This window comes from Paenibacillus sp. FSL R5-0473 (assembly GCF_038004565.1).
GTDB classification, from domain to species: domain Bacteria; phylum Bacillota; class Bacilli; order Paenibacillales; family Paenibacillaceae; genus Paenibacillus; species Paenibacillus amylolyticus.
The window spans coordinates 2,133,845-2,364,530 of record NZ_JBBORL010000001.1; the positions used below are offsets into that span (position 1 = coordinate 2,133,845).

General features: G+C 43.3%; 192 protein-coding genes, 2 pseudogenes and 1 riboswitch (2 of these 195 cut by a window edge). Of the genes and pseudogenes, 62 read left to right on the forward strand and 132 right to left on the reverse strand.

The annotated features are described in order from the left end of the window. Window positions 1–269: the final stretch of a ubiquinone-dependent pyruvate dehydrogenase gene (gene poxB, locus MKY28_RS09375; RefSeq protein ID WP_340935792.1), read on the forward strand. 1,459 nt of this gene lie to the left of the window's left edge; only the last 269 of its 1,728 coding nucleotides appear in the window; its start codon lies beyond the left edge, outside the window; it ends in the stop codon at window positions 267–269. A 323-nt stretch (window positions 270–592) separates the two neighbouring features. After that, window positions 593–1,348, forward strand: a complete 756-nt coding sequence (locus MKY28_RS09380; protein WP_076250445.1) for an SDR family NAD(P)-dependent oxidoreductase — start codon at window positions 593–595, stop codon at window positions 1,346–1,348. Between the two features lie 108 nt (window positions 1,349–1,456). On the opposite strand, the gene MKY28_RS09385 is transcribed toward MKY28_RS09380, so the two are convergent. The 4 genes from MKY28_RS09385 to MKY28_RS09400 form a co-directional block, all read right to left on the reverse strand. Further along, window positions 1,457–2,641: an MFS transporter gene (locus MKY28_RS09385; protein WP_340935794.1), complete on the reverse strand. Its 1,185-nt coding sequence runs from the start codon at window positions 2,639–2,641 to the stop codon at window positions 1,457–1,459. A 229-nt stretch (window positions 2,642–2,870) separates the two neighbouring features. Next, a complete protein-coding gene (locus tag MKY28_RS09390; RefSeq protein WP_340030492.1) occupies window positions 2,871–3,155 on the reverse strand; it encodes an ArsR/SmtB family transcription factor in 285 nt (94 codons plus the stop codon). Window positions 3,156–3,326: 171 nt separating this feature from the next. Next, window positions 3,327–3,662: a ribosomal protein L7/L12 gene (locus MKY28_RS09395; protein ID WP_340935796.1), complete on the reverse strand. Its 336-nt coding sequence runs from the start codon at window positions 3,660–3,662 to the stop codon at window positions 3,327–3,329. 46 nt (window positions 3,663–3,708) lie between these two features. Next, a complete protein-coding gene (locus MKY28_RS09400; protein WP_340935797.1) occupies window positions 3,709–4,908 on the reverse strand; it encodes a cytochrome P450 family protein in 1,200 nt (399 codons plus the stop codon). Window positions 4,909–5,097: 189 nt separating this feature from the next. Here MKY28_RS09400 and MKY28_RS09405 point away from each other — a divergent pair, with 189 nt between their 5' ends. The 15 genes from MKY28_RS09405 (at window position 5,098) to MKY28_RS09475 (ending at window position 28,150) form a co-directional block, all read left to right on the forward strand. Continuing rightward, window positions 5,098–6,075: an aldo/keto reductase gene (locus MKY28_RS09405; RefSeq protein WP_340935798.1), complete on the forward strand. Its 978-nt coding sequence runs from the start codon at window positions 5,098–5,100 to the stop codon at window positions 6,073–6,075. Between the two features lie 422 nt (window positions 6,076–6,497). Further along, complete coding sequence (locus MKY28_RS09410) at window positions 6,498–7,598, forward strand: ATP-binding protein (protein ID WP_340935799.1); 1,101 nt, start codon at window positions 6,498–6,500, stop codon at window positions 7,596–7,598. Then, on the forward strand, window positions 7,586–10,054 hold the full coding sequence (locus MKY28_RS09415) for a DUF5682 family protein (RefSeq protein ID WP_340935800.1): 2,469 nt from the start codon (window positions 7,586–7,588) through the stop codon (window positions 10,052–10,054). Before MKY28_RS09410 ends, MKY28_RS09415 begins: the two co-directional genes overlap by 13 nt. Continuing rightward, complete coding sequence (locus MKY28_RS09420; protein WP_340935801.1) at window positions 10,039–11,262, forward strand: VWA domain-containing protein; 1,224 nt, start codon at window positions 10,039–10,041, stop codon at window positions 11,260–11,262. Before MKY28_RS09415 ends, MKY28_RS09420 begins: the two co-directional genes overlap by 16 nt. 19 nt (window positions 11,263–11,281) lie before the next feature. Next, on the forward strand, window positions 11,282–14,839 hold the full coding sequence (locus MKY28_RS09425) for a DUF4132 domain-containing protein (protein ID WP_340935802.1): 3,558 nt from the start codon (window positions 11,282–11,284) through the stop codon (window positions 14,837–14,839). A gap of 4 nt (window positions 14,840–14,843) precedes the next feature. After that, the gene (locus MKY28_RS09430; RefSeq protein ID WP_340935803.1) at window positions 14,844–16,676 is read left to right on the forward strand and encodes a hypothetical protein; all 1,833 of its coding nucleotides are present in this window, start codon (window positions 14,844–14,846) and stop codon (window positions 16,674–16,676) included. Further along, window positions 16,663–16,941, forward strand: a complete 279-nt coding sequence (locus MKY28_RS09435; RefSeq protein ID WP_339186978.1) for a hypothetical protein — start codon at window positions 16,663–16,665, stop codon at window positions 16,939–16,941. Before MKY28_RS09430 ends, MKY28_RS09435 begins: the two co-directional genes overlap by 14 nt. 222 nt (window positions 16,942–17,163) lie before the next feature. Further along, window positions 17,164–17,706, forward strand: a complete 543-nt coding sequence (locus MKY28_RS09440) for a sigma-70 family RNA polymerase sigma factor (protein ID WP_340935805.1) — start codon at window positions 17,164–17,166, stop codon at window positions 17,704–17,706. Between the two features lie 13 nt (window positions 17,707–17,719). Beyond that, a complete protein-coding gene (locus tag MKY28_RS09445) occupies window positions 17,720–19,126 on the forward strand; it encodes a hypothetical protein (RefSeq protein ID WP_340935806.1) in 1,407 nt (468 codons plus the stop codon). A gap of 173 nt (window positions 19,127–19,299) precedes the next feature. After that, entirely contained in the window at window positions 19,300–21,807 is a 2,508-nt protein-coding gene (locus MKY28_RS09450) for a WG repeat-containing protein (RefSeq protein WP_340935808.1), read from the forward strand. A 437-nt stretch (window positions 21,808–22,244) separates the two neighbouring features. Then, on the forward strand, window positions 22,245–24,044 hold the full coding sequence (locus tag MKY28_RS09455; RefSeq protein ID WP_340935809.1) for an ABC transporter ATP-binding protein: 1,800 nt from the start codon (window positions 22,245–22,247) through the stop codon (window positions 24,042–24,044). Beyond that, window positions 24,041–25,789, forward strand: coding sequence for an ABC transporter ATP-binding protein (locus MKY28_RS09460; RefSeq protein WP_340935812.1), 1,749 nt, complete (start codon window positions 24,041–24,043; stop codon window positions 25,787–25,789). Before MKY28_RS09455 ends, MKY28_RS09460 begins: the two co-directional genes overlap by 4 nt. An 83-nt stretch (window positions 25,790–25,872) precedes the next feature. Continuing rightward, window positions 25,873–26,835: an ABC transporter substrate-binding protein gene (locus MKY28_RS09465; RefSeq protein WP_340935813.1), complete on the forward strand. Its 963-nt coding sequence runs from the start codon at window positions 25,873–25,875 to the stop codon at window positions 26,833–26,835. Between the two features lie 403 nt (window positions 26,836–27,238). Then, window positions 27,239–27,448 (forward strand): hypothetical protein, encoded by a 210-nt coding sequence (locus MKY28_RS09470; protein WP_143780989.1) that lies wholly within the window; start codon window positions 27,239–27,241, stop codon window positions 27,446–27,448. Window positions 27,449–27,751: 303 nt separating this feature from the next. Next, window positions 27,752–28,150, forward strand: coding sequence for an RDD family protein (locus tag MKY28_RS09475; RefSeq protein ID WP_081746009.1), 399 nt, complete (start codon window positions 27,752–27,754; stop codon window positions 28,148–28,150). Between the two features lie 129 nt (window positions 28,151–28,279). On the opposite strand, the gene MKY28_RS09480 is transcribed toward MKY28_RS09475, so the two are convergent. Both MKY28_RS09480 and MKY28_RS09485 read right to left on the reverse strand, forming a co-directional pair. Beyond that, window positions 28,280–28,555 carry a hypothetical protein gene (locus MKY28_RS09480; protein WP_340935815.1) on the reverse strand — a complete coding sequence of 92 codons (276 nt, stop codon included), beginning with the start codon at window positions 28,553–28,555 and terminating at the stop codon, window positions 28,280–28,282. A 303-nt stretch (window positions 28,556–28,858) separates the two neighbouring features. Beyond that, window positions 28,859–29,020 carry a hypothetical protein gene (locus MKY28_RS09485; RefSeq protein ID WP_340935817.1) on the reverse strand — a complete coding sequence of 54 codons (162 nt, stop codon included), beginning with the start codon at window positions 29,018–29,020 and terminating at the stop codon, window positions 28,859–28,861. A 517-nt stretch (window positions 29,021–29,537) separates the two neighbouring features. Here MKY28_RS09485 and MKY28_RS09490 point away from each other — a divergent pair. After that, window positions 29,538–29,699: a hypothetical protein gene (locus tag MKY28_RS09490; RefSeq protein WP_340935818.1), complete on the forward strand. Its 162-nt coding sequence runs from the start codon at window positions 29,538–29,540 to the stop codon at window positions 29,697–29,699. Window positions 29,700–29,792: 93 nt separating this feature from the next. Here the strand turns inward: MKY28_RS09490 and MKY28_RS09495 are convergent, their stop codons facing one another. The 5 genes from MKY28_RS09495 to MKY28_RS09515 all read right to left on the reverse strand — a co-directional run bounded on the left by MKY28_RS09495 (window position 29,793) and on the right by MKY28_RS09515 (window position 36,057). Continuing rightward, window positions 29,793–30,773 (reverse strand): patatin-like phospholipase family protein, encoded by a 981-nt coding sequence (locus MKY28_RS09495; RefSeq protein WP_340935819.1) that lies wholly within the window; start codon window positions 30,771–30,773, stop codon window positions 29,793–29,795. A 239-nt stretch (window positions 30,774–31,012) separates the two neighbouring features. Beyond that, on the reverse strand, window positions 31,013–31,288 hold the full coding sequence (locus MKY28_RS09500; protein WP_340935820.1) for a hypothetical protein: 276 nt from the start codon (window positions 31,286–31,288) through the stop codon (window positions 31,013–31,015). A 49-nt stretch (window positions 31,289–31,337) separates the two neighbouring features. Then, on the reverse strand, window positions 31,338–31,805 hold the full coding sequence (locus MKY28_RS09505; protein WP_340935821.1) for a helix-turn-helix transcriptional regulator: 468 nt from the start codon (window positions 31,803–31,805) through the stop codon (window positions 31,338–31,340). A gap of 848 nt (window positions 31,806–32,653) precedes the next feature. Further along, complete coding sequence (locus MKY28_RS09510) at window positions 32,654–34,102, reverse strand: 6-phospho-beta-glucosidase (protein ID WP_036613869.1); 1,449 nt, start codon at window positions 34,100–34,102, stop codon at window positions 32,654–32,656. Between the two features lie 14 nt (window positions 34,103–34,116). After that, the gene (locus MKY28_RS09515) at window positions 34,117–36,057 is read right to left on the reverse strand and encodes a beta-glucoside-specific PTS transporter subunit IIABC (RefSeq protein WP_340935822.1); all 1,941 of its coding nucleotides are present in this window, start codon (window positions 36,055–36,057) and stop codon (window positions 34,117–34,119) included. Window positions 36,058–36,725: 668 nt separating this feature from the next. Here MKY28_RS09515 and MKY28_RS09520 point away from each other — a divergent pair. Further along, window positions 36,726–37,634 (forward strand): EamA family transporter, encoded by a 909-nt coding sequence (locus tag MKY28_RS09520; protein ID WP_340935823.1) that lies wholly within the window; start codon window positions 36,726–36,728, stop codon window positions 37,632–37,634. A gap of 1,544 nt (window positions 37,635–39,178) precedes the next feature. On the opposite strand, the gene ilvD is transcribed toward MKY28_RS09520, so the two are convergent. From ilvD to MKY28_RS09570, 10 genes are all read right to left on the reverse strand, one after another. Beyond that, window positions 39,179–40,870: a dihydroxy-acid dehydratase gene (gene ilvD, locus MKY28_RS09525; RefSeq protein WP_076317719.1), complete on the reverse strand. Its 1,692-nt coding sequence runs from the start codon at window positions 40,868–40,870 to the stop codon at window positions 39,179–39,181. A 15-nt stretch (window positions 40,871–40,885) separates the two neighbouring features. Then, window positions 40,886–41,551, reverse strand: a complete 666-nt coding sequence (locus MKY28_RS09530; protein WP_340935824.1) for a GntR family transcriptional regulator — start codon at window positions 41,549–41,551, stop codon at window positions 40,886–40,888. A gap of 542 nt (window positions 41,552–42,093) precedes the next feature. Next, window positions 42,094–44,070, reverse strand: coding sequence for a sigma-70 family RNA polymerase sigma factor (locus tag MKY28_RS09535; protein WP_340935825.1), 1,977 nt, complete (start codon window positions 44,068–44,070; stop codon window positions 42,094–42,096). 574 nt (window positions 44,071–44,644) lie between these two features. Then, entirely contained in the window at window positions 44,645–45,961 is a 1,317-nt protein-coding gene (locus MKY28_RS09540; RefSeq protein ID WP_076317723.1) for a sensor histidine kinase, read from the reverse strand. Next, window positions 45,948–46,643, reverse strand: coding sequence for a response regulator transcription factor (locus tag MKY28_RS09545; protein ID WP_036673666.1), 696 nt, complete (start codon window positions 46,641–46,643; stop codon window positions 45,948–45,950). Before MKY28_RS09545 ends, MKY28_RS09540 begins: the two co-directional genes overlap by 14 nt. 26 nt (window positions 46,644–46,669) lie before the next feature. Further along, complete coding sequence (locus tag MKY28_RS09550; protein WP_083669620.1) at window positions 46,670–47,794, reverse strand: dimethylarginine dimethylaminohydrolase family protein; 1,125 nt, start codon at window positions 47,792–47,794, stop codon at window positions 46,670–46,672. Between the two features lie 158 nt (window positions 47,795–47,952). Further along, window positions 47,953–48,270, reverse strand: coding sequence for a site-specific integrase (locus MKY28_RS09555; RefSeq protein ID WP_253508879.1), 318 nt, complete (start codon window positions 48,268–48,270; stop codon window positions 47,953–47,955). Window positions 48,271–48,299: 29 nt separating this feature from the next. Beyond that, window positions 48,300–48,524: a hypothetical protein gene (locus tag MKY28_RS09560; protein WP_340935826.1), complete on the reverse strand. Its 225-nt coding sequence runs from the start codon at window positions 48,522–48,524 to the stop codon at window positions 48,300–48,302. A 277-nt stretch (window positions 48,525–48,801) separates the two neighbouring features. Continuing rightward, window positions 48,802–49,821 carry a DUF4367 domain-containing protein gene (locus tag MKY28_RS09565; protein WP_253508877.1) on the reverse strand — a complete coding sequence of 340 codons (1,020 nt, stop codon included), beginning with the start codon at window positions 49,819–49,821 and terminating at the stop codon, window positions 48,802–48,804. Then, window positions 49,782–50,366: an RNA polymerase sigma factor gene (locus MKY28_RS09570; RefSeq protein ID WP_076317726.1), complete on the reverse strand. Its 585-nt coding sequence runs from the start codon at window positions 50,364–50,366 to the stop codon at window positions 49,782–49,784. The genes MKY28_RS09565 and MKY28_RS09570 overlap by 40 nt, the downstream gene beginning before the upstream one ends. Before the next feature lie 478 nt (window positions 50,367–50,844). Between MKY28_RS09570 and MKY28_RS09575 the strand changes: the two genes are divergently transcribed. Next, window positions 50,845–51,156: a TetR/AcrR family transcriptional regulator gene (locus MKY28_RS09575; protein WP_253508875.1), complete on the forward strand. Its 312-nt coding sequence runs from the start codon at window positions 50,845–50,847 to the stop codon at window positions 51,154–51,156. Between the two features lie 573 nt (window positions 51,157–51,729). Here MKY28_RS09575 and MKY28_RS09580 read toward each other — a convergent pair. After that, on the reverse strand, window positions 51,730–52,341 hold the full coding sequence (locus tag MKY28_RS09580; protein WP_036673660.1) for a DUF1349 domain-containing protein: 612 nt from the start codon (window positions 52,339–52,341) through the stop codon (window positions 51,730–51,732). A gap of 481 nt (window positions 52,342–52,822) precedes the next feature. On the opposite strand from MKY28_RS09580, the gene MKY28_RS09585 reads away from it, so the two are divergent. Continuing rightward, window positions 52,823–53,263 carry a GNAT family N-acetyltransferase gene (locus MKY28_RS09585; RefSeq protein WP_076317727.1) on the forward strand — a complete coding sequence of 147 codons (441 nt, stop codon included), beginning with the start codon at window positions 52,823–52,825 and terminating at the stop codon, window positions 53,261–53,263. 969 nt (window positions 53,264–54,232) lie between these two features. Here MKY28_RS09585 and MKY28_RS09590 read toward each other — a convergent pair. Then, window positions 54,233–56,143: a beta-glucoside-specific PTS transporter subunit IIABC gene (locus MKY28_RS09590; RefSeq protein ID WP_253508873.1), complete on the reverse strand. Its 1,911-nt coding sequence runs from the start codon at window positions 56,141–56,143 to the stop codon at window positions 54,233–54,235. An 80-nt stretch (window positions 56,144–56,223) separates the two neighbouring features. After that, complete coding sequence (locus MKY28_RS09595; RefSeq protein ID WP_340935827.1) at window positions 56,224–58,917, reverse strand: glycosyl hydrolase; 2,694 nt, start codon at window positions 58,915–58,917, stop codon at window positions 56,224–56,226. Between the two features lie 306 nt (window positions 58,918–59,223). Between MKY28_RS09595 and MKY28_RS09600 the strand changes: the two genes are divergently transcribed. Next, on the forward strand, window positions 59,224–60,225 hold the full coding sequence (locus MKY28_RS09600; RefSeq protein WP_253508869.1) for a helix-turn-helix domain-containing protein: 1,002 nt from the start codon (window positions 59,224–59,226) through the stop codon (window positions 60,223–60,225). A 608-nt stretch (window positions 60,226–60,833) separates the two neighbouring features. On the opposite strand, the gene MKY28_RS09605 is transcribed toward MKY28_RS09600, so the two are convergent. The 4 genes from MKY28_RS09605 to MKY28_RS09620 all read right to left on the reverse strand — a co-directional run bounded on the left by MKY28_RS09605 (window position 60,834) and on the right by MKY28_RS09620 (window position 65,014). Continuing rightward, entirely contained in the window at window positions 60,834–61,817 is a 984-nt protein-coding gene (locus MKY28_RS09605) for a glycoside hydrolase family 43 protein (RefSeq protein WP_340935828.1), read from the reverse strand. Window positions 61,818–61,845: 28 nt separating this feature from the next. Further along, entirely contained in the window at window positions 61,846–62,664 is an 819-nt protein-coding gene (locus MKY28_RS09610; protein WP_445670920.1) for a carbohydrate ABC transporter permease, read from the reverse strand. A 31-nt stretch (window positions 62,665–62,695) separates the two neighbouring features. Further along, window positions 62,696–63,592 carry a carbohydrate ABC transporter permease gene (locus MKY28_RS09615; RefSeq protein WP_340935830.1) on the reverse strand — a complete coding sequence of 299 codons (897 nt, stop codon included), beginning with the start codon at window positions 63,590–63,592 and terminating at the stop codon, window positions 62,696–62,698. A gap of 84 nt (window positions 63,593–63,676) precedes the next feature. Then, window positions 63,677–65,014 (reverse strand): ABC transporter substrate-binding protein, encoded by a 1,338-nt coding sequence (locus tag MKY28_RS09620; RefSeq protein ID WP_017688248.1) that lies wholly within the window; start codon window positions 65,012–65,014, stop codon window positions 63,677–63,679. Between the two features lie 261 nt (window positions 65,015–65,275). On the opposite strand from MKY28_RS09620, the gene MKY28_RS09625 reads away from it, so the two are divergent. Further along, entirely contained in the window at window positions 65,276–66,340 is a 1,065-nt protein-coding gene (locus MKY28_RS09625) for a GntR family transcriptional regulator (RefSeq protein WP_017688249.1), read from the forward strand. A gap of 186 nt (window positions 66,341–66,526) precedes the next feature. Here MKY28_RS09625 and MKY28_RS09630 read toward each other — a convergent pair whose 3' ends face one another. From MKY28_RS09630 to MKY28_RS09645, 4 genes are all read right to left on the reverse strand, one after another. Continuing rightward, complete coding sequence (locus tag MKY28_RS09630) at window positions 66,527–67,363, reverse strand: class I SAM-dependent methyltransferase (protein WP_047843251.1); 837 nt, start codon at window positions 67,361–67,363, stop codon at window positions 66,527–66,529. Between the two features lie 589 nt (window positions 67,364–67,952). Beyond that, entirely contained in the window at window positions 67,953–68,090 is a 138-nt protein-coding gene (locus MKY28_RS09635; protein WP_340935831.1) for a paeninodin family lasso peptide, read from the reverse strand. 597 nt (window positions 68,091–68,687) lie between these two features. After that, a complete protein-coding gene (locus MKY28_RS09640; protein WP_340935832.1) occupies window positions 68,688–69,683 on the reverse strand; it encodes a glycoside hydrolase family 43 protein in 996 nt (331 codons plus the stop codon). 424 nt (window positions 69,684–70,107) lie between these two features. Further along, window positions 70,108–70,797: an SDR family NAD(P)-dependent oxidoreductase gene (locus MKY28_RS09645; protein WP_340935833.1), complete on the reverse strand. Its 690-nt coding sequence runs from the start codon at window positions 70,795–70,797 to the stop codon at window positions 70,108–70,110. A 157-nt stretch (window positions 70,798–70,954) separates the two neighbouring features. Between MKY28_RS09645 and MKY28_RS09650 the strand changes: the two genes are divergently transcribed. Further along, on the forward strand, window positions 70,955–71,539 hold the full coding sequence (locus MKY28_RS09650) for a TetR/AcrR family transcriptional regulator (RefSeq protein ID WP_051447337.1): 585 nt from the start codon (window positions 70,955–70,957) through the stop codon (window positions 71,537–71,539). Between the two features lie 648 nt (window positions 71,540–72,187). Here MKY28_RS09650 and MKY28_RS09655 read toward each other — a convergent pair. Together MKY28_RS09655 and MKY28_RS09660 are read right to left on the reverse strand one after the other, a co-directional pair. Beyond that, a complete protein-coding gene (locus MKY28_RS09655; protein ID WP_076250511.1) occupies window positions 72,188–73,147 on the reverse strand; it encodes an L-threonine 3-dehydrogenase in 960 nt (319 codons plus the stop codon). 37 nt (window positions 73,148–73,184) lie between these two features. Continuing rightward, complete coding sequence (locus MKY28_RS09660; RefSeq protein WP_036673649.1) at window positions 73,185–74,375, reverse strand: glycine C-acetyltransferase; 1,191 nt, start codon at window positions 74,373–74,375, stop codon at window positions 73,185–73,187. Window positions 74,376–74,675: 300 nt separating this feature from the next. On the opposite strand from MKY28_RS09660, the gene MKY28_RS09665 reads away from it, so the two are divergent. Next, window positions 74,676–74,876, forward strand: coding sequence for a hypothetical protein (locus MKY28_RS09665; RefSeq protein WP_036673648.1), 201 nt, complete (start codon window positions 74,676–74,678; stop codon window positions 74,874–74,876). Between the two features lie 661 nt (window positions 74,877–75,537). Here the strand turns inward: MKY28_RS09665 and MKY28_RS09670 are convergent. The 9 genes from MKY28_RS09670 to MKY28_RS09710 form a co-directional block, all read right to left on the reverse strand. Continuing rightward, window positions 75,538–76,308: an AAA family ATPase gene (locus tag MKY28_RS09670; RefSeq protein WP_445670889.1), complete on the reverse strand. Its 771-nt coding sequence runs from the start codon at window positions 76,306–76,308 to the stop codon at window positions 75,538–75,540. A gap of 175 nt (window positions 76,309–76,483) precedes the next feature. Continuing rightward, the gene (locus tag MKY28_RS09675; RefSeq protein WP_340935834.1) at window positions 76,484–76,924 is read right to left on the reverse strand and encodes a hypothetical protein; all 441 of its coding nucleotides are present in this window, start codon (window positions 76,922–76,924) and stop codon (window positions 76,484–76,486) included. After that, window positions 76,925–77,131 (reverse strand): helix-turn-helix transcriptional regulator, encoded by a 207-nt coding sequence (locus MKY28_RS09680; protein ID WP_036613900.1) that lies wholly within the window; start codon window positions 77,129–77,131, stop codon window positions 76,925–76,927. It abuts the gene before it with no gap. Between the two features lie 323 nt (window positions 77,132–77,454). After that, complete coding sequence (locus tag MKY28_RS09685) at window positions 77,455–77,892, reverse strand: Imm26 family immunity protein (protein WP_340935835.1); 438 nt, start codon at window positions 77,890–77,892, stop codon at window positions 77,455–77,457. 32 nt (window positions 77,893–77,924) lie between these two features. Then, window positions 77,925–78,299 (reverse strand): DUF2750 domain-containing protein, encoded by a 375-nt coding sequence (locus MKY28_RS09690; RefSeq protein ID WP_047843240.1) that lies wholly within the window; start codon window positions 78,297–78,299, stop codon window positions 77,925–77,927. Between the two features lie 199 nt (window positions 78,300–78,498). Then, on the reverse strand, window positions 78,499–80,547 hold the full coding sequence (locus tag MKY28_RS09695) for a glycoside hydrolase family 16 protein (RefSeq protein ID WP_340935836.1): 2,049 nt from the start codon (window positions 80,545–80,547) through the stop codon (window positions 78,499–78,501). A 153-nt stretch (window positions 80,548–80,700) separates the two neighbouring features. Then, the gene (locus tag MKY28_RS09700) at window positions 80,701–82,242 is read right to left on the reverse strand and encodes a response regulator (RefSeq protein ID WP_340935837.1); all 1,542 of its coding nucleotides are present in this window, start codon (window positions 82,240–82,242) and stop codon (window positions 80,701–80,703) included. A gap of 3 nt (window positions 82,243–82,245) precedes the next feature. Next, window positions 82,246–84,084: a sensor histidine kinase gene (locus MKY28_RS09705; protein ID WP_340935838.1), complete on the reverse strand. Its 1,839-nt coding sequence runs from the start codon at window positions 84,082–84,084 to the stop codon at window positions 82,246–82,248. An 86-nt stretch (window positions 84,085–84,170) separates the two neighbouring features. Then, entirely contained in the window at window positions 84,171–85,823 is a 1,653-nt protein-coding gene (locus MKY28_RS09710; RefSeq protein ID WP_340935839.1) for an extracellular solute-binding protein, read from the reverse strand. A gap of 198 nt (window positions 85,824–86,021) precedes the next feature. Here MKY28_RS09710 and MKY28_RS09715 point away from each other — a divergent pair, with 198 nt between their 5' ends. Continuing rightward, window positions 86,022–86,279, forward strand: a complete 258-nt coding sequence (locus tag MKY28_RS09715; RefSeq protein ID WP_036613911.1) for a GlsB/YeaQ/YmgE family stress response membrane protein — start codon at window positions 86,022–86,024, stop codon at window positions 86,277–86,279. A gap of 159 nt (window positions 86,280–86,438) precedes the next feature. Here the strand turns inward: MKY28_RS09715 and MKY28_RS09720 are convergent, their stop codons facing one another. From MKY28_RS09720 to MKY28_RS09730, 3 genes are all read right to left on the reverse strand, one after another. Further along, window positions 86,439–87,230, reverse strand: coding sequence for an SDR family oxidoreductase (locus MKY28_RS09720; protein WP_076327441.1), 792 nt, complete (start codon window positions 87,228–87,230; stop codon window positions 86,439–86,441). Window positions 87,231–87,651: 421 nt separating this feature from the next. Continuing rightward, window positions 87,652–88,098 carry a GNAT family N-acetyltransferase gene (locus MKY28_RS09725; protein ID WP_340935840.1) on the reverse strand — a complete coding sequence of 149 codons (447 nt, stop codon included), beginning with the start codon at window positions 88,096–88,098 and terminating at the stop codon, window positions 87,652–87,654. A 162-nt stretch (window positions 88,099–88,260) separates the two neighbouring features. After that, entirely contained in the window at window positions 88,261–88,689 is a 429-nt protein-coding gene (locus MKY28_RS09730; RefSeq protein WP_340935841.1) for a MarR family winged helix-turn-helix transcriptional regulator, read from the reverse strand. A 166-nt stretch (window positions 88,690–88,855) separates the two neighbouring features. Here MKY28_RS09730 and MKY28_RS09735 point away from each other — a divergent pair, with 166 nt between their 5' ends. Further along, window positions 88,856–90,166: an amidohydrolase family protein gene (locus tag MKY28_RS09735; protein WP_340935842.1), complete on the forward strand. Its 1,311-nt coding sequence runs from the start codon at window positions 88,856–88,858 to the stop codon at window positions 90,164–90,166. A gap of 82 nt (window positions 90,167–90,248) precedes the next feature. Here MKY28_RS09735 and MKY28_RS09740 read toward each other — a convergent pair whose 3' ends face one another. Next, entirely contained in the window at window positions 90,249–90,668 is a 420-nt protein-coding gene (locus MKY28_RS09740; protein ID WP_076327445.1) for an ester cyclase, read from the reverse strand. 369 nt (window positions 90,669–91,037) lie between these two features. Between MKY28_RS09740 and MKY28_RS09745 the strand changes: the two genes are divergently transcribed. Beyond that, window positions 91,038–91,394 (forward strand): winged helix-turn-helix transcriptional regulator, encoded by a 357-nt coding sequence (locus MKY28_RS09745; RefSeq protein WP_017688258.1) that lies wholly within the window; start codon window positions 91,038–91,040, stop codon window positions 91,392–91,394. A gap of 196 nt (window positions 91,395–91,590) precedes the next feature. Here MKY28_RS09745 and MKY28_RS09750 read toward each other — a convergent pair whose 3' ends face one another. From MKY28_RS09750 to MKY28_RS09790, 9 genes are all read right to left on the reverse strand, one after another. After that, the gene (locus tag MKY28_RS09750; RefSeq protein ID WP_076327447.1) at window positions 91,591–92,424 is read right to left on the reverse strand and encodes an SPL family radical SAM protein; all 834 of its coding nucleotides are present in this window, start codon (window positions 92,422–92,424) and stop codon (window positions 91,591–91,593) included. A gap of 157 nt (window positions 92,425–92,581) precedes the next feature. After that, window positions 92,582–93,142 carry a Ger(x)C family spore germination C-terminal domain-containing protein gene (locus tag MKY28_RS09755; RefSeq protein WP_083677340.1) on the reverse strand — a complete coding sequence of 187 codons (561 nt, stop codon included), beginning with the start codon at window positions 93,140–93,142 and terminating at the stop codon, window positions 92,582–92,584. 90 nt (window positions 93,143–93,232) lie between these two features. Continuing rightward, window positions 93,233–93,601 carry a hypothetical protein gene (locus tag MKY28_RS09760; RefSeq protein WP_076327449.1) on the reverse strand — a complete coding sequence of 123 codons (369 nt, stop codon included), beginning with the start codon at window positions 93,599–93,601 and terminating at the stop codon, window positions 93,233–93,235. A 1-nt stretch (window position 93,602) separates the two neighbouring features. After that, window positions 93,603–93,950 carry a YolD-like family protein gene (locus MKY28_RS09765; RefSeq protein ID WP_036673624.1) on the reverse strand — a complete coding sequence of 116 codons (348 nt, stop codon included), beginning with the start codon at window positions 93,948–93,950 and terminating at the stop codon, window positions 93,603–93,605. Further along, complete coding sequence (locus MKY28_RS09770) at window positions 93,947–95,164, reverse strand: DNA polymerase IV (RefSeq protein ID WP_340937887.1); 1,218 nt, start codon at window positions 95,162–95,164, stop codon at window positions 93,947–93,949. The genes MKY28_RS09765 and MKY28_RS09770 overlap by 4 nt, the downstream gene beginning before the upstream one ends. A 466-nt stretch (window positions 95,165–95,630) precedes the next feature. Next, entirely contained in the window at window positions 95,631–96,518 is an 888-nt protein-coding gene (locus MKY28_RS09775) for an RCC1 domain-containing protein (RefSeq protein WP_340935843.1), read from the reverse strand. A 192-nt stretch (window positions 96,519–96,710) separates the two neighbouring features. Next, window positions 96,711–98,642, reverse strand: a complete 1,932-nt coding sequence (locus tag MKY28_RS09780) for a fructose-1,6-bisphosphatase (RefSeq protein ID WP_076317751.1) — start codon at window positions 98,640–98,642, stop codon at window positions 96,711–96,713. 200 nt (window positions 98,643–98,842) lie between these two features. Further along, on the reverse strand, window positions 98,843–99,562 hold the full coding sequence (locus tag MKY28_RS09785) for a class I SAM-dependent methyltransferase (RefSeq protein ID WP_340935844.1): 720 nt from the start codon (window positions 99,560–99,562) through the stop codon (window positions 98,843–98,845). A 66-nt stretch (window positions 99,563–99,628) separates the two neighbouring features. Continuing rightward, complete coding sequence (locus tag MKY28_RS09790) at window positions 99,629–100,537, reverse strand: LysR family transcriptional regulator (RefSeq protein ID WP_340935845.1); 909 nt, start codon at window positions 100,535–100,537, stop codon at window positions 99,629–99,631. A 145-nt stretch (window positions 100,538–100,682) separates the two neighbouring features. On the opposite strand from MKY28_RS09790, the gene MKY28_RS09795 reads away from it, so the two are divergent. Further along, complete coding sequence (locus tag MKY28_RS09795; RefSeq protein ID WP_340935846.1) at window positions 100,683–101,702, forward strand: alpha/beta fold hydrolase; 1,020 nt, start codon at window positions 100,683–100,685, stop codon at window positions 101,700–101,702. Here the strand turns inward: MKY28_RS09795 and MKY28_RS09800 are convergent. From MKY28_RS09800 to MKY28_RS09830, 7 genes are all read right to left on the reverse strand, one after another. After that, the gene (locus MKY28_RS09800; protein WP_340935847.1) at window positions 101,682–101,918 is read right to left on the reverse strand and encodes a hypothetical protein; all 237 of its coding nucleotides are present in this window, start codon (window positions 101,916–101,918) and stop codon (window positions 101,682–101,684) included. The two genes, MKY28_RS09795 and MKY28_RS09800, sit on opposite strands and share 21 nt — an antisense overlap. Before the next feature lie 72 nt (window positions 101,919–101,990). Then, a complete protein-coding gene (locus MKY28_RS09805) occupies window positions 101,991–103,031 on the reverse strand; it encodes an NADH:flavin oxidoreductase (RefSeq protein ID WP_340935848.1) in 1,041 nt (346 codons plus the stop codon). 205 nt (window positions 103,032–103,236) lie between these two features. Continuing rightward, window positions 103,237–103,812 (reverse strand): TetR/AcrR family transcriptional regulator, encoded by a 576-nt coding sequence (locus MKY28_RS09810; protein ID WP_036613929.1) that lies wholly within the window; start codon window positions 103,810–103,812, stop codon window positions 103,237–103,239. Between the two features lie 240 nt (window positions 103,813–104,052). Continuing rightward, the gene (locus tag MKY28_RS09815; protein WP_340935849.1) at window positions 104,053–104,658 is read right to left on the reverse strand and encodes a GNAT family N-acetyltransferase; all 606 of its coding nucleotides are present in this window, start codon (window positions 104,656–104,658) and stop codon (window positions 104,053–104,055) included. A gap of 303 nt (window positions 104,659–104,961) precedes the next feature. Next, the gene (locus MKY28_RS09820; RefSeq protein WP_076317753.1) at window positions 104,962–105,207 is read right to left on the reverse strand and encodes a hypothetical protein; all 246 of its coding nucleotides are present in this window, start codon (window positions 105,205–105,207) and stop codon (window positions 104,962–104,964) included. Between the two features lie 600 nt (window positions 105,208–105,807). After that, window positions 105,808–106,971 carry an MFS transporter gene (locus MKY28_RS09825; RefSeq protein ID WP_255319873.1) on the reverse strand — a complete coding sequence of 388 codons (1,164 nt, stop codon included), beginning with the start codon at window positions 106,969–106,971 and terminating at the stop codon, window positions 105,808–105,810. Between the two features lie 450 nt (window positions 106,972–107,421). Next, window positions 107,422–109,284 (reverse strand): beta-glucoside-specific PTS transporter subunit IIABC, encoded by a 1,863-nt coding sequence (locus MKY28_RS09830; RefSeq protein ID WP_340935850.1) that lies wholly within the window; start codon window positions 109,282–109,284, stop codon window positions 107,422–107,424. A 415-nt stretch (window positions 109,285–109,699) separates the two neighbouring features. Between MKY28_RS09830 and MKY28_RS09835 the strand changes: the two genes are divergently transcribed. Further along, window positions 109,700–110,452 (forward strand): MurR/RpiR family transcriptional regulator, encoded by a 753-nt coding sequence (locus MKY28_RS09835; RefSeq protein ID WP_076250570.1) that lies wholly within the window; start codon window positions 109,700–109,702, stop codon window positions 110,450–110,452. 92 nt (window positions 110,453–110,544) lie between these two features. Here the strand turns inward: MKY28_RS09835 and MKY28_RS09840 are convergent, their stop codons facing one another. The 3 genes from MKY28_RS09840 to MKY28_RS09850 all read right to left on the reverse strand — a co-directional run bounded on the left by MKY28_RS09840 (window position 110,545) and on the right by MKY28_RS09850 (window position 115,205). After that, a complete protein-coding gene (locus MKY28_RS09840; RefSeq protein ID WP_340935851.1) occupies window positions 110,545–111,717 on the reverse strand; it encodes an MFS transporter in 1,173 nt (390 codons plus the stop codon). Window positions 111,718–111,850: 133 nt separating this feature from the next. After that, window positions 111,851–113,275, reverse strand: a complete 1,425-nt coding sequence (locus MKY28_RS09845) for a glycoside hydrolase family 1 protein (RefSeq protein ID WP_036673607.1) — start codon at window positions 113,273–113,275, stop codon at window positions 111,851–111,853. Between the two features lie 424 nt (window positions 113,276–113,699). Further along, the gene (locus tag MKY28_RS09850; protein WP_340937890.1) at window positions 113,700–115,205 is read right to left on the reverse strand and encodes an FAD-dependent oxidoreductase; all 1,506 of its coding nucleotides are present in this window, start codon (window positions 115,203–115,205) and stop codon (window positions 113,700–113,702) included. Window positions 115,206–115,370: 165 nt separating this feature from the next. Here MKY28_RS09850 and MKY28_RS09855 point away from each other — a divergent pair, with 165 nt between their 5' ends. Continuing rightward, window positions 115,371–115,940: a TetR/AcrR family transcriptional regulator gene (locus MKY28_RS09855; RefSeq protein WP_076327468.1), complete on the forward strand. Its 570-nt coding sequence runs from the start codon at window positions 115,371–115,373 to the stop codon at window positions 115,938–115,940. A gap of 302 nt (window positions 115,941–116,242) precedes the next feature. Here the strand turns inward: MKY28_RS09855 and MKY28_RS09860 are convergent, their stop codons facing one another. Then, the gene (locus MKY28_RS09860) at window positions 116,243–116,608 is read right to left on the reverse strand and encodes a nuclear transport factor 2 family protein (protein WP_256721204.1); all 366 of its coding nucleotides are present in this window, start codon (window positions 116,606–116,608) and stop codon (window positions 116,243–116,245) included. A gap of 350 nt (window positions 116,609–116,958) precedes the next feature. Here MKY28_RS09860 and MKY28_RS09865 point away from each other — a divergent pair, with 350 nt between their 5' ends. The 3 genes from MKY28_RS09865 to MKY28_RS09875 are packed head-to-tail and all read left to right on the forward strand — an operon-like array spanning window position 116,959 to window position 119,888. After that, window positions 116,959–117,921: a phosphatidylinositol-specific phospholipase C/glycerophosphodiester phosphodiesterase family protein gene (locus MKY28_RS09865; RefSeq protein WP_340935852.1), complete on the forward strand. Its 963-nt coding sequence runs from the start codon at window positions 116,959–116,961 to the stop codon at window positions 117,919–117,921. Further along, window positions 117,908–118,606, forward strand: a complete 699-nt coding sequence (locus MKY28_RS09870) for a response regulator transcription factor (RefSeq protein ID WP_036613934.1) — start codon at window positions 117,908–117,910, stop codon at window positions 118,604–118,606. The genes MKY28_RS09865 and MKY28_RS09870 overlap by 14 nt, the downstream gene beginning before the upstream one ends. Continuing rightward, the gene (locus tag MKY28_RS09875; RefSeq protein ID WP_340935853.1) at window positions 118,581–119,888 is read left to right on the forward strand and encodes a sensor histidine kinase; all 1,308 of its coding nucleotides are present in this window, start codon (window positions 118,581–118,583) and stop codon (window positions 119,886–119,888) included. The genes MKY28_RS09870 and MKY28_RS09875 overlap by 26 nt, the downstream gene beginning before the upstream one ends. A gap of 122 nt (window positions 119,889–120,010) precedes the next feature. Here MKY28_RS09875 and MKY28_RS09880 read toward each other — a convergent pair whose 3' ends face one another. From MKY28_RS09880 to MKY28_RS09890, 3 genes are all read right to left on the reverse strand, one after another. Next, complete coding sequence (locus MKY28_RS09880) at window positions 120,011–120,706, reverse strand: hypothetical protein (protein WP_340935854.1); 696 nt, start codon at window positions 120,704–120,706, stop codon at window positions 120,011–120,013. Window positions 120,707–120,810: 104 nt separating this feature from the next. Then, complete coding sequence (locus MKY28_RS09885) at window positions 120,811–122,205, reverse strand: sensor histidine kinase (protein WP_340935855.1); 1,395 nt, start codon at window positions 122,203–122,205, stop codon at window positions 120,811–120,813. Window positions 122,206–122,246: 41 nt separating this feature from the next. Beyond that, window positions 122,247–122,954 carry a response regulator transcription factor gene (locus MKY28_RS09890; RefSeq protein ID WP_340029315.1) on the reverse strand — a complete coding sequence of 236 codons (708 nt, stop codon included), beginning with the start codon at window positions 122,952–122,954 and terminating at the stop codon, window positions 122,247–122,249. Window positions 122,955–123,111: 157 nt separating this feature from the next. Here MKY28_RS09890 and MKY28_RS09895 point away from each other — a divergent pair. Then, window positions 123,112–123,222: pseudogene (locus MKY28_RS09895) on the forward strand (GlsB/YeaQ/YmgE family stress response membrane protein); the annotation flags it as partial. A gap of 124 nt (window positions 123,223–123,346) precedes the next feature. On the opposite strand, the gene MKY28_RS09900 reads toward MKY28_RS09895, so the two are convergent. Further along, window positions 123,347–124,282, reverse strand: a complete 936-nt coding sequence (locus tag MKY28_RS09900; protein WP_340029316.1) for an NADP-dependent oxidoreductase — start codon at window positions 124,280–124,282, stop codon at window positions 123,347–123,349. Between the two features lie 142 nt (window positions 124,283–124,424). Between MKY28_RS09900 and MKY28_RS09905 the strand changes: the two are divergent. Beyond that, window positions 124,425–124,565, forward strand: a pseudogene (locus tag MKY28_RS09905) (nitroreductase family protein); the annotation flags it as partial. A gap of 336 nt (window positions 124,566–124,901) precedes the next feature. Beyond that, window positions 124,902–126,458 (forward strand): glycine betaine uptake BCCT transporter, encoded by a 1,557-nt coding sequence (locus MKY28_RS09910; protein WP_076253202.1) that lies wholly within the window; start codon window positions 124,902–124,904, stop codon window positions 126,456–126,458. Window positions 126,459–126,648: 190 nt separating this feature from the next. Here the strand turns inward: MKY28_RS09910 and MKY28_RS31710 are convergent, their stop codons facing one another. From MKY28_RS31710 to tnpA, 3 genes are all read right to left on the reverse strand, one after another. Continuing rightward, a complete protein-coding gene (locus MKY28_RS31710) occupies window positions 126,649–126,783 on the reverse strand; it encodes a universal stress protein (RefSeq protein ID WP_445670890.1) in 135 nt (44 codons plus the stop codon). Window positions 126,784–126,854: 71 nt separating this feature from the next. Further along, on the reverse strand, window positions 126,855–128,744 hold the full coding sequence (locus MKY28_RS09915; protein WP_340935856.1) for a nuclease-related domain-containing DEAD/DEAH box helicase: 1,890 nt from the start codon (window positions 128,742–128,744) through the stop codon (window positions 126,855–126,857). An 812-nt stretch (window positions 128,745–129,556) separates the two neighbouring features. Then, window positions 129,557–130,030, reverse strand: coding sequence for an IS200/IS605 family transposase (tnpA, locus tag MKY28_RS09920; protein WP_100529447.1), 474 nt, complete (start codon window positions 130,028–130,030; stop codon window positions 129,557–129,559). Window positions 130,031–130,758: 728 nt separating this feature from the next. On the opposite strand from tnpA, the gene MKY28_RS09925 reads away from it, so the two are divergent. Continuing rightward, window positions 130,759–131,703 (forward strand): NAD(P)-dependent oxidoreductase, encoded by a 945-nt coding sequence (locus MKY28_RS09925; RefSeq protein ID WP_340935857.1) that lies wholly within the window; start codon window positions 130,759–130,761, stop codon window positions 131,701–131,703. A gap of 168 nt (window positions 131,704–131,871) precedes the next feature. Here MKY28_RS09925 and MKY28_RS09930 read toward each other — a convergent pair whose 3' ends face one another. The 12 genes from MKY28_RS09930 to MKY28_RS09985 form a co-directional block, all read right to left on the reverse strand. Then, entirely contained in the window at window positions 131,872–134,784 is a 2,913-nt protein-coding gene (locus MKY28_RS09930; RefSeq protein ID WP_340935858.1) for a hypothetical protein, read from the reverse strand. Window positions 134,785–134,878: 94 nt separating this feature from the next. Continuing rightward, complete coding sequence (locus tag MKY28_RS09935; protein ID WP_340935859.1) at window positions 134,879–136,210, reverse strand: ABC transporter substrate-binding protein; 1,332 nt, start codon at window positions 136,208–136,210, stop codon at window positions 134,879–134,881. Window positions 136,211–136,250: 40 nt separating this feature from the next. After that, complete coding sequence (locus MKY28_RS09940; protein ID WP_340935860.1) at window positions 136,251–137,408, reverse strand: efflux RND transporter periplasmic adaptor subunit; 1,158 nt, start codon at window positions 137,406–137,408, stop codon at window positions 136,251–136,253. Between the two features lie 36 nt (window positions 137,409–137,444). Further along, on the reverse strand, window positions 137,445–138,323 hold the full coding sequence (locus tag MKY28_RS09945) for a carbohydrate ABC transporter permease (RefSeq protein WP_340935861.1): 879 nt from the start codon (window positions 138,321–138,323) through the stop codon (window positions 137,445–137,447). 17 nt (window positions 138,324–138,340) lie between these two features. Next, on the reverse strand, window positions 138,341–139,207 hold the full coding sequence (locus MKY28_RS09950; RefSeq protein WP_338706117.1) for a carbohydrate ABC transporter permease: 867 nt from the start codon (window positions 139,205–139,207) through the stop codon (window positions 138,341–138,343). A 369-nt stretch (window positions 139,208–139,576) separates the two neighbouring features. Further along, window positions 139,577–139,732: a hypothetical protein gene (locus MKY28_RS09955; protein ID WP_340935862.1), complete on the reverse strand. Its 156-nt coding sequence runs from the start codon at window positions 139,730–139,732 to the stop codon at window positions 139,577–139,579. Window positions 139,733–139,819: 87 nt separating this feature from the next. Continuing rightward, complete coding sequence (locus MKY28_RS09960; RefSeq protein ID WP_340935863.1) at window positions 139,820–140,305, reverse strand: nitroreductase family protein; 486 nt, start codon at window positions 140,303–140,305, stop codon at window positions 139,820–139,822. Between the two features lie 16 nt (window positions 140,306–140,321). After that, window positions 140,322–140,897, reverse strand: coding sequence for a nitroreductase family protein (locus MKY28_RS09965; protein WP_340935864.1), 576 nt, complete (start codon window positions 140,895–140,897; stop codon window positions 140,322–140,324). A gap of 20 nt (window positions 140,898–140,917) precedes the next feature. Continuing rightward, complete coding sequence (locus tag MKY28_RS09970; protein ID WP_017688279.1) at window positions 140,918–141,400, reverse strand: MarR family transcriptional regulator; 483 nt, start codon at window positions 141,398–141,400, stop codon at window positions 140,918–140,920. 329 nt (window positions 141,401–141,729) lie between these two features. Then, window positions 141,730–142,254 carry a DUF3841 domain-containing protein gene (locus MKY28_RS09975; protein ID WP_036615368.1) on the reverse strand — a complete coding sequence of 175 codons (525 nt, stop codon included), beginning with the start codon at window positions 142,252–142,254 and terminating at the stop codon, window positions 141,730–141,732. Between the two features lie 21 nt (window positions 142,255–142,275). Beyond that, complete coding sequence (locus tag MKY28_RS09980) at window positions 142,276–142,443, reverse strand: hypothetical protein (RefSeq protein WP_155985137.1); 168 nt, start codon at window positions 142,441–142,443, stop codon at window positions 142,276–142,278. A gap of 899 nt (window positions 142,444–143,342) precedes the next feature. After that, window positions 143,343–143,492 (reverse strand): hypothetical protein, encoded by a 150-nt coding sequence (locus tag MKY28_RS09985; RefSeq protein ID WP_179086457.1) that lies wholly within the window; start codon window positions 143,490–143,492, stop codon window positions 143,343–143,345. A gap of 368 nt (window positions 143,493–143,860) precedes the next feature. On the opposite strand from MKY28_RS09985, the gene MKY28_RS09990 reads away from it, so the two are divergent. After that, a complete protein-coding gene (locus MKY28_RS09990) occupies window positions 143,861–144,241 on the forward strand; it encodes a hypothetical protein (protein WP_076327486.1) in 381 nt (126 codons plus the stop codon). Between the two features lie 147 nt (window positions 144,242–144,388). Here the strand turns inward: MKY28_RS09990 and MKY28_RS09995 are convergent, their stop codons facing one another. The 7 genes from MKY28_RS09995 to MKY28_RS10025 all read right to left on the reverse strand — a co-directional run bounded on the left by MKY28_RS09995 (window position 144,389) and on the right by MKY28_RS10025 (window position 152,270). Further along, window positions 144,389–144,595: an IclR family transcriptional regulator domain-containing protein gene (locus MKY28_RS09995; protein ID WP_339193474.1), complete on the reverse strand. Its 207-nt coding sequence runs from the start codon at window positions 144,593–144,595 to the stop codon at window positions 144,389–144,391. 477 nt (window positions 144,596–145,072) lie between these two features. Next, the gene (locus tag MKY28_RS10000) at window positions 145,073–146,035 is read right to left on the reverse strand and encodes an amidohydrolase family protein (RefSeq protein WP_036615371.1); all 963 of its coding nucleotides are present in this window, start codon (window positions 146,033–146,035) and stop codon (window positions 145,073–145,075) included. Window positions 146,036–146,051: 16 nt separating this feature from the next. Then, on the reverse strand, window positions 146,052–147,479 hold the full coding sequence (locus MKY28_RS10005) for an ABC transporter substrate-binding protein (protein ID WP_340935865.1): 1,428 nt from the start codon (window positions 147,477–147,479) through the stop codon (window positions 146,052–146,054). A 122-nt stretch (window positions 147,480–147,601) separates the two neighbouring features. Further along, window positions 147,602–148,483 (reverse strand): carbohydrate ABC transporter permease, encoded by an 882-nt coding sequence (locus tag MKY28_RS10010; protein WP_339193470.1) that lies wholly within the window; start codon window positions 148,481–148,483, stop codon window positions 147,602–147,604. Between the two features lie 17 nt (window positions 148,484–148,500). Continuing rightward, window positions 148,501–149,433 (reverse strand): ABC transporter permease, encoded by a 933-nt coding sequence (locus MKY28_RS10015; protein ID WP_339193469.1) that lies wholly within the window; start codon window positions 149,431–149,433, stop codon window positions 148,501–148,503. 333 nt (window positions 149,434–149,766) lie between these two features. Beyond that, window positions 149,767–150,987: an amidohydrolase family protein gene (locus MKY28_RS10020; protein WP_036615378.1), complete on the reverse strand. Its 1,221-nt coding sequence runs from the start codon at window positions 150,985–150,987 to the stop codon at window positions 149,767–149,769. A gap of 23 nt (window positions 150,988–151,010) precedes the next feature. After that, complete coding sequence (locus MKY28_RS10025; protein WP_051447392.1) at window positions 151,011–152,270, reverse strand: amidohydrolase family protein; 1,260 nt, start codon at window positions 152,268–152,270, stop codon at window positions 151,011–151,013. Between the two features lie 112 nt (window positions 152,271–152,382). Here MKY28_RS10025 and MKY28_RS10030 point away from each other — a divergent pair, with 112 nt between their 5' ends. Next, window positions 152,383–154,134 (forward strand): PucR family transcriptional regulator, encoded by a 1,752-nt coding sequence (locus MKY28_RS10030; protein WP_340935866.1) that lies wholly within the window; start codon window positions 152,383–152,385, stop codon window positions 154,132–154,134. A 106-nt stretch (window positions 154,135–154,240) separates the two neighbouring features. Here MKY28_RS10030 and MKY28_RS10035 read toward each other — a convergent pair whose 3' ends face one another. The 4 genes from MKY28_RS10035 to MKY28_RS10050 form a co-directional block, all read right to left on the reverse strand. Continuing rightward, window positions 154,241–158,044, reverse strand: a complete 3,804-nt coding sequence (locus MKY28_RS10035; RefSeq protein ID WP_051449768.1) for a GH32 C-terminal domain-containing protein — start codon at window positions 158,042–158,044, stop codon at window positions 154,241–154,243. A 66-nt stretch (window positions 158,045–158,110) separates the two neighbouring features. Then, window positions 158,111–159,703 (reverse strand): glycoside hydrolase family 32 protein, encoded by a 1,593-nt coding sequence (locus MKY28_RS10040; protein ID WP_076317774.1) that lies wholly within the window; start codon window positions 159,701–159,703, stop codon window positions 158,111–158,113. Window positions 159,704–160,098: 395 nt separating this feature from the next. Further along, entirely contained in the window at window positions 160,099–160,245 is a 147-nt protein-coding gene (locus MKY28_RS10045) for a hypothetical protein (RefSeq protein WP_200868520.1), read from the reverse strand. A 226-nt stretch (window positions 160,246–160,471) separates the two neighbouring features. Beyond that, window positions 160,472–161,353 (reverse strand): LysR family transcriptional regulator, encoded by an 882-nt coding sequence (locus MKY28_RS10050; protein ID WP_036615383.1) that lies wholly within the window; start codon window positions 161,351–161,353, stop codon window positions 160,472–160,474. Window positions 161,354–161,529: 176 nt separating this feature from the next. Between MKY28_RS10050 and MKY28_RS10055 the strand changes: the two genes are divergently transcribed. Continuing rightward, window positions 161,530–162,324, forward strand: coding sequence for an SDR family oxidoreductase (locus MKY28_RS10055; protein ID WP_036615385.1), 795 nt, complete (start codon window positions 161,530–161,532; stop codon window positions 162,322–162,324). 28 nt (window positions 162,325–162,352) lie between these two features. Beyond that, complete coding sequence (locus MKY28_RS10060) at window positions 162,353–162,694, forward strand: nuclear transport factor 2 family protein (RefSeq protein ID WP_036615388.1); 342 nt, start codon at window positions 162,353–162,355, stop codon at window positions 162,692–162,694. A gap of 118 nt (window positions 162,695–162,812) precedes the next feature. Here MKY28_RS10060 and MKY28_RS10065 read toward each other — a convergent pair whose 3' ends face one another. The 5 genes from MKY28_RS10065 to MKY28_RS10085 all read right to left on the reverse strand — a co-directional run bounded on the left by MKY28_RS10065 (window position 162,813) and on the right by MKY28_RS10085 (window position 168,450). Continuing rightward, the gene (locus MKY28_RS10065) at window positions 162,813–163,907 is read right to left on the reverse strand and encodes a Ger(x)C family spore germination protein (protein WP_036615391.1); all 1,095 of its coding nucleotides are present in this window, start codon (window positions 163,905–163,907) and stop codon (window positions 162,813–162,815) included. A 2-nt stretch (window positions 163,908–163,909) separates the two neighbouring features. Further along, window positions 163,910–165,025, reverse strand: coding sequence for a GerAB/ArcD/ProY family transporter (locus tag MKY28_RS10070; RefSeq protein WP_036615394.1), 1,116 nt, complete (start codon window positions 165,023–165,025; stop codon window positions 163,910–163,912). After that, the gene (locus MKY28_RS10075) at window positions 165,022–166,482 is read right to left on the reverse strand and encodes a spore germination protein (protein ID WP_036615397.1); all 1,461 of its coding nucleotides are present in this window, start codon (window positions 166,480–166,482) and stop codon (window positions 165,022–165,024) included. The genes MKY28_RS10070 and MKY28_RS10075 overlap by 4 nt, the downstream gene beginning before the upstream one ends. Window positions 166,483–166,826: 344 nt before the next feature. After that, complete coding sequence (locus MKY28_RS10080; protein ID WP_174806471.1) at window positions 166,827–167,912, reverse strand: L-dopachrome tautomerase-related protein; 1,086 nt, start codon at window positions 167,910–167,912, stop codon at window positions 166,827–166,829. Between the two features lie 253 nt (window positions 167,913–168,165). Beyond that, window positions 168,166–168,450 (reverse strand): hypothetical protein, encoded by a 285-nt coding sequence (locus MKY28_RS10085; RefSeq protein WP_036615403.1) that lies wholly within the window; start codon window positions 168,448–168,450, stop codon window positions 168,166–168,168. Between the two features lie 188 nt (window positions 168,451–168,638). Between MKY28_RS10085 and MKY28_RS10090 the strand changes: the two genes are divergently transcribed. From MKY28_RS10090 to MKY28_RS10110, 5 genes are read left to right on the forward strand one after another with little or no spacing between them, the layout of a single operon-like run. After that, the gene (locus MKY28_RS10090; RefSeq protein ID WP_036615405.1) at window positions 168,639–168,881 is read left to right on the forward strand and encodes a hypothetical protein; all 243 of its coding nucleotides are present in this window, start codon (window positions 168,639–168,641) and stop codon (window positions 168,879–168,881) included. 11 nt (window positions 168,882–168,892) lie between these two features. Beyond that, complete coding sequence (locus MKY28_RS10095; protein WP_036615408.1) at window positions 168,893–169,279, forward strand: spore coat protein; 387 nt, start codon at window positions 168,893–168,895, stop codon at window positions 169,277–169,279. Further along, on the forward strand, window positions 169,276–170,412 hold the full coding sequence (locus MKY28_RS10100) for a zinc-dependent alcohol dehydrogenase (protein WP_036615410.1): 1,137 nt from the start codon (window positions 169,276–169,278) through the stop codon (window positions 170,410–170,412). Before MKY28_RS10095 ends, MKY28_RS10100 begins: the two co-directional genes overlap by 4 nt. Before the next feature lie 31 nt (window positions 170,413–170,443). Next, complete coding sequence (locus tag MKY28_RS10105) at window positions 170,444–170,644, forward strand: hypothetical protein (RefSeq protein WP_036615413.1); 201 nt, start codon at window positions 170,444–170,446, stop codon at window positions 170,642–170,644. An 11-nt stretch (window positions 170,645–170,655) separates the two neighbouring features. Then, window positions 170,656–170,952 carry a spore coat protein gene (locus MKY28_RS10110; RefSeq protein WP_036615415.1) on the forward strand — a complete coding sequence of 99 codons (297 nt, stop codon included), beginning with the start codon at window positions 170,656–170,658 and terminating at the stop codon, window positions 170,950–170,952. Between the two features lie 210 nt (window positions 170,953–171,162). Here the strand turns inward: MKY28_RS10110 and tenA are convergent, their stop codons facing one another. The 5 genes from tenA to MKY28_RS10135 all read right to left on the reverse strand — a co-directional run bounded on the left by tenA (window position 171,163) and on the right by MKY28_RS10135 (window position 179,554). Beyond that, window positions 171,163–171,825 carry a thiaminase II gene (gene tenA / locus MKY28_RS10115; RefSeq protein ID WP_083669638.1) on the reverse strand — a complete coding sequence of 221 codons (663 nt, stop codon included), beginning with the start codon at window positions 171,823–171,825 and terminating at the stop codon, window positions 171,163–171,165. 113 nt (window positions 171,826–171,938) lie between these two features. Next, window positions 171,939–172,036: riboswitch (TPP riboswitch) on the reverse strand. A gap of 206 nt (window positions 172,037–172,242) precedes the next feature. Further along, window positions 172,243–174,915, reverse strand: coding sequence for an endo-1,4-beta-xylanase (locus tag MKY28_RS10120; RefSeq protein WP_340935867.1), 2,673 nt, complete (start codon window positions 174,913–174,915; stop codon window positions 172,243–172,245). Window positions 174,916–175,211: 296 nt separating this feature from the next. Then, window positions 175,212–176,063: a PRD domain-containing protein gene (locus MKY28_RS10125; RefSeq protein WP_036616055.1), complete on the reverse strand. Its 852-nt coding sequence runs from the start codon at window positions 176,061–176,063 to the stop codon at window positions 175,212–175,214. A gap of 17 nt (window positions 176,064–176,080) precedes the next feature. Then, window positions 176,081–177,523 (reverse strand): glycoside hydrolase family 1 protein, encoded by a 1,443-nt coding sequence (locus MKY28_RS10130; RefSeq protein ID WP_340935868.1) that lies wholly within the window; start codon window positions 177,521–177,523, stop codon window positions 176,081–176,083. Between the two features lie 72 nt (window positions 177,524–177,595). Further along, on the reverse strand, window positions 177,596–179,554 hold the full coding sequence (locus MKY28_RS10135; protein ID WP_036615420.1) for a beta-glucoside-specific PTS transporter subunit IIABC: 1,959 nt from the start codon (window positions 179,552–179,554) through the stop codon (window positions 177,596–177,598). A gap of 335 nt (window positions 179,555–179,889) precedes the next feature. On the opposite strand from MKY28_RS10135, the gene MKY28_RS10140 reads away from it, so the two are divergent. Next, window positions 179,890–180,282 carry a hypothetical protein gene (locus MKY28_RS10140; protein WP_036671465.1) on the forward strand — a complete coding sequence of 131 codons (393 nt, stop codon included), beginning with the start codon at window positions 179,890–179,892 and terminating at the stop codon, window positions 180,280–180,282. A gap of 70 nt (window positions 180,283–180,352) precedes the next feature. Here MKY28_RS10140 and MKY28_RS10145 read toward each other — a convergent pair whose 3' ends face one another. Then, complete coding sequence (locus MKY28_RS10145) at window positions 180,353–182,092, reverse strand: ABC-F family ATP-binding cassette domain-containing protein (protein ID WP_076327507.1); 1,740 nt, start codon at window positions 182,090–182,092, stop codon at window positions 180,353–180,355. A 304-nt stretch (window positions 182,093–182,396) separates the two neighbouring features. Between MKY28_RS10145 and MKY28_RS10150 the strand changes: the two genes are divergently transcribed. Next, the gene (locus tag MKY28_RS10150; protein WP_036671462.1) at window positions 182,397–182,801 is read left to right on the forward strand and encodes a VOC family protein; all 405 of its coding nucleotides are present in this window, start codon (window positions 182,397–182,399) and stop codon (window positions 182,799–182,801) included. An 18-nt stretch (window positions 182,802–182,819) separates the two neighbouring features. Here the strand turns inward: MKY28_RS10150 and MKY28_RS10155 are convergent, their stop codons facing one another. Beyond that, window positions 182,820–183,680, reverse strand: coding sequence for a LysR family transcriptional regulator (locus tag MKY28_RS10155; RefSeq protein ID WP_036671546.1), 861 nt, complete (start codon window positions 183,678–183,680; stop codon window positions 182,820–182,822). A gap of 154 nt (window positions 183,681–183,834) precedes the next feature. On the opposite strand from MKY28_RS10155, the gene MKY28_RS10160 reads away from it, so the two are divergent. The 4 genes from MKY28_RS10160 to MKY28_RS10175 all read left to right on the forward strand — a co-directional run bounded on the left by MKY28_RS10160 (window position 183,835) and on the right by MKY28_RS10175 (window position 187,467). Continuing rightward, window positions 183,835–184,674 carry an alpha/beta fold hydrolase gene (locus MKY28_RS10160; protein ID WP_036671461.1) on the forward strand — a complete coding sequence of 280 codons (840 nt, stop codon included), beginning with the start codon at window positions 183,835–183,837 and terminating at the stop codon, window positions 184,672–184,674. Window positions 184,675–184,916: 242 nt separating this feature from the next. Further along, window positions 184,917–186,671 carry a methyl-accepting chemotaxis protein gene (locus MKY28_RS10165; protein WP_036615431.1) on the forward strand — a complete coding sequence of 585 codons (1,755 nt, stop codon included), beginning with the start codon at window positions 184,917–184,919 and terminating at the stop codon, window positions 186,669–186,671. A gap of 270 nt (window positions 186,672–186,941) precedes the next feature. Then, window positions 186,942–187,193: a (4Fe-4S)-binding protein gene (locus MKY28_RS10170; protein WP_036616061.1), complete on the forward strand. Its 252-nt coding sequence runs from the start codon at window positions 186,942–186,944 to the stop codon at window positions 187,191–187,193. Next, a complete protein-coding gene (locus MKY28_RS10175; protein ID WP_036615433.1) occupies window positions 187,186–187,467 on the forward strand; it encodes a GNAT family N-acetyltransferase in 282 nt (93 codons plus the stop codon). Before MKY28_RS10170 ends, MKY28_RS10175 begins: the two co-directional genes overlap by 8 nt. A 101-nt stretch (window positions 187,468–187,568) precedes the next feature. On the opposite strand, the gene MKY28_RS10180 is transcribed toward MKY28_RS10175, so the two are convergent. The 8 genes from MKY28_RS10180 to MKY28_RS10215 all read right to left on the reverse strand — a co-directional run bounded on the left by MKY28_RS10180 (window position 187,569) and on the right by MKY28_RS10215 (window position 204,596). Further along, window positions 187,569–189,236, reverse strand: coding sequence for a glycoside hydrolase family 13 protein (locus MKY28_RS10180; protein ID WP_340935869.1), 1,668 nt, complete (start codon window positions 189,234–189,236; stop codon window positions 187,569–187,571). Between the two features lie 52 nt (window positions 189,237–189,288). Then, the gene (locus MKY28_RS10185; protein ID WP_340935870.1) at window positions 189,289–190,917 is read right to left on the reverse strand and encodes a glycoside hydrolase family 13 protein; all 1,629 of its coding nucleotides are present in this window, start codon (window positions 190,915–190,917) and stop codon (window positions 189,289–189,291) included. Window positions 190,918–190,939: 22 nt separating this feature from the next. Further along, on the reverse strand, window positions 190,940–191,833 hold the full coding sequence (locus MKY28_RS10190; RefSeq protein WP_076210560.1) for a carbohydrate ABC transporter permease: 894 nt from the start codon (window positions 191,831–191,833) through the stop codon (window positions 190,940–190,942). 13 nt (window positions 191,834–191,846) lie between these two features. Then, window positions 191,847–192,761, reverse strand: a complete 915-nt coding sequence (locus MKY28_RS10195; RefSeq protein WP_036615441.1) for an ABC transporter permease — start codon at window positions 192,759–192,761, stop codon at window positions 191,847–191,849. Window positions 192,762–192,822: 61 nt separating this feature from the next. Continuing rightward, window positions 192,823–194,559, reverse strand: coding sequence for a sugar ABC transporter substrate-binding protein (locus MKY28_RS10200; protein ID WP_036615444.1), 1,737 nt, complete (start codon window positions 194,557–194,559; stop codon window positions 192,823–192,825). 253 nt (window positions 194,560–194,812) lie between these two features. Continuing rightward, window positions 194,813–196,219: a response regulator transcription factor gene (locus MKY28_RS10205; RefSeq protein ID WP_340935871.1), complete on the reverse strand. Its 1,407-nt coding sequence runs from the start codon at window positions 196,217–196,219 to the stop codon at window positions 194,813–194,815. Next, window positions 196,216–197,928 (reverse strand): sensor histidine kinase, encoded by a 1,713-nt coding sequence (locus MKY28_RS10210; RefSeq protein ID WP_036615449.1) that lies wholly within the window; start codon window positions 197,926–197,928, stop codon window positions 196,216–196,218. The genes MKY28_RS10205 and MKY28_RS10210 overlap by 4 nt, the downstream gene beginning before the upstream one ends. Before the next feature lie 284 nt (window positions 197,929–198,212). Continuing rightward, on the reverse strand, window positions 198,213–204,596 hold the full coding sequence (locus tag MKY28_RS10215) for a rhamnogalacturonan lyase family protein (RefSeq protein WP_340935872.1): 6,384 nt from the start codon (window positions 204,594–204,596) through the stop codon (window positions 198,213–198,215). A 208-nt stretch (window positions 204,597–204,804) separates the two neighbouring features. Here MKY28_RS10215 and MKY28_RS10220 point away from each other — a divergent pair, with 208 nt between their 5' ends. Then, window positions 204,805–205,677 carry an AraC family transcriptional regulator gene (locus tag MKY28_RS10220; protein WP_340935873.1) on the forward strand — a complete coding sequence of 291 codons (873 nt, stop codon included), beginning with the start codon at window positions 204,805–204,807 and terminating at the stop codon, window positions 205,675–205,677. Between the two features lie 127 nt (window positions 205,678–205,804). Here MKY28_RS10220 and MKY28_RS10225 read toward each other — a convergent pair whose 3' ends face one another. Further along, on the reverse strand, window positions 205,805–206,542 hold the full coding sequence (locus MKY28_RS10225; protein ID WP_076317783.1) for an SDR family NAD(P)-dependent oxidoreductase: 738 nt from the start codon (window positions 206,540–206,542) through the stop codon (window positions 205,805–205,807). Between the two features lie 176 nt (window positions 206,543–206,718). On the opposite strand from MKY28_RS10225, the gene MKY28_RS10230 reads away from it, so the two are divergent. Then, window positions 206,719–207,333, forward strand: a complete 615-nt coding sequence (locus MKY28_RS10230; protein ID WP_338706095.1) for a TetR/AcrR family transcriptional regulator — start codon at window positions 206,719–206,721, stop codon at window positions 207,331–207,333. A 25-nt stretch (window positions 207,334–207,358) separates the two neighbouring features. Here MKY28_RS10230 and MKY28_RS10235 read toward each other — a convergent pair whose 3' ends face one another. After that, a complete protein-coding gene (locus MKY28_RS10235; protein ID WP_340935874.1) occupies window positions 207,359–209,428 on the reverse strand; it encodes a helix-turn-helix domain-containing protein in 2,070 nt (689 codons plus the stop codon). A gap of 146 nt (window positions 209,429–209,574) precedes the next feature. Here MKY28_RS10235 and MKY28_RS10240 point away from each other — a divergent pair, with 146 nt between their 5' ends. The 4 genes from MKY28_RS10240 (at window position 209,575) to sdaAA (ending at window position 213,951) form a co-directional block, all read left to right on the forward strand. Further along, entirely contained in the window at window positions 209,575–210,819 is a 1,245-nt protein-coding gene (locus tag MKY28_RS10240) for an MFS transporter (RefSeq protein ID WP_340935876.1), read from the forward strand. A 94-nt stretch (window positions 210,820–210,913) separates the two neighbouring features. Next, entirely contained in the window at window positions 210,914–212,356 is a 1,443-nt protein-coding gene (locus tag MKY28_RS10245; protein ID WP_340935877.1) for a M20 family metallopeptidase, read from the forward strand. A 4-nt stretch (window positions 212,357–212,360) separates the two neighbouring features. Continuing rightward, window positions 212,361–213,029 (forward strand): L-serine ammonia-lyase, iron-sulfur-dependent subunit beta, encoded by a 669-nt coding sequence (gene sdaAB, locus MKY28_RS10250; protein WP_340935878.1) that lies wholly within the window; start codon window positions 212,361–212,363, stop codon window positions 213,027–213,029. A 46-nt stretch (window positions 213,030–213,075) separates the two neighbouring features. Then, window positions 213,076–213,951: an L-serine ammonia-lyase, iron-sulfur-dependent, subunit alpha gene (sdaAA, locus tag MKY28_RS10255; protein WP_340029358.1), complete on the forward strand. Its 876-nt coding sequence runs from the start codon at window positions 213,076–213,078 to the stop codon at window positions 213,949–213,951. 114 nt (window positions 213,952–214,065) lie between these two features. Here the strand turns inward: sdaAA and MKY28_RS10260 are convergent, their stop codons facing one another. Both MKY28_RS10260 and MKY28_RS10265 read right to left on the reverse strand, forming a co-directional pair. After that, entirely contained in the window at window positions 214,066–214,797 is a 732-nt protein-coding gene (locus tag MKY28_RS10260; RefSeq protein WP_340935879.1) for a hypothetical protein, read from the reverse strand. A gap of 41 nt (window positions 214,798–214,838) precedes the next feature. Then, on the reverse strand, window positions 214,839–215,138 hold the full coding sequence (locus tag MKY28_RS10265; RefSeq protein WP_036671426.1) for an immunity 53 family protein: 300 nt from the start codon (window positions 215,136–215,138) through the stop codon (window positions 214,839–214,841). A gap of 176 nt (window positions 215,139–215,314) precedes the next feature. Between MKY28_RS10265 and MKY28_RS10270 the strand changes: the two genes are divergently transcribed. Beyond that, window positions 215,315–215,674, forward strand: a complete 360-nt coding sequence (locus MKY28_RS10270) for a DUF3221 domain-containing protein (RefSeq protein WP_036671424.1) — start codon at window positions 215,315–215,317, stop codon at window positions 215,672–215,674. Between the two features lie 220 nt (window positions 215,675–215,894). Here the strand turns inward: MKY28_RS10270 and MKY28_RS10275 are convergent, their stop codons facing one another. The 7 genes from MKY28_RS10275 to MKY28_RS10305 all read right to left on the reverse strand — a co-directional run bounded on the left by MKY28_RS10275 (window position 215,895) and on the right by MKY28_RS10305 (window position 225,457). Next, window positions 215,895–217,166, reverse strand: coding sequence for an alpha/beta hydrolase (locus tag MKY28_RS10275; RefSeq protein WP_051449766.1), 1,272 nt, complete (start codon window positions 217,164–217,166; stop codon window positions 215,895–215,897). 115 nt (window positions 217,167–217,281) lie between these two features. Beyond that, a complete protein-coding gene (locus tag MKY28_RS10280) occupies window positions 217,282–217,929 on the reverse strand; it encodes a response regulator (RefSeq protein WP_036615473.1) in 648 nt (215 codons plus the stop codon). Beyond that, complete coding sequence (locus MKY28_RS10285) at window positions 217,926–219,149, reverse strand: sensor histidine kinase (protein WP_036671421.1); 1,224 nt, start codon at window positions 219,147–219,149, stop codon at window positions 217,926–217,928. Before MKY28_RS10285 ends, MKY28_RS10280 begins: the two co-directional genes overlap by 4 nt. Before the next feature lie 272 nt (window positions 219,150–219,421). Beyond that, the gene (locus MKY28_RS10290; protein WP_340030403.1) at window positions 219,422–221,038 is read right to left on the reverse strand and encodes a glycoside hydrolase family 43 protein; all 1,617 of its coding nucleotides are present in this window, start codon (window positions 221,036–221,038) and stop codon (window positions 219,422–219,424) included. A 62-nt stretch (window positions 221,039–221,100) separates the two neighbouring features. Next, window positions 221,101–223,077, reverse strand: a complete 1,977-nt coding sequence (locus MKY28_RS10295) for a YjhG/YagF family D-xylonate dehydratase (protein ID WP_340935880.1) — start codon at window positions 223,075–223,077, stop codon at window positions 221,101–221,103. Window positions 223,078–223,093: 16 nt separating this feature from the next. Continuing rightward, on the reverse strand, window positions 223,094–224,560 hold the full coding sequence (gene gucD / locus MKY28_RS10300) for an alpha-ketoglutaric semialdehyde dehydrogenase GucD (RefSeq protein WP_036671416.1): 1,467 nt from the start codon (window positions 224,558–224,560) through the stop codon (window positions 223,094–223,096). 21 nt (window positions 224,561–224,581) lie between these two features. Next, window positions 224,582–225,457, reverse strand: a complete 876-nt coding sequence (locus tag MKY28_RS10305) for a fumarylacetoacetate hydrolase family protein (protein ID WP_036671413.1) — start codon at window positions 225,455–225,457, stop codon at window positions 224,582–224,584. Between the two features lie 216 nt (window positions 225,458–225,673). Between MKY28_RS10305 and MKY28_RS10310 the strand changes: the two genes are divergently transcribed. Continuing rightward, window positions 225,674–226,588, forward strand: coding sequence for an AraC family transcriptional regulator (locus MKY28_RS10310; protein ID WP_036671411.1), 915 nt, complete (start codon window positions 225,674–225,676; stop codon window positions 226,586–226,588). A 122-nt stretch (window positions 226,589–226,710) separates the two neighbouring features. On the opposite strand, the gene MKY28_RS10315 is transcribed toward MKY28_RS10310, so the two are convergent. Further along, entirely contained in the window at window positions 226,711–228,132 is a 1,422-nt protein-coding gene (locus MKY28_RS10315) for a family 43 glycosylhydrolase (RefSeq protein WP_340030402.1), read from the reverse strand. A gap of 135 nt (window positions 228,133–228,267) precedes the next feature. On the opposite strand from MKY28_RS10315, the gene MKY28_RS10320 reads away from it, so the two are divergent. After that, complete coding sequence (locus MKY28_RS10320) at window positions 228,268–229,077, forward strand: helix-turn-helix transcriptional regulator (protein WP_340030401.1); 810 nt, start codon at window positions 228,268–228,270, stop codon at window positions 229,075–229,077. Window positions 229,078–229,272: 195 nt separating this feature from the next. Here MKY28_RS10320 and MKY28_RS10325 read toward each other — a convergent pair whose 3' ends face one another. The 3 genes from MKY28_RS10325 to MKY28_RS10335 all read right to left on the reverse strand — a co-directional run. After that, entirely contained in the window at window positions 229,273–229,539 is a 267-nt protein-coding gene (locus MKY28_RS10325) for an ROK family protein (RefSeq protein ID WP_340935881.1), read from the reverse strand. 133 nt (window positions 229,540–229,672) lie between these two features. Beyond that, complete coding sequence (locus MKY28_RS10330) at window positions 229,673–230,626, reverse strand: alpha/beta hydrolase (RefSeq protein ID WP_338706087.1); 954 nt, start codon at window positions 230,624–230,626, stop codon at window positions 229,673–229,675. A 56-nt stretch (window positions 230,627–230,682) separates the two neighbouring features. After that, window positions 230,683–230,686: the end of an LLM class flavin-dependent oxidoreductase gene (locus MKY28_RS10335; RefSeq protein WP_036671403.1), read on the reverse strand. It continues 1,049 nt past the right edge of the window; the window shows 4 of its 1,053 coding nt (coding positions 1,050–1,053); its start codon lies off the right edge, out of view — the gene reads right to left on this strand; its stop codon occupies window positions 230,683–230,685.

Here is a 230,686-nt window from a genome sequence, read left to right on the forward strand (position 1 = left end):
ATCCCAACTTTGCGATGGTTGCTCAAGCCATGGGCATGGAAGGGATTCGGGTTGAGGATCCGGATGAACTCGAAGGAGCTGTGCAGCGTGCGCTTCAGCATGATGGTCCTGTGCTGATTGACGTGGTGGTGAATCGTCAGGAATTGTCCTTACCTCCGAAGATTGATATCAAACAGGCGGAAGGATTCACCTTATGGATGATGAAAGCCGTGCTAAACGGACGAGGGGACGAAATTATTGAATTGGCAAAAACGAATTTGCTGCGTTAAAGTGTTTCAAAAAGCGGATATGCACCGTTTGAAGTTGTAAAGATACCGACTTAAAAAGTAATGTATTTGTAAAAGAGGAGCATGCAACAAGACGTAATAGTTGTGTGCTCCTTCAATAAAAATGCTGAAAATGTGACAGGTGATATAGTATGAATACATATTATATGATTTGTTTTTATGTCGAAAGTCTATTAGAATAGGTAAAGTCAGGAAGGTTTTATGCCATTTTTGACCTACATATTGCATCATTGCATGTAAGTACGTTTCATATCGTATTCATCGATCCAATCACAAGATGACACACACACATGGAGGAGATCAACATGAGTCACGCAGGAAAAGTAGCCATTATTACTGGAGCAGGAAGTGGATTGGGCCAAGCAGCAGCATTGAAGCTGGCTGAGAAGGGTGCATCCATTGTCGTTGTGGATCTTGTCGAAGAGACAGGTCTTGAGACGGTTAAGCAGATTGAGAAGCTGGGAAGTAAAGCTATTTTTGTACAAGCAGATGTAAGTAAAGCACCTGAAGTTGAGAATTATGTGAAAAAAACAGTCGAAGAGTTCGGACGAATCGACATGTTCTTTAATAATGCAGGTATTGCAGGTCCTGGGATCAAGCTGATTGAACATACGATTGAGCAGTTTGACCAGATCATTGATATTAACCTGAGAAGTGTATTCTACGGGTTGAAGTATGTAATTACTGAAATGCTCAAAACAGGTGGAGGTTCCATTCTGAACACGGCCTCCACAGCCGGTATTGTTGGTGTACCTGCAGTTGCACCTTACGCAGCAACCAAACATGGCGTGGTGGGCTTGACGCGTACAGCTGCAATTGAATATGGCAAGGACAACATTCGTGTAAATGCGATTGCCCCAGGTACAATTGAGACGCCGATGGTCATTCAGTTCGGTAAAGACAACCCTGAAGTATTCAAGGCAACCGTTGATAGCATTCCATCTGGACGTCTGGGCAGACCAGAAGAGATCGCAAACCTGGTTTCTTTCCTGCTTGGAGATGAAGCGCCGTATATCAATGGTGCAGTATATCCGATCGATGGTGCAGTTACGGCTCAATAAGAGTTCTGCTTATCGGTAATAGAATAGCCGTTATAATGGTTAAAGAGAGGCCACTGTATACGTACAGTGCCTCTCTTTTTGGTTTGTTTTTTGTACTACAAATTCATATCATGCAACGTTGTGCGATGTATTGGTTTGTGTACTTTTGAGAGGTGCTGAACGATACGAGCTTATAACGATGATGATGGCAACAGCGACTCCGACAGCGCCAATCCAGGTAATGGATGATAATGAAACGCTGCTGACCGCGATTCCGCCAATACCTGCGCCGGCAGCCATGGCTAATTGCATCACCGAACTGTTCAGACTAAGCATGATGCCAGAGGATTCCGGAGCCATGGTGACCAGGTTATATTGCTGAGTTGGTCCTGAGGACCACGCGGCAAAAGACCACAAAATCAGAACAAGGAAGACAGCGAGATGAGAGCTTGCCGTTATATTCAACAGGACCAGACTTACGATATGTAATGTCATGCCTGTGATCAGCGTTCGTTTGACACCCAATCGGTCAGCACTGAACCCTCCAACTTTTGAACCGATCAGACTTGCTATGCCAAATGCGAGTAAAGCTGAACTGAGTAGTGCTTCGCTCATTCCTGAAACGGATACAAGGTAAGGTGAAATGTACGTGTAGGCAATGGAATAACCACCTAACCAGAAAAATGTCACCAGCAGTGCCAAAACAATTCGTGGCTGTTTGAGCAAAGACAGTTGTTTCTTCAGCGGAACAGGCGCTTCTGCTTTGGAAGGCGGAATGGCGGCCGCGATTACCAGCATGGCGAGAACTCCAAGAACGGCGATACCGGCAAAAACAAGCTTCCAATCCCAAGATGCAGCTACAAGCCTTCCCAGCGGAACGCCAACGATCAAAGAAGCTGTAAATCCAGTGATTACTGTGGCGATTGCACTAGCTTGTTTACCCTCAGCCGCTATTTGAGAAGCAACCGTTAATGCCGTGACAACAACAACGCCTGCGCCTAAAGCCATCAACACTCGTGCTGCGACGAACAGTCCATAACCCGGCAACAGGTAAGCAAGAACATTAGCCACAACGAATAGACCGAGGAAGTATAGCAACAGCTTGCGACGGTCCAAGCGCGAAGTCAGTGCAATAATGACAGGTGTACCGAGCGCATATACGAGTGAAAAAATTGTAATGAGCTGTCCGGCAGCGATTAAAGAGATATTCATCGTATCTGCAATGCGATCCAAAATGCCGGCAATGACATATTCGGACGTTCCTACAAGGAAACTGACCAAGGCAAGAACATAGATTTTGAGCGTAGAAGACATGGAAACATAACCTCTTTCTGATTATTATTATATTTTTAGAAATATAGAAATAAAGACGATAGAACAAGACATGAATGCTCTGAATACAACCCATCTGCGCGAATGGTAATGTTACAACCTAGATAATGAATATTGGAATAAGCGTAAACTTAGGTGACCTAGTTTTACTAATAAATATTGTGCATTGTTTCAATATTTCTAATTATATAGAAATATGACTCAAATTTTTTTATTTATTTAGCAGATAGGGAACAAACTTTTGTGCGGTCTCCATGTTCAGGCTGTAGTAGATATACGTACCTTTCTTTTGCGATGTAAGCAGACCACAATCGGACAGCTGTTTCAGGTGATGAGACAGAGTCGATAGGGCAACCGTAACAAGGCGGCTCTCCAGATCGGCAGGACACAGGTTGCTTTCGCCCGATAAAATCTGAATGATTTTGTAGCGTGTTTGTTCGCCCAGCGCTTTATGAATTTTGACAACTTGTTCAATCTCATTCGAGTTTGATTGCATAATGATCGGTCCTTTCGTCTTTATTTCTTATTTCTAGTAATATAGAAATAACAGTAGCATATGTTGTTTGAAAAGTAAACTCTCGGACGAAGATTCCATACTTTCTACTGCGTCTGTGTTAACAGCCGAAAGTATGGAGTAACTTCCCCCGAGAGTTATGTGAGTTGTATATTACCGATCTAGGGAATCAACATAGTCTTTGGCTTCCTTCAACGAAAGACCTCGGGCTTCACGCAGTCGTTTGATCGCCATAATTTTTTTCCCTTGTTGTATCAGTGTAAGCAGTTCCTGATCCAGATCCGTTTGGGCTGGTTGGCTTGTGTGGGTAAGAGATGCTTCTTTCGGCGACAAGGTGTAATTGAAGTCGGAGCGTGTGCCTGAGATTGAACCGTTCTCCAGACGCTCGACATCTCTTTTCAATTCATTTAATTGGCGTTGCAGGCTGGTGACTCTGACCAGTAACACAAAGATCAGAAGCAGCAAAACGATCGATACCAAGGTGTTCATTTCCATGATGTAATGTGCCTCACTTTCATTTATTCATATTTAGCCATTATTTTAGTTGAACCGGGATTTCCTTGACACCACGAACATTCATACCAGGTCTCCATTCCAGTTCATTCACATCTGCCTGAAGCTGTATATTTGGAAAACGATTCAGAAGTGTGCTGACTGCAATCTCACCTTCCAGACGAGCAAGCGGTGCTCCCAGGCAGAGATGAATGCCTTTGCCAAAAGCCAGATGCGAACTCTTCTCGCGTGTGATATCGAAAATATCAGCATCCTTAAACTGCTGTTCGTCCCGGTTGGCGGAATCAAGCGCAACAATGACAAGATCACCTTGAGCGATACGTTGTCCGCGGAATTCAATATCTTCCAGAGCCCAGCGGGATGTGCTGAACTCCACCGGTCCGTTATAGCGAAGCATCTCTTCAATGGCATTGTGAATAAGCTCGGGCTGGTTGATCAGCAGTTCGCGTTGCTCCGGATGCTCCAGCAGGGCGAGAATCCCATTTCCAATCAGATTCACGGTTGTTTCATGACCGGCAATAATTAATAAGGAGACAACGCCAAGCAGTTCTTGTTCAGTTAACTGTTGCCCGGATTCTTCCGCAATGACGAGCTGGCTGATCAGATCAGTGCCGGGATCTCGGCGAACTTTTGCAAACCAGGCCGTCAGGTAATCCGTAAACTCCCTGGCATGCTGCTCAAACAGCTCGGCGCTCTTGGCTATGGAAGCATCAATTATCGTATTGGACCAGATGCGGAATTTGTCACGATCGTCAAGAGGGACTCCCAAAATTTCACTAATGACAATGATGGGCAGTGGGAAGGCAAAGTCATCGATCAGATTCATTTTTTCCTGTGACGGGAGGTTGTCCAGCAGTTCATCAGCAATGTCCTGAATATGGCTCCGCATGTCTGCGACCAGTTTGGGTGTGAATGCTTTCTGCACAAGTCCCCGAAGACGTTTATGATCCGGCGGATCGGAGAACAACATATTATTGGAGAAGATGCTTTGATTATCAGCGCCGTAACGTCGGACCATATCTTTGCTGAAGCGAGGATCTTTCAGGATCTGGACTGCATCCTCGTATCGCGTAATAATCCAGCCGAATTCCCCGTGAGGAAACATGAGTCTGAAAACAGGCTCCTCTTTTCTTAACATTTCATATACCGGGTAAGGGTTGTGTGTGAATTCTTTGGTGAAAAACGCTGGCTTTGAGGACTCGTTTGGTTCATTCGGGTTCAAATGCAAAATCTCCTCTCATATTCCTGCATAATACCTGCACCCTCTATATATTCAATACACAAGCTTTTGAAACCTTGTTTTTTCTTCATATGGATGATAGAGCAGGAAAATAGAGGAAGATGGAAGAAGACATGATAGAGAGAATCGGTTATTATGCTTGGTAAAAATGAAAATGAGGTGAACGCTGACATGTCTTACGCACAACTTCCTTTGCATCACCACCAGATTCCGGCAAGTCGAATGGTTCTTGGCTGTATGCGGTTTGGGGGTGAATGGGATGGGCTCCCCATTACTTCAGATCTTGTTGTAGAAGGTCATCGAGCGGTAGAAGCAGCTATCGAAATCGGCATTAATCACTTTGATCTGGCGGATATTTACACACGTGGTAAGGCAGAGCATGTCTTGGGGCGTGTTTTATCCGAAACTCCAGGCTTGCGTGAGCAGATCATTATACAGTCGAAATGTGGTATACGTCTTGTGGGTGATGATGAAGGACCGCAGCGTTATGACACCTCAGGTGCACATATTCTGGCGAGTGTGGACGGTATCCTGGAACGGCTCGGCATCGATTATCTGGATATTTTGCTGTTACATCGTCCTGATCCGCTCGCCCATCCGCAAGAGATTGGAGAAGCACTGGCTGAGCTGCATCATTCCGGTAAAGTGCGCCATTTTGGTGTGTCCAACATGGGTTCTGAACAGATTCGTCTTCTTCAGCTTCATAGTAAAGTACCTCTGATTGTGAACCAGCTGGAGATGAGTCTGGATAAAATCGGATTCGTAGAAGCCGGTGTGACAGTTAATCGGCCGCAAGCCAGAGACAACGTATTTCCTTATGGCACAATGGAATATTGTCAGACAGAGCATATTCAACTGCAGGCTTGGGGTCCACTTGCTCAAGGGCGTTTTACTGGCAGGGTAGTTGAGGGACAGCGCGCGGAGATTGAGCATACGGCTCAACTGGTTGATCGAATGGCCAAGGAGCGTGGGGTGACACCGGAGTCTATTGTACTGGCTTGGTTAATGAAGCATCCAGCAGGGATTCAACCTGTCATTGGTTCGATTCGACCAGAGCGGATTCTGGCCTGCCGTGACGCGACAAAGGTTGAGCTAACCCGATATGATTGGTATGAGCTGTATTCGGCTTCGTGTGGGCGTAGAATGTAAGTAGAGTCTTCTGAGAGATTGGTTCGTTTCGTTCAAAATTCATAGATGTTGGATGAAATTTGAATATATAAGAAGACACAGGCTGCTGATGGCCTGTGTCTTCTTTGTAATAATCGGCTTCATTTGGTTGAAACACATGATCGAAAGTGTAATGAATCCTAAGGTCATATGGCCCTACAATGCGTATACATGGGTAATAAGCATGCTGATTCAGATCCGAAACCAGTGTGTTGGCACGGCAGTAAGGATGTTTCACCTTCATATTTGCGCTAGAGGCTATGTCCATGGACTTAGGAAGAGTGCTGATAAGAAGGACGTTTCAACCATTTTTAACGTTTTACCGGGTAGTTGCTGGAGTGCTGTGATAAAATGATAGGAATAAGAACATACGATCTGTTTACGTGAGAGGAGACACCTTGACGATGGAGATGCTTAAACCACCCGCCGAGACATTATACGAGGTTGAATTACGTGCGCTGCGAGAGGAAGATCAGGGGAAACGTCCCCCGAACTGGCTGTTATCTCCCGCCTATGTGCGCGATTTTATTATAGGCAGGGATAAGCCTGCGTTATTAAATGGAGAAGAGATCACGATTACCCGCAAATTCTATGGCAATGACGTGTTAATTGAACGTGCAGTGGTTACTCTGGCAGGCAATCGAGGATTAATGCTCGTGGGAGAACCCGGGACAGCCAAGACCATGCTTAGCGAACTGCTGACCGCAGCAATATCCGGAACCAGTCTAAACACGATTCAAGGTACAGCAGGCACGACGGAAGATATGATCAAGTATTCTTGGAATTACGCCATGTTGCTTGATAAAGGCCCTTCGGAAGCTGCACTTGTGCCATCACCGTTATATAACGGCATGAAGAAAGGCATTCTTACCCGTTTTGAAGAGATTACACGTTGTCCAGCTGAAGCGCAGGATAGTCTGATCAGTATTCTCAGTGACAAGGTCATGAGCATTCCTGAACTGGATGGTGGTGTACTGTTTGCGCAACCGGGATTTAACGTCATTGCTACAGCCAATATTCGGGATAAAGGTGTTAACGAAATGAGTGGTGCATTGAAACGTCGGTTCAATTTTGAAACGATCAAGCCCATTCATAACGTAAAGATGGAAGCCAAAATCATTGAATCCCAGGCACGAAGCCTGTTGTTACATAGTGGAATTGATATTGAAATTAACCCGGATGTGGTTGAATTGCTGGCTACAACATTCATGGAACTGCGCACCGGCATGACACGGGAAGGCTACAAGCTTGATACACCTCAAGCATCCATGAGTACGGCGGAAGCGGTGTCTGTCTATGTCCAGAGTGCGATGACTTCCTATTATTACGAAGATAAAGCTATTGCACTGGATCGGTTGGTACAGAACATGCTAGGGACCATTGCAAAGGAAAACGATAAGGATCTGTCCATTCTCAAAACCTACTTCTCCAAGGTCGTAAAAGAGCGTTCCAGAGAAGAGGGAATGTGGAAGGACTATTATGAGGAGAGAAAATGGATCGGTTAAGAGCAGTACTGGACCCTGATGTTGAGCAGTTACAATCCTTGTTCGAGTCCCAGGTATATAACCTGAGTAGTCACACGGTCTATTATCCTATTAGACACCATAGCCCTGCATGTTCCTATCACTTGTTACGATTAATTGAGGAGTACAAGCCGGATATCATTTTGATTGAAGGACCGGAGAGTGGTAATCCATTAATTTCGGTGCTGAGTGATGAGGCAACGGTACCTCCTGTCAGTCTGTACTATACCTACGAGAGTGAATTGGAGAGAGAAGCCTGCTATTATCCGATGCTTCGTTATTCGCCTGAATATGTAGCTTTGAAAGAAGCAAAACGGCTGGATATTCCGGCGAAGTTTATTGACCTGGACTATCAACACTTCTCCACTCGTGCATCCAAATCCGACCAGACAGAACAAAAGGAGATCTCTATTCAGGACGAAACCTTGCTTGCGGGGTCTGATTTCATTAACCGATTATGCCAAAAAACAAACTGCCGCAGTTTTGATGAATTGTGGGAAAAGGTGTTTGAGATTGGCAGCCTGGAAAAATCCACTCAGGCATTCGTGCAGGATGTATTCACGTATTGTACCTTATCCCGAATGTGTTATTCCACGGAACGATTACAGTCTTCAGGTGATCTGGCAAGAGAAGCACATATGAGAAAACGTATTAATCAAGCGGTGCAGGAGCATGACCGTGTGCTTGTCATTACCGGTGGATTTCATACGTATGGACTGTTGATGTCAGAGAAACATGAATCGGAATTGGAACAGCTAGAATTGGATAAACAGCATACAGACCAACGTTTGGATGGACAAGGTAAACCAGGAACGTCTCAACAAAGTGCGGTTAATCCAGATACGGTTCACCAACAAATGTACCCGATGGTCTATACCTTTGCTGAAGCGGATCGGCTCAATGGATACGCGAGCGGCATGCCTTATGTAAATTATTACGATCAGATCTGGAACCAGCTGCTTCGCAAAAAGAGTACACCGTATAATCTAACGGCTCTGGACTTGTTATCCCGGCTGATGCGCCAATTACGGGACGGACACGAGCATGTATCAACGAGTGATGCGATTGAGGCGTACAGCATGATTCAAGGTCTTGCCGGGCTTCGGGGTAAAAGGGAAGGCGGCGTCTATGAGTTAATGGATGCAGCACTCTCTTCCTTTGTGAAGGGGGAGCTTACCTTGGCGACCGATAAACCGCTGCAAGAGCTGCAGCAGTTATTGACAGGAGACGTCATTGGAAGCGTGGCTCCCAATTCATTCAGTATTCCCATCGTGGAGGACTTCAAGGCGCGTTGTACAGGGTACAAACTGCAGATTCGCACAACAGGTCAACACAAGAAAGTGCTGGATCTGTATGCGAAACCGGAGCATCGTCAGATAAGCCAATTGATTCAATGCATCACCTATCTGGTTCCGGAATTCGCGAAACGGCAATCGGGGCCAGACTGGATCGCAGAGCGTGATATGAATCTTGTTCGCGAAACCTGGGTTTATATGTACTCATCCCGCATTGAAGCCAGATTGATAGAGAACTCTCTCTATGGTGGAACACTTGCCGGGGCGGCTACACGCAAAATGGAAGAACATATGCAGGAAGTACCGGATCATCATAGCGGTGAACTTGCCCGACTCATGCTTCAAGCGTTACTCATGGGGCTTCAGGACACTGCGATGAAACTCTATGAACAGGTCCGTTCAGCGCTGAGAACGGACGGGAATTTTCTATCCTTATGTAACAGTCTGCATGTCTTGAACCGAATTCATCAACACCGCAGGTTGCTGGGATTATCTGACGAGCAACATCTCCCTGACCTGGTATCCGAAGCTTATAGGAATGCCGTAGACAAGTTGCTACAGCTCTCCAGAGCCAATCCGGATGAACATGAAGCTATTATTCAGGGATTGAAGCTGCTAGCCATGCTCGCGGAGTCATCAGAGGAGAATTTTCAGGATGAGACATTCCGAATTCACCTGAATGAGCTTCTGTCTGATCACCAGCTTCCGGCTCAGCTGGAGGGTGTGTGTGTGGCTATTTCCTCAGGGCTCGGTGACAGGCCCAGGGATGAGATTGTTGATCGTGCTCGCGGGTATATCCATGGTACACCGGATCAGACCCGTCAAACGGCACTTTTTTTACAGGGAGTATTCACTGTAGCACGTGACGCTTTTTTATATGAAGATCAGCTTTTGTCCGAGTTGAATTATTTGATTGAACAGTTATCCTACGACGACTTCATCAGTATGGTACCGGAATTAAGGCTGGCATTCACCTACTTTACACCAATGGAGACGGGCTTGATTGCGGAGCGGGTGGCGAGTCTGCATCAGGTTGAACCAGAGGAGATGTTGAGGCCTGCGGTCGATGAACAGATGCTGATTCAGTCCAAGACGTGGGATGAAGCGCTTCGAAAGGAGTTTGCCGCATGGAAGCTAATATGAATGAAGCGAATCGGACAACGGACGAAACCGGAGAAATCAATGAAAGTTCCAATCCGGATGGAAGCAAACGAGGGGATCAACATTCTGCTGAAACCTTAAATCGATGGCGTTTGATTCTCGGTGAATCGGCGGAAGAAGGGTTGTGTAATACAGACCAATACACTTCTGCTGAATTTCAATATACGGAAATCGATGAGATTCTGGGGTATCTGTATAACCGTGAATACGGTGAAGAACAAGGTTACCGAAAAGAGGGAGGACGCGGTGCGTCTAACCTGACTGTACCAAAATGGCTGCACAAGGTCAGGGATCTATTCCCCAAACCAACGGTAGAAATATTGGAAAAACAGGCGCTTGATCGTTATGGGCTGACAGAATTGTTAACGGACAAAAAGCTGCTTGAATCCCTTGAACCCAACATGAATCTGCTCAAGAACATTATGCAGTTCAAAGGACGGATGAAAGGTGAGGTGTTAAAGAGCGCCAAGGAGATCGTGCGAACCGTGGTTGAAGAGCTACGCAGCAAGCTGGAGTCTCAGACCCGAGCGAGTATCATGGGCAAGCGCAGTCGCTATACTTCCAGTTCAGTACGATCCTTGCGCAATCTCAATTTCAAGCGAACCATCACCAAGAATTTGAAGAATTACGATAAAAACAAGCGCAGATTTGTGATTGATCGTCTGTATTTCGACGGGAATATCCAGCCCCATAACAAGTGGAACATCATCATTGGTGTGGACGAAAGTGGCAGTATGCTAGATTCAGTCATCTACAGTTCGGTGATGGCCAGCATCTTCTACCGTTTGAATGCGTTGCGCACCCAATTATTCATATTTGATACGCAGGTTGTTGATCTGAGCGACAGATTGGAAGACCCCGTAGACGTGCTCATGAATGTACAGCTCGGTGGGGGGACACATATTACGAAAGCGTTGAGATATGGCGAGACGTTAATCGATAATCCAGGCAAAACCATCTTTATTCTGGTCAGTGATCTGGAGGAAGGGTACCCGATCGCGCAAATGTATAAAGCCTGTAAAGATATTATCGATGCAGGATGCAAGCTACTGGTTCTCACCGCACTCGATTTTAACGGGGATTCAGTCTATAACAAACATGCAGCACAGACATTAACCAATATGGGGGCACATGTAGCAGCAATTACACCTAACGAACTCGCGGATTGGATTGGCGAGATCATCACTTAAATTCAAGGAGGAATGTGTAATGCTTACCGCAGACCGCGCAGTTGAAACTTTGGTGGAGAAATTCGCAGTAACCTGTTCAAACGAGTACTCATTAAAAACAGATCGAAGCTCCGAAATTATTGATTATGTCTTGGGAACGACAGACAAGTTCCCGGATATGATGGGAAATTCGAGTCATTATGTGTATCAAACGATTGATCTGCTCATGAAGCTTGCTAAAAAAGACGATGGAGATATCTTTTACCGTGCAGGGGCTATTGTGATATATCTGGAATCCAATTATTCCAAAAGAAGTTCATGGAGAACGGATGCTTTTACTGTCTGTATGGGAAATGATTCAGAAGCCTACGGATTGAGCGGGAAGAGCAAAAGTGCTGATCGCATGGGTGGGTTGTTGGCCCGGTTGGAGAAGATCAAACAGTTTGCGGGCGAGAACGAAATTTCGGCTGAATTAAAGAGCAAATTAAAGCGTGCCCAGTGGCTTTTTGATTCCAAAAAGGCTGACACCCAGGGGGATTATCGAGATGTAATCAATGCGTTAATGCTGCTGCAACTATATTCAAGACTCAGTGACACGGCTTCTCATCTTGCAGAGGTTCAATCTTCTGTTCAATCGTTACCAGTGTTGTTTCAACATGTAATGGCTAATGATGCAGATAAGTTGCGGGACGAGCTACATACGTTGATTGAACCTGTAGTGGTCAGTAATATTCAAGGGAAACATAACGGATCATCCCAAGAATTGAAGGATGAATTCCTCAAGGAGAAGCGTAGTCAGCTCGTAGCTGAGCTGTATCCCAATACATCGTTCTCTTCAAAAGAGCAATGTTCAAACACCGTATTCCATCAAACGATGGTACTGGTGAGTGGCGCCTTGTTGTACTTGATTAACATTAGTGGGGGTAAACAACGGTTCCTTGATACAAATAGTGAGATTGGGCATGTTTTGCTTCACACAATACATCAATTACATGAGATTTATCCACTTGAAGTTCGCCGTTACTTGCTGAGTATGGACCCTAGAGCCAAGAGTCCAAATGATCTGCTTGCTGGACTTGTGCCTCTGGATGAACCTTATCAGTTGGTTGAAATGTTGCGGGACGAGCTTAATTCGTACACGGTATCTTGGAACATGTTACAATCCGCGATCGCGAATCGTCCTAAACAAGCGATTCGAGCATACGAGATTATCAAACCGCCATTCCTCAAACTCTGCATTCAGAAATTCATGGAGGATCAAGGATTGACATTGCCTAATGCGGAGGGGTCACTGGAGCAAGCGGTATTTAACGCTCTTCGGCATCCTTTGGACGGGGGACGTCAAGGACTTGTGATTGCAAGATACTTAAGTGGGGAAAACACCCTGGAGGAATATTGGGAGGACCCAAATAGTCGCGGGTTGTTTAATCAACTGAATCGGGATAAGAAGCGTGTTCACAACCTCATTAGTATTAGTTTTCTGCCCTTGGATTCGGAGGCGATGCGCAGGTTCGCAATCCTGACTACTCATCCCGATTGGACACTGGATATTATCTCGGACATGTACAATTCATACGCTTTTAGTGGAGAGCAGCTGCTTCAACGTTACGGGCAAGACCCTGAGGTGCAACGTGAGAAATTGCTAACCAGCCTGATCTCACTTAATGGCATGACCGACTACAGATACAAATCGATGCCGCATGACGAATACCGCCGAATCATTCAGCAGAATCTGGACTATGCACTGACACAGTACAAGAAACTGCCAACAGATACACGCATTTTAATTCTGGAGATTACCTTTGAACAGCGTGATGAGTTATCGAAGAAAATATTGGCCGAAGCGATTCGTGCCGGATTGCAGGATTCTTCCAAAAAGGCCAACGGCGTGGCGTTAGCGGAATTCAACCGAATTCCTGATCAGGACTTGTATACGCTCATATACCTCTCGGAGAAAAAAGTGGCGATCAAAGAAATGGCTCTGACTGCAATCCGCAGTCTGGAAAACAGCAAGGAACTGTACGGTGAACTTTTGAAGAAAGAGAAGTCCGACGATTGGAAGAGCTTGATCCAAATTCTGCTGGATACCGCAGATCTAAGTCCAGAGTATGCCCATGCTGCACTCGCTGATCAGGCGGATGCCAAAAAGTTGTCGAGACTGAGCTGGTTGTCCTTGAAAGATCTCCCTTCACTGATACGTATTGAAGACAATCAGCCTTTAGATGACCGGATTAAACAGTATGCTTTGGTCCAATCATTGGATCATACATCCGGTCCTAATGAACGGTTGAATGAATTACGAGATTACGTAAGTGAGGCATCGCTCGCTCGTTTTGCAAGTGAACTGCTCCAGGTCTGGATTCAGGAAGGTGCTCTTGCAAAAGAGAAATGGGTGATGTATGTATCAGCACTCTTTGGCGATATTCACATTGTGAATATTCTGGCTCCGCAAATTAAGGAATGGACAGAAAACAGCCGCGGCGCGATTGCAGCAGATGCTGTGAAAGTGCTCGCTTATCTGAAAGATCCATCTGCTCTTATGGCGATTGACAAGATCAAACGTGGCGTGAAGAACCGTCAGGTGAAAGGTGCAGCAGAAGAAGCATTGCAACTTGCAGCCGATAATATGGGACTTACCTCGGAACAACTGGAGGATCGGCTGGTCACCACACTTGGTTTTGATGAAAAAGGAACCATGCAGCTGAGTTACGGAGAGCGTTCCTTCCTGGTTAAGGTCAATGGAGACTTACAAGTCGTTGTCTTAAATGAAGAAACGGGCAAATCCGTGAAGAGTCTGCCTGCTCCTGCACAGAAAGATGATCCTGAATTGGCAGCGCAGTCCAAGGCACGTTTCACACAGCTGAAAAAAGATCTCAAATCCATGGTTAACATTCAGGCGCAGCGTCTGGAAGAGTCATTGTCCAAGCAACGTCTGTGGTCTGTCGATGAGTGGAAAGCATTGTTTGTACAAAATGTAATCATGCAAAAATTTGCTGTTGGTCTGATCTGGGGAACGTATGAGGATGGCGCTCTGATCAGCACCTTCCGTTATATGGAGGACGGCACCTTCAATTCTGTGGATGAAGATGAGGTTGATCTGCCTTTAGGTGCGCAGGTGGGACTTATACACCCGCTAGAACTGGATCAGGCGACGCTTGAAGGTTGGACAACGCAGTTGGAGGATTACGAGATCAAGCAGCCATTCGAGCAATTGAATCGTGAGATTCACCAGCCAGAAGATGAGGATAAAACGAAGAATGAATACGATCATCTGCCCGAGTCTGATTTTTCACCAACGGCTTTCCCCAAAGCACTGGAGAAATACGGTTGGATCAAAGGACCGGCACAGGACGGCGGCTGGTATCATGAATTTTATAAAGAGTACGGAGATCTTGTTGCAGAATTGCAATTCAGCGGTACGAGCATCACGTATTACGAGGGATTGGATGACATTACCCTGGAATCCCTTCATTTCTTCAAACCGAATAACAAGCAATATTATTACTATGGTGACAACAAACCCATTGCTCTAGGCAACGTTCCAGGTCGCGTGTTCAGTGAAACGATCTACGACATTCTGAGAGCAACGGGGCGTTGATGACGTGAATGGATTCAAGGAAAAATTCCGGATTTTTTCGAAGCTGTGTACGGAGGATTATTTGATTCGGTATGCCAACAAGGGGTTGTACAAAAGGTCTTTGAAAGAGTTGGACAATGGTGTAAGTGTAACGTACACATGGAATGCATCATCTGTGAGTTGTCAGCTCAGTGACGGGACACAATGTACGCTTGAAAATACGCTGGATCATTGGGAATGCTCCTGCCCGGCCGATCATATCTGCAAGCATGTGCTTATTGCAATTCTGTATGATCAACGGGAATATACGGCAGAGGATTCAATGAATGCAGACGAGAAGCATGCGCTGGATAAGGACTCAGGGATATCGGATAATGATCCGTTGGACGTACCAAAAAACGTATCAGTAACAGAATCAGCATCAAACTTAGTATCAAATGTGGACGATCCAAGCGAAATTCCGCATACAGTATCACGTGAGATCGAGTCTCGCTTCCGCTGGATGACGGAGTCTGACCTTACCGTGTTAATTAAATCGTATAGTTCTTCCATGATTGAGGAAGTTGTTTTCCGACTGAGATACCCAGAGGAAATTAAGATCATTGAAGATTCACTTCTTACGGTTCATCTGACCACCCAGAATATCGAGGTGTCTTTTACGGAGGAACCGAACCTTGCAAAAGCACTATGTAAGGTGCAGCAGACAGCCGGGAAAATGGCCAAGCTTGAAGCTTTGTTACGGTACCGGAACTTTAAAGGTCTGGATGATACGGATGCATTAAGTGGACGGGTGTACGAGGCCAAGTTCTCTCTTCAGACAGTGCAGGATTGTCGGGTTATGCTGGCAGGATTGTTGAAGACGGGACTGGCCCGCCTTCCTCAGTCCTATATGGCACAACTGGAGACATTGGCAATTGCAGCTCATAGTGGCAACCTGCCTGACATAGAACGCAGTTTACGAGGGATTCAAGGAGAACTACAGTTGTTTTTCAACAGACATATACGTTTCTCCATGCAATCCATGTTGGATCGGGTAAGCAAGCTGTATCTTGCACTCCAGGTTCTTGAAGAAGAAAAGGTGTCTGCCATTCAGCAGAGTCAGCTCATTGGCAGTTTTCGAAGTAAATACTATACGGTGCCTTCACTTCATCTGTATGGACTGGGAGCTGACGCGTGGGAGACACGATCCGGTTTCCGTGGAATCACCTATTATTTCTATTGTTTCGATGATGAGGAAATCTACACCTATAGCGATGTACGTGCTGTATATTATGATGATCAGCAGTTCTCGTATACAGAGCATTATGGTGCATTCACACCATGGCTGCCTAATCTGACCTTTCGCCAGTTCGTCGGTGAAGAAGTTCAATTCCATTCCGTTAAAGTGAATGAAGAACGCCGGATCTCTTCCGGGGAAGGTGCCAAGCTTGCGATTTTGCCACGAACGGGTGTGGAAACGTTGAATCTGGGCAAAACCATGCAAGATGTAACGACTGTACTTCAAGAGGAATCGCGGTCGTTCGACTTGTTTGCTGCTCCCAAAGAACGATTGGCTGTGATCAAAGTTGCTCGAATCGTGGACCATAACTTTGTCAAACAAACGCAGGAGCTTGTCCTGACGGTTGAGAATACCGAAGGGGAAAGACTGGCACTCACTCTCCCGTATTCATCTGACTGGCAAGCGATGATCCAAAGACTGGAGTCAGGATATGGTTCCCAATCGCTTGAACACTTCTATGCCTTTGTGCGTGTGGAACCAAAACGGATTAGCCCAATCAGTTTCCTGAAGGGCAAAACGGTGCTCAGTCTGAAACTGGATATCGGTAATGGGAGGATGGGCAGACTTGGAAGAATATAATCAGTTCATGCAGAAAATTAACGGCTGGTCAGAAGAGTTGCTGCTGCGCGGGTTATCTCAGTTTACGATCCGAGATATTGAGGTACTTGAGCAGCTAACAGCGGAATCCTTGCGGTTGCAGATGAGTTTCCTGCATGAGTTGTTGAATCACCTCATCAATGAAGGGCGTAGCGTGGCTCTTGGACAAGGTAATGAAGAGTTGCTGTTATTTCAGTATTGTCGTCTCACCCAATATGTACAATTGAGTGTGCAAGAAGAGGCGTAATATTGGTTAGTATTCCAAGCGATGGCCATGAAGCGATATGATGTAATAAACAAGAAGTATTATAGAATATAAGAAGATTTGTAGAAGACCACAAGGTCACTGCAAATCTTTTTTTATCGTGAAGTAAGTAAAAGTCATCTGTTAAACGAATATAGGTAGGTAGCACAGATCAACACGAGCACTCGTGATCATATGAGCATGGAAGGGAGGGGACATCTAATCGTGGAAGAAGAACAGATACGGAAGGCAGTAGCGAATCGTGATCCTGAAGCCATGGAATGGGTGATGAACCACTACGCAGGTTTGTTATGGAAGATTGCTCATTCCATCCTACATCATGCATCGACAGAAGAGATTGAAGAATGCGTAGCAGATACATTTTTTGCTTTTTGGCAGAATCCGGATGCATTCCAGTCTGGGCGAAGTAGCCTGAAAAATTACCTTGCAACAATCACAAAACATAAAGCGATTGATCGCTACCGGAAACTTAATCGAAGAACTGAGCTTACATATGAAGAGGAGATTCATTCGGTGCAAACGGATGATTTGTTGGTTCAGATGATCAGTAAAGAGACATATACGGAACTTAATCAAATGATTGAATCTTTTCCAGAACCGGAACGGGAGATTATGAAACGTCGGTTTTACGAAGGACAGAGACCCCATGAGATATCGGAAGCATTGTCCCTACACGTTAGGCAAGTCCATAACAAGCTTTATCGCTCCAGGCAACGATTGAAAACATGGTGGATGAACAGGAAATAAAGGAGGCGATCAAATGCGAAAATCCGAAAAAGAATTCACTGAGCAGAACCTCTTTAATATTAAAAAGTTGTTCTATGATAAATTGGCGATGAATGAACCACCAACCGTTACGAGATCAGATTCATCATTTTATCCACCTATATTATATCCATCCGCACAGACCAAGAAGTCCATGAATAGGAGAAGAAAGTATCGCAAAGCCATCTATATTCCTGTAACCGCTGCGTTATCGTTATGTCTTGTTACAGGTGCAGCTGCATCGGTGGGCATCATTGACCTGCCTTCTATTCTTCATTTTCTAGGTGCAGATCGAATTGGCATTCTTCAGCCTGTTCATCAGGTGAGTGAAGATCAAGGGATTCGAATGGAGGTTATAGGTGCTGTCAGGGACGGAGATACAACGGAAATCTATGTTTCATTATCGGATCTGACGGGTCATCGCATTGACGATACACTGGATGTATATGATTACAGGGTAACCGGAGGTAATGCAAACAACGCTCAGATTATTTATTATGATGAAGCTAATAAAACGGCTATTGTTCGATTCCTCATTCAAGGAAAAGTCAGCAAAAATCGAATTACCGTTCAGATTAATACGCTGATGTCAGGTACATCTCTTCAAGATGGTTACAACGTACAAGTGGACTGGGAGAAGTTGTTACAAGAAAAGCAAAACAATAGTTATGAAATCCTGGAGCGAGATCGTATAAGTGGCTTGGGAGGTACAACCGATATTCAATTGGAAACCGATCCAATTCCCGTACTGCATCAGGATGTAACGAATGTCCCCGTTGAGGGTATTGATTGGATGCATATTTCCAATATAGGTTTTGTGGAGGGCAAGTTACACATTCAGATTAATCCGAATAATGAGATTGGCGAGTATAATCATGGATATTTCTACTTCACGGATGAGCAAGGTCAAAAACTCGATATACCTGAATATTCCGTTAGCTATGGACATTATATGAAGGATGGGGTCGGGTATGGAGGAGATTATGAGGAGTTTGTGTATGATCTGTCTGCTGTTGACGAATTAGATAAGCTGAGAATTCAAGGCAGCTTTACGAGCATAAGTGAAGTTGTGCAGGGAAATTGGAAAACGACCTTTAACTTGAGTCAAAATGCTTTGAGTAAAACAGGAAACATTCAGCTTGATACAAATGGAGGCTTACAGGCAAATGTTACTCTTTCCCCGGTTGGTGTCACACTTACAGGTGAGGCACTGAGTATGATTCGGATGGAGGATCTGAGTATTGAAGTGCACCTGAAGGATGGTACAAAGTTGACTGGCGAATCCGGTTTCCTCCAGCTGGATCAGGATCTCATTAAGTGGATTTCGCCTAAGACCATTCCGGTGAATGATGTGAGCTACCTGCTAATCAATGGAGAGAAAGTAACTTTGCAAGATAGATAATATAAAAAGTGAATCAAAGAATCGGGGAATAAGTGCAATCAGAAGGCTGTTCTGTTATCGGAGTGGTAAGTGTGAATATTCTTTAGTTCAACTTATATAAAATGAATTACATGTCATATCCCGATTTATGACGCATACCATTAGGCGAATGCGGTCATAAGGGAGGAACTGAGATGTCCATGAGCGAACCGCTGTTAACGCAAATTGTGAATCAACATATTCCGGCTGGTGCAACGGTCGTCACTATTGATAAACCTGTTCAACATCCAGCGATCTATGCGGCAGATCTTACCGGTGACGGTATGCCGGAGATTGCTGCAGTCTATCAGTTGAATGGTGAGCTGTATTTGCTCATTCTGAAATTTGTTCAAGGACATTGGATCAAGATGGCACTAATTAAGGGATTGGGGTATGGATTGACTTTAATGACCGCAGCCCCTGTAACTTCAACGGCTAGGAACAATCTCATTATCGGTTGGCGGATTGGTTCTATTTGGTCTAAGCTTGCCGTATATGAGTGGACGGAATCAGGGCTCAAAGATTTGGCTCCTGACGATCTATATTATAGCTATGCAGAGATTATAGATATGCCTGGTCCGCATGGTCGAGATGGGAAAGTGGAGATTGCACTCTGGATACATGACACAGGTGAAGCCTATCGTGTGGAGATTATCCGATGGCAGAATGGGAAATGGGTTCCTGCACCGGACGTATATGCAACCTATTATCCCAAAGTGGTGCAATATTACGAGCAACTAACCCAGCAATATCCTGATTATATCTTTTACTGGTATTACCTTGCGGATGCTCAGTACCACGCGGGCCAGTATCCGGCAGCTCTCGCTTCCGTTCAGAAGGCACTCAGTTTCCCGGAAGCGTATCCTTCCAGAGAGGTACTACAAGAGCTGGAAAAGAAAATTAAGCAGGCGATGGTCCCTATAAGTCATGCCCGGGTAGCGACATGGTTATATCCAGTCTCCGTTCGAACCACAAGTGGGACGCGTTGGGGGTACATGGATGCCCAAGGCCACATTCGGCTTGAGCCGGTTCTGGATGACGCGCAAGAGTTCCAACCCAATGGATTGGCTGTGGTTGTGAAGGCTGGTCGTGCCGGCGTAATTAACCTTCAGGGGCAGTATGTCGTTCAACCTGTATACGATTCCATCAATTCCTTTTCCGAAGAACGGGCGATAACCATTGATTCTCAAGGATTTAAGATGATTAATGAACAAGGTACAGTCCTGACCAAACGGGCGTACCCGTATATCTCAAATATGAACGACGGTCGAGCGTTATTTTACGATTCTAATCCTGGGCAGGCAGATGGATCGGTGAGTCGGTATGGTTATTTGGATGCGTCGGGCAATGAGGTGATACCTGCACAGTTCGCTTCTGCGAATGATTTTCAAGATGGTAAAGCGGTTGTGCAGATTAAGGACAATGAATATGCACTCATTAATCGCAATGGACATCGGCTCGCAACGTATCCATATGCCTATGTGGGACCACTAGGGGATGGATTGCTGGCTTTTCAAAAAGAAGCATCTGGCAAATATGGCTACATCGACGAACGGGGTAATATTCGCATTCAGCCCAAATTTTCATCGGCATTTGCTTTTAGCGGCGGGCAAGCGATTGTTAATACAGCGGAGGATTACAAATCGATCTACGGTGTTATTAATACGCAAGGATCGTTTATCATTCAACCCGCCTATAATGACATCCGCGAACTAGGCGAGCATCGTTATGCGCTGGGGCAAGCAATTAATCCGGAGCAGCCGTATATTGGCTCTGTATACGCGATTGCAGATACCAATGGCAGAAGACTTACGGAGTTCCTATATCGCGAAGTAGGCAATTACAAAAACGGTCTTGCTTCCGCATCGGATGGCAGACAAACCTATCTGCTGGATCTGAGTGGAAGACCTGCCGCTGGGTATCCACATGTAGAAGGTTCGGGTACGCTGGAGGTCGTGGCACCAGATCTGATTAAGGCCTATGTAGACCAGCGCTTATCGTATGTGAACCGGGCCGGACAGATCATCTGGCGGCAAAATACAATCGTTCCACTTCATCCTCCGTACCGTGTACGCGAAGAGAAGTACAAACCGAACAGGGACTATCTCGTATATTATCCGCAGGTGGAGGGATTAACGAACCAAGCGGAGCAAATTGCGCTGAATGCCAAGTTGAAGCAACTCTCCCAAGTTAAACCGATCCCTGCCGATCAACAGCTGGATTATACGTATACAGGTGATTTTGATATAACGTTTTATCAGCAGCAATTGCTGCAACTGCAACTCACAGGTTATAACTACCCGGCGGGTGCAGCGCATGGTATGCCTACGATGATCTATGCGATCATTAATCTGACGAATGGTCAGTTGTATGAGTTGAAGGATTTATTTAAACCGAATAGTGACTATGTAAACGTGTTGAGCCAGATTGTGGGGGATCAGATCAAAAATGATCCTCAATACTCGTATGTGTTTCCGGACACCTATACGGGGATTAGTGCGGATCAGCCGTTTTTTGTCACAGCGAATGCCCTGCATCTCTACTTCAACCCGTATGATATCGCACCCTATGCGGCAGGGTTTCCAACGTTTACGATTCCTTTTGTCCAGATCAAGGATATCATTAATACAGAAGGTTCGTTCTGGAAAGCTTTTCATAGTTGAGTGTCCATTCACAGGTTAAGCGATGAAGCCATATATCCAATATGGCTTCCTTTTGAATTCAATAGGCGACAGTTTAATGATGTAAGTAACTCCTTCAGAACTCCTTCACATATTTATCCATACTAAATGGAAAATATTACGGGAGTTACAGATCAAAGAAGTCACATTTATCTATACAAGTAAAAAACGAAAACTTTCTCCAACAACACTTCTTTTGCTTGGCGAGAATGTAAATACTTCACCAGTCATTCTCAAGTTACGCGACGAGGTCATATGTCCAATAGGGCTTATAAGATGCTGTGAGACAACAATAATCCGTGATGAGGTATTATTGCTCCGTGAAGAGGTAGTGATCACTCAGGGCTCTATGAGATATTAATGTGCGTATATAACACTGCGTTATATTGAGAATGATTATTAATATCAGGAGGGGTGAGATGAACAACTCATCTGAAGTGTCCGGACTAATGCAAGTAACGAAGGAGCGTAAAGGTCTGCTGATCACAGCAAGTATCTTCTCGACCCTGTCGAGTCTGTTGCAGATTGTTCCTTTTGTCGGAGTGTATAAGATCGTCGAGGAACTGCTAACGCATGCGGGGCAACCCTCTGCCATGGACAAAGATCTGTTGATCTATTGGGGGATCGTCGCATTCGTAGCCCTCATTGCAGGGCTTGTTGCGCTCTATATCGGGGGGATGTGCTCACACATTGCTGCGTTCAACATTTTGTACCAGCTCAGAGTGAGACTTGCGGAGCATGTTGCCAAAGTACCCATGGGGTATCACACCCGGACGGCAACCGGTGAGCTGAAGAAGATCATCGAAGTCAGTGTGGAGAAAATTGAGAAGTTTATCGCTCATCAGTTGCCGGATCTGGTAAGTGCGATCGTTATTCCACTGATGCTCTTGGGATATCTGTTCTGGCTCGATTATCGCATGGCGCTGACGCTTTTGGTTCCGATTGGAATAGGGTTCTGGCTCCAAAGTCGCCTTTTCCGCAGCGAAAAAGGCCGTCAGGCTTATCGTGATTTTCAACTTGCCATCGAAGAGATGAATGCGACGGGTGTTGAATACGTGAGAGGTATGCCGGCGGTGAAAGTATTTGGCATTACAGCTGATTCGTTTCTAACGTTTAAACAGGCGGTGACGCGGTACCGGGATAATTCGTTGAAAATAACTGATTTGTGTAAAACATCCTACGGGCTGTTTTTTGTAATCATGATCTCGTTATTTACCTTCATCGTTCCGGTGGGTATTCTGCTGTCGAGTGGAAATGCGGGGAATCAGTCGTTTGCGATCACGTTTATTCTGTTTCTGATCATTACCCCGAGTCTATCTGCTCCGTTATTGAAGTTAATGTATCTGGGCAGTGGGATGCGAGAGATTGTGGAAGGACAGAAACGGATAGAATCGGTGTTTGCCGAGCCGGTTGTACAAGAACCTGAGTTGCCTAAAGTTCCGGATACATATGAGGTTGCCTTTCGGCAGGTATCTTTTGCTTATGAACGTAAGGAGAGCAAAGCATATAAACCCGTACTTGATCAGGTTGATTTTGTAGCCAACGCAGGAGAGATGACCGCACTTGTCGGACCTTCTGGTGGAGGAAAGTCAACCATTGCGAATCTATTGCTTCGTTTCTGGGATGTACAGGAAGGTGAGATTACGATTGGTGGGATTCCGATTCAGGAGATGGGTACGGAGAAACTGATGGATACCGTGTCCTTTGTATTTCAGGATGTACATCTGTTCTACGATACGATTGAAGAAAATATTCGGATGGGCAATACATCAGCTTCACGACAGGACGTTATAGCTGCGGCTCAAACTGCTTGCTGTCATGAATTCATTGAGAAACTGGATGCCGGATATGACACCAAAATCGGAGAAGGCGGTACGTATCTATCTGGCGGTGAAGCACAGCGAATTGCAATTGCACGAGCACTGCTTAAAAATGCTCCCATTCTGGTCTTGGATGAAGCGACGGCCTACGCGGATGCAGAGAATGAGCACAAGATACAGCAAGGTCTGGCCCAATTGGTTCAAGGCAAAACGGTACTGATTATTGCTCATCGTCTAACAACGATTCGTGCAGCAGAGCAAATTCTTGTGATCCGGCAAGGGACAATTGCTGAGCGTGGGACACATGATCAATTGCGTGCATTAGGCGGAGTATATGAGCATATGTGGCAGGCCCATATCAGTGCGGCTTCCTGGAAGCTTGGAGGTGCAGGACGATGAAGAATTATTTATACAATATATCTGGGGGTAACCCGCGTAGTCTGCTACCTTCGGTAATTGCAGCGATTCTGGACGGGATTGCAAAGATTGTTCCTGCGGCGCTGCTTGTGGATATATTCAATACGATCTATAAGTCTTTCGCTGAACCAGACAAAGGACTGGATATCAACCGAATGTGGGTTGTATGCTGCATCCTGTTTGCCTGGCTTCTGGTGGAGTATGTGGCTTATGCTTCGCTCTATGACAAGACCTATCGGGCAGCATACAGCCTCGCGGCCTCAGGAAGGTTAAAGCTGGCCGAACATATTCGCCATCTGTCGCTAGGATTCTTCGGAAAACGTGATCCTGGGGATCTGACGAACCTGATCCTGAGTGATTATGGTCAGGTCGAGCATACGATTTCTCACAATCTGTCGCAGCTGATCAGCGCGATTGTGCTTCCGGTACTTGCTTTTGGCGGACTTCTGTTGGTGGATTGGAGAATGGCCGTAGCCATGTTTGTTGCGGTTCCCTTAGGTGTGGCTCTGTTATGGCTTACGGATTCGATTCAGGCACGACTGAGTGAGAACCATGTTCGAGCCAAAAACGAAGCCGCCAGTCGGCTACAGGAGTATCTGAGCGGTATTCGTGAGATTAAGGCCCACAATATGGGGGGCAAACGTTTTGAACGGCTACGTCGTTCTTTTGACGAATTGAAATCAGCTTCCATTCGGTTGGAAGGTATCATGGGACCGATGATCATGGGCGCGATGTTGCTCGCACGATCAGGGATGACGTGGATGATTCTGGTGGGCAGTTATTTGCTTGCAGGTGGTGAGTTGTCCTTACCGGTATTTCTGTTATTTTTGCTGGTAGGTACAAAGGTATTCGAACCGTTAACGGTTGTACTGATGAGTTATGGGGAGATGCGGTACTCTGCATATAGTGCAAGACGCATTATGGATGTGCAGCAAGAGGTCCCGATGGCAGGAACGGGAGATGTACAGCCCAATCAGGCGATTTCATTCGACCAGGTGACCTTTGGATATGATGACCGGCAGCCGGTCTTGAAAGACTTGTCCTTTACGATTGAGCCGCATACCATTACTGCCTTGGTTGGCCCATCCGGTAGTGGTAAGAGTACAGTCACACGTCTCATTGCCCGCTTCTGGGATGTACAGCAAGGAACCATTCGCATTGGTGGCAGACCCGTTGATCAGATGGACCCGGAGAAGCTGTTAAAGGATATCTCTGTGGTCTTCCAGGACGTGTATCTGTTCCAGGATACAATCGGCAACAACATTCGTGTAGGAAAGAAAGACGCTTCGCAATTCGAGATTGAGGAAGCAGCACGCAGAGCTTGTTGTCATGAGTTTATCTCCAGTCTGCCTCAAGGGTACGATACGCTCGTTGGCGAGGGTGGATCGACGTTATCTGGTGGGGAGAAGCAACGGATCTCCATTGCACGTGCTTTGTTGAAAAATGCATCGATCGTTTTGCTTGACGAAGCCACCGCTTCACTTGATCCGGAGAACGAAGCCGCGGTGCAGCAAGCGATTAATGAGCTAGTCGCGGACAAGACGGTTATTTTGATTGCACACCGACTAAAGACCATTCAGAATGCCGATCAGATTATCGTATTGGACCAAGGTCAGCTCGTAGAGCAAGGAACTCATGCGCATTTGTTAGATCACTCAGGCATCTACGCTCGGTTGTGGCAATTACAACAGGATGCAGAAGGCTGGCAGGTAAAAGTAAACGGATAATGAGTTCGATGAGATAGATAAAGTAACTGAAGCAAATAAGCCATAAGTGGCTAATGAACTGACATAAAAGGAGAATGACAACGATGTTTAAACGAATTCCTGTATGGATTGCACTATGCTGTATGCTCACCTTGGCGGCCTGTGGAACGACCCAGACCACCACTGAAGTGGCCAGCTCCTCAGAGGGAACTGCACAAGCAACGACCAAATTGATTACCAACCCAAATGGAGAAGAGATTACGATACCTTTGAATCCAGAGCGCATTGTTGATCTATCCGGCTCTACAGAAGAGTTACTGATCATTGGGAAAACACCTGTGGCAACGATGAGTGCGGATTACGGTAACCCGGAGGAAATCACTCCAACCATTAAGGATCAACTAAGTGCAGATATCGTTAATCTGGGCTGGTATGGTTCACCGTTTAGCATTGAAGCAATAGCAGGAGCCAATCCGGATCTGATCATCTTGGGAAAGGATTTTAACACGGATCAATATGAAACTTTATCTAAAATTGCACCTACAATTGCATTGCCTTACTCTTACTATGATTGGAGAGAGCGCCTGACATTCTTGGCAGATACGTTTGGAGAAGAAAGCAAGAAAGATGAATATCTGGCCAAGTATGATGCGAAATCTGCAGAGTGGAAACAAAAGCTGGAGGCGGCTGTACATGGTGAATCCTTTGCCGTAATTGAGACATATCCAAACAACCTGGTCATCTATTCCAATAAAGGGGCAGCTGAGATGTTATACGGTGAATGGGGCCTGAAGCGCACAGAGGGGATCCCTGATCCAGAGGGCTGGGGCGGTAAACAGATCGCACTGGAGGCTTTGGCTACGGTTAATCCGGATCGTCTGTTATTGATGGAGAATAGCGAGAATAAGATGGTAGACAGCAAGGTGTGGAATAACATGAACGCAGGGAAGAATGAAAAGATCTATAAAATCTCTAATGTCGATAATTACAATTATTCGTACACAGCGATGGGGAGAATGGAGCTTATGGACCGTTTGGGTACGATGATTCTGGAAGGTCAGAAGTAAGAAGTAGTCGTTGGATTAGAGCCATTGAAACGATAGATTAAATTTAACATTTAACAGAACCTAATAACGCCTATGTGTAATTGTGTAATTTGTTCGAAATCATGTAACTTGAGCGGTTCTGGCTGCGTTTAGACATTGGGGTGATCTGATGTTGGTGAACGTGGTTCAGCGTTACATGGTATTAGGACTAATATTTATAGGGATAAGCTTGACTGCATATCTCGTTCTTGAAAGGGTTGAAGGGTACCATATTACAACGACAGAGTATTACGGCTTACGCAATGCAGGGGGATTAATATATATTCTTTCGCTTATCCTGGGATTCGGTCACTATTTAGTCGCTTTTTATGTTGTTATTATTAGCCCGATCTCATGGTTGTTGCGGAAATATGTATGCTTTCCTATGGTGAGAACTTTCATCTATATGATTGGGTTTGGATGGGGCGGGCTGTGGGTTTTTGATCTCATGTACAATCCATATTTCGTGAATGGATACCATCTGAACCGAATGACATCGATATGGATATTTGCCATCGCCGGTTTAGTCTACGCCATTGTGGAGAATAAGATTTGGCGAAGAGGGCAGATGCAGAACGAACAGAAAGCTACTTAACAAATGTTGAGTAGCTTTCTTGGTTTACATAATTATTATGGTGTTTTCATTGGTGGTTCAGTTAGAAAGGATTATGTAAGAGTAAGTAGTTAGTGAATATGAACAGCGGTTAAGTTAATTCGATAGTTTGTTATAAAATTCACAAAGGATGCAATTAAAATGAAATAGGAGTTTTATCGTAAAAAGGTAAAATTTTCTGTTATACTATTTGGGTTGTGTACATAAAGTTAGATATTTTAATGAAGGGAGTTCATGAAGTAAATTAGCCATTTAGTTTAAAATTGTAGTTTGGAGGAAAGCATTTTGTATAAAGCAGGTTTTTGGATTAGATTAGGAGCAGGTGTATTGGATAGTCTTATTATTTCAATTCCGTTAGTGATTATTGCGGGTGTGCTTACGGGTAACTTTGATACGGATGAGCCGATTGCCAAACTGCTTAGTGCGTTATACTCAATTTTATTACCAGTTTACTGGTATGGTCGAACCATAGGCAAACGTATATGTGGAATTCGAATCCGCCAATACGATACACACGAACCGCCAAAAATTGGTACGATGCTGATGCGAGTTGTTGTAGCTGGACTTGTGTATGTATTAACTTTGGGTATCGGAGTTATCGTGAGTGCTTTTATGGTCGGTCTGCGTGAGGATCGACGTGCGATTCATGACTTTGTAGCAGGAACAGAAGTAGTTTGGGACTAATTCGAAAAATATAAAGAATTCGCTGTACAGGGGTAAAAATCACTGTGCAGCTTTTAAATCATTAGTACTGTTTCACAAAACTCGTATTTTGTACATATGTATATAGGCCTTTCTTATATATAAGTAGTTTTACTTTGTAGGTATATTTACTTTCAACCACGTTGCCATGATCCCGTCAGGCTCTTCGCCACGTCTTTCCCGCATTAATTGATAAAGCCGGTTGAACTGAATTACTTCTTGTGCCGTCGAGACATATGGGGTCCAATAACTAAGCCACCGCTTTGCCAATACGGGTTCAACAATATCGAAGAATAGAAATCTCTGGTAGTCCTTATTAAAACCAGGTACCGAATTACCTTGTATCTCATTGATATCCAGTAATGGTTCTTCCAGCCCGTCTACCATTTATACCAACCTCCCTCCTACGGTTTCTCAGTATTCCTAGTGTTTCATCTCCCATATCCGACTCAGCTATCATTTGGGAAGTCATACCCTGATTAATGCACGTTTGGGCCTCACTGGCTTCTCCACCCAGGCGGGAATATGAGCCGATCAATCTGACAAAAAGGTGCTCAGCAATTTGCCCACCGAATTCAATAGGTCTGCCTCCAATCTCAATATCACCAACAAGGAACTCACTGTTCAAAGGCACCTAATACACAGCTCTTACCGCAAACCCTGGACCACCACGCACTACCTTCCAATAATCTAGTGGATCGCTGTTGTCAGGTGAAGTCCAACCACTTGTGTTCGGCTCAGACATGTAGAGCCCGACAGATTACTTTCTTCGTCGTATTCCACAAACCATTCCAAATACTCGTCATGAATTCGAGACTCTCCTGGTGCAGGACGTTTGTCGGCAGTTGCCATTGCCTGCCTCCATGTTAACATTGAATCTTCAGATAGGATTTTGGGGAAAGCTGGCCATGCAATGGTCGCATCTTCTGACGCATCAAACATACTTGCCCCCAAAGGATTATAGAACTGACTTTTGCCTTGGCTAAGTACATCTTCATTTTCTTGAACAGCAGAAGTGAATACTTCATTGATGTATTCACTCCATGCCTCAAGCTGATTTAAAATATTGTTATAGTCATTTTAAAATATTGTTATAGTCATCCAAATTACCTGGCGGATCAAAGCTAGCAAGAACCATATAAAATGCTTCCTTTCCTCAAAGATGGCTTAAGCCTTAGCAATCCACAGACTACTTTAAAATTGCGCTGTAGCAAGACCTTGATGCTGATGAAGTGATGAAAATACTGAATGATCCAGCGGCAATTGCCGAGGCACACGCAGAGTTTGCCCAAGTACACCGCCTTGGAGTAAACAGTACCCGACACTTCTTCTCCGTGATGGAAATGAGTTTATTTCATTAGGCGCGACGATGAATATAGAGGAACTTGAAGAGCGTCTAGCTAGTACAGTTATTGCGAAGCAAACTAAAGGGGATCAATGTACACTGGGTAATAAAGAAGGCTGTTGGTTTGAATTAAGCAAAAAGGGATCTATGATATTGGATGACCCCCCTATCCGTTATTCTAAATAGGCAGGATATAGGCAATGTTAAGTCATCATGACCACCCGTTCACCGAGTGGTCATGAAGGTTTCTTTATGTTATACATCATGGGAAAATCATAGTTATTGGTAAATTTTATGTCCCTCCTGCTGTTCTGCAAAGTAAAGTTCCATCGGTGTGATTGCATGATTTTGTCTGAATTTATTCTTGTACGTTTCAAAATTCCAACTTTCCAGAAATTTCGTTGCTGTAACATGTCCTGATTGCAGTAAGAAAAGCTGGTCTTCTTCCGTCAAATTGAACTTCGTCGTTGTTACTTTTCCAGTAGGAATAAACATCGTTCGTTCTTCCGTATGTTCATCTACATGTCTTTGATCGTGGGCCTGTAACATCGTTTTGAATATTCCTTTGAGTAAAGAAACCGGACCGTTGATATCCATAGGTTGGGCATACGTACGCTTTTCTGACAGCCGGAAGCCAAAGGTCGGCCACTGTGGAATCCCCTCCACATCAAAGAGCCAGATCGGAAAGTTACTGAGCATGCCTCCATCCAGCATATAATACGGTTTCTTCTGTAATGGCGTATGCCATAGATAAGGTTTAAAAAAGAAAGGCAGTGTTGTGCTCATTCGCACAGCTGCAGCAATTGGAAATTCAGATGCTTTCAGTCCGTAATGAGGCAAATCATTAGGAAAAACGACGATCTTACCATTACTTATATTCGAGGCGATAATGGAAAGCTTTCCTTCTGGAAGATCTCCAAACGTTACAATGTTCTTACATTTCAGCCAATCTGTCATCACTTGCTCTAAAATGTGATTGCTATAGATTCCAGAGTCAAATATGAATGGAAGGGTCTTGTTAAACAGAGGCAACCTGCTTATTCCTGTCCGTCCGAGCAGCTTAGTATAATCTAGCGAGCTCATCAAATTCCGAATTTCAGCACTGTTGTAACCGCAGGCTAACAATGTCGCAACAATCGCTCCAGCTGAAGTACCTGCAATTTTGTTCCAAGTATAGCCTCTAGCCTCCATCACCTCTATGGCTCCCACAAAAGCAATTCCCTTGACCCCCCCGCCTTCAAAGACTGCATCTGCCTTCACCTGAATTTCCTCCTTACAAAATGAAATATTTCCTGGTTATTATTAGCTTTGTAAATTAAACTATTCACGTTGAGGATATGTTTGTTATGCTTGCTTCCCCCTTCAATCGGTTAACCCTTGTGCCGAGCGATCCGCTCAATTCCTCCCCAACGGCTTCAAACAGCTGTGATGGCAGACATACCCTCAAGCGTATAAGGAATTTTCGGGCGTTGTCCTGACATAAGTGTTCTGGCGAGGGCTTAAAAATCCAGTGTAGTGTGATGGCTAAAATAGGTAGATAAGTTTGTGTCCCGATTAAAAAAAATTACCCTGTATCCTTTTGCCACCAGCATCTCACAAAATGGAACAGTCCATCGGATCATTTGTGTTCCCAGCCCGGCAATCAGCAGAATGGTTTCATGCTTTTCATCGCTATAACTGTCATAAGCAAGATCAATACCGTTAACGTTTAACATATGGTCATATAAGGCAGCATGCAGCACGGTATTACCAAACCGCCATAGTAACTCGTTCATTAGATCCATACTGCCGTCCTCATCACATTTCTTACGGAACTGAGGAACATCAGTAAATGACATTTGTAAATCCTGACTCACAAGACAAAACGCCGAACATCTCGAAAGCTCCTCTTTGTTTTATCCAGTAATTTATCTCGACATCTCCTCTTATTGAGATATGAAAGGACATTCGAGGATAGGCTTTTAAGGAAACGCCTTTATCGCGCGCAGATATCGGCATAGTCCCAAGGAGATTCTTAAACGCCGGTGCGAACGCTTCCGGCGATTGGTATCCATATTTCATAGCAACATCGATTAACCTCGCATCGTTTGCCTGCATTTCAAAAGCCGCTAATGTCAAACGACGACGTCGGATGTACTCGGATAACGTGATTCCTTTAATGAAAGGGAACATTCGTTGAAAATGATAGGTAGAGCAACAAGCTATCTGCGCTATTTCATCATATGAGATATTGTTCTCCAAATTTGTTTCGATATTATCGATTGAACTTTTCATCCTCTCCAACCAATCCATCGTTCTCCCTCCCTTCGAGTTAAATACTATCGTAAATAAAAAACTTTCCTTGCATTCCCTGCACCAAATTGTCAGCATCGTTCGCATCCCCTGAAGACCAATCCCAACAAATCTTGTCTAATTAATTTCTCCTAAGAACATGTTCTTGTCCTTGGCTCGGGAAAAGAACAATGTTCCATTGCCTTCCTCTTCTTATCTTTTTGCGACAACCAAGAGCCGTTAATCATCATTGCACTGATTAACGGCTCTGTAAATTTAATCTCTTCACATATGCTTCAACTGATTTTTGTAATACTTTCTTTTAATCATCCTGGATGCTTCTTCTGATCAGCATCGCAACAGATTGAGGTGTATAAAATATTACGTTTGGGCTTTCATGTTGATATGGGCAAACGTATTTGTCAGCCAACACTTCTTCATTTTCTAAATAGTGATAATCGATGGAACTTGATGAGTTCCGGATACAAATAGTTAATCAAGCGAGGTCTTATATTAATGTGGCTTTTATCTCGCAATAGAAGATCCATCATATTACTATTTAGGTGACTGTCTAATCCAAAATGACACAATGCTCATTTCCTCAGCTTGGAACAAGAATTTGGGTTCCTTAAATCAAAAAAGCTGCTATAATAGCGACTTTGAATGGAACAATGTTTTTGTCCTCCGACATTGATCTGAGGACATTGAATTATACATCTCAAAGTCTTTTGGAGTTAAAAGAAGACCACATATAGAGATTCTCTTATGTGGCCTGCCTTGTTTCCCCTCAAGTATTTATTTAGCACACATACTTGAAATATTTTTGTCATACTGCTTCATTAAATTAACACGCGAATACTACCGATCAATTAATCAAGGAAATACCCTGCCCCATTATTAGCAATAATGTCTTTGTACCAATGAAAACTTTTCTTTCTGATTCTTCGAAGCGTGCCAGAGCCATCGTTGTTTTTGTCAACATAAATGAACCCATACCGTTTTTTCATCTCGCCGGTACCGTTACTCACAAGATCGATCGGTCCCCAACTTGTATACCCTATAATATCAACTCCGTCTTTTATTGCTTCAGCAATCTCTGCAAAGTGAAGATCTAAATACTTAATGCGGTAATCATCTTCAACGGTATCATTATCCAGAAGAGTATCTTTTGCACCAAGTCCGTTCTCTACGATAAATAATGGTTTATTGTACCTCTCATGTAACTGGTTACAAGTAATCCGCATGCCCTTTGGATCAATTGTCCATCCCCATTCTGAGGTTTCCAAATAAGGGTTTATTACAGAACCAAACACATTCCCATCTGTGTAATTCTTCAATATTTCAGGATCAGCACTGGTACAACGGCTCGAATAATAGCTAAAACCAATGTAATCCACTGTATATTTCTTCAAAATTTCCAAATCTCCAGGCTCAAACTGAAGTTGAATTCCATTCTCGATGAAAAAGCGTTTTGCATATCCGGGATACTCCCCTTTAGATTGTACATCAATCAAGAGGTAGGACTCTCGTTCCATCTCCATAACTTCCCAGTAATCTTCTGGATTACTACTGTATGGATACACATTTCCAGCTGCCAACATACATCCGATCATGGCGTTAGGAATAATTTCATGACAAGCCTTAACCGCCAGAGCACTTGCAACCAGTTCATGATGCGCTGCTTGATACAGAACTTGTTGTTTATTCTCTCCTTCTTCAAAAATAATGCCAGCTCCTGTATAAGGCAGATGCAATAACATATTAATCTCGTTAAATGTCATCCAGTATTTCACTTTGGTTTTATAGCGTTCAAACAATGTTTTGGAGTATTTTTCAAATAGCTCAATCATAATTCGGTTTTTCCAACCGCCATACGTTTTCGCCAAGTTCACAGGTAAATCAAAATGACATATAGTAACGACAGGCTCAATATTATACTTCAGAAGTTCATCAAACACGTCATCATAGAATTGCAATCCTGCTTCATTCGGGGTTACATCGTCACCATTGGGAAAGATGCGAGCCCATGAAATCGACATTCGAAACGATTTGAAGCCCATTTCCGCAAAAAGAGCGATATCCTCTTTATAACGATGATAAAAATCGATAGCTTCGTGGGAAGGATAAATCTCGCCTTCCTCGGGTTCAAACGAATTTAAGTTACCCATCGAAACCTGATCACGTTTAGGCCCCTTCGGCATCAAATCAATGGTCGTTAGTCCCTTACCATTAGCTAGGTATGCCCCCTCAATTTGATTGGCAGCCGTAGCACCACCCCACAGAAAACCATCCGGAAATTTATTGATTTTATTAAACATATCCAATTACCTCCCTATTTTTGTGCATATACTTTGAGTAACGGTTCTTTTTCATCTACCCTGTCATTTGCAATTCCTACAATGTCGTGATACATGGACGTATTTGTAATAACAATGGGGGTTACCATTTCATAACCGGCATCCTGGATCGCCAGCAAGTCGAACTCTACAATGACATCCCCAACCTTAACCCGATCCCCATCTTTCACGAATGAATTGAAGTGCTGACCTTTTAACTGAACGGTATCTTGTCCAATATGAATGAGTATTTCTACTCCATCATCACTGATAAGGCCAATAGCATGTTTCGTACGGTAAATCGTTTGTACAATGCCGTTTATTGGAGATACAACACGTCCCGTTGTAGGGAGGATGGCTATCCCTTTGCCCATATACTCTCCTGCGAAAGTTTCGTCCTTAATATCTTGGAGTCTAACTACAGTACCTGTCATCGGACTAACGATTTCAAAGGGTTGGTCATTTAATAGACTTGTATTAGGAACGAATTCTTGTTTTTCAGCAATATTGGTTGATATCGTCTCTGTTGGATCTTTAAAACCGATAAAGTAGGTTAAGACAAACCCAAAAATAAAGGCGACGGCAGTTGCAATGAGTGACATATAAAAACTGAAATCAATACCGGCTACCTTATTTACAAAGTTAGGATAGCCGAACACACCGAGGCCTCCAAGAATGTAAAATTTTGACCCAGCATACCCCAAAAGACCTCCACCGATACCTCCGGCAATACAACTCATAATGAATGGTCTTCTTAAGGGTAAAGTTAAACCATATATAGCAGGCTCCGTGACGCCAAAAATCCCAGAAATGAATGCTGGTACACTCAATGCTTTTATTTTTTGATTTTTAGTTTTGATCAGAACCGCTAGAACCACACCGATTTGCGCAAATGAAGCTCCAAAAGAAAGCGCCATAATTGGATCTGATCCAAGTGTTCCAATATTCAGCAACGCGATGGGGATGATTCCCCAATGAAGTCCAAAAATAACCAAAACCTGCCACATGGAGCCTATTATTATACCCGTTAAAATAGGGCTAAATCCGTAAATTTCAGTAGCGCCCGCTCCAATTAAATTTCCTGCCCATGTAGATATGGGCCCTATTACCAAAAAAGTAGCAGGGACAATGATAAGCATCGTAAAAAAGGGAACCAAGAACGTTCGTACCACTTGTGGTGTAACTCTTTTTAGAACTTTTTCTAATTTTGATGCAGAGAACGAAGCTAAAATGATGGGTATGACTGAGGAGGAATACGTCATTAAAATAACAGGCAGACCCAAAAACGTAATATGAATTGGAGATTCAAAAATTGTCCCTCCAAACAAAATGTATTGAGGGTCCCCTTCACTTAAATTCGATAACGTTGGGTAAACGAGTGATGCCCCTATAGCCATTCCTATAAAGGACGACCCACCAAATTTTTTCATTGCAGTGTACCCTAAAAATACGGGGAAGAAGTAAAATAGGCAATCTCCAGTTGCTTTTAGCAATTGATACGTTCCAGATGTTTCCGAAATCCATCCAAAAGACAAAAACAATTCGTTGAACCCTTTAATCATTCCTGTCGCAGCCAACAAACCAAGTAATGGCTGAAAAACACCTGAAATCATATCAATAAAACGATTGAAGATATTTCCTTTGGCTGTTTTATTTTCATCGGAACTTAAAGTCTCTTCACCCTCTACAGACCAATTTCCAAGTTTAGTGATGGCCTTATATACATCCGGAACTTCATTCCCTATCACAACTTGGTATTGACCGCCACTTTGCATGACCGTAATGACCCCAGACACTTTCTTTAATTCTTCTGTTTGGGCCATTCCTTCGTCCCTTAATTGAAATCGCAATCGTGTTATACAATGAACAACGCTGTTAACGTTTTCAACACCGCCAACTCGAGACAAAATCTCCTTGGCCAACTGATCATAATTCATGAGTGCTCTTCCTCTCTGGCTGTGACTTTGCATCAAAAAAACTGTATGGCTGTCCAGTGGATAGACTCTAAACATCATTTCCATGCTGAAGTTCAGCGTTCTGTTTTTTTGCACAACGACGCTCAATTCTGCAAGGCTATTTTAGTAATTTCAAATTTGTAAACAGCCTTCAAATTTTGTGAAAAGTTAGCAAAAAGTACGTCTTTTCTGGCCAGAAATGGTATTGCCTGATTGAACAGTCACAACCCAGTTGATGTACAAGCTCTCTTTGCGGACAATAATAAAACACTTTTTTCAAAAAATGCAAGTGTTTTTTTACTAGGACTTGACTTATAAAAAGGTATTCACATGACCATACTTACATTTCATATATGAAAGAAAATTTAGTTCACATATTCCATATGAATTTTAGAATATTTGCTATACAAGCACATTACTATGTACTCAACTGTTACTGAAGGTGTAGGTTTCCTTTTGACTTTTATCCTCATTCTCTGTCACAGGTTATTGACAAGAACAAACCTTTGCTTTTATACTGATACCGAAATGAACGAAATACTAAAACCCGATGGATGTGGATTTTTCTAGAGAGTGATCTCTATTTTCGCCACACGAATGCCTATGCGCATTTGTGTGGTTTTTTTGTATGCAAAAAAGGAGGAATATTTATGAAATTATGGCATTATGCACTTATTGTATTTTTGGGAGGCTGTTGTTACGGCATACTTTCCACATTTGTTAAACTGGCTTATAACGCTGGCTTTTCAACACCAGAAGTCACTGGCGCACAATATTTCTTTGGTGCAGTTTTAAGTTGGATATTTGTGATCTTTGTCAAAAAGAGAAGCCTTACTCTCAAGCAAATTACAAAACTTCTATTATCCGGAATCCCCTTTGGACTGACAGGTATGTTTTATTATCAATCACTACAGAGCATAAATGCTTCTCTAGCTATTGTCTTACTATTTCAGTTTGTTTGGATTGGAACATTATATGAATGGGTCCTTCAGAAGAAAAAACCTACCGGGGGCAAACTAATCTCGATTGGTGTACTGCTTTTCGGTTCCCTACTAGCGGCTAACGTCTTTTCTCAAGGAAATCTCTCGTTATCGTGGAAAGGAACAATTTGGGGACTACTGGCTGCTTCAACTTTCGCTTTATTTATTTTCCTCAGTGGTTCTGTTGCGAAAGATACTTCGCCCGTATTGAAAAGCGCCCTTCTTTCAACTGGAGCTGTTATTACTGTCTTTGTGGTTTTCCCTCCAACCTTCTTATTCAACCTGGATGTGCTGGCGGGATTGAGTCCATATGGATTAGTTCTCGGAGTTTTTGGCGTTGTATTGCCTCCACTTCTGTACTCCATAGGTATGCCCCATATCGGTTCAGGAATGGGTACAATTATGACCGCATCTGAATTACCCATGGCCGTTATAATGTCTTCTCTTGTACTAGGAGAATTTGTAGGTTGGTCTCAATGGCTTGGAGTGATTATTATTTTATGCGGTATCTCATTTAGTAGCATAAGACAAAGAGGATTAAGACCACAATCTTCTATGAAGGAATATACATCTCTTTAGACTTAGAGATGTAAAGAGAAAGCTATTTGTGAATTCTATCGTTACACATATAGCAATAATCCAAAAATTTCAGAATAAGACTTGGAACATTTACAACGCTGTGTCGAACTTGCACGAGTTGCACTAGTACATGAAGATGAACGGTTTGGTCCCCTTCTCGCGATCAAAGAGGTAATGTGTTGGAAGAAGACTTTCATGTTTCTGGGGGTGACCGTACCCAACATCGAGAATTTGTTATGATAGCTGCTAAGTATAGGATACCAGAGGAGCGCGCACTAGCATTGTATATACTTCTAAGGAACATTGCCCAGTTGCAACTCCTCATGTTTGTTTTGTATATGCGAGTTCTTCTGCTCAAATAGTTTAATGGCTGACAGATTAAACGTGCCCCAGCGCCTATCTACAATTTGTACATTAAGGAGATCATTCTCAATGTACAGATTGATGTTCTTGTACCTAAGTTATCTGACCAAATCAAAACACTACACTACATGTTTAACTGCACTAACGAACAAATGAGAGTAGATCTATAATAGAAGAAAAAATTTAAATCTTGTCCAACAATCACTGATGTTGGCATCATTCTTTATAAAGAATGGTCATCAAATTGTTTCCAAAAAAGTACTAATTCTTATTTAGAATAGATAACTTTCTTTTTATATTTGAAGATGTTTTAAAAGAAACCTTATCTGCGAATATATATTGATTGCGGTTCCAGTTTTTCGTATCGCCATAGTTACACTATCCTGAGCGATAGATGCATGAATTAGCTAGGGAAAACCGATTAGGTATTTTCCTAATCGTGCCATATTCATATCCCTCGACAACTCTTGTTCCATTTTGGGACCAGAATACAGGGTTATTTCAGATTAGATTTTGAACATAAGTAAAAGGGTTTCGTTTTAGGAGCTCGTATACCCGTAACCCTTATAAATTTCATGGCTCCAAGTTTCTTTTGACAAGAACTTTATAACTATACTCACCTTTGACAGCGTCATTTTTTTCAGCAATGGAACTGAGTTCTTGGTATCAGAAAGCGAATTGTGCTTTTGTCTCGCGATAAGTTCTGTCATGATAATATTTAGATATTCATCTAATCAGTAATCGGACTATGTTCTTGTCCCTCGACATTTTTCTGTTTCCCTTTCTTCGAGAGTTTAATTTAATATTGAGAGCAGCTAGTTTGGATTGCCTAACGGGCTAGCGACTTGCATTGGCAATATTTACTCATTCGAGATTAAGACCATCCAAACACTAGCCGGAACCTGCCTGCTATTCGTAGCGAACCCCCAATTAATGAAAGTCGAGAAACGGTACAAGCAAAAATACACCCCCCAGAATTTCATTGGCTAAACTCAGGGGTTTTTCCAATGTCTATTCTAGGGGGTGCACTTCATTTTCAAATGATGAAACTAAATTCTTCATCTTTTTCTTGCGACATTCTTGATCTCTAAAGCTGGCGTTTTTTTGTTTAGCGCGCTTCATGCATTCGTTGTAGTAGCTTCTCCCCTCCCATTTTATATGTAGCATCAATGTTTAATTGTCTATTCCATCAAATCTGTTACTGCACCTCTTGAAGCAGAGGAAACTAATTTAGCATATTTGGCAAGTACACCGGATTTCACTTTCAGTGGCGGTTGTACCCAAGCTTGCGCTCGAGCGGCCAACTCTTCTTCTGGCACTTCAACCTTAATTTCCTGAATGTCGCTATCGATGGTGATAATATCTCCATTTTGGAGCAAAGAGATCGGTCCACCTACTTGTGCCTCAGGGGATACATGGCCAACTACAAATCCATGCGAGCCACCCGAGAACCTACCATCTGTTATGAGAGCAACTTTCCCACCGAGACCTTTCCCTACAATGAGTGCTGTAACGGAAAGCATCTCAGGCATACCTGGTCCACCCTTCGGTCCACAATAGCGTATGACCAATACGTCCCCTTCTTGAATTTCATCATTCATGATCGCTTCTGTCGCTTCATCTTCGCTATCGTAGACCTTTGTCGGTCCGGAAAACTGTTGTATCTTCATGCCTGACATTTTGGCAACAGCGCCTTCAGGAGCTAGGTTTCCTCGAAGCACAACCAGTGGTCCATTTGGTTTAAGCGGATTATTGAGTGGACGTATAATCTCTTGATCATTCTGTAGTGGAGCAGCTTCCGCTAAATTCTCCGCCAACGTTTTACCAGTTACGGTGAGGCAATCCCCATGAAGTAATCCCTCAGCGAGCAATAGCTTCATTACCCCGGAAACACCACCAATATCATTCAAATCCTGCATGACATACTGACCACTTGGCTTCAGATCTGCCAAATGAGGAACACGCAAGCGAATTCGTTCAAAATCATCCAAGGTTAAATCCACTTCTACGGAGTGCGCAATAGCTAGCAGATGGAGAAATGCGTTGGTTGATCCCCCTAGAGCCATAACAACGGTGATCGCATTCTCAAATGCTTTCTTCGTCATAATGTCTCTTGGGTAGATTTCCTGTTCAAGAAGTGAGATGACCTGCTTACCGGCTGCTTCGCATTCCAATGCTTTATCCGCTGAGATAGCTGATGTCGAAGAAGAACCAGGCAAACACATACCCATTGCTTCTGCAGCTGCGGCCATCGTATTAGCGGTATACATCCCCCCACAAGCCCCTGGACCTGGACAAACACTGCATTCGACCTTATGCAATTGTTCATCTGTTATTTTTCCATCTTGATATTGCCCAACGGCTTCAAAAGCTGAAACGATATCCACTTTTTTACCGTCGAGATTACCAGGTTGAATGGTTCCTCCATATACATAAACAGAAGGAATATTCATCCGTCCAATAGCCATCAAACATGCAGGCGTATTCTTGTCACACCCACCGATTGCAACAACGCCGTCAAAACGCTCGGCTCCGGTCACAATTTCAATCGAATCAGCTATAGCTTCCCGACTTGGTAGCGAGAACAACATCCCGCCATGCCCCATCGAGATCCCATCAGAAACGGTAATCGTATTAAAAATTAGTGGAGCACCGCCGTTATTACGTGCGCCCAGCTTAGCTTGCACCGCTAAATCATTGATGTGCATATTACACGGTGTTACTTCACTCCACGTACTTGCTATTCCGATCATTGGCTTTTTAAAATCCTCATCTTGAAATCCAACTGCACGCAGCATCGCTCTGTTCGGTACCCGGTTAGCACCTTCACTGATTACCTTGCTTCGAATGCGAAGATCTTTTTTATTTTCCATGTTTCTTCCCTCATTTCAAAGTATTTCGTTCAGTTCCTGCATCGGTCGAATAAAATTTTGTTTCATTAAATTATGGGCATCGTTGCTATTTTTGCCTTCAAAAGCTTTAATAATCTGATCATGTTCTTCAACTGAAGCTAGTGTAGCCGTAATAGGTTGTTTTAAAAATACGTATTTAAATCGCCTAATGTGAATCTGAAGAGATGTATTAAATGTAGTTACATAAGGATTATCTGAGAGCTCCACAATATAATTATGAAATTGCTCATCCACCTCCATAGCCTGATAAACTTGTCCATTTTTAATAGAACCTGCGAATTCCAAATTTATGGATCTTAGTTTCTCGATCTGTTCTGGAACAATAGTTTGGGCGGTGATTTCAGCAGCTAAGGCCTGAAGAGCAGCCATCGTTGAATACATCTTAAAAATATCGTTTTTCTCAATATTCGTTACTTTTGTTTCTTTTCCTGGATGCATGGACACGAGGCCTTGAACTTCGAGTAACTGAAATGCCTCCCGAATCGGTGTCCGGCTGACTCCAAGCGATTCAGCCATTTCCGCATCAATAAGCTTTTCACCTGGTTGCAGTGTTCCATCAATGATCCATCGCTGAATCTGAGAAAACGCTCTTTCTTTTGCGGTCATACGGACTGGTAAGGAAAAATCTTTAGGAATTGGCATTGTTTTCATCCTCATTACAATTATTCTTATATGCAATATATCGCATACACGATCGAGAAGCAATTATTATTTCATTTACTCGCTCAATTAAGTTTATCCAGATAACTACCTGTTTTTATTGAGAGTCTGAGACAAAAAAGAGAACTATAATTTAAAAGTCTTTCTTTGAGAAATGTTACATAAGTAATATATTTTAATGTGAATGTTCTTATATAAAATTATTTGGTACTAATGAGGGCTTATGTACTTTTTATTTAGTACACATCTAATCGGCAATCGGACGATGTTCTTGTCCCTCGACATGAGTTTGTAGTTTTAACTCCCACCCCTCCGTCGTATAATCTACCTAAAACGCCGAACTCATATTCCGAGTTCGGCGTTATTAAAATTCAATGGACACAATTAATATGCAGGTTTGATCGACTCTCGCATCCTCCAGATTCATGAATTTAAGCCCTTTGTCTAAATAATGGCAAATGAATGCCTCCGCAGGCTTTTGAATGCCTTCCAGCCCTTAGTTTCGGGCTAGATGTTTTTGTTTGTCAGTAAAAAGTATTTTCGTATAACTTCCCCGTATGCGCATCAAGCACTTCGGGCGTCCGCTCGTGCTCGCTACCAATCATTCGATACACTAGTTCGTACGGGGCCTCTTCCGCCCTAGTATTGTGCATCCGTTCCCATTGCAGACGCAGCTTGGCCTGTGCCGTCCATCGGAGGATGGCTGTCTGGTAATCAAATGAAGGCACGGTCTCCAGCATCTTTAACTGTTCTGGCCTTATGGAGGGGGACATCAAACTTTTGACCCTCCCATTAGAGCGGTCAACAGCTAGTTGATAGCATTCATCCCTGACAGATATGTCTTGAACATATACACCAAAGCGAATGATTTCCAAACGATCTTCGTCGTCGGTCTCTTCAGTTAGAAGCTTGAGATACGGCAACATTTCAGCTGCTAGTCCTCGGACATAGTCCATAGCTACTTCTATACATGCGTCTCGATCCCAGGTTAATGGAGCTAGTTGATCTGGCTTACCATGCGAAACAAAGTCAATCAGTTGTCCGGATTGGCTGTCTACTCGCGCCTTGACTGCTCCCTCCATCTGATCAGCCCAATAGGCCTTCCAAGACCGGTCATTCTTGGCTGGACGCTCTTCATTCTGTTGCTTCCACACCATCAACTTGGTGTTCGAGCCAATATTGTCGTCTTGTACTAACTGAAATTGGTCGTTGTCTACGCCAATCCACTCTTCTAGGCTTCGTGCGGGCGGGAACTCACCTGGCCACTCGTCCAGAGTTCTTGGGTCAGAGGGGACAGCTTCTGCCCTATAGGCTGTCGGAACTTCCTCCTGTGATGATGCAGTATAGATTAGTCCTCTACTTCGGGGGGCGTAAACAAGATGGACCTGATCGTCACCATCCGTGTACACGGCTTTGTCCAATACGCAATATTCCACATGTAGCAAAAAATTCGCCTTCATACACGCCATCTGTTCCTCTTCTGGTGTGATCATGGTTGGGAGTGCTGGCCCTGGAACGGTTCCAAAGTACCTAAATCCGACCACGCGACCGCTGGGATGAACCATAATCAGGCATCCCGTCTCAGGAAGTGGCAGCCCCATCGCCTTCTGCTGTCGTGTGTACACAAACATCCCTTCCATCCACTCCATCTCACAATACGGAAAATCACGCAGTGCGCCGGGATAATGATCTTCCAGGAATTGCTCTGCCTGCTGTTTGAGCTCCTCCTCAGATATCCGTGTCTCGTTGTCCAATGAGGCCCAGGAAATGGCATAGTCTAGCAAGTTGCCGTCCCTGGAGAGCGTGGCAGAAACGGCGTCATCACTCCCCGTTTTAACCCATAAGAATCCCGCTTCTCCCTTCCCTGTTCCCCTCCCGGTGTTCTCTTGATAGTCATTGACGATCAGATCATAATCCGGTGAAACGGCAAACTGGTGCTCTGCCTGTTGTCTTAACTGCAGGCGTAAAGTATCCAGGTCTCGTTCGAGAAAATCTTGAGCCATTTCGTTGCGCAAATGTTCCAGCCCCTTCCGTAATTGTGTTTTTACAGTACCTAATGGCATATCCAGGAGATGGGCGATTTGCTGCTGGGTCAGGTCCTTCTTATATTTTAAGAACAGGAGCTGACGCAGCTTCGGATTCAGACTGGCCAATGCACGCTCCAGATCCAGGGTTTGATCGATATCATTAACGACCAATGGCTCTTGCGCCTGCGGGTCTTCGCTCAGGTGAACACGCTTGGATTTCTTCAAATGATTGAGCGCCCGGTTCACCACAATTCTGGTAAGCCAGCTCTCAAACGCTTCGGCTTGCTGCAGCGTTTGCAGTGACTCATAAGCCTTAACGAGGGCATCCTGAACGATATCCTCCGCATCTTTGGACTCCCGTACATAATGGCGAGCCACTCGGTGCAGCTTATCCGTTCGATCCTTTATAAGAGATACGAAGGCATCGTGATCTCCGTTTTGTGCGGCGTTGATTTGTTGCTGTGCATCGATCATTGTCGTTCACCTCCTGTTATATAGACAGCTAACTCGGGGGTTTGGATTTAATTAATGTAACATTATTCTTATAGTTGCTCCCAAATAAGTGCATATGCTGATTATTTAGATATACACCTAATCGGCAATCGGTACAAGTTCTTATCCTTTGCTTGGGACAAGAACTTGTACCGATAAAATAAAAAAGCCGCTAAAATAGCGACTTCAATGGGAACATGTTCTTGTCCCTCGACAATTCATTTTGGAATGGGCTGGAAAAATGTTGATTCTCGTGATGTCAGGGCATCCTGTCGTCGATCGCTCAGCATGGGCCATTACCTTCAGTTCTTTCACTTCATCAGTTCCAATTATAAAGGTGAACATGAGTTGTGGCTGGATCTTTATGGCAGATTTCCAGTGCTCGCTTCGTTGAGCCCCTTTACTGCCCATTAGCCCTTTCATCTCTGCTGTACCTTCTTCCAACAGAATTACCCGTTTTGTCGTAACAACTCCGTGCATAACTTCATCGTCGAACGAATTGAATACAGTAAACGTGATAGATTTACGAAAACACGTTACATGCAATTTTAGGTAGCTATTTAAAAGCTCGACTTATTTTAAATTTCAGGATAATCTTGTAATTCTCTTGATCTTCAGATGAAGAGAATTGTCCTATCATCCGATGCATAACTTTTTCTATGATTTTTTCACCCAATTTATAACTTTCTACAGATTCATTATTTATTTTTAATTTGTTTTCTACACAAATCACAAAATGATTATCTTCTATATAAGTAAATAAATTAATTTTTTGCTCTCGATCTGCATATTTTAGTATGTTCGACAGAAAATTATCAAATACACGTCCAATATTTTCCATATCCACTATAATTATGACATCCGTAGGGGAGGCATTTACAAGCACCTGAAATCCTTCCGCTCGAAGTACAGCTGTAATATCTGACAATACATCATGAATTGATTCCCGAACTGAAAGGGTTACTAAGTCTGCCTCCCTCTCTTTATCTAATAAAAAATATGAAAACAGATCGTCTGTACGATTCTTAAGTTGGAGAGCCTTTTGATACGCACTCTCGATTTGATACCTTGTTTCTACACATAAATCTTCTGGTGTATTACGGGCAAACTCTAAATACATGATGAGAGATGTCAGTGGCGTACGCATATCGTGAGACATTTCGGTTGCGAGATTTCTACTCTCATTTTGCAAATTTTCTATCCTTTCTAACCTGCCTAAAAATGCTTTACGTAGTTCCTCTATACTTTCCGCAATCATCGCCAATTCATCATACCCTCGTACCGTTATAGAATAGTCTAATGAGCCGCCTTCAAGGATATGAATTTCATTATTAATTGTGCGTAAATATTTGATCCCTCTACGTATTCCAAATAAAACAATGGTTATAAATAACATTGCGGACAGCAATATTTCAAGCATGTAGGCCACATTATAGTAGTGGGAAAAATAAAATCCATAGATTGAAACGTTACCTGTCCCATCCTTAAATTGTACTGGGTAAGAGTTCCGTCGATCATAATCAGTTTCAGGCTGACTTCCATATGCTCCTTCGTCATCAGCATGATACAAGGAATCATATTGAAGCACCTGGTTCTGAAATACGTATAAAAATAAATTACTCTTCTGACTTTTAATCCAGTCTGAAAACGCAATACGATCTGTCGTTGACAGATCGTTTGCTGAAACATATTCTGAAAATTTTTGGACGTAAACTTGAGATTCGGACTTTAAACGCTCATCAGAAGTAAAATAATGATCCATAACCCGATTGCTTATGGACTGCAAAAGTAAAAAACAAAGAACACTTATGGTGAGAGCAATAATTATTAAAACAGTCAACTTTTTAGTTATAGTAAGTTTATGAGTGGCCAAAACGGTAACCTCTTCCCCATTCCGTTAAGATATACGCTGGTTTTGCTGGATCTTCTTCGATTTTCAATCGTAATTTTCGGATGTGTACTACTACCGTATTATTTGAACTGTAGAAATAAGGTTCCTTCCAAATACTCTCATAAATATTTTGGGCAGAGAAAATTTTATTTCTTCTGGTCATCAACAGTTTAAGTAGACCGTACTCCAGATCGGAAAGCTCAATCTTCTGACTGCCTTTCCATACATCGTTAAATTGTTCACTTACTTTTAAGCGTCCTCCGATAAGAAATGTTTCGCCATAATCCTTTTTATCTTGATAAATCGTATACCTACGCAACAAAGCAATAACTCTTGCCAGAAGCTCCTGTACAGAAAAAGGTTTAGTTAAGTAATCATCTCCACCAGCAAGCAAACCTTCCGTTTTGTCCAAAGTTCCGGATTTAGCAGTTAGAAAAAGAATAGGAACATTGTATCGTTCTCTGATTCGTATACAAGCCTCCAGTCCGTTTATTCCAGGCATCATAATATCCAGAATCACCAAATCCAATGACTCATTTACTAATTCAATTCCCTGTTCTCCATCTTTAGCTGTTGTTACTTCATAACCTTCACGGACAAGAGACATACGTAGCAGATCACGAATTTCCTGATCATCTTCAACCACTAAAATCCGGCTTGTCATAGTTCACCTCATACTTGATTTAACTTTTAGCTATCCGTGCGAAGCAATGGCTGTGTACTGCAACGGAAAGCTCCGCCGAAAGAACGAGAAATTTCGTAATCAACATATTCTACTTTGATTCCTCTTTTCTCAAGCTCTTTTCCAATTGTATTTTTGAATGCAATGTCCGTAACATATACTGTGCTACTGATTGGCAATCCATTTACCGCCAAATCTTGAGCATCCTTGTAACTCACTTCGATTTTGTCCCAATTTTTAAGTTCTTCTGGGAGCCCATTGGCTAACGAATCCATGCTAACAATCATTAATCCATCTCTTACAAAACTGATAGCACAATCCAGGTGCAATGTGCCAGGCTCTAGCTTCACCTCAACCACCTTATAACCTGATGGTGTCAAATAGTTTCTGAGCCAATCAATACCGGCTTTGTTTGAAGCTAGACCAGAATTACCGACGAATACAGTCTTTCCATACACGAGGATATCTCCACCTTCAAGGTAAGGACCGGCAGCAGAGTTGATTCCTTTAGAAACGTCTGGTTGTGGGACAGCTACATGCGGAACGTTATTTTGGGCTGCTTCCTTATCCAGAATACTTCTAACAGGTAAAACCTCAAGTCTCCGGTAAGCCGATTTAAATGAACCTTCAATTAGATGATTTCCGATTGTGAAGAATGGATCTCTGACAAAGAAATTAGTTACTCCTTCGCCACCTGTAATGCCATCTTTCACAGCCCCTAGTTGTTTTTCCTTTTCAGTTAAAAGGCGTGGACGTTGAACCTCAACCCCGTATTTTTCAAGAACCTTTTTAAGATCTTCACGCTCTTTTTCCCACTTTTTCTGTGCCTCTGCCGGATCCGTATTCATTATAGACATGCCTCCTTCAGGCATAGGCATGTCTCCTTCTGGAAAATCATCAAAATTGAAGTGCATAAAAGCTTCAGATTGTGTCAATACAACTCTTTTTAGCGTGGCGAACTCACTCTCTACATATACATTGTTTTTCTCACTTTTTGTAGTCACAGTTCCATTCACTTCCGTAACTCTATTAACTTTAGACACACCAGTCGCCCCTGCCACTGGTAATATGCTAGTTACCAGTACAAGTGATAATGCTGTTGATCCAACCCACTTCAAACTCTTTTTTTTCATATTAATGCCCTCCTAATAATTTGTTTTAATGCTTACAGTTTGAATTATAGAGAGCAATTCTTAACAGTTTATGAAGGCATACTATTTTAATTTAAACTCCTTCCCGTAAGGTCTGAAAAGAGATCTTTAAATGAATCACATCTTCTTCCATCAAAAACTTAAATACCCGCTTCTCCATGTTTTGGCTCATGCAGTTTAATAGAAGGATTGCTAGATAGATAGGTTTCTTCATGTGCAAAGCAAAATAAGGAACGTACAAAAGGGATACCGTGCCCTAGGCTGCTTGGTTTTAGACGATCAGATTGCTTTGCTAAGTATTCCTTCAGGAGATTTAGAGTTACTCCCGAAATATCGACATCCCCTAGATCAGAAACCAACATCTTGAGTTGTAAAGCATACGCACGCAATGTATTCAGGCTCAACCCTTGAATTCGTTTATCTGCCTTAAAATGATTCCAAAGTTCACTTAAATTCATAAAAATCCTCCTATTAAGAGCAATTAATTTTAGTTTGCTTCAAAATGTCCTGGAGATGAAGATTTGATAGCATAAATTTCAATGATGTCATCCATTTCAATTTTTATGTTTATGCCTTCTTCTGTTTCAACAAATAGACACCCCTCATTTAATTCTTTAGAAACACCACGGAAAAATTCATCTTGAATATTAACTTTAAATACTACTGAACGTTGTTCTTTAACTGTCATCTCAATAAATTGTCTCTTATTCATCATATTATGCAATGTTTCCCCTCCCTTTTAGAGATAAAGTATTCTATATAAAGGAACCAAGTTCTCGTCCCGCGACAAATAATAACTAACAGTTTAACGGCAAGTTTAAAGGCCATCCTCCTTTGTGGGATGGCCCTTCCTGTACATATTCCTCCATTAATAATACTGCCTTATAGGTTTTGTTAGCTTTATTCAAATTATAACTGGCTGGAAGATTACTTGGGTCCTTCAGTAAAATGTCTAAAGTGCCTTGTTTATCCCTTTGTTGTTTAGAACACTAAGGAGATGTAAGCATCTCTTCAGCAATTTTGACCAGATCCTTTTTACCTAAATTACTGTCCCCATTATTGGATATTTCATACAACAAATGATTGTGATGGTCCCTCCATCCAATCCGATGGTAAGGAACGGAATTAGTTTCCCTATCCTTAATATCGGATTGAATATAATAGACCTCATTACCTTGGATGTTCAGCTTCTCGGATTTAGCGTGATCGTCCTGGAATATGGTCACTTTGGGGTCGGGGAATATTCTTGTTGCCATTACAGTTACAACGTTCTTCCCCTTGACATAGCGTGCCAAAGAGAAATCAGCCTTGTTCCAATTCAGTTTTTGAATATAGACCCGTTGCCCATCCGAAGAAGATTCAGCTTGTCTTCTAAGGTCGTCTGTTAACTTCAGGTAAGCAGCATCTGCCAGATGGTTTGTATAAAGATCGGCAGGATAAACGTATCCGTAATCAAACTGGTACCCTTGAGGAAGTTGCGTTATTGATTTTAAAACTGGAGCTTGCGTCCGTGTAATTTCAGCTTGCAAACTGCTAAAATTTGAATACTCGATCCACTTATATTCAAATTTTACGGGGGTTAATTTATCCGCGTTGTTAATTAACTCATCTTTGACATAATAGGCTACATAATCCCCAGGTTGCAATTGTTCTTTAATCTGATTTGTGTAAAAGCCCAGTCTTTTTGTGTAATTGGTAACAAAGTCAGTAGGCTCTTTGGCGGCGGCAGTGTTTAGTACCACCTCTCCTTTATTGTTAAGGAATTCAATATATTGTGAGGCCGCATACCCTGTCACTGATACTCCAAGAACGAACATTGCGGTTAGACCGGAAACCACGAATCTTTGACGAACTTGTGCTCTGGCATGCAAGCCTCTCTTGTGAACTGCCAGCTTATGGACCCGAGTCATGACTTTGTCAGTGACATCAAAATTCTGAAACTCCTCTTGGATCAAGAGATCCATTTCTTTCAGATTTTCGTTTTGAGAAGTACGTTGTAATTTTGGCATAGTTCTTCCTCCTTTGGTTTCATCCATTTTTTGAGTTTGATTTTGGTTCTAGCAAACTTTTTCTTGACGGCATCGGGACTTTTATTCAAAATTTCAGCTATTTCTACAAACGATTTTTCTTCAAAAACGCGCAGAATCAGTAGGTTCCGTTCAACCACATTTAGTTTTTCAAGCGCCCGGCTTAGTGGTTCGTTAAAGAGTTGGTTATCCAGCATCTCTGCAGGACTAATGGCAGTTTGATCTTGAGCCATTAGTCTGAACTTCCATTTCTGTTGCATTTTTTTTCGACGGATTATGTTTATGCAGTGATGATAGGCTATTTTGTAGAGCCAGGCGGAGAAATTCACCTCAGGTTTATAGGCATCTATTTTCTCATAGGCCTTAACCAGAACGTCCTGAACAGCATCCTCAGCTTCCTGTTTGTTTGAAATAAGTCTCCAGCAATACATAAATATCTGTTTTTGGTATTTTTGAACGATATAAACGTATTCCTGAGTTTCGCCCGCTTGTACTCTTTTAATTCTGTATTCAGTTTCCTCATACATGTTTCTTTAAGGCACCTCCCAGGTATTCGCGATGAAGTTTATATATGTATAACAAACGAGGTAGTTCTAAAGGGACATTTTTTAGAAAAGTCTCTAAATTGTTGTTCAACCATATCCTCCTTATTTGTTTGTGATACAGAATAGGTCTGGTTAATAGGTCTCAGATTATTGACAACAGTACCAATCAAAACCCAAACACTGTAAGAGCAAATTCAACATCTAATGTTTCAATAATAGAGCGTTAGAATCTCTGCTTCTATAGAGCGCGGCTAAAACTCTAGCTTGCCTAAAATTAATAAATAATGGGATTTTGTTTAACCAAGCTTGACTCACAGTATTTTCCTGACAATAGCCGTTTAAGAAGTTGCAATAGTAACGCTTTGCAATCTCCTTCCTTACCCAGACACAACCCAAGGAATAGGGATTTCATAGAATATTTGTCGGATGATATTCTTAGACGTTAATAGGAGGAAAAAACATGAAAAAGCAACCTAAAATAACAGAGAAAACAAGACAAACCTTTGTTGGAGTTTTTTGTGAGTTATATAGCCAAAAACCAATCGAGAAAATTTCAGTTCAGGAAATTGCGAATAAGTCAGGATATAACCGTAGCACCTTTTATCAATACTTTACTGATATTTACGAATTGTTAGATGCTCTTGAAAATGACTTATTGAACGACATAAAAGAAGATTTTTTGCGAAAAAAGAGCTATCGATGCATACGGTTCAAGATGCGCTCCATTGTCTGGACAAAAAAGAACATCTTTTGGTTCTCCATGCCCTTTTAGGTGATTATGGAAGTCCCCGTTTTTTAAAACGCTTAAAAAAGAAATTACTCTAAATCAGTTGGAATTAAATGTTCCGCAAAACCCTGCCTTAACGCCATACTTGATTGAGTTTTACCTGTCAACCTCCCTTTCCTTATTTCGTCTTTGGCTCCAGCGACAAAAGGATTTATCGTCAGAAGAGTTTTTCAAGTTAGTGGACAACCTCTACTCAAAGGGGGTTACGTCCTATTCTAAAGAATGAGTCTGGCATTCAAACCTAATCGGTGTATAGTACAATAAAAAAACTGCCCTTTCTTGTGGTACGGTTCACGCTTAAACTATCTTGCCCGTTAGTTTAAGGAATTGAAGGGCAAGATGACGATTAGATACACGCCTAATCGGCAATAGGAACATGTTCTTGTCCAATACGGTAATCGGTACAAGTTCTTGTCCCTCGACATTGTAGGTATTGTTGGCTCGGGACAAGAACTTGTACCGATAAATAAAAAAGCCGCTAAAATAGCGACTTTAATGGGAATATGTTCTTGTCCCTCGACAGCACCAATTAAAACTGCATTGCAGGTTGTATTTAGGTTATTCGCCAAAACGAATATTTTTAACAGTTTTATTGACTAACGAGAAGTTCTGGAAAGTCCGTGGTCCACCCTCTCCTAATGGCGCCTGTGCTTCAAGGCCAACCTTAATGGTCTCTTCCACTGGTAGTGTAAAGAAACGCATCATCACATATTTGAGACCATCCAGTGAATAGTGGAATGCAAAGGAATTGCCGACTCGTGCTATTTGTAGCCAAATGGTGTCACTGTCGATATTGGACCCGTTTGCATCATCCGATGTTTGATTTGTTACTACGCTAACTACTGCATGTGTATCAAAATCTGTTTTTTCAAAACAAGCTTTAGCCCACACCTGGAAATCCTGCATAATCATAAGTGTTGCTGAATCATAAGTGTCCTTAAATCCATGGGAGACTTGAGCACGCATTACAAAATCCCCCGTAACTTCTTGATAATAAAAAGGTGCATTGGCAAGACTCTCTGGTGTGATCCCTTCTTCTGAAACGGGTCCAGGTCCACAATTATTAAAGAAATCGGATTTAGCAGTTGCCTCAATAATCAATTTGTCATTCTCAAAGGTTGCTTTGCTTTCATTAATCCATTTGAAATGTTCAAAAGCTGATTTTTCCATCTAATTGCCTCCTTAAATTATGTCACAAAGTATCACTAAAACTTTAAGGCTTAATAACCATGTAACTTAGGTCACTTTATAAACGTTTATTGAAATCATGTTACAAAATGGCAATGTTTCTTTTACCGAATTACTCTGGTTGACCTCTGAGAATTCTATCTTATATTAGTTTCCCCCTACTGTCGTGTACAGTGGCATTCATTTTAATAAAACGATCGTTCTTGAAAAAGAATACATTGATTCTTAGGTGTTTGAAAACTAGGAGTCAGATTAATGACTTTTCCAAATCAAATATAGCTACTTGGGAACGATCAGTCAACATATCGGTTACATGGATTGAGATCGTTTTTTGTAATCGTAGTCCTTTAGCTCCTCTTTTTTTGTTGTATTTACAACAAAAAAATTATCGTTTATAATCATTCTAAAAGTATGTTTAATTTGTTTTTAATTACAAAATGAATTTCTGAAAGGATTATAAGAAATGAAATCAAAAAAAATAGACTCAATTGAGGGGCTCAACATCGCTTTTCAAATAAGAGAAGAAGTGTTTGTGAAAGAACAAAATGTACCAATTGAAGATGAGTTTGATGATTATGATAATTTAGATGGACAGTGTGAGCACATCCTGGTCTATTTTAATGAACTACCCGCCGGAACAGGCAGAATTATTATTCGAGATGGCGTAGGTAAATTAGATCGAATATGTATCTTAAAACCTTATCGCGAATATGGTCTCGGTAAATTAATCGTTACATCACTGGAAGAAATTGCAGAAAATAAAGAAATATCCAAAGTTAAATTACACGGACAGACACATGCAGAGGGATTTTATCACAAGCTAGGATACCAGACTACCTCCGATGTATTTATGGAAGATGGAATTCCGCATTATCTAATGGTAAAAGATTTATCATCGAAATGATGCCATTATCACGTGTAAATCAATGTTTAATTTATGCAATAGATATCTTAATTCTAACTCTTGGCATTACCTTGACCATACAATCAGATTGTTTTTCAAATTTTTGTGTTTCGGCTGCGTTTTGGTTGTTGCAGGAATAGGAACGGCCATGTATCTACAGACCAATTTTGCACCGATTCCGATCGATCGGTTAACACTCTCACTAAAAAAAATAACTCGAACGAATATATTTTTTTCGAGATTCGAGAACTCTGATTAACGTTGTACTTCTGTTCACGGCATTCATTTTTGGTGGACCCATAGGTATAGGAACTGCACTGGCTGTCTGCTTCAGTGGGGCCATTTTAAATGTTTTTATGCCATGTATCAGAAAGATGATAGAAAAATTGAGTTCAACAGAACCAGGAAGTAATGAGGTGGATGGAAACAATTCCGCTTAAAATCATCGTGTATATAAGACTTTAGTCTTTATGAGTTGTATCTACTCATTATTTAGGTCTTTGTCTAATCGGAAATGGGAACAAGTTCTTGTCCCTCAACGGCTAGTTTTATTATGAAATCTCACTAATGTAATCCTTAGCAACCCGTGTTTACCCTCAGAAACTCAGTTGCTTCATCTTGACGTGACAATTGTATAATTTGTATTTGTCCTAATAAAGCCTTACCTGAATGTACTTTTTACTTAGATATTCATCTAATCGGTAATCGGACCATCTTCTTGTCCATTTCGGTAATCGGTACAAGTTCTTGTCCTTGGCTCGGGACACGAACTTGTACCGATAAAACAAAAAAGCCGCTAAAATAACGGCTTCAATGGGAATATGTTCTTGTCCCTGGACAGCATAACACATAGTGCTGTTATTGAGCTAATGTCAATTTATATGATCTCTTGACTTTAAAAAAATAGCCCGCTATGCGAGCGAGCTTGATAATCATCTTCATTGAGTTAAAGAACATAAGGAGTTGCCTCTACACTTTTATTGTAATTACTGGACTACCCGCAGAAATATTTTGTGCCCCCATCCGACTTACTGACACATAATTGTCAGAGTTCGTTATTATCAGCGGAGTAATCAATTCAAAACCTCTTTCTTTAATTTTCGCCAAATCTACTTCCATCAGGACATCACCGACATTCACCAAATCACCTTCTTGGACTTTGAGAGAGAAGCCCTCGCCTTTCAGTTTGACCGTATCAAGGCCAACATGGATCAGAACCTCCACACCATCGTTGGCAATGACTGCAATCGCATGTCTTGATTTGGTTATCGTGGTAACTACACCTTTAACAGGAGATACAATCGTTCCGTTTGAAGGGATAATTGCAATTCCTTTGCCCATCGCTTCACTAGAGAACGCCTCATCTGCAACACTTGCAAGGTCAACAACCTCTCCAGTAACAGGGCTATACACCGTCATCTCTGCTTTCGTAACAGATGAACTTGAACCTTCATCCGTTTCCTCAATACCGGAAACAGATACGGAATCCGTTGTGCCTTGCGTTGCTAACTCGCCGGATTTTGTGCGGGTTTGGTATCCCCACAGATAGGTCAAAATGAAACCAACCACCAGACCCACCGCCATTTGCAACACATAACCATAGAAGCCGGGATCAATGCCTTGAGGATTGACTGCACCAGGAATACCGAATACGCCGGATGGAGCAAATGCATAAACTTTGGACAAAAAGGCTCCACCGATCACTCCACCAATACTACCACCAATAATCGCCATTATGAGCGGTTTTTTTTGAGGAAGCAGTACACCGTAAAGTGCAGGTTCACTCACACCGAGCAATGCTGTGCCACCCGTTGAAATACCCAGTGTTTTCAGCTGTTTATCCCGTGCTCTCAGTCCAAAGGCCAAGGCTGCGCCTGCCATCGCAAACTGATTCGCTGCCAGTAACCCCATCACAGAATCGTAACCAACAGTTGCCATGTTGTTAATAAAGATTGGGATAAAGGCCCAGTGCAAACCAAACATGACGATCAGAATCCATGGTCCACCCAATACAAGTCCAGCAAGAATCGGATTAAAATTGTAGATAGCCGTTGTAATATCAGCAAGACCGTTACTGAGGTATGTGATTACAGGACCGATGATAAACAGTGTCAGTGGCACCGTAACCAAGAGTACGATAAATGGAGCCAGAAAATATCTAAAACCTTGCGCGATACGCTTCTCAATAACACGATTTAACAGGGATGCAAACCATACTGCAACAATTGCAGGGAATACGGATGATGTGTAATTCATGATATTCATCGGCAGACTGAGGAAGGTCAACTGCTGCTCAGAGCCTACAAAACTCACTAGCGCGGGGTAGACCATGGAACTTCCAATAATCATTCCCACATATTGATTCAAGCCAAAGTATTTGGCGGCGGAGCTACCCAGGAAAATCGGGAAGAAATAAAACAGTGCATCACCGATAGCATTCAGTACGATATACGTTCCATCCGTTGCCGTCAGAGCACCGAATGCAGATAGACAAGCCAGCAATCCTTTAATAATACCACTTGCTGCAAGCGCTCCCATAACAGGCATAAAAACACCGGAAATCATGGATGTGAAGCGGTCAAAGAGACTTTTTTTCTCACCTTGTACCTCATTGGAGGATTCAGTATTGCTCATGTCTCCCAGGAGGGAAGACAGCTCATTAAATACGGGAACAACCTGATTCCCGATGACCACCTGATATTGTCCTCCTTGCTGAATAACGGTCAGCACGCCATCCATTGCTTTGATCTCTTCGGCATTGGGGATTTTGCTGTTTTTGAGTTCGAATCTCAACCGGGTTACACAGTGGGTAACCTTATTGATATTTTCTTTGCCTCCGACACTGCGTAACACATCCGTTGCCAGTTGACGATGATCCATGCCTGCTCACTCCTTCATGGGTGAGATATGGAATGAACAAATAAGCTCGTGTGCATTCAATGTGCATTCCATATCTATTCTCAGTACTGTAAATAGACATTACCTACAATACCTGTCGGTTCCTGAATCAGGAACTGGGACAGGAAATCTTGCTGTTCTTTTACAAGCGTATTCGTCACTTCAATCACAAGTCTGTTGCCCTTTGGTTCTAAATATCCGCTTGCTTCGTACGCATAAGGCGGACAGATTCGCGTTCCGATATCATGCCCATTCAGCCACACTTGAGCTACTTCGTACGGTTCATGAATGACCAGCCGCGCTGCTGCCGGTACTTCGTGCATATCGAACTCTATCTCATATCGCACGGTCCCCGAGAACTCGGGTAACATCGTCGGTACGGCAAGTGAAGTAAGTTCAGCACATGTCCCATATGCAGAGAATTCCGGGTATTGCTTAGCCGTTGCCAAGGAGAGCTTCCACTCTCCTGTAATCTCGTGTAGGTTGCTGTATGAACAATGTGCAGTTGAGACTTCCGCGATCTCCTCACTCAGTGCAGTCCCCTGCACAATCAACACAGATTCATATTTTTCGAGCCTCAAGGAGAATGATTGCTTGTTTCCATACATGCTGGTGTGAAGTGGTGAGAGTGTATTCGCAAAAGCATTATAGATGTACATCTCATCCACGCCTTTCAAAGCCGGAACGGTAATCGTGGTCTCAATCGCTTTTGCCGGATCTTCATTGAAGAACATATATACCTCACCGTCGTTATGACGGTAGTGGTAATAACGCAAGTAGGGCTGGTATTCCGAAACGGTGATCTCATACACATGGTCACTCCGCAGGCGCGTCGCCAGTTCATCTAGTGCAACAATACTCACAGATTTATGCTTCTTCAGATCTGACAACTCGCTCGTGCAATCCTCTCCTTCACTGCTTCGAGCAGGAAGTCTATCCACGAAATAGACCTGTAAACCGGCTTCGGCATAGGCAACCAGTTGAGTAATTAATTGACTCGGTAGCGCTTCGGCATAAGGGATAATCAGGGCAGGGAACTGTTCACGGTTCATCTGGAGTTTTCCGTCTTTCACCTGCGCCGAGATCACCAGTTCCGATGGAACGATGTCAAAATCTATCTGGTTCTGCGTAAGCTCTCTCGCGGGCTTCTGGAACAACATATACTCTCCAGCCCACTCCGCTTCTGCATGATACAGAATGGCTGCCGGTGCAACATGCACACCATCCGATAACAGATGACTTACTCTGTTCATGTAGTAAGTTAGTATTGGCAGATACCGATACTGCGGATCATATCCGTTCGCGTATAGATGAGGTGGACAATCTGGATCAGGATACTTTTTCGGCGAAAATGCATGTGGCACAAAATGGTTCACACCCCGTACCAGCATGTGGTCCGTTAGCCATTTCATCAGTTTCAGCCCTTCTCCGAACCCATATGCACCGTACAATTCACACATGGTACGACCGTGCTTCTTAGGGTCCAGGTGTCCGAGTGAGGTTCCCATCTTCGCCATTCCATAATGGAAGAACTCACCGTCCCATCCAGTGGATGTGAATGATTTGTAATAGCCATCATCCATGCCTGGCAGAATCTGATGAAGCACCACGTCAATGCCGGACATATCCTGCCCCCACAGACTGCGATAGAAATGCCCTGTACCATAACCGAGTCTTGCATGAGCGTTATTGTCTTCAATGACATGCCCAATGTACTCTACACCATGGGCGCGACACCACTCTCCCAATCTGTCCGTGAAATGTTCTGCGTATAATCGAGTGATCAGATCCATGTAGCGATAGCGCATCTCTTGTCCTTTCACACCTGCATTCGCCCACAACAAGGGGATTGAACGAATAACATCATCGTCGGATCCTTCCTGCTTTAACATGTCCTGCAAATCTTCACACCACGGAAGAATCATATCTAGGCGTCCGATGGAAGCCAGTGGTCCTTTTACATTGCCAAACCTTGGCTCATCCGAGAAAAATCCAGCCAGTGTCGATCCAAAATCATCTTTGTATCGATCATAATGTGCCTCGTACACCGTATCAATCAGCACCTGTGTGGCTTCGGGCACAATTGGATTCAGATATCCTTCGGTTGCTTTTTCCCCTCCATCATAGGTAAGAACCAGCGTAAAGATTCTCCAACGCCCCTCAGGCAGATCCCATTGCACCGTTCCTTCATGTAATTGTGAGGTCAGATCAACCAGGGAATCGGGATCAATCTCATCAGGTCCCGTTTTGCGAGCGGCAACTACACCAACAATCCGATCTTTAGCCGAGAAGACTTGCTTTTGTTCTCCCTCATGATCCGACTTTACTTGCTCCACTCCAACACTAATACCTCTCTGGCCGGGTCGTTGCAGCGCCCATTTCACCAGAATTCCCGCCTGAAGCTGGGGTCCGACGAAATCCTGTTGATGTATTTTCAGAAACTGCTTCTGGTACTGGGGATAATCCGTCTTGATTCTGCCAGCGGCATATCCTGTAGGAAAATGAGAATCATCCAGAATCCACACTTTCATCTTCCGGTTACGCGCCTCATCCATGATGATATCCAGATCTGTCCACCATTGGGGCCCTACAAAATCCGGATGCGGGCGGGATTCCACACAAACCGCCTTGATGCCACTCTCATCAATAATCTGCATATGTTCACGCAGTACAAGTTCTTCTTCACCATGCTGCCAGAAGAAAGGCAAAATATAATTGTTCTCCCGGTTTTCCAACACCTCGGTCATCTTTCTCATCAAAAACCCTTCCCTTCTGCTAGACAGACAACTTCGTTGTTTATGCTCTCTCCTATCAATTAAGTGTCAAAATTACATATTATATAAAGAAAATCCCATATGAACCAAAACATAAATCAATACATTAAAATCCATTAATCAATCGTAAACAGACCAATATAAATATAAACAAAGATGTTTAATCACTTCACACTTTTAATATAGCGCTTTCAAATGAAGACCGAAATATCAAAACAGTACATATTGACTGTCATAAATTCAGATGTTAAGGTTACTACAAACTTCAGCCGACTGGAGGCAGTGAGCATGAATCACGACCAATTGGATGCAAAGCTTCGTAAGCTTACGGATAGGGATCTGCATTATCAGGCTCATCCTTCTGCACACTCTGCTACCTACGATTCATTGAAGAGAGTAGATCATGAAGGACAGAAAGTTTATGTTTTTGCGGACATGATTGGAGAGAAAGACAACATCACCATTTCCAAGCACACACGGTTTGCCGAGGTTCCGCTACATATTCACACTTTTATTGAGCTCAGCTTCGTATATTCCGGTCAGTGCACCCAGATCATAAATGGAAAAAAGGTCACGCTAAAGAGCGGACAGATCTGTATTGTAGATACAGGCATTCCCCACGCCATTCTGTCCACATCGGAAGAAGATGTGATTATTAATATTCTGATTCGTAAGCGTTACTTTTCCTCTTCTTTCCTGAGCAAACTGGCCAACAATGGCATTCTGTCTCACTTTCTGGCGAATGCCATCTCAGATCGTAAGAATCATAACCGGTACATTATTTTTCATTCCGAGAATAACACCAACATTCCTATCCTGATGAGACAACTGCTCTGTGAATTTTATGACCCGTCACTCGGCTCATCCGAGATGATGGATTCCTATATGCTGCTGATCTTCTACGAACTGCTGCGTGTGTTCCAGTACGACACGAATCGTCCTCGCACACTGACGCAGAACAAGGTGACGATCATTGAAATTTTGAAATATATTGAGAATCATTATATGGACTGCACCCTCACATCCACCGCGGAGCATTTCAACTTCAATGCCAACTATTTGTCCACCTTGATCAAAAAAACAACCGGTCAGACCTTCAAGGATCTGGTTCAGAGTGAAAAATTCAACTACTGCGCGTTCTTGCTCGCCAATACCAATCGCCCGATTTATGATATTGCCAGCAGTACGGGGCACAGCAACTTGAGCTTCTTTTACAAAAAATTTCAGGATCACTTCGGCATTACGCCTCAGCAATATCGGGAACAACATGCTGCCAGAATAATGGAATGATAGTGAATAAAGAACCCTTTGCATATGTTATGGCTTCCCTCTCGGGCTCAGTGAAATGTTTATAGTTCAACCAATATTGTCAGCAAAAAAACAAAAATACTTACTCTCAGGCTTTTATGTCGCTACATGAGTTCCCTCGCAGTAATATTTAGATGAATACCTAATCCGAAATGCCACAATGTTCTTGTCTTTTTCGGCAAAGGAACCAAGTTCTTGTCCTTAGCTTGGGACAAGAACTTGGTTCCTTAAAACAAAAAAAGCCGCTATAATAGCGACTCGAATGGAACAATGTTCTTGTCCCTCGACAATAAAAAAAGTCGCTAAGCAGTTCGATTATAACCTGCCCTATCCTCGGTTTTATTGAGCTATCGTTTCCCGAATCTTTAGATTGCAACTTCTTCCATAACTCGCCTCAATTTCTTTAGACAATACATTTGTTTGTTCCCCTAGATATTTCAAGTCGTTAGTCAGAACTGTTGTTCGAAGTATTATCTGTAGAGCGAAATCGAAGGCACCCAGTAGGGTGCCTTCGATGTTCTAACTGTCTCTCTTTGGCAAGTTGGATAAACGAATTCAAATCCATCAATCAACCTTGTTGGGACACTCGTTCATTGTACAGAACGTGCAAGTGCTGCAACAGAGCCGCGGAAATCGGGTTTGCCGTCAGCCGTCCACAAAAGCTCCGTCACAAATGTATGGCGATTCGGATCGTACAGCGGATCTCCTATAATGTTCTTGTACGTTCTTGCGTGGAACACAAATAGCGTCTCTTCGCCGTCCTCTGACACCGTGAAGGAATTATGACCGGGACCATACATTGAGATACTCTCATCTGTAGAGAAAACCGCTGCTTGCGACTTGCGCCATGAGGTGGCATCGAGCAAATCAGCATCCGCATCGGCTTCAAGTAAGCCCATGCAATAATTGAAATCGGTGGCGCTAGCCGAGTAAGAGAGGAATACCCGATTACCTTTGCGAATAAATGCCGCGCCTTCGTTCACTTTATAACCAATGATTTCCCAGTCATATTCCGGCATCGAAATCATCGTTTGCGGCCCAGTCAACGTCCACGGATTGCTCATATTAGATATATACAGATTAGAGTTACCTTCAATATTCGGATCCTTTTGTGCCCATACGTAATAACGGCTTCCATTATGCTCAAAGGTAGTGGCATCGAGGGCGAAGCTTTCCCACTCGGTACGAACCTGCCCCCTTTCCGTCCAAATGCCTTCGAGCGGATTGGCATTTTCATTCTCTAGCACGTACATCCGATGGTCGAACAAGCCTTCATTCGTTTCCATCGTGTGTGCGGCAGCGAAATACACGTACCATTTGTCATCAATAAAATGCAGTTCGGGTGCCCAAATATTAGCACTAAGGATACCAGTCTCGCGCTTTCTCCAGATCACTACAGGAGTTGATGTAACAAGCTTCTCAAGGTTCTGGGCTCTACGGATTTCAATCCGATCATACTCCGGAACGGATGCTACGAAGTAATAATAACCATCCGAATGTCTGTAAATAAAAGGATCAGCTCTCTGTTCAATTAATGGTTGAATGTCGTGTGACGCACGTTGTTGGATTTCCATCTTATCACCTGTTTTATCATAATATAGATTACCCTTTAACAGCGCCTGCAGTCATACCGTCTATGAAATATTTCTGAAAAGCAATGAATAGTATGAAAATTGGAATGATGGAGAAGAAGGAGCCCACGATCAATAAGTCATAGTTATTGCCATAAGGAGTTAACAACGTTTTCAAACCGATTGGAAGTGTATATTTACTCTGATCTCCCAACACCATGAATGGCCACAATAGATTATTCCAGCTATTCATACCATTCAATATGGCCATTGCTGCAAACGATGGCTTCATAATCGGCATAATTAGTCTGAAATAAATCGCATACTCGTTTGCGCCATCAACCCGCCCAGATTGAATAATCTCTTTGGGTATGCTTCGTAGATATTGCCTGAAGAAAAATATTGTCGCGGCATTGGCTATACCGGGCAGAATGATTGCCGAATAGCTATTCACCATTCCCAAATCATTAATTAGGCTGTACAAAGGAACCAGCAGTATTTCGAAAGGCACCATCATAATGAGTAAAACACATATAAAGAGGAAGTTCTTACCTTTAAAATGATATGCTGCAAAACCATATGCAACAAATGCGCTTACAAAAAGTGTTAAAACCACTTGAACGATTGTTAAAATTATACTGTTCCAAAACCACACAAAATAATCATGTTCTCCAGTAAACAGAAAGATGAAATTATCAAAACTCATGATTTCAAAATCCAAACTTAGGTTAAGTCCATATCTAACTAATGATTCACCTGGTTTAAAGGAAGATAGGGCCACTGCGTAGAATGGGATCATAATTATAACGAATAGTATAATGAATAAACAAATAATTACTATTCTAGAGATGAAATCACTCCTCGTCTGACTTCTGCCCACTTTAATCCTCCTCCTTTTTGAACATTCCATTAAATTTCAACTGCGTTAAATTGATAACCATAGCAATGACTAACAGAACGATACCAACTGCAGCTGCGTAACCCAGCTTATTCTGCTCAATCCCTTGTCTATACAGATATCCAACAATGGTTAAGCCAATATTTTGGGGTGATTTGTTACCGTTGAACATCATGAGGCTCTCGGTAAACATGGCTAAACCTGCATAAACACTAATTGTTGTAACATATACCGTGGTCGGCTTCAATAATGGCATTGTGATCGTTCTAAACTTCTGCCAAGCAGATGCACCGTCAATTGAAGCAGCCTCATAATATTCATTGTCAATGCTTTTCAAACCCGATAGATAGTAAAGCATATTAACGCCTGTCCATCTCCAACATGCGAGGATTAACAGTGCTGCCATACTCCAATTTCCGTCTTTCAAAAATTTGATAGGCTCTACACCAAATAGACCTAGGAAACTGTTCATTAATGAACCTTCCATCTCACCGAATGTAAGGCGGAAAATGGTACCCGCAACTGCGACAGATGTCAATGCAGGGAGAAAGAAAGAAGATTTAAAAAACTCTCTTCCCATCATTAACTTACTGTTGATCATAACGGCGAATAACATGGGAAAAGGAATCAACAGCACTAAGGTTCCTAACATGTACACAATGCTATTTTTAATAGATGTCAAAAACACTTTATCAGTGAGTAATTTCGAATAATTTGCTTCACCAATCCATTTAGGATCCTGTCCCAGCATCCTATCTTGAAAGCTCATTACGAATGAATTTACAAGCGGAAAAAACCAGAATACCAAAAATATGAGTATAAATGGCAATACAAAAACATAAGGTGCAACTTTTTGAGAGTATACAAATTTCTTTATCATATTCTCAATCTCCCTTGACTATGGTTAAACCTGCCGACCACTGTACCTGCCGACAGGTTTAATCAAATCATTTACTTATTATATTTATTTCAATTCTTGTTCAATTGCTGCTTGTGCTTCATCCAACGCTTCCTTCACGTCTTGGCCATCTTCAAAGATAGCATTCAAAGTAACCGTATTGAATATATTGCCGATGGTTGGTGAAGCTTTAACGGACTTAATCGCTCTAATTTCGTCTTTGATTTCATTCAAAGTATCAAATGCATTTGTTTTAAAGTATTGGACGTATTCATTTTCAGGGTTTTTCGTAACTGCATCATCTTTCCATACTTCCATGTTGATTGGGTCAAATCCAAGTGTATTCCAGATTTCTGTAGTAGCTTCTTTCGAAAGCTTAGCAAAGGCTACAAATTCTTTTGCCAACTGAACGTCTTTACCATTCTTAGTAACAACTGTGCCAGTACCGCCTAAGCCAACGGAACGAGGATTACCTTCTTCGAATACAGGCAATGGAGCTATTGCATACTTACCTTTAAGGTCTTTCATTTCGTTTACAAAGCGGGACATGTACCACTCAGGCATCAATGCACTTGCGTAGTTGCCTTTGTTATATTCACCTTTTGCTTCTTCTGTGTCGGGTTGTCCGCCAGGGATCGTATGAATAACATTGTTCTTCTGCAGATCGACTAACATTTCATACGCTTTAATCATTTCAGGCGAGTTCACTTTTGGATTACCATTTTCATCTGTAAAATCGGCATTTTGCTGAGCTAGTAGCAGCGATGCTTGCCACGAAGCTGATGTATCAGCAGTACCTAAGTACTTGCCAGTCTTTTCGTAAACCTTGATACCTGCTTGTTTGTAATCTTCCCACGTTTTGATTGTCTTGTAGTCAACACCTGCTTGTTCGAGAATTTCAGTGTTGTAGAAAGCAAGCGTAGCACCTACGTGATAATCAAAGCCATAAACCTGATCAGCTTTGGAGTAAATCTCGACACGTGAAGGAACAACAACGTCTTTGTATGGTGCAAATACATCATTCAAAGATTCCAGGGGAACGTTGTCACCTTCCAAGAATTTAGGGAATTGACCAAGCTCAATATCCGCGATATCAGGAGCACCTTTTCCGCTTGTAACTGCCAATAAGAGCTTGTTGTGCATATCATCGTAAGGCATAACCGTTACATTCAACTTAATCTGTTTGTCTGGGTTCTGTTGGTTCCATAACCCCAGCATTTTATCCAAATGCTTGCCGTGCAAATCTGCGAATGTCCAAAATGATAATTCTGTTGCATTCTCACCGGCATTAGCGCCTAATTGCTGTGTTTCCGTTTTTGAACCAGAAGGATTACCACATGCAGTAAAAACAAGTGACATAATAAGGAGTGTAACGATGGAGATTAAAGCACTGCGTTTTTTCATTTGTTCGTCATCCTCTCTTTTTTGTTATGCATTTGAAAAGTCGGCTGACTGGTTAGTTCTGTTAATTTAAGCGGTTACAATCCATCTTGGCACCACCATCCTTAACATAATTCTAACCTTTCAAAGAAAAGACCCCTTCGCAACAATTTCTCAGATTCCATATTGTAAGCGCTTTACAAGCCGTATTATAATATATATGAAATAAGCTTTATATAACCAATTGATTATAAAATCATAAAGTTTATGGGGAGATGCTACTCTTTGAAAAAGCTGGCGCTCTACAAACAAATTCGAGAAAATATTATACAGAAAATTAAATCAGGGCAGCTTCGGCCAACGGACCGCATTCCTTCTGAACAAGAACTAATGGACGAATTCAGAGTAAGTAAAATAACCGTCAGGAACGCCCTAACCCTACTAGCTGACGAAGGATTAATTATACGCGTACAAGGCAAAGGCTCATTCGTCTCTTCTAGTCTTGTTGTTTCTAGCATCAATTTCTCGCCATCCCCAAGCAGCGCGTGCTCCATGCCGCTCATCGGCTTCATCATTCCGACGATGAGAACCCGTGTCATTCAGAAGCTCGTTGACTACACGGAACACTTCCTACAAGAAGCCTGCCTCAGCATGGTACTAAGCATCACGCGCGAGTCCTCCTCTATCGAATCAAACGTCATTCGTACACTAACGGAGCTCGGTGTGAAGGGGTTGATCGTTTTTCCAACAGAAGATGAGAAGTATAACGAATCATTACTGCGTCTGTCGCTCGATAAATTCCCGTGTGTGTTCATCGACCGCTATCTGCGCAACATTGAGACGTACACCATTACATCCGACAATTACGGCGGTGCGTATAAAGCTGTATCCCATTTGTTATCCAAGAGTCATCAGCAGATTGCGCTCATCTCACCTGAAAATGCCAATACAGCCGTCGAGGATCGTACGCTCGGCTTTGAGCAGGCGTACACAGATCAAGGCATCTCGATTGACAAGAGCTTGTGGTGTCACATCCCTCTCGACATTCTACGCAGCGAGCAAGCATTGGACTATGTAAGCAACTTCTTGCAGAACCACAGTGGAATTTCGGCAGCCTTTTCCTTGACTGAAGAAACAGCACGCCTTACATCCGCCGCGATCAGTCTTCTGAACGTTCACTCAAATATCGACTTGCTATCTTTTGATAATCCACATCTTTCAGGCGTAGCTTATGTGCAGCAGGATGAACAGGAAATGGCACGAACAGCTGTAAAGCTGTTACGTGAACAAATGGATGATATCTATTCTCCCAAGAACGCCGTTATTCCCGTGCAACTCATCTTCCCTTGACACGACAAACGTTGCAGCCTACACAATGATCTTGTCTTCAGCTTGGACAAGACTTGGTTCCTAAAAACAAAAAAAGGCACCTCTGTGGAGAGATACCTTTACCTATATTATCCGCAAGACATGTTTCTGGCTGAGCAATGGATAAACATTGAATAATGCTGCAGATTTCAAACACTATAAATAAATTTAGTTGTCATTGTATACAGCCTCCCTTTTTCGCAGTACCACTACGATATCTGTCTGAGGTACAAATAAATTATAATTCGTTACATGCACTTGTCTCGTTTCGGTTACTGATTCTATCTTTAATTCAGGAGGAAGACAGCGCTCTATGTGAGTAATTAATGTTTCTTTGGTAAATCTCCAAATTACACCATCAATCGAAGAGTTCGCCATATAACCACCGTCCGTTACAGAACCTGAAAGAGACTTGAGAACAACCGGGTCCGCAATAATGATAGATCCACCGTCACGTAACAGTCTGCAGCTCTCTATGAAGGCTTTTTTGTGATAGCGAATGTGATGAAAGCTTCTTGCAAACAAAATCATATCGCAGCTATGATCAGGTAAAGAAGTCGGTTTATCAATGAAAGCATGGATATAAGAATTAAACCTTCCCCACTTCTTTCCAAGTTTTAGAGCATTTATATTCGGATCCATGTTAAGAAAACGAACATCCTTCTGCTTGCGAAGATACTTGTTCAATAAACCTGTACCACAGCCCACCTGAAGAACATCGCCCTTTAAAGGGGGTAAAACTTTGTAAACATTACGAGGAATAGGAAAATTTTGAACGTACATGGCCAATTCGTAGAAAATCGGATAACGCTCTTGCAATCGAACCAATTTACTGGTGTAGAAAGGATTCCGCTTTTTGTGACGTTTAAAGTCCCATTTGTTCAAATAGTAGACAGGGGTTAACAGCAAGAACAGAATAATAAAGACACTTTGGACGCTATAAATTCCAAGTTTACTAAAACGATCATTGGAATTATGAGACATCATTTGTTTAGAAGTATTCAAAATGATCACTCCCCTCTCACAACGCTATAAATGGTGTAGAACCTCTTTAACATGATAAACGAATCCAATATATGGTTGAATGCGCCGAAAAATACAGACATACTATCCGTAAGCAATGCTTCCTTCCAAATGACTTAAGAAGCGAAGGGAATCTGATCATGCACAATTCAATCGTATTTAGAGAAGAGTATTTTTTGACTCCTTCACCCCCGTCCATTTGAAGCTGACAAAAGAAGAGCCGTTTACGATGATACATCACATGTGTTTCAACCACTGGATTTGAAAGAACAGGTTCCGTTATATATTATGAACTGTCTGTATAAGCCGTTTTTGGAGAAATCATTTTTTCGTGGAGGCCTCAATTGGACAATGTTTGTCGAGCGGCGTAACGAATTTCGCAACGTATTTTAACAAATGTTACATCAACAGGAGGCTGATGCTACGCCTTATTTAGCTGCTGCTCAATATCAATCATAGTCGTCTTGGTTTGGAATGGTACAATGTTCTTGTCCCTCATCTGAGCATCGAAAAAGCCGCCCACAGGCGACCTTTTGAGCAAGAATACGATTTTCAATTTGAAGTATGATCATCAGGACGCTGGATCATATAGGTCTGCATCATGTTCTTCGATCCAATCAATTTGCCTGAATCCATAGCCAGCCATCGTTTGCTGCACATCCAGCACCTCTAATTCCGGTGCCTGCCAAGGCGTTTTTTTCGTTTCCATCGGTCGTCCCCTCTTTCTGCAAAAACTGGGACCAAGATGCGAGCACCCTTACATTACTTGTGCGATACAAACTTTTAAGATACGATATGTATCTTTGTGAAAATTATAAGACACAATACGTATCTAAGTAAACAACTATTTCATCCCTTTCTATGGGTTAAGTATTTCCCTGTAGCGCTACTGACCCAAGTTAAAGCCCACTCTCTTCTAGATAGCTTTTTTATTTTGATACTCATCTAATCGTTAATCGGACTATTTTCTTGTCCCTCGACAGGAAAAGAAGTTCCCTACTAAAACTCGTCGACACGCGCTTCACGCACTCAACTGGATAAAGCCATTAGGATATATGTGTGTCAACAAAATTCTAATTAGACTAAAAACCTTCTCTCCGAAGGAAGGAAGGCTTTATGTTTAATTAGAATAAACTTATTAATTCAATCAGTATACTGCTGAAGTATTCTTTGTTCAGCAAAGATTTTCTCCAAGTTTGAGTGAAACAACTGATCCTCCTCCTATCAAAAAAGCAGCCCCGTCAGGAGCTGCCTCATGTATTATGCCTTATATTGTAATCTTATCTGTTTCCGCTAACCAGCTAACTTACTCCGCACCCGGATAAGGATTGATCTTCTGGATCGTTCCATCTTCGTTGTAGTTCAGCTCCGAATATTTAACGCAGCGCTTGTGGTTGACACCTTCCGACAGGGAGCTGTCGTGATAGAACAGATACCACTTGTCTTCAACTTGCACAATGGAGTGATGGGTTGTCCAGCCGATAACCGGAGAGAGAATCTCGCCCTTGAACGTGAATGGTCCCATCGGGTTCTTGCCGATCGCATATACGAGCTTATGCGTGGTTCCTGTAGAGTAGGACAGGTAGTAATAGCCGTTATCTTTATGCACCCATGGGCCTTCAAAATATCTCCGTTCCTCATCCCCAGCCAGAATCGGATTCCCGTCTTCATCGACAATCGATATCTCGGCAGGCTTGCCTTGGAAGGACAGCATGTCGTCGCTAAGCAGTGCAACTTGCGGTCCAAGCGCCGGCTGGTCAGGAGCAGGTCCTTCTGCATCTGGCACGAAGCTGCCAGTCTGCCATTTCTCCAACTGGCCACCCCAGAGTCCGCCGAAATAGATGTATGACTGATTGTCGTCATCCACCAGTACGGCCGGATCGATACTGAAGCTGCCTTCCATATAATTCGGTTGCGGCATGAATGGGCCTGCCGGAGACTCTGATGTTGCCACACCCAGACGGAAGATGTCGTCATGATCCCGTGCCGGGAAAAACAGGTAATAGGTATTGTTCTTATAAGCGGCATCCGGTGCCCAGAGCTGCTTGGAGGCCCACGGAATATCTCTCAGATGCAACGCTTCGCCGTGATCAACCACCGGGGAATCGAAGTTGTTCATCGAGAGGACATGATAGTCTTCCATTTTATACTGGTCGCCGTTATCGTTGCTCGGCTCGTCATGATCGAGGTCATGGGAAGGATAGATGTAGATTTTGCCCTCGTAGACATGGGCGGACGGGTCAGCAGTGAAGATGTGGGTTACGAGCGGTTGGTGGGGCTTAGGTAGTTGTTGTTGATTCATAAGGCATCTCCTTTGGTATTGGAATAATAGAATCCTTCATATACGGGATTACGGAAATTCATTGATTGCACCCTCAGAATTAAAAGCAAGCGTTTACAATCTCTAATGTTATTGTATAAGCCCTGCTTATTCTTTCCTAGTACACATAATAAAGAACTTCCCCCGAAAAAATGTACAATTCCCGCCCATCTCATAATTCTTATATTCTACAATGAAGTGATCTTTTTTGCGTTGTCTTGTCATCGGTACAAGTTCTTGTCTTTGGCTCGGGACAAGAACTTGTACCGAAAAACAAAAAAGCCGCTAAATTAGCGGCTTCTTCATCTCTTTCAAGCGTTTCTTAGCACAAAATATATGCCTAGTTCTCAAGCTCATCTACTTGGTTACAACTGTATGTTATGACCTGCTGAAATCATCACCAATGTTAAAACAGAATGGTTTCGGGGGTAACCCCCTCAGGATACTCTTCTTCCCATACGTTTTTCTCTACATAGGCCTGGTACCACATCTCTGCAATTACATCCGGATCATTAATTGCGCCGGTACCTGACTCCTTGATCAATAAACCTAATGAGCGGTGGCCCACAAAAATCCCTTGAGCAGACAATGAAGTATGAAGATTAGCAACATAATTGCGTAACCCTGCAAGAGCAATACCGATATTCCCCATCATGGACACAGGGTACATGGCGGATAATCCTGAGGTAAAGAGCAAGGCTCCCTCTTTCCTGGCGAGCATATCAGGGAGAACAGCATTGACGACATGGATGGCACTAACCACATTCGCCTCAAATGCGTCCCTGGCGTTCTCCGCCGTTAACTCCAATACAGAAGTGGGAGGATAATTGCCTGCTGTTGGACTGAATTCCAACACATCAATCTGACCATACTTTTCTTTCATGTTGGTCATAGCCTGTTCAATCTGTTCCTTGTTAAAAATATCTGCTACGAAATAAGATGCCTCGATACCATCCGCTTTCAGTTCATCCACCATATCTTGCAGTTTTGCAGCATTTCTTGCAACTAATGCCACTTGGAAGCCGCGCTTGCCAAAGCTCTTCGCAATAGATAATCCTAATCCCTTACCTGCACCAACAATCGCCAGTGTTTTCATTTATGATTCTCCTTTTATGAATGAGTTAGTGAGTTCAATTGACAGTTTTAATTGTAAAACGTACACTTAAAGGGCTCAATGGTTGATATAATTCAATGTGTTAATTAAACATCACTTTTGATAAATCCGACTATTATTTATGGAGGGGAAGCACGAATTGGGTAAAGATAAAGTGGATCTGCGCATTCTCAAAACGCGGAAAGCCATTAAAGAAGCGTTTCTGAGATTAGTACAAACCAAAGGCTATGAACGAATTACTGTGCAGGACATTGCCAAAGAAGCGATGATAAATCGCAACACATTTTATTTGCACTATGTAGATAAACCTCAATTCATGGAGAAGTTATTTCAGGAAAACGTGGAGAGTTTAAATGCTTGCTTAAGCCTGGAAGTGAGTTCAATTCATGAGATGGATAAAGATATGTTTGCGACCATGTTAAAAACGATTTTCGACGATATTGAAGCCAATATGATATTTTTTAAGACAATGATCACTCAAAATATTTATCCAAACTTCTCCGTTTACTTGAAAGAGGCTTTTAAAACGATCATTTTTTCGGGAATCGGCGATCATCGCCACGATGAGAAGATAAAAATTGGCATCGAATACATGATATCTGGATTGGTAGGAGTAATTTGTCTCTGGATAGTTGAACCGGAGAACTACAGGGTAGATAACTTTATCGAGCAACTGAGTGAAATTCACTATTCTAACATGGTTGACTTGCTGAAGGATACTTGATACTAAACTAGTATGATCTGAACAGAAAGGCTATTCTTGCCGAATCTGATCTGGCTCGACTCCCTGCTTAGATCTGTCAGAACTAGGCAGGCATAAAATAATGTTTGCAGTCAGATACGAAGATAACGGTACTGTCCTTACTCCGGCGTTCTCAACGCTTCCAAGTACCATGAGCCTGTCATGAATCCACATGACAATCATATTTGGACACGAACATTTGAATTACTACCTCTGCCAAGAAGCCACAATTCGTGTTCCTAAGCATGAGCGTGAGATACCAAGAGCAATCTACGAAACCGACATCGACGAGTTCGTAAGCACATATTCGCGTCCCGATGGTTGGCGCAGATTGATTGGTCTTTACCGGAAAAACGTTATTTCTAATAAAAAAATCGTTATTCACGCGAATTCTTAAATTCATGTGCTTTTTTCTTGCCACATGATCTTCATCATGATGCTATTTAGATAGCTACCTAATCCGAAATGACACAATGTTCTTGTCCTTAAAACAAAAAAAGCCGCTGTAATAGCGACTTTAATGGAACAATGTTCTTGTCCCTCGACAATTTCGTTCTGTTTTTGTTTTTATAAGTTCCCCTTTCTTGCTTTTTTTAGCGATGTCACTCTTCGATCGAATTCATAATAACTTTAAGCCTTGCGAAGCATTTGTCTCTCGCTTAGATGTGAAAGCATATCCTTCGTCATGGCCTTCAGGTCGTAGCGAGCATGAAATCCCCATTCTGTTTTCGCTGCCGTCGCATCAATGGAATGCGGCCAGCTATCGGCAATCGCCTGTCTCTTCGGATCAACGTCATAATCGAGGATAAAGCCGGGAAGCTCATCCCGAATCGCTGCAGCGATCGCCTCTGGATCCACGCTCATTGCGGTGACATTAAATGAATTTCGGTGCATCAACCGGGAAGAATCCGCTTCCATCAAATCGATGATTGCGTTCAGGGCATCCGGCATATACATCATGTCCATGTTTGAGTCCTTGGCGATATAAGATGTATACCGGCCAGCCGTCACGGCTGCGTAATAAATTTCCACGGCGTAATCCGTCGTTCCTCCGCCGGGAGGCGTCATATAAGATATCAAACCCGGGAATCGCAGTCCCCTAGTATCCAGGCCGTATTTGTGAAAATAATAATCACAAAGCAGTTCGCCGGACACTTTGTTCACGCCGTACATCGTATTGGGCCTCTGGATCGTATCCTGAGGGGTATTGTCTTTCGGAGTCAAAGGACCAAAAGATCCAATGGAGCTTGGAGTGAAAAATTGGCAGCCGAGCTCCCTGGATATTTCAAGTGCATTCATCAATCCACCCATATTCAAATTCCAGGCAAGCAGCGGTTTCTCCTCTGCGGTAGCCGACAGCAGCGCAGCCAAATGGATGACGGTATCAACTTCGTACCGCTTGGCGATTTCGAACATCGCCTTATCATTCGTAACGTCCAGCAGCTCGAATGGCCCGGATCGGGTAATTTCGTGGGCTGATGATCTGAGATCCGTAGCAATGACGTGATCCGCACCATAAATTTCACGTAATTTAACAACTAACTCAGAACCGATTTGGCCCAGTGCTCCGGTCACCAAAATCTTGTTCATAAGACATTCCTCCCGAAATGTACTCCCGCGAATGCAGCTAAATCAGCTTCATTTCCTTGCCAACTTTCTCATAAACGGAGATCACCTGGTCGAGCATCTCCTTGGTATGGGCAGCTGTCGGCATGTTGCGTATTCTTCCGGTTCCTTTCGGAACCGTCGGAAACAGGATTGCCTTGGCGTAAACGCCTTCTTCATAAAGCCGTTTGCTGAACTGTTGGGTGGTTACTTCATCGCCAATGATACAAGGTGTGATCGGCGTTTCGCTTTGGCCTACATCATATCCAAGCCGGCTCAAGCCATTTTTCAAATCATTGCCGTTCTCCCACAGCTTCTCGATCAGCTCTTTGTCATTCATCAAAATGTCGACAGAAGCGCTACAAGAAGCGATTGCAGCCGGAGGTAGCGATGTCGAGAACAGAAACGGACGGCTTCTCAGCTTCAACCATTCGATCAGTTGTTTTTTACCCGCCACATAACCGCCGACAACGCCAATCGCCTTGGAAAGAGTACCAATTTGAAAGTCAATGCGGTCGGACAATCCAAAATGCTTCACGGTTCCCGCACCTGCTCCGAGAACGCCCGAACCGTGGGCATCATCCACATAAGTAATCAGATCGAATTCTTCAGCTATTTTCACGATTTCAGGCAGCTTTGCTATATCACCATCCATGGAGAAAACCCCGTCGGTGATGACCATAATTTTATGGTACTGACCGGATTCCTTCGCATCTTTCGCCTGCTGTCTTAAATCATTCATATCCGAATGCTTAAAGCGAATCACCTTGGCTCTCGATAGGCGGCAGCCATCAATAATCGAAGCGTGGTTCAGCTCATCTGATAAAATCGCATCATGCTGGTCCATTACCGCGGATATAGCAGCCATATTGCAGTTAAATCCCGATTGATACACGATAACGGCTTCCGTTTTTTTGAAACGGGCCAGTTTTTCTTCAAGCTCAATATGAAGATCCATCGTACCATTAATTGTTCTCACAGCCCCTGCGCCTGCCCCGTATGTCTGCGACGCCTTAACTGAAGCATCAATCAGGCGGTGATCTGTTGCCAGTCCCAAATAGTTATTGGAAGACAAATTGATTAAGGACTTTCCGTCGATACGAATAACAGGACCATTTGCACCCTGCAGCGTATCGATGACGTTATATAGACCTTTAGTCTTTAGATCTTCGATGTTCGAACTTAAAAATTGGTCCAATGCTTGACTTGACATTCCATTCCCTCCTCGATATACGCATGTCCTCGTACAGGAGACACAGTATTATTCGAAAAAACCCTGTTATAAAAGGAAATAAACTAAATTCAATGTATCATCATTTTTGTTTTTTGTACACATGTGGCGGACAAAAAAATAAAAAAATCCGCAAAAAAACATAGCGATTGCTTCCCCATTCTCGGAAGCAATCGCTACTAAATCTTTGCTATACTTTTTGTTACATTCTATACTAATTCATCATGTATTAAACTATTATTATGCAATGAGAAACTCTATTTCAACCTGTGAGGTGATTTGATGAACAAGATTTTAGCGATCTCGATTTTGGGAATGGGTTTAACAGGTGCTGTTTTAATCATCTCAATTGCTCTGTTGTTTAACCCCCCAATAGGAAGTGTGTTGAAGATGGTTACTGTTGCTTCAACATTATCTTTTATTATATTTGCTGTTTCGGCTTTGATATTTCGTCGGCGATTAGATGATGAAAATAGTGAGTAGTATATTTATACTTCCTCGATTTAGGACGAATGCTTCGCAGTTGCAATCCTAACAATGTTTCTGCTTATCTTCAGAAAATAATGAAACATGCATCCCCCCCTACAAGCACCCATGCTAGAAAATAGAATCTTCTGTTTTAAAATATATAGAAGCAGTGGCTTTATATCCTTATTTTTCCATAACAGTCCAATATAGTTGTACCGTTCTTCCTGTTCGATCCGTTGTTTCTCTGTGTAGAGCGTTTGAATGGTTCTACAAAATCACTTCTACTAAGCCTACAGCATGTAAGATACTCAGCATCACCAAAATTACCGATCGGACTGTGAAAAATAAAAACATCACTTTGCCGGGCAACACCTACTGTTTTCCCTTTATATCCAGGTATGTGATCGCTGACCTGCACTTGGGGCGTCCTAGTCTACGGAGGAGCCCTTTTTCGTGATTTAAATACTCCTACGTAAACATATACAAAAAAGGATCGTTAGCATTTCTGCAACGATCCCTGTCGTCAGTCCGCTAGTTGAAATCAGCAGATGATCAATTTGATGCCTTATTAAGTTTGATTAAGCTAACGTTTCCCGTTAGCTTAATCTCGACAATAGATCGCTTTCTTTGTAACGATCTCTCTTAAGCTTTTAGATTCCATAGGATAGTAGTGGAATTAATCTTGAGTTTCTTCAAATAACTCTCTGAGCATCCGATCCTTGTTATTCACAAACTCTTTCATAATCATATAATGGTCGGTTTCTTCCAATACTTGGACCTCGATACCATCCGGCTTTAGATTGTAAATAATCGAATCTGGATATGCCATAAGGATTGGGGAATGGGTCGAAATTATAAATTGAGAGTTTTGCAAAACAAGTTCATGGATTCGTGTCAGCATCGCCATTTGGCGAAGGGGAGACAATGCAGCCTCAGGCTCATCCAGTATATATAATCCATTCTCTCCGAACCGATGAATGAAAGTGGAAAAGAACGACTCTCCGTGCGATTGCTCATGCAAGGACTTGCCACCGTAAGATTCTATAATAGGCCGAGCGAATGAAGGTTGACTGTCCAACTCATCGATCGTTGTGGCTAAATTATAATAACTTTCTGCCCGGAAAAAGAAGCCATCCCTCGGGCGTCGCGGACCTTTAATCAATTGTATATATTCATATAAGTTCGAGTGAGTAGCCTGGGTTGAGAAGGAAAAGTTGATCGTCCCACCCTCCGGGTTAAATCCCCATGCGATAGCAATGGACTCCATCAGTGTTGATTTGCCCATCCCATTTTCACCTACGATATAGGTTACCTTGGGGTGGAAATCAAGAGTATTTAGGTTTCGAATGACCGCCAAATCAAAGGGGTAACGATTATAGGTGGGTACTTGTTGCCTCTTAAGCTGAATTTGTCGTAAATAGGGATGCTGTATATTAATATAGTTCACTCCCTTTTAAAACTTTGATCGTTATGCTTACCTTTTTTTTGGAAAACACTGACTCATGTTTGTCTCAAGCTTTAGTTTACTCCATCAAACAAATAATACCATATACCGAAAATAACCTGTCCGTAAATCGATATCCGGTAAACATTCACCTCTCTCCACTGCTTTGATCTAAACCTTAAATTTCTCTCGCATAATACATCCACAGTGCAAAAAATACGATTAAAATAAATAATAAGCAAGTTAGTAAGGTGTAGAATATCAAGGGATTAAAGAAACCGGCGATCACGGAGGCGATGCCCAGACCAATGAGAATGATTGCTGTGCTGAGTGTGCCGGCTCTCTGGAGTATCATTACACTCCGCTCGTCATTCTCCTCAATATACTGCTTCTTCAGCTCGGCTTCATTATTACTGGCTTTTATATACCTGACGAGGAAAAAAGCGACGGCCACTTCAACCCCGATAAAAGCGCCTGTGTGAAATCCCTTTATAAAACTAGGTAAATCGGGTAGTCCACCTCGGTAAAATATAAGTCCTACATAGATCAATAGGGTAGCAGCGGCTACCAGTGACAGTACGTTTTTGCGAGTTTTTATTTTAATCTTGTACTTGTCCATTTACATTTCCTCCACTTCGCTGAAATCAAAAACATCTTCAATGGCGAGTCCAAAAAAATTGGCAATTTTGTAAGCAAGAATAAGGGAAGCCGTATATTTTCCCCTTTCAAGAGAGGTAATGGTTTGCCGGGTAACACCAACAATTCGTCCCAGCTCTTCCTGTGACAGCTTATGCTGCTTACGCAGTTCTGCAATTCTTGTCTTCAAGTGATCACATCCTTGCAATGTTTACTTTGCATTTTTAGCATAGTTCACTTTGCATTATGTGTCAAGTTAACTTTGCATTTTTACTTACCTCTGAATGCAAAACAAGCTAAGCCCCTCTTTGTAAAAGGAGGGCTTGGCTTGGTTGATTTTGATTATATAAGATGCCAGAAGAGTTTACTTAAACAGAGCAAATGGTTGAAGCGCTTGGTGTTACCCCTATAGAAACGTATGTAGGCCGTGACTTAATGTTAGTATTGGAAAGTGAAAAAGCGGTTCAAACCGCTACACCTGATTTCTGGAACCATAGATGGTATACTCGTACACTATTTATTCGGGTCTCGGTGCCACTTATCATCTCCCATTATTCTATCAACAATATGATGGGCTTCCCAAACAGCCGCAATCTCTAATCCTTCGCTTTCTTCGCTATTAGAAGGTCTAATCTCTCCCATATGATAAATCAAATATTCTCCTGATATCTTATCAATGATACAGGCAGGTGGGGGCCACGCCTCTTCTTCATCCGGAAACGGACGATTTTCAACGATCGGCCAATCACCTGATTTCAGTACATCATCATATACACCCACGATAAATTGGTATTCCTCTTCTTGAGGTATCTCTTCTATCGTGTCACTTATCACATTATAGATTGCAATGCTGGCATCTTTAAGCGTTCTCCCAAAGGCAAACTTAGCGTTAGGCAGAGGTATAGCGTAGATATCACCCAATTTTATTCGTTTACGTCTCGTATTTTTCACGGTTTTCCAAACTCCTTCGTTGAGGTTTTAAGTTAGTATTTTTCAAGTTCTGTCTTTAAATCCTCAATTAGTATATCGACTTCTAATACAGCAGAATCAGCATTATTTAAGAATATTGAAGGTTTAAAACCCTCTTTTTTTAAATTGGGTAGAAAATCGTCTATGAACTCGTACAAATCCATACGTTTACTTGAGTAAATTTCCCAACCATCAGTTGCACAGTATTCCGCGAATTCTTTCTTAGGCCAAAATGGAAGTAATTTATTACCTTTATCATCTTCAGTAACTGACCAACCATTCTCATAAAGCCCCCACACTTCTTCTGAATCCACTACTTTTTTGATGAAGTATTCATAACGAATATTTGCAGGGAGATTGATGACTGATTCAAATTCTTTCTGATTCATATTTCCTCCTAATGATGTTGTCCTTCGACAAGAGTTGCAGCCGATGAACTACAGTATCAAGTCTAAATTTAAACGACCGATTCCCAGGTAGAAATATTGGGAATCGGTCGTAAGCCTATTTTAGAGTATGAGATTTCAGGTCCGGTTTGCCCAGCATCTGTTCCATCTGATCTTCATTCGCTGTATCCGAAATCGCAAATTACTGTTCTTTATACACGCGTACATAATCCACTTGCATCGTCGCCGGGATATCGGAGGCATTCGGGGTACGGCCGCCGTCAAAGTTTCCGCCGACTGCCAAGTTCATAATGAGGTAGAACGGCTCATCGAAAGGTGCATTCGGATTATTCGGTGCAGCTGCGGAATACCACTGCTCGTTAGTGACTTTATAGTAAAACTTGCCGTCTACATACCATTTAATGTTGTCCTCTTCCCAGACTACCGAGTATACATGATAATCATTGGCAAAAGTTTGCCCCTCCGGGAAGTGATAATCGCCGCCGGAATACTGGTTCCCGGGCCATTGTCCACCAAAGTGTATGGTACCGCTTACTGATCCAGGCAGACGGCCTCTCGCTTCCATAACATCAATTTCACCTGATGCCGCCCAAGTGCCGTATACTGAATCTTTTGGAAGCATCCACAGTGCTGGCCATACACCATCACCTGTAGGAAGCTTGGCACGAAAATCGACTCTGCCGTATTTCAAGGACAGCTTATCCTTGGTGTTAATCTTTCCCGAAGAATACTGTGCATACCGATTCGGGTCTTGGGGGAAAGATTTGCTGTCGTTCATGGCTTTGATATTCAGCTTTCCATCCTGTACATATACATTTTTGGTGCTGTTTGTGTAGTGCTGCAGTTCTGCATTTCCCCATCCCCAAGTACCGGGATCGTTGTTAAGATAATATCCTGTTTCATAGTTCCATTTACTTGTATCCAGCGTAGTTCCGTTGAATTCATCCTGCCAGATGAGGTTCATGCCCGTGATTGCCGGATCGGTTGGCGTTCCGATTGAGATATCCTCTTGATCGGATACATCCGGACGCGGAGCATTTGGATTGCCGATGAAGGTATAGTTGACGAAGTTGTTGCCAATATTTCCACCCGCCTGTCCGTTCAGCGGATATCCGATACGGATCTGCATATTTTCTTGGATTGGCTGGAACCAAAGACCATAGATATAATCGGCCCAGTAACCCCACTGGTTGGCATCGGACATATTGTTATACCCATTACCGGAGTATGCAAATTTGCTCTGGCTGGAGTTACTCAAATCAACCCATTGCCCATTAATGTTAATTTGGTATACAAAATTGCCCAGTTCCTTGGCGATTGGCGCGCCTCCATCAATTTTGGGAAGCGGAACCCCAATGGAACCATTCGCATCTGCTGTAAAGGTTGTTCCTTCGTATGGCGTAATGACATATGAATTTCTTGTAGGTTCATTAAACGTAATGGTATAAACAAGATTAGTCGAATAAGTCTTTGATTCTAATTTGACATTGATCGACTCCGTTACGTTAAACCAGTACCCACCGCCGCCATCCGTGAATTGGCCAAAATTGTGATCGTAGATCCAGCCGCTGGCTGCGTTATTGTCAATATCAATCCAAGTGCTGCTGTTTATAGGCTTGACATACACCTTCAAATCATCCGCAACAGCTTCATAAGTGACCGCAGGATTATTGTTGAACGTTGGATATGTAAAGCCTGCACCGCCTGTGAAACTTGCTGTGATTTGTGGACCTTGTGTCGGGTTCATCGCTGTGATGGTTGTTTTGTTGATGTTTTGGAATACAAGTTGATACTCCAGCTTAACGCCATTCGCTTTGGAGTACAGTTGAATCTCGGTTGTTGCGGAGAGGGTGAACCAATAGCCATTGAAGCCGCCATCGCTCCAGTGCCCCCAGTTTTGGTTATAGATATAACCGCCTGCCTGGTCGATATCAACCCAGTTGTTGCCCACTTTTACATTAACGCCCACATCACTGTGAACATCATTCCATGTCGCGGAGCCTCCATTGAACTTAGGCATAACAAATCCGTAGCTGGCCTTGCCCACCCCAAATTTAGAAATAACAGGCCCGTCTGCTGGTGAGAAGTACTCCATTGAGGTTACGGTAGTTCCCGCTGCCTGAACCTTTGAAGCTGGCAGTACGCCAATACTAGCAAGCATCACAACCACAAGGAACATACCGAGTCCCTTTTTCATTAACCGTTTCGCCGTAAAGTGAGATGGTTTCATAATTGTCCTCCTTTAATAGAATAATAGCTTTTCCCAATCCATGTGCATTAAGGAAATCGCTTACATGAAGGGATATCTTTATTCTATCGAATAGGTTCATTTGCTGAAAAGGTACAATTGTTTTTGTGGTATCCCATTTTTTTGGTTTTTGATTCAATTGGCCTTCTGCCGCATCATCTGTCGGTACTCTGTGGGTTGGATCTGCATCACAAGTCGGAACGCGCGTGTAAAGCTTTTGTAGCTTTCATATCCAACCATAGCAGCCACCTCAACAATTTTATGATCGGTTTCGGCGAGAAGCCGCCGCGCTTTATCCAGACGCACATCTCGTAGGTATTCAGCAAAACCTTTACCAATATTCTTCTTAAACAGATTTGAAAAATAAGCATAATTAAGCGATACATGATTGGATACCATCGCGAGGTCCAGCGGTTTGTGGTAACTCTCGTGTATAAAACGAATGGCTTCATTTAGATCCTGCGAATGGCGATAGCTGCACTTATAGTCATAATATAACTGATTCAACCGAAGCAGCTGCTGTTGCAGTGCTTGTATATACTCACGTATCCCTTGATAATCAAAGAGATTACGCAAGGATTCAAGGTCCAGCACTTCTTCCCCCATATAAGGGTGGATAACTCGTTCGTATTCCTCCATCATCTGAACGGTGGCGGCGCAGAGCTGTTGTGTATAGCGAATAGGATAACGTTGCAGTACCTTTTTGTGAAATATTGCAGAAATACCCTGAGTAATTGTTCCGCTGTTATCTGTTCCAACCGACTGGAACAGTTCATATAAGTCTTCATAGGGAAGTTGCCACTGCTGTTCCATATGCTCAATATGTGCTGGGGAGATACTGTACTGATCAGGAAACAAGTAACTGTGGCGATAGAGCTCAAGCACTTGGGTATAGCTGTCTGGTAGTTCTTTTAACCCCTGAATCGGGTTAGTCATGGCCGTTATAGCATCGATCTTTCCTTCCTTGAGCGCTGCAGTCAAAACACTTGGATCTATGGACGCATCCACCGCAAGGATCAGGTATGGGCGATGTTGCAGGCAAATACAACCTTGTCTGCCAAACACACGATAAGCAATGGCTTCCATGCTATGGGCGCTGCTGGCTCCGGGCTGAGTAATGCAAACTTCTTCCCGCAGCAGGGCTAGACGATAATTACGCCATAACGCATCATTTCTTTTCTCAATCTGAAGAATCCATGCGTCATCACTTAACGCACCTTGCATAAACATTCTTAATTCTTTACGATCGGTCTCTTGGGCGAGACGGGATACACGCTGCATATTATGCGTAAGTGCCTGCCGTGTCTGGATTTCTTGCCATACATGCTCCAGGGAATGTTGCAGATCCTCTCGCTTCAAAGGTTTGAGCAAGTAACCCTTTGCACCAAGCCCGATCGCTTTTTGGGCATATGTAAAATCACTATAACCGCTGATAATGAGGTATTCCACATCCATGTATTCCTTTTTGGTTTGAGCCATGAGCGTCAACCCATCCATATCGGGCATCCTAATATCGGTAATAACGATGTGAATGCAATGCTGCCGCAATAGGGACAGCGCCTCAATCCCGCTCACGGCACAGTATATGTTGTTCAGCTCCAGAGGAAATTGATGCAGCATGGCCTGCAGGCCGTCACGAATGTGTTTTTGATCGTCCACAATCAGGATATTAATCATGCTCTACCACCCTCCAAGATTTACATTTTCCCAAGGCAAGCGTATCGTTACGCAGGTATATGCACCTTGCACACTATCAATCCAAAGACCGCAATTCTTGCCATAATGAAGCTGCAATCGCTTATTCACGTTTTCCAAACCAAGTCCGCTCCTGCTAGTAACCATCGGTGTATCCGATTCGCTCCGCAGTACTGCCTGAAGACGGTGTAACAACTCAGGTTCTAACCCCTTTCCGTCATCTCTTATGTTAATGAAAAGCAGACTGTCATTCTCCACAGAAAAGGTAATCTCTATAGTTACCCTGCCGCCTGAAGGTGCCCCGTGATGAACTACATTTTCAACGATAGGCTGCATACACATCTTGGGAATGGCGTAGCGAAGTATCTCCGGAGGAAGATCCGCCGTCATAACGATACTGCCGCCTTCCATAAAGTTGATAAATTCAATATAACTTTGGATATTGGCAAGCTCCTCACGAAGAGCAACGGTATCGCTACGCCACTGCATGCTGTAACGTAGTTGGGAGCCCAACGACACCAATGAATTGGCTATAGCAGGCTGCCTCTGTACCTCTGCCTCCATACGGATCGATTCCAGGGCGTTATATAAAAAATGAGAATTAATCTGCGAATGCAAGGAGTGCAACTGTGCGTTTTTGGCAATTAACTGCTTATCCACGACCTGTGTCATTAGACGTTTGACCTCATGTAACATTTTATTGTAATTCACTGCCACCTCATCGATTTCATCCCCTCTTTCGTTCTCATCAAGGCCTGTATCAATCATTGCATCCAGCTCGCCTTTCCGTACCTGACGCATGGATACCAGTACGCTGTCCAACCGCTGGAAAATACGCCGTGTCGTTTGGGATACGAGTAGCATAATCAGCAGCAATACACATAATGTAATCGTTACCACAAATGCATACCAACTGCGCGGCCCCTTCATCAATGCCTGATGGGAAGCAATCTCGACCACATAAGTGTTCAACGGAGCGATGTATCGATACAATGCATAGAAGCTCTGATCTCCCACCTTAACCTGAAGCGGGCTTTCCTGCCGCAATATATCCAGCTGGTGATGAATACTGCCAAGGATCTCCTCCATCCCCTGCCCGTACTTCTCAGAAAACTCATGCTGGGGATTGTAAACATACTGAGGAGGATCACTTGCGTTCATCAATACCGAAAAGAAGTCCCCCTTGCTCTCCTGGAGCAGGTCGCTGAAAAAAATGCTGTGCGGGACTCGCACTTCCATAATACTAGGGCGTTTTTGTTCCTGACCTTGAAGGCGAACCAGACGATAGTAGGATAAAGTGTGTTCACCATCCCTAAAAGAAAATAAACGGTAAGCCGCACCACCTTCGTCCCGTAGCTTTATCCAATAATCCTGCGGCCAAAATTTCTTATAATGATAGATTTCAGGCCAGATTTCATACAAGTTTGGGTTATCAACGTAAAAGCTAAGCTCACTGATCATCGCATTGCTTTGAATGATATTAAGCATTTGCTCAAACTGGTTTTGCTTAAACTTCACCAGACGCAGTCCATCCACAAGCATATTGGAATGAATAAAATCCACAAATGTCTTTTGAGTAAGAGCTGTATTGGAAGCGTTATCAATCGTGTCCATTCTTCTGTGCAATTGTTCATTCAGCCATGAAACGTGACTGTTGCCCGTTGCCATAGCGTCCTTATATAGCTGGGTTTCTTGCATGCGGATATACACAAAGGATATCAAAATAACAGGTATGGCAATCATCAGGCTAAATGCCAGAAACAGCTTTTGGGATATACGGGCATTGCGATAAAGCTTCCTCAATCTCGTTAGTAGGTATTTCATTTTGATGTATTCACCACCTTTGTTATACCATATATTACTAGTTAGCTGATAGTTAACAATGTAGTACCCAATGTAGTAGGGAATGGTTATCTGACTATCTTGGATTTCCGCAGTTCCAGTTCAGCCTGGCGATATTCCATCACCTGGTTAAAGCCGTAGTTCACACGACGTATCAGAAAATTCTCAAAAATTTTGTCAAAGGCAGCTTCATCCTTCGCTGTAATCAGTTCTGGCAGCACTTCTTCCCAATTTTGAGAAATACGTGACCAGGCTAACGCGATATCGGAATCCCCTATAGGATCTAGTCCCTTATAGATGCCGCTGTCCAGATCGGCCTGTTGGTTGGCGAACTCCTCCATTTGCTTAATGGATGGTGCATTCTCTGGTCTCCACTTGTTAACGAAAGCAGGGTTTCGCAGCATCCAGTAGGTATCCATAATGCCATATTCCTTTTCCAGCCGCTCCCTATCCGTGTCATACAACTGAACCATCGCCGCAGTCAACTGCGGTTTGCCGTTTTTCATCGCCCAGGTTTCACCTTCTTTGCCCAAAAATAAATCCCTTTGGCCTTCTTCGCTGGCCAGATAGGTCAAAAATCGGATGGCCCGTTCAGGGTTTTCCGTGGATTTGCTAATCATCGTAACCATCCAGCCATCCATGCTGCCGGGAAACAGTTTTGCGGATTCTCCCCTGCTGCTCCGGGGTCCATCTACAGCAATATAGTATGAATTCTGATTCGTAAGGACTTCCAATTTCGAATTAAGGTCCGATATGTCTGTCCATTCCCGAATCATCATAAAATATTGGGCTTGGTTGGTTTTTTCCTGCACCTGTGCACTGGAGTCGACCAGAAAATCAACATTAATCAGGCCCTGCTCGTAAGCGATACGAAATGTTTTCAGCCACTCAATATAATCCGGATCTGTCATTCGGTCGTATACTTTACCGTTCTGTTCATGGGGGATCGCAAGCAGATTTTGCAAATATTCGGTCATCCCATAGGATGCATTCCCCTGTGCCCAAAACGGACTGATCAGCTGACCTTTATAAACAGAATATTGATTCTTCAGCAATTGCAATGCATTTAGAAAATCTTTCGGTGTGGTAAGGTCCGGTTTGCCCATCGACTCATACAGATCTTTACGTACGAGAAAGGTTTGGTTAGCTCCCGTCAAGCCGGTTGAACGCATCTGTTCGGGACTGTACGCATCATTGGGGATGACATAGGTATGGCCGTCTTCCTGCCGATACCATTGTAGAGCACCATCACCTGCTGCCCTGTAAAAGTAAGGATCATACTTGTTGGCTAGCTCATCCAGGGCATAGATGAGATTACTCTCCCGAAGTTTGTTAACCGCACTCTCCCAGGAGCCGATAGTTATCAGATCCGGCAGACTACCGGTCGTCAACATCCGTGATAACATCTCGCTTGGTTCACCAGTTGATACTTCAAATTCGATATTGACCCCTGTTTTTTGGGTGACATATTTGGAAGTCAGGCTCTCACCCCAAGTGTGCCCGTACCATTCGGCTCCAACGAACCACGTTAGATTCACGGGGGTGGTATCCAGCTTCCATGATGGTTCTTCCAGATTCAGATTAAGGCTCTGTATCTGCTCTGTGACGTCAGCCTTTGTCGAAGCACCCCTATCTTCCGCTTGCTCTGACTCAGAACAAGCAGACAAGCCTGACATCAGAAACATCATCAACAAGGCTGTAATAAAAGGACTTCGAAACATAAACACCTGAGCGCCTCCTTTCTATACTGGCCATCTCCATCCCCATCTGCACCAGCATTCATACTAATGGTGGTACAACCGATTTTACTACCCTTGGATTAAAATGGAAATGGTTTAGTGGTCGATTCGCAGATGATCCGCAACATTCCCCCTAACGAAACATAACTTGTAATAAATCAATGGAAGGGAGACCAATTCGTGTATTTAATTTGGATACTTATTGTCGGTGGGCTAATTGGCTGGTTAAGCGGAAATCTGATTGGACGGGACGTGCCGGGAGGCGTACTTGGAAATATCATTGCTGGCTTTGTTGGATCGTGGTTAGGGTATGAACTGTTGGGACCGAGGGGGCCGGTGGTGGGCGGATTTCATATCATACCCGCGATCGTTGGGTCAATCATTGCTCTCTTGATTTTCTATGCTCTGGCGCGCGCTGGAGCGTTTCGAAGACGTTAAAAGGCGGAGACGACAAGTTTTACCCAATTGATTGGGTATTGACGTAAAGCTTCTTTCGCCACCTTTGCATCATCTTCTTCACAAAGCATAGTATCCACCCGGTAGTCGAATAAAGCCGCCGATCCTGTTGATCGGCGGCCTCCTTTGGTTTTATGGAAATTAGAAACCACCTCTAGAATGAATGATTTGTCCGGTGATCCATTGGGAATCGTCGCTTGCCAGAAAAGCAATCAGACGGGATACATCTTCAGGAAGACCGATCCTGCCCATCGGAAATCCCGGTAGCAAAGCTTTTTTCACTTCTTCTGACATCCAACCCGTATCGGTAGGCCCGGGATCAACCGCATTCACAGTAATGTGAAACGGAGCCAGTTCAGCAGATAGACATTCGGTAAAGGTGGAGACAGCGCCTTTCGTTGCGGCATAAGCGAGATTGCCAGGCATCGGCCCCTTACCTTGACCGGACGTGAGGTTGATGATCCGGCCGCCGCAAAGGTCCTGATGGACGGCCAGTTCAACCTCCAGCATACGCGCAAATTCGGCCGATAGCATGAATGTACCTCGAATGTTCATGGCACAGTGCGCATCGATCAATGATGCATTTAATTGACGGAAATCAGCTGCTACACTGTAGGTAGCGTTGTTGACGAGAATGGTCGGCAGCCCGAGAGCCGATCGGCATGCATCAAGCAGTTGCGCTGGAGAATTGGGATCGGTAAGATCGACCTCCATATGCGCTGCCTTAACGCCATAGGAGCGAAGTTCTTCGGCAAAGAGATCCGGCCAGTTTTTGTCGGCATCCCCCGGATTCTCTGTTTTATCGTAATCGTACAGATGGGTATAGAACACATTAGCGCCTTCTTGTGCCAACGTGCGGCAGACAGCGGTTCCAATACCTCCGGGGCGGCTTGTGCCTGTCACAATAGCGGTTTTTCCGTATAGTTTGGTCATTTTATTACCTCCGTTTAATAAGGGAGGGAGAAAACCATTTTTCATTGGAGATGGAATTATCCTAGGTATAACAAAAAGCGGATACATCAAGTATCCGCGCCCGGGTTTGATTCAAACGGTTCCTCGCGTCCCTTGAATGATTGCGGATCGGCATCACAAACCAGGCGTGTGGTTATAACCAAAACACCAAGTCGAGCGATCCAGTTTAGATAATCATTACAAGGAAGTCCACATGGTCCGGCGAGTCCCCTTTCCTACATCTCCACTTCAAATATTACGAGTCAGACTCAATTACTGTCAAGACAAATACATGGGATTACATTTCCAGTGAAAATGGTTGGGTGGTCAAGCATCCTGCTAACCTGCAGACTGTTCACTTTTTTGAATGTAACTTTATGTTCGATTTTTACAACTTCAATTCTTACAACTTCAATTCATATCGTATATCAGGTAAATTCTCTTCATTTTCTTGTCCTCTACCAGTAATTTCAAACCCATTATTCTCATAAAATTTTTGGGCATCTTTATTCACTTCAAATGTATATAAAGTTAATTTTCCATTTGCTTGTGCTTTTGCTTTATTAAGCAAGGTTTGCCCTATTCCATTCCCTTGATAATCAATATGAATATAAAGTTGGCTTATCTCAGTTTCACTATAGGCAATCATTCCAACTACTTTTTCATCAATTAACGCTAAATCTATTTGATACTGTTTAGATAGTATATGATTTAAAAAATATAGATGGTTTTCGAAGTTATGGGTTTCAGCCTGACCAATTGCCCGTTCCTTACTATCTCTCCACATTTTCACTGTATGTTCAGCATACTTGGGATTATAGTTAGATACTTTAATTTCAAGTTTGTTCATTAATATACCGCCTTAAATAGAAAGATTTTCAAACGATGCAGTATTGACTTGAAAAATATCTTCTTGATCCAGGATTTCCGTTCCATTGTAAGTAATAATTCCTGGTGAGAAATCAATGTCATCAATGTTCTATGGCCACCATTTACCTCTTCTGCCCATCTATTATATGCGTTCATTAATTCTGATCAGTAATTTCTTTAAGATTTGCTTCTCCTCGTCATTAAGGGCTTGAACGATTTCATCCTCCACTTTTTGAAATGAGTTATTAAAGTCTTCAATCAAGTCAACCGCTTTTGGTAATACATAAATATTTTTTTGCCGTTCATTATTGACCGGGATTTTACGTTCGATGAAACCTTTTTGCTCTAGACCTTGAAGCATGCTTGTAACGCTTGCTCCACGCAGATGAAACCGATCTGCAAGATCCTTTTGAATAATATGATTATCTTGATTCTCATAAATATAATCGATTACTTTTCCTTGTTGAGAACTTAATCCTAGCTCTTTTATACTCTCATCCGCTCTTTTCTTTAACTTAAGACCGATAATTTGAAACAAATCCATATAAGGCGTATCTTCTCGGGAATGCATGACCGTCCATCGTCCCCTCTGTAATTGTTAGGAATCTAATTGTAAGTAGCTAAAATATACAGTGATCCCAGTAGGCTTGTCAAACAACAGTTAGACTATTGACTGTTAGATATCTAACAGTTATACTCCGAAGTGTTGAATCACAAACACATTAGGAGGAGTTATGATGGAGAAATTAAAACAAAATGCTGATTTAGAAGAAATTACGGCGATTACAAATATACGAATCTTTGATGGATATCAAATTATTGCTCCCAGACATATTGTCATTAAAGGAGTGTCCATTATCTCAGTGGGCGGAGACATCCCGAGCGATGCAACAATTATCGATGGTGAAAATGCGACATTAATACCTGGTCTCATTGATGCACATGTTCATACCTCCATTGGCGGATTACGAGATGCCTTAAAATTCGGTGTTACAACAGAACTCGAAATGAACGGCGATTTTACGAAAAGAGGGCGCGAAATTCAGCTAAAAAATGTCGATGACATTGCAGACGTCCGATCTGCTGGTACGGCGATTACCGCTCCTGGTGGGCACCCAGATGAATTGCTGCCTGATGGAGATGAAATACCTGAATTCGTATTAAAGGAACTAGAGAAGCTATCGGAGGAAGACCGGGAAGCAATGTTAGCCGCCTACGCTCACGATCACGACGAAATACCTCAAGTGACGACGGTTGATGAAGCGATCAAACATGTGCATACCCAAGTGGAGAATGGATCCGACTATATTAAGATCATGATTGAAGAGGGAACGGTTATGGGTGCACCCGGTCTGCCTGTTCTAAGTGATGAGATTCTAAAAACAGCCGTTACTGAAGCCCACAAGTTCGATAAGTTGGTCATTGCCCACGTTTTGACGGCTCTTTCATCGAAAGCAGCCATCGATTTTGGAGTCGACGGTTTGGGCCACTTGTTTATCGACAGACCCGAGTACACGTCCGAATTGGTTAAATCCATAGCTGATTCTGGAGTTTTTGTTACACCGTGCTTGGTGTTGAATTCATCGATTATAGGTAATCCGGCATCAGAATTGGCTAATGATCCACGAGTTCATTCCAAATTAAGTCCGGATTGGATCGATATTTTGAACTCAAGCTTCAATACATTCCCACAAGGTAACATGGAGAACAGCTTTAAAAATGTGATGGATCTTCACCGTGCCGGAGTTGATATTCTTGTAGGGACGGATGTCGCGCCGGTTCCCGTTCCGAACCTTGGTGGCCTTGCTCATGGGGCCAGTGTTCACCACGAAATGCAGCTACTGGTGAAGGCTGGGTTCACTCCGATTGAAGCTCTTCAGTCGGCTACTTCCAAACCGGCCCGTTGCTTTGGTCTACATGATCGTGGCCGGATTACCGAAGGTGCACGTGCTGATCTTATTCTCATAAACGGTGATCCGATCACTAATATTTCAGATACCTTGTCAATCAAATCCGTGTGGTCCAATGGTTCGCAAAAACTAGGCTAAAACTAGTAGTTTATATTTCCTAATTGTAAAATCACTAAGAAGAGGGAGTGCAAAATGCAGTCCCTCTTCTACTTTAATCTAATTATGCTTTTGGAATTGCCCCTATTTGTTGAAGCAAGCCAAGCATATCGGGTTGACCATACTCTTCAATAATTTGGCCATTGGAGATCCGATAAAAATTCATTGCATTTACTTCGATTTTTTTGCTCGTTGGTGGAAACCCGAGAAACTCTCCGTCTTGTGTGCCCTTCATGACAAAATGAGCTGCTATTAGATCCTCTTCTGCTACCAGCTCCTTAACAGTCCATTGTATATCGGAAAAACCAGATCTCATCATATGAATTATGGAGAGATAACCACTTGGACCATTCATTGCTTTTTTTTGCATAGGTACATAAAAAACAGCATCTGGAGCAATCAATTCTTCAGCAAGTTCCTTGCTTGCCGTATTAATGAAGTTCGTGAAACGATACATCAATTGTTTGTTTTCTGTAATCGTCATATTTAAACCCCTTTCTATCTTTGTGAGCATATGCCTTCACTTAAATTTTATCTCTACTTTAGATAATTGGTAAGTAGGCACCTTAATGTTGCATAGGAACCTTTTTGTAACTATTATTTTATCTTTAGGTTGCAGAGCCAATAAACTGATCTCTAAATGCTGTCTCCAAGAATTCAAGAACGTTAACATATGATTCGAAAAATAGTCACTCAGTTGCATAAACTCTCTTACAAACTCCCTCCTCCTTTCATTTATTATAATTTGATTTTTCATTGACAGAATTATAATATAAGCAATGTATTGATTTTGAAAGTAGGCACCTTTTTGTTATATAGGAAACTAATAGTAACTATTGGAGGCGATAATACAGTGATTTCAAAAAAAGAGTTGCCGTTGTGTCCCGTCGCAACGACAGTTGGATTGATAGGTAACAAGTGGAAGTTATTGGTTATGAGGGATCTTTTGAAGGGAACTCAACGATTCGGAGAACTTCGTAAAAGTATCCCGGAGATCAGTCAAAAGGTTCTCACTGAAAATTTACGTTCAATGGAAGAGGATGGAATTGTCATTCGTACTGTTTTTGCAGAAGTCCCTCCGAGAGTCGAATACAGCTTAAGTGATTTAGGAAATTCACTGAAGCCAATTATATTCTCTATGGAAACATGGGGACTCGGGTACCAGAAACTCAATGATGAACTTCCAAACGATATTCATCAGAGTGAATGATGTCAAATTGTTACTCCACGGTCATTTCAAAATAGAATAAATTCCTCTACATCTTCAAGTTAAGTCAATGGAGGACTCATGCGTCCTCCATTAATTCGTATGAGAGAGTTGATCTTCGAACACCAGTTTCTGCAATATTTCTATTGCATGAAGAAAAAACGGACAAGATCCTCATTAAATAATTGGCTATTTAAAATCAAAATGGAAATGCATTGTTTTTGGATACATGAATAATTTCAGATGGAAACCTTGCCTTAAAATATTTTTCGACTTTCAGATGAATGCTTTTCTCGTACCATCTGTCCCAGCCGTTCGCCTCAAATAATTGTGGCATCCCTAACCGCTTAGATCTCATCCCCATTTGACCATCACCAATCAATAGCGTATCAATCCAAATTCGATCAGTTATGCCTTGTAACATGTTAGCGAAATTAGGTGAAAAAGGTAGCACAGGGGAAATAGATACTTGTGTATGTATCCCTACATCATTTATCTTTTTCAAGGCTTTAACTCGTAAATCTATTCCAGGAGCATAAGGCGAAAAAATTCGTTTCACGTCTTCGCGATCTGTCTCGATTGTCATTGAAACCATAATTCTACATTTTTCCTTTAATTTCAGCAGTATATCAAGGTCTCTGGCAACCAGCGGGCTTCTAGTTTGAATTTGAAGCGAATCTGGTGGGTTTTTATCCATTTCTTCCAATAGGCTTCTTGTAATGTTTGCCTTCTGCTCTACAGGTTGATAAGGATCTGTGGCTGATGACATGAATATACTTATGGGTTTATTTTTACGTCTTAGAAGAGAGACTTCCCTTAGATAGTTTTCTGCTGCATTTTTCTTAACATCCACCCACGATCCCCAAGGAATATCCTTAAACTTTTGAATAGGCATTTCTCTGACGTAACAGTATTCGCAAGCAAATGCACAACCCGTATAGGGATTTAGTGAATGAGTAAAACCAATATCTAGATAACCTTTTACTTCACTTAATATTTTCTTAGACACAATGTCTTTGATTTCAATTGGCATGACGTTACCATCCCCTCAATTACTTTTATGCCCACTTCTCCTCTTGCGTTTTATCTTAAAATTTCTCATGCTACTTGAAAAGTAGGCACATTTTTATTAGATAGGAACCAGAATGTAACTATTGGGTGTTAACAACAAAACAACCGTTTCAACTCGATTATTCTACTGCTCCAGTGGAGCCGATTCGAAGATCAACTTCCACATCAAAATGTGCTCGGGACAGCTCTTTCCCCCAGTCGGCCTGTGCTTCCTTGTATAAGGGATACTGATATGCTCTGGCATAAAAACCATATCCGAAAGGATCGATATTAAAGTTTTGGCACTTTTTAATAAGCGCCTCCATGCTTTTTTTCATTTCCTTGCTTAATTTATTTGCCATTTCCTCGGAATTTCCCAAAAGCTCAAATTCAAGAAACTTTTCAGTTATGCTGACGATCGACTTTACTTTAATGTTGAATTGAAATCTGCCTTTTTCATGAGAGGATTTCGTTTTTACCGATATGTCACCTAAAGAAAAACTCACTTTGTCTATGTTAAATGGCATGGTTTGTTGTAAATCATCAACAGGAAAAGTGAGATTGACCCCTGGTTTAGCCTCATTTTTTAAAATGTGTAGAAGCGTTTGCGGATTGTTACATACAGAAGAACGCTTGTAGGCAGAACAAACTCCATCATAAATCCAATGTAATTGAGTACATAGTGTACTCTGCCTTTTTATTTATCTTTTTCGTGATTCCCGATTTGCCGAGAGGTCTGCTCGTATTTGTTGCCGGCTTACATCCATGAGTTAGACTCTTATTTAGTATGTTCATTTGAGCAAATCAGTAATATCAACGTTCATATGTTCAGTAAGCATTAAGGTTACATCCACTTTCACTTTGCTCCATAATAATGTCATTTTATGAATGTAACCTCTCACCGAATAATCTACCGTTAAACTCAGATCAGATCTCACTTCATCTATGATTTTAATATGATGTTCCTTTAGCGTTTGTTTTGATTTGTACATTTCTAAAGCAATTTTCTTTTGGGTACCGTCCAAGTAGTCAACATACACAGATTTCATTTTGAAGTTTGAAGCGTATATTTTATGCTTATCTACCTCCAGAGCACCTAACAGATAAGGGAGCTCCACTACCCTCTTTACGAGTGAAAGTTCCTCGAAAGTCTGTCGCACTTTACACGCCTCCTTCTTCAAGTTTTACAGCGACCAATTGATCAAAATCGACCCATTCAAATCCATTCTCCATTTCAATTTTGATTTTCTTTCCAAAGGTACTGACTGAAGTGACGATCCCGTGTATATACCGATTGCCTGACTCAGTAAATATTGCAAAGGTGGCTTGCAATGTATAATTGAGCGACATATCTATATTTTGTGTAATAATCTCCCACTCATCTTCATGGATCAGCGGTTTCGTTAGATAATGAACTTGAGTACGATGCTGTATAATTCGTTCTTTATGTTGAGGAAGCATCATGCGGCTCGATTCCCATAATCCATTGGCCTCCAGTTTTTTGCTCATTTATAATGCCCCCCAATTTTAGATGCTCGATCGATCGCTTGACCCGCAGCCGTAATGGAGCTCGCTCGTAGAATGGCAATGTCGCCAAATCGATCCTTAATGTCGTCCATCACCTGATCAATGGCTCGTTTCTGCTCTTGATCATCAAAAAAAGATAGTTGATATGTATCCGCGTTGGATAATTGAGACAGGGATACGCCTACACGGCGCACAGGTTGCCCATCCCAGTGTTGATGAAATATGCGTTTGGCTATCTTGCATACATCAACGGTTATGTTTGTAGGATCAGACAGTTTAACCTGCCTGTGAAAACCAGTGGGGTGGTCAAAATCCGCTCCAGACACACTTACGGACACGACACTACCCATCAGTCCCTTTTGGCGGGCTCTTCTGCATACTTCTGTGCAGATATCGAGAATAACCACTTCGATCTCCCAATCCTCTGTGAAATCTCTAGGCAAGGTCATTCCGTTTCCGATATCTTTTTGTGTACTGTGCGTGTTGACGGTTACCGGCGAATTGTCGATTCCATTAGCGACTCGCCAGATGACTTCTCCATTAACCCCCCACTTACTTCTTAATTTGGAAAGAGGCGTATTCGCCAGGTCTCTAATGGTTCGGATCCCCATCTTCCACAGATGTTTTTCCATTCTTGAGCCGATCCCCCACATATCGCGGATGGGCTTATCTCCAATATGGAGGTGTAACTCCTCTTTTTTTAAGTGGAAAATGCCCCCCTCTGCTTTTTTAGCGATCATATCGCAGCATAATTTACTGATGATTTTGTTTTCACCAATGCCAGCTCTCGCGTAAACGCCTGTTTCATTATAGATTTTGTCTTGAATTTGCTTGGCCAAATCGATTGGATCATTACCGAATAGATGCATAGACCCTGTAAAATCAGCGAATAATTCGTCTATACTGTACGGTTCGACCAGATCAGTGAACTCCTCAATAATGGACATGATTTGAGTGGATACTTCGATGTATTCTTGCATGTGTGGTCTCACAATGATCAGTTCAGGGCACTTCTGAAGAGACTGCCAGAGTGGTTCCGCGGTAGATACACCCTTCGCTTTGGCTAGTGGACAAGCGGCAAGGATAATTCCAGAACGTCTTGCGGGGTCTCCCGCGACAGCTAATGGTCTATTTTTGTATTGAGGCAATTTTGCCTTTTCGACTGAAGCATAAAAGCTCTGCATATCAATGAGCATAATGGTTCGTTGCTTAGTCAACACTGTAATCACTCCTGTACTTTTAAGAACGTATGTTTGTATATATTATAAACAGAACACATGTTCCTTATGCAAGAGGTAAATATTTATAGTAGACCACGACGAAGTGATGGATTCAAATCATACTAAGTCACACCAGCTTCTCCAGCATTTGAACTCCCACCTGTAAACACAGTTTTCATTCACAAAGTTAGTTAAACAAAAACAGCCGATCACGTTGATCGGTTGCCTCCTTGTTGTTTGAGCTATCGTCTCATTGGTATATTTACTTTTACCCGGATCTACCTCCGGCTTCACATTCCAGAAGTCAAACAATGCCTCATCCAGCACATTACAGTGCTCACACTCTAATGATATACATTCATCAAATCGGCAATAAAACCATGTTTTTGTCCCGCGACAAATAACAAAAGCAGCCGACATCAGCTGCTGCTTTCGTAGTATTTTATTGTTGAATGTTACTCCATCCGCTTACATCACATTGTCCATAATCATTATCACCCACAGCAACCATCGTACCATCCGATTTCAGTCCAATCGTATGGGCACACCCCGCCGAAACAGCTCTAATTCCGTGCCAGCCACGTACATCACATTGGTTATGTTTATTCGAACCCACAGCAACCATTGTACCGTCGGACTTAAGACCAACAGTATGATAACTCCCCGCTGCAACTGCTACAATATCGCGCCATTCGCTTACATCGCATTCGCCATTATTATTTCTACCCACAGCCAATACCGTGCCATCCGATTTGAGCCCAACTGTATGAAGATACCCCGCCGAAACAGCCAATATGTCGCCCCAGTCGTTTACGTTACATTGGTTATATTTATTGTTACCAACTGCTGTTACCGTTCCGTTTAATTTTAGACCAACTGTATGCCAGTCACCCGTCGTGACCGATACAATATTGCGCCAGCTGCTCACGTTGCATTCCCCTTCATTATTTCGCCCCACCGCAACCACGGTGCCATCTGATTTAACCCCAACCGTACGGCACCAACCTGCCGAAACGGTTACAATATCGCGCCATTCGCTTACATTGCATTGGTCATGCTTATTCCAACCTATAGCAGTTACCGTACCATCAGATTTAAGACCAACGGTATGGGCATTACCTGTATTCGTAGCCATATGTACATTACCCGCTGCAACTGCGGCGATATCGCACCAATCGCTTACCTTACATTGACCATATTTATTATCACCCACAGCTGTTACTGTTCCGTCAGATTTAAGAGCAACGGTATGACGCCGACCCGCCGCTATGGTACAGTTACGGAACCGTTTCGTCTCAAAAACCGCTTCCTTCCGTGAATTGTAGTCCATATCTTTCTCCCCTCCACCAATTGAAAATCCGCCGTTAGTTCAACTGTTAAGTCATAAAGTTTGTTGTTAAATCGCACTGTGAAAAAAGAAAGGCTCGTACAGACAGGAGATTATTACTTCCCTGCCCAATACGAGCGTCTATGTCATATTGCACTCAAACGGTTGATCCGAATGTGTACTTTAGCAATCGTTTCATTTCATGTAGCGATAGTCTAGTAGATCCTTCAAATTTGAAATTTTCTGCAACAGCTTTTCTCCGACATTGGTTTCCCTCACCAGCTTCCGCGCCAGTTCTTTGTCCACCAATCTTTTTAGAGATAACACGTCCGTTCCGTTACATAACACATCTTCTTTTGAATTAAATTTCTTGTGGGCAACGAGCTGCATGCCAAAGGAATTGTACAACAAGGTATATCCGGCAATGCCCGTTGTGGATTGATAGGCTTTGGAAAAACCGCCGTCAATCACGATCATTTTTCCGTTTGCTTTAACAGGGCTCTCTCCACTAATTTCTTTGACTGGCGTGTGCCCGTTAATGACATGTCCATGATCTGGATTCAAATCAAACTCCTGCAAGATTATTCGACAGATATCTTCATTTTCACGTAAATGGTAGTAAGGATTCTTTCTCTCTTTATGTGCTTCTTTATCTTGGATAAAATACCGTTCAAAAGTGGTCATTTCTCTCTTTCCAAAGAGCGAGGAACATTCTCCTGTCCAGATGTACCATACCATATCCGTCGCCAGATCTTCTGTCTCTTCCGGATGCGCAAAGGCGTAACGTAAATAATCTTCAAAAACATCAAGCAATTGACGGCCCGCATATGTCTTGTCTTCAATCTGCATTTCTTCCATATTTCCTTCTTCATCCAAAGGAATACAGCCGTGGATTAACAAATTCCCGTTGTATTTTAAATAAAGGCTGCCCTTTTTCATGAGAAAATTCATATGTCTGGCCATCTTTTCGGAATGCTGAACGGAAAACAACAGCTTTTCCATCACCTGGCGTTCTTCCTCAAGCAATTGTTCGGGCTTCTGCGGATTTACGGTTGCGAAACAGGTGTTTTCCAGGTGGTACGTTTTACCGCAGATGTTGATTTCATTGTTGTCGTAATCAATCTGCTCCAGCAAAAGTCTTTCAGACATATTAAAGTATGGGCGTCTCTTGATAATCGGGCTTTCAAGTTTAAACTGAATCATGGCAATGGCTTGGTGAATTTTGGTGATCTGCAGAATTTCCTGCTCCGATACATTATGTCCAGCCTGTAACTTAGGTCTGAAGGACGGATTGTCTTCATAATATTTCTCCGCGAGGTTTAGCAGTGGGCGCAGATTGATTCCGTATACATCTTCAATGATGTCCAGATTATCGTATCTGGCGCAGATTCGAATAATATTCGCAAGGCAGACCAGAGAACCTGCGTAGGCTCCGATCCAGAGGACATCATGGTTCCCCCACTGTATGTCTACAGAATGGTAGTTGATCAGTGTATCCATAATTTTATCGGGGTACGGCCCCCGGTCATAGATATCTCCAACCACATGAAGATGGTCAACCACCAGGCGCTGTGTCGTATAAGCAAGGCCGATAATGAGATTGTCCGCCTGGCCCAAGGATATAATTTGCCGATATATTTCCTCGTAATAAGGATCCTTATTGTTGGTCGAATCCGTCTTGTATAAAAGCTCTTCTACAATATATACATATTGCTCCGGCAGAGCTTTACGCAATTTTGAGCGTGTATACTTGGAAGAGGCATAAGAAATAAGCTTAAGCATGTGTTCAATTGTTAGTCTATACCACTGGTTCAAAGCCTGTTTATTGCTCAGTTCCCCTATAACCAGCTGTATTTTTTCTTCAGGGTAATAAACCAACGCCGCAAAATCATTGATCTCTTGATCCGTCCAAACCTCCCGGAATAATTCTTTGATTTTCTCTTTGACGGTACCCGAACCGTTTCGTAGTACATGCTGAAAAGCCTGAAACTCCCCATGCAAATCACTGACAAAATGCTCGGTTCCCTTCGGGAGATTGGAGATCGCTTCAAGGTTGATGATCTCTGTTATGATTTTTTCTTCCGTATCATATTTCTCGGCCAATAAATCTAGAAACTGCTCATCCAAAACAGATGTCCCCCTTCAAGGAAGTATGGTGTTGTATAGCCGGGTCCAAAAGCTTTAGACCGATATCAAATTACACTCTGTACATGGCATTGATTATATGATAGTTATCAGCAACGCCTTCCCCAATCATACTCCAGTTCATCATATATGAACAAATTTCATTGAATGGATTTGAATGAAACAATGTTTGTAGGGTTATTTTAGTATTTTACACAATGAAAAATAAACGATCTATTCTGAGAATTTGCTTGTTTGAATTCCCAATCACCATATGTTTTAATTTTTGAAAAACCGATTTGTTTCAGCGATTCATTGAATTCTTCTTGATTTCGAAACCTCAGCTGCATTTTTTCATGAACTAATACTTTGTCTGTTTTGGTATTTTTTACAATTTCATAGAAAGTGTAAATATCTCCCTCAAACCCTTCATATTCTGTATAAATTTCTAAAGGATCTCCGCTTAGTCTATCTTTAGCTAAGTCAGGAGTTTTGTCCTTCTCCCATTCTTCCCATATTTTTACCAAAGGGTTTCTTGTATCAAAAATAAAGTGACCCCCGATTTTTAGGGATCGGAATACGTCTGAGATTACTCGTTTCCAGCTGTCATCTGTAAGAAATACCTGTGCAACATTCGCTGTCATAATTACCGCATCATAGGTATTGGTTTGTAAATCTGCACTATCACCTATAATCCATTCCACACTTTCAGAATTATCTTTACTTCTCGCTATTTCAATCGCTTCTTCATTGGGATCTATAGCGGTAATTTTATAACCGTACTGAACAAGATGAGTAGTCCATCTTCCTGTTCCACAGCCCAGGTCAGCTATAGATTCTACTTGTAATCTCTTTAACAATGAAAGGAAAAATTCATCGTCTTTTCCCCAATGGTTAATCTGGTCATATACTAATGGAATCATAAATAATGTCTCCTCACTTTCAACAGCATTTTACTGTGCTCAACAGTTTGATGTCTCGTACATAAGCTATACGGTTTTATTCTTACTCTGTGAACCAAAAACTTCCCTGGTTGCTTCTATAAAAGATAACATCATTGGTGAAAGCCACTTGTCTTTATGCCACAACATCTGTGTATATACCTGCAAGTCCGGAATTTGCCAGGGGAGGACAACAAGTTCTCCACGTTCAACTTCAGATTCCGCGACGATCTCAGGAAGGAAGGCAATACCGATGCCTGAAATTGCACATTGTTTAATGGCTTCAGCACTTTGAAACTCTAAATATGTAATGCTATCAATGCCCTCTTTCTCAAATGACCGATCAAACATCGTCCGATAGGGACAACCCTTCTCATTTGTCAGGAACACTTCATCATGAAAATCTTCCAATTGCAGCACAGTTCGTTTGGCGAGTGGGTGATCTGGAGCAGCTAACAATCGGAAATGTTCTTCCAGCAAAGGTTCCACGGAAAGTCCACTCGAGCGAATAGGTTCATCCAACATATAAACAATATCCGTGGTCCCCTCAAAGAGCGTTTGCTTGAGCTCTTGATTCGGAACTGAGCGGAAAATTAAGCGAACTCCCGGATGCTGCGAACGAAACCGTTGGAAGACAGGTGGAAGCCGATAGGAGCAAATAACCTCATTCGCACTTATCGTTAAGGTTCCACTTAGTTTTTCATTATCATGGACAGCACTACGAGCTTCGTCCATTTTTTCGAGAACGCCTTGGGCGTGTGTTAAAAAGCGTTTACCCGCAGTTGTGAGCGCGAGTTGCTTGCCCAACCGATCAAAGAGGCGAACACCTAGCTCATCTTCCAATGCTTTAATTTGCATCGTGACGTTGGAAGGAACGTAGCTCAGCACTTCTGCTGCCCGCGTGAAATTCAATGTTTTTGCAACCGTACAAAACGTATTCAGTTGACGCAATTCCATCCGATGATCCCTCCTTCATCTTTCAATTTTATTGAATACTATCTTGAATTCTATTCACTTTTATTGAGAGTATCACAGCTCTATACTGAGTACAAGAGATCACAGTGAACATGTGGTTTTTCATTTTGAAGGGAGCAATTATACGATGGATTATGAAATTTTTAATTTGGGTGATGTACTCTTACAATCAGGAGTGACGTTACCAAACGCTTATCTCGCTTATCAAACTTACGGAAAATTCAATGAACAGAAAGATAATGTTATTGTCTATCCAACGGCTTTTGGTGATCAGCATATTCAGAATGAATGGCTCATTGGCAGCGGGATGGCACTGGATCCAGAGAAATATTTTATTATCGTTCCGAATTTGATGGGCAATGGACTCTCTTCCTCTCCCAGTAACACGCCTCCTCCATTCGATCGGGCTAACTTTCCACAGGTAACCATCTATGACAACGTACGTTTCCAGCACCAACTGCTGACCGAAAAATTCGGTATTGAAAAGATTGCTCTCGTCGTCGGGTGGTCGATGGGCGGCATTCAGGCATTTCAATGGGGGGCAAGTTACCCGGAGATGGTTGAACGAATCGCACCTTTCGGAGGCATCGCCAAACCTTGGCCACACACATTTGTGGTCCTGGAAGGCGTGAAAGCTTCGCTGCTATCTGCAGTCGGCTTCGACTCAAGTAAATTAAACCAACTAAGTTCTACAGACATGCGTGCTGTTGGTCGGGTCTATGCAGGATGGGGACTATCACATGCGTTTTATAGAGAAGAGCTATACCGTGAGATGGGATTTGACACATTGGAGGATTTTGTAGCTGGTGTCTGGGAAAATAGCTTTATGAATATGGATCCGCATAATGTTCTGGCCATGTTATGGACAGGCCAACATGCTGATATCAGTGCAAATCCCTCCTATAACGGAGACTTTGATAAAGCACTTCAGAGCATAAAAGCTTATGCCTGTATCATGCCGGGAAGCACGGATCTCTTCTGCACAGCGGCTGATAATGAATACGAAGCTAAGCGTATACCTAATGCTATCTTGAAACCAATCCAATCGATCTGGGGCCATTTTGCCGGTCGTGGAATCAACAGTGCCGATAATCAATTTATTGATGAGAATTTAAAACACTTGTTGTCACTTAGCACTAATGAATAGATCGTCACTTGCATGGGAATTCAGTGAAGAGAAGCGTTGATCTTTCAGAGGGAGAGTTCCCCCAGCAGTGGTGTTGTTGAGTGATGATGTAGAAATTAAGCAACCAGCAATAATGAAGTTGAGGACCTTATCCGATGTTTCTTTTGCATCCTCTGCCAGTCTCATTTCTATGTCTTTCATCATTAATTCCACCGAATAACTCACTCTGGTTGGCATTACAAACACACCTCCAAGATGATCTTGAAGGTGTGTTTGATTAATACATATTCCTAATGATTATAACTACAATTAAGTAAGTACAGTCATCGCCTCTCTTGTGAATGGAACCAGATCATCGGTACGTCCTTCTTGAATTTTCTTAACCCATTCAGGGTCGACCAGAAGAGCACGGCCTACAGCAACCAGATCAAACTCATCATTCTGAAGTCGTTGTACCAATCCTTCGATACTGGCGTTACTTGCGCCTTTACCTTCTGTGAACAGACTTGTAAAGTCACCATCAAGACCAATCGATCCAACAGTGATTGTCGGTTTACCAGTCAGTTTTTTGGTCCATCCAGCAAAATTCAGATCAGACCCTTCGAATTCCGGCTCCCAGAAACGGCGTGTGGAACAGTGGAAGATATCGACTCCAGCTTGAACCAACGGTGCGAGAAGCTGCTCCAGTAATTCCGGTGTTTCAGCCAATTTAGCCTGATAATCATCTGTCTTCCACTGAGATAAACGCAGTACAATCGTGAATTCCGGTCCCACTACTTCACGGCAAGCCTCTATCACTTCAACTACAAAACGTGTGCGAGCCATCATATCTCCACCGTAACGATCCGTACGAGAGTTGGTTTTCTCATACAGGAATTGGTCGATCAGATAGCCGTGTGCTCCATGGATTTCAACACCATCGAACCCAACGCGTTTCGCTTCTGAGGCTGCTTGTGCGAATTCCTGAACGATTGTAGCAATCTCAGCTTCCGAATAATCATTAACATGACCTTTGGCTCCCATATGCCAGATCTGTGGAATAATTTGACCACCAGCTTCATGTACTTCAGATACAACATGTGCCCAACCATTCATTGCAGCTTCGCCATAAAAGTGCGGCACATTGGCTTGATTGGATGCATCCGGATGATTAATTATTGTCCCTTCCGTCACAATAAGCCCCACTGCGTTCTCTGCTCTGCGGCGGTAATAGCCCGCAACATTCGAACCCGGGATACCGTCCGGAGAAAATTGACGCGTCATCGGCGCCATCACGATCCGATTGGATAACTTCAAGTGACCTAACTCTATAGGTTGGAACAATGCTTCTACGGATTGAGAATAATTCATAATAACCTCCATATATTACGTTTTATATAAATTGACCTAGGGGATGTTAAACAGCAACAAGCCTGGTTAACAGCTAGACGTTATTTCCAAATGAATCAATACACGATTTTTAACGAAAAGCCCCACCTCCTTCAAGGTTTCGTGGTGTATTAATCCGCCTTTAATTATTTTTGACTTCGTAGTCAAGAATTTCACAAAAAAAAGATCAAGACATGATCATGCCAAATGAAGTACGCAGAACCGTCTCGATCTGTTCACGGGATGAACCTGATTTCTCCATAACTCTCACACCAAGAATGGTGTTATTTAGATAAGATGCAAGCTCTATACTCGTATACCGGTTGGAAATTAACTGTTGTTTCTGGCCACTACTTATGATCTTCTCTAATACCAGTTGAATCTCTTCTGCCATGAGCTCAGCTTCGCGTGTGACCTGCTCGTCATCTGTTCCGAATTCGAGTGATGCATTCACAATTAGACACCCTTGGCAGCTAGTTTCATCGTCTAAAAGGGAATATCGTAAGGTATTCAGTTTATCAACGGGAGACGAATCCAGGGCTTCAATCTCTTTCAGTTTCGCTATAACCTGTTCACGGTAAATTGCCAGCGCCTTCAGGAACAACGATCGCTTGTCTTTAAAAACACAGTACAAACTTTGCTTTTTGACTCCTGTAGTACGCGTAAGGTCCTCATAAGAAGTTGCTTTGAAGCCTTGATTCCAGAACACTTCCATAGACTGGTGTAATACACGATCGACATCAAATTCTCTTGGTCTGCTCATGGGATTAATGTATCAGTTATTGACCACGCAGTCAAGAACTGATCATTTTACATCCTGTTTGAAAGAGGATAGTCACAATGGATAAACATAAATTTTTATATAAATGAACAAAAGCACCGATCCACCCAAAAGTGTGAAGACTGGTTCTTCATATGTCCGTTTTTAATAGTCTCTACATTAAACTAAACACAAAAGAGAATGTTTATCCCCATTCATTTCCACAACTCCATTGAATGCAGTCTAACTCTTTCGGTAAGCAACCTTGTGAAAAGCATTGATATAACGAAACAATGCTTCACCATCATCAGGCACATGCGTACTTGTATCCAGTGGCAACATCATTGCCTGATACGGCTCTGGCACCATTCTATATTGATGGACATAGGAGGTTAGGATGAACCCGTTGCGTTGCCAGAACTGAATGCGCTCCTGATGAGCCTCCGTTGTCCCGAACTCCGCCTCGATAATCATACCTTTGATCCGGTGTTCCCTTAACGCCCAGGCTCTGAGCTGCTCCAGCATCCAGGTCCCTATGCCCCACCCACGCATCTTCTGTTCAACCGCGAGGTAATCGATGATCAAGATGCGGTCCGCAACCTTCCCCTCCAGTCCAGTAACAGCCATCGCAACCACTTCTCCATGATGCACGCCTGTGTGTAAATAACCAATCTTCCGGTCCAGCATACTGCGCAGAATCGCTTTTGTCTTAGCGCCGCTTTGAAAAGCCTCATGATAGATTCGCTCCATCCGCGCCCACAATGCTTCATCCCACTCCTCTATAGTCGTAAACTCTAATTCCAGCATCTCATTCGCCTCCAGCTTTAATTCAGATTTATCGTGATTCAAGACATGTAAGAGATATTCCTTCCGGTTTAATGGATTATGATCGTATCTTGTACATGAAGGCACTTCACCATCGAAGGGCTGATAGCCATAAAATCCGGGCGGGTTCGACCTCTTTTTTCTGCAATTCTGAAGACTGTAGCATGTCTTTAATCTTAAAAGTTTATGTTTTTATCGTTCGCATATCTGGCGTATATTCACAAAATTCATCTACCCTACCCGTTAACGTAATGAAAGCTGCCGACACAGGCAGCTTCATTCTCGTCGTTTATTCAATTATAGTTTCTACGTTAGCGTAATAAAGCATTAACTTTTAATATCTTCTTTAGCCTTTTGTTTATATCGAATTATGGAAAGAGGTAAATTAACTACTCCAAGAATAAAAGAAGAACCAATAGATATCCATTGAGATATTGAAGGATAATTCGGTTTTCCGTCTCCTACAGGTCCTATTTTGGGTTGGTGGCTATCCCACAAAACATATAAGAGACCAACAGCAGGTAACAATATGCAAATTACACTTGCAACTATATGTAACACATACTTGTTCAATCCTACCCCTCCATTTATTGTATTCATGTCTTGAACTCTGTTTATATTATAACGTTATCTAAAACGGGAAATTACACTAACCTACTCCTTAGTTTAACAAAAATTTTTCTCCTTTAAGATATTTCCTAAAATAGTTTTCAATAACTGATGGAAAATTTGCCGCTAAGGATTGTTGTTCATATCGACCAAATAAAAAATTCTTCTAATAACTCGACATAATTCTCTTCCAGTTGATTTACTTTGCTATACGATGAAATAAATACTTTCCTATTATCAGATGAAAGATGCAAATTTGAGAATTGTTAGTTGTGGTGTAACAAGGCTTGGAGGTTAGTACTCGCCTCAATCGGTACATAAAATGTATGCGGAAACCGTCGATAAGCTTGACGAGATCGTGTCTACGGCTTCATTCGCTGCGAACTTAATCCCATCACATCAAACTTTGGTGCAGTTGGACCTACTATCATTGGGTTAATGAGTTATGAATTATAAAACAAAGAAAGCAGCTGATCACTTGGGTCAGCTGCTTTCTTATTGTTATAGAAGGTTTTATACATCGTTAAGAGGCATGTAACAAACGAAGATGATACAAGTGTTTATTTATTGCAAAGATTTTTTCGTTTGTTTTCTTTTAGATAGAGAGTTATCAAGCAACGTTGTTACGATGCCAATCACAAGGGCAAGCGCACCGATCCATGGGATGTAGTTCAACAAACTGTGGTTGACAGCAATACCCCCGATACCAGCTCCGGCAGCCATTCCAACTTGTCCAATCGCGCTATGCAAACTAAGTACAATGCCTGAAGCAGCGGGAGCGAGACTTATAAGCTGAAATTGGATCGGCGTACCTGAGGACCAGGCTGCTATTGCCCAGAAAATAAGTAATATATATAGAAGAAATATGGATTGGCCTATAAACGGGAACAACAGTAATGCAGTGGCATGGAGTATCATTCCACCAGCTAGTGTACGGAATGTACCCCATTTATCTGTACTGAGTCCTCCTATTTTGGAACCAATAGCACTAGCGATACCAAATATAAACAGGGCTAACGTTACACCTTGATCACTCATGCTAAATATATCAAGGAGATACGGTGAAATGTACGTAAATAAAATGGAATATGAGCCTAACCACACGAACGTAATCAGTAACGCTGCTGCAATACGCGGTTGCATGATGAATTTAAACTGATCACGCAAAGGAACAACTTCTTCAGCAACCACTTTGGGGATGATCAGCAGCGCTAGGAATAAGAGAATAAGTCCTATTACTCCAAGACCAATAAATATGATGTTCCAATCATAATGGGAAGCTACAACCCTGCCTATGGGTACACCGATAACTAATGCCGTACTATTTCCCATAATAACAGTAGCAATTGAACTGCCTTGCTTTCCTGGAGCAGCCAAAACCGCAGCAAGAGTAAGGAGCGTAACCTGAATAACACCGGCACTAAGTGCTGAAATAATTCTAGCTACGATAAGCATCTCATATCCTGTTATCGTTGCAATTAAAATGTTAATAACAGAGAATACAGTTAATGCATAAACTAAGAGTTTTTTTCGATCTAATTTAGATGTGAAAGCAATTAAAAAAGGAGTACCTACGCCAAATGCTATAGAGAACACTGTAATTAGCTGTCCAGCAGAAGAAACTGAAATGTTGCTAGATTCAGCAATTTTGTCTAGGATCCCGGCAATAACATATTCTGATGCGCCATTAAGAAAACTAATTACAGCTAATAAATATATTTTCCACATATTTTTCAACAATTGCACCTTCTTATTTCTGTATTTCTAGAAAAATAGATTAATTAACTATTCACTAAAATAAATATTCTACATTCACTCATCTGGGACAAAACCGTTTTCTATATATGCCCCTTCTATTGAATTAGTAGCTAAAGACCTTCCCACATTAAAACAGCCGCTAATTGAATGGTTAGACTCATTTGTGTGTTCCACCTTTCAGTGTTAACTCCATAAGAGATTTCTCCATATTCAGAGTAATCCTACCTATCCGTCTGTAATAAATTTTGTTTTGCAAAACTTATGTTACTTTTATTATTCAAATAAATATATACATTTTGGCATTTTAGTTTGAATTAACATGAGATCACATTTGTTACTCAAAAGTAACGCAGTGTTTTATTAAAAACGGCAGCGTTCCAGAGATAACTTGGAATCACTGCCGCTATTAATAACATCAAATTAGGCTTTGACTGTGTACATCAATTCTTTTTCATGAATTGTGGTACGCCCAGCCGATTGCACATCGGTATATTGAAACATGTTCGTAATAATGACTGGCGTAATCATATTGTAACCCGCTTTTTCGATCTCTTCACGGTCAAATTCCATCAATAGATCGCCTACGGATACTTTAGCTCCTGCCTGTACCTTTGGTGAGAAATATTGGCCTTTCAGCTTTACAGTATCAATACCGATGTGAATCAGCATCTCTGCGCCAAGATCACTTACGAGACCAATAGCATGTCCACTCTTGGACACAGATATTACTGTGCCGTTAACCGGAGATACTGCACGTCCTTCAGCAGGTTGAATGGCAAATCCTTTACCCATCATTTCTTCTGAAAAAGCAGGATCTGGAACTAGGCTAAGTGGCTTAACTTCCCCATTCATGGGGCTGAATATTTGTTGATCCTGTAATGTAGTGTCTTCAGTTACTACAGGTGTAGTTGTGGATATTGCTGATGGTGCAGCTGCCTCTTCCTGGAAGCCCAGAAAATAAGTAATTACGCTAGCTACAACGAATGCAATTAAAGCAGCAATCAGTGCAAAGAGCAGGTTGCTAATGTCTGGACCGACATATGAGGCAGCTCCCGGAAGGCCTACAGTGCTAATGAAATAGGCTTTAACAGAAAAGGTTCCCAGAAACGCCCCAGCGACTGCGCCCCCAATGAGCGCTGCAATAAATGGTTTTTTGAATTTCATGTTAATTCCGTACATGGCAGGCTCCGTAATTCCCATAAGAGCGGTCAGTCCTGTAGAATATGAAAGTGATTTGGTTTGGGTGTTTTTAGACTTGAAGCCCACACCAAATGCAGCACCACCCTGGGCCATATTAGCTGCGAACATTAACGGAACGATAAAATCGTAACCAAGTGTTGCAATCGAACCAACTGCAAGCGGCAACAGTGCATAATGCATGCCTGTAATAATCAGCACAGACATTGTGCCACCAATCAAGATACTTGCCAAAATGGATACGTTATCAAATAACCATCTGATACCCCCAGATAAACCGTTTCCAATAATGCCACCCAGTGGCCCGATCGCGATCAAGGTTAGTGGTACCATGATGAGTAACGTAACAGTTGGTACAACAATCAGTTTCAGTGAAGAATGAGTGATGCGGTCAATCGCTCTCTCCACGTAAGCAGCGATCCAGATTGCAATGACGATGGGAATAACCGATGATGCATAGGATGTGGCAATAACCGTAATGCCTGCAAACGAAGTATTACCCTCTTGAAGCAACGCTGTAATGGTTGGATGCATGAGACCAGCCGCTAGTGCAGCACCTACATAAACATTGCTCCCCATTTTCTTCGCAGCACTAATGGCCAGAATAATGGGCAGGAAGTAGAATGCGCCATCGCCAACCGCAGACAAAATGATATAGGTTGAACTTGTATTCGTCATCCAACCAAGAGCCACCAGAATGGACACGATCCCTTTGATCATACCTGCGCCAGCAATTGCTGGCAGGATTGGCGTGAACATGCCCGAGATGAAATCAAATAATGCGCTGATCGGATTTCTTTGTTTCTTTCCACCTTTTGGAGCACTCTCTCCGTTAGGCTTCATGCTCATATTGTTCACTAGTGCTTTGTACACTTCGGAAACTTCATTGCCAATAATCACCTGAAACTGTCCACCGTTTTCCGTTACACCCATAACGCCAGGTGTGTTTTTTAACGTCGTTCTGTCTGCTAGATTGTTATCGTTTAGATTGAATCTGAGTCGAGTCATACAGTGCGTAACTTGATCGATATTCTCTTCCCCACCAACCAGTTTGAGAATATCTTTGGACAATTGTTGTTTATCCATGATGTAAGGCTCCTTCGACGTATATTAAGGTAGTAAAGCTAAATTTTTGAGGATGGCAAAACAAACTCATTATGTTTTCATATGACAGCTATTGTGACATTCTCAAGCAGACTAAGGAAGCTCAACAAGCTTGAAACTGGAACTAGTTAAGGGTAGGTTGGTTTATTCGTTGCCACCTTCGTTCTCTGACCATGGACGCGTTAGCCAGTTATAATGGAAGTGCGAAACATATGTTATAACGTCATGTTACTCAGAACAGAGAAGAAAATATATATTGTTTAAGTGTTTAGTTTCCTTTGACACGAAATGATTTTTGTAACAAAAATGTAACGCGTTGTTTTTTGCGCATAGGTAATGTATACTGCCTAAGCAGGTTACCTATTATTTTTATTATGGTCTAAGGGAGTGTATATCCATGTTCACCAGTGAACAAATCTCATCCTATAATGAATTGGAACTATCTTTATATAACTATATTTCTCAGAACATGGAAAAAGTGGCGTACATGCGGATTAGAGAGCTGGCCGATGAAACTCATGTATCTACAGCCACCATTATGCGATTTTGCAGAAAGAATCAATGTGAGGGATTTTCGGAATTTAAAGTAAAACTTAAGATGCTCATTTCCCAAAAGGGTAAACTAACGAAGCAGGAGTTAAAAAGTCCACATCATGCTGTGTATGAGTTTTTTGAACGTTCTCAATCTCCTGAATTGGAGGAAAAAATTCAAACGGCAGCAAAGTTAATTGCTAAAGCCAGTAGCGTCATTTTTATTGGTATCGGGAGCTCTGGAATAATGGGTGAGTATGGAGCCCGATTTTTCTCAAATCTAGGGATATGCTCCGTGTACATAAAAGATCCTCATTATCCTGTTCATATCAAAATGCAAAAAGACAGCGTTACGATTGCATTATCTACGCGAGGTGAAAACCCGTATGTTCTACCTTATCTCCAACGGATCAAGCAGGAGCAAAATAAAATTGTGGCGATAACAAACAATCGCCAATCCACCATGGCTAAAATATCAGATGTGAATATCCCTTATTATGTAAAAGAAGAGTATTATGAATCCACTAACATCACCACTCAGGTTCCTGTTGCGTTCCTTTTAGAATGGCTGGGACGAGAGGTTTTCAAAGAAATGGTAAATACAGAATTAGAGCTATGAGAGAGAACCCGATCTTTTTATAAACACGCACCAGAAAGAGAGCCCTCTAGGCTCTCTTTTCAGTCTTAATGGCTCTCAATGGGAAGACTACGTTAGATGCTTTCCATTACTTTTTTCCCTCGTGTTGCTGCAATTTGCGTCATAATCATTAGGATGATGATCACAATCATTCCAATCATAGCAGGTGTGAAACTATTGGAAGCATCATGAATCCAACCCAGCAATATTGGACCCATCGCTCCAATAACATACCCAGCAGATTGCTGCATCGCTGACCAGGAAGTTGCATCGTTCACATTGGTTGTAGAATCAATCGGTAACATCAGGTTTAAAGTGAACAAGCCCCCTGCTCCAACTCCAAAGAGTACAACGGAAACCATCGGTATGAAATTCATCATCAATAAAATCAACCCAACAATCATGAACAGAGATTCACCAACCATCCATACTCTTTTTGAAGGAAAGTTCTTCAATAATATAGGAAGTACAAAGCTAATTGGGATTTGGATGACAACAAATATGGTCAGACAAAGCGTTGCATAGGATTTGCTATACCCCATTTCCTGAATCATTAACGGGAGCCACGCTGTAAAAGAATAAAACAACATAGCCATTAATCCAAATGAAAGCGTAAGCGTCCATGCGCTTCTATTTCCCCAGGGAAGTTTAATTTGCGGACGTTCTTTTATTTCACTCACATGAACAGATTCAGATCGCGGCTTCACCATGATCCACCAAACGATCGCTGCCACAAAGGCAATTAATGCCCACCCTCCTACCGCTGTCTGCCAAGAATTGAAGTATGCCTCTAAGGGAATGGATACCATTGAACTAACTGCAGCCCCTACAGTGATCGCAATACTATAGAGTGCAATCATGGATGGCACATGATCGGGAAAATACTTTTTAATAAAACCTGAAGTTAACGGGCCAATCGAAGCGATCCCGATACCTACGATCAATGCGGATAAAAGTAAAACGAACGTAGACTGTGTAAATAGCCGAGTGGCTATTCCGATTCCCACCACAATCAGGGAATATCCAATGATTCGTTCTATTCCCCATTTCCCACTTGCTTTGACGGCAAAAGGTGAAAATACGCCCATACATAGTACAGGTATTGAAGTTAGCAAACTGGCTAGTGCAGCGCTCATCCCCAGATCTTCCCGAATCGTATCTAGCAGCGGAGATATAGAATTAATAGCTGGGCGCAAATTCAATGTAGCAACAAATAATGCAATTATTAAAAACATTTTTTTTCTCATATTCTGCTCCCTAATCGTTCAAATATCAATATTAAATTAAGAAAGAGCCGCTGACTGGCGGCCCTTTCTTAATTTATTCTGTAGGCCTGTACGCTAATCTGTAATATACGTATTCCAACATCAGCACCTGTTGCTATTCACGAAACAAGCTGCTCCCGTTGCTCTGAATGATATCTTTATACCAGTGGAAGGATTTCTTACGATAGCGTTCCAATGTTCCTGAACCATCATCATGACGATCCACATAGATGAATCCGTACCGTTTTTTCATCTCTGCAGTTGTTGCACTAACCAAGTCAATACAACCCCATGATGCATATCCCATCAATTCAACACCATCTTGAATGGCTTCAGCAACTTGAAGCAAGTGCTCCTTCAAATATTTAATGCGATAATCATCAATAACGGTTTTATTACCATTTCCGTCCGTAATCAGTTCATCTACGGCTCCTAATCCATTTTCAACGATGAATAATGGCTTCTGATAACGATCATACATCGCATTCATGATGTACCTTAAGCCTTGAGGGTCGATCTGCCAGCCCCAATCACTCGCGGTCAAGAGCGGATTAGGAACACCACCAATCAGGTTTCCTTCTCCTTTAATTTGCTTGGCTGGATCAGCCGTTTCGCAACTACTTTGGTAGTAGCTAAAGGAAATAAAGTCAACGGTATTTTTCAGAATTTCTTCATCGCCAGGTTCAAAATGAATGGTAATTCCGTTATCTTTCAAATAACGTTTCATGTAGCCTGGGTAGTAACCACGCACATGGACATCCGTGAAACCTGTATTCTTATGATCAGCTTCCATCACTTTGATCATATCATTAGGGTCAGGAGTCAATGGGTAAATCGGCATAGCAATGACCATACAACCAATTTTGAAATCAGGGTTAATTTCATGCCCTATTTTAACCGCCAGAGCACTTGCAACAAACTCGTGGTGAACCGCTTGGTACAGATCCTGTTTGCTAAGTTGATCCGCATGCGTGTTAATCCCGCCGCCCACAAACGGGTGTTCCAGAATAGAATTAATCTCGTTAAATGTAAGCCAATACTTCACTTTGTCTTTATATCTGTCGAAAATGGCTCGCACATACCGTTCATAGAAACCGATCATTTTTCGATTCGCCCAGCCATCATATTCCCTAACGAGATGTAGAGGAGTCTCATAATGAGAGATCGTAACTAGAGGTTCAATTCCGTATTTCCGGCACTCGTCAAAAAGGTTGTCGTAAAATTGGAGGCCTTTTTCGTTTGGCTCAAGTTCATCCCCTTTGGGGAAGATTCTGGACCAGGCGATAGACGTGCGGAAAACTTTGAAACCCATTTCGGCAAGGAGTTTAATGTCCTCCTTGTATCGATGATAGAAGTCAATTGCGATTAACTTCATATTCTCCTCTGTTGGTTCTGTTGTTGGAGGTGTCTGAATGCCGTGCGGCATGATATCCGAAATGGATAGTCCTTTCCCGTCCTCTAGATATGCACCCTCAATTTGGTTCGCAGAGACGGAACCGCCCCACAAAAAACCATTAGGAAATTGAAATGTTTGACTCATTTAGTAAGCCCACCTTTCTTTTAAACCTTCAGCTGATCTGGATAAAAAACGAATCCCGCTTTATCGGTTTTTTATCATGTATTTGTTTGCACAACTTATGCTACATAGATTAATTCATAAAATATATGTTATTTCGTATTTAGTTCAAGGTATCACAGATTCACATTTGTAACATAAAAGTAACACAGTGTTTCAAATGGTTGCTGCATGCTAGCTCGAGGGTAACTTTACTTTTAATAAGCGGAATGGCTCCGGTCAAACAGGGTGCAGCCTCCTCACTTGCGAGCACCGTCACCTCGTTATTCAATTGTACGTCCTCATTCAAACATGAAAGAAACCCAAGGTCTATGGAATCACCTGGGTTTCTCGACTATTAGTTGTGGTGGTTGTACTCACCCCTACACACAGCTTTTAAGTTGTTTTATTAGCTCATCGCAGGCTGAAGAGTTTCCAGCAGTTTCTTAATCTCTTCATCATAGTCCAGTTGGAATAAAGGAATGATCTCATCTAATTTTTGCTGGTACAAATCCGGATCCTGGACACGAAGCGCTGCTCTTAATTCCATTTCTTCTTCTGAACCATTGTCGTTCAAAATCATGTCCAGGACATCCGCTTTGAAATATTCACTTGGAGGAAGGATCAAAGCATTCATCAGGAATTGCATAAAAAAGAGATGGTTATCTTTTTCCTGATCCGCTTTTTTCATCGCTTTCTTCGTAAATAAGTTGATATATTTCTGAGCAAAATCCACTCCTTTCAGTTCATAAGGCCCACCATGTTCTACCCCTCTCCAACGCAGGTCAGCCACGGAACTAAGCCACCAAGCCGGATCGATGGCCTGCTGCATACGCAGCAATACGTTCCGTTCAAACTGCGGATCGGGATGCAAGCGCTGTGCTTCCAAACATTTTCCTATAGTCTCAGCTTCGATCGCAGCAACGGTGATGCCTTGTCCATGAATTGGATCAAAGCTGCAAAATGCATCACCAAGGACGAGTAAACCAGAGGGCCAATCTTCCATGAGTTCAAAATGCTGACGAATAGACTCGGATATACGATATCCGCGCGGCCCTTGCACAGGCTCCAACCGTTCCATCAACTCCACAATTTTATCTGAAGCAAATAGATGCTTGAGTTGTTCTTGAAACTCCTCTGGCTGAGTTGAAGGATACTCCTCCCCTCCAGCATTGAAAAGAATGAGTCCAGCGATATCATCTTCAATGCGCGTAAATATGCCTGCACGAATACCTTGCTCAGGATCTGAATCAGACATCACGAATTCATTTGGAATAGAGGATTTTATTTTGTAATAACGAGTGCTATAACCAAGAGATACCTTTAGCACTTCTGGTTCTGGCACATTCAACCTTATTTTATCAAGCCACCTAATCAATTTGGAAGAACGTCCTGAGGCATCAATAACCATATCCGCTGGAAGTTGGTCTTCCCTTTTTTCACCGCTTCTTTCTTTGGTATAAATGCCTGTAACAGCATGCTGGTCTTCAGATACGATGAGTCCGGTAACTTCCATACTTGTTAAGAAGCTTATATGAGGGATATTTTGGATTCGTTTGCGCAGCACCCATTCCAGCAAAGCTCTGCTGCACGATGCAATTTTTAATGAAGAAGGATCCTCTTTGTTAACTAATGTACCGTATCGATTAGTAACTATAAGCTTCTCATCGTGTGAAGAGATCGCTCCCAATGCTATCAATTCGTCATTGTATCCTGGGAAATAATGTTCCATAATTAGCGCGCCGCGTGGTTGTACACGGTGTGGATGAAAAGATTGAGGCACACCCTGTCGGTTATTTGGCTCCGAAGGGAATTCATCCCTCTCAATCACACATATTTCCTCATAATAATCAGCTAACATTCTTGCAGTAATTAATCCAGCAATCCCTGCTCCGATCACCACAGCTTTTTTCATGTCAGACACTGAAGATTCATCCTTTCTAGAAATTAGATTTTAATCTACACTTGTAGATCAATCAAAATATTACTTATAATACCAATATATAATCAAAATTTCTTTTATAGTAAGAATCAATATAGCGATGGCATATAGTTAAACTACGATATGGAAGTGGTGTAGATGAAAATCAATGAAAAAAAGCTTGATTTAAGAGTTGCCAGGACTCATAAATTGTTAATTACGGCCTTTAGAGATCTGTTATCTGAGCAAGGCAAACTATTCAGCAATATCACGATTAATGAGATATGTGATAAAGCGATGGTTCACCGTACAACGTTTTACAAACATTTTGAGGATAAATTTGCGCTGTTATCCGCTACCCTCACGTGGGTTCTTCAGGATTATTTACAAATGAGTATAGAAGATCGGCTTCGGCAGCCCTTGCAAAGCCTATCTAGATTCATGTTGGAGAATTTACTGGAGCCGATTGTTCAAAACCAGAAGAATGACAAGGGATTTACTGACTTTTTCAAAAACTATATCGGAGATATATCCAGAAGAGATTTTCTGGAATTAAAAAGAAGAGGTAAACCATTTTCACCTCCCATAGAACTCTTAGCCGAATATCATTCAGGGGTCATTAGTTTACTTGTGACGTGGTGGATATATCATCTTGAAGAAGATGTTACGGCAGAACAGATGGATGAGTATTACTATCAAATGGTTAACGAGAAAATCATGTTAGACTAGCATGAAGCTCACTCTACGCGACGTACCTAGCCAAGTTATCCAGCCTGACCTATTTTCACCACCAGAATAAGAAGGTATCTTATTGTTGAGATAAAATAAAAACCGATGGGCATTTTACTTATGTAAAGTCCCATCGGTTTCTTTAGTTTTAGGATAGTTCGGTTGAAGGCCACAGATGCTGTGAATCTAAAATATAAGTCGATAAAATTATGTCTACTGATCAAAAAAATGGGTTACTATGTAGCAAACTAGCAATGGTTGCTTACCAGAGGCCTATGAAGTAACAACCACCTATATTCATCTTACGAGTTATATTCATTGTAAGCATCTTCAGTCGTCTGCACGTTCTTCAGATACACGATCTGCCCTGACTCGTTCACACGCATAATATCTATACCCGCCTTCGCATACACCGTGCCATCTACTGCTTGCCCGCATACTGCCCAGTTAGTTCGATAACTGCCGTCGGGCTGAAGAACCCATGCATCCCACATATGTTTAATGTCTTTATTGTATTCATAAAAAGTCTTAATAACCACCTCGAATCCTGTACGACTGCTACCGTTTGAAACAATTTCAGCATTCTGCGTGAACAGGGATAACAAGTCCTTCATAGCCCGATCGTCAGTGCGAGATGCATCAAACAAGCGATAATAATTATTTAACATCGTGATGTTTGCATCGGTGTTCAGAGAGTTGGTAGTATTGCCAGCGGTAAGGCCATAAATTTATCCTTTTCAAATTAAAAATTCAGATCTGTTAATACTTGTTGATTACCAAAAAAACTCTTCTTAAACTCTGAAGTACCAATTTCATTTCATTCGGGGTCATTGAACAGTGCATACGGGGGGCGTGACTAGGCGGAAAGTTGTGACTGTGAATGTCTTCTCTTCAGTGAAGAAATCTCGTTTGGTAGTGAAATGTAAAAACTTCATAAATTCCTTCGTTTTTATACGACTCCTTCTTCATTTGCGTCCTGTAGTATGTCTTACATCGGGATAACGAAGGAGCACAACGAATGAAGAAAACGATGATGTTAACCTTACTCATAGTCATTACGGCAGGAATGATCTGGTTCAACTGGGGGCTTGTTAGGACAGGTCAGAATCAGCCGGACTCTACATTTGGCACCAGCGGCTGGCAGGAAAATAGGCTTATTGCACATGCATTTGGTGGAGTTAACGGGGCTAGCTACACCAATTCTTATGAGGCGTTTATAACCAATTACAATAGAGGGTACCGTTTGTTCGAGGTTGATCTGGTGCAGACGACGGACGGGAAACTTGTAGCCAGACATGATTGGTCGCAGAAGCTACAGCCGGATTTGGCCACTCATCGCGGACGAAACGTAACAAAGCTTCAGTTTGCAAACTCGCTTATTATGGGAAGATTCCGCCCTCTTACCCTGCCGGACATACTGCAGATGATGAAGCAATATCCTGATTTTGACTTAATTGTGGATACGAAAGCAGGCAGCAAAGAGCAAATTCAGCAGCAGTTTGCGCATCTAGTCAATGAGGTTCGACGTACGGATCCTGCACTGCTCAACCGGATTATACCTGAAATTTTCAGCCCGGAAATGTATGACACGGTTATGGGAATCCACCCCTTTCCAAACAAAATATATTCACTTTACAAAACTGGCGCCTCCGCCGAAAGTATTGTAGAATTCGTAAGGGACAAACAACTGACAGCGGTTGCCATGCCTGTATACCGTGTGTATCTAAACCCCAATTTAGTTCCAACACTACATAAGTTTGGGGTGAAAAGCTATGTTCACACCGTCAACAGCAGACCGGTTATGCAGATTCTGTCCAGGTTCGGGGTGCATGGATTTTACACGGATCAGGAAGAATCACCAGCGGAGCTGATGCTTGCAGACGCTCCCCCCGGCCATGTTGAATTTTCGGGATACATGAGTTCCGGATTAGTAAATATAAGAAATATCGTGATGAAGGTGAGAATTAATGGCTATAAATAACATTCTTGTTGTAGACGATGAACCGGAAATTCGAGAAGCGCTCGTTATTTATTTGAAAAGCGAAGATGTGGATGTATTAACTGCCTCTAACGGATTGGAGGCGCTGGAAATTCTTGAACAAGAAACCATTCATCTTATTATCATGGACAACATGATGCCACAGCTCGATGGAATTAAAACGACATTTAAAATTCGTGAAAACAAAAATATACCGATCATTATGCTTTCCGCCAAGTCAGAAGATAGCGACAAGATTTTGGGACTCAACGTTGGGGCTGATGACTATATTACGAAGCCGTTCAATCCTCTAGAGCTGATCGCTAGAGTCCGATCTCAGCTGCGCCGGTTTACGAATTTAGGTTCCTTCCAGTCAAACGGGGATGAGCTCATTCAAGTAAGAGGACTCGTGTTGAACAAAAGCTCGAAGACTGTTGAGATAGATGGAGAGGACGTCAGATTGACCCCGAAAGAATACAAAATTTTGGAGCTGCTGATGGAGAACAAGGGCAGAGTTTTCTCAATCGAAGAGATTTATGAGCGCGTGTGGAATGAACTGATCTTCACTTCAGAGAATACGGTTGCCGTACATGTGAGAAACATTCGTGAAAAAATTGAAATCAATCCCAAAGACCCAAAATATTTAAAGGTGGTATGGGGAATTGGATACAAAATCGAGAAAAAATAAAGCCGATCGGAAGGTTCCAATTGACCTTATTGTCATCATTGTCGCCGCGATTTTATGGAGCCTCGTACTCATAAACAGGTATTCATACACGGGGTTGAGTCTGAGCTATTCAACTTCAAGTTACATCCAGGCACTGCTTGCCATTATTATTCTTTGCCTGCTGGCAAGCAGACTGTTTCTTTATTTTAAGGCACCCCATAGTAGTCGTTCCTTCTGGCATGGCAGTCTGCTGATGGATTACTTTCATATTTGGAGAACCGGTCTTAGAGCCAGTTTACAAAACTGGAGACTAACGTTTGGCCTCATCATGATGCTTTTGCTAACCGCGATGGCCGGCATTTGTATTTGGCAGGCAGTCACATATTACGGACAGGGGTGGCTTCTACTTTATTTGTTGCTCTACGTGTTGTTCTTGGTTCCATATATACTTTCCAAGCTTAGAAGATTCATCGCCATTATCAACGGGAGCAAAGAGATTGCCGAAGGGAACATTCAGAACACAATTCAGGATACCGGCAAGGATGATCTATCCAAGCTTGCTGGCTATATTAACAATATGAAAGCCGGGTATCAAAGCGCGCTGGAGAATCAGATGAAGAGCGAACGGTTAAAAACAGAGCTGATTACCAACGTATCGCATGATTTGAAGACCCCACTTACTTCTATTATCAACTATGTTGATTTATTAAAAAAAGAAAATCTGTCTACAGAGACCACCCGAGCCTATATTGAAACCCTGGACCGGAAGGCGCTACGGATGAAGCTGTTGATTGAAGACCTGTTCGAAATCTCAAAGATGGCCAGCGGTACAGTAGAGCTGGATATTGAGTACGTCGATGTCGCGACATTGTTGACACAGGCGATTGCCGAGTCCAACACCAGTATAGGACAAGCGTCGCCTGTGATTCGGGAGAGGATTGCGAAATTCCCGATCCATGCACATTTGGACGGCAATAAAATTTGGCGTGTATTCGAAAATTTAATTGGCAACGCGCAGAAATATTCGCTTCCGGGAACCAGAATCTATATTTATTTGGACGAGTCTGATGATCTGGTGCTATTCAAAATTCAAAATACTGCTGCTTATGAGATTGATTTTGCTGCGGAAGAGTTGTTCGAGCGTTTCAAAAGAGCAGATGAATCCCGCCAGACAGAAGGCTCCGGCCTAGGGCTGTCTATTGTGAAAAGTATCGTTGAGCTGCACGGCGGGGAGATCAAAATTGAAATTCATGGTGATCAATTCAACGTTATTCTGCATTTGCCCAAGCAGCGCTTAATTTAAAAGTCCTAAAACTACGTTAACCCTCAATGCTCCTTTTCAGGAGTATGAGGGTTAACTTTTCATTTTTATCAGGTACTAAAGGTGAATCGTATGAATGGCTTACCAACATCGATTCCTAAATATTAGTCCAGAAGGCTGTAGATCTGAATGCTCTCCACCTTGGCATCCTTGATATGGAACGACATCACATCCACATAATTGGATGGCTCGTAACGGAAGTCATCCTCCTCATTAGGGGCTCCATCACCAAGCAGTTTCCCCTCAGGGTAGGCGTTTTTGAGTGTATCCAGGCTATCTCCTGCTTTAATGTTTCGCACTGTCGCGTACTTGGGATCTGTGATTTCGATATGAAAGATGGAGTCTTGTTTTCCCTCTGGTATACTGATTGTTTTAATCTCCAGACCAGGATACGTATAGACCTTTTCTGTAAAACCGATTAACGTATCCATGTTTGTTCCATCGTCGGCACTGTACGTATGAGATTTCAGGTTATCCGGTTTGCCCAGCATCTGTTCCATCTGATCTTCATTCGCTGTATCCGAAATCGCAATGGTGTGCTCATTATAGACAAAAGCAAGCTCCTTTAGCACCACATTACCTTCCTTCTCCATCGAACCTTCCTTAATAGCTTCAGTACCCTTTTCTTCAGAACTTTCGGAAGCAGGAGCATTTGTTGCTCCTTCGCCTTTGCTCTGTTCATTCGCTGTGTTCTGTCCGGTTGCTGGGGGCGTAGCATCATTGGACTGACAGCCCGCTAATGCCACCGTTAGTAGAGCACCTAGTACGATAACACCTGTTGCTTTGTTTATCAATTTCATCATGATCCCTCCATAAATGTGTGATTTGTTCTTATGAAGTGATTATAAATAAATCATTTGTTAGTCTCATAACAGAAATGTACCAATCTTGTAACGTTAATTATTTACCCGCGTGTTTCCGCACGGGGCAACACAATCGTAACGGTTGTTCCTTCCCCGATTTGACTTTCCATGTCAATATAACCATTAAACCGCTCGACAATCTCCTTGCAAATAGAAAGCCCAAGACCTGAACCGTTCGCTGTGCTTGCATTTTTCGCCCGGTAAAAACGTTCCTGCACTCGCTCCAGCTCATCGCCCGCGATACCAATACCTTGATCACGTATCCGTATAACTACCTCGCTTGGCGTATGTTCCAAATTTAATTCGAGCAGCGATGGACTGCCGGAATATTTGATGGCATTGTCCACAACGTTGGCGATTGCATGGGACATCAGCATTGGATTCACGTTGGCGTAAACTCTTGTTTTACCCTCATCATCCGGTTCTTCCTCCTCCTGACTAACTCTGATCTCTATCCCTTTATCCTTAGCCTTGGCACCCATACTCATTGCAACTTGCTGAATCAGTTCGTTCATCTCCGTTTTCTCGACTTCCAGTTCGTTAGAACCAGCCTTGTCGAATCGGGATAACAACAACAGTTCATTAATCAAACGTGTCAGCCGATCTGATTCCTGCAGCAGGTGAGCATAGATTTTTTGCAACTCCTTGTCCTCGTTCTCCCCTTCAACCAAGTACTGAGAGAAACCACGAATGGCTGCCAAGGGTGTTTTTAACTCGTGAGATACGTTGGAGACAAATTGTTTCTGGTACTGAATGTAGTCATGAAGCTGCCGCCCCATGGAATCCAGTCCATCTGCCAGCATGCCCAGTTCATCCTTCCGGTTGAGATGAACTCTCCGAAACTCCTGTCTAGAGAAACTTTGCGCAGCGCTAAGCAACAGTTTAATCGGCTTGGTTGTGTTACGGGCAATCCACAGGCTGGATAAGGTAATCAGCACAATAAATCCGCCTGCACCGACAAACAGGATATAACGGATTTGATCCATAATCGCATAAAAGTAGGAAATGTCCTCCACGAACTCATACACATAAGCGTTCTCGTAGAATTGATCCTGAATGGGCGTAGCAAAATAAAGCAGATGATTTTCCGTAACGGTGTAGGCATAACTGCCGCTCAGTGCTTTCTCAATATTCTTTTCAAAAATAAGAGGTTTGCCATCATTAATGATGATGCCATCCACGGCCAGGCCCAGCAACTGCTTGGAGCTGTCATAGATACGTACTTCCTTGCCCGAAGCTTTCAGCTTCTCTAGAGCAAGTCTGACAATTTCTTTTGTCTGCGGCTCTCCTGAGGATGACCTGTGCTGAGATAACACCTCACGGAAGGACAACTCGGACAGATCCGCTTTCTCCATCATCTGTTTCTCAATGGTAATGAAGCTGTAGTAATCGATGGCTTTATTCACCGCAAAAATGATGATGCCAAAGGACAGCACGGAGAAAAATAAATAATTCAGCAGTAACCGGGTTGCATACTTCAGGCCTCGCCACCTCCAAGTTGATAGCCAAATCCATAGATCGTCCTGACATACTTCGGTTCGTCTGCGTTATCCTCCAGCTTCTTCCGTAATCGCATGATGGTCATATCTACACTGCGACTGTCTCCCATAAAATCATATCCCCATCCGATCTGCAGCAGCTCATCCCGGGTAAAGATTTTGTCTGGCCTTTTGAGTAACGTTTCCAGAATTTTAAACTCTTTGGCCGTTAAAGACACGGGTACACCGTTTTTCAGCACCCTGCGGCTTTCCAGATCAAATGTCAGCTCTTCATGAATGATGCGTGTAGATTTCAATTCTGTACCTTCACTTGATTCTTCCTTGTTCTCGTTTCTTCTCAGAATGACCTTGATCCGAGCGAGCAATTCACGATTGTCAAAGGGTTTGGTCATGTAATCTTCCGCCCCTAGCTCTAGTCCCAACACTTTGTCGATTACCTCGTTTTTGGCAGAGAGCATGATCACAGGAACGGCACGTTTCCCGGTGATTTCCTTGCATAGGTCATATCCGGAGCAGTCAGGCAACATCAAATCAAGCACCACTATATCGGGTTGAAAAGAGTCGAGCAGCTGCAAGCCCGTTTTGCCGTCCTCTGCGGTCTGCACATCGTAGTTTTCTCGCCTTAGCACCAGCTCAATTAAATCTCGAATTGCGATTTCATCATCAATGACTAGGATTTTCTTCAACTGTACACCCCTATCTAGCCTTGTTTTCACCAGCTTCAATCAACTATTAACCCATCTTAGCACAGACACTTTAGATTCCTCCACCAACTGGAAGGTGAGGTATATTCCACTCAGCCGAACATAACTTGTAATAAACTCGAAGAAAGGAGAAAAATCCATGGATCTGCTCTGGGTACTCATTGTTGGTGGACTTATTGGCTGGTTAAGCGGCAACTTGATTGGGCGGGACGTACCGGGTGGTGTACTTGGGAACATTATTGCGGGTTTTGCGGAGCCTTTCGAAGACGTTAACAAAGATAGGCGGAAACCGATCCCGTCGTTCATTAGTACAGGATGAACATAAAAAGACCGAAAGCATTCATCGATGGAAGATGAACACTTACGGTCCTTTTTTAAAATGTAATGACAATCTTACCTACAGCGTGGTGAGTTTCACTCAAAGCATGTGCATCATAAATCCCCTGTCTACTAAACGGGAATGTGGCCCCTACAATCGACTTTATCTTTTTCTCTTCCATCAGATCTGCCATTCTCTGCAATTGATCACCATCTGGCTGTAGCCAAATCCCCTTTGCTAAAACATTGTGAGACTTAGCAGTATCATGATTGGGTTCACCAACAATGGTAATCAGTCTTCCGGTATTTGGCTTAAGCACCTTATAGCTATTTTCAGCTACTTCTCCACCCATCGTGTCAAACACTAAATCTATATCTTTTAGAATCTCTTCAAAGTTTTCCTTTTTGTAATCAATGACCTGATCAGCACCTAAAGAATAAAGAAGTTCATGATTTTTTTCACTTGCTGTTGTAATAACATGAGCGCCGGCATTTTTTGCTAATTGAATGGCATACATACCTACACCACCAGCTCCAGCGTGAATAAGTACAGTTTCACCTTCTTTTAGATCGCCATGAGTAAACAGTACCTGCCATGCTGTTAAACCAGCCAAAGGTACAGCCGCAGCCTCCTCATATGAGATTGAATCAGGTAGTTTTGCCAGAAGGTGCTCATCAACTGCTGTATATTCAGCATACGAACCGAAACGTGTTGTATCAGGACGACTGAATACTCGATCTCCAACTTTCCATTTGCTAACGTTTGAACCGATTTCAGTTATGACCCCGGCTACATCCCAGCCTAAGATAATAGGAAATTCCCAATCATACATTTCTTTTAAGTAACCCTCTCTTAATTTCCAATCGATTGGATTAATGGATGTAGCCTCTAATTTTACAACCACTTGATTGGCTTCTGCCCTCGGTTTATTCACTTCCTGCTCAACTAACTCTTCTTTACTTCCATATTGATTAATCACAACTGCTTTCATTTTTGTATCACTCCTCTAAGCTAATAGCCTTTTACGTGCTATTCCTGATTATTTATTTGTATCTAGTCACTGGGGTTCATGCATATTATCCTTACTCATTTTTAAACAACCAGGATAAAATTATGCAAAAGCTTTAGGGATTTTGAGTTGTGTACACCAACAAATAAACGATTTTAACGAAATTATTTATGGACGCCGCTCCATTAAGATATACGATTCATCCGTAAAAATCAGCAGGGAAGAAATGACTCAAATCATCAATGAAGCTAGCACTGCCCCTTCCTGAATCAGTAAAGAAGAAGTTGCAATGATGACCGACATGCTTACACGCATGCAATATAATCTGAAGGATATGTAGATTTAAGATGACAGTCAGCCTTCTCCAGATATCTTTTCATAAATGAATAAAACTAGTTAGATGAGATGATACAATATCTAAGATTAACAAGAGATTATAGACCATATATTATTCATGCAAGTTCAAAACAAACCGCTGAGTGTTTCATTACATGGCGGTTTGTTTTAATTTATCAACAGCTAGCTTTTCGAAATATTACAAGTTGGACTAGCACATACTAAGGAAACAGTTGGCTGAAGCTTACATAATGGAGGTCTCATCATGGTATTTACAATCACAATTATCATCGTTGCACTGTTTGCAATATGGGGAGCCGTCGCTCCTGATCAGCTAGCGGATGTGGCTAATGTTGCCTACAACTTCTCTATTCAGAATTTTGGCTGGTTTTATTTGCTAGCGACACTGTTCTTCCTGATCTTTGCTTTCTATCTGGCGTTCAGCCGGTTTGGGGGTATTAGGCTTGGGGATGACGATGATGAGCCGGAGTATTCTACGATTTCCTGGCTGTCCATGCTGTTTAGCGCGGGTATGGGCATTGGGCTGGTTTTCTGGGGAGTTGCTGAACCGCTATCCCACTATTTATCTGCACCTGAGGGGGCGGTACCCGAAACAACGCAAGCAGCCATACTTTCAATGCGTTATTCCTTTTTCCACTGGGGGCTGCATCCTTGGGCTATCTATACCGTCATCGGCTTAGCACTTGCTTACTTCCAGTTCCGGAAAGGATACAAAGGGCTGATCAGTTCAACCTTTATTCCTCTGATCGGTGAGCGTCTTGCTGCTGGCTGGCTTGGTAAGGTTATTGATATTCTGGCGGTCATATCCACCATCTTTGGTGTTGCGACCTCGCTTGGATTGGGTGCTCTTCAGATCGGCGGGGGTCTGAATCACTTATTCGGTATTCCTAACTCGACTCTGTCTCAGGTTGTCATTATCATAGTTGTAACCGTACTGTTTTTAATCTCGGCAACCTCCGGTCTGGATAAAGGTATTAAGATTCTGAGCAACGTCAACCTCGTTATAGCTTTGTTATTGATGTTGTTTGTATTGGTGACTGGACCGACTTCTTTTATATTTGACACATTCACAACAACCTTGGGCAGTTACATGCAGAATATTATTAACATGAGTTTGAGACTGACGCCGTTCTCAAGAGAAACCTGGATTGGAGCATGGACGTTATTTTACTGGGCATGGTGGATCTCGTGGGCTCCTTTTGTCGGTACTTTTATCGCAAGGGTATCCAGAGGAAGAACCATAAAGGAATTTGTAATTTACGTCATGGTTATTCCAAGTCTTTTCGGATTTATCTGGTTCTCCGTCTTTGGCGGAACAGGACTTCACATGGAATTGTTCAATGCCGCTCATCTGGCGGAGGCTGTCAAGGAAGATACGACAACTGCTTTATTCCTTATGCTGGAGCAGCTGCCATTGGGCACGATCGTGGCATTCATCGCCACAATGCTGATCATGATCTTCTTTATTACGTCGGCTGATTCAGCTACCTTTGTACTGGGCATGCTCACTTCAGATGGCAAACTGGACCCAAGTACAAGAGTGAAATTAACCTGGGGAATCATGCAGTCCTCCATCGCAGTAGTACTGCTAATCAGCGGGGGGTTAACTGGCCTCCAGACGGCATCCATTGTAACCGCATTGCCGTTCGCTATTGTCCTTATCGGTATGTGTTTCTCCCTGCTCAAGGCTCTAAAGGCTGAGGACAAAGAGCGCCGTCAGAAGGAAAAACGGCAGCGCCAAAAGCTGAAACGACTGCTGGAGGAACAAGAAATCTCGCTGAATGAAATTTCCGGCAGGTAATGTATACTCGATGTTAAAACTAACAAAAGCCCGCGTCCTTGCGGGCTTTTTATTATTTCATGGTATTGATTTTTTGAGATCTGTCATGAGTTCTGATTGAACCCCAGGAAGAATGATTTCTAACACTTATTTATACTATAAACGTTCCCCGCCGTATAATAATGCATCATCTAAACAGTTCTCGGAGGAGTTAATGTACAATAAGGACCGGGCAACTTGATAGCTGTGAAACCTTGTGGCTGACACTTTCAAGCATCATTTCTTTTATGCCCTTTAGCCCACGGCTTCCGATAATAATAAAGTTGCTACTCGGTATCCCTTGCATAATTCAATATTTCATGCCCAGGATCTCCCTTAAGCTGAACAGTTTTCGGGTTAATCCCCGAAGACTGTAATTTAGATTTGGCTTGGTGCAACAGTTCCAAACTCGCTTTTTCCATTTCGTTCAGTAGGCTTCCAATCTGGATCGAAGCTATCAAACAAACTGCTATACTCCACAAAGAAAGGGTGATATTTCTTATTTCCTATGTTAATAATTATTAGATTTTTTTTACAACGGGTCAATCCTGTGTATATAAGTTCATCCATTGTAATTAACTCTCCAGTTTCTTCTTCTCCCGATCTTCCCTCGATGATAAGTACCAGATGATTAATTTCCCATCCCTTGAAACTATGAATTGTGGACAGTTTAGTCGTGCCGGCACTCATCCAAAAATTCGCTTTCTTGCTTCGACGAAGTTCATCAATCTTCATCTTTAATATGTGAGAATCTTGTATTTCCCGATTAAGTTTTCGGTTAGTTTCCAAGTTCTCAAAAGTAGTGGTCGTCCTCTCATTGAATCTATCTCGAATATAGAAATCGAATTCCTGCAATATTTCTACATTCATACCAAGAAAGCATACGTCATTAGGATGAGCCCCCATCGAACGGATTATACTGTACAAATCACTTACACGATCTGTTGAAAATTCATTTGTATAGAAATATTTTAGATACTCCGACTTTGGAGAAGAGAAATCTAGAAGTAGCTGAAAATCGTCCTTCTCATACTTTTGTAATAGAAACGACTCTTGAAATGTCGATACAAGTTCACATAACCGATTAGATAAGCGATAAGTCTGGTCCAACTTATTCCATGCTCCGGGTACTGTAGTTCTGATCTTTTGTTCATCCAATTCTCTTCCGTAAATATTCTGTTTCTCGTCACCAAAAAGCACAAATTCGCCATTATCAGTAAGAAAAAACTGACGAATAATACGTTGCCACTCAATACGAAAATCCTGGATTTCATCAATTAAAACAACATCATAGGGTATAATATTCTCTCTATACGGTGTAAAGAAATCTACATTTTCATAATCATCACGGTGAGGCACGAGATTTAGATTATTGCACTTACTATTGAAAAACTGATGATAGTTATTAATTTCAAAGTTGTCCCAAGCGATATCTTCCCGGACGCGACTGATTTGATCGTGTATATAGTTCTTAAGCGAAATATTGAAGGTAAGCACAAGCACCCTTCCTTCAGTTCGTAAATATGCGTTAATGGCTCTTTTGGCAAGCACAAGTGTCTTTCCAGATCCCGCAACGCCCTTAATTTTTTGATGCACTGATTTACTTTGTATTAAATCCATTTGTTTCTTGTTATAAATTATAGGCTCCATATTTTCTATCCCGTGTAAGGATGGTTTTAGATATCTTAAACAATTCATATAAATTTCGTCCGTAAACAGTTCAGATGTTCTATCTAGTCTTCTTTTTCTCAAAAGTTGCCTCAACCTCGTCGCGTTCAATGAGTTATTGCCCAAGATATCAATATAGTCATGATCACTCCTGGTTTCTTGCTGAACAAAGTCTAGAGCTCGTTCTTCGGTCTCGTTATGAAAGTAAACAGCTGTTTGGAATATCGCATACATCGACGAATTCCAAACTTTACTTTCTAATAGTCCTTCAATATGCAGGGAGTACATATTCTCCTTGTATCTGTGTACCTGGTTCAGTGGAGACTTAATATCACCACTATGGTTAACAAGCCCCCATATGTTCTCTCTTTTCACACAATAATGCTGTAGATGCCAATCTTTCACTTCAATAATCCATGCTCCCGTCCTTCTCCTCAGTACAATAATATCAGGATTATCCCCATTCAATTGAGGCTGAAAAAAAACTTCATATGTATCGTCTAAGTAATCAGCTAAAAACATAAGCAAGTGCCATTCTCCTTCCGTTGGCACAACTTTTAGCTGCTTCACTACATCTAGCGTTGGGTAAAAAATTGCCATATAAAAACTTCTCCTCCTATTCAATTGTCCAAAACTTTCTCCTTTACAACAATACTAAGCTTTCGTTTGCACCCATGTTTGAACAGAGTAAAACTCCACTCAGTTTTAAGAAGCTATATAGATGGTTTCTTTCAGCAAGGCTTGGTCTATCTTGGTTTGTGTTTCTGGAGTACGTCTTATGTATTTCATTCCTACTCATACCTAATCTGTTTTAATTTCTTTAAACCCAGCTACACGCGGAACTTTATGTATTAGCTGCAGATACGTATGTGAGACAAGACTCCGACTAATTTATGCAACCCAAATATATCAGTCTCCCCTTTTGATTGCTTTTACCAAGAACTCACTACAAATCTGATTAAATTCCTCAAATGTAACAACGGTATCAACACATTCCTCATTTGAAAAGTCCCAAAGCATTTAAACAAGCTGAGATATATTCTCCAACGCGGCCAAACGAACTAGCATTATCCCCCTCCCCGTATTTTGTAAAGATATTCAAATTTATTTTATCATACCTTCATGCTAACCTGCCCGTTAGTTTAATGAATTTACGGACAGCATAACGATTTGATAACGGCTAATCGGCAATTGGACTATGTTCTTGTTCATTCCGGTTATCAGAACAAGTTCTTGTCCTTGGCTCGGGACACGACCTTGTTCTGATAAAATCAGGACCACCCGTCCAACGGGTGGTTTGCTCTTGGGGTATAACCCCCTGTTGCCAAACTGCGCCTAAAGACGCTAGCCTGACAGCAGGGCTGTTCAGGCTCAGTGTTATTTGTCACTTTCACTCACCAGTTAAACTGGTTTTACTTCTTTTTGCTCCGATTACTGCTGAATGGATCTTCGTATTCTTTTACACTCAGCTTATCTAACGCTTGATCATGTGCTTCTTGTTCACGAATATACTTTCTTACCGTTGCTTCATTTAGACCCACTGTACTCACATAGTACCCTTCTGCCCAAAACTTTCGATTGCCATATTTATACTTGAGCTGGGCATGCTTCTCGAATATCATTAGTGAACTTTTCCCCTTTAGATATCCCATGAACGTGGAGACTGCCATTTTCGGTGGAATCGCTACCAACATGTGAACATGATCGGGCATCATGTGACCTTCTATAATTTCTACTCCCTTGTACTTACACAGACGTTTGAAAATTTCGATTAAATCTTTTCTCACTTGATTATAGATTTCTTTCCGTCTATACTTCGGGGTGAATACAATGTGGTATTTGCACATCCACTTTGTGTGAGCTAGGCTATAGCTCTTGTTTGCCATCTAAGACCATTCCTTTCTTTTGAGCCTGAACATCTCAATTTTATCGGAATGGTCTTGGTGGTCAAACCCTCGATCCCTCCACCCGCATAGCGGGTGGTTTTTTGTTTCGCGCGTTTCACGCACTCAACTGGCTAAAGCCATAATAAAAAAGCCGCTAAAATAGCGACTTCAAAGGGAACATGTTCTTATCCTTCGACATTTATAGCCACCTGTCTGAGGACAAGAACATTGTTTCATTGCCCCCATCCCAGAATTTTTATCGCAATAAAAACCCGTTAATCTCATCTTATCACACAGATTAACGGGTATAAAAACTTAATTTTTTCACATAAGCCTCAACTGATTTTTGAATTGTTTTATTTTTAACATCCTGGTCACCTCTGATTAGTATTGCGACCGAATGAGGTGTATAGGACTTCATAGCATACGTATTCCGTTTGGCACTTTCGTGTTGATATGGGCAAACGTATTTGCAAGCTAACACTTCTTCATTTTCTAAATGGTTATACTCAATAGAACTTGATGAAATTTTATTGATAAAATTGTATTTAGAATATATTATTGGGAAATATCGATCTCTCATCATATTTACTTCGTTCCAAGAAGGTACGCTAATTTCCTTACTTCTCTTCCTAGCTATTACCAGCCAACCATTAAAAGGATAAAATGACGTGCATCAAACGGGTTTTATTCGAAGAATGGTATAGCTTATGAAAGGTGGTTTAGCAATGAAAATTCTGATCGTTGGCTATTTTAGCGAGACCTCAAAATCAAATATTGCAAGGAGTTTTCCGCAAGACTGGAACGTTGTAATTGTTCCGCCCGGAAAAGAAATGCTGCATCATATTGAAGATTGCCAGGTAATCATTCCTGAACATATTAAAGTGGACCACAGCCTGCTTTCTAACGCAAAAAAATTAAAATTGGTACAGACAGGTGCAGGATTTGATAATGTGGATGTCCCTGCCTGTACACAGCGCGGCATTTGGGTGGCCAATGCTGGAGGAGTGAATGCACAGGCAGTGGCCGAGCACGTCATGGCACTGATATTGTCTTATTATAAAAACATACCGTTTCTTGATACTTTCATGAAAAACAAGATGGATGAAAATCAATTGGACTATACAGGGAGTGAGTTAAAAGGAAAAACGATTGGAATTATCGGTTTGGGTGCTATTGGAAAAAAAGTAGCTGCGTTTTGCAGGGTCTTTGACATGAATGTGCTGGCGTATGCGAGAAATGCCACTGTACAATCTGATGGTTTTGTGAAAATGACGGACTTCGATACTCTTGTAAGCACATCGGACATAGTCAGTGTACATGTACCCTTGAATCAGCAAACCAAACAGCTGATCAACAAAGCGGCATTCAAAAAAATGAAAAATACCACTCTTTTTATCAATACAGCCCGCGGAGGCATTGTCAACGAAAGAGACTTGATTGATGCATTAAAAAACGGGGATATTTCAGGCGCATGCCTGGATGTGTTTGAATCTGAACCGCTTCCTATTGACAGCGAGCTCCGGAATCTGGGTAATGTGATACTTACTCCCCATACAGCAGGAATGCCTGATGGTCGGAAATTTCATAAAACAAGATATGATTTCTTTATAAAGAATATAAAACGTGTAGAAAATGGTGAAGAGCCTGAAAGCAAGCTCAATCAGTTATGATGTTTTGGTGCAGGGGTACCTTTCCCCGTGTACCGATAAAATAAAAAGTCGCCTAAAAAAGCGACCTTGATGGGAGTATGTTCTTGTCCGTCGACAAAAAACATCTCCGAAAATATAGTATCATATCTTCAGAGATGTTGTCCTCCAACAGCTTGTATATTATTATCTTTATTCGCTATCTGGTTTATTGGCCTGCTCTTCATATATGAATGGATAGACTTGACTTCCGAGCAACATTCTTCGTCCTTGGAACTCATCATACAGATTGATTCGAACTGTCCCACTATTTATGATTTTGCTTAAGTTGGTATTCAAGTTCATGAAGTATGATTTATTATTGCCAACGGTTAAATCGGTACCAAGTGTTAATACCTTCTCTATGGATTTCCCGCTCGGGTCAATGACTTCCATAATGAGCTTATGGTCAGTAGAACCTGTCTCATAATCTCCATTTCTTAAGAGATCATAATAAATAACGATATTAAGCATATCTTCCCCTGCGCTAAGCGTTCCTTCACCTCTCGTAATGTTGAGCTGATACGGAAACAATTCCACATGTTGCAGGTTCGTTGCTGGTTGTACAACTCTAGGGCTAAGTGCTAAACGAACAGTATTAATAGAGCCCGTGAGTTCATCCCCCACATCTGCCATCTTTCCATTCGCAACCCCTTCTCCGACATACAGTTCAAGCTGCGAAGTATTCACATTTAGTGGAAGCTTGCTCCAGACCGTCACCAGGTTTTTCCCTTTCGGACTGGTTTTGGCGGACGATTGGCTAACCTCTGCCTCAAAATACTCGTTATCTGGTGTTTTGTAGTAAGCAACTAACTGTGACTGCTTGGATTGCCGTTTTTCCTGGTTGGTCATTTCCAGTTCCGTGTACATTAGATTGGACTTAGCGTCATGGTAAATGGTGGTCAAGCGTTCACGGACTTCTGATTTCTTGCCCGGAGTATGGATGGGATAAGAGTCGCCTGCAGGAACCAGGCTCATAACGTTGTTGAACGCGTTAAAGTTCAACGACAGAAATTTAGTAATGTCCTCGCCTGCTGTTTCCTGGAGCTCAATTCGTAATTGATTGAAATTATACGAATACGGTATGTTGGCAAGGATATAGAGTTCCACGGTTTCATTGGGCGCCAAGGTCGTTTGGTTATCCTGTACCACGATTTGGCCTGTATTACTGAGATCCCGCATTCCAGCAATTATTGCTGCTTTTAACACAGGCAGCTGCACGGTCGTCGTTTTGGTATTACGAATGCTGATTCGGGCTACGATCTGATCTTTATCTCCCCATGGCAGCCGCTGATATGAGCTAAGCTTCACGCCAAATGTCCCGTGACTATTCTCGATGATATTCTCTGAGCCCTGATGGCTTTTGCCTTCCTGAGCATATGGAATTTTATAAAGGGCCGTCGGGAAGCTAATCTTCCCTTCCATAGCAGGCTCCGTCAATTGCAGTTGCAGCGTATTCTGTTTCATATGCAATGGCACATCTACATCCAGATCGATAAGCTTCTCCTCCATCGGCTTCAGCGTTTGTTGGTCAAATGCCTTGGCATTCACCGGAATGCTATAACCTTCATCCGTAAAGATGGAAAGTTCATAAGCTGGCAGCTTCACGGATTTTTCACTGAGATTTTTAATGCGGAATTGAATATTCCATTTGCCAGTATTGTTCTCAGTATATACAGAAGCATATTTCAGCTGCGTTTCAATCGTTTGATGGTTCACCGAAATTTTTCTGATGCCATAATCCGGCACAGGCTTATCAGCGGTGACGGCTGGAAGTTTGAAGGTTTTTACTGGTAGCATCATGTTCAACGTTTCGTCTTCTTGCGTAAATTGCATCGTCATAAGTTCTGTTTTAAGGTTGGATGGAACCTCTGCCAAATAATATATCGTTCGTTTCTGCCCTGGCTGGATCTTGAAGTTGCTTCCTGTATCATCCTCAGGCACAAGATCGAATACTGAGCCCCCGGCCGATTTCAGTTGTGCTTTATATCCTGGATCGCTTAGTACCTTCTTGCCACCGTTCGCAAATTGAACGGCCACTCTCATGTATACTTTTCCATTATGATTCATTCGCTGCATCCGTTCCGCCTTGACCGTGACTGGCTGCTGTTTCATCATGATCTTGGTGCTTTTTCCCTTCACTACAGCAACATCCGGGGTTGCATCGGGAAGTTTGAACGATTGCACTGGGATCTGGATCTTCAATACTTCATCTTCCTGCGCAAGCTGCAGAGTCATGCCAGGTGTCTTCATCGTGGAGGGTATCTCAGCCCAATAACTGATGACTCTGCTCTCCTGAGACTGAAGTTTGTAGCCTGAGCTGGCTGAATCGGGTACAAGCTCAAATGTTGAACCGCCCGCTGACCTTAGATATGCTTTATACCCAGGGTCACTTAGCATCTTGGTTCCTCCGTTTGAGAGCCCTAGTCCCAATTGAACATACACTTTTCCATTAATTTTATACCTCTGCAAGGTATCCACCTTGGCTGTGACAGGAAGATTATTTATTGTGATCTTTTTGCTCTTACCTATCGGAATTATAGATGAGTACTGAGCAGGAATCGTGAATTGTCCCAGCTTTTTCTGATAATTTGCGCTGTTAAAATCCCATCCGAACATGGAAATTTTGATCCCGTTGACCTTTGTCGAGTTTCCAATGTTCGCATAGTATGTCACAGATAGGCTGCTGTTCGCAGGCACCGTTCGTTTATCAGCATCACGGGTCACTGCTTTTCCTTTTATAGTCGTACCACTCGGCGTAGAAATCTTGGAAAAATAATCGATAAGATCCACCCTATTGCCGCTGCTGTTACTGTAACGAAGCGTATATATGAGAATACTTCCACCTGGCTGAGTAAAAACATCCGTCCCGGTCAGCTTTACATGGACGCTCTGCTTCAACGAAACTGAGCCCAGTTGATCTAATGTCAGACCAGACGCGGCTACAGCAGTTTTGGAAACGAGGTGATCAGCCGTGGATGCCGCGTATACGTCAAGGGCCATGAAATGACCCAACACGGCGGCACTGAGTAGTATTGTCACAACTGTTTTTTTCGGCCTATACATGAATCTACCTCCCTGTATAAAAAGACATTTGCCCGCTTTTCATTCTGTGAAGCAGGAAGCAGCGCACGAATGCAGGCTGCTTCCCGCCATTTACCTATTCGTTTAGATAAGTTGTGACCCGGTTTTGGATCAGTTTGGCTACTTCCTCGGCAGTTTTCTGTCCGCTAAAGAATGCAACGGACTCTTCTCCGGCAATACTTAACACTTTAACATCCAGATCTACATATTGATCGGCGGATTGAACAATTTGTTTAAACACGGCGAACTGTTCATCCGATACTTTTGCCATCTCCCCATTTGGAAGCTTGTATTCGCCATTTTTAACTTTTTCTTGAAGATCATCAATTTTCTTTTCATTCACGGATTTAAGCATCGAGAATCCTTCTCGATCTTTTAGCATTTGCACTTCTTCCGACAATAAGAAGCTGATGAACTTCCAGGCTTCATCCTTTACGGGCGATTTAGCATGGATTGCGAACTGTTTTATAGTAGCTACTCGCGAGCCTTTTCGATCTCCGGTTTCTCCCGCCTGCGGTGATTGCAGCAGCTTGGGTTGATCAAAAAGCATGTAGGGACCTTCGATAAAATCAATTGGCGACGTAATTGACGTGGAATTGAACATTTGATTGCCCGGCTTTGCTTCTTCCGATGTCACAATCTTTTCCTCGTACATTTGTTTAACCTGCTCGAACAGATTCACAAATTCGAGAGAATCGAATGTGGCCTTTTTGGCCGAAGGATCGACAAATGCAGCATAGTTCTCAACAAGCATCTCCTGAAAGAGGAGTTCGGGCGGGTAGGACGCTAACGCATAAACCTCATCGGTACCGCTTTTCTTTTGGATTACTTCCTTTGAAACCTTCTCAAACTCTTTCCAGTTCCAGGTCTTATCATCAAACTTAACATTAGCGTTGCTCAGCATTTCCCCATCTCCTACAAATGCTCGTAACATGTACCCCAAAGGTACGGTATACATTCCATCATTCACCTTCAAACCGTCCAAAATATTCATTTGCAAATCGTCTTTATCCAATGTCTGATCTTTATTGAGCAAGTCGTTCATGTCGAGAAGGAAACCTTTGCTTACATATTCTTTGAATGGGAGGTCATCAACTTCAATGATATCCATGCTTTTTCCCGATAACATGGCTGTATTCATAGAATTCCGATACTTCTCGTAGTCCCCTGATCCCCATTGTTCTCCCGTCTTATATGCATTGATCTGAAGATCGATGTCCGGGTATTTCTCTTCGAACTTTTTCTCCACTGTTTGATAGAATGGGGTCGACTCTGTCACAGACAGGGTAAGGACTGTTTTTCCATCTTTCGATGTCACTTTATCCGCTGTACTACTTCCCCCGGAACTGCATGCGGTTAAACTCGTGATAAGAACCCCCATAGAAAGGATCAAAATCCACTTTTTCATTGTATAATTCCTCCTGAACTCTTCTTATTGTTACGTCTCACTATTCCAAGCGGATACGGTCGCCATCTTGCAGAGGCTCGCTACTTTTCAGAATGATCTTATCCTCTGCATAGATGATGTCGGTTTGGATCATCGTTTCTTTGTCATTCTTCTCGCTGGACTCAATCTTGACTTTGCGAACAACAAATACATTACCGAGTGCCCCCGGCTGCTCCTCGACTACAAAAACATAAGTGCCTTCCCGGTCCTGATGAATAGCTTCATTGGAAACAAGCAGCCCTTGATCGAGAGAACTTTTCTCGATTTTAACCCGAGCCTGCTCACCTCCCTTCAGTTCGGCATCGAGGAGCTTAATACGAAGGATCTTTTGAGGGAGGGTTACCATCCCCGCTCCTTCATCAGATGCTCCCTCTATAAGTGGCTCTGCATTAATGATTTCTTCAATGATGCCGTCCATGCTGTTGGCTTGCCGCTCTTGATCTGTATCTACCTCTACCTTGATCCGCTCTCCGATGGATATCCCTAACCTGGACAAACGCTTTGCATCCGCATTAACCTCGAACTTGTACCCTTGCCCGCTGTTCGAGACAATGATATCTGGCTCACCTGCGGAAGCCAGTCCTTCTACCGCGTTCAACTTCGTTATAATACCGTCGAACGGAGCGGTCAGTACCTGATCTTTGGTCAGTTGTTCTCTCATTTCGTTGATCTTGCGCTCCTGCGCAGCAATATCAAGTTTGCCTTTTTCAATTTCACGTTGTGCGCTGCGCAGCTTAAGTTCATCTTCTTCGAGGGACGATTGGATGAACTGGTCCTGAAGATTCTGCTGCTCAATCTTCTGCTTATCCAGATTTGTTACTTCAAGTTCAATTTCTTGTTTTGTCGATTGACTATCATAGGTGATGAGCTTCTGTCCTTTCTTTACACGATCGCCTTCTTTCACAAGAATCTGCTGAGTCTTCCGCTCGGTTGAACCGGATAACTTGGCTTCAGCGATCGGCTGAAGGATTCCGCTACCTTCAATAACTAACTGGATGTCTCCCATTTTCGGCTGCTCCGTAGTCACTTTCGGTAAGGTCAGCGATTGAAGCGTATTGCTAAACAATGTGAAGACCAGCAGCAATCCCATAAAGCTTATGAACACGACTAGAATGATTCGCTTTTGTCTTTGCTCAGCAGCCCCTGTATTTAACTCCATATCCTTTCTTCTCCTCCCAAAACCAGCACTGAAAAGTTAACCTTTAACTCCGGATAATTGAATACCCTCAATGAAATACGACTCCGCATACAGAAATACCATCACCATCGGGGCCATATAGAGCATGGATGCAGCAAAAGCAATACCCTTGTCGCTTTGATTAATCGTGGATAAAAAGACGGACAGCGGCTGCTTGAACGGGTCGTCTAAAAAAATAAGAGGCTGTTCCACCATGTTCCAATAATCAACGAAGAGCAAAATCACAAGTGCGGCTAATCCTGGCTTGATCATCGGAACAATCATCGTAACAAATATCCTTAAATGTCCTGCTCCGTCCATTTTGGCAGCTTCAATATAGGCGTAGGGAATGTCCAGCATGAATTGTCTGAGCATAAACACGCCAAAAGCTGCGAAGATGCCAGGAAGAATGATGGCACTTGTACTATTCAGCATCCCAAGCATATCGACCATAATGTAATTGGGTACCAGCGTGACTTGGAATGGCATGAGCATCGTCATGACATATACCAAAAACATAGAGTCCCGGCCGCGAAATTTTAGCTTGGAGAATGCATAGGCAGCCAGAGCCGCAACAAGAGTCTGACCTACAATAATCGGTACGACCATGAACACCGAATTCCAGAACATCATCATAAATTTCGGGTTGTCGATAAATACCTTCCCGTACTGTGCAAAGGAGACCTTATCCGGAATCAGCTTCAGGTTTGCAAATGCATCGTCTCTACCTACGGCGGCTTCATTCATTTGCCCGATGAGGCCATAATTGATCCCAATTTCCTGTTCTGTCATCATCGAATTTGTGAATATAATCACAAATGGTGATATTAAGATCAAGGCAATAACACTCAGGATGAATGTTAATACACCATTTTTCAATATGTAGACTATTCGCACAGACTTTACTTCACCTCCTATTCCATGTACTGCCGATGCCGACGCTCCATCGCAAACAGAGCTAGAACGATCAGCAGTATACTGACAAACATCAAGGATGCCGCTGCGGTTAGTTTCTGAATGTCGAGTGATATGAACATATTATTCATATAGTGCTGCATCATGTAAATACTGTCATGGGGATAACCGCCAGCAATCAGATACGTTTCCCGAAACACTTTAAATGAGTTAATAATGGACATAATCACTACAAAAAACATCGTCGAAGTCAGATAAACCAGTGTAACACTCCGAAATTGCCGTAAACGACCAGCACCTTCAATACGAGCCGTTTCGTAGTAATCCTTCGGTATTTGCTGAAGTCCGGCAAGGAATAAAATAACGTTGTAACCTATGTTCTTCCATATATAGACCATAATCACGACTATACGTGCCGATTCGGATTTCATCCAATCCACCCGTCCGTATCCGAAACTATCCAACCAGGCGTTAAGGGACCCGTTCCAATCAAAAAGGATCTGCCAAATCATGATGATCGAGGCGGTGGGCACAACAAGCGGCATCACATAAGCTGTTCGAAGCCATTTTTGGATATAGACATTTTTATGTAGAAGCATCGCGAGCCCCAATGACAGCATGATCATAAGTGGAACACTGATCGTACTGAAATATAACGTGTTGGAAGCTGCTTTGAGGAAAGAAGCACTTCCGAGCAGCTCACGATAATTATCGAGTCCCACAAAATGACCGTCTACCGAATGGCTCATAAACGAATAATACACGCCCATGGCAAACGGGATAAGGTAAAAGAGTGCAAATCCGATGCCGCTTGGCACAAGGAAGAACATGGCCGCCGAAGCATCCTTACGGAGCCATTTTTTCATGGTTTTCTAAATTCATCCTTTCACTGTTAACTTTAGTCTTTCATTCTGTTTCCTGTTTTGCCTCCCTTTCCACTCATTTTAGAAAAGAGTGTTTAAGAAAATAGTGGTAAGATATTAAAAAATTCTAAAGTTTCTTACTGATTTTGCGGTTTCGTGAGCAGCTTAACGAATTAAAGGGCAAAATAATGATTAGATACGCCTAATAGGCACTTGGTAGAAGCTCTTGCCCCGCGGCATCACTTTACTTTTTTTCTATTCTTATTTCATCTAGGGTTGCATTTTTTCAATGCATAATGATACAGAAAAAAACCTCAGCCGGGTTAACCGAGCTGAGGTTCTTTTAACTTTCTAGAAGGTCTCGCGTATGCTTTATTTAATAACTTCAACCTTTTTATCCCCTGCTGACTTCGCTACTTCTAACGTTGTTGTACCTTGAGTAGCGACTATCACGCCAGTAGCCAGCATAGAAACGATTAAAGCTGCACTGAGTGCTGTGGACATTTTCTTCTTCTTGACCATACTCATACCTCCTATATTTATTATGTAATAAGCGGCTCAAGACGATGACGAGCCGAGGTTTTCCATTTGGAGTCTCATCCCATCGTCCCCAACTTACAGCAGTTCAAAATGAAGTTGAGTCTCAGGTAACTTCGTATTTCCTTTCCACTGATTTGCACCGTATCCCAATTCCAGAACCGCAGCAATGCGCTCGTTACTCAGTACACCAAACATTTCAGTACGGCTCGGGTCGTACATCCAGTCATGCAAGGTACAGCGCACACCCAGACTTTGCTCATGAGCCAGCAAGCGGAAATTCTGAATTAGGCAGCAGACAGCTGCAAAGTCCTCTTCCCGCTTATATTGATCCGCCTCTTCCTTCACTAAGACCAGAAGATACGCAGGAGCCTGGTTCTGTAATCCCTGCATGATGTCCCCATACCGGTTATCAGCAAAGATAAATCGCCACGGTTCTCGGAGGCCATCATTTGGCGCCCATACGGCATGATTGAGTAACTCAAGGATTAGATCCTGTGATACCGGTCGATCCAAAAACTCACTCGGACCGTCCATGTCTCCTTCCAAATCTGACAATTTCATTTTACATCCTCCTCTTCTATGTAGACTGCCCTCGCAATACGGTCCATTTCTGCTCGGCTGGTGTCCTTTTCCGACTTCTTGGTACTTTGTCGTAATATCCTATATGAAGAATACCAACAAATCTTTCATCCTCACGTAAGCCAATTCCATTGAAGAACCCTTTATGCTGAATCATGAACTCTGTATCCCACAACATTCCTAACCCTCGTTCCCAGCCCAACAGTTGGAAGCTCTGCATCACCCCGCAGGCAGCCGCATAATTACGGTCATTGGTCAGACGATTCGGTCCTACAGTCGACATAACAATGACGTGCGCAGGAATATCGGTAAATCTCTTTTTAAAAACATCCAGAAGTTTCCCTGGAATCAGCTTGCCGAGCTTGCTTTGTGACATCTGTTCCAGCATGCAGTCCACCAACCGTTTGCGTGCTTCTGGAGTTCCGGCATATACTACACGCCATGAGCCAGACTCAAGATATGGTTGAAGCCGTATAGCCTTACGCAGTAGTTCAACAACCAACTCCTGGTCCACCGGCGTAGAGTTACATTTACGAATACTCCTGCGCTCCCTGATCAATTCTGCCAGACTCATATGCTTCACTCTCCTTTGTTCTATCTGGATTCAATATTTATACTGCTGTCTTGAAGAAATTGATGGATTACTTTTAGCTCCGTTTCCGAATATTTGTCAAGAGTACGATAGAAGCGCTCAGCCTCATGTATATGCAAACGTTCATGCAGTTCAAAGATCTTTTTGCCTTGCGGTGACAACCGGAAATAGCTCTCCTTTTTGTTGTCGTTCATTTTCGTACGTTTGACGAATCCTTCCTCCAGCAGTTTGTTGCCAATTTTGGTGATACTTGCTTTGGACAAGTTCATCGCCTCGGCAATACCCGTGTTGTTAATGGGCTCATGCTTGCCTATGCAATCTATCATATGAACCGCGGTCAAATGCTGAGGGATTTTCTCGATGCTTTCACGCTGGGCGATACTTAGGAAATGCTCGATTTCTGTATCCTTGTGGTTCTCATACACATGTAAAAAACGGATAAATTGGTCATAAAGCAACTGTTTTGTTCGATCTTTTGAGATCATTCTTTGATCGCTCCTTATTTACTTGTAAACAAAAATATTCTTTTAAAAATAGAGTTATTCTAAATAAATTCTAATATTTAGTTTACTGGTTAACAATATACCATGAATGATAATGCTTATCAACTATATTCTCTGACATTATGAATGATGAGTTTAGAGTACTAAACCACCAGATTAATGACTTTAGCCCTCACACATTTAGGCTATTGGCCATATCCTAACTTGGAATTGTAAGTAACGATTAAAAGGAAGGATTTTTCAATGTTCCCCCAACAACATTTGAAAAGAGGTCATGATATGTCTTATTTACCTTATTGTTATAATTGTTATTAGTATAACTTTGATTTACGACTAATATATTGCTCTACTCTCTTCACTTTTTCTAAGTAGATTCGTCCCGTAGTTCCCTGAAGCCATGCACCATTACCTGTCCAATTAACATCAACCGCTCGATTTAAATCAAAAATCCGCTCCCAACTTTCTTCTTTCGTCATTTCTAGTATCCCCTTATTAAACTCACCTTCTTCATGTTCATTATCAGAGCAAAATCCATTGTTCAGTACCAGGTTCCATCTATCAAGATCTGATATTAGTACATCTGTCTCCTTGAGATCAATGGTCAATCTTACGCATTTAGTTCCTCCCTCAAAATGTCCGGTAGATCTCATATCCGGCTTTTTGATCCATAGCCAGATTGGATACTCACCTTTATAATTAGGTAATCTTGTTTTCATTTGTTCCATCATCCATATGTATTGTTTTGGAAACATTAAGTGTTCAGAGCTTCCCTCCAAGTAACCTGTTTCTTGAGCTTGTTTCCAAACCTCTGATGTCTGCATACTCCAATAAATCATTTTCTTGGGTACCTCCTTGCTTTAAATTTCTCGCCAGTCTTCCCCATATTCTCTTTCTAACTCATCTTTAAATTTAAAGTATAGATCTTCAATTTCCTGATATACTTGCTCCTCTCGTAACTCCAAATCATTGTATCTAGCCTCGATCAAATAAAATAACAGAGCCTTTTCCCTAAATTTTAATTCCATCTTACGTGTCTCCTTATAAAATATAGTTCAACTAAGATAAGTTTTGGATCTCTCTGAAGTACAGATAAATCATCTTTTTTGCTTAATTCCTTAAACAAGTCCCGTTGCTCACCATATATATTCTGAGTTGGCGTTGCAAGCTACATTCCCTTCTCTTTGTATCATGCCGCTTGTCCTTTCTCTTTTCTATAACTGATTGAGCCTCAAAGATAAATTCCATATAACACATCGTAACGGTTTCTAGCTGACATGACAAACTGTGAACAAAAGTAGCCGATCACGTTGGTCGACTGCCTTTTTCGTTTTATTGATCTCATGTTCCCAGTTAGCTTAACGCCTGTACCCGGTCTACAACTTTATGATTACGGTCTAATTCTTCATTTCATCGAACACAACAGATCTTGTTCGTTTCTCCGCTCCATGCGTTACTGTCTTTATATGGACAAATATGTAGTACTAATAAAAGAAGGTTCTCACGTCCATGTGCCCCCGTACTAAAGAACAAAATGAGCTCATACGTATGTAGCGCAAAGAACAAATCCTGGACGTCGCCGCGCGCTCCTACTTTTGCACCGGACTCGCCCGACTCGCTATGCAAGCTATTACGAATGGGGCCTGATACGAACATGATCATTTTAAAAAGTGATTATGAAATCGAATCCATCCGTAAGGCATGCCAAGTGGTGGCTGAATGCCATCGTAAAATTGCCCAGGTACCTGCACGAGGTGCCAATGTATAATTGGTAATTGCGCACCATGATCTTGTCCCTCGACATCAATTCATAATGATAATGAAAAAACCTCAGCTCGGTTAACCGAGCTGAGGTTTTCGCATCAGGTGCTTCGAATATGCCCTAATTGGGACGATATAGTCGCACCTAAGCTTCTTCATAGTAAGGTCACGCTTGTGCTTTAATAACTTCAACCTTTTTATCACCTGATGATGCCTCTAACGTTGTTTTACCTTGGATAGCGACTATCACGCCAGTAGCCAGCATAGAAACGATTAAAGCTGCGCTGAGGGCTTTGGACATTTTCTTCTTGACCATAACCATACCTCCAATGTCTAATTACAATATTTAACTTTGTTGGGTAATCCATCTGGTGATTGTATTATAACCGTACTGACAATGATTGTAAAAGGATTTGTTCCTTCCTCCGGTTGCCCTCTATTGCGACTGAATATGCCAGTGAATTTTCCGTGGTTACATAAGAATCTAAATAACCTAAAAATGGTTTACAATTACGACATTAAATGTTACATTAATTTGAAATTGAGTAATTTAATAGATTCGACTGGGGTTAAGGATCTGGGGATTACGAAACTGAGGCAGTGTTTGCCGTTTGACAGTCTGGTAAGTATGAATATGACGGTGGTTCTAAAACACCATTCATTCAACATTAGGAGGATATTCTAATGAAAACAAAATCACTAAAATTAATTACAGTTGGTGTGACTTGTGCTTTAGGGATTGGAATAGGAGTTTATGGCTGGGGAGCTGCATCTGCCGATACTAGTCCCTCTAAAGATCAAATGGAAATAAAAATCAATGATAACGGTCAAACATATGGTTCATTTATTTATCATGATGAAACAGAATTAGATCTAGTTAAGGCTTTTGGTGTAGACGGAACTGAAGGTTACATCAAGACTTCAGATATGAATCAAGATTTGCCACAAACTCCCGAAGAAGCAATTCAGAGTATGAATGAACCAAAATTCGATAAGTATATAAACTTGTACGATAGCAACGAGAATATTATCGGAAAATTTCTACTCACTAGTTCAGATGATTAACACTAAACTATACTACTCCCCCAAAAAAAGGCTCTCCATGATGATTGAGGGCACTTTAAAATGCCAACATTTATAAACAGGATACCCACCTCATTTCTGAGAAGGGTTATTCTGTTTTCTTTGCTCCTTGATCGGCTTCCTCGTTATCTACCGCAAAACCCGATTTTGCTCCTGAATTTCAGGTGATTGAAAGGCTAAGATATATCTTCCCACCGCCGTTTTAATAACAGGCAATTTTTCTCCTTTTTCATAATGTGTCCTTGTCGGAAAACTACCTGGAATAATATGCGTGGCAAGAACGGAATCATCACTCAAGACACCGATAAAGATGGTTTCGCCAGTTAATGTCTTCAACTCGTCAGCAACTCGAAGAATACTTAGATTAAAAACTATGATCTTGAAGCTTACTCATTAAAACACTACAATGTCTTTGATTTCAATTGGCATGGCGCTACCATCCCCTCAATTACTTTCAATGAATCTCCCACGTAATCGGTTAATTTGACGATCACACTATGCATATCTTCTACAAAGTAATGGTGCGATCTATATTCTCTGCAACTCCTTCGGGATGATCTCTATTACGTCAAAGCAACGTTGCATATAACTTTTGTTCATTACATACGCCCTCTGTTTAACCACCTTTCGTTTAATCTTAAAATGTCTCATACTACTTGAAAAGTAGGCACCTTTTTATTAGATAGGAACCAGAATGTAACTAATGGGTGTTAACAACAAAACAACCGTTTCAAGAACGATTGTTTTGTTGTTACATTGTCATGACAGATTAAACTATTGTTTTGTAATGTTGAGTTATCGGTTCCTAACACTTTAAATTAACTTTTTCTCTATATCAAAAAGCTTAGAAATGCGGGGAAATAGACGAAAGGCATTGCCATAAGCGATCGCTTTCGCGTTTTCTTCGCTGATCTGCTGTGCTTCATGGAATACCGACTCCCGTTGTATCCGAAGGACGCTGTCCGCTGGCCAAGGTATGTCCGCTCCGAACAGAATCCGATCAGGCGCAATCAACTTTTGGATCGTGCCGAGGTTCAACGTGGAATCATAATAAAGGTGGTCCAGTTTGGCTATTTCAGCTTGAAATTGTTCCGGTGTTGTTTCAACCTGAATCGAATCTTGTCCGATAGCGGCAAGCGCAATTCTCCATTTGATATACGGAACCATGCCCCCTGTATGGGGAAGAATGAACGTAATGGATGGATATTGGTCGAAAATGCGATGAACAGCCATCGTAGTGACAGCCCGCGTTGTATCGAAGGTGCCCTCAAGCAATGCAGGACTAAGCCCAGCGATTTTTTGTGGTATAAGGATGGGATGTAGAAACACAACAGCACTGCGTCGATCCAATTCGGTTAACAATTCGGTGTAATCCGGATGGCTTAAATATTTACCCTGATAACTTGTCAGCATTGCAACACCATCCATCCCAAGAACATCAAGTGCATACAAGGTTTCTTCCATGGCTGCTGCGGGATCGGGGAGTGGAAGCGTTGCAAATGCACCATACCGCTCAGGATGAAGTTGAGCATACGATGCGAGCTCTTCATTCATTTTACGTGCCAATGCGTTGGCAGAAGATTGGTCGATGAACGTCAGGTCTGACGGGGCTGAAAGGAATGAAAACGAGATGTCACATACATCCATTTTTTGCATCCCGATCTCGGGCGTCCACTTCGGCATAAAACTTGGAATCTCCATTCCCAGCTCCCGCTGCTTTCGTTGCATTTCTTTAGAGATGATATGGTGGTGAACATCAATGACAGGATTAAACATGCGTGATCAGCTCCTTCTATTTATTTTCAAGCCACTGGTTTAACTGGTTTTGCTTTTCCGTCAATATTTTCTCTACGCCTGCATTCTTTAGTTTGTCGAGATAAGCACCCAGTTCTGACGGGTCAAAAGTTCCTGTCTGAAAGCCTGCATCATACTGGTTTTGGACGTTGGCCACCGAGGTAATTTGTGTTTTGACCGGATTGATGTCGAAGCTGAAACCCATCGCCCTTGATTTTACGGCACTCTCATTTTCGCCCCTCAAGTGCTCCCACATGTCAGGATCGTTCCCTTCCCATATATAGGACAGGAAATTGTTCCCCACGGCATATTGGTTTGAATCGTATCCTGTTGCAGTAACGCCATCCGGCTTGCCGATTAGGTCATTATCCCGTTTAACATAATGCTTGCCTTCGATCCCATTCGTAAACAGATTAATGACTGCTTCGTCCGAGTAAAACAGTTCCAATACTTGAATCGCCTTATCCGGCTGCTCACTGTTCCTTGCCAAAGACATCATGTTGGAAGCTACGCTATTTCGTGTCATATACGAATCCTCAAGGGGGACGCATACAAGTTCAGTCCCAGCCGCAAGTGATTCCGAGTAACATTCATTGATATTCCGGATATACGAGAAGGCTTTGCCTGCCTTGATCAGATTGGCCCCCGTTTCCTGTGACGTTGCGACGTCTTTGCTGAAATAACCTTTTTGATACCAATCACGCATCAGGTCAGCCATTGTGGAGAACCGCGAAGTCGCAAAAAGGTTCTGCACGGTGAAGTCCTCCCCGCCAAAATCCAGTACGCCAGGTGCTGTTCCCAATGGATCAAAATTCAGCATGGCTTGTCCGGGTGTTTCCTGTGAGTTATAGCTGACAATCGGCGTGACACCCGGCTCCTTGTCCTTGATAAGCTGCAATACAGCAGAGATATCATTCCAGGTTTTTATGGCGCTAAGGTCAATAGCATGTTTATCGGCAAGCTCTTTGTCCATCACAAAACTGGGGGAAAGTGCCCAAGCTTTAATACTGGGAACGCCATATGTTTCGCCATTCATCTTCCCGGCTTCTGCGGCTTCCTCCGGAACAGCCTCCAGTATCTTTTTACCAAATTCATTCAACGATTCGTCCATGGGCAGTAACTGCCCCCTGCCGATTTGGGATTCAAGGCCGAACCATACGCTGGTATACACCAGATCCAGTTTCTCGCTGCCCGCCAGCATCAAGTTCATTTGATTGGCATAGTTCGATCCATTAACAGGCAAGAGCTTCACGGTGGCGCCTACCTTTTCCGCTGTAATATCACTGATGGCTTCCTGAATTTCCTTAACATCTGTTACATCCCCAAAAGCTGGATACGTCATGACCACTTCATACATGTCTGTTGCTGAAGCTTTTCCAAGTTCTGCCCCCTCCTTACTGTCTGGGTTTCCGCATGCCGTCAACAATAGAGGGGCCGCACAAATTAAGGACATTACCTTTATGAAACCCACAGGCAATCTTTTTCTGAACATCTTCATTCACTCCCCATGTTTGCTTTTGGATAAGACATCTTGGATACGAAGCATAACTAACCTTTTACGGCACCAATAGTCAATCCCTTGACGAAGAACTTCTGGAAAAACGGATACGCTGCGATCAGCGGCAACACGCCGATTACGGCAATAGCCATTCTCACACTGCCGAGAGGTACGGATGAGACAACTGCTGTCTGACCAGACAAACTGCTTTGCTGCAAGTACTGGACATCAGACAACATTCGATTAAGCAGGTTTTGAATGCTGTAGAGGCTTCCGTCATTGATGAAGATCAGACCGTTAAACCAATCGTTCCAATACGAGATCATGAGCATCAGACCAATGGTTGCCAGGCTTGGGAGAGCAAGCGGGAGAACGATTTTGCAATAAATAACCCATTCGTTGGCTCCATCCACATAGGCTGACTCCACGACTTCGCCGGGAATTGATGTGGAAAAGAAACTGCGCATCAACAAAATGTAGAACCCGTTGGTCAGTAAATTCGGGATGATTAGCGACCAGATGGTATCTTTCAAATGGAAGAGATCCGTATAAACCAGGTACATCGGCACCAGCCCCCCATTGAAAAGCAGGGTGAAAAATACGAAGAATGACAGGAACGAACGAAATGGAAGCACATTTCTGGATAGCGGATAAGCGACCAGGGTTGTGATCAACAATCCAACGATCGTGCCCACGACCGTGATGAACGTCGTAATTCCATACGACCGCAGAATCAACGAATACTGATTAAACAGATACACATAAGCATCGAAGCTGAATTGAGCCGGGAACAAACGATAACCATCCCTGATAATGGCTTGTTCCTCGGTTAGGGAAGCGGATATCAGAAGTATAAACGGAAACACTGCAGCGATTCCCATCATGATGAGCACGAGGTGAACAGCCATTTGATATATCCTATTTGAATACATGTTGTTCTCCCCCTTAGCTAAAACAGCGCCAAATCCCGGTTTTTGCGACGAACGATCGCATTGGTCGTTAATACTAACAGAAAACCGACAATGGACTGGTACAGTCCGGCAGCGGATGACATTCCGAAATCCCCAAAAGTCATCAATCCACGATAAACGTATGTGTCAATGACATCGGTAGTCGTTTGCAGTGCACCCGAATTCAGCGGAACCTGATAGAACAATCCGAAATCGGAATTGAAGATGCGTCCCACTGCAAGAAGCACCATAATGACCATCGTGGGTTTAAGCAGAGGAAGGGTAATGCTCCAGACTTGCCTCCACTTGGATGCTCCGTCCAGCGTAGCGGATTCATAATATTCTTGGCTGATGCCTACGATTGAGGCCAGATAAACAATGCATGTATAACCAACGTTTTTCCATAGATATACGACACTTAATATAAAGGGCCACTTACCGGAATCCGCATACCACGACACGGGGTCTATCCCCAGTAAAGGAAGCACGTAATCGTTGACGAATCCGTTTTCCTCGTTGAGCAATGCCAGAACCAAGTAAGCGACAATGACCATCGAGATCAGATAGGGCAGCAAAATGATGCTTTGATACAGTCGGGAGGCAAATCGCTTTTTTACCTCGTTCAACAATACGGCCACAGCTATAGAGAGCACTGTTCCAAGCACGATAAATGCGCCGTTGTAAAGTAACGTGTTTCGGGTAATCACCCAAGCATCCTGCGTTTGGAACAGATAGGCGAAATTATCGAAGCCTACCCAGTCACTTCCCCAGATTCCTTTTGCAAAATTGATATCTTTGAACGCAATCACAATGCCGAACATGGGCAAGTAATTGTTGATGAACAGATAGACGATGCCTGGCAAAATCATGACCAATAACAGCCCATGCTTTCTGATGTTTTGGATGCGGTTTGCATGGAAACCTCGACGCATGTCTCTCTCCCCCTGTTCGTAACAATGATGTTTGGTTTGTGTAACTCCTCCAACATCCCTCCTATTCTATGAATGTCAGTTTATGTGACTCAAAATTGTTCTTATATGAATAATACGATGTAAGTAAGCCTCAGTCATTGGTGTGATTCACTAAAAAAAATGATTTAATTTGGATTATTACACCAAAAGAAAAGCCTGTCTAAATTTTAATGTTATGTATTATCACATTCACTGCATTAAGCAACGTATTATAAGCCCTGTGATCAGCCTTTTCATGTCAAAAAGCAACGCACCTGAAAAAGGATGCGCTGCTTCATGTATAATTAAAGATTGTTACGAATGGATGGCTGCCATCTGTCTGCTGTTGGGAAACATTCGACCACCAACAAGCACACCACCCGAAAATACAGCTTCGCGTGGAGGTGCTGCAGCCAACGCATGCATCGCATTTATGGCATTTACCAACGAGAAAGTGCCTTGTTCACCCACTTTTGGAGTTAATGGCGCATTGGAAATAAGCTTGTACGTTTCTAGCAACCAGAAGTCCTCCACCCAACCGGATGCTTCAGCGAGACGTGACCCACGGGAGAGCATATCGCCATTTCCGAATGGACTCCACGAATCCAAAATGTTATCGGAACCGATATGAACGGACACTCCCGTTTCCATCAACAGTTTGATGGGGGGCATAGGCCTGTCAATGGGCACACTCGTCATGATGGCTACGCCGGTCGCACACAACCTTTCCGCGAGTGAGCGCACCTCTGTTTCCCCAACCTGGCCCAAACAATAGGCATGGCTTACCGCGGTACGGCCGGGTATACCGGCTTGTTCTGTCAGTTCGGCGAAGCTCCTGATCGTGTATATTCCGAGATGACTCGGGTCATGCAGATGCAAGTCGATGCCAGCAGAGAATTCTGTCGCAAGTTCAAACATGGCTTCCAGACTGGCATCCACTCGGCGGTCCAATCCGGCCGGATCCACACCACCAACATAGTTGGCTCCAGCACGAAGCGCTTGCCGCATGACGGAAACGGAGTCGGATCGAAGCAGGCCTTGCTGGGGAAATGCCACAATTTCCATATCGATGCGTCCTTGGTACATCTCGCGCACTTCCAAGACCTCCTCAAGATGAGAGAGACCAATTTGCGGATCCACGTCAACGTGTGTGCGGATTGCCGTTGTACCTTGGGCTAACATTAAATCCAACATTCGTTTCGCACGTTCTCCCGCTCCGGTCGGTAGTTCTCCCAACATACTTTTCTCAAATTCCAACTGGCCGGGCAGCGTGACAAACGGCTGCAAAGACTTCCACGGCTCCCCAATAAAATGCTTGTCCAGATGGGTATGCATATCTGTCATTGGCGGTACATAGTGCAGCCCATCCGCGTCAATGACGGTTGTCGCCCTACCGGCAATATTTACAGATGTGAGATCCGCATCCGTTCCGGCAGTCTCAATGCTGACAATAAGTCCAGTTGCTTGATCAATCGTTAGATCAAACAGGTTTTCCGACCATTTGACATTTTTCACGAGTGTTAAGCCTTTCTCCATAACTCCATCCCCTTACTTCATAATTAGATTGTTTCCATCCCATCCGACAACCACGGTAATTCCAAAAGTTTTGAGTCAGTACAAGCTACCTGTAATCCCGATTTCCAAACCGTGCGGGCCTCCGGTTTATTAAGCAGCACTTCCCTCTCCGACCGCTCTCGGAACAATACCATATCAGCCGGAGCGCCAACCTTAACGCCATAATTATCAATGCCTAACGCCTGTGCTGCGTTATGAGTCAGCATGTTGGTCAAGATGAGCGCATCCCGTTTGCCGCCCATGTAAGAAGTAATCGCCAATAGCCAGGCAACCTCAATCGGGTCTGTTTTGCCAAACGGCGTGAATGGGTTGCGCACATTATTGACGCCAATTGCCACATTCACTCCACAATCCTGGAGCAGTTTCACAGGAGTCAGACCTCTATGATAACCTTCTGGACCTTCTCTTCCATTCAAAAAGAGGTCCGTCATCGGCAGCGTAATGACGCTGATTCCGGCAAGACACAGAAGCTCCCCGATAGCCGAAGCTTCGTGTTCAGGGAGGGAACCGAGCGAGGTTACATGTCCGGCGGCTACATGCCCCTGCATGCCTGCAGCAATGGTCCTTTTTGCAATTTCCACAACGGCACGGTCGTTGAAATCGACCGAGAAATCCGCGTGAAAATCCAACGGTTTTCCGTACTTCCCTGCCAGACCAAATGCAAAATCCAAGTGCTCCCCCAGGTCTGCATCCTGATAAGTGATTCCTCCAATCACATCGGCTCCCATACGAACGGCCTCTTCCATCAGCTCAACAGTCCCCGGACTCTTGAACACCCCTTCTTGCGGAAAGGCAACTACCTGTAAATCCAGTTGATGTTTTAAGGATTGTTTGAGACGAAGAGCAGATTCGACAGCTCTGAGTCCAAGAACCGGATCGACCTCTGCTTGGCAACGCATATGGGTTACACCATTCCTGACGGCTTCCCGAATGACAACCAGCGAGCGACGATACATGTCCTCCCTTGTGAACGAACTTTTCAGTTTGGATGTTATCTGAATCGCGTCCTGGAGAGACTCCGCCTCCCGATCCATGGAATCCAGCAAATATGCTTTTTCCAAATGAATATGCGGCTCGACGAATCCGGGTAGCAATAAGCCCCCTTTGCCTTGCACTACACGAGAAGCTTCGGTTTTCCTTTCCCCGCATGGCGTGACAAATGCAATCTTGCCTGAGGATATCCCGACATCCATTCGCCTTTCATCCCCGGAAATCACCGTATCTGTGATAAGTAGATCAATCATTACATCCTCCGTTCATGTACGCTTTTATTACACGCAAGAAACACTTTAAGCATAATTCACTCCTTCTGAGAAATCATTGGATGAAAAGGATAAAAATAATTAGCAATATTGGATGATCAAACCAAAGATATTTACTCCACATGATCGTAGTGTTATATTACTTAACAATAAAATAACTTGTTCCAGAAAGGGATGGGTCGATGTGCTGCTGACAGATTTGCTGAAAAACGGCATTTACGATGATGCTAGAGTGATTACGGGGCATAAGGGGCTAGTACGTGAGGTTCAAACGGTCAACATTATGGACTGTCCGGATATCATTCGCTTTCTAAGGCCGAACGAGCTCTTGCTGACCAACGGCTTTTTCATGAAGCAGCAACCAGAGATGTTTATTCAACTAATCAGGGACATGCAGCGTCTTCAGTGCTCGGGGTTGGCCATCAAAACCAAGCGCTTTGAACTACCAATCCCTGATGAAATACTTTGGGAAGCGGATCAGAACGAATTTCCCATCATCGAAATTTCCGATGTCCGTCTATCCCTTGGCGAAATTTTGCAGCGATCGACCAGTGTGATTCTGAATAACAAGAGTGACGAACTGCAATATGCACTCAGCATCCACAAAAAATTCTCCGAGATGATCATGCGCGGCAAAGGAATTTCCAGCATTATCGATTCTCTGTCCAAACTGTTCTCATCCCCAGTCGTTCTATTAAACTACAAATGGCAAACTATCTCTGCTTCCAGCCAGAATACAAGTGTTGCTGAACTCACTGCAGCCGCTGTAAATACACTTCAAGACTTGTCCGATATTTCTAGTCCCACTTCGTTGTGCTTCATCAACCCATCAGTCCGAGAGCGTTGCTGCATGCTGGTATATCCAGTAAAAACTTACCGCCACGAAGGCTATTTGTTATCATTTCATTCACCGGATCAATGGACTGGGCTTTTCGGTCTGACGCTTGAGCAGGCCTCCAACGTCATTGGAATGGAGTTGACTAAATCACAGGCTGTCAAAGAGCGCTCCCGCAGGCACAAAAACGAATTTTTCTCCGATCTGATTGAGGGATATATCACGTCTGAGCAGGAGGCGCTGAACCGCGGCAAGAGATGTGGGCTTATCAAGGAGCGTGCAAGCGTCTTGCTGACCATGCGTAATGACGAGGTGCATCACATGCATCAAAGATTTCCTAATTACGAAGGTTCGGCGCCTCCGAAAGGAGATAATATCACGGAGCAAGAGGAGCAGTACGAGCACATCAAACGTGTTTTTGGTGGGTTAGATCATTCCTTCGTCATGTTTACCAAACATGATACCTACTGTCTTCTTCTATCTATCCCTGAGTCGGGGTGGGATGAGGCAAAAATCACCGAGCAGTTGTCAGGAATGCTTAAAGAGCTGCATGTTGAGACAGGACTGAGTCTGTCTATCGGCATTGGCAAACCTGCAACAAATGTACTCGGCGTTCGTCATTCTTATACAGAAGCGATTAATGCATTGCAATTCGGCTACTGGCTAAAACGAAAGCAATTCGTCCAATCTTACCAAGCCAAGGACATCGGATATTTATTCCACATGCTTCCCCACAACGAACTGAAACAATTTTACGACGCGACCTTAAACGGACTGCTGCAGATTGCAGACGAACATGAAAAAAAAGAGTTGCTGCGCACCTTAAACGCTTTTTACGATACACAATGCCAGCTTGTCGAAACATCCAAGCAACTTTTCGTTCATCGAAATACGGTGGTGTATCGACTGGAAAAGTGTGAAAAAATCCTGGGTGTGAAACTCAAAGATCCAACTGAAAGCTTACGAATCCGCATAGCGCTAGCCATCGAACCTCTGCTAGGACAAGATTAAAAGAAAAAAGCCGCTATAATAGCGACTTGAATTGAACATGTTCCTGTCCCACGACACTTCTTTATTGGAATATCTATTAGTTACGCCATTATGGAATAAACTTTGATTATTTTGCTAATATCCACTTTTGTCGATCAAGTGATGGATTCAGTTCACTTAAGAAGAGTTCGGTCCCATCTTCCGATACCTCTAATGCTTTTTGATGATGAGCTGAAGTAATATGAACTGATCCGTCTTTGTTCTCGTGAAGGACCCAACGCTGGTTGTTGTACCCTAAGTAATGATACAGCTGAAGTTTGTTTTGCCCTATATCCAGATCAAGCGTCTGACCGGCCGTAGTACGAATCGAATACGAACCTTCTTCGTCACCTGTCGGAACAAATACCCACTTCTGGACGGAAGCTGCACTTGTATCTTGCAAGGTAACCGGCTCCCCGTTGACAAGGTTCACGGTATAAATGGATTTTTGTGTTGCGGCATTTATAAGACTGGACTTGGTGATGTTTGCAGGTTCACCGTTGCTCACATTGACGTTCTGATAAGATGCGGAGCCGCCAAAAACATGGAGTCCAAAGTGGCCTTCTGCAAAAGTACCATCCATGATATCTATCACTTTTTGACTGTCCACGTGAACGACAATATGCGGACCATGCGCTTCTATTTTCACCTTATACGTATGACCTGGCTGAATGAACGTTGGTACTTTTGCAAGAACCTGACGTTCTTCAAATCCTCCATTGATTTTATAGAAAAGACGAATGGCCTTCATGTTAGGGTCTAGATTCAGATAATAACCACTGCGACCATCTTCGCTAGCCCTGAACAAAATAGAACCTGCCCCTCCTGTTTCACCGAGCATCATGTCTGCTTCATACGTAAAGTTCCCAGCCTTCTCTTTGGCAATATAATTCGCATCGCTAAAATACTTACCACGAATCCCATGTTCACTAACTAACCATGAAGCAGCAGACAGATCTTTAGTCCATCCACTCAGGTTTGTCCGGAACTCGCCACCTGAGACTTTAATGAGCACACTACTGGAAGCTTTACCATTCGGAGTAGATACAGTGACTGTGGACTCCCCTTCTTTTTTTGCCTTAATAACTGCATGTGAATTGTCTACCAAGTCTATGGCTATTACGTCGTTATTACTGGAACTCCACTTCAGCGGTTGAACGCCTAGACCTGGGCCATACTCGACCATCGCCTGCAGTGTATCCGACTCGCCTACCCCCAGTTCCCGAACCCTCGTATCCATCTTTATTTGAGCTTTTGAAGGAATGTCCTCATTCCAGACAGATTGAAGTTGATGCACTTTCAAGGAAACAACGTTCACATTCCCACCTTTCACGTAAAAACTCATCGCTCTACTAGCAGGATCCGGAAATATTACATCTGAAAAGACGACTTTGCCGTTGTTACCAAAGGCTTCAACAGAAGATTCATCCACAAGAATACGCATCTTGATCCGATTATTCTCCATTTGCGTAGGCGCTTCATGTTTCTTACTAAATAGGTTAGAAAAATCCGTTTCACCGGATGCAGTTCGGTCCACAAACATATTACTATCGCTTGCCTTATAACCCACGACCGTCTTCTGATTTGCACCCTCACGAATGTTAAAGCCAAACTCGGTCGCTGTGCTGGTTTCAGGGATTTCAATTTCAGCTTCAATTTCGTAAGCACCTGAAATAATACCTTTTAGCAGATTCCCGGAAGAAGGACTCACCGACTTGTTAGAAGCAGAGTACAAAGGTTTACGCAGTGATTCCAATTCTTTGATTGGACTTTGCGTCATCCGAATTCCATCTTTGGTTGTTACCAATGATACTTCTCTCGGAATGGTTAGTTCACCTTTCCAATTGGACGTTGGGAAAGCGAACGGATAGTCCCAATTCGTCATCCACGCCATCATCACTGTGCGATGATCAGGCATGTTAGCGAAAGACATCGAAGCGTAAAACTCTTTACCAAAATCTGTTCTTAGTACCTTACCCGCCGGATTATCGTTCACGAATTTACCATCAGCTGTTAAATGACCGATAAAATACTCGGCATCTGATCCGCCTGTTTTGGGATTCGCTCCTGTACTGATCATCATAACCCACTTCTTCTGTGACGTTCCGTCTACCGGAAGCTGGAACAAATCAGGGCATTCCCATACGCCTCCGCGGACGTAATCCCCATATCCCCAATTATCTGTCAATGTCCAGTCAAGTAAGTTCGTTGACGTGTAGAAACGAATATGATCTCCTCCGGACACAACCATAACCCAGCGGTTATTCTCATCATCACGGATCACTTTCGGATCGCGGAAATCCCAATTCCCAGCTTCATTTCCGCTCTTACCCGGGTTCTCGATCACAATCGGGCGTTCCTTCGAATACTCCCAAGTACGACCTTGGTCTTTACTGTATGCCAGACCTATACGCTGGTTCCCATTCGGGCTATCTGGGTTAAAGGAAGTATAATATGCAATAAGGCCCTTGCCTCCTGAATCTCCGAATAAACCAGATGCATTTGTCATATCCGCAATAGCCGACCCAGACCAGACATGTCCGTGATCATTCCAGGGAAGTGCAATCGGAAGCCGTTTCCAGTTCAGCATATCTTTACTTACCGCATGCGCCCATGTTCCTCCATCCTGATGGAAGAGATGATATTCTCCTTCGAAGTAGACAAGTCCATTCGGATCACTCGCTGAACCACGTATTGGCGTGTAATGATATTGTGGACGATATATCTCATTGTAATATTGGCTCAGTTCCGTTACATAAGTATCCTGAAAGTAAGCCGTCCCCTTTTTTACGACGATTCCGGTACTTCCACTCCTGTAGGTTGAATCTTTCACGTCAATCGCGGCCGTAGTGTATCCGTCCAGGAAGACCTGAATTCGATCTCCCTTTGCCTTGATTTCCACATGATGTTTGGCTCCCATCTGACTCGGATAAGTACGTTGCGAACTTGCAATTACTGTTCCTTTTGTATTCGTCAAACTTACACGGACCTGATCTCCTTCCTTCGTAAGAGTAGCTTCATATCCTTCAGCTCCATCGGTTGAAGATCGAAATGCGAGAGCTGCAATAGAATCAGGACGAAGGGTAATATTCCCTTCATAGACCATATCAGTCGCCTCTTTGTTATAGATTTGCTGTGCTATGCTCCCCTGTTCTACCGTCCCTCTTTTGCCGTTGATATCAGGTTGCCATTTTCCCTTGCTAGAAATCACCGGCCCCAAATTACCTTTCAGATCACTCACCACGATGTTCGAAAACAAGGCGGATCCATCCCATACATGGAGTCCAAGCTTTCCGCTTTGATACGAAATGTCCTGAACATCAATTAATGGTTTATATTGATTGCCCCAATATACTTTTAGCGAGGAACCCACTGCCTTCACTTTGAGATGATAGATTTGCCCCATTTCAACAGAAACTTTACGCTCCTCCTTTAATTTCCCATCTCCATTTCTTGCATCTCTTAACCGAATCAGGCCTGCGTCCGGAACGATTTGCAGCATGTACGAGCTAAAGCCATCCTCATTAGATCGAAACAACAATGTTGCATCCGCCTTCGTATCCCTGATCATGACATCAGCTTCATAGATAAAATCATCGGACACTGTCTCTGAGATGGCCATTACATTTTCTTTAGGCTGTGAAGTTAGCAAGATTCCTTCTGAAGTATCCTCTAATCCTCCTTTTCCTTTCACTTGCCAGCCTATCAGATTGGTATTTGATTTGGATGCGCTTTCAAAAATATCAAGCTCCTCCTTTGCCTGTTTATTTGTTTCCTGATCTGCAAGTACAGCACTAGCCGCAATTGATTTAGATGTAAAAATCCCGTTTGAAGTCAGAGCTAATCCCGTTGCCATCAGAAGACATATTGCGAATTTAGATTTATCTTTCATTCCATACCCTCTTTTCTAATAATATTGTGAAGTTGGTTCAAATTTAATTGGTTTTGGACAACCAGTTCAGTTCGGTTGATTTTCCCAAATGCTTACGAGATCATTGATTTGAAGCGACACGACCTTTAGTTCTCCGCCAATGGCATAGAGTTCCAGCCCTCTACTTCCCAAGTCGGGGAAAATCGTGTCTGAAATGATAGTTGTCCCATTGTTGCCAAAGATCTCTACACTTGACCAATCAACATAGATGCTCAACTGTATCCGTCTATGCTCTGGCTTCATAGGGGCCTTGTGTTTTGTAGCAAAATCGGGATGGAAATCAACAGCGTTTGACTTCGTTCGATCGACAAACAACTCCTCATTCAAGACATTATATCCGATGACTGTCTCCTGGTTGGAAGAGGAAGACTTTCGCACCTTGAACCCAAATTCTATTGCATTACCGATTTCGAATTCCGCAATAATTTCCATCTTTGTAGCAGAAACATCAGACAAAACGTTCATATCTGGTTTAATCGTAATGTCTTGTAGAGACAGAATTGATCTTCTAAGTTGATTTAACTCACTTATGGGTGCTTGAATTAAGCGAAGTCCTTCCGAATACGTCCTGAGCTGAATCTCTCGTGGGATGGACATATGGCCACGCCATTCTTTAGAAGGAAGAGTGGAAGCATAACGCCAATTATTCATCCAGCCGACCCAAATCTTTCGCCCATCCTCATTCGGTATACCATCCCAGGTCACGGCCGCGTAAAAGTCAGATCCGTAATCTATCCATTGGATTGTATCGAATGATTCCAATGTTTCATCTAGTGTAAAAACCTTACCATCAAAGTGACCTATAAAATACATCATGCCAGAACCGCCTGCGGGTGGTTCTGAATCGTTTGGATTTACGCCATTTCTATCTCCGATACTTAGTGTCAGAATCCATTTAGTGGTATTAGGGTCCTCATCCACTTGGAGTTTAAAAACATCAGGACATTCAAAAATCCCACGATGTATGCCTGGAATATCAGAACCGAAACCGCTTGCAAAAAACCAATCCTTAAGATTCGAAGATGTGTAAAATTCTACATGGTCACTTACAGCAAGAACCATTACCCAGTTTGAGGATTCTTCATGCCAGAATACTTTTGGGTCTCGAAAGTCTAGCGTCTCCGTGGGGAATAAAACAGGGTTACCTTCATACTTTGTCCAGGTTCGACCATTGTCCTTACTGTAAGCGATGCTTTGAACCTGCGGTTTACCGGGTTGAGCGTTGTTACCATTATTAGTATAAATTGCAACCAATCCTGATCCTGCTTCGTTGAAGAATCCGCTTGTATTGTTCTTATCGACTACCGCACTTCCCGAAAAGATCGCTCCATCTTCCCCAGGTGAGATGGCTGGTGGGAGTTCATCCCAATGTACTAAATCATTACTTACTGCATGTCCCCAATGCATTCTGTCGAAGTCAGGCTGCGTATCATGGGGAGTATATTGGTAGAAAAGGTGATACTCTCCTTCGTAATAAACCATTCCGTTAGGATCGTTAATCCAATTTCCCTTAGGGGAATAATGTATTTGCGGTCGGTATTCATTTTTATAAATAAAGTTTTCTGGATCTTTGCTGATATTATTTTCACCTGATAGATGTACTTTTTTAATTTTATTCACGCTCCCTTAAGGCTATTTAAAATCTAAAAAAGTAATTTGCATTCCTTATTAACAAAATAAGCCACTCGTTTTCATTTGTCAAAGTATTTTTGTTTAAATGAACATTATTATTTATGTATATATCTGTTTTAGTTTACATTTGCACATTTTATGATTGATTATAGAAAAAAACAATTTTTTATTTAAGTTGACTTAATCATTTTTTTATTGCTTTAAACCTAATGGTTTACAAATGTAAAAAAGGTTGCATCTAAACTTCTCTTTACTTGTTCAACAAAATATTCGTTAGTATTAAACCCAATTTTACCGATAAAACAAAAAAAGCCGCTAAAATAGCGACTTCAATAGGAATATGTTCATTTCCCGCGGCAGGTTAATTAATTAACGTCTTGCCTTCATTTAATAACTTCAACCTTTTTATCCCCTGCTGACTTCGCTACCTCTAACGTTGTGTTACCTTGGATAGTGACTATTAGGCCAGTAGCCAGCATAGAAACGATTAAAGCTGCACTGAGGGCTGTGGAAATTTTCTTCTTGACCATAACCATACCTCCGATATCTATTATGTTGTGATAAGCGGCTCAAAGAACTATGATGAGCCGAGTGTGACTGGTATTACAATATTTCACTTTTTTGTTTGTTATCTACCTGGTGATTGTATTATAACGCACTGCCAATGATTGTAAAAGGATTTTTTCCTTGTGTTCAAATACAATAAAGTATGATTGTTTTCTCAGAATTTCTTTTCAAAACTAAAAAATTTGGCGGTCATTCTCCTTGATGTAAAGTATCCACATATTCAATAAACCTTTTCGCTGCTGGGGAAATATTATGATCATCTCTCCACTTTAATCCTATTTCCCAGTACCATCCTTCATCAATGATAGGGATCCAGACCAATTCATCTAACATCAACCCCAGCGTCTTAGGCAGTACTGATACACCTAGACCCGACTTTATAAAACCGGCTACAGTGATCAGGTCCTCCGCTTCATAAGCCGAAGCAAGAAAAAATCCGGTATGTCGGAACCGGGATATGATCGTTGCTTTTAATCCACAGTTGTTTTTCAATCCAATAAAAGGCTCGCCAGACAGCTCTGTCAAACTAAGAGCGCTACAATCTGCATAACGATGTTGGGAGGGAACAACAATGTATAAAGGAACATTTTTAATCGTCTTCCAGTGATGATTATCCAAAGTAGATTCCCTCGATGTAATCATAATATCCGAGAATCCTTGCTCCAGATGTTCATCAATATCTCCTAAGTTCCCTTGTGTCAATTCGAACCGAACTTTGGGATACTTCAATTGATAACTCCGAATTAGGCTAGGGATCAATTCAACACCGAGAATATTTAGATAAGACAACGTAATCACACCAGTATCCGGGTTGGACCACTCTTCGATTTCCTTTAGACCATTTTCAATATTATGTAGGGCCCTACCAATCCATTTAGAGAACATAGTACCGTTGCGGTTCAGCTTAATATTTCGTCCATTTCTCTCAAATAAAGGAGCTCCTATCTCGTTTTCAAGCTTGGCAATTGCATGACTTAACGCTGGCTGAGTAATACCGAGTTTTTTGGAGGCTAAGGTCATATGTTCAAGCTGTGCAACGGTCATAAAGTATTCCAATTGTGTAAGTTCCATTAAAACACCCCTCCATATATTAATAATATTCATCATTTCTATTATTATAATAAATTGGACGTTATGAAAGTAGCAAGTGTAGTATTAGTTCTAGCTCCTCTCGAACTACACATTAAGGTTTAGAGACAGAGCAATTTCAAATTAATCATTGAATACCATCACTAGGAGGAATAGTTATGCATAAAGAGTTTGAGTTCTCTGTATCAGAATTTAAAGGTAAAAGGGTGCTTGTAACCGGAGGAACAAAGGGAATGGGGCAAGCAGTTGTGAAAAGACTTGCAAACGGCGGAGCTACAGTTCTTACTACTGCCCGTTCCCTATCTGCTGACTTGCCAAATTCGGTCAAATTTGTGCAAGCAGATGTCGCCACACCTGAAGGTGTAGAGCAAATAATTACAGCAGTAAAAGAGCAACTTGGAGGTATCGATATTATCGTCCATTGCGTAGGTGGATCAACGACACCACCAGGAGGCGCACTTGCATTGAGTGATGAGGATTGGCTTCATACATTAAATTGGAATTTACTCGCAGCAGTTCGACTTGATCGTGGCTTAATTCCACTTATGTTAGAAAATAATTCAGGCGTTATTCTTCATTTCACTTCCATCCAGAGACGTTTGCCTTTATATGAAACTACACTGGCTTATGCGTCTGCCAAAGCCGCGCTGGCTAATTATAGCAAGGGATTATCAAATGAATTTTCCCCACAAGGAATTCGCATAAATACGTTGTCTCCTGGGTTTATTCAGACAGAAGCAGCTGACGCATTAATTGATCGGATCGCAACTGAAACCGGAAGTCGAGAAAGTGCCCTTGAACAACTTATGACTTCACTCGGAGGTATTCCAATTGGTCGGCCAGGATTTCCTGAAGAAGTCGCTGAGCTGGTCGCATTTCTGGTCTCAGACCGAGCAGCATCTATTACAGGTAGTGAATATGTCATAGATGGGGGAACTATCCCTACCGTCTAATAATTAATTAATAAAGGGAGAGAACAATATGGATCTCAATCATTTACCGTCTGTAATTGCCAAATACATTACTGCATCTAACAAGCCAGACCCAGTAGTATTTGTAGATTGTTTTTCAGAAAATGCCGTTGTGATGGATGAAGGAAAAAAGCGAAATGGCAAACAGGCGATTCGGAAATGGAGTGATCAAAACCATTTCGCGGCGAATGTAACGTTAGAGCCAACAAAAGCCAAAAAAATAGGTGATGAAATTGTGTTAACATGCAAGCTGGATGGTACCTACGATAAGACGGGTCTACCCGATCCGCTATTATTGGATTATCATTTTGTTATTGTTGACGATAAGATCATTAGACTTTCCATTTTCTAAAGATATCCAAATGGCTTGTCCGCCACGGGCTGCAGTAATAAGCTCTCTTTGTACATGATTTGAACAAAAAGATGCCCCCACAATGATGTATTTGATCATGTAGGGGGCATCTTTTAAATCACGACAGCCGTTCAACATTAATCAAAGGCTGTATTTTGATGTCGAAGTCAACATTAATTTTCATATTTTCCCAATATCTCAACCATTGCTCTTCCGTTATTGGTTTAGAAAAAGGCTTAAGTGAATGTGTTCCGACCTCTAAGGGATCCACTCTCAACCGTTGCATACTTTTTAATAATTCTGACGTTTGTTCCTCAAGGTATACCTCAATCTCATGAATTAAATGTTCCAATTGTTCCTCGCTTTGAATATTCTTTTCTCCCTGATATTCCTCAATTCTTCCTTTCAATCCCACATGTAAAGACAAGGATGAATAGTCACTTGATAGTTTCATGCGAATATTGGATCGAACACGTCCCAAACTGATAGATAACTTTGGAATGGCCAAGACTTTTAAGAAATGATCGTTATCCAGAAGTTGAAAAATTTCATCACTTACGTCTTGAGTAACCATTACTTCTTTATCATTTTGGAAAAAGGCCGTTCCTACGTAATTGAAATTGTTTTTATCCGCATGAAAAACCGGCAGGATCGGATCCTTAAGAGGGGAATATAACATCTTCATGAATTGATGAATATTGACAATGCTCATTTCACCTTGGTTATGTTCCTCGTAATGCTTTAACATCCGATAAAGAAAATAATCTTGGTTTTCTTGCTTCGTCAATTGATTTTTTATGTATTCATCAAAATCGCCTCTGACAATCAATAAATAGACATGCATTGAAATATCGGGATCAACCAATATCGTATTGATCAGCTTTTCAATGCCTTCTTTTGTTGCCAGTTCCTCATTGATTAATAACATTCGCAGCTGCCCCTGCTTTAATTCCCGATAATAAATTAAATTAAACTCCTTGCCCCCCTGTTTTAACAGATCAACTTCCTTGGAGAGAAAGCGTTTTTTTTCTTTGATGAGTGGTGGCACTAAAGTGCTGATTTTAAACTTCCCCTCCGTCCCCTTGTCAACCGACCAGAAAACTACCGGAGCGATCTCTTCGATGATATTGTTCTCGGCATATGGTGAAGAGCAACCGGCCATCCACATAAGGCTTACAATCGCCAATAAACCATAATGCTTGTATGGTATCATGCCTACACACTCTCCTTTCGTTTAACCATAGTGAAAAGGATCGTAGGAACAAGTAAATAAATGAATGCACCAAGCCAGATTTGAATGTTCAGCAACATCTTTTGACCCGGAACCGTTTGCCATAACCATTGATCCATTATGATAATACTTATCAAAATGACAAACCAACTCGACAATAATCCGAGCCGAGTTGTGCTTTTGTTCATTTTTTTCATAAAGACTCTTCCAGCTCCATATAAACACAACAAAAGAATTGAAATGTCAAATACATAATTAAACATATGGAAAGAGATAAGGATGTAATCGATTCGTTCTAAACCACTCATTTGAATGTAACTTCCCATATATACTACCGGAAAGTTGATCTTGCTTAAAAAGTTTGAACCGTAAAACAATACCGAAGCAATGAACAATAATGAATATTCCATAATCGTCAGCATGTTTCCAATGACAAGATATTTTGATATTTTTTTATTGGAGCTTAACCATGGAACCATAAAGGCCAAATATACTGGACCGGAAAATGCCGACCAAATAAACAACAAGCCCTGCCATGAATGTCCTGACCATTCGGTGGGGATTAGAGGATACAAATCGCGGTAATTTGCAATCGTTGGAAAGAAAAAGGGAATAAACATGATTAAGATCCACGCCCCGCAAAGAAAGGCGATAACGACAAAACGCAATGTTTTTTCCATGCCATGTGAAGCCACAAATAAACTGATCGAAAGGATAACTAGGATCAGCCACTTTTTATTCATTGATGGATATATAAAATTATGGAGCATTTCAACGTAACCCAGTGTGATGATTGAAATTTTTAACAGTATTATTACAAAACCAAGTATCGCGAAAACTTGAACCGCCCGTTTCCCAAAAAGCTGTACAAATCCTTGATAGCCTTTCGATGCATAACTGGAAGTAAACCATTTGGATAGCATCATCAAATTAAGTTGGGACAGTAGCCCCAAGGCGACAATTCCCCAAACCATATAGGAATGAACCAAATAAACCGGCATGATTAAAATAAAATAATGCATTTGCGTTCGATTAACTAATAAAAGGAAATGGATGCCGCCAAGGGTGGAAGTTTGATTGAATAGGGATAAAGTCTTCATTTCTTCATCTTCTCCTGTCGCCATTTCTGTAGTGGTTTTAGATTATGCGGACGCGTTTTCATCCAAATCAAAGGCCCGCGAATAAAGAGGTCAATCCAATCCTTCCCATAAAAAGGTGAAAGCGGCGCTAAATAAGGTTGACCTAATGACGTTAATGCATGGAGATGCGCAAGAATGCCGATTATCCCGACCACGATTCCTGGCAGCCCAAGAAACGATGCAAGGATAAGAAGAAGCAATTGCAACAGAACCATGGATTTTGTCATTTGATAATTGGGAACTAAAAAGAAAGCAATAGCGGATATACCCATCAAAACAATTAATACTTTACTTGCAAAGCCTGCCTCTACAGCCGCTTGTCCAATGACAATACCACCGATAACCCCTAGAGTTTGACTGGTTTTGGTCGGCATTCGCAAACTTGCTTCTTTGATGATTTCCAGCGTTACGATCATGAAAATTCCTTCCACAAACGGAGTAAAGGGCAATTTGCTTCTCGATTCCAATAATACGAAGAGAATCGGCAGCGGAACCATTTGGTAATGAAATGTCGTTAACGCAACATAAAAAGGAATCATCGTCAAAGAAATAATAAAACTTCCATACCTCATTAAACGTAAAAAACTGGCTACCGGCCAACGAAGGAAGTAGTCTTCTGGCGATTGGAATAGATGGAATAATGTAATGGGACAAATTAAAGCAAACGGTGAATTGGAGACTAATAAAGTCAGCTTACCCTCACCTAAGGCGAAGGCGCAGGCATCCGGCCGATCCGTTTGTAGAAACTGGGGAAAGACCGTATGGTTATGATCTTCAATAAAAGCTGCAAGCTGTGCGGAGTCTAAAAACTGATCGAAATCCACACTTTCAATTTTCTCTCTTGCAAGGGAAACAAATTCCGGATTAATTATTCCGTCTATGTACATTAACACAACTTTTGTTTTACTCAGTGATCCTATAGTGAAGCTTTCCGTTTTTAATGTCGTTATAGGCAAACGTCTGCGCAACATTGTAATGTTATTATCGATTTGTTCGCTGAAGCTATCTTTCGCTCCATATATAACCGTTTCCGTTTGGGAAGGTTCAATTGCCCGGCCAAGAGGATTTTCCAACTGTATGCCTAGCCATTGATCGTTGACTGAATCGTATAGAAGAATATATCCTTGCATTATTTTTTGCCCAGCATCTTCGATCGATATAACTTCTGAAACATCAGAATTGATTATGCATGAAGGAAGCGAATTTCCGCCTGATTGATGAAGTGGCTGAATAATCGCCTCGTTTAAACGCTCTTGATCTATTAATGTTTTTATAAATAAAAGATGGACTGAAGCACTCGTACCTATTTTGTGCTCAATGATTTCGGCATCTTCCATATGGTTTAATATCTGTTTTAAATCATCAAGCCATGTAGACTTTTGATGATTTTTCATTTGAGGCTCGTGTTTTTCAACCATGGTCGTCTCCTTTATCAAAGTAATAAAATGGTGATAAGGTTAATATCTTGTCCTGTAATCGAAAAATCATACGACCGGCAATTTGTAGTTTAACAGCAATATCGGGAACAACATGCTACCAGATTAATCTTAATCGAATGAGTGTATTATGGTACCCTACCCTTTGTATCTGTCTCCGGCTTTCCTCTTGGGCGACAAAAAACAAAAAGACAGGCATCAACTGATACCTGTCCCTATCTTAAGTTCATTAGAATTACTATATTGCCCTTAGATAAAGGGCCTACGGTCCCGCAAAATGAACTGAATAATCTGCTATTAAAATCTGCTTTGAAAAGTGGGATGTATCAAAAGGTAGGAGCAGGTAATTCATCAATGTTCATGCGTAGTAGACTATAGGGTTTTTGTCGCAGGTCTTTTCCGTAATGAAATCTGGCCTGCCTATGTAATTGGTTCACAATTACATATAAGTATTGATCCGGACCAATAGAAAAAGTATCCGGCCATAAAATTCGGGGATCATGGGCGATGGTTTCCATGATTCCATTTGGCAATATCTTTCGAATACTATCGTTTTCGTAATCTCCAGCATAAACGTTTCCTTTAGCGTCTGTGATCATCCCATCAGATGCACCCTTCTCTCCCCAATACTGCACAAGATCACTTAACTTAAAATCCGGTATCGTTCTGTCTCTTAACGATTCTGTTGAGATAGAGAATAACTGGCGACTGGTTAATGGACAATAGAATAACATTTTTCCATCAGGGGAAATCGCTATACCATCAGAGGCCAATCGAAACGGAGATGTCGAACCATCCGCGTTTCGATTCATCAAAATTTTACCTTCCACTTTCGGCACAAAATACGGATCGGGTGAGGTCGAGCTTGCTCCATGCAACCGTCTATACGCATTTCCGTTTTCTAAATTTACGACGATAATAGCGCCTGGACCATTGGAAGAAGAATCCGTTATATATGCGTAACCTGCTTTTCCTACACGAAAGTCAAATCGGACATCATTTAGATACGTTGTCGGCAAGACTACATCATCTGCAAATGTATATACTTTTCTAATTGTATTTGTTTCTAAATCTACCGCGACTAATTTTGCCCCTCCTTTAATAGGCTCTGAAAAATTTGGTGCAGCCGTGTCCAGTACCCACAGGGTTCCCCTTCCATCTGCAACAACACTCTGGACACTAATGAAGGACATAACGATATTCAATGGGTTGATCAAATTCGTTTCTTCATTAGGATAAGGTTGCATCTGACCATCAACAATTTCCGCTACCGTAAATCTAACGTCATCTCCCCATTTTGGAAAGCAAATAAAGGTACGCCCGGTTTCGGATACACTAACGCCTGTAGGCATAGCCCCGTAAAAGGAATGAACGAGTTCTAACTTACCAAAATATTCTTCCATAGGTAACATAGGCTGTATGATGTCCTCCTCAACATAGTTGAATAGATATTACCTATAATTATGTTCAAGACTTTTTCTAATGCCTGGCCCTTAATCATTCTTTTTTAACCTCGATTTTGAAATTGTCCGATACATTTAAAAATACAAAAAAACTTCGGCGTAAGCCGAAGCATGTTGACGTTAACTATATGTGCTCTAGGAAAAATGCTTCTTCCGATCGTCAACGCAAAACTTTGCCAAGCTTATCAGTACCAAAACCGTTTTATTGTTGGTCCGGTAAACCTAATGCATTGGCTGAAGTTATCGCTTGATCTAAAAATTCCTCTGCTCGGGTCAATTGCTGCCTGGCAATCTCCAACGCTTGTGAATTTGTTGCCGCATTAGATTCACTTAACGAGCTTATTGCCTGATTTAAAGCCGTCTGCACCTTAGAAACCGCGTTAGATGCATGCTGCTCCAGCGTATTACTACCACTCGAGTTAAGTGCATCTTCTGCTGGTTTTCTTGCGTTTTCGGTTGCTAGATCAATTTTGTTTTTATTGGGCACCGTGACTCCTCCTTCCATGAGTAAGATCATTCATTTAAACAGAAATAAGTATGGGATTGAGATTTTGTATATATCCCTGCGACTGTATGGGAATATTCGGATCTTACCTCTCCGGTGATCCATATTAGTATAAGATCCGATGCATTGGAAAATCTAATCTTGATGAAAAAGGAGGGGATCATTTCTGAATGGCTAATCCAACGCTAGCGCCGCACGAATCGATGGAACTGCATGAAGCGTTAAACTTCAAAACGCTCTGCATCGCTAAGTCGAAACTTATGCAAGGCCTGGTCTTTGACCAAGAGCTAAAAGCATTAATGCAGAAAGACGTAATTCAATCCATACAACAGATTGCTGAGCTGCAAGCAATCTACGCAAGAGCTCCTTTTCAAGCACCCGTTCCGAATAATCCGACACCTATAACACATTAAGGGGAACTCAGATGAATACCGATTATTTAGATCCGATTAATTCATTGAATATGCCGGAAATGGCAGATATGACTTTTGCCATGGATTTCCTTCTTCGTGCCAAGGAGGGTGTACGTAATTTGTCCATCGCCCTGACGGAAACGGCTTCACCGGATGTAAGAGCCCTGTTGCATACTCATCTGAAGCAGGGAATTTCAATGCACCAAGAAATTTCGGAGCTCATGATTCGCAAAAAATGGTTTCATCCTTATGAGCTGAACGAACAGTACCAACTCGATCAGCTTTCGGCGAAAAATACGGTGATGATCGGGCAGATGAATCTGTTCCCGGGTGATACGTCACGTAAAGGGATGTTTGATCGGACCCCAGATGAACATATTGGAGGACATAAAGCATGAAGGCGGTAACGTATCAAGGGGTTAAAAATGTCGTGGTCAAAGAGGTGCCGGATGCGAAGATTGTGAAACCGGACGATATGATCGTAAAGATCACCAGTACCGCGATTTGCGGTTCTGACCTTCATCTTATTCACGGGATGATCCCTAACCTTCAGGAAAACTATGTCATCGGACATGAGCCGATGGGGATCGTAGAAGAAGTGGGCCCTGGCGTGACCAAGGTAAAAAAAGGCGACCGCGTAATCATCCCGTTTAACATCGCATGCGGAGAATGCTTTTTTTGCAAAAATCAGCTGGAAAGCCAATGTGACAATTCCAACGAACACGGGGATATGGGCGCATATTTCGGCTACTCCGGAACGACCGGCGGATATCCCGGCGGGCAAGCGGAGTATTTACGGGTCCCATTTGCTAATTTTACCCACTTTAAGATCCCTGAAAACTGCGAACAACCGGACGAAAAGCTAAGCTTGATCGCCGATGCCATGACGACGGCATTCTGGAGCGTAGATAACGCCGGCGTTAAAAATGGAGATACGGTCATTGTGCTCGGCTGCGGCCCGGTCGGACTCCTAGCCCAGAAGTTCTGCTGGCTGAAAGGAGCTAAGCGGGTCATAGCCGTCGACTATGTCGATTACCGCTTAAAGCATGCGAAGCGAACAAACAATGTGGAAATAGTAAACTTCGAACAGGATAAGAATATTGGGAACACTCTCAAGGAAATGACCAAAGGCGGCGCCGATGTTGTCATTGATGCGGTAGGAATGGACGGCAAGATGAGCGATCTTGAATTTCTAGCCAGCGGTATGAAACTGCAAGGCGGCACCATGAGCGCATTTATCATTGCATCTCAGGCTGTTCGCAAAGGTGGCACCATTCAAGTCACTGGGGTATACGGCGGACGTTATAACGGATTCCCGCTCGGTGATATCATGCAGCGAAACGTGAATATCCGTTCCGGACAAGCTCCGGTCATTCACTACATGCCATACATGTACGAGTTGGTTACGTCTGGCAAAGTGGACCCTGGCGACATTGTTACGCACGTCATTCCGCTCAGCGAGGCCAAACGGGGCTATGAAGTGTTCGATACAAAAACGGACGATTGCATTAAAGTCATCTTAAAGCCTTAAATATGAATAGATACATGGGAGGACAATCTGAATGGATTCCACATACGCTTTGCATGAGATTCTCGAGGTACATGAAATAGCTGCGTTCAAGACGGTTTGTATGACTAAATCCAAGACCATGCAAGCTCTGGTAACCGACCCGGAGCTCAAGCAAATTTTGCAACAAGATGCGATCTTATCACAACAGCAGCTTCAGGAGCTCGGTGGAGTGCTGTCTAAAGCGACTGTATAGGAGATAAAAAAATGAACCCAATATTAGAACACATGACTGGTCTTAATACGCTGACCGATGACGTGATCGCAATGGATTTTTTGATGAACGCCAAGAGCGGTGTCAGAAACTACGCCATGGCTGTGACCGAATGTGCCACCCCCGAAATCAAACAAATTTTGATGAAACAGCTCGATGAAGCCATAGATTCTCATGAAAAGATATCAAATTACATGGTGCAGCATGGTTTATACCACCCTTACCATATTGCAGAGCAAATTCAGCTCGATCTGAAAAACATTCAGACTGCTATGAACATTCCGTCCTGACACCCTTTTTGATTTTAGCCAGAGACTTCAGAGAACAAAATGTCCCTGTGTCAAGAATTTCAACAATGAAAAAAGGCGGATACTATCCGCCCTTTTTTTGGCATCGTCACGAAACACGCTTATTGCAAGCGTTCCTTTACGTATTCTACTTATTTCTATCCTGAGACTGTTTATGGCCGCTGCTCTCTACTTTAATTGACTACAGTGAACTTAAGGCTCCAGCTTCCATGACATTTCCCAAAAATCAAGCTCAAAGCGACTGCACATCACGAAAATATCCTCCATCCGTTGGTACGTTCCCTCGCTACAGCCTTCTAATAGCTTATCAGTTAACGTCACTAGGGATTGATTGTTGCTGTTGTATTCAGAGGAAGCATATCCTGTGATCCACTCTCCGTAAAAAGGATGCTCAGCTGCACCTGGCTTTTGGGCAAGGACTTGACCAATCTCTGCATAGCTCCATGAGCAGGCCAGAATGGATACAAGTACTTCTGCTATGCCACCCGCATGGGAAACAGAGAGCATATAGTTAGTATAGGCTGCATTTTTCAGGGCAGGTTTTACCTGGAAAACATGATCCTCTGTAATTCCTAATCGCTCCATATAAGAACGATGAATTTTCATTTCACCATTCAGGATGTTATCTACGTTTTCACTAAAAAACTGCATCAATTTGGGGTCGTGCGACTTGACAATACCTAGTGCAAATACGCGGGCATAATCGAACAGGTACAAGTAGTCTTGCAGCAAATAATAACGAAATTGTTCAACCGTTAAGGAACCATCTCCGATTCCTTTAACAAAGGGATGCTCAAGACATTCCTTCCACACAGGCTGTGCTGCCTGATATAGTCTCTCTGAAATAGTCAACATGTGTTCCTCCAATTCATAATGTACGTATTTAAAAACAAAAAAACGAAACATCCTATGGATGTTTCGCAGACAAATACACTAAAACAAGGGGGTTCGCATGAGCTACCCAAGTACAGTGTTTCATCGTTGCATCCCTACGTTGGCATTATCCAAATCAGGTAAGGTCGGTTTAACACCCTCTCAGCCGGTTAAGGCTCCCTCGCAAACGGTTGTATGTAGTTGATTACTTTCCTATTCCCATAAAAGATAAAATAACATCCATTTAGTATATCAAGGGCTGTTAAATATAGTCAAGGAAGATTGTATCGCCCCTCATCACCTTTGGTGACGTATGTAAACGATGAAAACCATCACAACAATGGTTGAGTTTCAGCCACTGTTATGATGGTTTCTATTCTTGCAACTACTGCCGATGGTTTAATGCCCGAGTTTGTTCTTTCCGACAAAAGTGAGTATTCCGTACTGGGAAGTATTTCTCCAGCTCTCATTGGTCGTATCATTCCACTTGGCTACGCTCTGCTTACCTCCGCCCTGGTTGTCGTTAATTTGGAGCTCGAAACCGAGAACATTTCCTGCTTTGGGCGTCAATGATTGTAAATGAATTCTGGCTTCTACGAGATATCCTTTATTTGTTTTCTTCACAGCACTTACAAGGCGTCCAGGTGAGGCACCCCCTGCAAAGGTTCCCACATTGTCTGCACTGATTCTGAACTGGGCATCATCATATTGAAAATACGGTGTGCGCTGGTGATTCTCGTCCAGGAAAATCTCAACCGAATCCTGATCCCATGGGTTGATACTATCTGTAATGATGTTTGGATCAGTGACGTCGATCAGCAGGTATAGATACTCACCTGACCACATTGCGCGAGCCACTGCCTCTGCACCTTCGCTCTGGTTCAACCGTTTTACTTCAAATGGTGCAGCCTTATTCCATGATGTGTCTTTCTTCCCATCAATCTGAACAATCCCTTGCACAGCTTGTGCAGATTTGGGCATAGGGGCGAGTTGAATCACGCCGTATTTGCTTGTATCCTGTTCCTGAGATTGTGTTCGATCATTCCAGTACAGTGGATTATAAGGTTGTGTCCCACTTGAACCGCCATCAGTCACACGGATATCCAATCCGGCTTCATATTCTGATCCGACTTGGATACCACCCCACGGAATGGACAATTCAACCTGATATCCGGCTTTTGTCTCGCGTACACGATATGAACGCTGCTCCACACCCTCAGCTTTGCCCGACCGCTTAATGATTACGTGTCGGTCATCTGCTTCATATGAAGTGGTCTTGCCATTATTGAGATCAACAAAGATATCTACTCTGTCATTCACATCTGCCTTTGCATCCTGTACATCCACGAGGATATACAGGTTACTATGATCCCATAAAGTGCGGAAACTGGCTGATCCCGAAGAGTCACCCTTCAGTGGAGTAGACACCGCTTTGTTCCAGAGCGGATCTTGTGTCTGTTTTTTGATATCCGGTTTACCCGAAAGTGAGACGGCTCTCTGCGTCAACACAGGCAAACTGGATTCATCCACGAGTCCCCAGTATGCCTTTTTGGCCTTCAGGGCTGAATCAAACAGCATAGCCTGGTTGTTGTAAGACTTCTCATCTTGGAGTCCCCATAAGGTAACTGAAGAAATGTGGTCTTTGTGTTTTTTGTACAAATCCAACAGTTCCTTATATCGATACGCCTGCTTTACTGCAACTTCATCGGACATCTCTTCACCAAATGGAATTCCGCTATCCACATCCAGTTCCGTGATCTGAATATCCAATCCAAGTTCGGCGAACATGCTGATCGTTTTTTCAATTTCCTTGATGGGCGGGGATTCCAGGTTATAGTGGGATTGCAAACCCACACCATCGATGAGCCCTTTCTCTTTCAGTCGTTTGACCAACTGATACATATGCTCTCTTTTCTCAGAGATTTCCGTGAAGTATTCGTTGTAATATAATTTGGCATTCGGATCGGCTGCACGAGCGAATTCATAGGTTTTCTCAATATAATCCGGACCAATTAGTTCATAAAAGGGACTTTTACGTAAACCGTTGGCATCACCATTGCTATCCGCAATCGCCTCGTTTACCACATCCCAGGCATAGATCTTACCTTTGTATCGGGTCATGACGGTTTCAACGTAATCCTGAATCCGGGCAAGTAGTAATTCTCGACTCGCAGGGTTACCCTGAGGATCCTTGAACATCCACTCTGCTGCATCAATATGCCACAACAACGCATGTGCGCGTACGCCCATACCATGCTCCTCGGCGAACTGAACATATTGATCGGCTGCCTCGAACTCATAAACACCTTCGGAAGGAGACATGTACTTCGGTTTCATCTCGTAGGTTGCGGTCAAGCTGTTAAAGTGCTTTGTGAGCAGTTGTCCATATGCGCCTTCCAACTGCCAGCGATACACCGCTGCACCAATGGGGAAATCATCTTGATACAGGTCTTTCAGAGACAGAATCCCTTCTTCAATCTCCAGTTGCTCGGCCAGAGTAAATGATACATCATCCACATAGAACGATAACGTATCTACGCTATCTTCAGAGATGTAGGGTGTTTCGATGAACAAATTCAATTCAGTGGGATCATCGCTATACTGAAATTTTCCGGTGATTTTGTGCCATGTATTCCATTCTGCTTTGGCAATTTTCACGCTACCGATTGGGTTCCAGCTTTCGGCAGTTGTTTTTTTATATGTGGTGAGCTGTAATGTTTGATCCGTGGTGGGCTCCTGAGTAAGTCTTACAAATGCCGCAATTTCGTACTCTTGGTTACGCTTAAGCAGATCCTTCATGGATAACATCGGTCCATGATAGGAACGCTCACGGTTGGCGACCAGCATACTGGACTGACCTTCGTGTGCTTCCTGCTGTGTCACTGTCAGCCTTTCGTTACCTGTACGTGGAGTCCACCCCTGAAGTGTACCGTCTTCAAAGTTTGTACTCAAATGACCTCCCTCCACTTCCGTAACTGCTTTGGCTGCATGTGAGACATTCGTAAATGGAAGCATGGCGAGTACGAGCACAAGAACCAAGGCCGTTATATTCCATTGACCTAACCGTTTCATACAATTCCTCCTCTTGATTTGGTCTAAGTATTTCTGAACGGATTAACATCCAGATAAATAGATTATAGCTCTTTGGATAACGCTTACATATAACAAATTTACAATAATTACAATAAAATGTTATCACTTGGTAATCTCATGTGGGTTTAGGAAGCTGGAGTTCGTTCGCAAGGGATATCAAAAAACCGCTACATATTTGCAAAAATAAAAGACCGTTTCCCGATAAAATACGAGAAAACGGTCATCGTTAGAAAGTATCTTTTTTCCTGTCTGCTAACAGGCATATAAACTTTGTTTTATAATCGTCCCTCGTGACCCTGATCCTCCTGCACAATTCGAGCTATGTGAATCATCAAATATAATAATTCCTCGTTTGATATGGAGATATCCAGCATATTCTGCACGTAGGTTTTAATCATCTCCGCGCATTTGTATTCAAACGGATGCTCCTTCACCATGTGTTGAAATATAAAATCTTTCGCCGAATTGCCCAGACGTCCTTCTTGTAAACGCTGGATGAAGAATTGCAAATGTGTGACAAGTCTTACATAATGAATGGAATTTTTGTTCAATTGCATATCAAAGGTGTATTGTATCAGGTTAAAAATATCTTTTAACATCTTAACGGATTGCACCGTGCGCTCCATATTCTGCTCATGTGTTTGGGCATTCACGAAATGAAAGGCGATATTCCCTGCTTCTTCCTCCGGCAGTTCAATATCCAATTCTAGATTCAGCATCTGAACAGCTTCAACCCCCAGTTCGAACTCGACAGGATGAAACCTCTGGATCTCCCATAACATGCGATTCTGTAATGCTACACCTTTTTTCCATCGTTCAATGGCAAATGACAAGTGATCCATAAGCGTGAAGAAGATTTGATCGTCAAGAGACAGCTTTTCTTTTGCATTGGTAATCAGTTTGTTTATGACATTCACATGTTTATCTGGCATGTTTTCGATGGTTCGTACGTAAGCCTGGGCAGACGGATTATTTTGCAAAATGAATCGTTTCTGGATGTGTTCTTCATCCAGTCGCTCGCCGACTTTGCCTTTGAATGCCAACCCTTTTCCCATGACAATCATTTCTTGCCCCTGTTCATCTTTGATCAGAAGCAAGCTGTTATTTAATATTTTGATTACTCTCATGCATTCATCACGATCCTTTATTCTTTCGTGACCGCCTGATCCGAATTTCCGATACATCTGCCATTCTGTTTAATGACCTCTTGATACCACGAGAAGCTTTTCTTCTTCAAACGCTTCAAGTCTTTCAGATCCTGTTCACCGCGGTTTACATAGATCATTCCATAACGTTTCCCATACCCCTGATGTGTGCTTACCAAGTCAATAACGGACCAAGGGCAATAACCAATCACATCTACTCCATCCGTTAGAGCCAGTCTGATCTGTTCCAGATGTTTCTCGATAAAATCAATCCGGTACGTATCGTTAATGGTGTTATCTGCCTCAAGTACATCCGGGGCTCCAATACCATTTTCCGTAATTAGAATAGGGAGACCATATCGTTCACATACCTTACGCAATGTCAGCCTTAGGCCAACCGGGTCAATGACCCAACCATATTTCGTTTTTTCCGTATAAGGATTCTCCGCGGCCCGGTATACTCCCTGCTCGCCAAGCATAATTTGCTGATCACCCGCACGAGCTGTAACATCCGACGCATCGCCCATACTGGCGGCAATGGTTGCCGTCGAGTAGTAGTTGATTGCTACCAGATCGGGGCGGCCAGACCGGATATCTTCCATGTCACCCTGCTCAATAACCGGCTCGATGCCGCGTTCCTGTAAATAACTCCAGAATAATGGATTATACCGTCCCCACACCGATAAGTCGAGAAAACCCCATCCACGAATCGTCTCCCAGTTATGAGCAGCGACTGCATCGGCTGGTCTGGAGGTTGCCTGGTACATGGAAGTCATGTTTAAAGCAGGTCCGATCTTACCTTGCGGGAGCATATCATGAAATAGTCGCATCGTTCTGCCTTGAGCTACAAACATGTGATGATTTTGCTGATACAGTTCCTTATTGGATGGCAAACGCCCGCCTTTTGGTGTACCAATAGCACCTGGATGAAGAATCATCGTATTTTGCTCATTAATGGTCAACCAATATTTCACTTTATGCCCGTAATGCTCAAACAAGATACGCCCATACTCGACGAAGGCATCGATCGTCCCCCGGTTGTTCCATCCTCCGGTTTTCTCAAGCTCGTAGGGTAAGTCGAAATGGTACATGGTCACAATGGGCTCAATACCATGGAGCAGCAATTCGTCAATTAATTGGTGATAAAAATCGAGTCCCTTCTCATTAACAGTCCCTGTGCCTGAAGGCAAGATTCGAGTCCATGCAATTGAAAAACGATATGCTTTGAGGCCCAGCTCTGCAAAAAGCTTCACGTCTTCTCTGAACCGGTGATAGTGATCGCTCGCAACCGTGAAATCGGCGGTTCCAGCCGGATGATCACACATATCGATGACGGACAGGCCTTTGCCATCTTTGTTCCAGGCTCCCTCCACTTGATAGGCCGAGGTAGACCCTCCCCATAGAAATTCATTGGGGAATGGTTTGATCTGTTGATATAACATCTCAAGCACTCCTTCATTTTAAATGTTGATCATGATATATGACGGACCATATGAAGTATCGTATTACGTTTGTTACGAAAGATGGATAATGGTTGCTCCAACCTCCACAGGATTCTGCTTCTCCAGCTTAATATCCGAGAAACGATCCGAATTGGCGATAATGATCGGGGTTATGACTTCATACCCTTCTGCCTTGATGGCATCGATATCAAAGCGGATCAACAAGTCACCCCGTTGTACGCGATCCCCTACTTTAATGGAAGAGTCAAAATGTCTCCCCTTTAGGTTGACGGTATCCACTCCAATATGAATGAGCACCTCTTCTCCATCATAACCGTTTAATTTGACCGCATGTTTGGAGTCCATGAAAGCCGTAACTTCACCTGCGATTGGTGCATACAGTTCTCCTTTGGCAGGAATAATGGCAGCACCCTTACCCAGTAATCCCAAAGAGAAGACATCGTCTGGTACACGGTCTAGATGGACTAATTCCCCTTGCATCGGGCTGGCGATCGTAAGTGGACGTAATTCATTTTGGCTCGGTACATTTGCATTTGTTATTGTAGAAGACTGTGTGCTTGGGCTGTTGTCTTGAACAGGCTGCCCGGAAAGTGTCTTGTCATCGTTAACGTTGGTAGTTCCTTCTTCTTCATCTTCCACTGGATCTTCAAAACCAATGATCCATGTCAGAGCAAAGGTAACGATAAAAGCGATCATACAAGTCACAATGGCATGAACGATGTTCATCGGATTGCTGCCAATGAATGCAGGTAACGCGGCAAGCCCTGGAGACACGAAGGCATAACGTACTAATCCGGTCAGACCAGCGTATATCCCTGCTACACCACCACCGATCATTGCGGCAATTAAGGGTTTCTTCAGTTTCAGCGTTACACCGTACAAGGATGGTTCCGTGATGCCCAGCACAGCGGTGAAACCGGATGAAGCAGCGAGCTGTTTCAGTTTTTTGTTTTTGGTTTTCAATGCTACAGCAAGGGTGGCCCCACCTTGAGCAATATTGGACGCGAGCATTCCGGGACCGTTGATCATTTCATATCCATTTTTGGTCAGTTGGCTAGTTGCAATCGGCGTCATGGCCCATGCGGTACCTGTTACGATCAGGAATGGTTGCAAAGTTCCCATTAACAACGGAATCAGCCAACTGGCTCTGGCATTGATCGCTTCTGCACCCATCGCAACCAGATCATTCAGGTACGTTCCGAAAGGCCCAATCGCCACCAATGCAAGTGGTGCTGTAATCAATAGTACAATCATTGGTTTCGTGAAAAATTTGATCATTGAGGGCGATACCCGATCCGCGAAACGTTCAATATAGGACATGAGCCAAACGACGATAATAATCGGCAGTACGGAGCCCGCGTAATCGGTTAGTCGAACTGGCACACCGATGAAAAACACGTCTTTTCCTTCCGCCATCAGGGCGCTCCATCCCGGGTGTAATAACACGCCGGCAACTGTCATCGCCAGAATGGGACTTGTTTCAAATTTAATGGAAGCTCCATAAGCCAGCAGAATAGGCATGAAATAAAAAGCCGCGTCCGCAATGGTATTAAGGATATAGTAGTTTTGGCTTTCCGTCGTTACGAGGCCTGTCAGCACAAGTACGGCTAATATCGCTTTGATCATACCTGCGCCAATGATTGCCGGAATTACCGGAGTAAATGTTGTTGAGATCACGCTGATGAATCTGGAGATCCAGCTCTGTTTTTGCTTTGGTCCGTTATTTTTGCCAGAATTCGATTTGGAGTCCGCACTTCGGGTAGCCGAACCCATCTGCTGAGTGATAACTCGGTAGACCTGCTGCACCTCATTGCCCACAACGACCTGGTATTGTCCACCATTGTTCACAACGGTAATGACACCTGGAAGTGCTTTGAGTTTTTCTGTCTCCGCTTTGGAGATGTCGTGCAGTTCGAACCGAAGTCGAGTTGCGCAGTGCGTAAGCCGAGCGATATTCTCTTTCTTCCCAACCAATTCCGTTATCTCTTGTCCCAACTTGCGATAATCCATACCAATGCCTCATTTCTGAATTTGGATATAAAAAAGACCAAAACGATATGCCCTCCCCTACTCACATAAGGAAAATGCAAAATCATTTTGGTCATGCCTGCTTTACCAGTAACAGCCAAACACTGCTAATATTCAATTCGTTATCGATGTAAACGTTTACTGGATCATAATATCACACAATAAATTAGTTAGCAATCACTTTATTCGACATTTTTCTGCATTTTAATTTGCTTGATTCGACTTGATTATTAGCAGCCTTCTATAGGCTTCCACCCATTCCCCTTCTCATTTGCCTACATACAATACATTAGACTAATGAACAGGAGTGATGTGATATGACATTTTTACCTCCTTTTGGACCTGGTGGAGGGTTCGGTGGCCCTGGGGGTCCCGGAGGACCAGGAGGACCCGGCGGACCAGGCGGATTTCCTGGTCCGCCATCGTTCCCCGGGGGTGGAGGCGGCGGACCACAAGGCGTGCAGGCACCTACAGGGCCGCCACCATCATTCATTCCACAGCAACCCGCTTCGTTATATGCGGTAGATCCAAGAGCCATATCCGGCTGCCTGTTTCGTTACACATATATTTGGCCGGATCGTGGTCCCGGCTTCTGGATGTACCCGGTATTTGTAGGTAGAAATTCGGTGGCTGGCTTCCGTTGGAATGGCTTCTTCTGGCTATACACCGGCATTGATCTGCAGCGAATCAGCTCGTTTAGCTGTTTCTAGAAGTAAATCCCCCTATATGCGGATTAATCCACATACAGGGGGATTTAGATTTATGGAATATTCACCTTGTCTAAAGCAGCTTAATCAGCTTTTCTAGCTCATCAACCAAACTCTTTGCAAGTTCAAAATTAGTATCTTTTAAAGCCAATTCAATTTTCATTTCAACAGACTTTTTCTTTTGTTCATTTTCTAGATAGTTTTCATTAAAATGACTCGTATAAATCATCTGTCTGAATTCTTCTATACTCATTTTACTAATCGTTTTGTCCTCGATAATTAAAACATAATCCATACCATTTACAACCGAATAGAAATCATGAGAAATCATGATAATCGCACCTTTGTAGTCCTCAATGGCTTTCTCCAATGCGATTTGTGTATAGATGTCCAGATGGCTTGTCGGTTCATCTAGGAGCAATACGTTGGCTTGACTGGCAGAAACTTTAGCCAGTTGAAGCATATTTTTTTCTCCACCAGATAAAGATTCAATCTTTTGATCAAGGATTTCTCCTTCAAAGCCATAGTTTGGAAGATACGATCTAATTTCATCATACGTTTGAAAGCCGGAATCAATGAATTCATTTAGGATGGTATTCGAATCTTTTAGCATTTCGCCTTGAACCTGAGATAAATAGGCCACTTTAACATCAGCATTTATTTCAATGGCATCCTGATTATTTTTAAAGATTTCTCGGAGTAAAGTCGTTTTCCCGGTACCGTTAGGACCGATCAGGGCTACTTTATCTGTAGATTTGATCTCAAAGTTCACATTTTCCAAAAGCAACTCGTCAAAGGAAACGTTATAGTTATTGACGTTAACCACAACGGTGTCTTCCATTTCCTTATCGATTCCAAAACGGATATTCGGCTGTTTGATATCGACAAATGGCTCTTTTATTCGACGTGCTTCCAATCTCTCTTGAAACTTGACTCTGGCTTTTAACGCTCTGCCTCTGGAGGCTTCGGAATTATATGTGGCGATCTCTCTAAGATTGTCGATGATGTGATCGTATCTCTCAATTTCCTCAGCTTCAGCAACTGCGATTTCTTGCAGTTCGATCTTAGACTGAAGCAGTGAGAAGTTGTAATCGATATATCGCCCGTCAAACTCTTGGAGCTCTGTGTTTTCTAGGTGTATGATTTTGTTGAAACAATGGTTCAACAGATATCGGTTGTGCGTAACGACCAGCAACATTCCCTTGTGTGTGTTAATCAATTTTTTAAGCGCGTTCAGGTTTTCAAAGTCTAAAAATACATCAGGTTCGTCCATAATCATGAAGTCTGGACGATTCAGCATTTCCTTCATCACTTGAATAAGTTTGAATTCCCCGCCGCTTACGGCGGATATACTAAGATCTTTGAGCTTCATGAGGTTGGCAAGGTTTAACTGTTTATTGATGTTTTTTTCGTAATTATCCCCATCCATCGCCTCGAATGCATCCAAAGCCAATTGAAGCTTTTCCATCAGGGAATCCATATCCGATGTGGTGGCCATCTCCGCATAAATCGCTGTAATTTCATCTTGTATCTTGATGAATTCTTCTGCGATATATTCAAAAACGGTCATTTCTTTTGTTTTGTCTACTTGCAAAAACTGACTCACATACCCGATTCTGCAATCGGGGTCTATCTCTAACTTGCCCTCGAACAAATATAGTTCCGGATCCATCAGGATATCGATCAATGTACTTTTTCCACTGCCGCTTGTTCCGATAAAAGCACAATGTTGTGCCTCTTCAAACGTAAATGAAATGTTTTTATATAGTTCCTTTTGTGGAAATGAGAAGGATAGGTTTTCAACTTTTATCATAGTGTTACCTTTCTTTACAACTAAATTGGTGGCTAATATTAGATATATTGTCGAACACAGACTTTTAGAGTAACACTGTTTACCACCAAGTACAATCGATTTTTAGCACTTACCCTCACTTTGAAACTCTATACTTTCTATAGAATGATGGCTAGTGGACGGTGGTTACTTCATAAAACACTACTGACATACTGTTGTCAGTAGTGTATTTGTATAGTTGGAGTAAGCAATTTTAAAGGAGTAAAAGTAAATGAAGTGTTTTTGATCCAAAATGTATTACTTATTATAGGAAGGATGATATCTCGTGAATTTTGCTTCTGTGCGTATCATTACTGATGACATGGATCGTCTCGTCGAGTTCTATGAGAAAATCACGGGTGTTTCTGCAGAACGCCCTGCACCTGTCTTTGCCGAACTCGTTATGCCATCGTGCACTCTAGCGATCGGCCACTCCAAGACGGTGCAACTATTTGGCGCTGGTTCCGCTGTGGCGGCCAACAATCGTACTGTCATTATTGAGTTCCACGTCCACGATGTCGATGCCGAATACGAGCGCTTGAAGCCGTTTGTCGATGAGTGGGTAAAGGAACCTACCACAATGCCGTGGGGGAATCGTGCTGTGCTGTTTCGCGATCCTGACGGTAATCTGGTTAATCTCTTCACGCCGGTGACCGAGGAAGCAATCCAACGGTTCAGTGGTAGGCTATAAAGGACAGTTGAAATGAGCTCACCAGAGGGAGGCATGCTTTCTAACGATCTCAATAAATGCTTCTACTTGGGGAGAGATCCACTTGTTTTTGGGATACAGCAACTGTGTAGCTAGATTTTGTTTGTACTGCTGACCTGAAAGTTTTTCCTCCTTCAGCTCCTTCTCTACCGTAATTCGAGGTAACAAGGATATACCCATACCGCTCAATATCGACTGTTTCACAGCTTCAATACTCCAGAATTCAATATTGGAAGTAATCCCTATCTGATACTCCTCAATGCATTGTTCAAACAATGTGCGATAACCACAACCTCTTTCGGTAAAAAGTAAATTGCTTCGTACGATGTCGCGTTGTAGCTCAAATGAATTGGGGTACAACAGCATCATGGGCTCCTCAGCCAATTTCTCACTGTACAGATTGGGATCATGCACCTCTGTCCCTAGCATGAAGGAAATATCACTTTTACCTTGCATCAAATTCTCTTTATATTGTACGGAATCTAATTGGTGCCATTCGATATTGACATGGGGATGCAATTTTTTGAACTCTTCAATAATAGGAGGAAAACGATAGATCAACAACGTTTCCCCAATACTGATCACGATATTACCCGTTAATTCACCTTGTGCAGCAGTCACTTCCTTAATCATGTGATACAGGTCAAGCATTTTCTGTGCATGTGGCAACAATTTTTTTCCGGTCTCCGTTAAAATAACCCGCTTACCAATTCGATCAAATAAAGGGTAGTTAATCTCCTCTTCCAACGCCTTAATATGCAATGTAATTGTAGATTGCGCGTATCCAAGATGTTCAGCAGCTTTGGTAAATCCCTCGTGTTCCACAATTGTAATAAATGTGACCAAATGACGTATTTCCATCATTGGCTCCCTTCTTTGTAACATCATTAAAACTGATCGTTTACATATAAACTATCAATTTAACTAATGTAAAGCAATCGTTTATATTCAATGTAGCTCATTAAGAGCCCATTTCATTTTTAATCTCAATCGTTTATGGAAGGGAGTAATCACTATGCAAACAGTAGCAACGTCATCCATCTTGATTAATGGATATCGAATCGCTTATGAGCAATACGGAGAAGGCTCTCCCATATGGCTCCTTCACGGAACACCCTCTTATAGCTATGAATGGAGAAAAGTAATACCCGCGCTGGTTCAAAAAGGGTATAAAGTCTACGTACATGACCTTCTTGGATATGGAGCATCCGAAAGACCACTCGAAGCAGATACTTCTGTGGCAGCACAATATACGCTGTTTAGTCAGCTTTTAGACGAACTCGGAATGGATCGTTTACATGTCGCAGCCCACGATCTAGGTGGAATTGTCGGAGTCCAACTGGCCTTGGAACAGCCTGAACGTGTACAATCGCTTACGTTACTCAACATGCCCAGCTATGATTCGTGGCCCTCACCAACCTGGAAGAAAATTATCGAAGAACAGCTTGAACAGGTTGAACAAATGTCCCGTGCTGATTTTGATACCATGCTAAAGAAACAATTATCCATGGCAGTGTATAATAAAGAGCTTATGACTGGCAATGCACTGGATGCATATCTGGAACCCCATACAGGTTCATTGGGCAAAGCCTCTTTTTTCTCCCATCAGGTAGCTCATTATAATGCAAAATATACTGAATCCTATGGAACAGATTTACCCAAGCTGAAAGTTCCCGTTCAAATTTTATGGGGGGAAGAAGACGAATGGCAGCCCCTTATGTACGCAAAGAGGCTTGTCCAGGATATTCCCCATGCCTGCCTACATGTCATTCCCAAAGCTGGTCATTTCGTAATGGAAGATGAGCCGGGGCAATGTTCTGATTATATCGACCGTTTCTGCAATAAACATCCGTGAGTAGGTTTGTATATTGAACAGAATCTCTAAGAGAAAAATTAAGCGCTCCACTGGCATAAAGCTGGTGGAGCCTTTTTTTGGTTAATGGCAAGGTGTCCTTGCATACTGTTAGTTTATAATCTGCGTATATGTATATACAAATTTAGGATTAGTCTTCATTTCCCCCTTCAATATTACGATAAATAGTATGGGGTTATACGAATAGCCATATTTACTTTATTACATCCAAGGGGGAACCGTACGTGAAACAGACTCGCAAAAAAAAGATGGATTTAAGGTTCAAACTGTATTTGATTATTCTGGTTCCGCTACTGGCCATGGGCGGTCTAATCATATGGGCAACCATCGACTCCAGTGAAAATGCATCATTAATGACCATGCAGCATAACAATCAGCAGCTGGCTGTGAATACCGCCTCTCAACTAGGTCAGGAGTCGGAATTAATTAAGACATTATCTTCTCCTGCTTCAGAGGAGAGCAACGAATATAAAAGTCTTAGGGACGAACTCGTTAAAGTTAGGCTTCAATCGGGAGCCTTGTATGTTTATATGTATAACAAAACTTCGGACGGGTGGATCTACACCGTAGATGGAGCGAATTGGGACGATACGGAATATAGTCCTTACGGCACTGCAATGGAATTCAATCCCCAGATTCAGGAACGCTTGTTACGCGGTGAAGTCGTCACAACAGGCATTGTAGATGATCCAACTTGGGGACAGCTATTGTCCTCCTTTACACCAATCAAGGATTCGCAAGGTGCTGTCATTGGCTATCTGGGCATTGATATTTCTGCTGGAGCAGTGAATCAAGTCTCCGCGACATCTGTGAATAATGCTTATCAGACCATTATCCCGATTTTTGTGGTTGTACTGATTCTTTCTTTGGTCATGATGTTATTCGTAGTACGAGGTATTCTTAGACAAGTACGCGATATTAAGTCAAGTCTCGAGCAGGTTGCTGATGGGAATCTCAAAGTCGTATCCACACACATGTCCAATGATCAACTCGGTGACATTAGTGATTTGATTAACATCATGGTTGCCCAATTGACGAACATTCTGATGGGAATACAGCAAGGTTCAAATACATTACAGCAGTCATCAAAAGATATTTCGGAAACCGCTCAGACAAACCAGCGTCAGAGCGAAGAACTTTCCAGAGCGATTGAGGAGATTGCCATAGGTTCAATGAAACAGGCTGAAGAGACAGAACACTCCGTCCAGCATTCAGAGAATCTGGGCAAAATAATGGATGAAGTAGGTTCATATGTGAAACAGTTTACTTATACTTCAGAGCAGCTATCTTCTGTTCAAGTACAAGTTACACGTGAACATGAGGTTCTGCTTGAGAAGGGCAGAGAGAATGCCAAGCGTGTTGAGCATCAACAGGATATTTCCAGGTCTCTGACGACTCAATCCGAACTCGCTTCCTCTATTAGCGGTCAAATTCACAACATTTTAAAACAAACTCAAATTCTATCCCTGAATGCTTCAATTGAAGCTGCCCGAGCTGGAGAAGCGGGTAAAGGCTTTGCAGTCGTTGCAGGTGAAATGGGACAGCTCGCTCAACAATCCGAACGTTCGATCCAAGAGATTGATGAGATCCTGGGTTCATTTGTTCAAGAGATACATCGGATGGGCAGTCATTTTGATGCAAATATGGTAGCTGTTAAGGAACAGGAGAAACAGATCGCTGATTGTCTCCAGGCATTTGGACAGGTTAGCCGCTTATCGACCGAAGTGCATGAGTTGGCTCAGAGTTTAGACAGCCGGACGATGGACATGCACTCTATTCGTCAGGAGTTGGAACAGAATCTCAGTTATATTGCTTCCGCAACCGAGGAAACTTCAGCCATGGCCGAAGAAGTCACGGCTAGTGCTGTGGAGCAGCAGCGATCGGCAAACGAACTGTCGAACATCTCCGGGGAACTCGCTGGTCTTGCAGGCAACCTAAAATCATATTCCGATCAATTTCAGATCGAAGTCACTAAATAAGTTCCCAATCTTGCTAAGGGTGTTGTTAGATGACAATTTAGAATCGCCGCCGGAAACATAACTTTCTTGGAGCGTTAATTTTTCGGAGGACTCAGGGTTCTGATCAGCAGCTTCCACCAACGAATTAGGAGATTCATCACGTTGACTTAATAATGATTCCTCATTTATAATTCGAACATTAAGAGCCTGCCAGACATGACTTACCATGGATGCCTGGGATATCGATCTGTAAACAAACTCAAACTCAACAGTGAAAGATGTGAATGCATTATGGTTAAAGAGAAATTATATTACGGTAAAGATATCGAGGTTATGTTTAACTCGGATGTTTGCATTCATTCCGGTATTTGTGTAAAGGGCCTTCCTGCTGTTTTTGATTTAAGCAAGCGTCCTTGGGTTGATCCTGATGGTGACACTTCGGAGGCCATTGCCCGGCATATTGACACATGTCCAAGCGGAGCATTGACGTATAAGCTTCTGGACGGTGAATATTCAACAAAGAAAGAGGATGAACATGCATAACGTAGAACATGAACCTGCCAATAAAAGATTTCTTATTCAAGATAACGGTGACATTGCTGCGGTGATGACCTATGTAATCTCGAGTCCAGAGCTATACATCATTGATCACACATTGGTGGAAAATGCTTACCGAGGACAAGGGCTTGGCGATGAACTTATCAAAGCGATGGTGGAATACGCGCGGGAAAACGGTATTAAGATTTTACCTTTATGCCCGTTTGCCAAGGGACGTTTCGAACGTATCTCCGAATACGCGGATGTTCTCCATCAATAACTAATAGTCGCAGCTAATTTTCATGTGGTTACACAACAATAAAAGGCGTCTATATCATTCAGACCGTGATATAGACGCCTTTTTCCTTTTACGTATCCTACTTAAACTTTATTGCTTAATCCAACAATGGTTTCAAACGGTCGCAACACCAGTGGCAGCAAGCCATTCTCATAGTTGGTAAGCCAGATCTCTGAGAAGTTGAGGCCAAGCTCATCTTCCTCAAGCTCCACCATGTGTTCAGAAAGATTGATTACTACCAGCACCTGTTCGTCTGCCAGTGTACGTGTATATGCATATACACTCGGATGATCCGGCATTAGAAGCTCATAAATACCATAAGTCAACGTATCGTGCTCTTTTCGCAGCTGAATCATTTCTTTATAAAATTGAAGAATAGAACGTTGTTCTTGGAGTTGTTTCTCTACATTAATATGGATGTAATTGTCATTCACTTTCAGCCATGGCGTACCGCTGGTAAACCCGGCCTCTTTGGCCGAAGACCATTGCATCGGTGTTCTGGAGTTATCACGACTCGAAGCCCAGATGATGTTCATGATCTCCTCATGCGATATCCCCTCTTCGCGTTTGATCTGATATAAATTCCGGTCGGCTATGTCGTTATAATCCGCTATGGAAGGATAAGCTACGTTTGTCATGCCTATCTCTTGCCCCTGATATATGAAAGGTGTGCCTTGCATGAAAAAGTACATGGCTCCAAGTGCTGTGGCACTTTCATACCAATACTCCGTATCATTTCCCCAAGATGAAACTTTGCGAGGCTGATCATGATTTTCAATAAACAAAGCATTCCAACCGACGCCTTCCAGTGATTTTTGCCACTTGGTCAAGACGTTTTTCAGTTTGGGAACATCCAGTTGCCTGTCTGTGCTATTTTTCCAAAGGTCCAGGTGTTCGAATTGAAAGACCATATTAAATTTCCCTCTGACTTCACAGATCCAATCCAGCAGATCTTCTTGGTCCTCCACCTTAACTCCATTTGCTTCCCCAACAGTCACGACGTCATATCTGGATAATGTATTCTCTTTCATTTCTTGCAGATAACTCTGGATTCCCTTGACATTCATATGCTTTTCAAAAGAGGAGATGTACTTGACGCCTTCTCGGATTGGCATGTCCAAGAGGCCCTCTTCTTTGTGAATATGGCTGATTGCATCCACACGAAAACCATCAATCCCTTTATCCAGCCACCAATTCATCATTTCATATATGGATTTCCGAACCTCCTGATTTGCCCAATTCAAGTCTGGTTGTTTCTTGGAGAACAGATGGAGATAGTACTGTCCGGAGACTTCATCATATTCCCATGCAGAACCGCCAAAGATGCTCTCCCAGTTATTCGGTTCGTCTCCATTCTTCCCATCTCTCCAGATGTACCAATCCCGTTTGGGGTTATCCAGTGAAGCTCTGGATTCAATAAACCACGGATGTTCGTCACTTGTATGATTGATCACCAAGTCCATGATGAGTTTCATGCCGCGGTGATGCACTTCATGCAGTAATTGATCAAAGTCCGCCATCGTGCCGAATTCATCCATAATGGAACAGTAATCACTGATGTCATAACCATTATCGTCGTTAGGTGACTTATACATCGGACAGATCCATATCAGATCAATACCGAGATCTTGAATATAATCCAGTTTAGATATGATCCCCTTGATGTCACCAACCCCATCTCCGTTGGAATCCATAAAACTTCTCGGATAGATTTGATAAGCTACTGCTTCTTTCCACCATACTCTTTTCATTGAATATAATCCTTCTTTCTTGAGAACTGAACATTATATAACGTAATATGCTTTAATCATGGATAAGGTACATTCTGGCTTCATATGGACGTAATTCGCCCTCCGAGAGTTCACCTGTATAGTTAGCTGTCAAAAGCTGATAGGACCCTGTCAATTGCTCCTGAAGCGGAAGTTCAGTCGTATATCCTTGGAAATTGCATACCACAAGAATTGTCGTACTATTCAACGTTCGGGTATAAGCAAACACGTCTGGGTTCTCTGGAAAGATCAGCTCATAATCACCATATACGATGACTTCATGATCTTTTCTGAGTTGGATTAACTTCCGGTAATAATGGAATATGGATTCAGGGTTATTCAAACTTTCCTCGGCATGGATCTGCTTATAATTTGGATTCACCTTAATCCAAGGTTCCACTTGTGTAAAACCCGAGTTATCGGAAGTATCCCATTGCATAGGTGTGCGTGCATTATCGCGGCCCTTGGCGTAGATCGACTCCATCACGCTTTGTTCAGGATAACCTTTCTCCATTCTTTCCTTATAAAAGTTGAGCAATTCAATATCCCGATAATCCTCGATCGCATATTGAACATTCGTCATACCCAGCTCTTCACCTTGATATATGTAAGGCGTACCTTGCATGCCATGAAGAAGGGTAGCCAACATTTTAGCCGATTCAACTCTGAATTCTCCATCATTTCCCCAACGTGACACGATTCGAGGCAAGTCATGGTTGTTCCAGAACAGACTGTTCCAGGCGTCACCCTTGAGCTCTGTCTGCCATTTGGACAGCACTGTTTTTAATGCCATCACATCCAAAGGTTTAAGATCCCACTTTCCTTTGCCTTCTTGTTCATCCAAGCTGATGTGTTCAAATTGGAAGACCATTGAAAACTCACTGCCGTCTGGATTGCTGTACAGTTTGGCGATTTCCGGAGTGGCGCCCCATGTTTCTCCAACGGTTAGCAGGTCTTCCGCTTTTTGAAACGTCTCCTTGCTCAGTTCCCTGATATATTTATGCAGATTAGGTCCGTTTCCCGTAATCTTCAAATCCGGTTCTTTACCGATTAAGTCGATCACGTCAAGGCGAAAACCACCCACACCCTTGTCGATCCACCAATTGATCATGTTGTATATCTCCTGCCGGACTTTGGGGTTTTCCCAGTTGAGATCTGGCTGTTTTACGGAAAAGAGATGCAAATAATATTGCCCGATCTCAGGCACCCATTCCCAGGCTGAACCACCAAAGGTGGACCCCAGGTCGTTCGGAGGTGTTCCTTCCACGCCATCTCTCCAGATGTAGTAGTCATGGTACGGATTGTCTTTACCTTTTTTGGCTTCTTGAAACCAGGGGTGTTCATCCGAAGTGTGGTTCAACACCAAATCCATAATGATCCGAATGTCTCGTTTCCCGGCTTCATCAATTAACGTTTCCATATCTTCCAAAGACCCAAACATCGGATCAATGTCCTGATAATCTGAAATATCATATCCGTAATCATCTTGAGGAGACTTGCAAACGGGTGATAACCAGATCGCACCGATGCCGAGTTGCTGCAAATAATCCAATCGGGACACAATGCCCTTCAAGTCTCCGATGCCATCCCCGTTTCGATCTTGAAAGCTGCGTGGATATATCTGATATACAACGGTTTCTTTCCACCATTTTTTATTTTCCATGTTCCATTCAACCTCTCTAATGTTATTCTTTGACCGATCCTACGACAATGCCCGTCACAAAGTATTTTTGCAGCAGCGGATAAATCAGCAATAGCGGGATAACAGCGACTACGATTTTGGCTGCATTCAGGTTTTTGTTCGATATTTCAGTCAAGTTACTAAGTTCGCTGGAATTTGTGCCGGCTTGAAGTAAATCGGCAATATTCACGTTAAGGGACTGAATATAGGTCATTAGCGGGTAATTGCTCACTTTGGTCATATAGATCAACCCGCCGAAAAAGTCATTCCATGTACCCACGATACTGAATAAGGCGACTGTCGCCAGTGCAGGAATGGATACAGGAACATACACTTTGAACAAGACCTGAAGCGGATTGGCCCCATCGATGAATGCTGCTTCTTCAAGCGCTTTAGGTACAGCGGAGAAGAAATTCATCACGAGAATGACACTGAATATCGGGACAGCGCCTGGCAGAACAAGTGCCCAGATCGTATTCAGCATATCCAGGTTTTTGATCAGCAGGTAACTGGGAATCATGCCTCCACTGAACAACATGGCAAAAATCATGATATTCATATAAATGTTTCTGCCTTTAAAATCTCTTTTTGATTTGGATAGCGGATACGCCATTAAAATAATCAGAATCATGTTGAGCACAAGAGCTAGCGCAACACGTAGAACGGATATACCAAAGGAGCGCCAGAACTGTGCATCTTCGATAATTTTGGTATACGCTGCTGTTGTGAAATTAACTGGAACGAGACCTACTGCGTTCGCGGATACTGCCTCGCTGCTGCTGAATGAAATGGCGACGATATTCCATAACGGAAGAAGGCAGACCAATGCCAGCATGATGACGATGGCATAGATGGCAAACCGGCCAATTCGATCTTTGAAGTTTGCAGAATAGGACACAGGTTTGGCCTCCTTAGAATATTTTTCGATCCGTATATTTTTTGGCCAACTGGTTGGCAGACAAGAGCAAAACAATGCCGATTACGGACTTGAACAAACCAACAGCTGTACCGAAGCTATACTGTCGCCCAACGAGACCGATCCGATAGACATAAGTATCCAGAATGTCGCCTGACTCGTAGACAACCGGGTTATACAGATTATAGACTTGGTCGAAACCGGCGCTCAAAATGTTGGTCAGGCTCATTACACCCATGAGCAGAATAATAGGTAACATGCCTGGCAATGTAATATGCCACACTTTTCTCCACCAACTGGCTCCATCCATGCCTGCGGCTTCATACAGACCGGGGTCAATGGACGTAATCGCAGCCAGATAAACGATGGAACTGTAACCAAACTCTTTCCATACGTCTGTTCCTATAATCAGTGGCTGGAACCAGGTGTTGCTGCCAAGGAAATTAATATTTTCGAGGCCAAAGAACGCCAACATTTGATTCACAATGCCATCCAAACTGAACATGTTGACAACAACCGATGCCAGTACAACCCAGGATAGAAAGTGCGGCAGATAAACAATCGTCTGCACAGATTTTTTAACGTATTTGATACGAATTTCATTTAATAAAACAGAAAAAATGATGGCCATCATCGTTCCGAGCAGAATCTTGCCAATCGCAATCACCAACGTATTGCTGACGACCTGCGCGATATCCGGCAGCTTGAACATATACATAAAATGCTTCAGGCCTACAAATTCGGAGCCAAACATGCCCTTGGCCGGTATATAGTCCTGAAACGCCGTAATGATGCCGACCATTGGAACATAGCTGAATACAAGCAAAAACAAAATGCCCGGAAGCATCATCATATGGTACATGGCACCTGGGCCGAGCCGCCCTCGCGCTTTCCAATTCCCCTGTTTCATGGATGAACCCCTTTTCTGAAGAAAGGCTGCGTATCGCAGCCCTGCTACTGTTCATGGATGTTTATTTTTTCGATGCGATCTCGTCTTCAATTTCCTGAATGACTTGATCACCACCCTGTTTCTTCCAGTTACTCACGAATGTTTCGAAATAATCGAGCGGTTCTGAACCCGTTACGATTTTGATAAACGACTCCTGCTCCAACTTTGTCAGATTGGCCCACGTCTGTTTCATGCTTGGTGTAGTGCCAGAGAAAGCAGGTGTCATCCAGACAAATTTGTTTTCTTGTGTCAGTTTGTCGATTAGTCCCACTCCGTTGATCCGCGAATGATATTTGGACCAAGCAGTCACATCATCCGTATCCATGTCGCTCAAATAGGTTTTGATGCTTCCGATATTGTTCTTCGATTCTGTAGTGCGAACCTCATCCAGGCTGATCTCTCCTTTAATCCCGCGAACAACGTCAGAGTAATCATCCAGTAGCGATGTAGCCGAATTGACTTCGATATTAAACGGTCTCGTTGAACCGTCTACCCCGGTCTCCTGATACTTGGCAGCTTCCGGCATGGTTGCTGCGGCATTTTTATCATTTGCCAATTTATCGTAGAACAGGTTTACAATCTTAACCGCCAGTTCAGGGTGTTCATATCCCTTTCTCACCACGATAAACTGATTGGATGGGTTGGCATGCGCCACGTTGACCTTGCCGTTTGCATCCTCCAGCGTATAAGCCGAAAATTTCGCATTTTTATCCATCTGTTTTGCACTGATCAGTCCCCAGTCAGGGATATGCCACGGTCCAAAGGCAATACCGCTTTGGCCATTGGCGTAGAGTGCGGTAATATCATCAAACGTGCGGGTTCCGAATTGCGGGTCAATGATGCCATTCTTGAACCAATCTGCCATGGTGCCCAGCATTTTCTTCGTTTCTTCTGTCGTGGAACCATACACGATTTTGCCGTCTTCACCATTCATCCAATATTGCGGGAAAGCTCCCTCGGTTGAGGCCACACCCAGCATCGTATAAGCAGATCCATTATAATCTGTTGTATTCATCGTGTTCACAAATGGAATACCTACCGGGTTCCCGGATTGGCCAGGATCTCTTTTCAGGAATTCCAGCGCTGTTTTCTCCACTTCATCCAGTGAAAGGGCACCGTCTCCGTCTGCATCCAGTTGAATCCCCAGCAGATCCAGCCAATCTTGACGAACCCAAACCATCGTTGGTGCGGAATCCAGGGAAGTCGCCGGAAGTCCCATCAAACGTCCATCAATCGTTGCATTTTCTAATGCACGTCCATCATAGGAATCGTACATCTGCTTGATGTTATCCGTAGCATATTGATCGTAAATGGACGTCAGATCCTCAATCAGATCGTTATCCACCAGTTCTTTCAGTTCATCTTTGGAATCAACACGCATCATGTCAGGCAATTCCCCGGATGCAATGGCAAGCGATACTTGACGACTATAATCTTCACCATTGGCTTCAAATTGATCTGTAATCTGAGCGTTAAACGTGTCTTTGACCAGCCGAGTATATGCGTTGTTCTCATAGGTATCACCAGCCGGCAGTTTTGGGTTGGCTGTGGTTACCCGTCCCATGGTTACGGTGATTTCGTCTTTATAGGCACTGAACGGATCTCCCGGCGTTACCTCATATTTGCCTGCTTCCTCTGCAGTAGGAGGATTGGAAGAGTCTCCACATGCCGCTAGGGCTGCAACCATCAAGGCGGACATGGACAGCACGGCCAGACGCTTTGTCATCCGCTTGCTTTTCATAGACCATTTTGTTCTCATCTAGTTCGATTCCCCTTTATTCTGATGTTCAATATATTTGTTTGCGCTTTCATTATAAAATGAAGTGAAGGCCAATCGAGATAGGGATTACACGTCCGTTTGGATAGAGAAATGGTTACAGTTTTCAGTCCGTATTATGAAGTATGGTTAACTTGTGATCATTTACCCTACCTACTGACCAACATTTGTCTATCTACCCCTCTTCTCGATCAAAAAACAAAAGCCGGCAGCTCCTAAAACAGGAGACTGTCGGCTATTTATTTCCTCTACCTAGCTGCCGATATTCGCTTGGCAGAAGACCTGTCAGTTCGCGGAAAATCCGGCTGAAATATTTTTCATCCGAATAACCCACTCGCTCCGCAATCCAGAAAATCGTATTATTCGTATTGAGCAAGTACTCTTTGGATTTCTCTACCCGGATGAAGCGGGAGTACTCATTAAAGGTTTTCCCCATCAAATCTTTGAAACATTGACTGAAATAACTTCGGCTGATATTGAGTTGTTGGGAGAGACCTGAAGCTGTATAGGCCTGCTCCAAATCCTGCTGCACGATCATCACCGCTTTTTTCACGGCATCGATGATTTCCTGTGAGTACGAAGTCTGTTCATCAGCCTTTCGAATGCTTGCAGCAGTCTGTTTGATCCATTCTTCAACCTCGTACCAAGACTCGAAAGAATGGATCATCGCGATTCTTCCAAGCGTAGTTTGGGCAAAAATACGGTTCCATTCCATCACGATTGAGTACAGCAATCCCATCAACTGACCTTTATGTAATCGTAAGGATATAAACTGGTCAATGAGTTGGTTATAGTAACTCTCATGGTGGGTCCATGGGGTTTGGAACCAACTTTGTTTAATCCGGTCAAGGTCCTCATCTTGCGGTTCATTTGAACATGTATCTTCCTCATTCATGGAAATGGTAATGACTTGGTTATTGGGGTTGTAAACATAGAATAAAGACGACTCTGTATAACTCATAATCCAGTTTTTGATTTGCGACCATGTTCGCTCTTGTACATCAGACAAAACTAACAACGTACACTGGGGAACTTGATGCAGGCATTCCTTCAATTGATGAAATAGTTGATCCTCTTCGGACGGGGGTGCAGCCCACATGCAGCTATTACGCTCAACCTCCCACCTTATCTCATCTTCATGCGCAGTTAACTCCGTTGGCCACTTATGCTCTGATTTCCGCTCCTGTGAAACAAGTGCATACACATTTCGATAATGGACATTGATTTCATCCAGCGAAGGCATCTTTCTTATGGTGCTTGTCAACCCGTTAATTCGGGTATGAATTCGTTGCAGAACATGTTCGAATTGCTCTTTCTCCAGCTGCACTTTGGCTATATAATCGATGGCTCCGAGTCTTAGTGCTTCCTGGATATAATCGAAATCCTGATGCAGTGTTAACACAACGATATGAAGTTCGGGATAGAGCTGCCTCGCAGCTCGCATCAGTTCGATCCCTGACATGACGGGCATCGCAAGATCCGTTAGCATCAGATCGACCGGTTGGGTTTTCAGAAAATCCAGTGCTTTCGCCCCGTTGCTTGCTTCCCCTACAACCTCCATGTCGAACTCGTCCCATGGCATCGCAGAGCTAATACCTTTGCGTACCAGCTTATCATCATCTACAATCAATACCTTAATCATGCCGAGATATCTTCTCCTTTAATAGGCAATACGAGCAGTATGCTTGTCCCTGTTCCCAATTCACTCTCAATCACCAGTTGTGCTTGGTCCCCGTACTGTGCTTTCAACATGCGGTGAACGTAATTGAGTCCGATGCCCATCCCTACTTTTTGTTGTTCAGCTTCACGATTGTTCAGCAGATTATGAATGGTTTCCTCAGTCATACCTGCACCATTATCTTGTATCATAATGTTCAACGTTGAAGTGCATGTCACTTCAATCTGAATAAAACCTTCGTCACTTAATCCATGATATAACGAATTTTCAACCAGCGGTTGCAGAATAAAGCGGGGCACAGCAATTTGAAGCACTTGTTCATCTGCAGTAATGCGGACGTCAAATTCAAAGTCATAGCGAATTTGCTGCAAAATCAGATACTGTCTTAACGCATCGATCTCCTCTTCCATGGTGGATACTTGCCCTAATTTGCCTAGATTGTAATAGAGCAGCTTGTTCAACGATTGTACCAGCTTGTCGATCTCCCCTTGTCCGTTCATGACGGCCAGCCAGTGCACCGTATCGAGCGTATTCATCAGAAAGTGCGGGTTGATCTGATAGAGCAGCTTTTCCACTTCCAGGTCTGCACGAATCTTCTCTTTCTGCTGTACTTCCTTGAAGAGGTCACCAATCTGATGCTGCATGTTCGAAAATTCACCCAACAGAAAATCAAATTCGGGAATCTGAGTGCGAGCTCGGCTCCCTTTTGTTTGTGGATTTTTGGACATTCCATTGATCTCCGAATGGAACAGACCGAGTGGTTTGTACACCATCTTCCACAGGAGCCAAGCGAGAAACACGGTAAAGCCGAGGAAAAATAAAGCGACCAGCAAAATTTGAAGCAACCACTGGTTTTTCTCCTGTTGATATTGAGACTGCGAAATGACCGATACGACACTCCATTTCTGTGAGGAATCCTCCTTGAACCAGTGATACCCGCGGGATATTCCGTCCTTGGCAGGATCGACCGTTAAGCTGGTGAAATTCTCCCCTACCTTCATGGCTTCCGGTATTTCGCTGTACACAATGTTGCCTTCACCATCCAGGATGAGATGAGATAATGCGCCGTTGTATTGATTGTAACCCAAGATATCTTGAGTGAGGCGAAAGCCTGATTCTACGTAAATGAACACGTCGTTCCTCTCGGATAGTTGCACTTTGCGCATAGCAGACAGAACGAGTTGATCATCAAATCGGTTCATACTCATATGGGGGCCATAGTACTTAATGCCATAGGTTTGGAAGAGCACAGGCAGAGACTCAGGAGAGAAACGATCCTTGATCGGAAAGTTGCCGAACTGAGTAGTACCTTCTTTTTGAAAGTAATATAGGGTCAATCCGATATTAGGATTGGTGAAGGTCACAACACTTAACTCGTTTTTTAATTCGTCCCTGGCCTCAATCAGTTCGAAGATATCGGAGGACGGATTCAAGAATTCATCCATTCTTTTGCCTAAAGTACCCCTGTAAGATAATTGTTGCGTCACATGATTCAGATTGGTGATGGAATTCTCCAATGAGGATGTCACCTGCTGTAAATTGCTACGGATACCATCATCGATCTTATTTGCGAAAATGGAGTCGATCGTATAATAAGAAATCGCAAATATACTGATAAAGGGGATAAACGCACTGAGAAAGAACAGTAAAAATATTCTTTTTTTAAGTGTCATGGGAACCTATTCTCCTTCTGAAAATGAAACAGCAAGCCTCCTGCGTATGGAAGCTTGCTATGGATATACATACAGCTATGCCGGTTATCGTTTTCTCCATAGGCCTCGTCCAAGTCCAATTTCCTTTCATCATTATAGATTGATATTCAAATAAGTCAAACGCTTTCATACTGTGCGCATATAAAAAGTGCTACTCCTCAAAATGATGAGGAATAGCACTTTTGTATGCGTACCTTACTTCAGTTGTATCACTTCTTGTTAATGGAATGCTCGAACATTTCAGTCTACTCTCGTACCGTCACATTTAATTTGTGTGATCTGGTTTCCCCTGAAGAATTACGAAGTACAGCTTCATACTCGTAGATTCCAGGTACCCTTCCAGAGATTGAGGTAACCGCAGACTGTGCAACAGGAGAATGAGATTGCAGCGATTGTGTGTCAATCAATACTCCATTTTCGTAAAGTTCGTATTCGGTTGCGTTTGTTCCCCACCACAGATTCATGGTGACATTATAGTTGCCGTCACCATCCCAGTTGTCGTTCGACAGAACAGCTTGCCCCGGGGAAGCATCCGTGACGATGACTGTCAGTGGAACACTCATGGTTGAACCCAGTGCATTGTTCAATTCTCCAGTATAGATATAGGTGCCATTTTTCTTTCCAGTAATATCAACTTGAACAGATTGGGCGGACGGGGATTGATCGACCAGAGAAATTTCTTTAATCAATTCACCATTCTCATACAGCTTGAACTGATTGCCGTTATTCCCCCACCACAGATTCATAGTGATTGTATAGTCTCCGTCTTTGAGCCCCGTGACGTAACCATTATTATCAGATAACACCGGAGTACCTGGGGCACCGTTTGCAAGTGGCGTTGTCTGATGGAGCCATTCCTCCCACTTAATCAGCACACTTGTCTGCTCATCCGTAAATACGGTTCCTCTAACTGCTTGAACGTCATTAGCGTAGGCTGCAAGCAATTGACGCGCTTTTGCTCCTTCACGATCGTTTGCTGCCTGTTTGGCCTGCTGTAACGTGTTTGTGAGCTGATCAGCAAGAATGCTGGCATTAGGATCGATCGATTCATCAGCAAAGGTGTTGGTCAGATTAATCAGGCTGTCGAATGTAGTAATAACTGCAAAACTATATTCTACCGTCTGTTCCCACCCAGCCAAATCGGAGACGGTTGCCGTAACCTGGTTCAGTCCGGGTTCCAATGTATACGCAGGAGTGTCGAGAAGCACACCCTCTGGTTCTTCTACACCGGATACCGAATCGGAGGCTGTATAGCCAATTTCCACCTGCTGATCAATGGTGTACTCGGTTTGACCATGAATTTCAATGGTTGGAGGTACGAGATCAATGGATATGGACAAAGACTGTTCACTCTCTTTGTTACCGTCGACATCGACACTCCAGTAGGTGATGGTATGTGTACCTTCTTCAGTTAGAGTCAACTGTGTACCACTTACCGTTTCGCCACCATTAATTTGATAATAGGTCCCTTCAATATCGGAATCTTCATCGCTTGCTGTGAAGGTTACTTGTGCCGGAGAAGTATACCAGCCGTTCTGCAATTCTCCTTCCACAGTTGCCGTAGTATGCGGGGCCTCCTGCTCCGGAGATTCTCCTTCCAACGTAACAAAATCAGATAAAGGTATATTCAATTCCTTCACAAGGCGTGCTACGAGTTCAGACACCTTGATTGCACCGTTCATTTGCAAATGTGTATTGTCTTCCGTTGTGCCTACCCACATGAATATCGATTTGGTTCCTTCTGTGCCAAGCTCCTGGAAATGCTCCCAACTGGCTTGGTTCAGATCGATGATAAGCGTTTCCGTTTCCTGCGCCGTTTCTTTCATCGCCTGTACGTATTCCGGGAAGCTTTTATTTAGCACCTCTCCGGTAAAATCACGACGATTCACTGGCGTGACCAGAACTGGAATTGCCCCTCTCTGCAGAGCACCGTTAATGTATTCTTTTAGATATACCTTAAATTGCTCAGGCGTAAGATAACGCTCTGGACGTGAAGGTGTGGAATCATTATGAGACCACTGCATGAACAGATAATCGCCTTCTTGAATGTCGAGTAAAATATCGTTGAGATATCCACCGACCAGGAAGGTTTTGCTGCTCAAACCTCCAACTGCCCGGTTATCAATACTGACTTCATTTGGATCAAAAAATCCACCTAACGTTTCTCCCCAGCCCGCTTGCGGACGGTAGTTCTCCGCGTAATTGGCCACAGTGGAATCGCTGGCCAAATAAATAACAGGTTTATCGCTTGCACTGTGATCTGGCAAACGCTCCAGCTTCAGCGCATTGATCTTCGGTGCATTTCCGGTGAGATTGAAGTTAAAGACCCCATCGATCAGGGCAATGTCATACGTGATTTCTTTGAATTCGCCCTTGGCAATGCTTGTAAGCGGCAGCTTTGTCATCTGTTCTACAACGACATTTGCGCTGGTCAATTCCTCCGCATCCCCGATGGTCATCGTTACCCGGTAATTCGCCGGCTCCATTTCCACCAGGAAAGAGGTACCGTTTACTCGTGTGAAATCTTCCTTGAGCAAATCTCCGGTTTTCCGGTTCTCATCTTTGGTGAGTGCAGTATCGGCAAAACCGTACCCGTTGCCTTCAATGTACGCTCTTTTGGCATCTACCTTGATGTATCCGTCGGCTGCGCTGCCGGCACCAAAGTCAAATTTGTATTCACTTGTCTCTTCGCTCGGTTCACTTGTCAATGAATCCTTCGCAACAGTTAGCATGTTAAACGTATGGTCAACTTGAGCTTGGGTAGCTTCCGTATTGAATATAGCTTCCGCAGCTGCCAAAGCCCGGTTCACCACGGCCTTCGATGCATCTGTATAATCCGACAGATTCAGTGCTTTAATCTCATCGTACAGAGCGATTAAGGCCGTCTGATCGCCACTCTCTGAAGAGAGCTGAGTGCCTTCAATACGCACGTTGTCGATCTGGGTAGCCCAGTTCAACGTGCCTCCACCGCCTTTTCTTGTTCCCAGGAACCGCATGGATCTGACGTTGTCCGCATATGCGGCGGAACTCAGCGAGATATCTGCAATCGTTTGGGTAACTGTCGGATCGGCTAGGTTCGTTAATGTCAGATCCAATGTCTTCTCGGCAAAATTAACGGTTGCATCCACATTGACCCACTGGTTCTTGGAAATATCTGTAGCCGTTCCCCCTTCGGGTATGGCTGTATCCCCTGTGCCGTAGTCTGGGTTATATGCACCGACAAAATAATGAATTTTGGTGCTTCCGGTCTTGGTATACAGCGTGAACAGGGCGTTTTCGTTAGAATCCTGTATTGTGAGATGACCTTCTGATGGATAGGCACTCACATTACCGGATTGCCAGTCAAAGTTCACGTTCACCTGATCGCCGTTTACGGCATCGAACAGACGGAATACCTTGGCCCGATTGCCCGATCCGGAACCCGCGACGGACAGTACCTTATTTCCAGACTGTTCAACAACGGTTCCCGTCATGGTTCCTGCAATACCCGTGGCATTGACCATCGCATACTGGTAGTTGGCAGCGTCGCCTTCAAAGTCCTCCTCATATAGCTGGGCTTCCGGCTCTGGTTCTGGCTCGGAAATATCCGGGTCGATGACCAGTGATGAAATGCTCAGCTCCATGTCTTTGACTGCACCAGCAACGAGTCCGGCTATTTTCTGCGCACCATAGCTGCTGAAATGCGTATTATCGTTGATCCCATTCGGGTATTTTGGATATTCACCCGGATTAGCATACAGGAACACTTTTTCCGTAGCTGTATTTCCAATTTTGTCGTAGTAAGCAATACTCAACTTGCTGAGATCAATCAGCGGCACGTCCTGCTCTTCCGCCACTTCTTTGGCAGCCTGCACATAGGCAGGGAAACTGACGTTGAATTCCTGAGTCACTGTATTGAAATCTCTGCGTCCAACCGGAGTCAGCAATACCGGTGTGGCGCCGCGCTGTTTGGCACCGTTTACATAACGAGCCAAGTAAATCTTATAGTCCTCCGGTGATGCGTAACGGTCCGGTATCCCTGCACTCGCGTCGTTATGACCAAAGGAAATGAAGAAGAAGTCCCTTGGCTTAATTCGCTGCAGGATCGTATCGAGACGACCGTCTACCATAAAGGATTTACTGCTTCGGCCACCGATCGCATCGTTCACGACGACTGCCCCATTGGAGAAATAACGTCCGAACTGCTGCCCCCATCCTTCTTGAGGAGCCTGCGCTTCACTGTAAGATTGCATGGTTGAATCACCAGCCATATAGATCGTCGTTGCCGCACCAGCCGCTTTCTCTGGATATTTCTCGATGATGACGTCTTGGATGTCTATGGCTGTACCCGTGAAGAGAAGATCGAGCTGTCCATCCACCACAGCAATATCATAGGAATACTCCAGTGGTGCTCCTGCTGTCACATTGGTTACGGCGAGCTTCTGGACGAATTCGGATTTGACTCCAACGTTCGAGTCATTTGCATCATCGCCCAATCGCAGCGTCACCTTATAATTTGCATTGGGCAGATCAACGGCAAATGTCGTGCCCGCCGCGACCGAAACCTGGTTTGCCCCTACTGTGACACCACTTGTATCCTTAAAACCGTATCCCGGATCTTGTGCGTAGAACGTATCCTGTATGTTTGTACTTCCTGACGTAGTCTCTGTACCGAAATTAAAGCGGTAGACCGGCTCCAGCATTTCAGCTTCGCGTGTCAGCGCCAGATTGGCTTTAGGGAATGCTGTAGCTTCCGCTCCAAGATAAAAGCCGGTATGAGGCGGCTGGTTGTAGGCTACATTTTGCCAGGCTACGCCAAGTCGATACACAGGATCCTGCATCAGCGTAGGGATGCGATAGTCTGAAGGAATGGTCGTTGTGTAGAGACGATACTCCGAACTATCTTCGCTCCGCAGCAGAAGCTCCTCACGCCAGTCGCCCAGAATGTCCGCCTGAAGTGCCGGATTGCCTTTGGTATGGTTGTTCGTTAACGTACCGGTCGCCCGGAAGATTTCATTCAGCTTTTTGTTTTGGTAATCCCACTTATAGATGAGCGGAATTCCTTTGGCTGTGCCATTATCCCACTCATGGTCCAACAGCTCCCGCTGAAGATCGCCATCCCACCAGATGGCGAAATTGGCGGTTTTGGGCCCTTCGTCCACAGTGTAGATAGCCTCTCCTGCTGCTGAATAGGTATTGGTTACAGGTACACTTTGCCCGTTGGTAACGGTCGTGGCCCATGATTCGTAACCTGGATAGTTCGGGTCAATGTCCGCCGACATCCCGCGACCGGTGTCAAAACCTGTTTTCTCACCCCAGAGAATTTCACCTGTTGCCGCATTGCGCATCTCCAGTCCGTATGCCGCATCCGAATGCTCATGCACGCTTACAACCTGATAGCCCTCCCGGTTCGGATCGAGCTGGCCGGCGTGCATGGCGTCACCGTGGCCGAGTCCGGTGCTGTACAGCAAGCTGCCGTCATCATCAATGGCCAAGGCGCCAAACATAATTTCGTCCTTGCCGTCCTTGTCGACATCCAGCACACTTAGATTATGGTTGCCCTGTGATTGATATTGTGATCCTGCTTCGTTTGTGTCGAACGTCCAGCGTTTGACGAGTTCCCCGCCAACATAATCATAAGCAACAAGCACTGTGCGGGTATAATAACCCCGGCTCATTACGACACTTGGCTTCGTACCGTCCAGATAAGCAATCGCGCCAAGGAACCGATCTACACGGTTGCCATAGCCGTCACCCCAATCGTTGACGTTGCCTCTTGGCGGATCATAATTCACGGTGGATACAGCCGCGCCAGTCTCACCGTTAAACAGCGTGAGATATTCTGGACCTGACAATATGTATCCGCCGTCGTTGCGATAATCCTTCGTGCCATCACCAATGACTGTGCCTTGGCCATCCTTCGTGCCGTCCGCGGTCTTGACAACAACCTCTGCCTTTCCGTTGCCATCCAGGTCATACACCATTAACTGCGTATAATGCGCTCCGGCGCGAATGTTGACTCCAAGGTCAATCCTCCACAGCTTTGTGCCGTCCAGTTTGATGGCATCGATATAGACATTGCCCGTATAACCGGCCTGCGAATTGTCCTTGGAATTGCTCGGACTCCACAAGAAAACAATTTCATATTCGCCATCCCCGTCCAAGTCAGCTACTGAAGCATCTCCAGCATAATAGGAGTACGTTCCGCCATCCTTGGTCCGACCATCGGCCGGTTTATCGAGCGGAATAGGCAGATAATCGTTATGCCAGACCGATACAACCTCCGGTTGCATTTGCTCTTTGCCTGCAATAACGGTGGAGATCTGATATTGCGAGCTGTCGAAACCAGTGGTGTCCACATAGTTCGTCACATCGCTTATGGGCGATGCGTTCACTTTGGTTCCGTTTTTATATATATTAAAAGCGATATCATCTGGATCGTTGTTTAAATACCTCCAGCTTAAAAAAACGCCGTTGTCTACAAGAACCGCAACCAAACCCCGGTTAAGATACTCAGCTTGTCGACCCGGCTGGCTGCTTGATGACTCTGCACGTATCAGCGCCGGAGGAACAGCCAGTGAAATAACCATAAGGAGTGCTAAAAAAGATACAAACATCGATTTCTGGATGGAAACAGTTCTTCGGATCATTCGATTAACTCCCCCTTATCTAAAAATTCATTTTTAGAATCATCAGTTCGATCCTGCCCAGCTTGTTGTCATATGAACACAATTTACAGCCACCTCCTCTTTATGTTACCGCTTACATTTATCTTACAGGTCTAAAAAAAGACAGACAATCTAAAAAATGTGACGTATTATATAAGATAATTGACTTTTTTAGGAAGGAGATGAAACGATGGTTCATACGGTTTCTTATGCTTTTCGTAATGACGATACATCAATCATGACACTGGACTCTATTGGATGGCAGATCGTTTCTAGCGAGGAATATCGTTGTCCAAGTGATGATAGACCGGACCCGGGGCATGTCGTTTTTCAATACACACTTAATGGCCAGGGTTATCTGGATATTGACAATCAAACGCTCCCTTTACCGAAGGGACATGCCCTACTTGTCAAAATCGCAGGAGAACATTGCTATTACTATAAACAAGAGAACAACGAACCATGGGAATTTATATGGATCAACATTCGCGGGGATGAAGCTAACCGAATTTGGGATATGATGCATGATAATGAGGGACATGTCATTCGACGAAACGCGGACTCTCCCTTGATTCAAGAGTTATGGCAAATTATCAATTTGATTCATCAAGAGAAAGTTACGGACAAGTATCGCTTGTCCATGCAAGTCTATCGGTGGTTGCTTATCCTGGTACAGACGAGTCGGGATGCGGAAAAGGATATTGGTGCCCTATCCATAACAACGATTGAGAAATGTAAAAAGTTCATCCGAGAGAATTATGCATCTCCATTGACGTTGGATCTGCTAGCCAGCCATTGCGATATCAATAAACACTACTTGTGCAGGTTATTTCAGAAATCCGAGAAAACATCACCGCTAGCCTATCTTAAAGACAGACGCATCGAGGTTGCAATTCGACTACTCCGTACAACGGAACTTCCGATTTCTCAGATTGGTCAACAATGCGGGTTTGAGAGTCCCAGCTATTTCGGCAAAGTTTTTCGGCAATATATGTCCATGTCTCCCAAAGAATATCGCTTGAATAAGTTAGAGTTTCCTTATGAGGCCATCTATTATGAATAACCGAACCGCCGTTTGCTAGTCGTCTTTGGATTGGGAACTGCTCTTATACCAATACAATAAAAAAAGCCGCTAGAATAGCGACTTTTAATGGAAATATGTTCTTTGTGTGCTTCGATATTTGCTGCACTTATTGAGCGGTGTATCCTCCGTCTATGATCAGGCTATTTCCTGTCATATATGAAGAATCGTCGCTAGCTAGGAACAGAACGGCTTTGGCCATCTCTTCTGCTTGACCCAGACGTTTCATTGGTGTTGCCGCTGAAAGTGCTTGTTTGCTCTCTTCCGGGATAATCGGTGTATCGATAAAGCCTGGGCAAAGGGAGTTCACCCGAATATTCTGCTCAGCATACTCCAGCGCGAGCGAACGAGTCAGGTTCACAACGCCGCCTTTAGCTGCATTGTAGGCTGCAGAGCCAGGTGAACCAACCCATCCGTACATGGAAGCCGTGTTGACGATTGTACCTCCACCAATTTTGAGCATTTCGCGAATCGCTTCACGTGCAACCAAGAATACGCCGTCCAGATCAACATTGACTGTATTGCGCCATTCGGTATAATCAAGCTCATGCGTAGGATGAACACGTCCGATTCCCGCATTGTTGAATACGATATCGACTTGACCAAATGCTTCTACGGTTTGTTTGAAAATCTCAGAAACCTCTTCTTCACTTGTTATGTTTGCTTTAATAAAGAGAGCCTCTGCTTTAAGCGCTTTCAGTTCCTGCTCAAACGCCTTGCCTTTTTCTTCATTTAGATCCACCAAGACCACTTTAGCTCCTTCGGAAACGAATAAGCGAGCTGTCGCTGCGCCAATCCCGGATGCTCCTCCTGTGATGACTGCAACTTTATCTTGAAGTTTGCCCATGAATAAATCCCCCAGTATAATATTTTGAATAACGCCTATATAAATAGTGCTATATGATGTTTACAAAACTAATTCTATGCTTAAAATTGTAACAATCCAATCATTAAGATGTGACCAAGTGTCTACCTCGTAGACACTTTATAAAACTATGTCTATATTTATAGGAGTTTTTTTGAATGAATAATGAACTTATTGTGACATCTCAACATCGTAATCGAACCAAGGAGCACCTAAAAACTGCTCTGATTCAGCTCATTAAGAAAAAAGGATTCCATGGTGTTTCTGTCAAAGACATCGTTGATCAGGCGGGTTATAATCGCAGCACGTTTTATTTACACTACCAGGATAAATATATTCTCGCCGAAGAGTTGTTAATTATGACACTCGAAGGATTGAGGGGCGCAGTAGGCAAACCTTATTGGCACGGTCAAAAGGTTTCAACAAACAAGCTGGATGCCGAATCTTTTCAAATCGTGGATTATATCTACGAACACCGTGACTTCTTCGAGTTGATTCAATACGATGATACGTTACCCGGTTTACATACAGGCTTTCCACAAACCATACTCAAAATCTATCAGGAGCAATTTGTCTTTGAGACGATCAACAACTCCCCAGTGAACATGGACTATTTCAAGTACTATACCGCCTACGGTTTTTTTGGACTACTAAACAATTGGATATTAAGCGGATATCGTGAATCACGCGAGGCATTTATCAAAAACGTGATTGAACTCACCAAAACGCATATTCACTCTTTTCATTATGTCGGTAACACGTTTGAATCATGATCTCGAGTAAGTTGATTTGTGAACATCACGATGAACGATATGTCTGCCTTAGATAACAGGCTAGTTGCAGATGGAGCAGATGCTCCTGATTACTCAGGGACATGCCCAGAATCTCTTCGATTTTATGAATACGCTGATACAAAGTATTGATATGAATATGAAGTGCTGCCGCAGCTTGGACCGCAGAACCTCCACACGCCATATACGTCATCAGTGTTTCTTCTAGCCCACCGGTCTGCCCTTTGGCAGGCCTCAGCGGCTCGAATACCTCTGACATAAACGCATTCAAATCCTCAACCGGCTGCCGGATAAACAACCGGTTAACACCAATATCCGTATATCGGATCGTCCCCTGTTCTCCTCTTGTCTTCTGGTATGCAAGCGCCTTGTCCGCTTCCTGGTATCCCGTATTAATGGCATCGACTCCAGACCGCACGGAACTTAATCCCCCCAACAATTTCACATGATTTCGATGTTCCCACTCCGGCAGCAATGCGCTGAACTGTTGTTCCAGTTTGCCTGGCTTGTGCGACTCGTTCAGCATAAGCAGTACTGTAATTCGTCTTTCATTGCCAAACGCAATGGGCAGCGCTCCTGTTGGCATTTTCTCTCTTAGATAAGCTACCAATTGAACAGACAACGCGCTAAGCGTAGAAGGGTTGACCCACTCAGCAAACTCCAGCAGTCCCACCACGATGGAGGTTGAAGGAATGATTCCAATTTCCCCGGACTTCTGCCAATAATCCTCTGAATCCTGACTGAGCCTCAAATCGTTGAAAAATTGCTGTGTTTTCTTAAAATAAAATTCGGCCAGGGACTGTTTGCGCATTAATTCCAGGGCTAGAATAGAGCTTCCCTGCTCCAGCGCAATCAATTGCAGTGGTTCAAGCTTTGTATTCATCTGGATAATGAGATAACCAAGGCACTGATTGGCTGAAGCGATTGGATACAGATATTGATACGATCGGTCGGCTTCTCCCTCGATACACGTCAGATAATCCGGATGATGCAAGGATTCGTACAAGCTACGAAGACTTTCTGCATTCCAGCCATTCATGATTTTGCTGCGTTTCGGAATCCATTCGTTGTCGATAAAATCCACAAAGGTCATCGGTACGCCAATAACACGTGCCAATTCGTTAACAATAGATACCGCACCCTTATTTTGTAGGGAAAGCCGCATAAGCGAGGAGTGAATCTCATCCCGCTTCATGAGTGTCGCGTTCTGTTTGCTCAGATTCTCGTACAGTTTGGCATTTGTAATCGCAATCGAAACCTGATCCGCAAAGCTTTGCAGCAGTCGCACATCCGACTCCGTGAATAGCGGGACTCTTCCTTTTTGATAAACGATTAACACACAATCCGATTGGCCTTCCACCTTGATAGGCACCGAAATGATTGAACCTATATTTTGAAAATTGTACGCCGAATTCAGATGATATTTGTTGTCCAATGTCATATTGCCAAAGTCGTCTTCTACTGTAGATAAACCGTTGTAGAGCTTTGGTGTACCTCGCTTAAAGGTGTTCCCGATGATCCCTTCACCTGGCTTCAGTTTCATCCTCAGCATGCCTTCACCCATCTCCCCTGCTCTTGCCTTGACCGTCAACGCGTCGATCGCAGGGTCATACCTCCACAACACACCTATGCACTCATAAGCGATAACGGATAGTGCACTTACCAAAATCCGTCCAAGCAACTCGTTCAGATCCAGAAGTTGAGTCACATCCCTAATGCTGTTCATGATTTCATTCAAGGCTCGTTCATTCTTGCTTGCCACAGCTTCCGAATAGTATGGGTAAAGCAAAGACGACAGTGTGACTAAATCTTCCGCAGAAAACTCCCACTTCTTAAATACCCGGATAGCCACACATATATTGTTATTGTATGGAAGAAAAACTAACATCTTTTCTTCTGATTCCCGTTCTACTTTGGGATGTTGCAGTGGAAGCTGCTCCGCAAAACAAGGCGGTGTACTTTCTCTTCTGCCTATCGCTTCGATCAGTACCCAATCCGCCCAGTTACTGCTGATCCACACCTCATAATCACAGTTCCCCAAGCGTTCTTGCAGGATTTTATGTAAGATTCCATTCAACGCAGCCGCCTCCTGTCAATGTAGGTTTTCACATCATGATTCAGATAATTATACAGAGATATACATTGTCTTGGAACCCCTACATCATGTAACTTTAAAGCAACACAGAAATTTAGTTAACATTCGATGATAAAGAAGGTAACGCGATGTCTAAAATCATGCATAGTAAACACTTCAAGTACATTGTTCTCACTCTCTTGTTTCTCGGCTGGTGTCTTGGCAACCTGGATCGTTTCGTCATCAACTATGCCATTGTAGGCATTACTCAGGATCTGGGCCTAGGAGCTTCCGCACAAGGAATTATCCTCAGCAGCTTTTTTCTCGGATATGCCATTATGCAAATTCCAGGCGGAGCACTCGCCGACCGTTTCGGTTATCGGAAAGTTATTCTCGTTTCCTTATTCTCCTGGTCTGTGTTCACTATTCTGACGGGTTCAGCCTGGTCGCTGTTCTCTCTCATCTTTGTTCGTTTCCTGTTTGGGATCGGAGAAGGCAGCTTCTTCCCTTCCGGTTCCAAAGCGATTGCCACAAACTTTCCCATTAATCAGCGCAGTGGAGCCATGTCCATTATGCTGTCATCCGCAGCCATTATGGGGGTAATTACTCCGATTCTTACCGGACACGCCCTTGTAACCATTGGCTGGCGCAACCTGTTCTATATCATTGGTGCGGTAGGGATCCTCATCACAGCCTTGATGTTCTTTTTATTAAAAGAACCCGCCAAGCCTGCACTTGCGACCTCCGGCTCGGGCCAACAACCCAAAACATCACTGAAAACCGTCCTGAAGACGCCCATGATCTGGAATTTGTTCATCAGCTACTTCAGCATTTATGCAGTGAACTGGGGGCTTCAATCCTGGATGCCGACGTACATGGTCAATGTCCGGGGATTGGATATGACTCAAATGGGATTGCTCGCCGCCATTCCGGCTTTGGTCAGCATTTTCACCATGATTCTCAGCGGATATGTGCTTGACCGTATCCCGGCAGGCAAAGATCGAATTATCGCTTCTGTGTTCGGTGTACTTGTGGCCTTGTTCCTGTATCTGATGGGCTCCGCGGGTAGCATCACCACATTCATTACGTACATGACAATCGTTACGGCAATGGCCGGATTTATCTCAACACTGATCATTTCGAAGTCCCTTAAAACGATGCCCGAATCTGTCGTCGCAACAGCCAATGGATTCATTAACACAGGAGCTCAGCTTGCAGGTTTTCTGACTCCGATGCTGATCGGATTCCTGGTTGAAGCTTCCGGGGGATCTTATGCCACCGCCTTTGTGATGCTGATCGCTTTCGCTCTGATCTGCTCCATTACCCTGATGTTCTCTCGTCGTTCGAATTCGGATCAGGATAACACAACTGAGATGCAAGCAAAAGCTGTATAAACACAAGAGTTTGCCGCCATATGTTACTTCGACATTTAGTTCATGTTCAATACGACAATACAACCATTTTAACGAATAAGAGGTGCTATGAATTATGACTACAACTGTAGATTTGACTCAATTTATCTCGGAAGCCATTGAAGGAAAACGCGATAGGTTCACCAATGCCAGTGACCGAATCTGGGGGTTTGCAGAGACACGTTTCGATGAATTTCAATCAGCAGAGCTGCTTATGGGGATGCTGGAATCCGAAGGTTTCACGATTGAGAAAGGTGTGGCAGGATTGGAAACCGGGTTTATCGCTTCCTATGGTTCGGGGTTGCCCGTTATTGCTCTATTGGGCGAATACGATGCCTTGGCTGATCTCAGCCAGGAAGCCGGAATCAGCACATATCAACCTCTTCAGCCGCGTGGAAACGGTCATGGATGCGGGCATAATCTGCTCGGCATTGGTGCAATGGCTGCTGCAGTAGCGGTCAAAGACTATCTTCAGGAACATCCGGAAACCCCGGGAACGGTGCGCTTTTACGGATGTCCCGCCGAGGAAAGTGGATATGGTAAAACCTATCTGGCTCGCGAAGGTTATTTTAGAGATGTAGATGCTGCTCTCTCCTGGCATCCGCATTCCTTAAATGCCGTTATGCACGGAAGCTCCAATGCTGTCATTCACGGTACATTTACCTTTAAAGGCATTAGTGCTCATGCTGCTGCCGCTCCTCACCTGGGACGTAGTGCTCTCGATGCAGTTGAGCTGATGAATATCGGTTCGAACTATATGCGTGAACATATGATTGATCAGGCCAGAATTCATTATGCGATCACGAACTCAGGCGGCTTGGCTCCCAATGTAGTGCAAGCGGAAGCCGAGGTCACTTATCTCGTTCGAGCTCCCGAGAGCACACAGGTACGCAGTCTGTTTGAACGTCTTGTGAAAGTGGCCGAAGGGGCTGCCCTGATGACCGAAACAACGATGGACTTTAAATATGAAGGCGCCTGCGCCAACCTGATTCCGAACAGTACACTTGAAAAAATAATGCATCAACATCTCGTTGCCTTCGGCGCACCTGAGTATGAAGAGGATGAATACAACTATGCCAAAGCGATCTATGAGACGCTGCCCCTACAGAACCAACAGGAAGCTGGCGCGTTAGTTGGCCCTGAGCTTGCGCCACTTTTGGCTGAACGCCCCCTACCTAACTTTATAGCTCCGTATTCGGATGAGCGGGAAACGTTCATGGGTGGTTCAACCGATGTAGCAGATGTCAGCTGGAATGTGCCGACAGCACAGTGTATCACGACAACGATGGCCTTTGGCACGCCGCTTCACGCATGGCAAACCGTTGCTCAGGGCAAGAGCAGCTTTGCTCACAAAGGCATGTTACTCGCAGCTAAGGCGATGGCGGCTACGGCCATTGAATCCATTTTACATCCAGAGATCGTCAAGGAAGCACAACAGGAATTGCTGGACAGACTCGGTGGGGAAGCTTACGACTGTCTCGTTCCGGCAGATGTGCAACCTCCGAAACGGGGAGAATAAAACAGTGAGGTTCAAAGACGTATTTTCTATTATCGGTCCAGCCATGGTTGGACCTTCAAGCTCCCATACCGCTGGAGCAGCACGGATTGGACGGACGGCTAGACATCTGTTCGGGGAATGTCCTTCACATGCGGAGATCCTCATGTTTGGTTCTTTTGCCGCAACGTACAAAGGACATGGAACCGACACCGCCATTGTCGGCGGTCTGCTCGACATGGACACGGATGACCCCGGACTACCTGATGCATTTGCCCATGCAGATACTGCCGGTATGGAAATCATCATCCGTCCAGGGACAGGTCTGTACCCTCATCCGAACACGGCCGAGATTGTATTAACCAACGCTGCGGGAAATCGCACATTGAATATGGTAGGCACGTCGATCGGCGGAGGGAATATCGAAATCGTCCGGATCAACGGCTACAACCTCAAGTTGACGGCGCTCTACCCTACACTCATCATCCGTCATAGCGATGAACCGGGTGTCATTGCTGTCGTCACTCGGTTGCTCGTAGATAATCGCATTAATATTGGACACATGTCTGTGGATCGAAAGAACAGGCGCGGCGAAGCCATGATGGTATTAGAATGTGATGGCAAGATGGATCCTGTCGTGGTCCGCCAGATTGAGGTGCTCCCGGAAGTCCATGATGTCACTCTACTCTGTCCATAGCATAAATATCTGACTTCAGCTCTCTCAAAAAAAGGAGTTAACACCAATGAATTTCCGAACGTTAAAACAACTTGCTGAACTGGCGGAGACCCGCAACCTCACCCTCGGCCAGCTTATGCTGGAAGAACAATGTCAAGAGTCGGGCGAAGACAAGAACGTGGTCTTCAGCCAAATGCATGAGTATTACGAAATTATGAAAAGTGCGGTTCATCAAGGTCTTCACACCGATACAACTTCCAAAAGCGGCTTGACTGGAGGAGATGCTCGTAAGCTGATGGCCTACCGTACAGGTGGACAGTCCCTACTCGGCGATCATGCCAGTCTGTCGATGAGTTACGCACTTGCGGTGTCCGAGGTCAACGCCTCGATGGGCCGAATTATTGCTACACCGACAGCGGGTTCCTGTGGCATTATTCCTGGGGTTTTTATCAGTAGCCAAGAGCGGTTTGGATGGACTGATGAACAGATGGTCTACGGCCTGTTTGCCTCTGGAGCCATTGGTTACGTCATTGCTAACAATTCGTTCATTTCTGGCGCGGAAGGCGGCTGTCAGGCGGAAGTGGGTTCTGCCATCGGGATGGCAGCCGGGGCTTTGGTGGATATCCGGGGTGGGTCCCCTTCTCAGTCTATCCACGCCGTTGGACTTGCTTTGAAAAACACACTGGGCCTGATCTGTGATCCGGTAGCTGGCTTGGTCGAGATACCTTGCATTGTGCGCAATGGCTTTGGCGCAATTACGGCTCTCGGAGCTGCCGATATGGCTCTAGCCGGAGTACGCAGCATCATCCCTTCGGATGAGGTTGTACAAGTCATGCTAGAGGTTGGATCAGCCATGCCTGAATCTCTTCGCGAAACAGCCGGTGGCGGCCTCGCCCAGACACCAACGGGACGCAAAATCACAAGGGATTTACAGCATAAATAAAAAAAACGGGCATGTCATTTATACGAGAGGAATAAAATCCTCAAGATAAATGCATGCCTAATAATAAAAGAGACCATGACACCAGCTGGACAATGTTTTCTAGAGGCAAAATAATTAATGTTCTAGGGTTGCAGAAAATTTTTCAGTGCCTGTTTTATTAATTAAAGCAACTTCAAACTCAGATACCCATGTAAGTTCACCTAGATGTCTATCATAGGCAAATTCATCTGGTTGTTCTGATATGACCTTCTCTACAAGTACTTGCGTACCATCACGTTGTAAAATAGATAGGAATATATCCATGCTATCTACATTATGATGACAAATGACTCTAGCATTGTACTTTTTATTAGGGCTCTTCACGTCTTTTTTCCAAGTCCATTCATTTACATAATCTAACTCCTCTATTTGCAAAGCTATCTCCCTAAATGGATCAATATCCCAATTATTACGTAGAGCAAGTTTCTCTATGCCTTCCATTAGCAGGCGAAGCGTAGCCTTTTTTTTCTCCAACTCATTTTTTGCACTAAAGTCATTCAAACTAAATTGGATCGGTACCGAACACACACCAGAATCGTTACCAATCCGTTCATCCGTAATGTTTTCTACACACTCTATTAGGACTTTCCAACAATCTTTCGTTTTGTATTTCCCCAACAGACGTTCATACATCGCTGTAATACAGCGAGTTTCCAAACTAAAAGAGCGTCTTTTCCATTTCCAATTCAACGCATAATCTAATTTTGTTGCTTCGTTGTACTCACATTTTTGTTTTTTCATTATAGATTCAATATTTTCATCATCTACAATATACGGTAAATCCAAATTGAGTTCTTTTAGATACATCTGGTTCTCTCCTTAGATTACTCCCGATGGTTAGTGCATTATTAACTTCTATCCAAACTTGAAGCCCAATTTTTGAAGCAATTAAGCATTTCTTCTAAATTTTTTGCTCCCCCTGCACTGTGAAACACTCCATCTCTCACGATACAGTAGAACCAATCTTCTTCATTTCTCTCTTCTTCAATCGAATCAAATGGCACATCTTCTAAATAGGTATCCGTCAAATCGATTTCGACAGACCAACCAGGATTATCCACCGTATCAATTCGCACACCGTATGAATGCTCCCAATCACCGTCACAGTTTTCATAATACCAGCTTTGAATCCATTTTAGGATATCCATCATCGTGACCTCTTTTTTTGTTTTTTCTACTCTAGGGACTTATTATTTAAAGGAATTCTCATGCCATGTTGCATACTTTTTTCGTATGAATTACCTTATAGTAATAATTTGCTTTTTTTACGTAGGGTATACTTAAAAACAAGGGGAAAACTTTATTTCAAATCAAGGAGGTCATTATGAAAAAAATAATATTGTTTATCTTCATTAGTATGATTATACTTTCGGGCTGTTCTAACAAGGATGAGAAAGAGAATTATCCAGTTTTCAAGGGCACTGTAGTATTTAAAACAGATGAAAATGACAAGTACAAATTCCTTGTTCTTCAAAATGTAAGTAAGGAAGACCTGGAGAATGGAAATCTTGAGGATTTTATAGAATTAGCACAAGACCAGGAAGCTTCGTATTATTTGGTCAATAGAGAAACATATGAAACAATTGAGGTAGGGCAAAGAGTAAGAATTACTACTGGCTTTGACCAACTAGAACCCTCGCCACCCATTAGAACGGTTGTGAGTATTGAACAAATCAATGATTAAAACTTATTAAATATGAACTATTTTAAGTTATGTATCATTCTCTCATTCGAAATATATTTCCCCAAATGATAAAAAGACCTTAACGTTTTAAAGCAAAAGTAAGGTCTCTTTATCATTTTAATTTCAAGATCAGAGTTGAATCACGTGCAGTTAAATCCGACCACCCGGTTCTCTCCTTTTATTACGCGATAAACCCTCCCGAAATTCAGGCAAATCAATACTAAGGCTTTTGAGGTTTTTTAATCATCTCTACGCCGTCAAAGGTAAGGCTATCAATATCCGCATCCTTTTTCAACATATATTTATCAAAGAACGCCTTTGTATAAGAAGTGATAATGTTGCGCTGTTCCATCGCGTCCCGGGTTCCTCTGGATGCTTTATCCGTAGTTGTAAACAAGGAATCGGAGAAGTCACCATGGACTACATTATCAATAATGGCAAAGTAGGTGTCCTTGCTGTTGGATTCAAGAAGAAATGCATTCGTATTATAGGCAAGTACAGTGCTGAGCTGCATGAAGGGTTTCTTAAAATGACTATCCAAGGCACCTAACATATTACCGTCAAGGTTTACAGCGCCGACAAATCGGTCATCGTCACGGCTAACAATTGCCGCTGTCGTTCCTCCAAAAGAATGTCCGAACACACCCATACCGAGATCAAGCTGCAATCTGCCTTTAAACATAGATTCCATGTCACCTGTATTCATTTTGTACAAGTTATCTGCAACATATCGAATATCCTCGCTCTGTAAAACGGCATAGTTAGCAAACTTGACTGCTTCAGGCGCGGAAGTTAATTTGCGAGCAATCTCAATAGCTTCTTCTTCCTCAAGCTTCTCTGTCACAATTTCAGGTGGGGTTAGGGTGGCCGCTTCCATTCCGTATTTCGTTACTTCGTCCATAAATTTCTCTGACATACCCATCGTTCGTCCATCTTTAAGTTTGTACACGCCACTTTCGGCATGGCCGATGGATACCACAATATAGCCGGCGCTTGCCAGGTCTTGTGCGAACAAAGTGCCTTGCTGTGGGTAAGCGCCTGCGCCATGAACAAAGAATAAAACCGGATATTGTTTTTCCTTTTCAGACAAGGCCAGATCGTCGTAAGACCATGTCTTGAAATTGGAATCAAAAAGCTGCTCACCACCCGCGGTGCCCCCTAATCTAACCAAAAGCTCATCCCTCAGTGAATGAAACTCCGGAAATGCATACTCTGCCGTTGGTTTGCCCTCATTGCTGTCGGACGGATAGAAAAATAATGCTGTCAGTTCTCTTTCTGATTGGTCTGATGCTGTGTACTTGAAGTCCATCTGTGTACGCCCGACCGTATAACTTCCCATTGGTTTCGGAAACTCATTCTGTGCGGAAGCAACGTTATTTTCAGGTTTCGGAATTTCCTCCTGTGTTGAAGTCCCGCTATTAGTGATGCTGCAAGCGGAGAGCATGGTCAGTGAGAGAACAGTTGCTAGAATCGTTGTCAGTCTTTTTTTCATCATTTCTCCTCCAATTTGTATTCATGCAACTATCATAAACGGATGAGAAAAATAAAAAATCGTACAAAAGGGCAAGACCCAAGTGTACGATCGGGCAAATCTATGAAATGTTTGATTATAAATGCAATATTCCACGCTCTACGGCGACGGCGACGGCCTGCGACCTCGAATCCACACCCAATTTATTGTAAATACTCGTTAAATGAGTCTTTACAGTCCGTTCGGATATGCCCATATCAAAGCCGATCTCTTTACTTCGAGAGCCACGGGCAATTGCTTGAAGCACGATCAGCTCTTTGTCTGTAAGAGATATCCTCGCGGAGGATGACTCTTTCGCCTTTTCTGATGTCTTGTGAGCAAATACTTTCTCGCTGATCTCCGGAAGTAGCAACGTTTCCCCCCGCATCGCTGCATCAATCGAGCGAAATATCATCTCTCTTCCCGTGTCCTTTAGCAAATACCCTTTAGCACCTAAAGCCAGCCCGCGGATCATCATTTCATCCTCGTTATATGTAGTCAAAATAATGATCGGTATATCCATTCCTTTAGCTCTGAGCGCTGTCATGGTATCCAGGCCGCCCATTTCAGGCATGTTTAAATCCAATAGAATTATGTCCGGATTGTAAGTATCTACCCGTCGAATCGCTTCCTTACCGTTAGATGCTTCTGCAATTACCTCGTACCTTTGATTGGTTTCCAGGATCAGCTTAAGTCCCTCCCGAACGACGAAATGGTCGTCCACGATAAGAATCTTGATAGTCATGCGTTGGTTTCCTCCTGCTGTAATGGGATGCGAACAGAAACTTGGGTTCCTTGCTTTCCGCTTTCAATTTCGATCTCCCCGTCCATAATTCGAGTTCGTTCATATAAACCAATTAAACCATAACTACCGGATTGTCTCTCGATGAGGTTGGTATCGAACCCTATTCCGTCATCCGTTATGTTTAGCTCGACTTCCTTTTCCCGTGCAGCAACCACGATTTCTACATTCGTAGCATTAGCATATTTAGCTGTATTGGCCAAGCATTCTCGGATGATATGTAAGCTATGTTCGAAGATCAACTTCGGCACCACCAGATGGGGCATCGATAACCGAGTGACAACACGAATCCCTGTTATATGTGAGAAATGTTCAGCCTCTTCCTTCACTGCTTTAGAAATATCTATGACCTCTGCAGAATACGAACGCAAGTCGTCAATTGCGCTTCTCGCTTCTGAAAGCGTGCGCTTTGCTTGGGCTTTTGACAACTGAACAATCTCGTGGGCACGATGGTTATTATCATTTTCTAAATGCGCATCCACGGCATCAAGCTGCATGATAAGACCTGCCAGCCCTTGTGCAAGGGTATCATGTAAATCACGGGCCATCCTTTGACGTTCATTGGCAATCGTTAGCTCCTCCACTTTCCTGTGCGCTCGTTCCAATTCACGTAAAAACGACTGGGTCCGCAATTTGGCACGAACTTGTTTATAGAACAAAGCAGCATAGCCGATTACGAAAAACATGATGAAGAAGAGCGATGGTACTGTAGATGGCAAATCCTCGGTAGTCCCGAGCCAAACCAGGGAGGCAGAAAACAAGGTACAGTAAAAGGTACATACCAGAAGCACCTTCATCCGTTGAGCGTATACGCCAATACTCTGACCGGCCAAAGCCGTCAATAGACTTACAAAAATGAGAGAATGAGCATTAGGCATGAATAACGCACACCCCCAGACAATACATCCTTGTGTCACAAAATAAATCCAGGGTCTTCGATCGACAACGTATCCTGCATACCAATGCAGCAGAACGTGAACCAGAATGAGAGCTGTAAACATCATAAATTCAAACCATGTGGGCAACATCGGTAGCTGGGAGTACAATGCAGAAAAATAAATCAGAATACCCCAGATCAAAGCAGGCAGACGAGAATCACGCAGAACATTTTGAATATCAGATCGGGAGCTTGTATACGGTTTGTCTTTCGAATAATCACTCATGCTTGATCACCTCTATCAAGTACTATCTCAAAACAATCTCTCTAAACACAAAAAAAACGGTACATTACTGTACCGATCTTTGACTCACTCCATCTATGTTAATGTACGAAGTGTCTCGAAGTCCAGCCCCAGCAGAATCGTCACAATTCCACGCAGCCTTACCGCCCCGCACTATCCCATCATCCATTTCTTCTGTGAGCATGTATTCCTCTATTCTGCTGCTATACTACCCAATTTCATTTCATGGTCCTCTGCTCCTTCCAAAAAGACCATCACATGTTTTCCAATACACCAGCTACATGCTTTGTTTCTTTATATTTAAAGTAATCAAAATCGGCATGTTTTCGGGTTCCACCTAGATCCTGCACACAAAGACCGATATAAGTTCCCGTAAACCGGATATACTCTGGAGATTCATCGGACAGATGTGTGATATCAACCCACCCGCCTGCAGTATTCCAGGATGAATCAGTATTTAACGCATAATAAAAGCGGGCGCGATCTTGATCCACCACAACCTTTAAACGGAGCGTGCTCACCAACTCTAGCGGAATATCCTCCAGCAGTTCGTCGTATACCCCGTATTTGGACTGAATGATCCCCAGGCAGAGCCCTTTCTCCTCATGATAAGTTACACGTAAGTAGAGATAGTCCTGGGTATCGTAGTACAAAATCAATCCAGCCATTTGCTGTGGATGGTCCGGCGCAAATTCCAGACACGTCTCGGCTTCACACTTCAAGGCCTGAAGTCTCCGTGCGATCATGCTTTGCCTGTGCGTTGAACTCATCGACTCCATGCCGTGCAATCGTATGTAACCGGGACGTTCCGTCAAGCTGAGCCAAGTCGAATCGGGTGGAATGCGAAGTGTATTCCAATCATGCCGAAGCTCAAAGTGATCAAAGTCATCCATTTCAGCAATCGGCTCAAACGGATGGGACTGGATCATCGGTGCAGGCACCTGAACCTCCGGATATCGGTCACCGCTCGCAAGTCTCAGCCAGCCGTCCTCACTCCACGTACATGGCTGAAGTGCGGTCTCACGTCCAAGAATGCAATATTTGTGCTGAACGGGTCGTCCGACCAGATGAGCCATGTACCATTCGCCGGTATGCGTTTCGACCAGACTACCGTGGCCTGCCTTTTGCAGAGCTAAATCCGGTCTGCCGTATGAAGTGAGGATCGGATTGGCAGGATCGACCTCATAAGGACCTTGTAACGTACGGGAACGTGCTGAGGTAACCGCATGCTCATAACCGGTTCCACCTTCAGCCGTAATGAGATAATAATAGTCCTTGTGTTTATACAGGTGGGGTGCTTCGGTGAGGCCTAATTCTGTTCCCTTAAATATGTTCATGGCCGGTCCGATCAGCTTATGTTCCTGGACGGAATATTCCTGAAGAACGATGCCTGCAAACCGATTTTTGCCCTTACGGTGATCCCATATCATATTGACCAGCCACTTACGCCCGTCTTCATCATGAAACAGGGAAGGATCAAAACCGCTGCTGTTCAGATACACCGGATCGGACCAAGGGCCCTCGATATCCGTTGCTGTCACAAGGTAATTATGGGTATCTTTAAAAGCGCCTACCCGGCTTTTGACATCGGTGTAGATCAGGTAAAACACACCGTTGTTGTAACTAAGACAGGGTGCCCATACGCCTCCGGAATTAATGTTGCCCTCCATGTTCAACTGCGTTACACGAGTCAGCGGAGAAGCGATGGGCCGCCAATGAACCAGATCCCGGGAATGGTGAATTCGTACACCAGGGAACCATTCAAAGGTGGAAGTGGCGATATAATAATCCTCCCCTGCTCGGCAGATGGACGGATCGGGATGGAAACCGGGCAGGATGGGATTGGTGATCATTTTCTGGATCTTATTCATGGAAGAAACCTCCGGTATGAAAGTAATGATCTGTACAACAGCAGATTCACGAAAGGTAGATATCAGTACCAGCCTAGCGCTTTTTTGCCGGCTTCCAGGGCGGTTACGATCCGCTCTACATCATATACATTCCCTCTCCAAGTCCCACCGCTGACCGATTGCAATGCAGCCCAGAGCTTTGTATCATCCGGCAAAGCTTCATCAGGTCTCATATCCGGGTGGAAGGGCCTTTGTGCCAGGATGAGAGCGCCTTCTTCCGGTGAAAACTCCAGATCGCCTTCTCCGACAAAGTTAACGCTGCCCTCCAGCGTGTTACGATCAACCGCGATGTCAATCAGGTCTCCGTTCCGCAGCTTGCCAATCGGTCCGCCTGCCAGCGCTTCGGGGCCAACATGACCAATACACGCTCCGGTGGAAACACCGGAGAACCGGGCATCCGTAATCAGTGACACGTATTTGCCAAAAGGCAAATGTTTAAGCGCAGATGTAAGCTGGTACGTCTCCTCCATTCCGGTTCCCGATGGACCTCGCCCAAGAAGCACAACAACGTCTCCAGCCAGAATACCTCCGGTCTTAATCGCATGGATCGCCTCACGTTCAGTGGTAAAAACCTTTGCTCTTCCACAATGACGATATACGCCATGTTCATCCAATACAGCAGGATCAATAGAGGTGGATTTGATGACTGAACCTTCCGGAGCGATATTCCCGGTTGGAAATGTTACGGTCGATGAGATTCCAAGCCGCTGAGCGTGTTCTACACTCATGATGACACTGTCTGGATCGATGCCGTCCTGCTCTTTTAACTGCTTCCGCATGAGATGACGGCGTTCCGACGATTCCCACCAGTCCAGTACCTGACCCAATGAAGTACCTGTAACCGTTGGTACAGACTCATCTAACAGACCAAGCTGTCTGAGGTGTAGCATGACCTCCGGTACACCTCCTGCCTGAAAGACACGTATGGTCGGATAAAAGATCGGTCCGTTTGGTAGGGCGCTAACCAGCCTTGGAACATTTTTGTTGACCTGTATCCAGTCCTGTACCGCGGGTATGGTTAAACCGGCGGCATGGGCAATCGCCGGTATGTGAAGAAGCAGATTGGTCGATCCGCCAAACGCGGCATGAACGGTCATCGCATTGCGAATGGATGCATCGGTGACAATGTCTGCCATCCGCATCCCCTGTGACTCCATATGGATGAGTGCACGTGACGATTGGCGCGCCATTTCAAACCAGATGGGCTGCCCGGAAGGTGCAAGCGCGGCATGTGGCACTGTCATACCCAGTGCCTCTGCTACAACCTGGGCCGTAGCCGCGGTACCTAGAAACTGACAGCCTCCTCCCGGTGTAGCACAAGCTCGACATCCTAAATCCGAAGCCATTTCCAGAGAAAGTTCCCCGTTGACGTACCGTGCACCGATGGTCTGAATTTTACCGGCATCCTCTCCATCGGTAGGCGGAAGTGTGACGCCACCGGGAACGATTACACTAGGCAATTGCGGCATGCCGGCAAGTGCGAGCATCATCGCTGGAAGGCCTTTGTCACAAGTGGCCACACCAAGCACGCCTTTACGTGTTGGCAGCGAGCGAATCAGTCTGCGAAATACCATAGCGGCATCGTTCCGGTACGGAAGCGAGTCAAACATGCCGGTTGTCCCCTGTGATCTACCGTCACACGGATCGCTGACATATCCAGCAAACGGGATTCCTCCCCGGCTTGACAGTTCTTCTGCGGCAGCCTTCATCAGCAGGCCGACCTCCCAGTGGCCCGTATGGTAACCGAGTGCTGCCGGGCTGCCGTCTTCATTGCGTATGCCACCTTGTGTACTCAAGATCAGAAATTGTTTTCCGTTCAATTCCCCGGGCTTCCAGCCCATTCCAACATTCTGGGACATGCCGAACAAGTCGCCGCTTGGAGCATTCCGCAGCAAATCATCCGTTAAAGGCAGACGTCCGGTAGCCCCTGGAGCATGTGCTATGATATCGAAGCAGTTGGACGCGGTCTCTCCCATAATCGACGTAATTTGTTCGTACATGATAGCCTCCCACAGTTTATGACTTCACAAAGACCGTTTTGATGGCCGTGAAAAACTCGATAGCCGCTTGCCCCTGTTCTCTGGAGTGTGAACTTGACATCTTCATTCCGCCAAACGGAGCCTGCAGCTCTACGCCGGCTGTTTCTGCATTAATTCTGACCAGTCCTGCATCCATGTCCCGGATGAAAGACAACATGGCTCCGACGTTCTGTGTATAGATGGAAGCACTCAAGCCATAATCGCTATCATTAGCCGCTTCGATGGCTTCCTCCAGGGAATCTACCGCAATCAAGGCCAGAACCGGGCCAAAGATTTCTTCCCGGGCGATGGACATATGGGATTCGACCCCTTCAAATACGGTCGGCTGCACATAGAATCCCTCTTCTAGTCCCGGACCGTCCCCTCTTTTTCCACCAGTGAGCAGAACGGCACCTTCATCTTGGCCTTTTTGAATATAACTCAGCACGGTATTGAGCTGTCCTTCGCTTGCACATGGACCCATCCAGCTTCCAGAAGACATGCCGTCACCCAGCCGAATTTCCTGGATTTGCGAAAGCAGCTTTTCTTTGAAGGCATCGTATACTTTTCGTTCAATAATGACCTTGCTGGTGGCCGTACATTTTTGCCCGGTCGATTTCAACCCACCGCTGATCGTGGCTTCCACAGCCAAATCCAGGTCGGCGTCAGCCGCGATAATAATCGGGTTTTTCCCACCCATTTCAAGTTGATACTTGGCCCCACGTGCCAGTGCTGCGCCGCCGACCCGTTTGCCCACTTCATTAGAGCCTGTGAACGTTATTCCGCCCACATCCGGATGCTCAGCAAGTGCAGATCCGATCACTGAGCCTCTGCCGCATACCAGATTAAGAACACCTGCCGGAATGCCCGCCTCTTCAAAACATTCCATTACTTTAGCCGCAGTGACCGCAGTTTCCTGAGCAGGCTTCAACACAACCGTATTACCGTAGATCAAGGCCGGAGCCGTTTTCCAAATCGGAATGGCTACTGGGAAATTCCAAGGAGCAATAACCCCAACAACGCCAAGGGGTACGCGGGTCGTAAACATCAGCGCTTCGCTGTCCGTTGATGGAATGACATCACCGGTTTTTCGCATGCCTTCTCCAGCGTAATACCTTAAGATCGCGACACCGCGCAGTGTCTCTCCTTTGGCTTCTGGGAGTGTTTTGCCCATTTCCCTGGTCATCGCCTCTGCAACCTCATCGGCCCGGCGTTCCAACACATTGGCTGCCTGAAATAGATAGTTTCCGCGTTCCGCGCCCGATAACCTCCGCCAATCTTTTGCTGCTTCCTTCGCGGCTGCAACAGCCCGGTTCAGGTCCTCTACGCCTGAGGTGGGTACGTAGCCAACTACCTCCTTCCGATTCGCCGGGTTGATGCTCGGTTCGGTTTCACCGGACGTCGCCTTCACCCATTCTCCGTTAATGTAATTGCTGTATGTCTGCTCTACCTGAAATGTGGTCATCGCATTCATCCTCCTTGTACATTAGTTTGAAATGACTGGATTAATAAGTGTCCCGATATCGCTAATGGATATTTCAATGCGGTCCCCGGGTGCAAGTGTAAAATCATTAGGTGGCACAATGCTAGTTCCTGTCAATAACACCGTACCGTCAAACAGATCGTTATCTCTGGCCAGAAAAGAGACCAGTTCATCGAGTTTTCGGTTTAACTCACTTGTGCTTGCTTCGCTTTTGACAACTACTTCACCTTCGCGATATATCTCGCAGACGATGTTGAACGCATATGGATTTTGCACCGTTTCCGCTAGACGAATGGCTGGCCCTATCGAGCAGGAATTGCGCCACATTTTTGCTTGCGGTAGATACAGCGGATTCTCCCCTTCAATATCGCGGCAGCTCATGTCATTACCAACGATGTATCCCACAATGCTGCCATCCGCGGCAAGCACCAACCCCAGCTCAGGCTCCGGGATCTGCCAATTGGAATCGCTGCGAAGTGTGACAGCCTCATTGGGCCCGATGGTGCGGGCTGCTGTAGATTTAAAAAAGATCTCCGGCCTTTCGGCATCATAAACTTTATCGTAAAAGGTCTTTGCATCCAGCTTGCCTTCCGTCGCTTCATAATTTCGCGCTTCCCGGCTGCGCTGATAAGTCACACCCGCCGCCCATACTTCCGGAGCTTCCAATGGAGTGATTAGATGTAAGGAAGTCCAATCGTCAGTTAACTTGTTTAACGGTTTAAAAGCGCTTTCAACAAGTTGAACTGGAGAAACCCCCTGCTTTCTTGCTTGATAGATCAAAGTCATAAAATCTGCTTGTGGCAAACGATACGCTTGTTCATCATCCGTAACGGCTGCCAGCCACTTCTGTTGTCCGTCCAGAAATCGAATAATTCTCATTCAAGCTTGCCTCCATTTTTCCCCATCGGGTTGATAATACTACCATAGCACCCGCTATGGTACATGACGATGTTCTAATCACTCCGACGATTTACCCTTTTCACGCATTTTTTTCTGTTAAGATGAGGTTAGATCCATTAAACTAAAGATAATTTACGAGGACAATCCGATGACAGGATGTTGGTATATAGAATAGTACAAGGGGGTTGGTTTGCTGTGACCAAGCTTTCGGATGCTGTGTATTTAGGTCGTCTACCCGATGTTCGCATGTCTTTTCAATTATTGGGGCTGCATGCAAGAAAAGTAGATTCAAGCTGGACTTATCCGTCTCATGAACATTCAATGTATGAAGTGCACTGGATGATGGACGGGCAGATGAACATGGTTGTCAACGGGCAGTCTTATCGGCAGTCGGTTGGCGACCTTCTGTTCATCCGGCCTGGTATGACCCACTCTTGCACCGGAGCCGGACCGGAGGGGTTCACTTATTTTTCCGTGCATTTCAGCATACACGATACATCCTTTTGCAGAGAACTTAACCGTTGCAAAGACATCTATTATCCGGCAAATTCGAATTTGGCTCTGGGGCTTTCCCCTTCCCTGTCTACTTTGTATGGCCTGTCCACAGAGCATATGTCTAGCTCACTATCTTCCTCCAAACAAATGAAGGTACATGCCGCCGTGTTTGAACTGCTCGGTTCCCTGGTCGGTCAGTTATCTCAGCAAGCATCCGTTACGTTGTCGAGAAAAGAAACCATTGCCCATCAGATTGCTGAGCACATTGAGGATTCGGTAAGGTATATCCATCTTCACGGGGAAATTCAGGAGAGTGAGCGAACCTGGATTCAGGATATTGCCAAATCGCTGAGCATTAGCCCGTCACAGGTTAATCGTATATTTCGGCAGGTATACGGCATCGCTCCGCGTAAGTTTCTATCCGAAACCCTTCTGAACGAAGCGCAGCGGCTGTTAAAGCAAACCGACCTGAACATAGATCATATTGCGATGATGCTGGGGTATAAGACCAATGCGCATTTTAGCCGCCAATTCAAGCGGTGGACAGGCATCGCGCCAAGCGAATATCGTAGCCATTCGCAGCAGGCAGGAGAAGCCAACGTTGTGGATGACTAAAAGTTTAATCATAACCCCCCCAATTGTCTGAGCCGCATAGGCTGATCGGTCAACAAAACAGCTACTGGATGACCAGCAGCTGCTTTGTTTTGTCTGGATTGCTCAGATCATGTGTTTGAGGATTACGCTAAAATAAATGATGCAAGGCTTGCACTTCCAGAACCTCTGTACGTAAAATACAAAGCTTGTATACCATCTGGAATGGTCATCTCGACTGAATAGGGTTTCCAATGATTGGTGAAATGTACCGGGATTGTACCCAGGACAGGACCGTTCCATGCGGTTTTGACCTCAAATACCCCGTGACAATATCCCCGTACCTTGATTGAGACCTGGCGAATTCCTCGGCAATCAAAGTATTTAAAACCTGCCGTTGCGGATTCAACCATATTGGCGATATATCCGACCTCTTCATCACCGTCTCTACCATCCTGGGTGATCTTTGGAAAGCGGCTGTCCAGCCAGGCTCCTGCCCCGAAACCTCCAGTGTACTTCTGATCATCTTTGGTCAAAAGATTACATGCAAGATATGCGGGGTACTCGCCTTTTCCTTCAAGCGGTCTCCCACTTGGACCAGAGGAGGTCATTTCCACCTGAGGAATGCTGCCGTCCTCTTCAAAAGATATCTTCTCAATACAGCCCTGCCGGTTGAATGCGTCCCCATTGGTATGACGGTGATAGAAGACATACCAGTCTCCGTTGATCTCCACAATGCTGCCATGGTTATTGCCTCCATAATACATGGGTTTGTCAGCAGGTTTGTAGGAGTTGATATGGAGATCACAGTTGCTTACGATGACGCCCTGATATGTAAATCCTTTATTTGGAAATCGGCTGGTGGCATAACATAATTCATGCATAACGATGGAGGAATACACCAGATAGTAGGTATTACCTCTCTTCCGAATGGAAGGCGCCTCAAAAAATTCATGGCCCTCATAACCGCTGCCCTCACTGTAAGGCTCGCTTGGTGCTACGAATACAGGTTCTTCCACAATCGTCAGCATATCCGGACCTAGCATCGTGGCCATCGCGCCATGTCTTGATTGGTCTCCGGCCGCACAGAAGCCGGTATACAGATAAGTGTGCTGTCCTTCAGTCATCACGCCGGGATCGAACTGGGGCTCGTCCCCTTCTCTTTCGCCCAGACGAGTGCCGTCGTCATATTGTACATAACCATAGAATTCATATTTACCGGCAGGTGCATCACATACAGCCACCGAAACAACGGGTACCTTATCCAGCACATAATACAGATAATACCGCCCATCGGGACCTAGCGTAACATCTGGCGCATACAAACACATATGGCCATTCGGATTCAGCGGGTCATCTGTTTTTCGGTAGATCACCCCTTCATTTCTCCAATTCCCCAGGTCATTCACGGGTGCAGACCAGCATACATAATCGTTCAGACAGAAGGCATGTCCGTTAAAACGGTCATGTGAACCATACACATACACTCTTTCATTGAATACATAAGGCTCACTATCAGGTACGTACTCCCAGGATGGAAGATATGGGTTGAACCCCTGCTTGTTCATTCCAGCTACACTCCTCATATAATTGTAATAGTACATTCGTTCTATGAAATAAAGATAACTCTCGTATAATAGAAAATAGCTTAAGTAGTGTATGGGTTATTCTTTTCTACAACTTAAAGATAAAGGGGAAGAACCATGACATCTATTTTTTACGTTGAATGTGACGCGGTACATCAGAATCATTTTGTTTTTGATATCCCTGAAGGGCATGATGCCTGGTTATTAGTCATTACACAGACCCCTGCCCAGTTTTGGGTTAATGGACAACTTAAGGAATACCCGGCTCATTGTGCTGTACTTTTCAAACCGTATCAAAAAATATATTATCGGGCTTGTTCAGAGCGCTATATAAATGATTGGATTCGTTTTGAAAGTGATGAACCGTTTGTAACCGATACCTCCCTTCCGCCAGGCACACCTTTCCCGCTGGATGATCCGGAATACTGTCATAAGCTGTTCCAATTGCTTGTTGCAGAGCATTCTTTTCAGAACGATTACCGGGAATCATCCATCAATTGCCTGCTGCGAACCTTGTTCAATAAATTGCTTGAGTCTTGTGTCCAAGAGGATATTAGTCCTCAACACTATCCTCTGTTGAAGCTTCGAACGGCAATTCATAACCATCCCAGCCATCCTTGGACAATATCAGAAATGGCGAAGATCATAAACGTCAGTCCGGGGTACTTGCAGTTGATGTACAAGAAATCGTTTGGCCTCTCGTGTATGGAGGATGTTATTCATAGCAGAATACGTTTGGCCAAAGAATATCTTAGACATCATTTGTATACGGTTGCAGAGATTGCCGATCGATGCGGTTACCGTAATGTCGAGCATTTTTGCAGGCAGTTCAAACAAATGACCGGTTCCTCGCCTAAACAGTTTCATAAACGACGTGAAGGTGTCCCGGCTGACTTAACAGAGTTGGGATATAAATCTCACTTTTAAGGGGGATGTGCTTTAGATCAATGGAAAAATTCCCACTCTGTCCAATGGGCGTTTACATACTTTAGCCATTTAATCGGTATAAACGTCATCGAGGTTGTTAGCGTTCTCTGCTGTCATTTTAAGTTAAGGTTTTAGACTGTATGATGCAATGACATATTCTCAAGCATGATTGATCAATTATCATATTGTGATACCTTATAATGGCATCTTATTTTTTGCATATGCAGCCGCGCCGATCGTTCCTGCTTGCCCACCTAACTTTGCTTGTACGATAGGACATACACCGGATGAGAGATGCAATGCATGATTTTTAACCGTGTCACGTACTGTATTCAGCAAGCGGTCACCGGCTGCCGACATTCCTCCACCAACAATAATCACTTCTGGATTGAACAGATTGATTACATTGGAAAGACCAAATCCAAGAGTCTTCCTGATTGGAATCCTGCAGCTTAACCCCATTTCGAACTTTTTGGATTATTTATCTATACTTATGTCTCCAAACAAAAGAAGTCACTAATTTAGTGACTTCTTCTGACATAAAGTTTCCTATTATAAATTTTCTTTAACTTAAAAGGTTCTGATTCATCAATCCTTAATTAAGGGTTCTATTGGGATGAAGAGCACGAGCCATTGCATCCATATAACCCTTAACAGTACGTTGACTCACTTCTGTTTCTGGAGCAAGAATTTCGAAAAGGTGGAAGCAACCTGGATAGAGGTGAAATTCTACATCCACACCTGCTTGTGCTAATCGTGCCACATACTCCATCGTCTCGTCTCGGAATAGATCGAGCTGACCTACACAAGTATAGGCTGGTGGCAATCCGGCCAAGCTCTCTGCTCTCGAAGGTATTGCATAAGAAGAACTTCCACTGATATCGTTCTCCTCACCAAGGTACATATTCCAAGCAGCCACGTTGTCCGTTCGGTTCCAGATTGAACCCTCTTCTGTAATCTCATGACTAGATGGCGTGATGTTACGATTATCTAACATCGGATACAATGGCATTTGGAAGATAATAGACGGACCTCCTTTATCACGTGCCATCAGCGCGAGTGCTGCTGTCAGTCCTCCGCCACCGCTAGCACCGGCAATCGCAACCCGATTCACATCAATGCCAAGCATTGCTGCTTCCTCCGTCATCCATACCAATCCAGCATAACAATCTTCAATCCCCGCAGGATAAGGGTGCTCAGGAGCGAGCCTATAATCGACTGATACGACAATACATTCTGCTGTCTGAACAAAACGTTCGCACAATTTGTCGTCCATATCTGGATGTCCTAACACGTACCCACCCCCATGAATCCATAACATGGCTGGTAGTAAATCATTCGTTCGTTCGGCTGGCTCATAAATTTTGACCAGCATCTCACCTCCATCCCTCGGAATTTTCCGGCTAGTTGTGTTTACATGCTCTGATTTTTTCACCGATGCAGCCGATACTAAGTTTCTGCTCCACTCTAAATTTTTCTCCAATTCAAACCCTGGAAATTGTGAATATACCTCTCTTAATTCTGGTAATATACGTGTCTCAATACTCATGATAATTCCTCCAAATATAATAATGAATTCGTTCATTTATGTTTTTTAGTTAATCCTTAT

What these genes read in the sequence shown, in the direction of transcription:
- MKY28_RS10220 (WP_340935873.1), top strand. Translation starts at nt 204,805, where the DNA reads ATGGTTCATACGGTTTCTTATGCTTTTCGTAATGACGATACATCAATC.
- MKY28_RS10070 (WP_036615394.1), bottom strand. Translation starts at nt 165,025, where the DNA reads ATGAAGACTTTATCCCTATTCAATCAAACTTCCACCCTTGGCGGCATC.
- MKY28_RS10175 (WP_036615433.1), top strand. Translation starts at nt 187,186, where the DNA reads ATGCATAACGTAGAACATGAACCTGCCAATAAAAGATTTCTTATTCAA.
- MKY28_RS09880 (WP_340935854.1), bottom strand. Translation starts at nt 120,706, where the DNA reads ATGAAATTGATAAACAAAGCAACAGGTGTTATCGTACTAGGTGCTCTA.
- MKY28_RS09620 (WP_017688248.1), bottom strand. Translation starts at nt 65,014, where the DNA reads ATGAAAAAACGCAGTGCTTTAATCTCCATCGTTACACTCCTTATTATG.
- MKY28_RS09825 (WP_255319873.1), bottom strand. Translation starts at nt 106,971, where the DNA reads ATGTGGAAAATATATTTATTAGCTGTAATTAGTTTTCTTAATGGCGCA.
- MKY28_RS09655 (WP_076250511.1), bottom strand. Translation starts at nt 73,147, where the DNA reads ATGAACAAGATTTTGGTGACCGGAGCACTGGGCCAAATCGGTTCTGAG.
- MKY28_RS10065 (WP_036615391.1), bottom strand. Translation starts at nt 163,907, where the DNA reads ATGATACCATACAAGCATTATGGTTTATTGGCGATTGTAAGCCTTATG.
- MKY28_RS10200 (WP_036615444.1), bottom strand. Translation starts at nt 194,559, where the DNA reads ATGAGAACAAAATGGTCTATGAAAAGCAAGCGGATGACAAAGCGTCTG.
- ilvD (WP_076317719.1), bottom strand. Translation starts at nt 40,870, where the DNA reads ATGGAAAATAAAAAAGATCTTCGCATTCGAAGCAAGGTAATCAGTGAA.
- MKY28_RS09615 (WP_340935830.1), bottom strand. Translation starts at nt 63,592, where the DNA reads ATGATAAAGAAATTTGTATACTCTCAAAAAGTTGCACCTTATGTTTTT.
- MKY28_RS10080 (WP_174806471.1), bottom strand. Translation starts at nt 167,912, where the DNA reads ATGTTACCTATGGAAGAATATTTTGGTAAGTTAGAACTCGTTCATTCC.
- MKY28_RS09575 (WP_253508875.1), top strand. Translation starts at nt 50,845, where the DNA reads ATGAAAAAGCAACCTAAAATAACAGAGAAAACAAGACAAACCTTTGTT.
- MKY28_RS09455 (WP_340935809.1), top strand. Translation starts at nt 22,245, where the DNA reads ATGAACAACTCATCTGAAGTGTCCGGACTAATGCAAGTAACGAAGGAG.
- MKY28_RS09605 (WP_340935828.1), bottom strand. Translation starts at nt 61,817, where the DNA reads ATGGAAATCCAACAACGTGCGTCACACGACATTCAACCATTAATTGAA.
- MKY28_RS09845 (WP_036673607.1), bottom strand. Translation starts at nt 113,275, where the DNA reads ATGAGTCAAACATTTCAATTTCCTAATGGTTTTTTGTGGGGCGGTTCC.
- MKY28_RS09695 (WP_340935836.1), bottom strand. Translation starts at nt 80,547, where the DNA reads ATGAAACCATCTCACTTTACGGCGAAACGGTTAATGAAAAAGGGACTC.
- MKY28_RS31710 (WP_445670890.1), bottom strand. Translation starts at nt 126,783, where the DNA reads ATGCAAGGGATACCGAGTAGCAACTTTATTATTATCGGAAGCCGTGGG.
- MKY28_RS10050 (WP_036615383.1), bottom strand. Translation starts at nt 161,353, where the DNA reads ATGGAACTTACACAATTGGAATACTTTATGACCGTTGCACAGCTTGAA.
- MKY28_RS09940 (WP_340935860.1), bottom strand. Translation starts at nt 137,408, where the DNA reads ATGGAGTTAAATACAGGGGCTGCTGAGCAAAGACAAAAGCGAATCATT.
- gucD (WP_036671416.1), bottom strand. Translation starts at nt 224,560, where the DNA reads ATGACCACATTTCAGGTAGAGCAGACATACAGCAATTACATTAACGGA.
- MKY28_RS10185 (WP_340935870.1), bottom strand. Translation starts at nt 190,917, where the DNA reads ATGGAAAATAAAAAATGGTGGAAAGAAACCGTTGTATATCAGATATAT.
- MKY28_RS09420 (WP_340935801.1), top strand. Translation starts at nt 10,039, where the DNA reads ATGGAAGCTAATATGAATGAAGCGAATCGGACAACGGACGAAACCGGA.
- MKY28_RS09925 (WP_340935857.1), top strand. Translation starts at nt 130,759, where the DNA reads ATGAAAATTCTGATCGTTGGCTATTTTAGCGAGACCTCAAAATCAAAT.
- MKY28_RS09770 (WP_340937887.1), bottom strand. Translation starts at nt 95,164, where the DNA reads ATGCTCATTGATATGCAGAGCTTTTATGCTTCAGTCGAAAAGGCAAAA.
- MKY28_RS09700 (WP_340935837.1), bottom strand. Translation starts at nt 82,242, where the DNA reads ATGATTAATATCCTGATTGTGGACGATCAAAAACACATTCGTGACGGC.
- MKY28_RS09500 (WP_340935820.1), bottom strand. Translation starts at nt 31,288, where the DNA reads ATGAACGAGTTACTATGGCGGTTTGGTAATACCGTGCTGCATGCTGCC.
- MKY28_RS09960 (WP_340935863.1), bottom strand. Translation starts at nt 140,305, where the DNA reads ATGAAATTGTCAGATTTGGAAGGAGACATGGACGGTCCGAGTGAGTTT.
- MKY28_RS09830 (WP_340935850.1), bottom strand. Translation starts at nt 109,284, where the DNA reads ATGGATAAACAACAATTGTCCAAAGATATTCTCAAACTGGTTGGTGGG.
- MKY28_RS09710 (WP_340935839.1), bottom strand. Translation starts at nt 85,823, where the DNA reads ATGTTTCGAAGTCCTTTTATTACAGCCTTGTTGATGATGTTTCTGATG.
- MKY28_RS10285 (WP_036671421.1), bottom strand. Translation starts at nt 219,149, where the DNA reads ATGAGTGATTATTCGAAAGACAAACCGTATACAAGCTCCCGATCTGAT.
- MKY28_RS10295 (WP_340935880.1), bottom strand. Translation starts at nt 223,077, where the DNA reads ATGTACGAACAAATTACGTCGATTATGGGAGAGACCGCGTCCAACTGC.
- MKY28_RS10055 (WP_036615385.1), top strand. Translation starts at nt 161,530, where the DNA reads ATGCATAAAGAGTTTGAGTTCTCTGTATCAGAATTTAAAGGTAAAAGG.
- MKY28_RS09690 (WP_047843240.1), bottom strand. Translation starts at nt 78,299, where the DNA reads ATGAATCAGAAAGAATTTGAATCAGTCATCAATCTCCCTGCAAATATT.
- MKY28_RS10160 (WP_036671461.1), top strand. Translation starts at nt 183,835, where the DNA reads ATGCAAACAGTAGCAACGTCATCCATCTTGATTAATGGATATCGAATC.
- MKY28_RS09490 (WP_340935818.1), top strand. Translation starts at nt 29,538, where the DNA reads ATGAATATAGAGGAACTTGAAGAGCGTCTAGCTAGTACAGTTATTGCG.
- MKY28_RS09865 (WP_340935852.1), top strand. Translation starts at nt 116,959, where the DNA reads ATGAAGAAAACGATGATGTTAACCTTACTCATAGTCATTACGGCAGGA.
- MKY28_RS10060 (WP_036615388.1), top strand. Translation starts at nt 162,353, where the DNA reads ATGGATCTCAATCATTTACCGTCTGTAATTGCCAAATACATTACTGCA.
- MKY28_RS09990 (WP_076327486.1), top strand. Translation starts at nt 143,861, where the DNA reads ATGAAAACAAAATCACTAAAATTAATTACAGTTGGTGTGACTTGTGCT.
- MKY28_RS09530 (WP_340935824.1), bottom strand. Translation starts at nt 41,551, where the DNA reads ATGCCAATTCCTAAAGATTTTTCCTTACCAGTCCGTATGACCGCAAAA.
- MKY28_RS09810 (WP_036613929.1), bottom strand. Translation starts at nt 103,812, where the DNA reads ATGAGCAGACCAAGAGAATTTGATGTCGATCGTGTATTACACCAGTCT.
- MKY28_RS10280 (WP_036615473.1), bottom strand. Translation starts at nt 217,929, where the DNA reads ATGACTATCAAGATTCTTATCGTGGACGACCATTTCGTCGTTCGGGAG.
- MKY28_RS10170 (WP_036616061.1), top strand. Translation starts at nt 186,942, where the DNA reads ATGGTTAAAGAGAAATTATATTACGGTAAAGATATCGAGGTTATGTTT.
- MKY28_RS09855 (WP_076327468.1), top strand. Translation starts at nt 115,371, where the DNA reads ATGAAAATCAATGAAAAAAAGCTTGATTTAAGAGTTGCCAGGACTCAT.
- MKY28_RS10120 (WP_340935867.1), bottom strand. Translation starts at nt 174,915, where the DNA reads ATGAAACGGTTAGGTCAATGGAATATAACGGCCTTGGTTCTTGTGCTC.
- MKY28_RS09505 (WP_340935821.1), bottom strand. Translation starts at nt 31,805, where the DNA reads ATGGATTGGTTGGAGAGGATGAAAAGTTCAATCGATAATATCGAAACA.
- MKY28_RS09660 (WP_036673649.1), bottom strand. Translation starts at nt 74,375, where the DNA reads ATGTCAAGTCAAGCATTGGACCAATTTTTAAGTTCGAACATCGAAGAT.
- MKY28_RS09485 (WP_340935817.1), bottom strand. Translation starts at nt 29,020, where the DNA reads ATGGCAACTGCCGACAAACGTCCTGCACCAGGAGAGTCTCGAATTCAT.
- MKY28_RS09750 (WP_076327447.1), bottom strand. Translation starts at nt 92,424, where the DNA reads ATGCCAATTGAAATCAAAGACATTGTGTCTAAGAAAATATTAAGTGAA.
- MKY28_RS09640 (WP_340935832.1), bottom strand. Translation starts at nt 69,683, where the DNA reads ATGAATCAACAACAACTACCTAAGCCCCACCAACCGCTCGTAACCCAC.
- MKY28_RS09480 (WP_340935815.1), bottom strand. Translation starts at nt 28,555, where the DNA reads ATGGTAGACGGGCTGGAAGAACCATTACTGGATATCAATGAGATACAA.
- MKY28_RS09635 (WP_340935831.1), bottom strand. Translation starts at nt 68,090, where the DNA reads ATGGAAACGAAAAAAACGCCTTGGCAGGCACCGGAATTAGAGGTGCTG.
- MKY28_RS10155 (WP_036671546.1), bottom strand. Translation starts at nt 183,680, where the DNA reads ATGGAAATACGTCATTTGGTCACATTTATTACAATTGTGGAACACGAG.
- MKY28_RS10135 (WP_036615420.1), bottom strand. Translation starts at nt 179,554, where the DNA reads ATGGATTATCGCAAGTTGGGACAAGAGATAACGGAATTGGTTGGGAAG.
- MKY28_RS10105 (WP_036615413.1), top strand. Translation starts at nt 170,444, where the DNA reads ATGGATTCCACATACGCTTTGCATGAGATTCTCGAGGTACATGAAATA.
- MKY28_RS10290 (WP_340030403.1), bottom strand. Translation starts at nt 221,038, where the DNA reads ATGAATAAGATCCAGAAAATGATCACCAATCCCATCCTGCCCGGTTTC.
- MKY28_RS09595 (WP_340935827.1), bottom strand. Translation starts at nt 58,917, where the DNA reads ATGAGAAAGATGACCGAGGTGTTGGAAAACCGGGAGAACAATTATATT.
- MKY28_RS09390 (WP_340030492.1), bottom strand. Translation starts at nt 3,155, where the DNA reads ATGCAATCAAACTCGAATGAGATTGAACAAGTTGTCAAAATTCATAAA.
- MKY28_RS09405 (WP_340935798.1), top strand. Translation starts at nt 5,098, where the DNA reads ATGTCTTACGCACAACTTCCTTTGCATCACCACCAGATTCCGGCAAGT.
- MKY28_RS09380 (WP_076250445.1), top strand. Translation starts at nt 593, where the DNA reads ATGAGTCACGCAGGAAAAGTAGCCATTATTACTGGAGCAGGAAGTGGA.
- MKY28_RS09580 (WP_036673660.1), bottom strand. Translation starts at nt 52,341, where the DNA reads ATGGAAAAATCAGCTTTTGAACATTTCAAATGGATTAATGAAAGCAAA.
- MKY28_RS09840 (WP_340935851.1), bottom strand. Translation starts at nt 111,717, where the DNA reads ATGAGAAAAAAAATGTTTTTAATAATTGCATTATTTGTTGCTACATTG.
- MKY28_RS09550 (WP_083669620.1), bottom strand. Translation starts at nt 47,794, where the DNA reads ATGAAAAAAAAGAGTTTGAAGTGGGTTGGATCAACAGCATTATCACTT.
- MKY28_RS09515 (WP_340935822.1), bottom strand. Translation starts at nt 36,057, where the DNA reads ATGAATTATGATCAGTTGGCCAAGGAGATTTTGTCTCGAGTTGGCGGT.
- MKY28_RS10320 (WP_340030401.1), top strand. Translation starts at nt 228,268, where the DNA reads ATGACATCTATTTTTTACGTTGAATGTGACGCGGTACATCAGAATCAT.
- MKY28_RS10140 (WP_036671465.1), top strand. Translation starts at nt 179,890, where the DNA reads ATGACATTTTTACCTCCTTTTGGACCTGGTGGAGGGTTCGGTGGCCCT.
- MKY28_RS09460 (WP_340935812.1), top strand. Translation starts at nt 24,041, where the DNA reads ATGAAGAATTATTTATACAATATATCTGGGGGTAACCCGCGTAGTCTG.
- MKY28_RS09590 (WP_253508873.1), bottom strand. Translation starts at nt 56,143, where the DNA reads ATGGATCATCGTCAACTGGCAACGGATGTGTTACGCAGTGTCGGAGGC.
- MKY28_RS09725 (WP_340935840.1), bottom strand. Translation starts at nt 88,098, where the DNA reads ATGAACAAACTTGAAATTAAAGTATCTAACTATAATCCCAAGTATGCT.
- MKY28_RS10265 (WP_036671426.1), bottom strand. Translation starts at nt 215,138, where the DNA reads ATGGATATCCTAAAATGGATTCAAAGCTGGTATTATGAAAACTGTGAC.
- MKY28_RS09535 (WP_340935825.1), bottom strand. Translation starts at nt 44,070, where the DNA reads ATGATCGATGCACAGCAACAAATCAACGCCGCACAAAACGGAGATCAC.
- MKY28_RS10230 (WP_338706095.1), top strand. Translation starts at nt 206,719, where the DNA reads ATGAATAATGAACTTATTGTGACATCTCAACATCGTAATCGAACCAAG.
- MKY28_RS10025 (WP_051447392.1), bottom strand. Translation starts at nt 152,270, where the DNA reads ATGATTGATCTACTTATCACAGATACGGTGATTTCCGGGGATGAAAGG.
- MKY28_RS09520 (WP_340935823.1), top strand. Translation starts at nt 36,726, where the DNA reads ATGAAATTATGGCATTATGCACTTATTGTATTTTTGGGAGGCTGTTGT.
- MKY28_RS09955 (WP_340935862.1), bottom strand. Translation starts at nt 139,732, where the DNA reads ATGAGTATGGTCAAGAAGAAGAAAATGTCCACAGCACTCAGTGCAGCT.
- MKY28_RS09570 (WP_076317726.1), bottom strand. Translation starts at nt 50,366, where the DNA reads ATGTATGAGGAAACTGAATACAGAATTAAAAGAGTACAAGCGGGCGAA.
- MKY28_RS10260 (WP_340935879.1), bottom strand. Translation starts at nt 214,797, where the DNA reads ATGTATCTAAAAGAACTCAATTTGGATTTACCGTATATTGTAGATGAT.
- MKY28_RS09565 (WP_253508877.1), bottom strand. Translation starts at nt 49,821, where the DNA reads ATGCCAAAATTACAACGTACTTCTCAAAACGAAAATCTGAAAGAAATG.
- MKY28_RS09385 (WP_340935794.1), bottom strand. Translation starts at nt 2,641, where the DNA reads ATGTCTTCTACGCTCAAAATCTATGTTCTTGCCTTGGTCAGTTTCCTT.
- MKY28_RS10330 (WP_338706087.1), bottom strand. Translation starts at nt 230,626, where the DNA reads ATGAGTATTGAGACACGTATATTACCAGAATTAAGAGAGGTATATTCA.
- MKY28_RS09930 (WP_340935858.1), bottom strand. Translation starts at nt 134,784, where the DNA reads ATGTATAGGCCGAAAAAAACAGTTGTGACAATACTACTCAGTGCCGCC.
- MKY28_RS09850 (WP_340937890.1), bottom strand. Translation starts at nt 115,205, where the DNA reads ATGAAAAAAGCTGTGGTGATCGGAGCAGGGATTGCTGGATTAATTACT.
- MKY28_RS09600 (WP_253508869.1), top strand. Translation starts at nt 59,224, where the DNA reads ATGAATCACGACCAATTGGATGCAAAGCTTCGTAAGCTTACGGATAGG.
- MKY28_RS09735 (WP_340935842.1), top strand. Translation starts at nt 88,856, where the DNA reads ATGGAGAAATTAAAACAAAATGCTGATTTAGAAGAAATTACGGCGATT.
- sdaAA (WP_340029358.1), top strand. Translation starts at nt 213,076, where the DNA reads ATGAATTTCCGAACGTTAAAACAACTTGCTGAACTGGCGGAGACCCGC.
- MKY28_RS10030 (WP_340935866.1), top strand. Translation starts at nt 152,383, where the DNA reads ATGATCAAACCAAAGATATTTACTCCACATGATCGTAGTGTTATATTA.
- MKY28_RS09785 (WP_340935844.1), bottom strand. Translation starts at nt 99,562, where the DNA reads ATGATTCCATTAGTATATGACCAGATTAACCATTGGGGAAAAGACGAT.
- MKY28_RS10090 (WP_036615405.1), top strand. Translation starts at nt 168,639, where the DNA reads ATGGCTAATCCAACGCTAGCGCCGCACGAATCGATGGAACTGCATGAA.
- MKY28_RS09805 (WP_340935848.1), bottom strand. Translation starts at nt 103,031, where the DNA reads ATGAATTATTCTCAATCCGTAGAAGCATTGTTCCAACCTATAGAGTTA.
- MKY28_RS09545 (WP_036673666.1), bottom strand. Translation starts at nt 46,643, where the DNA reads ATGACAAGCCGGATTTTAGTGGTTGAAGATGATCAGGAAATTCGTGAT.
- MKY28_RS09665 (WP_036673648.1), top strand. Translation starts at nt 74,676, where the DNA reads ATGAACAAGATTTTAGCGATCTCGATTTTGGGAATGGGTTTAACAGGT.
- MKY28_RS09835 (WP_076250570.1), top strand. Translation starts at nt 109,700, where the DNA reads ATGTTCACCAGTGAACAAATCTCATCCTATAATGAATTGGAACTATCT.
- MKY28_RS09765 (WP_036673624.1), bottom strand. Translation starts at nt 93,950, where the DNA reads ATGAGCAAAAAACTGGAGGCCAATGGATTATGGGAATCGAGCCGCATG.
- MKY28_RS09775 (WP_340935843.1), bottom strand. Translation starts at nt 96,518, where the DNA reads ATGGACTACAATTCACGGAAGGAAGCGGTTTTTGAGACGAAACGGTTC.
- MKY28_RS10270 (WP_036671424.1), top strand. Translation starts at nt 215,315, where the DNA reads ATGAAAAAAATAATATTGTTTATCTTCATTAGTATGATTATACTTTCG.
- MKY28_RS09645 (WP_340935833.1), bottom strand. Translation starts at nt 70,797, where the DNA reads ATGAAAACACTGGCGATTGTTGGTGCAGGTAAGGGATTAGGATTATCT.
- MKY28_RS10180 (WP_340935869.1), bottom strand. Translation starts at nt 189,236, where the DNA reads ATGAAAAGAGTATGGTGGAAAGAAGCAGTAGCTTATCAAATCTATCCG.
- MKY28_RS09410 (WP_340935799.1), top strand. Translation starts at nt 6,498, where the DNA reads ATGGAGATGCTTAAACCACCCGCCGAGACATTATACGAGGTTGAATTA.
- MKY28_RS09730 (WP_340935841.1), bottom strand. Translation starts at nt 88,689, where the DNA reads ATGCATTCCCGAGAAGATACGCCTTATATGGATTTGTTTCAAATTATC.
- MKY28_RS09465 (WP_340935813.1), top strand. Translation starts at nt 25,873, where the DNA reads ATGTTTAAACGAATTCCTGTATGGATTGCACTATGCTGTATGCTCACC.
- MKY28_RS10195 (WP_036615441.1), bottom strand. Translation starts at nt 192,761, where the DNA reads ATGAAACAGGGGAATTGGAAAGCGCGAGGGCGGCTCGGCCCAGGTGCC.
- MKY28_RS09900 (WP_340029316.1), bottom strand. Translation starts at nt 124,282, where the DNA reads ATGAAAGCAGTTGTGATTAATCAATATGGAAGTAAAGAAGAGTTAGTT.
- MKY28_RS09870 (WP_036613934.1), top strand. Translation starts at nt 117,908, where the DNA reads ATGGCTATAAATAACATTCTTGTTGTAGACGATGAACCGGAAATTCGA.
- MKY28_RS09445 (WP_340935806.1), top strand. Translation starts at nt 17,720, where the DNA reads ATGCGAAAATCCGAAAAAGAATTCACTGAGCAGAACCTCTTTAATATT.
- MKY28_RS09985 (WP_179086457.1), bottom strand. Translation starts at nt 143,492, where the DNA reads ATGGTCAAGAAGAAAATGTCCAAAGCCCTCAGCGCAGCTTTAATCGTT.
- tnpA (WP_100529447.1), bottom strand. Translation starts at nt 130,030, where the DNA reads ATGGCAAACAAGAGCTATAGCCTAGCTCACACAAAGTGGATGTGCAAA.
- MKY28_RS09555 (WP_253508879.1), bottom strand. Translation starts at nt 48,270, where the DNA reads ATGAATTTAAGTGAACTTTGGAATCATTTTAAGGCAGATAAACGAATT.
- MKY28_RS09800 (WP_340935847.1), bottom strand. Translation starts at nt 101,918, where the DNA reads ATGCCAACCAGAGTGAGTTATTCGGTGGAATTAATGATGAAAGACATA.
- MKY28_RS10240 (WP_340935876.1), top strand. Translation starts at nt 209,575, where the DNA reads ATGTCTAAAATCATGCATAGTAAACACTTCAAGTACATTGTTCTCACT.
- MKY28_RS09510 (WP_036613869.1), bottom strand. Translation starts at nt 34,102, where the DNA reads ATGTTTAATAAAATCAATAAATTTCCGGATGGTTTTCTGTGGGGTGGT.
- tenA (WP_083669638.1), bottom strand. Translation starts at nt 171,825, where the DNA reads ATGTTGACTATTTCAGAGAGACTATATCAGGCAGCACAGCCTGTGTGG.
- MKY28_RS09795 (WP_340935846.1), top strand. Translation starts at nt 100,683, where the DNA reads ATGGATTATGAAATTTTTAATTTGGGTGATGTACTCTTACAATCAGGA.
- MKY28_RS10315 (WP_340030402.1), bottom strand. Translation starts at nt 228,132, where the DNA reads ATGAACAAGCAGGGGTTCAACCCATATCTTCCATCCTGGGAGTACGTA.
- MKY28_RS09585 (WP_076317727.1), top strand. Translation starts at nt 52,823, where the DNA reads ATGAAATCAAAAAAAATAGACTCAATTGAGGGGCTCAACATCGCTTTT.
- MKY28_RS09965 (WP_340935864.1), bottom strand. Translation starts at nt 140,897, where the DNA reads ATGAGTCTGGCAGAATTGATCAGGGAGCGCAGGAGTATTCGTAAATGT.
- MKY28_RS10125 (WP_036616055.1), bottom strand. Translation starts at nt 176,063, where the DNA reads ATGAGAGTAATCAAAATATTAAATAACAGCTTGCTTCTGATCAAAGAT.
- MKY28_RS10325 (WP_340935881.1), bottom strand. Translation starts at nt 229,539, where the DNA reads ATGGGGTTAAGCTGCAGGATTCCAATCAGGAAGACTCTTGGATTTGGT.
- MKY28_RS10215 (WP_340935872.1), bottom strand. Translation starts at nt 204,596, where the DNA reads ATGATCCGAAGAACTGTTTCCATCCAGAAATCGATGTTTGTATCTTTT.
- MKY28_RS10100 (WP_036615410.1), top strand. Translation starts at nt 169,276, where the DNA reads ATGAAGGCGGTAACGTATCAAGGGGTTAAAAATGTCGTGGTCAAAGAG.
- MKY28_RS09975 (WP_036615368.1), bottom strand. Translation starts at nt 142,254, where the DNA reads ATGATTTATTGGAGTATGCAGACATCAGAGGTTTGGAAACAAGCTCAA.
- MKY28_RS09740 (WP_076327445.1), bottom strand. Translation starts at nt 90,668, where the DNA reads ATGACGATTACAGAAAACAAACAATTGATGTATCGTTTCACGAACTTC.
- MKY28_RS09415 (WP_340935800.1), top strand. Translation starts at nt 7,586, where the DNA reads ATGGATCGGTTAAGAGCAGTACTGGACCCTGATGTTGAGCAGTTACAA.
- MKY28_RS10010 (WP_339193470.1), bottom strand. Translation starts at nt 148,483, where the DNA reads ATGTATTCAAATAGGATATATCAAATGGCTGTTCACCTCGTGCTCATC.
- MKY28_RS09425 (WP_340935802.1), top strand. Translation starts at nt 11,282, where the DNA reads ATGCTTACCGCAGACCGCGCAGTTGAAACTTTGGTGGAGAAATTCGCA.
- MKY28_RS10020 (WP_036615378.1), bottom strand. Translation starts at nt 150,987, where the DNA reads ATGGAGAAAGGCTTAACACTCGTGAAAAATGTCAAATGGTCGGAAAAC.
- MKY28_RS09860 (WP_256721204.1), bottom strand. Translation starts at nt 116,608, where the DNA reads ATGTTAAATAATTATTATCGCTTGTTTGATGCATCTCGCACTGACGAT.
- MKY28_RS09560 (WP_340935826.1), bottom strand. Translation starts at nt 48,524, where the DNA reads ATGAATAAGAGACAATTTATTGAGATGACAGTTAAAGAACAACGTTCA.
- MKY28_RS10275 (WP_051449766.1), bottom strand. Translation starts at nt 217,166, where the DNA reads ATGAAAAAAAGACTGACAACGATTCTAGCAACTGTTCTCTCACTGACC.
- MKY28_RS10045 (WP_200868520.1), bottom strand. Translation starts at nt 160,245, where the DNA reads ATGGTCAAGAAGAAAATTTCCACAGCCCTCAGTGCAGCTTTAATCGTT.
- MKY28_RS10245 (WP_340935877.1), top strand. Translation starts at nt 210,914, where the DNA reads ATGACTACAACTGTAGATTTGACTCAATTTATCTCGGAAGCCATTGAA.
- MKY28_RS09470 (WP_143780989.1), top strand. Translation starts at nt 27,239, where the DNA reads ATGGTGAGAACTTTCATCTATATGATTGGGTTTGGATGGGGCGGGCTG.
- MKY28_RS10095 (WP_036615408.1), top strand. Translation starts at nt 168,893, where the DNA reads ATGAATACCGATTATTTAGATCCGATTAATTCATTGAATATGCCGGAA.
- MKY28_RS09395 (WP_340935796.1), bottom strand. Translation starts at nt 3,662, where the DNA reads ATGAACACCTTGGTATCGATCGTTTTGCTGCTTCTGATCTTTGTGTTA.
- MKY28_RS10035 (WP_051449768.1), bottom strand. Translation starts at nt 158,044, where the DNA reads ATGAAAGATAAATCTAAATTCGCAATATGTCTTCTGATGGCAACGGGA.
- MKY28_RS10210 (WP_036615449.1), bottom strand. Translation starts at nt 197,928, where the DNA reads ATGACACTTAAAAAAAGAATATTTTTACTGTTCTTTCTCAGTGCGTTT.
- MKY28_RS09675 (WP_340935834.1), bottom strand. Translation starts at nt 76,924, where the DNA reads ATGGACAAGTACAAGATTAAAATAAAAACTCGCAAAAACGTACTGTCA.
- MKY28_RS09720 (WP_076327441.1), bottom strand. Translation starts at nt 87,230, where the DNA reads ATGACCAAACTATACGGAAAAACCGCTATTGTGACAGGCACAAGCCGC.
- MKY28_RS09935 (WP_340935859.1), bottom strand. Translation starts at nt 136,210, where the DNA reads ATGAAAAAGTGGATTTTGATCCTTTCTATGGGGGTTCTTATCACGAGT.
- MKY28_RS09450 (WP_340935808.1), top strand. Translation starts at nt 19,300, where the DNA reads ATGTCCATGAGCGAACCGCTGTTAACGCAAATTGTGAATCAACATATT.
- MKY28_RS10305 (WP_036671413.1), bottom strand. Translation starts at nt 225,457, where the DNA reads ATGAGAATTATTCGATTTCTGGACGGACAACAGAAGTGGCTGGCAGCC.
- MKY28_RS10145 (WP_076327507.1), bottom strand. Translation starts at nt 182,092, where the DNA reads ATGATAAAAGTTGAAAACCTATCCTTCTCATTTCCACAAAAGGAACTA.
- MKY28_RS09705 (WP_340935838.1), bottom strand. Translation starts at nt 84,084, where the DNA reads ATGAAATACCTACTAACGAGATTGAGGAAGCTTTATCGCAATGCCCGT.
- MKY28_RS10110 (WP_036615415.1), top strand. Translation starts at nt 170,656, where the DNA reads ATGAACCCAATATTAGAACACATGACTGGTCTTAATACGCTGACCGAT.
- MKY28_RS09980 (WP_155985137.1), bottom strand. Translation starts at nt 142,443, where the DNA reads ATGGAATTAAAATTTAGGGAAAAGGCTCTGTTATTTTATTTGATCGAG.
- MKY28_RS09790 (WP_340935845.1), bottom strand. Translation starts at nt 100,537, where the DNA reads ATGGAATTGCGTCAACTGAATACGTTTTGTACGGTTGCAAAAACATTG.
- MKY28_RS09910 (WP_076253202.1), top strand. Translation starts at nt 124,902, where the DNA reads ATGGTATTTACAATCACAATTATCATCGTTGCACTGTTTGCAATATGG.
- MKY28_RS09915 (WP_340935856.1), bottom strand. Translation starts at nt 128,744, where the DNA reads ATGGCAATTTTTTACCCAACGCTAGATGTAGTGAAGCAGCTAAAAGTT.
- MKY28_RS09970 (WP_017688279.1), bottom strand. Translation starts at nt 141,400, where the DNA reads ATGATCTCAAAAGATCGAACAAAACAGTTGCTTTATGACCAATTTATC.
- MKY28_RS10015 (WP_339193469.1), bottom strand. Translation starts at nt 149,433, where the DNA reads ATGCGTCGAGGTTTCCATGCAAACCGCATCCAAAACATCAGAAAGCAT.
- MKY28_RS10225 (WP_076317783.1), bottom strand. Translation starts at nt 206,542, where the DNA reads ATGGGCAAACTTCAAGATAAAGTTGCAGTCATCACAGGAGGAGCATCC.
- MKY28_RS09950 (WP_338706117.1), bottom strand. Translation starts at nt 139,207, where the DNA reads ATGAAAAAATGGCTCCGTAAGGATGCTTCGGCGGCCATGTTCTTCCTT.
- MKY28_RS10205 (WP_340935871.1), bottom strand. Translation starts at nt 196,219, where the DNA reads ATGATTAAGGTATTGATTGTAGATGATGATAAGCTGGTACGCAAAGGT.
- MKY28_RS10130 (WP_340935868.1), bottom strand. Translation starts at nt 177,523, where the DNA reads ATGTTATATCAACAGATCAAACCATTCCCCAATGAATTTCTATGGGGA.
- MKY28_RS10000 (WP_036615371.1), bottom strand. Translation starts at nt 146,035, where the DNA reads ATGTTTAATCCTGTCATTGATGTTCACCACCATATCATCTCTAAAGAA.
- MKY28_RS10075 (WP_036615397.1), bottom strand. Translation starts at nt 166,482, where the DNA reads ATGGTTGAAAAACACGAGCCTCAAATGAAAAATCATCAAAAGTCTACA.